Here is a 169,659-nt window from a genome sequence, read left to right as displayed (position 1 = left end):
GATCATATGGATTGGTATTTATATAAAATCAGACACTTAGTTGAGAATGCATTTTGTAGGTTAAAGCAGTTCAGAGGAATAGCAACACGATATGATAAGCTAAAGTGTAGCTATGAGGGGGCAGTTGCATTAGCTTGTATATTTATTTGGCTACCTTTATCGGGTAAATTCTATACTTGAAATGTCAACAGACCCTAATGATTCTAAAATAAAACTGATGGATTTTTTAGAGTTGAGCACCTACTTATAAAAACTCGCGCCTTTGATCACATACAGTCCGATCACTCATAAGATCAAATCAGACCGATCCAGTAAAATAGTGGCTCAAAATAAGCCTTAGTTCAATGAAGATTCACACTAGAGCCAGTACACATTAAAGCTATAATAAAACTCCAGCACTTCAAAACGTACGTTATAGCCCAGTTCAGTCAACTCGGCTGATAAAGCCCGAATATCTTCCAAAGGTAAATGTTTGGGAAATACAGTAATGACTGCGGTATTGCCCTGTTTTGCATTTTCTTCAATTAACTTGGCTAGACGCGGCTTATAGACCTCAATATTTAAATTGGCCACATCTGATAAAACCTTGGCCTGATCCGCCGTCATAAAAGTCATTTTTTATTTTCTCTTTTGATGTAATTTCATCAAGTTAAATGATTTAAACCAAAAGCCGTATTTCATTTTTGTATCAGGTAACTAAAAAATAACAAGCAAAAAAAATCCCTCTGCAGAGGGATTTTTTAAATAGAAACTTACTGACCGGGCAGTGGAATATATTGGGAAGAACTGTTTTGTGCTTTACGCTCAGTCACTACTACATCCAGCATCATGGTTTTTCCAGCACGCTCTACTTCAATCTGAATGGTACTATTCGGCTTTTGCAGGGCAACAAAATTAATCAAATGCGAAGCCGAACTAATCTCTTCCTCATTCACTTTCATAATTTTGTCGCCACGCTGGATGCCCGCTTTCGCTGCCGGTCCATCTGCCAGCACTTCTGCGACAGTCACCCCTTTCTCTTTAGGTTGCAGTACATCATCACGTTCTGTCGGTAATAAACTGATTCCTAACCAGCCACGAACGACACGGCCATCTTTCAGAATAGCATTCATCACCTGCTGGCAGATTTTGGCTGGAATGGCGAAACCAATCCCCAGTGAACCACCAGTTTGCGAGAAAATTGCCGTATTCACCCCAATCAGGTTACCTGCGACATCGATCAAGGCTCCGCCTGAATTTCCCGGGTTAATTGCAGCGTCGGTTTGTACAAAGTCTTCATAGGTATTAATGCCCAGATCTGAACGCCCTGTTGCTGAAATAATCCCTTGCGTTACGGTTTGACCCACACCAAATGGGTTGCCAATGGCCAAAACGACGTCACCGACTTCATTGCCACTCAATTTAAAAGGCAACACGGGTAATTGATCCAGTTCAATTTTAATCACTGCCAGATCGGTATCTGGATCCATTCCCACAACTTTTGCTTCAGCACGTCGTCCATCCTGCAATGCCACCACAATCTGGTCTGCCTGTGCAATCACATGATTATTGGTCAGGATATAACCATCAGGACGTACAATCACCCCGGAACCTAAACTGTTCTCATTCGGACTTTGTCCATACTGGTCAGGCAACTGATCGCCAAAAAACTCACGAAAGACCGGATCGGTCAGCAAAGGATGAGCCTGCTGTTTGACTTTTTGAGTGGTAAAGATATTGACTACAGCCGGCGCTGCTACTCTCACCGCAGCACTATAGGAGACCACGCCTCCTGAGCGCGACGTATCAATCAACGGCTCTACTTTTTCAGCAGGCATCTTGACACCATCTGGTGCAACCGGTGCTTTTGGTTTTTGTAGTTGTTGCCACCCCAAAAAACCGATAATGACCAAAATCAGTAACACCCAGGGTAACCATGTAAAGGTGCGGCGCACGTTGTTATCCTCTAAAATATTTTAATTCGTTGATGACTAAGTAATTTGTGTTCTATTGTAATGCGAAATACATAACTAAACACAAAAAATTCCACAGAGTTTTGTGCAGCTTTAGTTACAATTAAATATAAAGATAAATATTGGCAAGTTTTTAAACGAACAGGAATTTTATGGCGAATTTAAACGATATTATTCAGTGGTGTGAACAGACTTTGGCAGCACGTGAATTTAAGGACTATGCACCGAATGGCTTGCAGATTGAAGGTAAATCCGAGATCAATAAAATCCTGTGTGCCGTGAGTGCTTCGCAAAGTGCGATCGAAGCGGCAATTGAGCAAGGCGCAGATTTACTGCTGGTTCATCATGGCTATTTCTGGAAAGGTGAAGCCTACCCGATCACTGGTATGCGCGGTAAACGAATTAAAGCCTTAATTCAAAATGATATCTCTCTGGTTGGCTATCATCTGCCTTTAGACAGTCATCCAACTTTAGGCAATAATGCGGCGATTGCAGATTTATTAGAACTGGAAAATATCGAACAGTTGGATCCGAGTGAACGCCATCCGATTGGCAATATTGGCTATTTAAAACAACCGATGAGCCCTGAATATTTTAAAAACCATGTTTCAGAAAAACTTGGCTTTGATGCAATTCATCTTCCTGCGGACAAAACTCAAATCCATAAAGTCGGTTTCTGTACCGGTGGTGCGCAGGATTATATTCATAAAGCAGCGCTACAAGAGTGTGATGCTTACATTTCTGGTGAAGTGAGCGAACGCACCTTCTATGAAGCTCAGGAACTGAATGTACATTATTATGCCTGTGGCCATCATGCCACTGAAAAATATGGTGTACAGCGCCTGGCCAAAGCGATTTCAGAACAGTTTAATATTGAATATGCTTATTACGAATTAGACAATCCGATTTAATTCTCGCTGACAGCATTTTCCACGAGCTTTATTTATATATTTTCAGGATTTATTGTGTATTGTTATTTATACGCAATGCCCATTTTGTCCGATTATCTATTACAATAAAGCCACTTATTGTTAAAACCCAGCTAAATGCAAGGAATTGAGAACATGACAACCATTACTTTACCAGCATTACCTTATGGCTACGAAGATCTTGCTCCACACATCAGCAAAGAAACTTTAGAATACCATCACGACAAACACCACAATACTTATGTGGTTAACCTGAACAACCTGATCGCTGGTACTGAGCTTGAAGGCAAAACTCTAGAAGAAATCATTACAGCAACTGCTGGTGATGCGTCTAAAGCAGGTGTTTTCAATAACGCTGCCCAAGTTTGGAACCACACGTTCTACTGGAACTGTATGGCTAAAAACGGTGGCGGTAAAGCAACGGGCACTTTGGCTGCAAAAATTGATGAAGCTTTCGGTTCTTACGAAAAATTTGCTGAAGAATTTGCTGCTGCTGCAACCACTCAGTTCGGTTCAGGTTGGGCTTGGTTAGTGGCTGACCAAGTAAACGGTCAACTGTCAATCATGAAAACTTCAAATGCTGATACGCCAATGGCACATGGCAAAATTGCAGTATTGACGATTGACGTTTGGGAACATGCTTATTACATCGATTTCCGTAATGCACGTCCTAAATACATCTCTACTTTCCTGGAAAGCCTAGTAAACTGGGATTATGCAAATGCGAAATATGCAGGTCAGCCTGCAGGTGTTGAGAAATAATTCTTTATTTCTTTGCTAAAAAATCACCCATTTCGGGTGATTTTTTTATTTTTAAGCCCCAAATGAATATTTATAAAGCAAACAATTCATTTCTTTACATTAATTGATTGACGACCTTGGGTTTCCTGCCTAAAATGCCGATCAGATTCTCCAATAGCTCAGTCGGTAGAGCGACGGACTGTTAATCCGCAGGTCCCTGGTTCGAGCCCAGGTTGGAGAGCCATCTATTCTTCCATAGCTCAGTCGGTAGAGCGACGGACTGTTAATCCGCAGGTCCCTGGTTCGAACCCAGGTGGAAGAGCCAAAATTCTAAAAAACCCACTCATTGCGAAGTGGGTTTTTTTATATCTGCTTTTTTAAATTGAGATCGGTAGTGATATCTGTATATACAATTAGCTACCTTATATTCTCTGAGCCAGATCACTTATAAAAATTAAGGCTGATAACAATCTGACTGCTCCGACTGTTTACATAAACATAACAGTTTGAACTCCAAGCCTTTTCGACTATTTTTAAAACACTTGATTCAATTTCTTCGGCTTTTTTCTAAAAGTGCCTTGACCCCTTTTTAAATCTCTCTATAATCGCTGTCAGATTCTCCAATAGCTCAGTCGGTAGAGCGACGGACTGTTAATCCGCAGGTCCCTGGTTCGAGCCCAGGTTGGAGAGCCAATCCATTCTCCCATAGCTCAGTCGGTAGAGCGACGGACTGTTAATCCGCAGGTCCCTGGTTCGAGCCCAGGTGGGAGAGCCAAGATTCTGAAAAAACCCACTCATTGCGAAGTGGGTTTTTTTATTCGTCCCTATTTGTGATCTGTGTTTAATTTGAGTCAGTTTATATTTTTTGTGATTGGCTGCCTGGCAACTTTTGCGTTAGTTTGCCTGCTCTTCCCGCATCTGTTCACCCGTCAAAAAAAATTCTATCCGAAGCGTGTGATTACTGCTTTTGAAAGCAGGATGTTTATACGCCTAAAAGAAGCCTTTCCTCATCATCATATTCTGGCTCAGGTTGCCTTTAGCGCCTTGATTACGCATGACCAGATGAACATGCGTAATCAGTTCAATCGTAAAGTTACAGATTTTGTGGTGCTTGATCGTGACTATAATGTACTGACCATTATTGAACTGGATGATCCCAGCCACATTGGCAAAGAGCAGGAAGATGCTGAACGGGATGCCATGCTGATTGCAGCAGGCTATACCGTGATTCGATACACTCAGATTCCAAGCATCAGACAACTGCAAAGAGATTTGAGATAGTTTAAGGTAAGGTTACTGCGCTTTCGGATGCAGCTTGGGTTGAATTTGCATCTTGCTCTGCTTTGAGCTTTTCCGCAGCTTCTCGCGCTTCGATGCGCGCAATCATTTCTGCCTGCTGCTGTTTATATTTTTCCTGATTTTTAGCATCACTATTTACCGCAAGAAAAGCCATACTCACCAAAAATATCGGTATACATAATACCAGCGCACCTAAAATTACCAGCTTTTTAACACTGCGGGGCTGCGGCTGCTCAGACATAACAAACCTACTTTAATTTCGTCATTTAATTGCACTGCTCAATATAACAAAATAAAGTCATAGCTCAAGGCCGAAAAACATTTAAATCCACGCCGACCTCAAGCCAACATGGATTTATTATTCTTGTTTTAATTAAGACACTGGGGTATTCATGACCGCTTCTACCGTATTGAGTAATGCTGGAATATTTTCAGTGACCACTGTGGCATGCGTTGCATTCAGTATTGGAATTAACTCTACATCAGTTCCATCTGCCAGCATATCTTTATATAATATCTCGGTAATAGTATAAGGTACGGTGGTATCTGCTGTGCCTTGAAAAATATAAACTGGGCGATCAAGTCTAGTTTGTGCAGGCTGATTATCGATCAGATAATCCATAATATCAGGATCACTCAGAAAGTTTCTCTGCAACGCTTGGTATTGCGAGAAATTCACACCACTTTGTAATGTCGTTTGAATATCTGCACCAAAACGTTGTGCAAGCTCAGGGGAACATAAACTTTCAGCCTGCCTGGCCAGATCAACCTTGGCATTGACAAAGGCCTGATTGTAATTAAAGCTGGTTTTTTCTGCCTTAATTCCTGAACTGACGATGGCTGCATACGTATACAAAGTCGCAGCAATTGGAACTGCTTGTGCCACATTCCCTGACTCAGCCAGATCTTGAGCAAATAAAAGCCCCTCTTCTAAGGTATCGTTAAGATAGGAAGCCGGGGCAATCGCCACTGCTCCACGATAGGTATTATTTGGTAAAGCCTTATAAAACTCTGCAGCAGCCAAGGCAGCATGACCACCCTGAGACCAACCAATCACTCCCCAATCTTTAGCCAGCAGTCCACCATACTGTTTTTGGGCTTCACTAATCGCTGACAATATTGACTTGGCAGCACTCTCCAGATGTAAATATGGATGAGGCACATTGTCATTACCCAAACCCTCATAATCCGGTGCAATCACGGCATAACCACGTTCTACTAATCCCATAACCAAGGCCTTTTCAGGCCCATCCAGAGCAAGGCGTGAAGGAGCACATTTATCTGCTGCACCTGTAGTACCATGCGCCCAGACGACGATCGGCCAACCACCTACAGGTGGAGTACCTTTCGGGGTAAATACCAATGTGGTCGCACGAATTTCTCGACCTTGTACACCTTCCATTCTATAAGTAAAAATATCATGACGTTCGACCACTGTTTTTACTTGCTCATCGACTGCATAAGTTCGAACCGGATTAAACCCTATAAAATTGTCGTCATCATCATCGTTACACGCAGATAAAAATAGTACCGAGGAACACAGCACACCTAACATCAATTTCTTATAACTGTTCTGCATATTTCTATCCTTTTATTGTTATTCCCTATCTCTTAATCGAGATCACTCAAAATTAATCATAAAAAAAGCATACTTTATAGGATGCTTTTGTTGTTATCCGACATACGGTAATTATCTTAGAGCAAACAATATTCCCACAAAAATAATGAGGCCAATCCAACGGTTATGACGGAATGCCCAAAAACATAGCTGTGGATTTTTATCGCGAGTTTTAAACCATTGGTAAATAAAATCAGCAGCAACCAGCAAAAGTGCTAACAAGCCAAATGGAATCAATAAATTTTCCAGCCAAAATGCAGCACCTATCAATAAAATACTGCTCGCCTGCAAGGTGCTAATGATTGGAATATCATAGCGACCAAACAGAATTGCGGTTGATTTCACCCCTATCTTTAAATCATATTCACGGTCTGCAATCGCATATTGAGTATCGTAGGCCACAGTCCAGGCCAGATTACCAAAATACAATAACCAGCAGGTCAGATCAGGTGTTTGCCCAACAGCGGTATAGGCCATGGGTATCGCCCAAGAAAATGCTGCACCCAAAAATACCTGAGGCAAATGGGTATAACGTTTCATAAAAGGATAAATAAACGCTAACAGCAAAGCCCCAAATGACCAGTAAAAAGTTTCGATCGGCAAGAAAAATAGCAGACAGGCGCTGGCAGCCACCAAAACCAGAAATACCATCACCGCTTCTTTGGCGCTGATGACTCCGGTCGCTAGTGGTCGGTTTTTAGTACGCTCCACATACGCATCGACTTTACGGTCAGCAAAATCATTGATGGCACAACCCGCCGCCCGCATAAAAATCACACCCAAAATCATGGGAATTAAAATTTCAATGCGTGGCATCCCCTGAGCAGCAATCCATAACGCCCACAAGGTTGGCCAAAAGACCAGTTCAGTACCAATCGGTTTATCAAAACGACAAAGATAATAATAGGCGCCAAGACGCTCACGCCAGGTTATTGCTTGTGCAGTTGCCATATAAAGTCAAGCCCTTGAATTTTGTATAAAGTGTTCAAATGCCGGTAAAAATGTTTCTTGTACGATAAATTTACAGCCGTGCCAAGTATAGCAGCTCTGACGCGTCCAACCCTCTTCTAAAAGAATGACCCGACGCTGGCAAAGTGGATTCGTCCGTTGAAACAGGAACCAGCCAATTGGCTTAGTCCCAATATGCTGAAAGATTCGGGCTTTTTTTTGCAGGCTTAAAATTGGAAAAATACTCTTTGCTTTCACCCAGGGCGACTGTTCTGAACCATAGAGATAGCTTTCCCGCACCCAGGAAGTATGCTGATGTGACATCTGCATCCATTTGGCATTGGCGAAGCTTAAACGCTGAAAATGCTCTTGAATAGGCTCAACATGAAATTGTCCCTGCGCCAAGCCGGTCAATTGCTGTGTCAGAGAACCTGATGCATACAGCCATGGTTTTAGCTCAGCAGACATAGTGGGCATCAAGGCATGCTGATTTTTAGAAAAATACGTCATGTTTAACAGTTATCTGCTTTAGCAATCACTTCAAATTTGCCTTGGGGTGTTTTAATTAAAATTAAGCCTTCAGCGCTTAAATAAAACTCTTTTGGATAGTCAAATGTAAGTGCCAGTTCAGGATTTTTCAGTTCAACAAACTGTGCTTGTTTATAACCTTCAATGGTATGCCCTACTTCCAAATATGTAACTTCAGAAAAATTTAACTTAAAACCTTGTGCATGGTCTTTAGGATCATTCCAAGGAAAAAATCCGGTATGTTTTTTACGTGGTTTAGCCATAACAATCTAATTCAACATTCTTTGCTTTATATTAACCCAGTATAGAAAAAACCCGCGACATGCGCGGGTTTTTTACAGGGAAATTCTTGAAAGAATTACAGGCTGTAGTACATCTCGAATTCAACTGGGTGAGTGGTCGTGTTTAAACGACGCACTTCTTCAGTTTTAAGTTCGATATAGGCATCAAGCATGTCTTTCGTGAACACGCCACCTTTCAGCAGGTAATCATGATCTGCTTCAAGTGCTTCAAGCGCCATATCCAGGCTATGCGCCACTGTCGGGATTTTCGCTTCTTCTTCAGGAGGAAGATCGTACAGGTTTTTGTCAGCCGCTTCACCTGGGTGAATCTTGTTTTGAATACCGTCGATACCCGCCATCAACAATGCCGCGAAACCGAGGTACGGGTTCATCATCGGATCTGGGAAGCGAGCTTCAATACGCTTGCCTTTCGGGCTTGACACGTAAGGAATACGGATAGATGCAGAACGGTTACGCGCTGAGTAAGCCAGCATAATCGGTGCTTCAAAATGCGGAACCAGACGCTTGTACGAGTTTGTAGAAGGGTTGGTTAATGCATTCAATGAACGCGCATGTTTGATAATACCGCCAATGAAGTACAATGCCATTTCTGAAAGGCCTGCATATTCATCACCAGCAAACAGGTTCTTGCCATCTTTAGAGATCGACATGTGAACGTGCATACCAGAACCGTTATCACCAACCATTGGTTTAGGCATAAAGGTTGCTGTTTTCGCATATTGATGCGCAACGTTCCAAACCGCATATTTAAACTGTTGAACTTCGTCCGCTTTACGAACCATGGTGTTGAAGCTTACACCAATTTCTAACTGGCAAGATGCAACTTCATGATGATGTACTTCTACACGACCTGGGCCCATGATGTCTTCAATTTTGGCACACATATCTGCACGCATATCATGTGAAGAATCAACTGGAGGAACCGGGAAGTAACCGCCTTTTACGCGTGGACGGTGACCAGAGTTACCACCTTCGTAGTCATTGTTGGTTGACCAGGCAGCTTCTTCAGCGATCAATGTATGGCGCGCGCCAGACATATCGATTTCCCATTTTACTTCGTCAAATACGAAGAATTCTGGTTCTGGGCCAAAGAATGCTGTATCACCAATACCTGTTGATTTTAGGTATTCTTCAGCACGGCGAGCAATCGAACGTGGGTCACGGTCATAACCCTGACCTGTAGAAGGCTCAATCACATCACAAGTCACAACAACTGTAGGCTCGGCAAAGAACGGGTCGATGAAACCGGTTTCTGCATCTGGGCGTAAAATCATGTCAGATGCTTCGATGCCCTTCCAACCAGCAATTGAAGAACCGTCGAACATTTTACCGTCTTCAAAAGTATCTTCGTCGATTGTATCTGCTGGGTAAGTCACATGTTGCTCTTTACCTTTAGTATCCGTAAAACGGAAATCGACCCATTTCGCGCCACTTTCTTGGATGAGTTGAAGGACTTTGTTCGCCATGCTCATTTTGCTCCGATGAATTTTTGTTGCACTCGTTACGTGCGTGTTAGTAGTTGGTAGTCATTAAGCAATTACCGTACCAACTATTCAAAGTATAGATAAAATCTTGAAATCTATATAAGAAATCATGAAGTGACAAAAATACTTTGCGACTATTATACTAGTTGAGAAACTAAATGCACTATATTCAGGCATTCTTCATTTATTTTATTTCTGCTTTATTTTTTAGCGCACCTAAATAGTGCAATCACCTATAGAAGTGTATTAAAAACATAGTTTTTTATATAAAATTTGCTACTTTTTCGTGTATTTGTTTAAAAAACACCCATATGTTGCTAAAAAATTGACTGTTTTCTTATGGTCTGAGACAAACAGAGATCTGCAACATGCAGTTGCTCAGTGAATATTTTGAGGCATTTTCTTTAAATATACTTTCTACACCATAGTCTATATAAATTTCTATTATTCAAGTGATGCTTTTTTCAACAAACTTTAGATCAATATTGCTGATTATTTTTAACTTATCAATTTTTCCCTAAAAAATACACAGCCTAAAGTTTCTTTAAGTAAGTCTATTACTTTAAATCATGATTAAAATTTTATTTCAGTTGATACAGATGCTTTTAAAGCAAATAAATTGAGCAAAATTGTTGCGCCGAATACGGCTATTTTTTGCTATGATGAATAGTGCTTTATTTTCACACAATGAAATCAATGATTTAGTCGTGTCACACCCGTGCTTGCAATAAGCGCAAATAAAGTACGATCTGGACAACTTTAGCACAGTTAAGTGCATTAATTTCAATAGGTTAAGCTCATGCTTTTAATGGTCGACAACTATGACTCCTTTACTTACAACATCGTTCAATATTTTGGCGAATTGAATCAAGAAGTAAAAGTAGTCCGTAATGATACCGTGACATTGGAAGATATAGAGCGATGGCAACCCAAGTATTTAGTGATTGGCCCCGGCCCATGCTCGCCGAGTGAAGCAGGCATTTCGATTCCTGCGATTCAGCATTTTGCTGGAAAAATTCCGTTATTGGGCGTTTGTCTCGGCCATCAGAGTATTGGTCAGGCATTTGGCGGTGACATCATACGTGCCAAACGTGTCATGCACGGCCGTCTGTCGGATATGTACCACAGCGATACCGGGATTTTCAGCAATCTTCCGTCGCCATTTCCTGCAACGCGCTATCATTCCCTGGTGATTGATCAAGCCACCTTGCCTGAATGTCTGGAAGTGACCTGCTGGACCAATGAAGCCGATGGCTCTATGGAAGAAATTATGGGGGTAAAACATAAGACATTGCCGGTCGAAGGCGTGCAGTTCCATCCTGAATCGATCCTGAGCCAGCATGGCCATCAAATCTTTAAAAACTTTCTCGAAATTTATGCCTAAGAACATCTTATGAATATTCAACAAGCTTTAAACAATATTACCAAAAACATTCACCTGACTCAGGATCAAATGCAAGACGTGATGCGTGCCATCATGTCAGGTGAAACCACTGATGCCCAGATTGGTGCCCTGCTGATGGGTTTACGCCTTAAAGGTGAAAGCATTGATGAAATTACCGCAGCCGCACGGGTCATGCGTGAACTGGCTACCAAAATTGATGTCAGCGATATTCCCTATTTAGTCGATATTGTCGGTACAGGCGGTGATGGTCAAAACCTGTTTAACGTCTCTACCGCGTCTGCATTTGTGATTGCAGCAGCAGGCGCAACCATTGCTAAACATGGCAACCGTGGCGTTTCAACCAAATCAGGCTCGTCAGATTTACTGGAACAGGCTGGGATTAATCTTGATCTGAATATGCAGCAAACCGAGCGTTGTATCCGTGATGTGGGGGTCGGGTTTCTGTTCGCACCGAATCATCATACAGCCATGAAATATGCAATCGGCCCGCGTAAAGAATTGGGTATTCGCAGCATTTTCAATTTACTTGGCCCGCTGACCAATCCGGCCGGCGTCAATCGCTTAGTCATTGGCGTGTTTTCCAATGAACTGTGCCGTCCAATTGCAGAAGTAATGAAACAGCTCGGTGCTGAACATGTGATGGTGGTGCATTCTCGCGACGGGCTGGATGAGATCAGTCTTGCCTCTGCAACGTATGTGGCAGAGCTAAAAAATGGCGAAGTGACTGAATGGGAAATTACCCCTGAATTGGTTAATATCGAATCTCAAACCTTGACTGGTTTAATTGTAGAAGATTCTGCACAGAGTCTGGCATTAATCAAGGATGCATTGGGCAAGAAAAAATCAGAGATCGGTGATAAAGCGGCCAATATGATTGCCCTGAATGCGGGCGCAGGTATTTATGTCTCCGGTTTGACCAGCAGCTATAAACATGGTGTTGCATTGGCACATGACATTATTTATGGCGGCCAGGCTCTGGAGAAAATGAGTGTGCTGTCTGAATTTACCAAAACCATTAAACAATACGAAGCTTAATTCGGTCAGGAATTTTGATCATGGTGGATATCGCAAATACAATTTTAGGCAAGATTGTTGACCGTAAAACGGAAGAATTTGCTCTACGTTTAAAGCAGAAAAGTTATAAAGATCTGGAAGAGCTCGCTCAAGGTGCATCAGCTGTGCGTGGTTTTGCCCAGTCTTTAATGTCAAAACGTCCGGGTGTAATTGCTGAAATCAAGAAAGCCTCGCCATCTAAGGGGATTATTCGTGAGAATTTTAATCCTGCGGAAATTGCAGCACAGTATCAAGATGCTGGTGCCGCATGTTTATCTGTCCTGACCGATGTGGACTTTTTTCAGGGTGCAGATGAAAATATTCAGATTGCCCGTTCGCATTGTGACCTGCCGGCGCTGCGCAAAGATTTCCTGATCGATCCTTATGGAGTCATTGAAGCACGTGCCTTAGATGCAGATTGTATTTTACTGATTGTGGCATGTCTGTCAGATCAGCAACTGGAAGAAATGTCGAAGACTGCTTTTGAGCATAATTTAGATGTTTTAGTTGAAGTACATGATGAAGCTGAACTGGAACGTGCGCTGAAACTTTCAGATCGCTGCTTGCTGGGTGTGAATAACCGTAATTTAAAAACCTTCGATGTCGATTTAGATATCTCGATTCGTTTAAAGAACTTACTCGATCCCTCTCGCCTGTTAGTCACTGAAAGTGGTATTGCTACTCCTGCCGATGTGGCGATGATGCAACAGCATGATATTCATGCCTTTCTGGTCGGTGAAAGTTTTATGAAACAGCCTCGACCTGATCATGCATTCCGTAACCTGTTTGGTGAGCCTGAATCGGTTTAACTATTGACTAGTTTAATACTTAGACCAAGCCCAATCTCAGGATTGGGCTTTTTTATTTTCAGGATTGATAAGAAAAGAAATAGCATCATGTGAATTCACAAATACCGAGACATGCCATGCAAGCAATTCATTTCTCCTTTATCTATTTTCAGACTATAATTCTGTTAAATTCCGCATCTCCCTTGTTTTTACATTATGAGTAAACACGATTCTTCATTATCTAAAGATCAGTACAACCTGCTGAAATCTTTTAAGAAGCAAATTACACAGCCACATACCCCTGCGGTTGTTGCTGCACCCGTTGAAAAGACTGTCGAGCAAGAAGCTTTAGAAGAACTGGAATTATTCCGCAAGCAAATGCAGGGCGTGCAAAAAATTGAATCGGGAAATACCGTTCAATTGGACAAACCACGCAAGAAAAAACCGGATGCACAAGTTCTGGCAAAGCGTGCAGCGGCGACTGGCCCGATGGAAACAGATGCCATGGCATTATCGGACACGCAGGCCATGCTCAATCCTGTCGGGAGTCAGGCCAACTTGAGCTATCGCATTGCCACCTTGCAGCATAAAGTGTTTGAAGACTTAAAAGCCGGCAATTTACGCTGGTTTGAAGCTGTGGATCTGCATGGCTGTACCGTGGAAGAAGCGCGTCAGGCGGTGCTACAAATTATCCAGATCGCCAAAGATGAAAACCAGAACGTGATTAAGATCGTACACGGTAAAGGCCCGGAAGCGATTTTAAAAACCTATGTGAATGGTTGGCTGCGTCAGCATCGCGATGTTTTGGCTTTTGTCAGTGCGCCTGAAAAACAAGGCGGTACTGGTGCAGTTCTGGTTCTGCTAAAACGTGCAGAAAAGAATCCAAAGTTTAAACAGTAACCGGTTTTCGCCTCAAAACAAGGCATTGTAAAAGTTTTCTGCTACAATGCCGTCCTTGTTCATTCTCAGTTTAAGTGAATACGTCATATGACTATGCAGCAATCCTACGCAAACATTCTTACTGCCGTTGGCGAAGATCTCAATCGCCCTGGTCTCAAAGATACGCCTGTGCGTGCTGCCAAAGCATTTTCATATTTAACCTCGGGTTATAGTCAGACACTTGAAGAAGTCACCAACAAAGCGGTCTTTCCTTCCGACAACCGTGAAATGGTGCTGGTCAAAAACATCGAATTCTATTCCTTATGTGAACATCATTTATTACCATTTTATGGCCGTGTCCATATCGCCTATTTACCAGAAGGTCATGTCTTGGGCCTGTCCAAATTTGCCCGTATTACTGAAATGTTTGCGCGTCGTTTGCAAATCCAGGAAAACTTGACCCAGCAAATTGCAGAAGCAGTGGCGGAAATCACCAAAGCACGTGGTGTCGCCGTGATGATTGATTCTGCACATATGTGCATGATGATGCGTGGTGTGGGCAAACAGGAATCGACCACACGTACAGTCTCTTTTATTGGTGATTTTAAAACTGATAAAGAAACCCGCCGTGAGTTTTTAAGTGCAGTGCCAGAAAGCTACTAAGCCTTAAAAGCCAATTATTTAAAGCCTCGATCATTCGGGGTTCTTTTAATTTCTTATAAACTGCTCTGGTCAGAGAATATCGATATCACAGCTGCTGTTGACCAAATTTGCATTCGTTATACTTGCAGCTAAACAATTGCTGCTTATCTTTGCAACAAGCCTACATTTAGATACATGATAAAGTTTTAATCCAGTTAGTCCTCGCTTAAAGTAAATTGACGTTGATATACAGCAAACAGCTTTATATCTTTCTGCTTGATTTTTAATGACAAGGAAAATGACCATGGCGAATAGCAAAAACAATCAGGACAAAGACAGCAAGAAATCTGCAAAAACTGCTAAAAAGACGCAAGATGAAAAACTGAAGAAGTCGAACAAAAGCAGTGACAAGGACAGCGATCGCAAAGTCAGCAAAAAAGCTGAAAGTGCTAAATCTAAAGCAGCATCTTCTAAAAAAGAGAATGCCAGTAAAGATGAAAAAGTAAAGGCGAAGAAAAGTGCGAGTTCTAAAGGCAGCGATAAAGCCAAAGACCTGAAAACATCTTCAGCGAAAAAACCGGCTAAAGCGAAAAGCAGCAATAAGAGCAAAGATGAAGACAGCAAGACGAAAAAATCTTCTTCAAAAAAATCAGCACCGGCCAAAAAGCAGTCAAGCACTTCGTCCAAGAGCAAGTCTGATAAAGCCAAAACCTCGAGGACCAGTTCGAAAAAGTCAAAGTAAAATCCAAGCCCCATGACTGGGGCTTTTCTTGATCCTGATCTCGGGTGAGTAGATCAGTAGAATTATTTTATATTTTTTAGTGTGTTCTTTATTGAGTGATACCGACCCTTCTAAATATAAGGCAAAGATATGAGTCCAGCAGCCAAAAATCCGCCGCCAAAACGTCAGTCACGGGTGGTGTCGAATAGTTTTGATTATTCTCTGGACTTCGAAAAGATTAATTTTCGCAAACGGCCCGAGTTGTACCGAATTGGCCGAGGAGAACAAGGCGTATTATTGGTGGAGCCTTATAAATCTGAAATTCTGCCGCACTGGCGCTTTGCGGATGAAGAAAAAGCCCAAGCCAGCAGTGACAAAATTTATCAGCTATTCCTAGCTTATTTAAAACAAGATGATTTTATCGGTGCGGACATGGCACGCAAGTTTTTACAGATGGGTTATACCCGTGCCCGCCGTTACGCCAACCATAAAGGTGGTAAAAAATATGATGGGCCGGTTCCGGAAGATAAGAAAGGCTTAAGCGGCGCACATGGCCGTTCAGAATTGCCACGCAGCCACGAAGATCCGGTCAAAGCAGCGGCCGCCAACATTTTTAAACAAAAATGGAATGATGCGAAAAACCATCCAGACTATATTCAGCAAAAGCAAAAATTTCAGGAATTTATCCAGCAACATACGGCAGAGGAATAGAACTTTTAAGCTAGCTGGATCATTGCTGCCCTACCGGATTTGAGGGCGACTGTGCCATATAGACCCGGTTACGACCGGTATTTTTCGCCATATACAGTGCGGCATCCGCAGCATCTAAAAATCGCTGATAATCCGGATGCGCGTCATAGAGCGTACATCCAATACTGATCGTGATTTTAAACTGTTGTCCTTGCGCGGTTTTAATCATGCCATTTTCAACATATTTACGAATACTTTCGGCAATACTTAAGGCACGTTGTTTATCTGTATCGACCAGCAACAATAAGAATTCTTCCCCACCGACCCGGAAGGCATAATCACTGCCCTGACTGTATTTTTGCAGCGCTTCGGCAATAAATTTAAGTGCCAGATCACCTGCGGCATGTCCAAATTTATCATTGATACTTTTAAAGAAATCGGCATCCATCGCAAGTAAAGACAAAGGCGTATGATTTTTACGGGAAAAGGTGATTTCACGGGAAATCACCGTATTTAAATAACGGCGATTTAACAACTGGGTCAATGAATCATTGCCTGATTCAATATATTCTGCAACCTGAAATAACTGATCGACCAGCAGTTGAATTTCACGGTTTAAGTCACGGATTTGTTGAATCAGCCCCAAGACATTATTTTTATCCGTACAATCCATAATGGTCTGATTAATTGCATCAATCTGATAAATCCGCTCAATGATTAAATCGACCTGGTCCGAACCGGTAAAAGCATAAGAGGCTTTATGGATAAACCATAAACCGAACTCGGATTTGGACAACATCGGATGCTTTAAATTGTCAGGGCTCGAAAAGACCTTAAACATCAGTTCATTTTCCCAGTCCAGCAATGAGCTGCGCTGTTTGTCTTTTTGTACCGCTACATCCTGCATGGCTGAAAAAACACGGTAACTGTGTTTGATTTCCTGATTCATGGCTGTTTTGGCTTCATAAGAACGGCACATGATTTCTGTGGCAAAGCCCATGATTTGCACAATATAACTGCAGGCGGTCAACATGCTGTTTTGAGAAGATGCTTGCAACAGTTCAAAAACCTTGCGTTCAATTTCGCGAACACCACGCATGATTAACCAAGAAGGTATACCGACCCGGGCATGTACATGTCCAACCATCGCCTGCTTTTGTACGGCTTGCACATAACTCTTGTTGATCGGTACGCTAAAACTTTCTGACAGCCATTGAATCAGGGTATTACGCAAACGCTGCTGAACCATCTGGTCGGTCAGGAACTGGGCCGATTCTTTTTCTAAGAGCATATTCTTATAGAATTCTTCGACCAGAATAACCGAATGTTCCTGAACAAAATGAAATGCATGCAATAGATCATCTGCTGAATAATTCTGACAGATCTGCTTCCATTGTTCGGCCAGCATTGCCATGCATTCATTATTCATACGACCCATTCCCCAAAACACTGCAATTTGTACTAACATTATGTGACAAATATAACAAAATTCGGGTACATTAACTAAAATATCGACAAGATTATTCCAATTATACTGATCGATGATTCACAGGAAAAGTTTCGTAAACTAGCCCTTAAAATATGTAAGCCGTTTAAAAATAACGGATCAGGCCCAAACTCCATTGATCCCAGTCTTTCGCCTGTTGTTGCTGATATTCCCAAGACAATCGAACTGCATTCTGTGCAGTAAAGGCATATTGCAATTGGGTATTTAGCTTCAGATGCCAGTGATGCGAATCTTCCCAATAAGGCAGTTCCACTTGCACCAGACTGTTGATCTGATCAGTCCAGATATTTTGACAGCCCAAAGTTGGCCCTGCTCCTACGCGCCAGCCCTGATCGAGTGCCTTTCCCGCCTGAAGGTGAGTTTGCATTTGTGCATAGCACAAATGTTCGCGGCTCGCATTTGCCCAACTATAGCCCGCTTGGGTCTTAAAACCGGCGATGCCATGCTGTTGCTCTTCGCTAAACTGGCCATGACGGTCTAAGGCTTCCTGTGTCCAGCCCAGATTAAAACCCCAAGATAAGGGCGTATTAAATGGATTAATCGGGTTATAGGAATTGACGGCCAGTAAATCCAGATGTTCCAGTTTGAGTTCACTATTACGATATTGTAATGCCCCATCCAGAAACAGCAGTTGTGTGCCGGTACGCAAACCACCCTGTGGATCGATTAAATCATGATAGGCCTGACGATGCCCAAGCTGAACAAAGGATTCGCCCTGAACCTGTCCGGCCTCAAAACTGATATTTCGTGCATGATGACTTTGTACTGGATCTGTTTTCGGACGCTCAGGTGCTTGACGCTGTTTCTCGATAGCCAGCTGACTTCTTAAGCCCAATAGCTTGCGAAAACGTGGCTGGGCAAAGGACTCATCTACTTTCTGTCTGAGAAAATCCAGATATAGATGATCATAGGCCATTTCCAGCACTTTGGCCTGATTCTCTGCCGGATAAGTTTGCAACATTGAAGGCATGGTATCTGTTTCTGCATAAGCCAGCTGATGAGCCTTTTTTGCCAAAGCTTTGCCATGCTGTCTGGATTGAGCCAGCAACTGTGTTTCCAGGGCAGGACGATAAACTTTCTGTTTGATCAAGCCCTGCTGTTCTACCACTTTCAAGGTTTCGATCGGAATGGCAGTCGAATTAAACTGTTTTTGTAAATTTAACTCAGGACGCACCAGATCAAATAGCCCCAGCAGGCGATAAGCACAATTATCATTGATAAAATAATAAGGGAAACTCACCTTTTGCATTTCCCAAAGATGCTGCACCAGAAACCGGGTCTCTTGCGGCGTTAAATTTAATTCATATTCCCATAAATCCCGGCTTTCAAAGTCGCCATATTCTTTGACCTTGCGATAATATGGCATCAGGGAATATTCACCCGGATATTGTCCGGTCAGCCCTTTCCAGGCAAATGACCAATTGTCATTGCTATCGACGGTTGCGGCATAGTTGACGGCATAGGAAATCAGGTTGAGCTGCTGTTGATCTTTGGGATCTAGACGCAACAAGGTATGCCCGAACATCGAACTGGGATTACCCATAAAATCTGTGGCATAAATCAGCGTGGCCTGATAGGGCTTGACCTCAGCAATCCATTGATCAAAATCCGGACAACTCACTTCAGGCAATTGCTGTTCGGAAATATCCAGCTGCTGCATTAACCAGCTGCTTCGGGCCGGAAACTTACAACGGATGGACTGATTCGGTTCTGCACTGCCAAATAAGGCCTGAATATTATGCTGTATTTCTTTTTTGAGATCAGTCTTTCCCTGCTCTACCAGAAAATAGCCTGAATAATCGACCTCGCTGTGGCCTTTAGAATTGGCATACATCAGACGCTGCCAGGTGGTGCTCTGATCCAGACGTTTGCTTTTGGCCTGATCGAGATAATGCTGGATATCTGGATTAATTTCGTTTGAAAAACTTAAGGGACTGAAGGCCAGACCCAACATGAAGAACGCATATTTCATTCAGTTAACTTATTCTCGTCAATTTCTTTGAGTCATAAGAAAAACCCTGCCAGAGCAGCAGGGTTTTCAAAGTGCGGATCAGATATAAGATTTCAATACTTCATCTTTGGCCATCACTGTTTGTAATGAACTCAGAACTTGAAGGGTATTCTGGTTTTGTTCGGAATAGATTTCAGAAAAATTCTGCTTGGAAATGTTAAAAAAATGGCCTTTGTCTTCAGATTTGATATTCAGAAGTTCAGCCAGAACATTCAGGCTTTCACCTTCACCCACTGCCATATCACGCGCCAGTGCTTCAGCATTTTCATTGGTAAAAGTCACCACTTGAGCGGTGACTGTTCCACCCTGGCTACAACCCAAAGTACCAAACGTGATCCCGAGCCATTGATTCGTGAAAAGAACGTTGGTGGTACCTGCTAAAAGTTTAGGAATAATACCAGTCTGACCGGCCCACACCTGACTTCCGATACCACAGCCGACATCTCGGTCAGCCATTGCCATACTTGAACCAGTCGCTAATACTGCCGCCAGCATAATTTTTTTCAACATACTTATTCTCCAGTTATTCTCATGCAATCTTTGTTATTACTCTCATTATGTAATTTGACTTACACACTCAGCAGAGTAGCGATAAGTCAGGTTTGGTGCAATCGAAAAAATGCATGCTTTACATAAACATAACCTGAATAATTCCATTACTCTTTCAGCGTCCAGTCGCCCTGTAAATTGCGCTGCCCTAAAATCTTCAGTACCAAGACCAGACTCAGCAATAACAACAAATACCAGGACCCGAGTTTGCCCCAGCCCACCATATGCCATTGTTCAATCTGACTTGGATAGAGCCAGATCTGATAAAAGGTACTAATGTTCTCGGCAATCCAGATGATAAAGGCCAGCAGCAGCAAGATCGGTAACATTGGCAACTGAAAAGCGTGCTGATTCAACTGAAAACGAATTTTAGTTTTCCAGAACATCAGCACGCTCCAGACAAATAAAAGCATGCGATAGTCAGGAATAAAAAACTTGCTCATAAAGTTGATATAAGACAACACCGCCAGCAGTAACATATGGCGAAAGCCTGGCAACTTTTCAAATGAGACCTGATATAAACGCAAGGAACGCGCAAAAAAACTGCCGACCGCAGAATACATAAAACCGGCAAATAAAGGCACGGTCATAATTTTAAAGATTGCCGGTTGTGGATAATACCAGGAGGCAATCGCAGGATGGGTCAGAAAGATTTCCATCACCATGGCCATGAGATGAAATAGCGCAATCACTTTGGCTTCGGCCCAGGATTCCAGCTTGGTATAAAGCAGCAACACCTGAATGAGCAGGGCAAAAAATAACAGATAGTCATAACGGTAAAAACCGTAAAACAGATCACTGCCCATGGCAGCAGTGAGTGCAAACGCCAGCAGGAGCAGAATCCCGAATAAGGCAGCCGAAGCTGCCTTATAGGTAAATTCAAACCCTGATTTGAATAGATCGATCAAGGTTTAAATCCTAAAGATATTTAGCACTATACTCATGTACGGTATCAATAAAGGCTTTTGGATTGGCTGGATCGACCCACTGGGTAATGCCGTGGCCGAGGTTTGCTACATAACCGGTTTTTTCACCATTGGCATAAGCATCATCCAGCATGGCTTTGGTCGCCTTAATAATAGTTTCCGATGAACCATATAAAGTCGCAGGATCCAGGTTACCCTGAAGCGCAGCACGACCCGCAACGGTTTGACGTGCTACATCCAGTGGTGTGGTCCAGTCCAGACCAAAGGCATCTGCGCCTGTAGCGATCATCGGTTCTAACCACTGACCGCCACCTTTGGTAAACAGAATTACTGGAATCTTGCGGCCATCTTTTTCACGGTGCAAGCCAGCAACAATCTTCTTCATATAGTTGAGCGAAAATTCGATATATTCACGATGCGCCAGTGCGCCGCCCCAACTATCAAAAATCTGTACCGCTTGTGCACCTGCATCAATCTGCGCATTCAGATAATCAATCACGGCATCGGCTAGACGTTCCAGCAAAGCATGCAGCACTTCAGGCTGTGCATACATCATATTTTTGGTGAAACGGAAATCCTTGCTTGAACCACCTTCCACCATATAAGTCGCCAAGGTCCACGGACTGCCAGAGAAACCGATCAGAGGAACCTGGCCACCCAAGGCCGAACGAATGGTCGACACTGCATTCATCACATAATCCAGATCCGATTTTGCATTAAAGGCCGGCAGATTTGCGACATCCTGCTCGGTACGGACAGTTTTATGAAATTTAGGCCCTTCACCCACTTCAAAATACAATCCTAAACCTAAAGCATCAGGCACTGTCAAAATGTCAGAGAACAAAATCGCGGCGTCCAGATCATAACGGCGTAAAGGCTGTAAGGTCACTTCACAGGCCAGTTCAGTATTTTTGCAAAGAGAAAGGAAATCTCCTGCCTGAGCACGCGTTGCGCGATATTCTGGTAAATAACGGCCCGCCTGACGCATCATCCATACCGGAGTGGCATCTACAGGTTCACGCAACAAGGCGCGCAGAAAACGATCATTTTTTAAGGTCGTCATTTACTTTCCTATCTATCTTTGATATTCGCCATATCATAACAAAAAGGTTGTATTTTTAATAACTTCTGCTGACTTTAAAAACCGATCAGCTTAAGCGACCAAATGTGATGTTTTACACAAAACAACTACTGCATCTCCACATTTTTTCTGTAATACTTATAGTGTTTTTTCACATTTTTAAAGAAATAATTTTAAGGTTGATTTACATGTTCGTTCGCACAATGCTCACTGTGAGTTTAGGTTGCATTTTCGCAGGTACTGTTTTTGCTGCGTCTACTGCTGAACAACCATTGAACCCGCAAGTTGTTACCGATGTTTCAGTCCAGGATCCAATTGATCCACTCGCGACTGAAGCTTCAGCCGCCCAAGCACCGGCTGAAGCCAAAATTACGGCACAAGAACAACAAGACTTAAATCAGGCCTCTGAAGCACTGAATGAGCTACAAGATACCGAAGACCAATCTGCTGATATTGGTGCAACGCCAAATACCAAGGCCCCGACGAACTCTGCTGCGACCAAAGCTTCGTGGACTTTAGACGGCTTAAACAATGCCCAGTGGTATGAAAACATTGGTGCAGGTCAATTTCCGGTCTACGCACGTGCACATGTCATGCTCAACAATGCCCACGCTTCACCGGGTGCGATTGATGGTACCAGCGGCAAGAACACACTGAAAGCAATTGCCTCTTTCCAGCAAATGAATGGCATCAAGCCAAATGGCGTACTGACGCAGGAAACCTGGGACAAACTGGTGGCACGTCAGGGTTCCAAGCCGACCTTTGTAGAGTACACCATTACTGAAAAAGATCTGGCAGGACCATTTGCCAAATCGATTCCTTCAGATTATGCGCTACAGGCGAAAATGAAAGGTTTGTACTACACCAGCGCATCTGAAATGCTCAGTGAAAAGTTCCATATGGATGAAAACTTCCTGAAGAAGTTGAATCCAGGTGCTAATTTTAACAAAGTCGGCCAAAAGATTCTGGTGACCAATGTTCGTAATGAGCTACCAGAAGGTATTCACTTGATTGTTGCACATAAAGGTGCCAAACAACTGTACTTATTTAACAGTAAAAATCAAATGATCGGCTCATTCCCTGCCAGTATCGGCAATACTAGTACGCCTTCACCAACGGGTACTTATAAAATCACCGGCGTTGCACCAAATCCTTGGTATAGCTACTCGCCAAGTAACTTTGTTCAAGGTAAAAACACCAAACCACTGTCTCTACCACCAGGTCCAAACGGCCCGGTCGGTAATGTCTGGATTGGTCTCAACAAAAAATCATTTGGTATTCACGGCACACCGAATCCGTCCATGATTTCTAAATCCTATTCACACGGTTGTATCCGTCTGACCAACTGGGATGCCAATGATCTTGGCCGTAAAGTCAAATCTGGCGTAACTGTTCGTTTCCTGGAATAATGATCCGTAAAATGCTTTGAATAAAATGGCCCGCTTTTCAGTGGGCTTTTTTATGACTTGATTTTAAGCTGATATATCGTTGCAAAAATGCAATGATATGTCGCCTATTTGAGATTTTTTTGAGCTTAAAACAACAGTATGATGATCTCAAGTTGAAAATAAGATCGAGATGAAATCATGAAGGCTTTTCTACATCCTAGCGAAAATCGTGGTCATGTAAAAATGGGCTGGCTGGAGTCTAAGCACAGCTTCTCATTTGGTAACTGGTATGATCCCAAGTATATGGGGATCAGTGCCTTACGTGTTATTAATGACGATTTAATCGCTGGGCATCAGGGTTTTGGAACCCATCCCCATGACAATATGGAAATCCTGACCTGCGTACTGAAAGGCACCATTACTCATCAGGACAGCATGGGCAATCATGGCGGCATTGCTGCCGGTGAATGGCAGCTCATGAGTGCCGGAACAGGTATTCGTCATAGTGAAATGAATCAGGGCAATGAGCGGGTACATTTACTGCAAATCTGGATTATTCCCAATGAACAGGATGCCAAACCGAATTATCAGCAAATTCGTCTGGATCCGCATGAGCAGCCTAACCATTGGCATTTAATTTGTGGACCGAATGACAATGCGCCGATGCATATTCGTCAGAATGCTGAAGTCAAAACTGCGGTAATTCAGCAAGGTCAAAGTTTGCAAGTGCAGGCCACCCAGCAGATCAATTATATTCATGTAGTTTCTGGCACTGTGCAGATTGCAGAACATAGAGTTGAGGCGGGTGGTGCAATTGCTTTTCTGGATGACTCAGCGATTCAAGCCATCGATGATGCGCAAGTGATCTGGTTTGATTTACCAGAAGTGCCTCACTAAGTTTTAAGGCTCTCACCCATCATGGCTATTAATCACTTTGATGAATAGCCATTTTTTATGAATCGAGAATAAAAGCAGACAGAAGCTTTATCAGAAGATAATTTTTTAAAAACAGCTATAAAAATCACACCAATTCACATCAGTTTTTTACTTAAAATTCTGGCATTTCAGGCGAAGATGAAGCTGATTCATTTCTATTGAATGAACGCATCGCGAATGGCTGATCTGGTCATGGTCTTATATGGGATTCAACGTCTATCCAGCTTTGTATTGATTTTAAATAAACCAAAGAGCAACGCTTATGAACCAGATTTTAGAAATTCAGAATCACCAGCAACATGCTCTGCATTTTTTACTAGCGTTTTTAAAACAACAAAACTATCAGTTCACAGCCATTACCCCGTTGTCGCATCAACGGATTTTAGATCGTAAAAGAAACGAGAAAAATCAGGAAATAACCCTGCAGGATATATTTGGCTGGAATCTGGAATTTAGCAAAACCGATCTTGATCCGGTTCTTTTTTCCTTGCTGGCAAAACAGCAACTTCTACAGGTTCAGGATGAGCAATACACCAGTCTGGTCAGAGTCGCTTCACTGGAAGGTGAACTCTTTATTCACTCTTCCTTTCCGACCACACAACAGGATGCTGTTTTTTTTGGTCCCGATACTTATCGCTTTGTCTATCATCTCAAGCAATATCTAGCCACCGAACCTCGCCCTTTCAAACGGGCTGCTGAAATATGCTGTGGCACCTCTGCTGCTGCCATCAGTATCGCCAAATACTTTCCGGATCATGAGGAAATCTTTGTAGCAGATCTAAACCCCAAAGCCTTGCTCTATAGTCAGCTCAACATTGATTTTTCGGGTTTTGCTTCAATCTCTCCTGTACAGAGCAATTTATTTTCCAATCTTGAAGGTCAGTTTGACCTGATTTTTGCCAATCCACCTTATTTAATTGATCCTGAGCAACGGCAATATCGACACGGAGGTAATGAGCTCGATGGCAATGAATTATCTTTTAAAATTATAAAACAAGGCCTGCAAAGGCTAAATTCAGGCGGCCGTTTATTTTTATATACCGGCGCTACCATCACACGAAATGGCAATCGATTTTTACAGTATCTGCAAGACCTGATGCAGCAGCATCAAAATATTCACTGGTCTTATGAGGAAATTGATCCGGATATTTTTGGTGAAGAATTAGAGCAACCTGCTTATCAGCATGTGGAAAGAATTGCTCTGGCTCTGATTAAGATTGAAGTATGCGATTGAAGAATATCTGTTTATAAATTATCGACTTTTTAAATATCGAACCTCTTTAAGATCCGTTTATTTTAAATCATTCTGTAAAATTCATCAGCAATAAAAAAACCCCAATCTTTCGATTGGGGTTTTTAAAATTTGGCGGAAGCGGTGAGATTCGAACTCACGGAGGACTCACACCCTCGTCGGTTTTCAAGACCGGTGCATTAAACCGCTCTGCCACGCTTCCATGGGCGCAATAATACGGCGCTTTTATGTAACTGACAAGTGAAAGTTACAGTGAATCTGATTAACTGCATATAGTTTCATCAAATCCCTACAATTTGGCGGCCAATTCGGCTCCTTCACGAATGGCACGCTTGGCATCCAGCTCGGCAGCCAGTTTAGCCCCACCAATAATATGATATTGTGCCAAGGTATTTTCCCCGGCAAGTGGCATCAAATCTTTTACCGACTCCTGTCCTGCACACACCACAATACTATCCACACGCAATAATTGAGCGTGGCCATCCACCTCAATCCATAAGCCTTCATCGGTAACAGATTTATATTGCACACCGCGCAACATGCGCACCGCGTGTTTTTTTAATTGGGCACGATGTACCCAGCCTGAAGTCTTGCCTAGGCCTGCGCCAAGCAGTGTCTTTTTACGTTGTAATAAATAAATTTCACGAATAGGTGCTTCAATTTCTGCACCTTGCATGCCGCCTTCACTGACATAATTTGGATTCGGGTCTACACCCCATTCACGTTTCCATTCATTCACAGGTTGCGGCTGTACCTGATGCGGCGGCTTTAACAAAAACTCGGACACATCAAAACCAATACCGCCTGCACCAATGACTGCAACACGATCTCCGACTGGCGCACCGCGTAGTACTTCTGCATAAGACAAGACTTGCGGTGCCTGACTGCCTTCGATCTTAAGCGCTCGCGGCACGACACCAGTCGCGACAATGACTTCATCAAAACCTTCACGTTCCAGCTGTTCACGGTTCACTTGGGTATTTAATCGCACATCAACGCCGGTTTTTTCCAATTGGACTTTAAAATAACGAATCGTTTCGTGAAACTCTTCTTTCCCCGGAATGACTTTAGCCAGATTAAACTGTCCACCCACTTCATGACTGGCCTCAAACAGCGTCACATCATGCCCGCGACTGGCTGCGACTGTGGCCGCAGACAGCCCTGCAACACCACCACCGACCACTGCAATACTTTTGGCTTTTTTGGTTTTGACATAGACCAGTTCGGTTTCATAGCCGGCACGTGGATTGACCAGACAGGTTGCGCGCTGGTTTTTAAAGGTATGATCCAGACAGGCCTGATTACAGGCAATACAGGTATTGATTTCATCAACACGATTGGTCGCGGTTTTATTGACCCAGAAGGCATCTGCCAAGAATGGACGTGCCATCTGCACCATGTCTGCCTGGCCGGAAGCCAGAATTTCTTCAGCAGTATCTGGCATATTGATCCGGTTCGATGCAATGACCGGCACCGCCACGTGCTTTTTCACTTCAGCGGTATAATCGACAAAAGCTGCACGCGGTACAGAAGTCACAATGGTGGGAATACGTGCTTCATGCCAGCCAATACCGGTATTGAGTAAAGTAATCCCCGCCTTTTCCAAAGCTTTAGCCACGGTAATCACATCTTGCATGGTATTGCCATCATGTACCAGATCCAGAAGCGACAAACGGAAACAGATAATAAATTTTTCGCCAATTTCCTCACGAATCGCTTTGACAATTTCTACGGCAAAACGCATCCGGTTTTCGATCGGGCCACCCCAACGGTCAGCACGCTGATTGACATGCCGGCTTAAAAACTGATTCAGCAAATAGCCTTCAGAACCCATGATTTCTACGCCATCATAGCCGGCTTTTTTGGCAATACTGGCCGTTCTGACATAATCCTGAATGGTATTCAGAATCTGTTTATCTGACATTTCACGTGGTTTAAAGGGAGAAATCGGCGACTTGATCGGGCTGGCCGAGACCACAAAAGGCTGATAGCCATAACGTCCGGCATGCAGAATCTGCAACAGAATTTTGGCACCATGCTTATGCACTGCATGCGTCACCAAACGATGCGGCGCAATGTCCCCCAAAGTATTCATGGTACCGCCCGCCGGTAACAACCAGCCTTGACGGTTGGGCGATATTCCACCCGTAATCAGCAGACCTGCGCCACCCTTTGCACGCTCACCAAAATACGCAGCCAGTTTGGGATAATTATAAAAACGATCTTCTAGGCCAGTATGCATCGACCCCATCACCACCCGGTTCTTAATGGTGGTAAAACCCAAATGCAGTGGCTTTAAAATGTTGGCATAGCGCGTCGTAGTCATAACAAATCTCTGATTATATTTGGCTGAGCAAGTCATTCCCTTACTTTAACTGATTTTCAGTGGCTTTTTATGACCCGGAGTTCAGCATTTTCAGGCACAAATATCAATCTTTAGAAGAGGATCACTTTCTATTTGGCGGATTAATCCTGCCATTGTCGCGCGCTAGATTTCCATAATGCAATCACGCCCAATACTGTACCAATCGGAAAACTCAGGAGCATCAGGATGGCCATAATTCTGGATAAAGTCCGTCCTGAACCATTGCCCTGTTTGACTTTGATGCTGGCCTGTATATTAAAAAATACCAGGCCGCCTAAAAGCAGCAGCACCATACCTAAACTCAGCGTAGAAATACTGGCTTGCTGATATTCCAGATATAAAAATACCAGTATACTAAAACCAATCAGACCGGCATAAATCCCATGCAACAGTGCCAGCGTTTCATTCTTGGTTTTAGGATTTAAATTAGGTAAGGGTGGGATATGAGTCGCCATGCATTTATTCCTGTTTTATCTGAGTTTTTAACTTTATTCGGCTGAATATAGCGAATTTTTACTTTTTTAGCAGGATTCTGCTCAAAATCGTGCGATTTATGATTATTTAAGCCTATTGAATATAGATTTTAAAACGAGTTTTTCTTTTCTAAAGCAAACCTAAATAAATTAATGATACAATTGAGAGAATATGTATTTTTTCAGGCCACCAATTCTGGCGTGCCTATTTCATATCATTAGGATGAACAATGTCTGATAATGCAACTATCTTGCAGAATGTCCCAGTAGGTAAAAAAGTTGGTATTGCCTTCTCTGGTGGTCTAGATACTTCTGCTGCTCTTTTGTGGATGAAACAAAAAGGCGCTGAACCTTATGCTTACACAGCGAACTTGGGTCAGCCAGACGAAGACGATTACGATGCGATTCCAAAAAAAGCTGAAGCTTATGGCGCAGTAAAAGCACGCTTAATCGACTGCCGTTTACAGCTTGCATTAGAAGGTATTGCTGCAATTCAATGTGGCGCGTTCCACATTTCAACTGGCGGTGTTCCTTACTTTAATACGACTCCTCTTGGTCGTGCTGTTACAGGTACCATGCTTGTCACTGCCATGAAAGAAGATGACGTCAATATTTGGGGTGACGGTTCTACTTACAAAGGTAACGACATTGAACGTTTTTACCGTTATGGTTTGTTGACCAACCCTGCGCTTAAAATTTACAAGCCTTGGCTAGACCAAACCTTTATCGATGAGCTTGGCGGCCGTGCAGAAATGTCGCAGTTCCTGATCGACAACGGTTTTGACTATAAAATGTCAAAAGAAAAAGCCTACTCAACAGATTCAAACATGTTGGGTGCGACCCATGAAGCCAAAGATCTTGAATACCTGAATGCGGGCATCAAAATCGTGGATCCAATCATGGGCGTTGCCTTCTGGAAAGATGACGTAGAAGTTAAAGCTGAAGAAGTATCGATTACTTTTGAAGAAGGTTTCCCTGTTGCGATCAACGGTCAACGTATCGAAGATCCAGTTGAATTCATTCTTGAAGCAAACCGTATCGGTGGCCGTCATGGTCTAGGTATGTCGGATCAAATCGAAAACCGTATTATCGAAGCAAAATCTCGCGGTATTTATGAAGCTCCGGGTATGGCGCTGCTTCATATTGCTTACGAGCGTCTTGTGACCGGTATTCATAACGAAGATACCATCGAACAATACCGCATCAACGGTTTACGTTTAGGCCGTTTGTTGTACCAAGGCCGTTGGTTCGATTCTCAAGCGCTGATGTTGCGTGAAACTTCACAGCGTTGGGTGGCTAAAGCCGTGACCGGTACTGTGACTTTAGAACTGCGTCGTGGTAATGATTACACCATCATGAACACTGAGTCGCCTAACCTGACCTATGAAGCTGAGCGCTTGACCATGGAGAAAGGTGATTCTATGTTCTCTCCAATGGATCGTATTGGTCAGTTGACCATGCGTAATCTGGACATTACCGATACCCGCGCAAAACTTGGCATCTATACAGAAACTGGTTTGCTTGCAGTGGGTACAGCATCTGCAGTGCCACAACTGAAAGACAAAAACTAAGTTTTGTTTTTGTTAAAAAACCGCTCTTGATGAGCGGTTTTTTTATGGATAGTTGTTCTTGATGTTTAAAGCATCGAGCCATTGGCGGTATCTGAGTTGACGGAACGAAGTGATTGATAATAAATCTGATTGCGCCCAAGCTGCTTGGCACGATACAACGCCTGATCTGCAATTCCCAATAATATATCTTTATCAGTATATGTTTCACCACGATAGACGGTAATGCCTAAACTGATGGTAATATGTTTCGCAACCAAAGATTTTTCATGGGGAATTTCCAGACGGTCAATCGCCTTGAAAATATTTGAAGCTACGGCATAAGCACCATGTGCATCTGTTTCTGGCAATAACACAACAAACTCTTCCCCGCCATAACGCGCCACAAAGTCCATATGACGGATCGCATTCTTGATGGTTCTGGCAATGGTTGAAATAACATCATCGCCTTTCTGATGCCCATAAAAATCATTATAGTTTTTAAAAAAGTCCACATCGATAAACAGAATCGCCAAGGCAGTGTCTTCACGACGGGCCCGTTCAAAATACACTTCAAGCGTTTCATCGAAGGTTCTCCGATTGGAAATCTTGGTCAGTTCATCATACTGGCTTAAATGTAATAATTCAGTGGTATGAATACGCTGGATCTGCTCACTGATTCTGGCCCGGATACTATATAAAAAAATCACACGCTCACGCGCGAAAATCATATGACTAATTACATAACCCAGTAAGCAACTCCCAATCAGAATTCGCCCAAAAACCAGCGGATTAAAGTCTATGGCCATGATTGATAATACAATAATGGTCGTTGCTGCAGCGACCAGTCCGGTGACCAGCATCTGTACAGGCTTAATACCGGTCAGGATATAACCCAGAATATAAATAATGGTGACGATTGCCATCGACTGGTGTTGTAACGCTGGGGTTTTAACCAACATCGTGATACAGGAAATCGACACCAGCATCCAGAATACCAGCAGCATTGAAGCTTGCGGAAAAAAGCGCTTGATCTTGGGTAAACAGGAAAACATATAAAAGAGAATTAATGACATACCGCCATTCAGTAGCCCGAACATAGACAGCACAAAATCATGCACGAAATATTCTTTACTGATAATCCAGTAATCTGTGGGGATCATCATCACCAGAAAAATAAAATAAGCCAATACCCCACCCCAAACATATTTTTCGACATGTTTGCGGGCACGTTCCAGATTTTTTGTCCAGAATTCCTGTTCCAGATGTTGAGGGAAGACCGGGCCTACACGCTGACTTTGGCGTGTAATTAATTCTTCTATGTTTTCCTTGTCATCTTGTAATTTCGCTAAACTGTACTTGTATTCCATTGCAAGTATTTATGTAATTTTTTTAGTAATTTTAAAATAACATACTTTTTCAAATTAATTTATAGATATCCCTTATTTTGTAGCCCTTTCTCATTACCATTTTTGCTATAGATGGATTATCATTTGTTTTATTTGTTCGACTGAATTTGCCTTGAATACGATTACGATTCTCCAGCCAGATGATTGGCACGTTCACCTGCGTGATGGTTTAGCACTTCAACGTACTGTTCCCGATTTAGCCAGACAGTTTTCTCGCGCAATCTGTATGCCGAATCTGGTACCACCCGTTAAAACCGTTGAAGAGGCCAATGCCTATCGTGAACGCATCATGGCGCACGTACCTGAAGGGATAAATTTCGACCCGCGTATGGTGCTGTATTTCACAGACAACACCCCGGCAAGTGAAGTTAAAAAGATCAAAGAATCTGCGCATGTCAATGCCATCAAGCTCTATCCTGCGGGTGCAACCACCAATTCTGATAGTGGTGTCAGCGACATGAGTAAAGTGTATGGCGTAATTGAGCAGCTTGAAGAACATCAGGTGCCTTTATTGCTGCACGGTGAAGTGACGCATAACCATATCGATATTTTTGACCGTGAAAAGCGCTTTCTGGATGAAGTCCTCGCACCCTTGCTCAGACAGTTCCCTAAGCTGAAACTGGTGTTAGAGCACATTACTACCAGCGAAGCAGCAAACTTTGTGCTTGAGCAAGACCGTAATGTCGCTGCAACCATTACGCCGCAACATTTATTGTTCAACCGTAATGACATGCTGGTGGGTGGCATCAAGCCGCATTTCTACTGCTTGCCAATTTTAAAACGTCAAACCCATCAGCAAACCTTGCTGGAAGTAGCGACTAGTGGCAATCCTAAATTTTTCCTAGGCACAGACAGCGCACCACATTCAAAAAATGCAAAAGAAAATGCGTGTGGCTGTGCAGGATGTTATAGTGCGCCGACTGCCATTGAGCTGTATGCTCAGGCATTTGATCAAGTGGGTAAAATTGAACGTCTGGAAGGTTTTGCCAGCCACTTTGGTGCAGACTTCTATGGCCTGCCACGTAATACCAGTACCATTACACTGGTTAAAGAAGATCAAGTAATCCCTGAAAGTTTAGACTATTTGGATGGTGAACAGATTATTCCGCTCTATGCGGGTAAAACCATTCAATGGAGAAAAGTGTGACAAATGAAACCCTCCCAATCATTGGTCAACGTTTTCGTGGATTCTTACCTGTAGTTGTCGATGTCGAGACGGCAGGTTTTAATGCACAGACTGATGCATTGCTGGAAATTGCGGCCATTCCGATTGTTTATAATGAGGATGGCCAATTTGTGCCGGGCCAAGCTTACCATGCACATATCAATCCTTTTGAAGGGGCCAACCTCGATCGCAGGTCACTGGAATTCATCGGCATTGATCCGTCAAATCCGATGCGGATTGCCATGGCTGAAGATGAAAAAACCGCATTAAAGCGTATTTTCAAATCGGTCAATGACGTGCGCCGTCAGCAAAACTGTACCCATGCGGTTTTGGTGGGTCACAATGCACATTTCGATTTAGGTTTTGTTCAGGCAGCAATTGCCCGTACCGGCACCAAAAACCAGAACCCGTTCCATAGTTTTTCTGTGTTTGACACGGTGACCTTGAGTGCGGTGATGTTTGGTCAAACCGTACTGGCGAAATCCTGTATTCAGGCCGGGATCGATTTTGATGGCAAAGAAGCTCACTCTGCGTTATATGACACACAGAAGACGGCTGAACTGTTTTGCTATATTTTAAACAAACTCGCGCCTCACCTGCTTGACACTCTGGTGGCGGATCAATAAGATACCGCCATCTTCTAAACGTCCCTATCGTCTAGAGGCCTAGGACATCGCCCTTTCACGGCGGTAACCGGGGTTCGAATCCCCGTAGGGACGCCATATATTTTCCTCCCTTTTCATATTTTTATTTTTCAGCGACTTAAGCTGCTTAAATCTTACACATTTAAAGCCCAATTAATGCAAATAATTCTCATTACTATTGATTATAGCAATCAAGTTAATGATAATCGCTTTCATTATCTTTCAAAGATTTAACCTTCTCATGCGTTTTGCCTACTCTTCACTTTCACTTGCTATATTGGCAGCTTTATCAACCTCTAGTTTCGCAGAAGAATCCAGTTATCAAGAATCTGTCCCCAATGAGGCAACACTTAAGTTCAACACGATTATTGTCGAAGCTCAGCAAGGAAATGAAGTTGGGAAAACGGTTTATAGCAAAGAAGATTTAGCAAAAACGCCGAATAGCTCAAAGAATATAACTGATTTTTTAAAGGTGAATCCGAATGTGCAGTTTAGCCAATCACAGTTAGCAGCAGGCTCACAAGGTGAACTTAAACCCTCTGAAATTTCTATCAATGGTGCTCAAACCTTCCAAAATAATTTTATTGTGAATGGCGTATCCAATAACCTATTAATTAACCCTGCTGATGGTCCAAGTAACTACAATACATTTAGCACTGGCTCTCAAGCGATGGCTGTCAATACAGACTTACTGTGTGATTTGGAAGTACTCGACAGCAATGTTTCTGCTGAATATGGTCAGTTTACCGGTGGCGTGGTCAATGCAAAGACCTGTGCACCACAAACTGAAATTAGAAAAATTCATGGTACTGTCACATATGATTACACAGAAAGTGACTGGGCTCGCTTTAATGCTGTTAGCCCATTAGAAGAAGAGCTCTTTGAAGAGCCGACTGAAGCCTATCAAAAGGAATATACCAAACAAGGTTTAAGTGCCAATATTTATGGCAAGCTTTCAGAGCAATGGGGGTTTAATAGTTATGCATCAAAACGTAAATCTATTATTCCTGTAATGAGTGGTTTTGATGACCCGAAAAAAATTGATCAAGAACGCAGTAATACCAACATTGGTTCAACCTTCTTCTATAACCCAAGCGAGACAGTGAAAGCTAAATTTGGATTTGATTATGCTTTACTTGACAGCTTGAATTATGCTGAAAGCCGTCGCAACTCAGCCAGTACGCTTGACACAGAAACGACAACAATGTTTTCAGAGTTAGAACACCACATAGGATCTGTAACATTAACGCATAAACTCAACTTCCAAAGTGCTGATAATGTCCGAAACTCAGAAAACAACTATGGTTTTATTTGGCATTATGCTGAAGGCAGTAAAGATTGGACCGACTCAAAAACCGTATCTGAAGGTACGCTTTTTGGTCAGCTAGAACAAAATCAAACTGCGCTCAACTACGACTTAAAAGCAGCCTTTGATCCATTCAAAATTGGTACGACTCAGCATAAGATTACAGCGGGTACAGGATACACTTATGCAGAAGTGGATTGGAAACGTGCCTCTGATGTATATATGTCAAATGTTTCAGCTGTCAATATGAAAAATTTAGCTAACAATACCTGTTTAGCTGATGATGCTTTATGCGATGCGACACCCACGATTCAAGGTTGGACAGGACAATATGTCGCTGCAGGTTCATTGTATAAAGCTGGACAATTCTCTGCTCAACAAGACCGCTTCAATGCTTTCCTTGAAGACAACATTCAATGGAACGATCAATTATCGACCCGAGTAGGTGTCCGTGCCGACTACGACTCTTTAAGCGGTAATTTCAATATTTCTCCACGTAGTTCCGTGTCTTATAAGCCCTTTGCGAATGACAAACTGCAATTTTTAGCAGGCTGGAATCGTTACTATGGTCAGCAAACATTAGGCACCGAACTCAACGATGGTATTGGTGAGTTGATGTATAAATTCTCACGTGAGAATCCGCAGGCGGACTGGGTCACATCTGCAACGAACTCAGCAAATGCCACACGTCGCTCTGACCTAGACACACCATTTAGTGATGAAACTGTTTTGGGTATCAACACCCAATTACATTCTTGGGATTTAGGTCTTAAGTGGGTGAATCGCAAATACCAAGATGAAATTTCACGTACCCACACCGATATCCCAAAAGATGGTTTCAACTTCTCTTATGAATATAGCAATGATGGTCATGGTGAAGCCGACATCTACACACTCACATTAAAAAATCGTGAAGCTTTGAAATTCGCTAGTACACAGCATTTCATTGCTTTTGGTTTTGACTATAGCGATGTATTCCGCAGTTATACCGATTATACCGACAAATTCATAACCGCAGATCAAGATGAACTCGTGTCCTATAACGGTAAAATTATGCATTGGTCAGAGCGTCCTGCACAAAACTTCAACCAACCATGGACTGCCCGTGTAAATTGGGATATTGCTTTCGATCACGCACCAGTAAAACTTTCAAACTTCTTTAGCTATAAAGACAGTTACGACGATATGATCACAGTGACCAGTAAAGATGACAAAGTAGAATATGAAGGTAATCTTCTTGATACTTATATTGCTTCTGAAATTAAACCTAAATTTATCTGGGATATGCGTACAACTTATGATTGGAAACTTTCAAAAGATTTACATGCAATCTTTGGTTTAACTATTAACAATGTAACTAACCGCACCAACACGTATACCACCAAATCAACAATCGCAAGCAAACCAAGAGTTATGACTGAAATCGGCCGCCAGTTTATCGCCGATGTCACTTTCAAATTCTAAGTTTTATAGAGAGCACTCCGGTGCTCTTTTTAATTTGCTTAGGCTATAATTAATGCAATTTCGTACTTTGTCTATGTGCCATGTTAAAAAAGATCTTACTGGTTTTACTGATTTTAGCTCCTTCACTGCTTTATCTTTATATCGTGAACCGTGAAGAGAAAGTAGAAACACCTGTCGAGCAGACTGCTCCTGCGCATAACTCGACAGAATACCAAACACCCGATCATTAAAATCTGGCTGTTTTAAACTCCTGCCAGCCGCGGGAGTTTCATTTTCCGCCTAAATGACGAGCAAATAAGCCCAATCATTCGACTTATTTAAGCCCTCAATAAAATTAATGCATTACTCCTGTTTAATGTTTGAACTTTTAGCGCTTTTTTATATAAAAGCCTTTTGACAAAAACCAATTGAGTCCTTAATATACGCATCACCTCGCAACGTCCCTATCGTCTAGAGGCCTAGGACATCGCCCTTTCACGGCGGTAACCGGGGTTCGAATCCCCGTAGGGACGCCATCTATTGATCGCATACGATCAAGCCTTATTCAAAATTATTATTAATACATTGCAGATTTGTAGTTTTTCACTACAATAACTCGCTTCATTCTTCTGATTTTTTTCAACTCCTATGCACTCATCTCCGAATGATGCTACGCATCAGGGCAATTCTGCGCCTTTAAAACGCGCTATGAGTACTCGACATCTGGTCATGATTTCGCTTGGTGGCGCAATCGGAACAGGCCTATTTTTAGGGTCGGGTGAAGTCATTGCACAAACGGGGCCTGTAGGTGCCATTATTGCTTATCTCCTGGGCGGCATTATCGCTTACATGGTTATGCTCTGTCTGGGCGAACTTGCTGTTCATATGCCAGAATCTGGTTCATTTGGTGCTTATGCCAAACGTTATATTGGACCGGGTACAGGCTATACCATCACTTGGTTATACTGGCTGACCTGGTCTGTCACTCTGGGAACCGAATTTACTGCAGCCGCCTTGCTGATGCAGGAATGGTTCCCGGATATTTCCATGTGGTTATGGACCATTATTTTTGGTGTCTTTGTATTTAGCTTAAATATGATTTCGACCAAATGGTTTGCCGAATCCGAATTCTGGTTGGCACTGGTGAAAGTAGTCACTGTTGTTGCCTTTATTGTTTTGGGCTTACTGGCCATCTTTGGTGTTTTGGGCTATCAGGGCTACGAAGCTGCGCCTCTATTTACCAACCTGACGGCCCAGGGCTGGTTCCCTGAAGGTCTATTCCCGATTTTTGCGACCATGCTGATCGTGAACTTTGCCTTTTCGGGTACAGAGCTGATTGGTGTTGCGGCGGGTGAAACTGAAGATCCTGCGAAAAATGTCCCTAAAGCCATTAATACTGCAATTTTCCGCTTATTAATTTTCTTTGTGGGGACGATTATCGTGGTGACGGCCTTACTCCCGCATCAGGAAGCTGGCTTGGCAGCTGAAGGTGTCAGTAGCAGTCCATTCGTAACAGTATTCCAGCACATCGGTATTCCTTATGCTGAAGACATCATCCGCTTTGTGATTATCACTGCGTTACTTTCTGCTGCCAACTCGGGCTTATTTGCCGCTTCTCGTATGATGTGGTCATTGTCCTACAGCAAACAGTTACCTGCCGTATTCTCAAGACTCAATGCTCGCGGTGTACCGTATATTGCAGTCATGGTGACCATGCTCGGTGCATTGCCAGGCCTGCTGTCTGAACAGTTTGCGCCAGAAACCATCTTTACCAACCTACTGGGCATTGCGGCGTTTACCATGGTGGTGGTCTGGATGAGTATTTGTTTAAGTCAGTTCAACTTCCGCCGGCAGTGGTATAAACAGGGTCGCACGGTCAAAGAACTGGGCTTTGCAGCACCATTGTTTCCGATTGTGCCGATTTTAGGCTTCGTGTTCTGTTTTATTACCTGTGTCAGTATGGTCTTTGATCCATCAATGCGCATCAGCTTCTTTGGCTGTCTGCTGTTTATTGCAGCCTGCTATGCCAGTTATTATACGTTCTACCATAACAAGTCTTAAGCATCAGCTTTAAAAGAGCGACTTCGGTCGCTCTTTTTTGTCTATACTGATTGTATATTGAGCAGCTTCAATGGTGCGTCGATGAAAATTGTATTTATTCACGGCATGAACAAGCAACAGTATACGGCGCCTTCATTACGCCAACATTGGCTGCATCTTCTCAAAAGAGGCCTCAGAAATAACCCGCAACAGCAAGCCCGTTTTAGCTATTTAAAACGGCATATCCGTATCCCTTTTTATGGTGATTTACTCTCTCGACATCATTTGCATAATCTACTCAATGCCAGCACCTTAATGCCGCAGCAATGGCCGCATTTCCCTTTTCTACATCCGGCACAGCGGCAAGCCGTACCACCAACCAATCAGTGCAAATATCAAGTTTGTGATGTGCCCCAGTTAAATCCAGATAAGACATTCAACTTTGATCAAAAGCTGAATTTTATTACAGCATTAAGCAAAGATATTGCCTTGCGGGATTTTGCGGTACTCATTAATTATTTCCCCAGTTTACACGCCAGTTTTTTGCATAAGTTCCTGCTGGAAACCTATCTTTATTTGGCCAATCCGACTTTTATGCAGGAAGTTCATCGGCGCATTCATCATCAACTGCATAGCAGCAAACCACAGATTCTGGTGGCACATTCGCTGGGCAGCGTGATCGCCTATAATTATTTGCTTCAACATCCAGAACTGAATATCCAGCGTTTTATTACCCTCGGATCACCACTGGCATTTCGTGTCATTCAGGCGCATCTTCCGCAACCAATGATAAGACCTGCTGCAATTTCAGGCGATTGGATAAATTTCTATTCACATGATGATTTTCTCACAGCATTCCCCCTCTCAGAAAGCCCTTTTAATTTTCAGCCAGCCATTATCAATCAGGAAATTCGCACGTTTGTGCAACGCCCACACGATATTGCGGGTTATTTACAGCACCCACAGGTATTAACCGCGATGCTGGAAGTGCTCAAAAATCCGGCTTAATTCAGGTAATTTTCCAGTATACCCATCAGATTGTTTTAAAATTACGCACTCAATCCAGAAAATCAATTTTTTTATAGAAATGCGTTTGACACCCCCCTGTTTTCACCCTATTATACGCCCACCTCTGAAACGTCCCTATCGTCTAGAGGCCTAGGACATCGCCCTTTCACGGCGGTAACCGGGGTTCGAATCCCCGTAGGGACGCCAATTTTCAGAAGTACATTTTATTAAGTCCCTATCGTCTAGAGGCCTAGGACATCGCCCTTTCACGGCGGTAACCGGGGTTCGAATCCCCGTAGGGACGCCATTACTTCAAGCTAAAAGTAAGGGTTTTAAAATTGATCTTCTGTACTGTCCCTATCGTCTAGAGGCCTAGGACATCGCCCTTTCACGGCGGTAACCGGGGTTCGAATCCCCGTAGGGACGCCATATTCGAGATGGCAACATCTCAACAAAAAAGCCCGGGCATTGCGACTTGGGCTTTTTTGCATTCTGAATATTTAAATATAATTTTTTACCACTCATTAAAATATGCTCTTCGTTACATAGGCTGCCATGTAATTCATATTTTACAATTTGCATTCTTTTAACATTTCTATTCATATAAATATCCGTTCATTTTCATTTAAAGCAATACACCAATAAATTAGAACAAAAATTCAACATCTAGACGTCAAGTCGCACGTTAAGGTAACTGAAGAGATATCTGCAAGGATCAGATTATGTTCGTCAGCACAGAGTTAAGTTTGCCTTTATCGCCAAATAATAATCATAATTATCAATTTAAAAGCTTTAAGGATTGGGTCGACTTTTTTCAAGATACTGAAATCTCGACGAATACCAAAACCGAACAAGCTGAATCTTATTTGAGTGATCTGATTAAAAAACTGAATATAGAAACACTTGAATGGCTGGATCAACCGGCACAAGTTGAACAGCATCTTTTAGAACAACATCATCAAATTTGTGCCAAGTTTCAGGCTTATCTGGGACGGCGTAAACAGCATCAGGCCCGGGAGTATTTCCCAACGGTTTCACATGCTTTCGAATTTCTATCCAAGGTTGCACCGGTTAAACTGGTCGATGGTTCCTGGTTATATTCCACCGTACATAACTGCAATCAACCCAAGCTGAAAGATTTGATCTATATCTATCTGGAAGAACTGGGTCTGGGACATCCACGTGCCAATCATGTCACCATGTATCAGCACCTGTTAAGTCACTATGAGCTGAACAGTTATGCCGAACAACTGGATGCCAGTTATTATGAGCAGGCCGCGGTACAGTTAGCACTGGCTTATGCGCCGGCCAAATACTTGCCTCTGGTGATTGGTTTTAATCTCGGCTATGAACAGTTGCCGCTGCATCTACTCATTACCAATTACGAATTGGCTGAACTCGGGATTGATCCCCATTATTTCAATGTGCATATTACGATTGATAATGCCCACAATGGCCATGCACAAAAATCCCTGCAAGCCTTTATCCAGCATTATGAGAATGCGGAAGATCCGGAGACTTATCTTGATTTGATCAAGCAAGGCTATCTGCTCAATGACATCGGTAAAAGTTCTTCCCAGATTGTGAAAGAGCTGGATATTGAGCGCATGGCCTTAAAAGTATTCCAGAACAAGGCACTGATTGGCCAATATATTCATAACCAGAAATGTCAGTTTAGTGGCAAAACCATCAATGACTGGTTATCAGATCCGGCGCAAATTTTCAAGTTCCTGAACGTGCTGATTGAGAAAGGCTGGATTATTAAAGATGCTCCTGTTGAACAGAGCCGTTTCTGGAAAATGATTGATCATCCTGAAGGTAAAATGTTTGGTGTGTTTAATGCGACTGAAAAACAGATCATTAAAGACTGGATTCAGGGGGCAACTTTAGCAACTCGGCTGTCTTCACGTAGCGCAGCGCCGTCTCAGGCGAAAGTTGAACCTGCTTTAAGCCGTATGGATCAACAACGTTTAAATCAGTTAAAAAATCGCTTTATGCGCTGTGAAGGTGCGGAACAGAAAATTGACTTGCTGATTCCCTATACTTCACCGCATATGCATCATACTGAAGTGGGTTTATGGGCCACTCGTCAACTGGGACAGTTATTATTTCCTTTCCAGACCCAGGCGATGCATTATTCTTAACTATGTGATGAATAAAAAACCGGGCATTCTAATTGCCCGGTTTTTTATGCTTAGATGATAAATTTAAGCCGATTTACGCGAATTCAACTGCCCTTTAATTACGGCTTTAACATTGCCTTTGAGGTAGTTCAAAAAGACTTTTAACGGTGACAGTTTTGGATTCGGCTGTTTGCCTTTGGCAATTTCCTTAAACTGCGCGGCATACCAGATAATTTCCATAATCGCCATTTTGTCAACCAGCGGAATACCGGTTTTAATTTTCTCAACCGCATAACGTACATCTTGCCCTGCAATCAAACGATCACCCAGATCCGGCTCTACCGCAAAAGGTCGGGCGATGCCAACAAAATCACACGCACCACTGTCGAGTGCAGCATTCATGCCGTCGACGGTTCTAAAGCCACCGGTCACCATGATATTGCAATTGACTTCCTGACGGATCTTTTCGGCAAAATCGAGGAAATAGGCTTCACGGGCAATGGTTGAAGCTTTGCGTTTGTCTTCTTTTACACCAGCCATGGCAGGCGCTTCATAACTACCGCCGGATACTTCAATGATATCAATCCCGGCTGCATCCATCGCCTTAAAGACATAGATCACATCTTCTTCACTCATACCACCGCGCTGAAAGTCAGCGGAATTCAGTTTGACTGAAATAATGAAATTTTCTGAGCTTGCAGCACGGACAGCCTGATAGGTTTCCAGCAGAAAACGGGTACGGTTTTCAATACTGCCACCCCATTGATCCTGACGCTTATTGGTCAGCGGTGACAGAAACTGGCTAATCAGATAACCATGTGCCCCATGCAACTGGACGCCTTCAAAACCGGCCTTTTCACAAATTTGCGCTGAAGTGGCAAAGCGCTGGATAATCTCCAGAATTTCAGTTTCAGTCAGCGCACGCGGTGTGCCGAAGCTGACGGCCAATGCCGGACTAAAAGGCACGGCCGACGGCGCAACTGTTTCTTTATTTAAGCCTTTGGGACACTGACGACCCGGATGTGATAACTGCACCAACTGTACCATACCCTGCTGCTTGCCCACTTCCGCCCAGACTTTAAGCTGCTCCAGATCACGCTCGGTTTCTACCACCACCACGCCCGGCTCATTCTTGGCACGAAAGTCCACCATGACATTGCCGGTAATGGCACAGCCCAGTCCACCTTTGGCCCAGGCTTCATACAACTTGAAATGTGCCTGATTGGGCTGGCCGGCATCATTGGCCAGCGCCTCACTCATAGCGCCTTTAATAATACGGTTTTTGAAATTGGTATGACGAATTTGAATGGAATCGGCCAATTGGGTCATGATCTGTCCTGATATTACTTTTATTTTGTACTCGTTTATAACGCAAGTCAGGATAATTGACAATTCAACTTGTCAAATTTACACAATTTTCATCTGCTTATTTTTACGATGATTAAAAAGTTTCGTAATTTATTGTCTTGGATCAAAAGCATCACGCACTGCTTCGCCAATATACATCAGTAAACTCAGCACAATGGCCAGACTAAAGAAAGCTGATAAAGCCAGCCACGGCGCATTTAAATTATTTTTGGCTTGCAGCAACAGCTCGCCCAAGGAAGCTGTTTCCGGTGGTAGCCCATAGCCTAAAAAATCCAGAGCCGTCAGTGCGGTAATATTGGCAGTCAGCATAAAGGGAAGTTGTGACAGACTTGAACCGATGACATTCGGCAATATATGCCTGAACATGATTCGCCCATCTCCTGCACCCATACTTCGTGCCGCCCAGACGTATTCCAGATTGCGTGCACGCAAAAACTCAGCCCGTACCATGCCCACCAGAGTGGTCCAGCCAAACAACAGCATGATCAGAAATAGCCAGTAAATATTGGGACTAAACAGACTGACCAGCACCATGACCATAAATAGCATCGGCAAACTGCTCCAGACTTCGAGCAGTCGTTGCCCGATCAGGTCGATCCAGCCGCCATAATAGCCCTGTACAGCCCCCAGCAAAACTCCAATCGCCGCCGACAATAAAGTCAGTGCAAAACCAAATAAGAGTGAAACCCTCAAGCCATACAGAATCCGCGCCAGCACATCACGACCCTGATCATCTGTTCCGAGCCAGTTTTGTGTACTTGGTGGCGAAGGCACCGGAACAGCCAGTTCCAGATTCGGGCTTTGATATGAAAATGGAATGATTGGCCAGATCGCCCAGCCTTTTTCTGCAATTAACTGTTGAACGGCAGGATCTTTATACTCGGCTTCGGTTTCAAATACACCGCCAAACGCCGTTTCCGGATAAGATTTTAAGATAGGCAAATACACTGCATGATCATATTTCACCAGCAAGGGCTTATCATTGGCAATCAGTTCTGCGCCCAAGGACATGATAAAAATAAGGCCAAACATAATAAAACAGCCAAATCCCAGCTTGTGCTGCTTAAAGCGTTGCCAGCCTAATTGCATCAAGGACGACATTAGGAGGATCCCCGACGTGAACTGAAATGAATCCGTGGGTCGATCAGTTGATACAGCAAATCGCTTAATAATCGCAATATCAGACCAAGCAAAGTAAAGATAAACAGAGTACCGAAAATCACCGGATAGTCGCGCTGGATGATCGCCTCAAAACCCAAAACACCTAAACCATCGAGATTAAATATAATCTCAATAAACAGGTTGCCGACGAAAAACACCCCAATTAATACTTCTGGCAAACCTGCGATCAACACTAACATCGCATTTCGGAACACATGCCGATACAGCACTGCGTTTTCATTTAAACCTTTGGCCCGCGCAGCCAGAACATATTGCTTACTCAACTCTTCCACAAAAGAAAATTTCACCAGATAGGTCAAACTAGCAAATCCGCCAAGCACCATGGCCAACAGCGGCAAGGCCATATGCCAGAAATAATCCTGAATTTTCGCAAAGAATGAGAGTTCAGCAAAATTTTCAGAGCGAATGCCCTGCAAGGGAAACCAGTGCAGATAAGATCCGCCAGCAAAAAATACGATGAGTAAAATGGCAAAAATAAAGGCTGGAATGGCATAGCCCACGGCCAACACTAGAGAGGTGGTCTGATCAAACAGACTGCCATGTTTTCTGGCTTTGCCGATGCCTAAAGGGATAGACACCAGATAGATGATTAAGGTACTCCACAGACCTAAAGACAGCGATACTGGCAATTTTTCCCAGATGAGTTCAGTCACAGGCTTGTCTTTGAAAAAACTCTGTCCCAGATCAAACTGCGCATAACGCGTTACCATTTCCCAAAAGCGGATATGCAGCGGCTGGTCAAAGCCGTACTGGGTATTGATCTGCTCAAGCATCTCCGGTGTGAGGCCTTGCTTTCCCTGATACTGTAATCCGGTATGTGTCAAGCCATTGACCTGTTGTGCCTGATAAATCGCTTGTTCCACCGGCCCACCCGGTGCCAGCTGGATCACCATAAAGTTAATCAGCAAAATGATCAGCAAGGTTGGAATCATCAGCAACAGACGTTTGAGAATATAAGTGCTCATGGCACTCCCTGATAGGCTTGGAGCTTAATGCTGTTTGAAATAATCAGCCACATGTCTGGCCTTTGCCGCATCGACCCACCAGTAATCAATCCCGGCGGAGAGTTTAGGTTTTCGTTGCGGCTGCTGATACATGTTCCAGTAAGCATACCAGTATTCACCCGTACCATAAGTCGGAATATGATAATAACCTGCCCGCAGCAAACGGTCTAAAGCTCGGGTACTGTCAATCACCTGCTCCCGGTTCTGCGCCTGAATTACTTGCTTAATCACCGCATCAATAGCAGGATTCTGAATACCGGCATAATTATAGTTACCGACCTGCTTGGCAGCCTGACTGCTCCAGAACTGTTTTTGTTCCTGCCCCGGTGTCAGGGACTGTGGCATGCTGTCGACAATCATATCAAACTGGTAATTTCGTAGCCGTTCATAATACTGCGCGGTTTCGACCATACGAATATTCGCCTGAATCCCCAAACGTTTTAAATGACGTAAATAAGGCATCAGATGACGCTGCTGTTCCACCTGATGCAGCAAAAATTCAATCTTGACCGCTTGACCGGAAGCATTGACCAACTGCCCCTGTTGATAACGATAACCGGCTTTTAACAGCAATTGACGGGCTTTTAATAAATTCTGCCGGTTAAACCCTGAGGCATCGGATTGAGGATATTGCCAGTCCTGAAGTACAGCCTGACGCTGAACCGGATGAAGCTTCTGCAAATGAGGCTTTAAAATTTGCAGCTCTTGGGCACTCGGCCGTCCACGAGAAGCCAGCTCGCTATTGGAAAAAAAGCTGTTCAGACGTTGATATTCACCATAGAACATGGCTTTATTCAGCCATTCAAAATCGTAAGCGAAACTTAAGGCCTGACGGAAGCGAATATCGGCAAAGGGCTGACGCCGGGTATTAAAGACCAGACTCTGGGTCGGGACCGGATTTTGATGCCGAAAACGATAACGTTTGACTTGTCCTTGCCGAACCGCAGGAAATTGATAATCCCTGATCCAGCGATTGACCTGTTTTTCCTCATGCAAAGTAAATTGGCCCGATTTAAAGGCTTCGAACTTGATTTCCGGACTACGATAATAACGATACTGGATCCGGTCAAAATTATAACGACCGCGATTCACCAATAGATCTTTGCCCCAATATTGAGGATTGCGCTGATACGAAATACTGCGGCCGGGATCTATGCGTTCAATCACATAGGGCCCTGAACCCAGAATCGGTTTCAGCGTCAGGTCTTTAAAATCACGCCCTTGCCATTGCCGTTTAGAATAAATGGGCATCTGCGCGACAATCATGGCCATTTCCGGATTATGCCCGGATTTAAAATGCATTTTGATTTTTAAAGGTGACAGCACTTCCAGCTTATTTAAATCTGCCAGATACATTTGCAAGCCAAAATTGGACTGGGTCTGATAAAGCTCAAAGCTATATTTGACATCTTCCGCAGTTAAGGGCTGACCATTGCTAAAGCGCGCTTTCGGATTTAAATGGAAAATGATAAAGGCGGTTTTCTTGGGGTCAAAACTGACTTTTTCCGCCAGCAAGGGATAATACACCCCGGGCTCATCCAGTGATTTCGACAGCAAACTGTCAAAAATATAGTTGATCCCTTCAGTGACATTGCCTTTGCCATTCATGCTATTTAAATTATCAAAGCTGCCATCGGCCGCCAGAATCAGTGCACCACCTTTGGGGGCTTGCGGATTGGCATAAGGTAAGGATTGCAGATGGCTATATTTCGGTGGGCTATGTAGCGCAATATAAGGCGTGGTGATCAGGGCTGCCCAACTGGTATTCATTACCAGCGGGACAACCATGCTTAAAACAAATAAACTAAAAAATCTCACGATGAATGAATTAGTTTGGCACTTTAATCACATCACCAATACGTAGTTGTGTATTCGGTTTGAGATCATTCATTTCCGCCAGTTGATTGCTATTCATGCCGTAACGTGAGGCCAGACCGATCAAGGTATCGCCGCGTTTGACTTTATAATCAGTCACCAGTTTTGGAATCTGGATGGTTTGACTGACACGCAATCCGGCACGTGGACTGAGATTATTTAACTCGGCCAGTTCAGTGACCGTAATTCCTAAACGGCTGGCAATCGCATTCAGGGATTCGCCTGACTTGACGGTATAAGATTCAGTTGCTCTAGAAGACACAGGCTTAGCTGCCACTTTCACGTCTTCTGCTTTTTTATCCGTCGGAACATCACCCACAATTTTTAAACGCTGACCAATACGGACGTTGCCATTGGCATTCAGGCCATTTAAATCGGCCAGATACTTGACCTGAAGATGATACTGACGCGCAATAGAGCTTAAGGTTTCACCCGATTTCACCACATGCGAATCAGATTTCACATGTTTCGACACCGTTTCAGCCACAGACTCACGCACGGGTTCAGCTGCCTCACCCGTCAGCTTTAAACGCTGACCGACGCGCAGGCCGGCATGACGAGAAATACCATTCAGACTCGCCACCTGATCCATCGACAGATTGTATTTTGCGGCAATGCCGGTCAAGGTATCACCCGATTGAACTGTATAAGTTTCAGGCACCTGACTGCCGGCTGGAATCTTGATGGTCTGGCCTATACGTAAACCGCTATTGGCAGCAAAACCATTTAAAGCTGCCAGCTCAGACACACTGAGCTTGCTTTGACTGGCAATGCTATACAGGGTTTCACCGCGTTTGACCTGATAATTTTCAGTGGCTGTCTGATCGACTTTAACATTTTCAAATGTCTGTTCAGTCTTTTGGGTCGATGCGGTCAGTGCTTCAACTTCCTGAAGTGGCACATTGATTTTCTGTCCCACCATCAAACTGCTACCCGCAGTTAAACCTGAGGTGAATGACGCCAGTTCAGCATTTGACAGTCCATAACGATCGGCAATCAGTTTCAGATATTCACCGCGTTTGACTGTATAGGATTTGGTTTGAACTTTGGCAGCTTCAGCTTTTTTAGCATCTTCTACTTTGGCTTTAGATGCAGCCGTTTCTTTCAGCGACAGCTTCTGACCGACAAATAAACCACTGTTGGTACTTAAACCATTAAAATCAGCCAGCTGTTTGAGACTTAAACCAAACTGGCTTGCCACACTGGTTAGAGAATCATTGGCCTGAACCACATAAGATTCCGGCTTTTCTTTGGCTTTGGTTTGTTCCTGCACCGGCTTGGCATCATACAAATAAATCGTGGTGCCTACATATAGCGTAGAGTTTGGATCGATCTGGTTCCATTTCGCTACATCACGCCAGTTCACCCCATTTTTTGCTGCAATCAGTGCCAGATTATCCCCCGGTAAAACCTTATAGGTACTACGCTTGCCCTTTGGTGCAACCACCACCACTTCAGAATCAGTCTTGACGTAATTTTTACCCTGGTTCAACTGGGCTTCAACCGAAGTCGCTGTGGTATTGTCAGCAACTTCTTTCGGATAAGAGAAGCCTTTGGTAAGTTCCTTGCCTTGCTGCTCAGCCACAGACAGGCTGGTTTGAATAGCCGTCAGCTTGATTTTACCATCATAAGGATCGACAATTTCTGTGCCTGCCGGCGCCAATGCTTTCAGCTCTTCAACTACCTGAGCCTGTTCTGCCGGTGTTGCAACAGGCTGCAGAACTTCATCCACAGTTTTGTTACTTTCCTGCGCGGTGACGACCTGCTGAACTTGCTGACGCTCGGCTGCAGAAATCGGTGGTTCGACCTGAATCTGTTTCGCTGGCGCTGCCGGTGTCACTGCGACCGGAATACGTGGCGCACTTGGAATCGGCAAATCACTTTGGGCAGCAAAACTGGCCAAGGCAGATGAGCCTCTAGGCGTTGAAATCTTTTTCGTGGTCTGTACCACTGTATTTGCCGTTGTCACCACAGGTGCAGTCGTTGCAGGTCGAGTACTGGCAAGAACGGGTGGAGTCTGTTTTGCCGGCGTAGTCGCTTTCGCATTTAATACGGGAGGCGCAGCTTTGGTCGGCACCATTGTGGTGGTGCTTTTCGGCAGATTGCTGGTACTACTCGCAGATAATCCGCCGGAACCAGATAGTTTTTTCAGCTTTTCATCAACTGAAGGACTGAGGTCAGCAGGAATCAAAATACGACGCGGACTGGTAGGGTCAATATGATCACCACGATGCCCCGGGTTCAATTGATACAGCTCCGCACGGCTCAAACCGGTGATGGCTGCAATTTCATTTAAATTGGCCACGCCTACAGGCACTTCACGGAAATGCGGACGGTTGGCAATTGGTGGCAGGCTCACCCCATACTGACCTGGAGTTTTAATAATTTGTGCAACTGCCAGGAAACGTGGCACATAGCTCATGGTTTCTTGTGGCAGTTTGAGTGACCAGTAGTCGGTCGGCAGACCTGCTGCCTTATTGCGGTTAATCGCCTGCTGAATACGTCCCGGGCCGGCATTATAAGACGCCAGCGCCAGCTCCCAAGAACCAAACTGGTTATATAAACTGCCTAAAAACTCATAGGCTGCACGAGTCGATTCCACCACATCACGACGACCGTCGTATAAAGGGGTCTGTTTTAAACCATAAATACGGCCTGTGCTTGGAATAAACTGCCATAAACCTGCCGCTGCTGCACTACTGGTCGCTGCCGGGTCATAGGAACTTTCAATAATCGGTAATAGCGCCAGCTCGGTCGGCATACCACGGCGTTCTGCTTCTTTTACCGTGTAATATAAATAACGTGAGGCACGCGCACTTAAACGGTCCAGATAAGGCTGACGTGAAATAAACCAGCCGCGCTGCGCATCAATCCGCGGATTCCAGACACTTAAATCCATCTTGAAACCCACAGTCATGCGTTTCCAGACATCACCATGTTTCAGAACCAGTAAACGGTCGCCTTCAACTGCACGCATATCGGTTGCAGAAAGCAGATCTTCCAGTCCATCCAGACCGCTTGCATCCAGATATTGTGATCCAACTTGCTTGCTTGCTGCTGTTTGGGATGTACTTTGCGTAGATGAACAGCCCGTCAATCCCAGAGAAGCAAGTGCAGTTCCCAGTACAGAAAATTTTAAAAATGTTGGTAATGTCGGCTGCCACAAGATTGCGGTTGGTTTATACATAAAGAAATCCAAACAACTCGTATATAAATTTATTTTTTAGATCTGCCATTGTAGTGAAGCATGTTGCAGACACAAGGCAATAATTTACCGTGATTTCACGTTAAATGTTACAAGAAATTAAAAAATCCGGGACATAGAGATTGATCGACTGCATTTGCGCTATACAATAAGCCTTCCAGCGTGTTCTCTTTTGATCGGATTTTAATTTATGTCACACACTATCACACTTTATGTTGATGGCGCTTGTCGCGGCAACCCGGGTTTAGGCGGTTGGGGTGCGTACATTATTAACGGCCAGCAAGAACACAAAATCTGTGGCGGTGAAGACCATACCACCAATAACCGCATGGAACTGACGGCTGCCATCGAAGGCATTCTGTTCTGTGACAAACAGGATAAGCTGGTGATCTATACCGATTCCAATTATGTCAAACAAGGCATTACCGAATGGATTCACGGCTGGAAAAAGAAAAACTGGAAAGACGTCAAAAACCCTGACCTGTGGCAAAAACTAGATGCAGTCTGTCAGGGACGAGAGATTGAGTGGCACTGGATCAAGGGTCACGCCGGGCATGCCGGCAATGAAATGGCCGATCAGCTGGCCAATCAGGGCGCCGATGAAACCCTGAAAAAATCCAAGCAAAGCCCTTCAATATCTGAAGATAAAAAAAAATCTGAACCCGACTGGCTGCTAGATGATCCTTTTGGTCTGGATCTGGCCGAGAGCGAAGAAGAGCTGGACGATATGCAGGAAGAAGAAATCATTGAATTGAATGAAGTTGCCGACACCGAGCAAAGTGATCCAGCGCTTCAAGAGGTGGATGCAACCGTTGCCAATAGTTCGCAACTACATCCCCAGATTGTGATTACCCCCGCAACCTTACAATTGCATGGCCCGCGACAATTGATTCTGGATACCGAAACCACCGGTTTTTATTATCAGGATGGTGACCGGATTATTGAAGTTGGCGCGCTGGAAATGATCAACCGCAAACTGACCGGCAGCTCGATTCATATCTATATCAATCCGAAAACACCGGTCGGCGACTCGGTCAATGTCCACGGCATTACCGATGAGTTCCTGCAAGACAAACCGTTATTTGAGGAAATCTCTCAAGTATTGTTTGACTATTTGCACGGTGCCGAAATTATCGCGCATAACGCCAGCTTTGATATGAACTTCCTGGATATGGAATTCAAACGGGCAGGTTTTAAAGCCCTGTCCGAAGTTTGTGAAGTAACCGATACCCTGGCAATGGCCAAGTCCAAGCATCCGGGGCAGAAAAACTCGCTGGATGCCTTAGTGCGCCGCTACGAGATTCCAAAGCGTGACCGTACGTTCCACGGTGCCTTGCTCGATGCGGAAATCCTGTCTGATGTTTATCTGGCGATGACCGGTGGACAGGTATCTTTTGATATCGATGCTTTGTCTCATTCTGACGATCAGAACAACCGTTCAGGCATGGCCAGAGTTGAAATTGAACTGCCGGTGATTCTTCCCTCAGAACAAGAATTGCAGGAACATGAGAAATGGATCAAACAATTCGAAGAAAAACATGGAACTGCTTGCCTTTTCTCGAAATAAAATCTACATTTCCGAGCATGCTTTAGGTTAAAAACTACAGTTCTTCAGTTATAGTAAATACAAAGAGGTTCCGCAGCTTTAAGCGGGGCTCATATATAGATAATACTTCAGGAAAGGTGCAGATCCATGTCTTACCAAACCTCTATACATTTTGATCCAACAGCCTTACTGATAATAAAAAATGAGGTTGATAACTCGATCAAGTTAGTCGAATCAGCAGTAAGCACCTTGGTAGAAGATCAGACTTTACCTTTTGGCATTGATGATGCATTAAATCAGTTCGAACAATGTGCCCAGGTTCTGGCACTCATCGACATGTCCAGCCTGGCAAAAGTCGCTCATTATTCAGCAGAACTGATGCGCAAGATTATGGGCAACCCGGCACAGGTCAATACGCAGGACGTCATTGCCCTGAGTGAAGGCACCACCATGCTGAAACGCTATATCGAATTTATCTGCCTGCGTGAAGTAAAAATTCCACAGTTCCTGCTCGACACCCTGAACCGTCTGGAAATTGCGCTGGGTAAACCGCTCACCAGTGAAGGTCAGCATATTGAATCCCTGCTCGATCTGATCACGCCTGACTTTCAGTTACCACAAGCACCCGGTCTGGAAAAATCCAAATATGTTCAGCGCCTGTACAAGCTGTCCCTGAACAAGCTGCTCAAGCAGGAAGAAAGTGAACTGGATCTGCAGGCGATTAAACTGGTGGGGGCTTATCTGGCTGGGCTCGCTCAATCGCACACCAGCAAACAGTACTGGAATCTGGTTTTCGTTGCATTCAGCAATATTGATCACTTGCTGATTAATGAGCCACGTCTGCGCACTCTGGTGAGTATCGAGCGCAACATGGCACAATATTTTGGCTCGCCGGACAGCTTCAAGGCTTCACTTGCAGACCTGGCCAATGTCCTGAGTCTGTGTATTAGCCAGGAAGATGATACTGCACAACATATCCGCAGTCAGCTCAATATTGGTGAAGACCTGCTGACCGATATGCAGTTACAGGTCTTTAGTCGCCACCTGTATGGTCCAGACTTTGAAACCATGCATACCATTAGCGAACTGGTGACCACAGAAATGGCGCAGATTCGTAATGACATCGAGTTTAACTATCAGAACATGAGTCCTGAAAAAACTCAGGAATTGCAGGCACAGCTCAATAATCTGGCCAACATCTTCAAGGTATTGAACCTGAATGAAGCCTATCATGACCTGAACCGTCAAGCTACTTCACTGAGCCAGACTGAAATCCTGAAAGATCCGGGTTTTGCCCAGCAGTTGATGAATGTGATTCTGTCTGCCATGAACTCGATTGGGGTACTGGAACGTCATCACACCTCGAGCCGTTTGCAGCTGCGTGTCAACAACATGAATATTTCTCTGGACCGCCTGGATGAAGCACATGCTGCTTTACTCACTGAAACCAAGGCCCTGATCGAGCTTTCCAGCCAGATTCTGAGCAACTATCTGCAAGATCAGGACTTGGCTGCACTCGAACCTGTGCCAGTACAATTCTGTGAAATTGGCGGGGCGATGCTGTTCCTGAATGCAGAACATGTTCGTACTGCATTCACCACCACTGCAGCATTCATCAAGAACCGTATTGATCTATCAATGGCATTAACGCCGGAAGAGATTCATCGTGCTCTGGATACGCTGGCGAGTGCTGACATGATGATTGATAACTTAAAGAACAAACAGCCTGTTTTACAGGCTATGTTTAAGGTAGCATTGGACAGTAGTGAAAAACTCAAAATAGTTGCCTAATGTCCAAATTATCACTTGCTTATATTTTTCAGCAGCAGCAACTGCTGGTCGATCAACATTTTCAGCTTCCACAGGTTGAAGCCCTCGCAAGTGATTTGTTACTCCACACGGGTGATCAAGTGATTGCCCGTGACCTGCTTCCCGATGAGCCGATTCCTGCAGGCTTGCAACTGGTACCCATCCGCCAGTTATTACAGTTCTGGAATACCCAGCAATTCGAACAGGCCAGCCGTGCGGTACAGCTTTTAGAATGGCGCCGGAATCACAAATTTTGTAGTCATTGCGGTACGGCCACCGAAGCACATCCGCTTGAACATGCGATGCTCTGTCCATCCTGCAATTATCGTCAGTATCCACGGGTTCAGCCTTGTGTCATTACTGTCATTACCCGGGGTGAAGACGAAATTTTGCTGGCCAAAAACGCGCGTAATACCAAAAGCCAGATGTATGGCCTGATTGCCGGTTTTGTTGAAGTTGGCGAAACGCTGGAAGAGGCAGTACGTCGTGAAACGCTGGAAGAAGTCGGTTTAGAGCTCAAGAATATTCAGTATCTGGCTAGCCAGCCCTGGCCGTTTCCAAGCAATCTGATGATTGCCTTCAAGGCTGAATATGCCGCGGGTGAAATCGAATTACAGCAAGAAGAAATTAGCGATGCGCGATTCTTTAAATTCGATCAGCTGCCTGAAATTCCGTTCAAGGGCAGTATTGCCCATGCCATGATTATGCATGTGACTCAAGGTACGGCTGTCGCAGACGATACCAAGACCTGGCTCTAGCTCTTATTGAGCTCAAGTTTGGCTGAACCAATAAAAAAAGAATCCAAGGGAGATAATCTCCTGGATTCTTTTTTATGCCTTACTACTGGGTTAAATCCCGCTATCAGTCTCGAGATCTAAATGCATCCTCGAGTGCCCAAAGCACCTGCGCTTTGGTCTGGAAATAGCGACTGAACAAACTAGATAATGAACCTACGATTGTAATATGGCCAAGTTTCGGAATATGAATCAAATGGCTATGATTGCCCTTTTCTCGCAATACCCGATCTAGATCCTGACTATTAAAATGGCCAACGATGTTGTCCTTTTCGGCAATAAACAGATAATGTCGGGTTGGGCTATTTTTAACAAAATAATAAGGCATGACCTGCTGATATGGCACCGTCTGATCAAAAGCATCAGCACAAATCGGATCATTTTTATAATCAAAATGATAAGGCCCCGCCAGACCAATAATCGCACGGATTAGACTGTGGTCAATGCTGGCAGATTGCGGATGATACAGTGCAGACATGACATTGAATGCCCCAGCCGAATGTCCCATCAAAACCAGGTTTTCAGCACAGATATCTAACCGGCCGGCAGACTGCTGCAAGTGGTTCAATAATAAATGCAGATCATGAATATAGGCTGGGAAAATATGTTGTGGTGCCAGATGATAATTCATCACCACCACATCATAGCCTTCTTTGGCAAAGGCCTCACCAATGAACTGATAATCCTTTTTATCCCCATGCAACCACGCGCCGCCATGTACAAAAACAATCAGGGGGCGATGGGGCAAAGGCTGCTGGCTACGGAACAGATCAAAGCGTTGCCGTGATTTTAGACCATAAGCCAGCTGAGTTTCGATCGTGTAACCCTGTTTAGGCGTTAAACGATTCAACGCATAACTGCCAAAATCATAGAGTCTAAATGCTTTATAGCGTTGCTGGACTTCCAGAATCTGATTCGACAATTGGTTTTTAAAATGACCGACCTTATGGAGCATCGGTTGGTTCAACCGTATCAGGATCTATCGCAACCGGCGTCTGTTCGATACCGGGCTGTGCATAAGCAGGTGCTGCAAAGTTCTGACTGCTCAGATTTGAAGACTGTTCAACATTATCAATCAGGGTCACAATTTTGGTGACATTGCCCACTTGCTGCAATACCTGATTCAGGTCAGCAATTTCTGCGCTGTTCAAACGTCCCATCACATACAGCACGCCATCTTCAGTATGCACATGTACTTTACTGTCCGCAACCACAGTGGCTTTCATGATCAGGCCACGGGTATTAGCTGTGACCGCAGTATCCTGCATGATGGTGCTATAGCTGATCTGGTTGCCTACAGTAATAAAATTATGTACCGCTTTGACATCGCTCATGGATTTGACATTGTCTTCTGCCAGCTGCTTGAGATGTGCATCGGGCACCTGACCGGTCAGCAAGACATTGCCATGAAAACTTTCAATATTGACCCGGGCCTGTTTGAAGCGCGAATCTAGTTTATAAAGATTAATTTTTGCAGTACGGACAATCGAGGAATCAATAAACACCTGCCCCAAGGTACGCGCCCCACTCTCAGTTCCTACAGGAGCCGTACCTGTGCCGCTAGAAATAAAACTGGCACAACCTGATAAACTTGCGACACACAGCATTGTTATTGCAATACGCTTAACCACTCAGCAAGACTCCTTCATTTTATTACGTCTTTTTCAATCTAATAATCTGTCTTTAAGCTCAGATCATGGCAACTCTGCTTGAACTTTACAATGATCTTGAGGCAAATATAAGCATCTTTAGACCTTATTTTATTCACAGATTAATAAACTCTTGATCAAAAGTAAAAGCATTTTCAATCCATTCCAGATCATAAGGGTATTGCGAAAAGTCATGCTGTAGGGTTTTTGCAAATTGCTGTTTAAAATCAAAACAAATCACGTCAAAACGATAGTAATAGTGTGCAAATTGTGGATTTTTCTGAATAAAGCACATTGCCGTCTTAAGCATCTTGCCCTGTTTTGCTTTCGACACCGACTCGATCGCTTGCGCATATCCGGTGTGTGCACGAGCTTTGACTTCAACAAAGATCAGCTCCTGTTCACGTACCAGAATCAGATCCAGTTCACCATAACGGCTGTGATAATTGGCTGTAAGCAACTGAAATCCCTGCTGCTGCATCAGTTGGGCGGCTTGCTGTTCTGCCCATGTACCTAATTGCTGTCGCATTATTCTCTTTCCCTGTTAGAGCAGCTTTACACCTGTGCCACTGTACTGAAAACATTGCGGAGTACGCTGGACACCGTGTTCAGTGATCTGAATCCGGCCGGTTCTGCCCTGAAATTCAATCGTTTGCAGCCGCGGCTGAGATAAATACTGCTGGGTGATGTGCCAGGCATCGCCGCCAAAAGCAATCAGGCGCTGATAAGACAGATTAACCGGTTCCTTGGCATAAGCTTGCAGCACATCCGGCCAATCCGCTAAGTAAAGCACTGGAACATCACAAAACTTGATCCCTTGTGGCAGCTTGTGCTGTTCGCTCATGGCATTGGCTACGGTATACATCCGTGAACGATTTAATTCAGGCATGACAGCCATCCATTCTGCATTGCCCAGAAACAATAATCCCTGCTTGGGCATTAAAAATCGTGGTGGTTTATCTACGATTTTAAATTTCAGATCACTCTGGCTCAGCAAGGACATCAACAACAGTTCATGCTCCGCTTCACTGCCCGGCTGGCGTAAAATCAGCAGTTGCCGAATCCCGTCTTTGAATAAAAGTGCTTTTAAGGCAGCGGCATCATCTTTCTTGGATAGACTGAACTGCCAGACATTGGGAGAGACATCAGCCACTTCATTCAGGCTGAGGGTACGTACTTTGGGTTTGCTGTTCAGCAGTTGTTCCACGTCGCTACGTGCTAACGGCCCCACCACCATTCTGGTCTTTTTATTGACATGCTGTTTGAGTAACTGGGAGATGTTTTTCTGATTGGCATTGACCCATTTCAGCGGAATCTTGTGTCCTGAAGCGGTATAGGCACTGAGAAAACCCTGTTTGATACTCGATGCAGCTCGCGCCAAAGGCCCGGATTCGGGTAGAATGATCAACACTTCTGCTTGAACGCTGCTGATGCAGCTGACTAAACACAAGCCTAATATTTTATTGTTAATCTTCCATTTTTTATTATTCAATTTATTCCACATGGAGAAACCTATGAGTGCTCAGTTATTTGTTGTTGCGACTCCAATCGGGCACTTAGATGATATTAGTTATCGTGCAATTCAGGTGTTGAAGTCGGTGAGTCTGATTGCTGCTGAGGATACACGAACTTCGGCACAGTTGCTTAAACACTTTAATATTCAAACACCTTTGACTGCATGTCATGAACATAATGAAAGCAACAAAATTGAGCAGCTGATCCAGCGTCTACTGAACGGCGAAGATATGGCCCTGATCAGTGATGCTGGCACGCCCCTGATTAGCGATCCTGGTTTTAAATTTGTTCGGGCTGCTCAAGCGCATAATATCCGTGTTATTCCTGTGCCCGGTGCTTGTGCTGCGATTGCGGCCTTAAGTGCGGTCGGCTTGCCAAGTGACCGTTTCAGTTTTGAAGGCTTTCTGCCATCCAGACAAAGTCAGCGCCTGCTGAATCTGGAAAAACTCAAAGATGAAACCCAGACCCTGATTTTCTATGAAGCACCGCACCGGATTCTGGAATGCGTTAAAGATATGGCGAGCATATTTGGAGCAGACCGTCCTGTTGGCTTCGCGCGTGAAATTACCAAGACTTTTGAAACCATCAAGAAAATGACTTTAGGTGAACTGGTCGAATTCATTGCTAATGATCATAATCAGCAAAAAGGTGAAATTGTTCTGGTGATTGGCGGAGCAACCGAAGAAAAAGATCTGGATCAGGAAAAGCTGGATAAATTATTGAATCGCTTATTACAGGATCTGTCAGTCAAAGCAGCTTCACAACTGGCAGCAGATTTAAGCGGTATCAAAAAGAAAGTGGCTTATCAACGTGCTTTAGAACTGACATCAGCCAACGATTAATATTCTAGCTATCTATCACTTTTATTTTTGCAAAAAAAACACCACAACTGATGTGGTGTTTTTTTATAAAGCCAAGTCAAGGAATGACTTATTCTTTAGCTGCTGACTCATCTGCCGGTACTTCAACGATACGGCCGCCACTTGCGAGAAAAGCCGCAATTTCGTCTTCAAGTGCCTGACGCTTCTTTAACTTTGCAGTCACGGTCAAAGTTTCAGCTTCTGCAAGATCGGTATCATTGACGACCTCTGTACTCTCTGTTGCGCCTTTTTCAGCTGCTTTTGCTTCATCATCGTCAACGATTGAATCTTCAACGTCGTCATCATAATCATTCATGTCTGTCATTTGCATCTCCCCCAAAATGAGCGCTCGCTTTGTATTTAAAGCCAGGTGTCGAATTAAGTGAAATTTAGCAATCTATGTGGCATTCGCCTAGTACCAAATATTAAAAAATCGTATTTTTTTTAAACAAAATCGTTACTCTTTATGGATGTTTGTTTAAAAAATTTACATTTCAACGTTAAGCTGCATAGCGTGTGTCTTTAAGTAAACTCAGACCATTGGCCTGTGCCATAAATACATCTTTTAACATTGGCTGATTTTCTACCTGTTTCAGACCGAAATTACGTACCCAAACCATCGGGAAAAATGAAGTCGTTTCCATCCAGCCAATCGCAGACATGCTGTGCATCATGGCATCGTTTTGTCCTTTACGGCGGTGCTCATAACGCTTCAGGCTTTGCTCATGTGCCCAAACACCACGTGACTGATCATGCAGCAATACATCACAGAGCACGGCAGCATCCAGACAGCCAATATTCACCCCTTGACCTGCCAGCGGATGAATCACATGGGCAGCATCACCAATCAAAGCCAGACCATCTTGAACATAGTGTTGGGCGGCACGTGCTTTTAATGGAAAAGTCGCACGTGGTGTCGCTTGTACGACCTCACCGAGCATATGATGACTTTCACGGGTCAATAGCTGTGTAAAGTCAGCATCTGACAACCCTGCATATTCTTCAGCATAATCATCCGGCAAAGTCCAGACGATGGATTGCCAATGTCCCTGCTCTTCTTTTTTTAAGCTGGCCATCGGTAAAAAAGCCAGAGGGCCAGTTTCCAGAAAAATCTGGCGCGCCATATGCTGATGGGGCTGTACAGTTTGAATCGCACAGCTGATCCCGGCCTGTTTATAGTCCAGTACATCAATATCGATGAAAGCTTGCTCACGGACAAAGGAGTTGGCACCATCTGCACCAATCACCAGCTTGGTTTTAAGCTGTGTGCCATCGGCCAGATGAATGATCCAGACACCGACTCCACGTTCTACCCGGCTGACTTTAACTTCGGTACGGTAATCCTGTACAGCGTCAAGCATCTTTTGCTGAATAGCCAGATTCAGGATACTCGGTTCCACCATCGAACCTAAGGCTTGTTCTACTGAGGGTGTTTTTTCTGAAGGCTGGCCGAAATTAATGTCACCATAGCCATTTTTATTCCAGACCTGCATACCGGTATAAGGCTGCTGACGTGCCAGTTTTTCCCATACACCGACTATTTTTAATAGGTGAATGGTTGCCTGACTCAGCGCCAAAACACGTGGATTCGCCACACCTAATGCCTTATCTGCATCTAAAATTGGGGCAGCGTCTAAAACTGTAGGCTGCACACCACCTTGCGCCAGCAGAAGTGCAGTCAGTCCACCGACCAGTCCACCGCCAATAATGACCACATCCAAGATTTCGTTATTTTGATTTAAGCTCATGCTTTTAATCCCATGGCATAATTTGCAACCAAAGGTTTAATGCCTGGAATATTTTCAAAGCAGATTAAGCCTGTGTTACGCATCAGTTTGAGGAATGGATTCTGGTTACTAAAACCGCGTACCACTGAATCACAGAATTTAATGACCCGCTGCTGATCTTTCAGGCGTGATTTTTCGTAGTCCTGTAGCATGGCTGCATTGCCTAAATCAGCACCCTGCTCAAGCTGCTCTGCCAAATAGCGATTAAGCACATAAGCATCGCGCATACACAGGTTAAAGCCCTGTCCGGCGACAGGATGGATGGTATGGGCAGCATTGCCCATCAATACCACACGGCCAACGGCCTGTTTTTCTGCCAGGACTTGAGAGAGTGGGAAGCTAAAACGGCGACCGGTTTTCTGGAATTTTCCGGCACGATCACCATAAGTGTCCTGCAAGGCATCAAGAAAATGCTGATCATTTTCATCGCCCAACCATTCACCTTCTGTGCCTTTTTTTACCGGCCAGACAACGGAACGGCGATATTCACCCGGCAATGGCAATAACGCCAAAGGGCCTAAATGACTGAAACGCTCAAAACCGACATGACCATGGGGCTTCGAGGTTTGTACTGTGGTCACAATCGCGACCTGATTATAATCGTGTTCTGAAGTACCAATGCCCAATGCTTTACGGCAGAAAGAATCACGACCGTCTGCGGCAATGACCAGTTTAGATTGTAAAGTCAGCTCAGATTCACCACGCTGCGCCTGAATATAAGCACAATCGGCATCTTGGGTCAGCGATGTGACTTGTACACCATCAATCAGTTCAATCAGCGGCTGTTGTTTCACTTGGGTCAGCAGCACACGGCCGAGCCAGGCATTTTCAATCACCTGACCGAAACTTTCGACTTTTTCCTGTTCTGCTTTTAGGCATGCCTTACCAAAGCTGCCTTGTTCGGTAATATTGACTTCCAGAATTGGTGTGGCATGTTGCTGTAGTGCATCCCAAAGGCCGAGTTCCTGATAGATCTGTACACTACGGCGCGACAAGGCACTGTTACGCGCATCAAAACTGGAATGATACGGGGCAAGATGTTCATCATCATAATCTGGATATTTGATGGCTTCCAAAAGTTTGACTGCAATATTGGTTTTCGCCAACATCAGTGCGAGGCTTAAGCCCACCATACCACCACCGACAATGATGACTTCTTGTTGCATGCTGTAATCCTTTCAATGTCGTATCTAAGTCAATAGATACTTATAATCATGATGGATTTTATATTAGCTCAAAAAAATTCTTTTTTATAATGAAATAGCGTGTCTCGCCTCTGATGTTTATTGTTTCCGGGTGGCCAACCAGCACAGAATTGCTCCAGCCGTAACCATTGCCACACCCTGCCAAAAACCAAAAGACAAAGACGTACTCAGCAATAATGCTGCAAATAAAGCAGATAACACCGGAGTAAAATAGGAAGCACCCGCCATTAATGTCATGTTTCCAGAAATAATTCCAATATTCCAGGCACCATATCCCAAACCTAAAGCTCCGGCTGCCATAATCAAAGTGACGGTATTATCATAAGTAAAATTAAGCGCTGCTCCATTCATCAGGAAATATTTGATCCAGAGCACAACCGCAGCAAGGGCAAAGAATATCGTGACCAAGTTTTTACCTTGAGAAGTTTTTACGGTCACGGAACAATATGCAGCCCACAAAACCGCTGCAGCAAAAGCTAAACCATAACTAAGAGGATTAGCTTTCAAATTGCTCCATATTTGTAAGAGATCAAAGCCGGTATCTCCGCCTAAAACCCAACAAATTCCAACCAAGGCCAATAGGCAACCAGGAAGAATTAAGAGATTGGCTTTAACGTTGTTAAAAATGATTGCAAATAATAAGGTAAAAGTCGGCCATAGATAATTAATCATCCCTACTTCAATGGCTTGCCGACTATTTTGAGCATAACCAATAGAAAGGGCAAAACATAATTCATAAGCAACAAATAAAAGACTTCCCCACCATAAATAAGGCTTTGGAATAGTAGAAAGCTTGGGTAGACCGATGGTAAAAAATAAAATAATGGATGCCACACTGTAAATCAGGGCAGCACCTGCGACCGCTCCAAAACTCTCACTGACACTACGAATTAAGCCAACATTCGTACTCCAGAAGATGACCGCAGAAAGACCAATTAAAGTCGCGACATTTCGATTAAATACCGGTAGAGCGTTTAAGAGCATGGGCTATTTACTCAGAATCAAAGATATTCAGATATATGCTTTTGTAGTTTTAAAGATTAATTTTTCGACTCATTCAGATCATGCAATGAATCAGAATGATAGTAAATAATGCAGACTTAAATTTTAGATAAGAACTGTAACTTTCAGCTAAATTTATAGTTTTGTATGACTAAAATTGGCACAACATTTATTTTTTTAAATCGTCGCTTAGCTTTTAAGGAGAACTAAGATCTACAGCTTGGAGGTAAAAAAATCATTTGTTTATGGACGTTTTTTCCTCATAACTCCGCTATTTTATGGCTATCCAAACACCCAAAATGCCGTCTCTGTCAGCCAGTCATCTAGCTCAAATCACCATAATAAAAACGGAGCCTCAGCTCCGTTTTATTGATAACTATTCCATCCACTCAAGCCGAATTTTAATTATTTAAAATCAACCTTGTAGGGATGTAAGTCATATAGATTAATCGTTGGCGTATTAACGCACCACTCGGCTATGCGGCTCAGTGTGATGCACTGTTTTTCCTAATTTCGTACCGGTATAGATCAGGTACAATGCCGACAAACCAACCAGTACATAAACAATTCGAGAAAGCGCAGTCATATCACCAAAGATTGCAGCAACCAAATTAAAGTCGAATGCACCAATTAAACCCCAATTGATGCCACCAATAATTGTTAAAGCGTAAGCAATCCAGTCAATCGTATTTAGTCTAATAAGTCTTCTCCTGCTGTTCTTTAAGTTTATTTAAGGATCAGAGAAAGTATGAGAAGCAAAGCGCATTTAATATGTAGCTTTGATGCTAAAAACCGATTTTCTGTGTTGAATTCCTGTCAATTTTTAAGCTGCAAATTTTAACTGGGTGAGTTTTATTTGACTTGTTCGTGATAAATGTAATTGAAATCTTTTTTACTATCGTTGCGCAATCTCTCAAAAGATCTGGCTTCAAATCTATTAGAGCAGTCATAAAAAAAGCCGATCTAAGGATCGGCTTTTCATGTCTCTAAAATTAAGCAGCCTGTGCTTTCGCCATTAATGCTTCAATGTCTTCTACCGTTTTCACGACTTTCGCGGTTAACACCAACGGGCCATTTGCAGTGGCCACGACATCATCTTCAATCCGGATGCCAATGCCACGCCATTTTGCATCCACAGTTTCATCATCAGGTGCAATATATACACCCGGCTCAACGGTGACCACCATGCCTTCTTCATACGGACGCCATTCACCATCGACCTTATACGCGCCAACATCATGCACATCCATACCAAGCCAGTGACCCGTGCCATGCATGTAGAACTGGCGGAAAGCTTCTTTTTCTATAATGTCGTCGATATCACCTTGCATCAAGCCAAGATCAAGCAGACCTTGCACCAGGATGCGCACAGCAACATTGTGCGGTTCTTTATAGGAGTTGCCAATTTGCACGGCATTGATCGCAGCGATTTGGGCATCCAGTACCACGTTATACAAGGCTTTCTGTTCCGGACTGAATTTACCATTCACTGGAAAGGTACGGGTAATATCTGAAGCATAAAGCTGATATTCAGCCGCGGCATCAATCAACACCAAATCACCATCTTTCAGCGCTTTATCATTTTCTACGTAGTGCAGGATGCAGGCATTTTCACCGCCACCGACAATACTGTTATAGGCCGGAACACCGCCATTCTTGCCGAAAATATAATTCAGCTCGGCTTCGAGTGCATATTCCATCATGCCCGGACGTACTGCTCGCATCGCTTGAGTATGTGCATCTGCCGAAATATCTGAAGCAATTTGCATCAGTTCAATTTCATTGTCATCTTTATGCAGACGCATTTCGTCAATAATACGATCCAGTTGAATCACTTGAGCAGGTGCAGACGTACCACGCCGGCTTTCACCACTTGCAGTCGCAATCCATTTCGCTACACGTGCATCAAAATCCGCGTTGTGGCCAATGCGATAAAATAACTGGTCTTTATTTTGTAATTTTTCCAGAATTCCTTCATCTAGCAGATCAATCGGATAGGCTTCATCTGCATCATAATCCTGCATCGCCCCATCAATCCCTGCACGATAGCCATTCCAGATTTCCATTTCCCGGTTACGTTCCCGGCAGAATAAACTATAGCTATAGCCTTCTTCTTCAGTGTCAAAGGTTTCAATCACAGCCACAGCTTCAGGTTCTGAAAATCCAGTTAAATAGAAGAAACTACTGTCTGCACGGTATTTATAATCTGCATCACGGTTACGCATCGCCACCGGACTGGTCGCGATAATCGCAATACTGCGTAAACCAATTTCCCCTGCGAGAATACTGCGACGTTCCTGAAAATCAGCTTGTGTTAATTTCTTCATTACACCTTACTTCTTGTCAATTCATGCTTTTATTGAAATATTCTCTTGAAAACAGAACATATATTCTAATGAAACAGCAAAATATATGCCTGATTTCAAGCAGTGTGATGACATAGCTAACTATTTAGTTAGCTTGGACGTTTAGGCGAGAAAATTTCGACCACGCTTTGCGCCTCTGTAGCAGAAACCTGAGGCTGCACTTTTTGTGTCAATTGCTGCAAGAGTGGCGTTTCCTCAACCTCTACTTTTTTACGTCCCAAAGACAGGCTCACTGGAATCAGGCGCACAAATTCATACAATTCCTGATAGCTTTCTTCACCTTCGGCATCATCGTCTGAGTCTTCAAATTCAACCGCTGCAACATCTTGTAAATGTTCAATCAGTTCTACTTCGTCCTGACGAATATGACCAGAAGCCAGACCAAAACCTAACACCACGCCTGCGCACCAGTCCGCCAATGCCTGCACACGTTCTGAGAGCACATGCTCATCATCTGGAAGCAAAGGTAAATAATCCAGTTCATCTTCAGACAATGCATGGAAAACATCTTCAGCTTCGCCAGTCAACAGTTCTAATGCTTCGGCATCCAGTTCAGGCACATCCAGTGTTTCTAAAATCTGTAACCATTCTTCACTGCTCGGTGCCTGGGTGACACAAACAATCCCGGTCAGCAAACCATGCAGTTCACTCGGGCTAGAAATTTCCTCAATTGAAGAAAAATTGCGGTGCCATTCGGTCCAACCTGAAATATCGTCTTGCATTCGTTTATCCAATCTCTATACTGCTTATATATTACCTCTGTTTGCAACACTGTGCGACCTCGATATGTTAGAAGAATTACAGCGTCTACAAGTGCAGATTGGCGTGTTAAAAACGCGACTCGCACGGCTTGAAAGTGAGAATTCCAGTTTGCGCGAAGAGCAAGACTCTTCCATGGTGCAACATCAACAGCAAATTGAACAAAAGAACAGCGTGATTGCGCAAAAACAACAAGAAAATGAACACCTGACCGAACAGCTGACAGATTCTCGTGCCCAGTTTCAACTGCTCAATAATGATGCAACTGCACTGGCAGACCGTTATGGCCGTCTGGAAAAAAGCTGTACCGATCTGAAAAACCGTTTTCAGGAAATTCTGGCTGAACGAAATGAACTGCGGGTTTTGAAGGAAAAGATGCTAATCGAACAGCGTCAAGCCCAACAGGAAATTCAGCGCCTCAATCAGGAATCTGAGCGTTTAACCCAGAAAAATGAAAATGCCAAAGCCAAAGTTGAGGCGATTATTCAACGTCTGGCAATTCTCGGCACTGCGCAGGATCATCATGCACAAGAAATCCAACAACTGGCCCATCCGACTGAAGTAACTGAGGAAGCCTCATCATGAGTGAACAAATTGCAATTGATCTCAGAGTATTGGGGCATAGTTTCCGTTTGGCCTCTACTCCTGACAAGCAGGAAGAATTAGAGCGCGCGGCACAGTTATTGAATGATAAATACGATGAATTTCGTCGTAAAGCACCACGCATGGAACCCAGCAAGCTGATTATCATGGTGGCACTTGAGCTGATGCAGGAAGTCTTGAACATGAACAGATCACTTCAACAATATGCGCATTGCGAGCGTTTGTTACAAACCATTTTAGAAGAAGTTGAGGAACTAACAGAATAATCTCATATTCTGTTTAAACTTCAGCCATTTGGCTGAACTGTTTACAGTTCATGAACAGCATAGAGTTGCCACACCGACATTATCGTTTATAATTAACTTATCTCTGAGGTGTTCGCCAGCGGGTCTATATCCCTGCCGATACTTATATCTCCGGATGCGTTCTGCATATTTAGAGTGTATGCCTGCCTTCGTGCAGGAAACCCAGCAAGTATGCGTCGCGTCCACCTTGAACTCATCGGGTTCAGGGTAACGACATGCAGCGGCATCTTCGGAGTACTTTAGTTTTTTGCTTAAAATATACTTATAATTCTCTTAAAATCCTTTCTAAATTTTCTCTCAGCTCTATATTTCAGTATTTATCTCGGTCATTTTTCAAAGTTCATTTTATTCATGCCATTATCTGGTAGGCCTATAAAATGCTTAACAAGAAAATCGCTTTAACTTTCTTTTTAAATACACATTGAATTTTCAAGTTATTTGATCTCGATCTAAAATAAACATGGCCCAGATTGCGGCAGGAATCCAGCCTAAAATTGAAATCTGCAGCATGAGACATATTGTTGCTTCAACCGGTTTGTGAATGGTCATAAATAAGGACCAGGGGAAAATAAAGGCAATCATCAACTTCATTTTAAATACCCTCTTGTGTTCGTGTTTGCAATTTTAATATCCAGTTTTTACTGGACTCTGTGTTCGCTCTTTTTAGTGTTATCAAAAAAAATATGCATGCTGTATCATTCTAAAAAACATCTCAAAAGCCTAATTCAGTTAGCTTAAATGCAGCTTAAAAATTATTTTAAATCAGCTTGGCGAACTTATATTTTCAGTTATCGTCTTGACGTTTTTATGAAAAAGACCTTGCTTTCACTCGCGCTGCCCAGCAGCTTTCACTCGACTGAAACCCCTCATCTTTGGGCTGTTTAGGTGAAAACTGATTGCTACTTGGCAGCCGTATTCAAGGGTGATACCCGCCAAATCACGTCACCGACATCATCAGCCACTAAAATAGCGCCTGCAGAATCTACGGTTACACCAACAGGGCGCCCAAATGCTTTGCCCTGCTCGCTTAAAAATCCGGTTAAGACATCTTGAGGCTGACCGAAAGGCTGGCCATTTTGAAAGGGAACAAAAATCACTTTATAGCCACTATGCGGTTTGCGGTTCCATGAGCCATGCTGGCCAATTAGTGCACCATTTCGATAATGAGGCATTAGATCTGCTGTATAAAAACTTAAGCCCAATGATGCTGTATGATTACCCAAAGCATAGTCTGGTGGAATTGCCCGTGCCACCCGTGCAGGGTTTTGCGGCTTGACCCGTGTATCTACATGTTGGCCATAATAACTATAGGGCCAGCCATAAAAAGCACCGTCTTTAACCGAGGTGAGATAATCTGGAACCAGATCATTGCCGAGCTCATCACGCTCATTGACTACCGTCCAGAGTTTGCCACTCTGTGGTTGCCAGTCCATACCATTCGGATTACGAAGTCCGGTCGCAAAAGGTCGTGCTTGAGCATTAGCCAGGTCAAATTCCATGATCAGTGCCCGGCCTTCTTCTTGATCCAAGCCATTTTCAGCTACGTTACTGTTGGAACCTACCGTAATATAGAGTTTGCTGCCCGTAGGATCGGCAATGACATTTTTGGTCCAGTGATGGTTTAAACGACCCGCCGGTAAATCCAGTACTTTGGTGCCGGTTGCAGTAATTTGAGTAGCACCTGCTTGATAAGGAAAGCGCATCAGGGCATCAGTATTGGCCACATACAACATATTGCCGACCAGTACCATGCCAAATGGAGAGTTGAGATTCTGTAAAAATACAGTTTTTTGTTCAGCGACTCCATCACCATTATTGTCACGAAGCAGACTAATGCGGTTAGCACTCGGATGCGATGAGCCGGCTCGCTGCATTACCCATTTCATGATTTTGCCTTTAATTCCTTTGCTATCATCAGGCTTAGGTGGTGCATCGGTTTCGGCCACCAGCACATCACCATTTGGCAATACATAGATCCAGCGCGGATGCTGCAACCCTTTGGCAAATGCCTGAACTTTTAAACCTGTAGCGGGAGTGGGCATTTTACCCTCAGGCCAACCTTTGGCAGGTGCAATATTGACTGTAGGCAGCAAGCTGGATTTTGGTTTGGGTAACTGTGGCTGGGAACCATAACTGTCAGCAATTGGCGACTTGGATGGCATAGTACAAGCCGTCATCGCCAGCAGAAGTGCCAAGCCTGCACCAGGCAAAAAAAAGTGAACCGGCTGAATAGGCATTTTTATCTCTTGTTATTTTTTATCGTCATCGACTTACTTTAAAAAACAATTGGAGATGCTACTAGCGGCTTGATGTTTTTTCTGGTTATGAATTGGTTATCAATTTTGAAGTAGATTTGTTTTTTTGTCGTAGCAGCATGATGCACAAGAGCTAAAAGAATTCTGATCAGCCATTCGATTCAGGGATTGTTGTAGTTCATCCAAGCAAAGCTCTGTTTTAAGGTTTCAGATACTGTTCAAAAGAAAAGCCCATCTTTTGATGAGCTTCTACGTGCAAATCAGACCTGAATGATCCTAAACCTAGAGAATCTATGAATAAGAGAGTCGGATATTCGTCTGAAATACTTCAAAAAACAATTAAGGGAAGTCCTCCAAACAGCTGGGTAAGATTGTGCTACACAGCCAGATCCACTGGAATGAAAGATAAGATCCGTGGCTCTCAACCACGAAATGCCGCTTCAATCGCGGAGATGTCAATTTTCTTCATGGTCATCATTGCATCAAAGGCGCGTTTGGCGGCGGCACGGTCAGAACTGGTCACTGCCTGAATAAGCACAATTGGCGTAATCTGCCAGGAAATGCCCCACTTGTCTTTACACCAGCCACACTCGCTTTCCTGACCGCCATTGCCAACAATTGCATTCCAGTATCGGTCGGTTTCTTCCTGATCTTCAGTTGCCACCTGAAATGAGAATGCTTCGTTATGCTGGAATGCCGGGCCACCATTTAGTCCAATGCAGCTAATACCCAGCACCCTAAAATTAACGGTGATGACATCGCCTTCTTTTTCCAGAAGGATAGTCTCCGGGTGCAAGGTTGATCGCGCCAATTGAGGAGTCAGGAAATGTCTCGGCATAAAATCGTGCAGCAGCTTCAGCGTCATTATCATACCAGAGGCAGATGGTGTTCTTCGCAATATTCATCATGTTCAATCTCCATTGATTTAGGTCTTACGCGCTCTGCCTAGGCACAATGTGTTAGATCTATTGGGTTAATCAGAGATCTGATCCCTTATCTATAATTCACTCAAAAACACAAAAAATCGATTTTAGATTTGTACCTTTATTAATCAAAATCTGTTTCATGATCATCAAAATGATGACTTAAAAACGCATGCTTCACAGAAAATAAAAAAATTATGACATTTTAAGCAGCCAATAATTCAATGCCTTTAATTGACCAATTTTAATCAAGTTTTTAGAGATGAGATTCATTATGAAATTTGCTGAACTTAACCAAGTTGCTACCTCGTCATATGAGAATCAAGATCACAATTATTTTTTACTTTTCCCGAATTCCCACTTAGACTAGAGCACACTTTTGTCAGATCTGCTTTTGCCCTATGACCATTCAAGAATTAAGAAGATACCTGCGTAAAACACGTCGTCATCTTTCTAAATTTGAGCAAAGGCAAGCTTCACAAAAAGTTTTAAATCGCCTTATACGTAGCCCGCAATTTATTCATGCCAAGCACATCGGCATTTATCTGCATGCTTTTGGTGAGATTCATACCCACACCATTATTGAACGCTGCTTTAAACTGGGCAAACAGGTCTATCTGCCTGCGATTTGCGACATGAATCAACAGCTGGTCTGGATCCGAATCAGCCAGCATCAATATCGCAACAAGCGCTTTGCCTATCATCGGCTGGGAATGCGGGAGCCCATGACGACACGTGGTACTCATGTTTCTAAGCTGGATTTATTGATCATGCCGCTGCTGGCCTGTGATCATTCAGGGACACGAATCGGGATGGGTGGCGGTTTTTATGATCGAACTCTAGCTTCAGCCCCTAGGCATCCATTCCGTCTGGGACTGGCGCATGACTTTCAATTGCTTAGCCAGCCCTTAAAACGGGAAAAATGGGATCAACCCTTGGATGCTCTTATTACCCCGACAGTTTTTTTAGCTTTCAAACGCTAATTTTTCAATTTCCCTGTTGTGAACTACTTTAAAATCACATAATTAGTCATTTTTCATACAATTTAATCTTAACGCCCCTTGTATTTTTTAAATTACCCATCACTATTAAAACATGGCAACACCGTTGTCACTCATTAGGAGTGCTCATGTCTGAAATTATTATGAATCAAGAAACCTTAGAGCCTCAGGTTCCAAGTGTACTACCCCTTTTGGCGCTGCGTGATGTGGTGGTTTATCCGCATATGCAAATTGCGCTGTTTGTCGGTCGTGAAAAATCGATCAATGCAGTTGATGTGGCTCGTAACAGTGACAATCTAGTATTTGTAGTTGCGCAAAAAGATTCGCTTACAGAAGAAATTGATCACGACAATTTATATCAATACGGTACTGTCGCGAAGATTGTGCAAGTTGTGAATCACGAAAATGATGAAAACTGTATCAAAGTCCTGATTGAAGGACTGCACCGTGCCAAACTGAAAACCATCATTGACGAAAATGAGTATCTGACAGCAGAACATGAACTCAGCCCAATGACCGTTACGGTGGATGAAGACACTCAAGCCGTGCGCTTGCAAGAATTACGTGCGCTTTTTGCTCAATATGCAGAAGCGAAACTTCGTAATGCGCGTGAACTGATTACCGCAGCCAACAAAATTGAAGACCTGTTACAGTTATTATTCTTCGTGGCGACCCGTGTTCCATTGAATATTGATGTCAAACAAAAATTCCTGGAACATGATGAATTCGAAGCGCATTTAACTGAGCTGATGACTTATCTATTGCAACAATCTGAAGAACAGCAGATTGAGCAAACCCTGCATGACTCTGTTAAACGTCAGATGGAAAAGAACCAGCGCGAATACTTCCTGAATGAAAAAATGAAAGTCATTCAGCGCGAGCTTTCCGACATGAACGGCGGCGCGGAAGATGATGTCGCTGAAATTGAAAAACGTCTTGCTGAAGCAGATCTGCCTGAGCATGTACGCAAGAAAGCTGAAAACGAATTCCGTAAACTCAAAGCGATGCAGCCTGCCTCAAGTGAAGCAGCAGTTGTTCGCAACTATCTGGAAGTGATTCTGGATACACCGTGGAATAAAGCCAGCAAAGTCAGCATTAACCTGAACAAAGCACAGGAAATTCTGGATGCAGACCACTATGGTCTGGACGATGTCAAAGATCGTATTGTGGAATATCTTGCGGTTCAGTCGCGTGTGAAAAAATTGCGTGGCCCAATTCTATGTTTAGTCGGTCCTCCGGGTGTTGGTAAAACCTCACTGGGTGAGTCGATTGCTAAAGCAACTGGTCGTGAATTTGTGCGTATGGCCCTTGGTGGTGTACGTGACGAAGCCGAGATTCGTGGTCATCGTCGTACCTATATTGGTGCGATGCCAGGTAAAATCGTGCAGTCATTGACTAAAGTTGGCGTGAAAAACCCGTTGTTCCTGCTCGATGAAATCGACAAGATGGCGCAAGATTACCGTGGTGATCCGGCGTCTGCGATGCTCGAAGTCCTCGATCCATCACAGAACAACAAGTTCAGTGATCACTACCTGGATCTAGATCTGGATCTGTCTGAAGTAATGTTTATCTGTACCGCAAACAGCATGAACATTCCTGAAGCCTTGCTGGATCGTATGGAAGTGATTCGTCTTCCGGGTTATACCGAAGAAGAAAAAGTCAATATTGCAGATCGTTATCTGGTACCAAAAGCTATCAAGAACAATGGTCTACGTGCCAAAGAATTGACCGTGCATGAAGAAGCGATTCGTGACATCGTGCGCCGTTATACGCGTGAAGCCGGTGTTCGTAACCTTGAACGTGAAGTATCCAAAATTGCACGTAAAGTGGTGAAAGAAGCGGTTAGCAAGAAAGCCAAAAATCTTCAGGTTGAAGTGACAGCAGGAAATCTTCCAGATTACTTGGGCGCACATAAATTTGACTATGGTATGGCGGAAGAAGAAGCACAAATCGGCCGTGTCAATGGTCTGGCCTGGACTTCGGTGGGTGGCGAATTGCTGACCATTGAGGTTGCAGCCGTTCCAGGTAAAGGCAAGTTCATTACCACCGGTTCTCTTGGCGATGTCATGAAAGAATCAATTACCGCTGCCATGACTGTGGTGCGTACCCGTGCAGATGAGCTTGGCATCGAAGCGTCCCGCTTTGAAGAAACCGATGTGCACGTGCATTTACCGGAAGGTGCGACACCGAAAGATGGTCCATCCGCAGGTTTGGCATTGACCACTGCATTGGTATCTGCATTTACCGGGATTCCGATTCGTCCGGATATCGCGATGACAGGTGAAACCAGTCTGGGTGGTCGTGCATTACGTATTGGCGGTTTGAAAGAGAAACTTCTTGCAGCCCATCGTGGTGGCATCAAGCTGGTCTTCATTCCACAGGAAAACGTACGTGATTTGGCGGAAATTCCTGAAAATGTAAAAGATGGTTTAGAGATTAAAGCCGTGAAATCGATTGATGAGATTTTACCGCTGGCCCTCATCTCTTTGCCAAAAGCCTTGGTGAAAGCACCGATTGTAAAAACCAAAGAAGAAGCGAAAGCAGCCCGTCATTAAGATAAGCTGATTTGCCAAAACCCTGCTCCGGCAGGGTTTTTTATTGTGTAAAGAAATTGATTAAGGTTGCAAGGCCATCTCTACCAGCCCATCAATCACATAGGTCATCTTTTTCAGATCCAGTTTATCCAAGGTGTCCAGCTCAGTATTATAATAAGGGTTACGATAATGCGCCGTATCGGTAATTAACATGGTCGAATAATTGAATTTGGCATAATTCAGATAACCAGAAAAATTCATATCCTGAGCAAAAGTTGGACTAATAAAACGTTGACATTCCAGACGGTTAAGACTTTGCATGGCAGTACAATAATCTCCGGTCATTCCGGTCGAGGCCAAATGACCAATCGCGGCAATAAAGTTCCCATGATCTGGATAAATCCATTTCAACCCCACCGGATAAGTCTGCACCAGATTTTCATCAAAATAGCCAATTGAATCCAGAATCACCACACCTTTCAGCTTCTGCTTTTTTTTCTTGAGCGACTTGGCATGAATATAGCTGCCCATATGTTCTGTCTTGAAAAAAGGCGGCTCTTCCAAGGTATAAAAAGCAAATTCGATCTCATGTTTGAGCTTGGATTTTTGCAAGGCCAATAATCTTGCGGTTTCCAGTAAACCTGCCACTCCCGAGGCATTATTGTCAGCACCATATCGATCACTAAAGACATCATAATGCGTGCCCATGACCATTTTGGTTTTGGCCTGAGCATTTAAATGGCAAATGACATTTCGATAGCTTAGGCTATTAACTACATAGACCTGAAACTGACAGGGAATGCCAAAACGCTGCATCTGTCCTTTAATCCATGCAGACACTCGATTCAGTTCTTTAACATTCTTGTAATTTCGAAATTCATCGACACTCATGATCTGGCTGAAAAACAATTCCAGATGAGAAATTTGAGCGCGTGTGTTGGTATTGGCAGCACTGAAACTTGAGCCGATTAGACCGGTGACCAACAGCAGCAAAGTACAACATCCTTTTATGATGACCTTAGTCCGCATTTATTATTATCCATTCCTTTATCAAGCGGAGACTTGAACTCAGGACATTAAAGCAGCACTAAATCCTTCATTTCAATTTCAATTTGTTTCCTGACTCAACTTCGTGTTGTTTGATCGTTATAATGAAGTATCCAATTATTGATCTGTCTGTATGAAAATCCGTATCCTGACCATTGGTCAAAAAATGCCAGCATGGGTGCTGACTGGTTTTGAAGATTATTTCAAACGTATTCAGCCCTTTGTACAGACCCAGATTATTGAACTGCCCATGGCCAAGCGCGGCAAAAATGATTCTGAAGCGGATATCCTGAAATATCGAAATATTGAGGGTGACAGCATTTTAAATGCACTCAAGCAGAACGAAATCCTGATTGCGCTAGAAGTGGGTGGACGTGAGTTCAGTACCGAAAAACTGGCTGAAACCATGAAAGGCTGGATGCTGGAAGGCAATGATGTGGTACTGGCGATTGGCGGGCCAGATGGTCATTCGGAAGCAGTACGTAAAGCTGCTGCATGGCATTGGTCCCTGTCTAAGCTCACACTCCCCCATCCCATGGTTCGGGTGATGCTGATTGAACAACTGTACCGTGCAATGACCATTAACCATAACCATCCCTACCATCGTGCAGGTTAATGATTTTGCTGAAGCGTTCTGTTTATGCAACGTTTTGTTGAATAATTCCTCCTGCTTTTTTCGCTATTTTTAATGCATTATTGAGACATCTTCTAGATGTGGTTTGACTTATGAACTTACAAACGTTGCCCGGCTTATTTATTTCTCATGGCTCTCCTATGCTGGCGCTGAATCCTGAGCAAGTGGGTCCTGCCTTGCATCGTTTAAGCGAAAACCTGCCACGCCCGGAAGCGATTATTATCATGTCAGCGCACTGGGAAAGTGAGGCACTGGAAGTCAGTAGCGGTATTCGACCAGAGACCTGGCATGATTTCCGTGGTTTTCCGCCAGAGCTGTATCAATTACGCTATCCTGCACCAGGAAATCCTGAACTGGCCGAGCAGATCTTGGGTTTGCTGGCCAATGCCGGTTTTGCTGCACATGCCAATAGTACTCGTCCACGTGATCATGGCGTATGGATGCCGCTGCTGCATATGTATCCGGATGCGGATATTCCAGTGGTTGAAATTTCCTTGCCCATGTCGATGAGTGCCGATGAAATCTATAAAATTGGTCAAAGTCTGGCACCGCTACGTGAGCAGCAAATCCTGCTGATTGGTTCAGGCAGTATCACGCATAACCTACGTGAACTGTCTTGGGATGGAACGGCGGCTGATGTACCGGTATGGGCATCAGATTTCCGCAATTTTGTCGTCCATAAACTGGCCCATAGCGATTATGATGCGATACTGGACTGGTCCAATATTCCACACATGGCGCGTAATCATCCAACACTGGAGCATTTTGCCCCGATCTTCTTTGCGATGGGGACCGGAAGCCGCTTTAGTCTGGTGCATAGCAGTTTTAGCATGGGTTCTCTGGGCATGGATGTCTACCGCTTCGATTAATCTTGATTGAAAACTCAAAATTTTAACTTTTAAATTTGGATACATTTTGCAACCAAAATCTGCGATATGTATCCATATCTTTTAGAAATGCATCCGTTATCATTTCAATTCTTTGTTCTTTATTATAAATCCATGAAATTAAAATTTATTGTACTGGCATTATTACCTTTAACTTTTGCAGCCTGTCAGTCGGGTGATATCCAGCAGGCTGGAGATCGTACAGTGGCTACCCTACAACAAAAAAGTGAAAATCAGCTTCTTTCTGCCTACCACTGGCAACTAGATCGCGGGCTGGAACGGCCAATCGTGCTCAGTTTCGATGCTCAAGGCCGCCTGAGTGCCGTGACGGGCTGTAATGGACTCAGTACAAACTGGTCAGTGAAAGATAATATTATCAGCACCAGCGAAGTCATAGGAACCGAAATGGCCTGCGATACCGCACTGATGCAACAGGAACGCTTTGTCAGCCAGCTTTTACAAAAACGTGCAATTCCTTTTGCGCTCAATACCACGAACCTTGACCAGCCGACCCTAACGCTTTCCGCTGCCGATGGTCAAAAATATGAATTTACCGGGAAAATGACTCCGGAAACCAGATATCAGGGGCAAGCTGAAACAATTTTTCTGGAAATTTCCCCAGATACAAAATCATGTACCGGTGTGGCTCAGCAAAGCTGCTTGCAAGTTAAACAGGTTAAATATGATCAAAACGGTCTGAAGACCCAGGTCGATAAGGACTGGACATTATTCTATGACCAGATTGAAGGTTTTCAGCATTCACCGAATGAACGCCAGATTATTCGGCTAAAACGTTTTGAAATTAAGAACCCTGCGGCAGATCAATCTAAATATGCTTATATTTATGACATGGCAGTCGAGCGCGAAGCCGTGAAAGGTTCATTATAAAATATCTATCCATAAAAAAACCGAGGCTATGGCCTCGGTTTTTTTAAAGCGACACTCAATCAGACTTAGAATACGCCTTGAGCAAGCATTGCATCAGCCACTTTTACGAAGCCTGCAATGTTGGCACCGTCTACATAGTTCACAGTACCGTCTTCTTTGGTACCGAATTTTACGCAGTTACGGTGAATTTCTTTCATGATCGCATGTAAACGCTCATCAACTTCCTCAAAGGTCCAGCCTAAACGCAATGCATTTTGCGACATTTCCAGACCAGAAGTGGCAACACCACCTGCATTTGATGCTTTACCTGGCGCATAAAGCGTTTTCGCTTCAATGAATTTCTCTACAGCAGCCAAGGTTGAAGGCATGTTTGCACCTTCAGCGACACAGATCACGCCATTTGCGAGAAGCTTTTCAGCATCCTCCGCATCCAGTTCGTTTTGAGTCGCGCATGGCAGTGCGATATCACATGGAATACCCCAAGGACGTTGTCCTTCCAGATATTCAAAACCATGTTTAGAGGCAAATTCTGAAATACGACCCCGTTTTACGTTTTTAAGTTCCATCACTTCAGCAAGCAATGCTTCAGTGAAACCGTCTTTGACGTGAACCGTACCCGCAGAGTCAGAAAGTGAAACCACTTTCGCGCCCAGATACAACGCTTTGTCAGCAGCATATTGCGCAACGTTACCAGAACCTGAAATTGCGACAACTTTGTCTTTGAAGCTTTCGCCACGAGACTTGAGCATTTCCTCAGCGAAATACACAGTACCGTAACCCGTTGCTTCCGGACGCGCCAATGAACCACCGAAGGTTAAACCTTTACCGGTGAATACACATGCAGTGTCGTTACTTAATTTTTTCATCATGCCGGCCATATAGCCCACTTCACGACCGCCCACACCAATATCACCTGCAGGGATATCTGTGTTCGCACCCAGGTGACGATATAGCTCGATCATTAAAGCTTGGCAGAAACGCATGATTTCGCCTTCTGATTTGCCTTTAGGGTCAAAATCAGAACCGCCTTTACCACCACCCATAGGAAGTGTGGTTAAAGCATTTTTAAATGTTTGCTCAAAGCCTAAGAATTTTAGGATTGAAAGATTCACTGAAGGGTGGAAACGCATACCACCTTTAAATGGACCGATCGCTGAGTTGTATTGTACGCGGAACGCACGGTTTACCTGAGTTTGACCTTGGTCATCTACCCAAGAAACTCGGAACTGGATCGCACGTTCTGGCTCAACTAGACGTTCTAGCAAACCATGTGCTGCGTATTGTGGATTCTTTTGAATGAATGGCCACAAACTGGTCATCACTTCTTCGACAGCTTGAAGAAATTCTGGTTGGTGTGCATCACGTGATTTTACGTAATCTAGGAACTCATTAAGTGTGTTGTATTTCAACGCTTAATCCTCAGCAGAAAATGGATCAAAATTGGTCAAATTTACAATCAATGTTAAATTTTGGCGCAAAATATTAAATATCTTTTGTAACTAATCTACAATACTTTTTTTGAAAATACTTTAAAATTAATTTGATAACAAATATTTATATTGATTATGAATATTTTTTCTATGTCAGGAAATGCCAATTGAATCAAGGCTTAGATTCAGATTTATGCTTAATAATAAAGCATAACTTGACCTTTAATTGCGCACGACTTAGGAGTTTAAAAATATGTTAAAATGCATAACTCGACATATTTTGTTTCACTTACTGCAAAGCTCAGCATGAGCAGCTCTGGTTATTCATGAATTCGCCAACTTCTCTGGTCCAATCGATTGATGCTTTACTCCCTCAAACCCAATGTGGACTCTGTGGTCATCGTGACGGATGTTTACCTTATGCCCAGTCGATTGCTGAGGGTGAAAATGCCAATAAATGTGTACCAGGCGGACAGCCTGTTGCCGATGCTTTGGCTGCATTATTAAATCGTCCTGAACTTGTGGCAGAAGAAAGTGTCTGGCCCATTCAAGCCGACGGTCGCCCGCAGCGCATCAAAGCCGTAATTCGTGAAGATGAATGTATTGGCTGTACCAAATGTATTAGCGCCTGCCCGGTCGATGCGATTATTGGCGCCGGCAAACTGATGCATACCATTCTGACCGATTTGTGTACTGGTTGCGAACTGTGCATTCCACCGTGTCCGGTTGACTGTATCGATCTGGTCGAAGACCCACAGCCTTTGCCGACTGAAGCACAGCGTATTGCTGAACAGGACGATTTACGTCAGCGCTATTATGCGCATATCCAGCGTGAAGAAAAACGCCGTACTGACCGTAAGGGCCCAGTCGTCCGTGCAGAAATCAATACTGCCCTGTTTGCCCAGTTCTCTGCTTTAAATGAGCAGCTTCCTGTGATTGGAGTCGTGAATAAGCCGGCGAATACTCCAATTACGCTAGATTCTAAAACCACGATTGAACTGGCAAAACTACGCACCCAAATTAAAAAGCTGGAAAAACAGCTTTCGGTTCGTGAAGATGCCAGCAAACGCCTGCAACTGACAGAATTAGCTGAAAAATTACAGACCTTACAGGGATAAGTACATGACCACTGCGAGCACAAAACCTGTAAAAAACATGACCAAAAAACAGATTCAGACCTTTTTTGAACGCCTGCGTGAACAGCGCCCCAATCCGAAAACCGAACTGAATTATGCCAATCCCTTTGAATTACTGGTGGCAGTAACGCTCTCTGCCCAAGCCACCGATGTCAGCGTGAATAAGGCCACGGACAAACTGTTTCCAGTCGCCAATACACCGGAAGCGATTTATGCGCTCGGTGTGGATGGTTTAAAGGAATATATCAAGACCATTGGTTTATATAACTCAAAAGCAGTCAACGTAATTAAAGCCTGTGAGATGCTGATTCAGAAGCACAACAGCGTGGTACCGGATAATCGTGCAGATCTGGAAGCCTTGCCGGGTGTGGGACGGAAAACGGCCAATGTGGTGCTGAATACTGCCTTTGGTCAACCGACCATGGCGGTGGATACACATATTTTCCGGGTTGGTAACCGTACCGGATTGGCTACAGGTAAAAATGTGCTTGAAGTTGAGTATCGCCTGGTCAAAGTGATTCCGAAAGAATTTATCATTGATTCTCATCACTGGCTGATTTTACATGGCCGTTACTGCTGTATTGCCCGTAAACCGAAATGTCATGAATGTGTGGTCGCCGATGTGTGTAACTGGCCCGATCGTTTTGAATTTGGTGCAGCGCGCGCAATTGCAGTGAAGAATATCGCTATTTCTGAATAGAATTGCAGAACAAAACTAAGACCGAAAAAAAGGTGATCAATACCTCACCTTTTCTACAATTTTCAGCATACCGCTTTTATTTAAAACTGGACTCAGCTTCCACTGAAGCATGCCGAATTATTTATTCTGATCGTGTTCAGCCTGTTCCTGTTCTTTTTTGCGCTGTTCAAGCTCCGCCTGCAATTTCGGGTGCAACTGGCGTTGTGGATGCTTGGCTGCATTTTCTGCACGTTCTTCCTGACGTACTTTATTCAGTATTTTAAAACTCATATAGAACAGACCCATCAACACTGCCAGAAATATAACCATTAATACCAACACGCCAAATTTCATAGCCATAGCACCTGTTCAAATACGCAATAAAAAAGAGCCCTAATATGACTTAGGGCTCTTCGATTGTCAAAATCATCGTTAGCCGATTATTTTGCTTGATCCAGAATCGCGAAAAGCTCAGTCTGAACCTGATCGATTGGACGCAGACCGTTTAACTTGTTGTAAGTCGGTGCATTTTCACCTGATGCTGCACGGCCCTGATAGAAGCCCACCAGTTGCTCAGTTTCAGTATGGTAAGAACCTAAACGCTTACGAATTGTCGCTTCCAGATCATCTGGACGCTGAACCAGATCTTCACCCGTTTCGTCATCTTTACCTTCCACTTTTGGCGGGTTATAAACGATGTGATACACACGGCCAGATGCCGGGTGCTGACGACGGCCAGAAAGACGTTGTACGATCTCTTCATCTGGAACATCGATTTCAATCACGTGATCGATGTTGATACCTTCGTTTTCTAAAGCTTCTGCTTGAGGAATGGTACGCGGGAAACCATCAAAAATACAGCCATTTACACAATCAGGTTGCGCAATACGCTCTTTGACCAGACCAATGATCAACTCATCAGAAACCAAACCGCCATTGTCCATGACACTTTTAGCTTGTAGACCTAATTCAGTTCCTTCACGAATTGCAGCACGGAGCATATCACCGGTTGAAATTTGTGGGATATTGTAGCGCTTACAGATCAACTGAGCTTGTGTACCTTTACCTGCTCCAGGTGGTCCGAGTAAGATAATGCGCATATATAAACATCCTCATTTAAACAATATGTATGACGCCACGACCACAATCGCCCGATTGTGTCCCCCGGCATCTCATTATAAGAAAGCCACAAACAAATGGATTAAACCCGCGACAAAACCGGTTACCCCACCCAATAAAATCAGAATCCATTCATCTTCCTGAAATGCAGGACGTAAAAGATTCTGAAACTCCTTCGGAGTCAACTCGCGTATGCGGTCTCTAAACATTTGATAGATTTTCTGTGCACGGCTCGCATTAAATGCTGGGTCGCATACAGGCACCATCGTAATTTCAATCGAGCGATCGATCAAGTCCGTCTTGAGTTTTGCATACTCTTTTGGCCCTAAAGACAGCTGTAAAGAGGTTCGAACCAGGGGTGTTTCCATAATTTCATTAATATGACGTTTGACAATGCGGCGGGTTTTGTCTTTTTTCCCACCATACATCATCTCGGTCATGATCGATTTTAACGTAATCAGATCTTCTGTGACTACACTTGCGAAAACATCAGAGACTTCATCCTGACGTTTCATAAATGCGCCTTGTATGTTATAGGTGCCAATACGCGGAATGACAGGTTTAATCCATGGAAACTTGCGACTTGTGGTACGGCTAAAGAATTGCGGGTACTTTACCGGGTGCGGATAGAGCGGGTTGAATACCATCCAGATTGCAATCCAGTTGGTCAAAAAGCCCCAGATGGCAGCCCAGAACGGAACAGTCCAGTGCCAAGGCACCACGAACCAGACAATCATCTGGAAAATACCAAAGAACATGCCGATGAGTGCACTGATATGCCAAATAAAATTGATTTCTTTTTGGCCCACTTTCAGAAACATGCGCACCATTAACCGACGGTCACCTTCCATCTGGCTGACCACCATTTCACGCATATCGACAAGTGACTCGACGTTCATGGTCAGCTCGGTCACCAATTCACGCAAAATTGCCGGCATTTGTTTTTGTGCCTGTGCATAAATTCTGCGTTTGATGGCAAAAGGCAGGTTTTCCCAAAGGACTGCATTACGATCCATCATCACTTCATCAATCAGATGTTCCAGTTCGAAACCGACCTGTTCACCAATGATCCGTGCCATATCATCTGGATCCATGGCCTCTAAAAATTCGCGGATGGAACCTAGTTTAGACAAAGTGTTATCGGTAATAATGCCTGAAATACGGCCAGCTTTGCGTGGCACGATCCCCTGCCAGCCGACAGGTACAGGACCGAGATGGACACCCCAAAAATTGATCGGATAAAACACCATTTTCAGTGCCATCCAGACGTGAGCCCACGTTACAAATGCGGTCACCGGAATAATGCTGAGCACGGCCCAAAAATCCGGGCGATTCACAAAGGTTTGCCACAATTCGTTGACGTACTCAAGCATGCATAAGTTCCATATTTAATTTTTTGTTCACAGAATACACATATTTATAAGGTCAAATATTTTGTCTATAAACCGATACTTAAAGTATAGGAAAATTGTAGTCGCGGTTCAGTTTCGGCCACCACACGACCATTTCGATCTTCAAATTTCTCTCCGGCACCAATGCCGACACTAAAACTGCTGATTCGCTCTGAACTCAACAAAACATAGGCCAAATCAATTCCAGCACCTAAGCGGGCCTTGTATTCATTGTCGACGCGTTTGCTTTCAATATGACCCGCATAGCCTCCGACATAATACCCATTTTTATCCTTGCCGGTCAGATGTGCAGGATAACGAAAGCCTACTTGTCCCCCTATCGTTCGATCATCATCCAGAAAAACCCCACCTTTCACATAAGCAATCCCATAAGGATTAACCCATTCAGTATTTAAATGTACCAGCTTCCGGGTAAAACCAGCCCCAACATTAAAGGCTTTTGCCTGAGTAGCTTCTACTTTATCTGCAGTATTATTGATTTGATCATGTGCATAGGCCCCGTTCGCCCACAATGCAAACGCCAACAAAGGGTAAACCTTGTTCATTCCTTCACCATCTTCCTTAATTATAGTTTTTGGTATAGTCCTATTTTTATTCGATTTTACTGTATCAGAATTATCACAACTCTTATATACAGCACTTTACAATTTTCATGTCTGCAAAGTCAAAGCTTAAAGGAACTGATCGTAATGGCAGTTTTTCATTATCAAATCAAGTCCAGTTGCGTTAGAATATTCCACTTTGATTCTTTCCTCCTTTCCTCAGGTCTCAAGTCGATCGCGTATGAAGCAGCACTTTCCTTTAAAAAATGCACAACAAGAAAAGCGCATCTATCGTAGTCGAGTATGGATTTCTGTTGGAATCGTCATCTTTTTTATGCTGCTGCTGGTCAGCCGCTATGCTTATTTACAACTCTTTAATTTCGAGACCTTCAGTACCGCTTCTGACCAAAACCGGATTCGTCTGCAACCTCTGCCTCCAGCGCGCGGTTATATTTATGACCGTAACGGCGTATTGCTGGCCGATAACTACCCGGTTTTTACCGCAACTTTAAGCCGCGCCGATGTGCAGGATATTGACCAGACTTTGGAACGTCTGAAGCCTATTCTGGAGCTGACCGAAGAAGATATTGAACGCTTCCAAAGCCGGATCAAAACAGCACGTAGAACCGAACGGGTTTCGATCAAGCTCAACCTGAATGAAAATGATATTGCCCGTTTTAGCGAGGTCAAATATCAGTTTCCGGGCGTGAATATTGAAACCCAGATGACCCGCTATTATCCGCATGGCGACCTGTTTGCCCATGTGATTGGTTATGTGGGCCGGATTAATGACAAAGAACTCAAAGCCATTGACAAGGATCTGTATGCCGGGACCAACCTGATCGGGAAAATTGGGGTAGAAAAATCCTATGAAGAACTTCTGCATGGGGTGCCAGGAAATGAATCGGTAGAAGCGGATGCTTTTGGTAATGTGCTACGGCATTTGGGCCGTAAGGATCCGGTGCGCGGTAATGATCTGTTCTTGTCACTGGATTATGGTTTGCAGGTGGTGGCTTCAGAGCAACTGGCTGGACGCCGTGGTGCGATTGTGGCGATGAATCCGAAAACTGGGGAAATTCTGGCACTGGTTTCCAGTCCAAGTTTCAATCCAAATCTGTTTGTAACCGGTATCAGTCATAAAGATTATAGTGATCTGCGTGATAATCTGGATCAACCTTTATACAACCGCGCCGTGCAAGGGGTTTATCCTCCTGGTTCAACCATTAAACCGATGTTTGCATTGGGCGGCCTGCATTATGGTCTGGTGGACTGGGATACCACTATTTCTGATCCGGGCTATTTCAGTCTGCCGGGCGATAGTCACCGCTTCCGTGACCATAAAAAATCCGGGCATGGCGCAGTCAACATGCACAAAGCTCAGGTCGTTTCTTGTGATACTTATTTCTATGTCATGTCCTACCGCATGGGCATTGAGAAAATGAACACCTGGATGCGTCAGTTTGGTTTTGGTGAAAAAACCGGCGTGGATTTACCAAGTGAAAGCTCAGGACTGTACCCGAACCCGGAATGGAAGATGCGTACCCGTAACGCCAAATGGTTACGAGGTGAAACTATTTCGGTGAGTATCGGTCAGGGGGCTTTCACTTCAACGCCGTTACAACTGGCCATGGCAACGGCCATTACCGCCAACCATGGCAATAAAGTCATTCCGCATGTGTTACGTGAAAGTCGCGGTGCCAAAGCGTTCAAGGTACATAATGGTACCCACGGCAAGATCGATTTTAATGGTCAGGAAGAAGACTGGATCAAGATGCGTGATGCCATGGTCGACGTGATTCAATCTGGTACAGGCCGAGGCATCAAAAGTGGCTTACAATATTCCATTGCAGGTAAAACCGGTACAGCTCAGGTGAAGAGCATTGCTCAAGGCAAGCGTTATAATGAATCCTTATTGACCGACCGTCAGCTGGATCATGGCCTGTTTGTCGGTTTTGCACCTGCTGAAAATCCTGAAATTGCGATTGCGGTCATTCTGGAAAATGGTCGTGGCGGTAGTGCAGCCACTGTGCTGGCTCGTCCGATTTTTGATTATTGGTTGCTGCATAAAGATAAGAAGCCGGTACGCCCGCAAGGTCATCAGCTCAGTGGTGGTCTGATGACAGCCGGAATCAAGCCTGCTGAATTGCCAAGTGGTGCAGGCATGTTGAGTCAAGATGCAGCCACTGTAGCTCCAGCCAATATTCAGCCACCAGATCCTGCCACCAATCCATCTGCAAATGCAGCTGCTCCAGCTGTAGCACCTCCTGCTCCCACACCGGTAGAACGAGACTAAAATGAAAAACCAACTTCGAATTATTGGGGGTGACTGGAAACGTCGTCAACTACCTTTTGCCAGTATTGAGGGTTTACGCCCGACGCCTGATCGAGTACGCGAAACCCTGTTTAACTGGCTTATGTGGGACGTACAAAATGCACAGGTTTTGGACATTTGTGCAGGATCTGGTGCCTTGGCTTTTGAAGCCTTATCGCGTGGTGCGGCCTCAGTCGTCATGATTGAACCAGATCGTACTCAGGCACAATTCCTGACCCAGAATCTTGAACTATTACAAGTCACCAAAGCACGCGCCCAATTGAAAATAGCAACGGCGCAGCAAGCGTTAACCAGCCTGCAAACACAATTTGATCTGGTTTTTCTCGATCCACCGTATAGCCTGAACTTATGGGAAGAGCTGGCATTACAGGCGGATCATCTGGTGAAAAATAATGCTTATATTTATGTGGAAGCAGACCGTGATCTACAGTTGCTTAAATTACCAGCGTCATGGCGACTCATTAAAAATACCAAAGCCGGCACAGTGCGTGCAGGGCTTTATCAAAAAAGTGTTTCTTAAATAAAGTTACAATTAAGACCCATTAAAAAAGGATTCCGCGGTGGAATCCTTTTTTGTCAATAATAGTCAAACTGAAAGACGCGAGAAGTATTTTAGTCACGATCACGGCGCCAATCACGGTTGTCACCTCTGTCACGCTTCCAATCCCGATGATCTCTATGCTCCCGATTTTTCCAGTCACGATCCTTGTGGTCTCGATCATAATGTCCGTTGCGATCCCGGTGATCACGAGAACCTTCATCCCATGGATCAACCACACAACCTGTTAATGACACTGCCAATACAGAAAGTAAAATCGCTTTTTTAATCATGTCCCTAATCTCTTTACTGCACCCTATCAGTATCAGGCGAGTTCATGGAGACTAAACGAACTCATTGTTGCTCTGTTGTAGTGATTTATGCATTTTTATGCAGGAATAAAAAACTCATTCCTTATTTTCGTTTTAATATTTTACGCACATTTGAACTTTAATTTGCATAAATACAGCTAACTAAAAGCTTGGCTTTTGCCCTGATCTTTAGAATACTGCTGCCTTTCCTTCTGACCTGACCTTTATGACCTGGCTGTTATTTATTCTTGGTGCAATGGTCGCTGGTTTCGTACAGGGGCTGACCGGTTTTGCCTTTGCCCTGATTGCCATGTCATTCTGGGTCTGGGTATTGGCTCCGCAACTGGCAGCGCCCTTGCTGGTATTTGCTTCTATCTGGAGTCATTTAATTTCACTGACGCAGGAACAGAAGCCACCCATATTATCTAAACAGTGGCTACTGCCTTATTTAGTAGCGGGTCTGATTGGCGTACCGCTCGGCACTTACCTGCTGCACATCATCCAAGCTGATACATTTAAACTGGTTTTGGGCATTTTTCTGGTGCTCTGGTCTCCGCTAATGCTGCTCAATCCACAAATCAAAACCATTCAGCGCTCGGGAAAGATAGCCGACAGTAGTATCGGATTGATGGGTGGAATATTAGGCGGACTCGGTGGTTTCTGCGGAGCTGTCCCTTCAGCATGGGTGATGTTGAAACAACTCCCGAAAGCCCAGCAACGCTATATCTTGAGGCATTTTAATTTTGCAGTTCAGGTCTTCGCACTCGGTACCTATCTATGGCAAGGTATGATCGATCAAAGTCATTTACCCTATATGGCAGTGTTAATAGTTTTTGTCAGTATTCCGGCCATTTTAGGGGCAAAACTCTTCTATAAAATTTCTGAACTGCTGTTTAAACGCATTATCCTGAGTTTGCTGTTCAGTGCCGGCTGTTTTCTTCTAGCGTCCCAATTCATTTAAGCCCAATCTCATGCAGAATCCGTTTACTTTGCCTCAGGCTTGAATCCGCTGACATAACTGCTATGTTAGGGCCAATATTTCGTAATATAGATCATCATTATGCAGATTCGTGATCAGATTGTTCTCGTTACCGGCGGAGCACGTGGCTTGGGCTTGGCGATTACTCAAGCCCTATTGGCAGAAGGTGCTCGCGTCGTCGTCAATTATCATAGCAGTCAGCAAACCGCCGAACAGCTTGTGCAGCAGTATCCCGAGCAGGTCTTTATTTATCAGGCCGATGTCACTCAGGCTGATCAGGTACGGACTTTATTTGCTGCGGCAAAAAACCATTTCGGGGAAGCGATTCATGCGGTCGTCAATAATGCGCTGATTCAGTTTGAATTTAATGGGGATGATCGTCCTAAGGTTGAAGATTTAACTTGGGAGACCATGTCACGTCAATTCAGTGGTGCAGTACAGGCCGCCCTCAATACCACGCAAGCCGCACTGGACGATATGAAGCACACGGGTTTTGGCAGGATCATCAATATCGGCACAAACTTAGTGCAAAATCCGGTGGTTCCTTATCATGACTATACCGCAGCAAAAGCGGCTTTATTGGCCTTTACTCGCACTACGGCGCAGGATTTGGGACAATATGGTATTAATGTCAATATGCTCTCTGGCGGCCTGTTACAAACCACAGATGCCAGTAAAGCCACACCAGACTTTGTTTTTGATCTAATTGCTCAATCAACTCCTTTACGCCGCGTGATTACACCAGAAGAGTTTGCTGCTGCAATCCTGATGTTTTTATCGCCTTATTCACGTGCCGTGACCGGACAAAACCTGATTGTGGATGGCGGCTTGGTTAAAGGTTAACTGACCAGAGAATAGACCGGGATTTTTAGATTCTATTGTTCTATTTTTTGACCATCTGGTAGATTAAAAAGGTTTTGTGACCGGATTTTACTTCTACAATACGGTGTTCCCATAAAACCTTTTGTCTATTTTCTATGAAATTTATCACGACATTGCTCAGTACCTTATTGCTGGCAGGTTGTATGTCTAGCGATCTGAAAAAATCGGAACAGCTGCTGCAAAATTTCCAGTGCTCCCAGATCGAGATGTCACAGATGTCGCATACCAGTATGACCGATTATTATCAGCATTCGCTCTATAGCACAAAATCCAAGGCCGAAGCGTATATCGAGCATTATCACCAAGGTGAAAAGTTATTTGATATTCCCTTATCGGAAGTTGTGCAACAGCAATATGAGCTGTATAAAAGTGCCTGTCAAAGCCTCGGTGGAATTTTACCCGCTTCTGAAAACTAAGTAGTATTTGTCTGATATTCTTAATTCTTAGGCAATAAAAAAGCAGGGAAAATACCCTGCTTTTTTTACAATGCAATTTTAATTCTGATAATAACGCTGATCGACACTGAAACATTTAGGGAATTTTGGCTGAATATCTGCATAAAATGCCATGATTTCCGCCATATCTTTTTCATAATCCCCTGTCGGATAAACAATTTTACCTACACCAGTTTTTTTCTTAGCATAGTCCATATAAGCCAAAGCAATCGGTACACCCGCATTGATCGCAACATGATAAAAACCGGTTTTCCACTGTTCCTGTTTGGCACGCGTTGCTTCTGGTGTGACCAGCATGACCAGTTTGGGATGGGTCTTAAATAAATCCGTCATCACCTGTACCATGCTCGGACGCGGTTCACCCGGCTGCTTAGGTCGACGGTCAATCCCGATTCCGCCCATCGCCCGTACAAAAGGCCCCAATGGAAATTTCATATAACTGTCTTTAATGGTTAAGCGAACATTCACACCTAACGCTTTCAAAGCCAGACGCGCATAGAGTGCATCCCAGTTACTGGTATGAGGAGCAGCAATCATGACACATTGCTCTAAATCTAGTGGCCAGTGATTATCAATTTCCCAACCCATCATGTTCAGACTTTGTTCTGCTAACTTCTCAAACACCTTATGCACCAGTTCTATTCAAATCTGCGCAGATTCTAGCAATCTAAGCAAATATAGATAGTGCAAATTGCACAACAAATAACCAATTAATCTATATTTGTATAATTAGATTTTTCAAATAAAAAATGAATTAAACACTTATACATTTCAACTTAATTTACCCATCAAGCAGCACTCAGGTTTGACTACCTCGCTCCATCAACGATGATTGTGAAATAAATTCAAGAGCTTATTCACTAAAATGCTCCTAACCTCCTCATTTTGGGATATGGCAAAACATCACGTCTTTTTATACTTCCCTGACATTATAATTTCAGCAAGATTCTAATGAAAAAGACTTTAATTTGTCTTGCTTTAACGGGGTTAATCACGGCATGTGGCGGTTCGGACAATGATTAAGCCATATGAAAATATTCTTCGACAGCACTCAATTAAAAATTTCGGAAGCCCAAAATCCAGATGAAAGTGCAATTTTTACGAAAATTACCCTTCATAATTCGGGAATTATAGGTGCCTGGAGCTCAGGTTCGGGTAAACAATTATTCGTTTTCAAGGCAAATCATACATATACGCTAGTTGATGCTATCGGGCATGATCAAGTCGAAGCTGGAGACACATCTTGTAGTGGAGCGGGAATCGAATATGGTAACTACCAGATCCGAGATAGTAAATTATTTGTAGATTGTTCAGATCATTGATACCAACGGTTGTACAGGTCTTTCCGAGACTCATGCACATTTAGGTTTGTTAGGTACAATTGATGCTATTATCCTCACATTGACGGGAAGTAGCGAAGGTGGTTTTACACTCTCTCGACTCAACTAAAATAAAATCAACTCAGATAATCCCATCAGAAGATGGCGTTATCTTAATCAATATGTTCAAACTGAATCGTACATCCCATTAATAAGTGCATCAGCTCAATTTGTGAGGTGCAGTTGGTCTTTTCATAAATATTTTTAAAATAGGTGCGAACTGAACTTAGGGTAATACCACATTGCTCTGCAATATCTTCCAGCTTATAGCCATTAATTAACAATTCACATAAATCAAATTCTCGCTTTGACAGATGGTAGCACTGCTGTAGATAAGCTCTAGACAGTGAGTAATGCTCGTTCTTGTCGGTCATAAATAATGCAATCTGGTGCTGATCTGCTTGTAAAGGTTGAATATTTCTTAATTTTTTAAACGGCACGATTGTGAGCATTAATTGAGACCCTGTACTATCACTCAGTGCCAAGATTCCACCGACCTCAGCCTGAACCGTTGTAGCATCCAGTAAAGCACTTTCTAACAACTGATCAAGACGTGCCTGCTGAGAAGGATGGGTTTTTAGATGATTATGTCTATCCAGATCCAGACATGAACTTTGATGAATCATCTGCTGTGCAACAGGATTGGAATAGCTTAAACACAAGTTTTGATCAAGCAGCATAATCCCTGTTTTTAAACCCTCCAATAGCGTATACAAGTTTAAATTATCTTGTTGAATCAAGCTGATTTGCCGGTGAATTTGTAAAGCCCGGCGTAAATGAATACTGATTCGTCGGAGAAAATCCAGCTCTGCCTGTTCAAAAGGCTGCACCTCAGGCGCACGATGGATACCGAGTACGGCCCAGCGATAATGACCTCGATCGAGCAACACGCCTGCCAGATAGCAGACACCTGTTGGCTTTAAACATTTTTCATAAAATACATAATGATCCGTACCGGGCCGCTCTGCATAATGCTGACAATTCTGATTTAGCGCATCCCCCATCTCAATATCATTCCATAAGGGCATATGAAGTTTCATATCAATCACTCTGATACGTTCATCCTGATAGGCAGCCAAACTTTCATTCGGGATATTATACGTGTGAACAAAATCATAGCCTGGATTAAGCTGATCCAGACCGGTAAAAATTGCACTCTTACTTTTAGTGTAGCTCACGATATCTTCGATCACCTCCAGCCACAAAGCTGGCAATAATGCAGCATCATAAATTTTTGCAATAAGATTATTTTCTTGTTCTAATTTCATTGCTGCCTCATTTTTTATAGTTCTTTCTTAATCATAGCGCCAAGCAGCCCTTGGTGAAACGACATAAAATGCCTTTAATATTTTATGAAAATCCCTGAAGTCTATTGATTGATGAATAACTTTGATCTGATTCACCTAATGAATCAAACTTTAACAAGATTGCTCTATTTATCTATATAGACTGCTTTTAATGTAATTAGCTAACAAATAAATCCATAGGATCAAAACAATGAAGAAATTTATATTCACCGCTGCGATGGCAGTCGCTATTTCATCAACGTTGACAGCATGTTCAAAACAGAATGACAATGAGCCAATGAATCATAATGCACCATCCAGCCCAACCATGATGGAGCAAAATAACGCGAATACCAGTGTGAACCGTACTGATAGCGCAGAGACCTCATTAGATTGGGCAGGTGAATATGAAGGTGTATTTCCTTGTGCCGACTGTGAAGGCATTAAAGTCGAGTTACAGCTTAATTCAGATAAGACTTATGAACTGAGTGAAGAATATTTAGGGAAAGCTAATAATAATGAATTTGAACTCAAAGGCAGTTTTAGTTTTGATCCTCAGGATCCGTCACTCATCACATTAGATAACAAAGCTGAAAACCGTAAATTCTTTGTTGGCGAAAATTTTATCGAAGCACGTGATGTTGAATCAGGTAAAAAAATTGAGAGTAATTTAAATTATAAATTAGTTAAAAAGTCTTCATCATAATTTTGTAAAGAATAAAAAAATCCCCGCTATTGCGGGGATTTTTTATACCTCAGTATAAGGAGTAATTACTTACCGCCAAATACGTATGATACACCTACACGGCCACCAACTTCGTTACCGCCAGCGAAACCAAGTGCTGCACTTACAGAAGTGCGACCATCGGCAAACACGCTTGCAACACCTAGGGCACCAGCAGATTCGCCTTCATAGTGACCTACGCCGCCAAATACAGCGAATTGACCAGCACCGATGTTAGGAATTTGTTGTTGCGCAGCTAATGCGATTGCAACACCACGGTAAGCAGTTTTTTCTACGTCATCAATACGAGAGTTCAACTGATTAACACGGCTATTTAATTGACCAGCTGTTGTATTGAATTGAGTTAAACGTTGATCCACTTCAACAATTTTAGCATCGATTTGAGCAGTTGCTCCACCTACAGCGTCGTCTACAGTAGTTTGGATATTATCAACAATACTTACACCATTGATACGGAAGTCACCAGAATCTACATAGTCAGCAGTGATTGTAGTTTTAGCAGATGTAGTACCATTTACATCAGTTGTAGATTTTTTAACTTCTAAACCGTAAATATTACCGCCTTCTGAATCAGTAGCAATAATACCAGTTTCTACACTTTGAGACTTAGTTGTAGTTGGACCATTTGTACCAACTTGGAAATCTGTACCTGCTGGAATTACACCTGCAGATGCATTGGTATCACTACCACCCACTAAAATTTGACCAGCATTGTCAAAAGATTGTACCGATTCACCATATACAGTTTTAGTAGCACCTACAAATGCTGTTGAATTAATTTGGTTTGTAACACCGCCAAACAGACCAGAAGCTGCACCAGCACCTACCAATGTAAGGTTTTCGATTGAGTCGACAGTTGTTTCTGTAAGAGTTTTATCAGCAGCAACCGTGTAATATTTGCCATTGAATTCAATAACTTGTGCATCTCGAACACCAGTTTCACTAATTGTACCGTAAGCTTTTAGTGGTGTAGTAGCTACAGCTGTGCCACCAGTAATTTGCTGTGATGTTAAAGTACCTGTCTCATAGTTAATAGAAACATTACCATTTAAATTTTCTGGGTTAACTTTAATTAAGGTTAAACCATGTGCATTAAGGGCAGTTTCAGCAACTGTAGTTGTTCCATTTGGCGCAACAATGATCTCTGTTGACATTACGCCAAGGTTGTTACCATTAGAACCTTCAAAAGCACCTACTGAAAGATTTTGGAATTTACCATTGCCAACAATCGTAGTATCTGCTTCTTCCAACACACCATCAATCGCTTGCTCATCATCTTCAATTTCACTAGTTACGTTACCAGAAAATTGAACTTCATCACCTATAACAGTTGTATTAGAAGATAATGAATATTCCCAAGTATGTGCTGTGTCTGCAGGTACTTCTACAGGTTCAGATTCTTCAGGACCACCAACGACAGTCTCAGTACCAACTAAACCACCACGAACAAACGTATAGCCATCCGCTTTAATAGTTGCAACTGTCTCATTTTCTAATTCATTAAATTTATAATTAGTAGTAGAACCTTCGATTAGATCACGTGTATAAACTTTGTTACCAATTGCATATACATAAGTAGGCTCTGTCGTACCTTCTGCAGTGAATGCATACTGATCGACAACTTGCTCACCTTTTTTTGGCTCAGCCGCATTCGCCATTGTGAATGAAGCTAAAGTTAAAGCAGCTGCTAAAAGAGTCTTTTGAAATTTCATGTAAATTTCCTTCAATTTTTATAAAAAGACTGGTCTACCCTAGGATTGATGTAAACCAGCAAAACTGAGTTGAATGTCTGGTTGTTCTGGAGACTGCCATCCACTACCTGCCGCTGCTAGAGCGGACCTGAGGCAATAATATACAAAACGAAACAAAGATATCAATCAATATTTGATTTATTTTTAAATTTAAAATTGATTTTGAGGGTGAAAATAATATGAAATTAACTTAAGATTTTGTTTTAAATAGCAATTTAAGAAATAAAAAATGATAAAGTAACCTTGATTAATTCACAGATTGATTGACTAATATTTTTATTTAGTTGAATTCAATCTAAAGTGTAGAAATAAATAAAAATTACAAATAATTACAACAAGATAGGCTGAAGAACTTTGTTACAATTGAAATATGAATAGAGTTTTCTTAAAATTGGGCTCTGAAAAATATTGTGGCATTCAAAATACATTTTTAAGATAGAATTTAAAAATGTATGATGGTTTAGAAAGAGAGAGAATGGAATTTATGAGCAATCAAGAAGAAAAAAAATTATTTGCTGAACGCTTAAAACAAGCTTTAATGGATAACGGACACCCTATTAGTCCGACTTATTTATCTAAAGAATTTAATAACCGTTACGATGGCACCTCTATTTCGGTGCAATCTGCAAATAACTGGTTATTAGGTAAGGCCATCCCTAGCCAAGATAAACTCTCTATTTTAGCGATTTGGTTAAATGTATCTAATCAATGGCTAAGATTTGGAGACCAAGATATTAATCCTAGTGCCCAGATTTCAGAACACGATGCTGGAGATCTAGACTATTATCTGAAGTTTCGCGCTTTAAAAAATCATCATAAAGATATCATTAAAAAGTTGATTGATGAGTTAAATCAATTGTAATTTTTATGCGTGAAATAAGCTAAAATTTTTTTATGCTCATGCTCATACCTCCGTAAACGATCTTCATATTCCTTTAATTTTCGGTATAAAGACTTTAATTCACATTTACTAATCAATACCAATTCAGAATGATCCTCTGAACTTTTCCCCTCATTATTTATAACTGTACTGTTCATATAGCCGCACATCAATTATATTTTGATTAAATCATAAACCAAAAATTTATATATTCCAAGATCAAATGTTACAAAAATAAACATTAATCAATTTTTTAATAAAAAATGATACCCTGTTTGCATTTTTTAATCTAGATCAAACTTATGTCTCAAATTTTACTCTATTTTTTATTGAAATCGTACTTTTTTATCAAGAAATAAAAAAAATCCCTACCTGAGGTAGGGATTTTTTTAAGATCGGATGATCAACATGAATTACATCATGCCGCCCATACCACCCATGCCGCCCATATCAGGCATTGCAGGCTTGTCTTCTGGAATATCCGTGATCATACATTCAGTTGTCAACATTAATGCAGCAACAGAAGCAGCATGCTCAAGTGCTGAACGCGTTACTTTTGCTGGGTCAAGAATACCCATTTCGAGCATATCGCCATAAACACCTGTTGCCGCGTTATAACCGAAGTTGCCTTCGCCATTTTTCACAGCATTGATCACCACTGAAGGCTCATCACCCGCATTCGATACGATTTGACGAAGCGGCGCTTCAATCGCACGACGTAGAATGTTGATACCTACGTTTTGGTCATCATTCGCGCCAGTTACGTTATCCAATACTTTCGCTGCACGTACCAGTGCAACACCACCACCTGCAACCACACCTTCTTCAACCGCAGCACGCGTTGCATGAAGGGCATCGTCTACACGGTCTTTCTTCTCTTTCATTTCAACTTCAGTCGCAGCACCGATTTTGATCACTGCAACACCGCCTGCCAATTTAGCAACACGTTCTTGAAGTTTTTCTTTGTCATATTCAGACGTAGATTCTTCAATTTGCGCACGGATTTGCTGAACACGTTCAGAAATTTGACCTGCATTACCCGCACCATCCACAATCACTGTGTTTTCTTTAGATACAGTCACTTTATGTGCAGTACCTAAATGTTCAAGTGCAGTTTGATCTAGCTGCATGCCAATTTCTTCAGAAATCACCGTACCGCCAGTCAAGATCGCGATGTCTTGCAGCATCGCTTTACGACGATCACCAAAACCAGGCGCTTTTACTGCACATACTTTGATGATGCCGCGCATGTTGTTGACAACCAAAGTTGCCAACGCTTCGCCTTCAACATCTTCAGCGATGATCAAAAGCGGTTTACCTGTTTTCGCAACTGCTTCAAGCACTGTGATCAACTCACGAATGTTGCTGATTTTTTTGTCAACCAGAAGAATGAACGGATTTTCAAGCTCCGCAGTTAGCGTGTCTTGCTTGTTTGCGAAGTATGGCGAGATGTAACCGCGGTCAAACTGCATACCCTCTACCACATCTAGAGAATCTTCAAAGCCTGAACCTTCTTCTACAGTGATGACGCCTTCTTTGCCCACTTTTTCCATTGCTTGCGCAATCAGTTTACCTACAGTGGTGTCAGAGTTTGCAGAGATCGAACCGACTTGTTCAATCGCTTTAGAATCAGACGCAGGTTGAGCAGTTGCTTTAATTTCAGCAACCAAAGATTTAACCGCAATATCAATACCGCGTTTCAGGTCCATTGGGTTCATACCCGCTGTAACGGACTTGATGCCTTCGTTCAAAATTGCTTGAGCCAATACAGTTGCAGTGGTTGTACCGTCACCTGCGATGTCATTGGTTTTTGAAGACACTTCACGAACCAGCTGAGCACCCATATTTTCGAATTTATCTTTTAGGGTGATTTCTTTGGCAACCGTTACACCATCTTTGGTGATGTGTGGCGCACCGAAAGAACGGTCGATCACAACGTTACGGCCTTTAGGACCTAGTGTTACTTTCACTGCATCTGCAAGGATATTCACACCAGCAATCATTTTGCTGCGCGCTGAATCACCAAATTTTACGTCTTTAGCTGACATTTTTGACTCCAAATACTTTTAATATCTTTTAAATTCTGATGAACATAAGACGACTTTAAACGGAAATTAAGCAAATACCGCTAAAATGTCAGATTCTTTCATAATAAGAAGTTCTTCGCCGTCAACTTTCACAGTTGTACCCGCATACGTACCGAACAATACTTTATCGCCAACTTTTACATCTAGCGCACGTACACCATTGTCAGTGATTTGACCATTACCTACAGCAATGATTTCACCTTGAGCTGGTTTTTCTGCAGCAGAACCAGGAAGTAAAATACCGCCAGCTGTTTTAGTTTCTTCTTCAACACGACGAATAACAACGCGGTCATGTAATGGACGAATGTTGCTCATATTTAACTCCATCAGACTAAGTCTTTTTTAGGTCACTGATGACGACTTAATTATTCCATGGGTCATCATCAAAAATTTTTGATGTCACTTTTATGGAGATGGAATAAAACGCTTCAAGGGCAAAAATGAAAAAAAATTGCTTTTTTTTAACGAATACTGATTTTTCGTCTATTTATTCAACATATCAGGCTTTAACAGAAAGGACTGGGTCACATCATCGAATAAATACTGGGAAATTTTTCCTGATGCATCAATCAGATTAAAACTATTTGGCTCTTTTTTATGTAGCCGATGCGAGGCTGAAGTACCTGCATGTACATCATAAACAGGATGATCTGCCCCCAACTCAAAGATCAGGTTCAAATCATAAACCGCAGGTTGATGCAGATGTCCATGCAAGACTGCAAACAGGCCATGTGCTGCCCAAGCCTCTAAAGCAATTTTGGCCATCAATGGACTATCCTTAAAACCGCGCTTATTTTGAAAAGGCACATAGAACGGTTGATGGCTGACAATAATTTTTAATTTGGAAGAAGGCGCTTGGCCTAATTTCCGATCAATACGCTGAATCTGCTCAAGCGATAAATGCCCTTTGGTGTGATAGCGGCGCCGGATTGAGTTCACCCCCACCAGATAAAAGTTGTCTGTTTCAAGTGTGGGTTCAAGTTCACCAAAAAAAAGCTGATAACGGGTAAATGGATTGAACAGCCGATTCCACAAATGATAGAGCGGAATATCATGATTACCCGGAATTACCAGATAAGGTGTCTCAAGCTGATCTAAAAACCGCTTACAGGCCAAAAACTGACTTAAACGTGCGCGTTGGGTCAGATCACCACTGACGACGACCGCTTCCAGAGGATGAGTCTGACAGAACTGTCGAATTGCCTCTAAACACTCGGGTTTTTCTGTCCCAAAATGCAGATCAGACAGATGCAGGATCATGCGGCACCCTTACACTCAGGCTGTTTTTTAAAACAGAAATATTGAGGGGCGGCGCCATTTCTACGATTTCGCCATCAATCGCCACCATCAATTTCTTGGATCTAGATTCGATACGGACTTGATCGGCAGCAAAACTGTAAACATCCGAAGCCTGATCAATCTTGCCACGAACCAACTGATACACAAGCTTAAATAAAGTTAGCTTATCACTTTTAGAAACCACTACTCCTGCGACTTTACCCTGCTCTGCTGCTTTGGCAATCTGCATTTTCATATCTGCCAGTTGCAAGGGATTGTTGCCAAAAAAGATCAGGGGTGTTTTTACCGGATATTTCTTGTGATCTACCCAGATTTCCAGTTTCAGTTCCTTACGGTCGCGAATCAGCACATCCAGTGCGGAAGTATAGGCATGTAACGGCAATCGACCAAACCGCCGGTTATAATCTTCACGTTTTTTGATAAATAAGGGATACAGGCCCAAACTGGCATTATTCAGATAAATATCCTGATTAATTTGGGCTACATTGATACGTTTAGATTGTCCCGTGGCAATCACTTTAGCGGCTTCAATTAAATCCAAGGGAATATCTAATAATCTGGCTACATAATTAAAAGTACCCAAGGGTAAAATTCCAACAGAAATTTGCGTATTCAATAAATGTTTGGCGACTGTATTTAAAGTACCATCCCCACCTGCTGCCACCACGATACCTGCTTCATCCGACGCTAAATGTCGTGTCAACACCTCCACCATAACGTGATCAAATTGCTGTGAATCATTGATTTCATAAGCTTTAGTCTGATAACCTTGCGCTGAAAATATTTCAGTCAGTTGTTCATAGCTCCCTTCTGGCCCTTGTATGCGAAAACCAGCATTATGATTATAAATAAGCGATAAGGGTTTAGATTGATTAGACATTTTTCGCACAACTTTATGAAGCCTATTGGCATTTTGTCCAATTCATAGACAATTAACAGTAGCTTTATGTAAAATTCAAATGGCAACCATTTATTTAATCAATAACGAATATGAGACGTGCTATAAAATTAATAAATTGATTTTATTAATAATTTTTAAAATAAATATCACCCATAATTAAAATAAATAACCAAGGTAATTCAAATATTTAGTTTTATCTTATTGTTTTCATTATATTTACAAATAAAATAGCATTATATGCCAAAAGAAATCTAGTGCTTCTTTGGTCTTATTTTTTTTATCATTTTATGCTTTAATACAGCCACTTTTTTTCATATATCATCCGGGCAACATTTTTATTGCTCGGATTGTACTTTGTACATCCTTTTTGTACACATTTGAGATAGGCCTCACCATGACCCAAGTGAACGCACCAGAATTCGTTCGTCACCCTAAGCTTATTGCTTGGGTGGAAGAGATTGCTAAATTAACAAAACCAGCAAAAATTGAATGGTGTGACGGTAGCGCAGAAGAATATCAACGTTATATCGACTTGATGATCGCTAACGGCACAATGCAAGCACTGAATCAAGAAACTCATCCTGGTTCTTATCTTGCGAATTCTGATCCTTCTGACGTTGCTCGTGTTGAAGGTCGTACTTACATTTGCTCTGAAAACAAAGAAGACGCTGGCGCAACCAACAACTGGGAAGCGCCTGCTGAAATGCGTGCTCGCCTCAACGGTTTGTTTGACGGTTCTATGAAAGGTCGTACTTTGTACGTTGTGCCTTTCTCTATGGGTCCTTTAGGTTCTCATATTGCACACATCGGTATCGAATTAACAGATTCTCCTTACGTTGCTGTAAGCATGTCTAAAATGGCTCGCATGGGTAAAGCTGTTTATGACGTTCTAGGTACTGATGGCGAATACGTTCCATGTGTACATACTGTGGGCGCTCCGCTAGAACAAGGCGAAAAAGACGTTGCATGGCCTTGCAACCCTGAAAAATACATCGTGCATTATCCAGAAACTCGTGAGATCTGGTCTTACGGTTCTGGTTACGGCGGTAACGCATTGCTTGGTAAAAAATGCCTGGCTTTACGTATTGCATCATTTATGGGTCGTCAACAAGGCTGGTTAGCTGAACACATGCTGATCCTTGGCGTGACCAATCCACAAGGCGAAAAACACTATATCGCAGCGGCATTCCCATCTGCATGTGGTAAAACCAACTTCGCGATGTTGATTCCACCAGCGGGCTACGAAGGCTGGAAAATTGAAACTGTAGGTGACGATATTGCTTGGATCAAACCAGGTGAAGACGGTCGTCTATATGCAATCAACCCTGAAGCTGGTTTCTTCGGTGTAGCACCGGGTACAAATACCAAGACCAACCCGAACTGTATGGCAACATTAACTAAAGATGTGATCTATACCAACGTTGCTGTAACTGACAACGGTGAAGTTTGGTGGGAAGGTCTTTCTAAAGAAGTACCTGCTAACCTGACCAACTGGAAAGGTCAACCTCACACTGGCAAAGAAAAAGCTGCGCATCCAAATGCTCGCTTCACTGTTGCTGCTGGTCAATGCCCTTCGATTGACGCTGACTGGGAAAATCCAGCAGGTGTTCCAATTTCTGCGTTCATCTTCGGTGGTCGCCGCGCGGACACAGTGCCTCTAATTTCAGAAGCATTTGACTGGGTTGATGGTGTTTACAAAGCTGCAACTATGGGCTCCGAAACCACTGCTGCTGCTGTTGGTCAACAAGGTATTGTTCGTCGTGACCCGTTCGCGATGCTTCCTTTCGCTGGCTACAACATGGCGGATTACTTCACGCACTGGTTAGAAATGGGCGAGCAAGTTGCTGAGAAAGCTGAAGCTGCTGGCAACAAACTTCCTGGCATCTATAACGTGAACTGGTTCCGTCGTGACGCTGAAGGCAACTTCGTATGGCCTGGTTTCGGTCAAAATATGCGTGTTCTTGAGTGGATCATTGACCGCTGTGAAGGTCGTGCAACTGCTGTTGACACACCAATTGGCCGCGTTCCAACTTATGAACAATTGAACTGGACTGGTTCTGACTTTACTAAAGAACAATTTGACCTTGTGACTGCTCAAGATAAAGATCAATGGATCAAAGAACTTGAAAGCCACACTGAATTGTTCGACAAACTTGGTGGTCGTTTACCAGAGGCGTTAAAACAACGTCAAGCAGAATTAATTGCTGCGGTTAAATCTGCTTAATTGCTGATTGATCTAAAAGTTTGATTAAAAAAGGTCGCGTAAGCGGCCTTTTTTATTAAATGGATAAACAATTGATCACAATTGACCAGAGCAGCAGTTGAAGCAAACTATGGCATAATTAGCGCAAGACTTTAGGAAATATAAATATGAAAAGAACAACAGTCATTTTAGCTCTGGCTGCAAGCAGCTTCATGTTGAGTGCGTGTCAGACGGCACCACATCAGTTCAACGGAAAAAGTGGCTATGAAATTCTGGAACGTTCAGGCAATACAGCAACCTTGAGCTATACGCTCTCAGGACGGCCCAATCAGGATGAAAGAAAATTGCAGGCAGCCTGTCAACAGACTTTGGGCGGTTCAAAAACCTATAATATCCAGATTTTAAGCACCAATGAAATTTCTAATCCACTTGCGGAGCAGGAACAATATGGCCGCCAATTAGGTAATAGCCGCACGCAAATCAGCTTAAGCAACACCCCAGATCTATACAATAGCGAGAATCTCGGTGCACGCGAAGCCTTAGACGCCCGCCCGACCACGATGCGTGTCATTCGTTATACTTGTTCTTAATATCCGATATATTCAAAGCAACACAATAAAAAGGGCTTATTGCCCTTTTTATTTTTCAAATTCAAAGTGTTTTATAAAAATTGACATTACGAAATTCTGGTGATTCATCCAGGTCTGGCCAGGTCGTCGCGCTACGTTCATCCAGCTTTATATACTTTGGATGACTAAAATTTTTGACTCGACTGTCTGCCACCCATACTTCAGGTGCGAATTTTAAAAATTCATCCAGGAAGAAACGGTTGCATTGATCATAGAGCACATCTGCGGCTAACAGAATATCTAGCTGCTCTGCCTTATACAGATCATCCAAATATTCAAGCTCGACACTATTCAGCTCTGCATTGGCACGACAGGCATCCAAACTGACTTGATCGATGTCACAGCAGATGACGCGTTTTGCGCCTGCCATTTTCGCTGCAATGGCAACTACGCCCGATCCAGTCCCAAAATCCAAAACTACTTTGTCTTTGACATGATGCGGCTCTGCCAATAGCCACTGCGCCATCGCCAAACCTGATGCCCAACAAAAGATCCAGTATGGTGTATCATTCCAGATGCGACGAATCACTTCATCATCCAGTTTATCTGTTGGAAATACGGGTGGAATTAGCCAAAGTGAAATCGGTGTTTCTGGCAGTTGCTGTGCCATTAATTCACAATTCGGAATGACTTGGTGCAAGGCTTGGAGTAAATGCTCAGGGGCTTTAGGAAATTGGAAAGTACAGCTCATTGGATTTTTATTCGTTATATGTGTCAGAAGAACTCTTATATTTTAGATATTACCCTCATCCCAGCCTTCTCCCATAGGGAGAAGGAGCATCCATTATTTTCACAATGAACTTCCCCCTCTCCTTTCAGGAGAGGGTCAGGGAGAGGTCTGTTTATTAACCTAGCGCTTTCTCAGCAGCTTCTACCGTTTGACGAATCAAAGTGGTGATGGTCATCGGGCCCACACCACCCGGAACCGGGGTATAAGCAGACGCAATTTCTTCAATGCCTTGCAACTGGATATCACCTACCCCACCGCCATCCCGTGGATGGAAACCTGCATCAACTACCACTGCACCTGGTTTGATCCAGTCTTTTTGAATCAATTCCGCTTTACCGACCGCACCAACAATAATATCGGCTTGTTTTACAAATTCAGGTAGGTTTTGAGTGCGTGAATGGCAAATGGTCACAGTTGCGTTGGCTTCAAGCAGCATTGCCGCCATTGGTTTGCCCAAAATTGCAGAACGACCGACAACCACCGCATGTTTACCCGCGATTTCAATGTTGTTTTCTTTCAGAATCGTCATGATCCCGGCAGGCGTCGCTGAACCATAGGCAGCTTCGCCCATCGCCATACGCCCGTAACCCAGGCAAGTGACGCCATCGACATCTTTTTCAAGCGAGATCGCATCGAAACATGCACGCTCATCAATTTGCGCAGGAACCGGATGCTGAAGCAGAATACCGTGTACATCTGGATTGGCATTTAACTTTTCAATTTCTGCAAGAAGTTGTTTAGTTGTGGTTTCGGTTGGAAGCTCAACTTTCAATGAATCCATACCAACACGGCGACAAGCATTGCCTTTCATACGCACATAAGTTGCAGATGCACCATCGTCACCTACCAAAATCGTCGCAAGAATTGGAGTACGACCTGATTTTGCTTTCAGCGCTTCTACGCGAGTAAACAAGTCAGCTTCAATTTGCTTCGCCAATGCACGACCGTCTAGAACTAATGCCACGGCATTTCTCCCAAGTGTTGATATGAATCAATTTTGCACATTCTACATGAATAATTTAAATATTTTCCGCCAGATGCTGTTTTTATGCGCATACAAATGAATATGCTATTGTTTTTTTTTCAGGGCTTGATAATATACGCATCAACAAGACGTGGCGGGGTGGCAGAGTGGTCATGCAGCGGACTGCAACTCCGTGGACGCCGGTTCGATTCCGACCTCCGCCTCCATCTTGTTAAAGCCCGAGTGGTGAAATCGGTAGACACAGGGGATTTAAAATCCCCCGCCCACAAAGCGTGCCAGTTCGAGTCTGGCCTCGGGCACCATTTTAATCCTTGTTAAAATGGTGCAATAAAATCTCCAGCATTAAGCTGGTTTTTTTATGTCTGAAATTTAGAAAATAAGTCAAACTATCAATCAAGCCATCTTATACAGACGTGCGATTTTATCCCGCAGAACGTAAATAACGTTCTAAATCTTGCTCCAGTTTCTGCTGAAAATGTACAGGCTCAGTAATCTTGATGTGGGGCATCCAGTAACGCACTAAAGGTAAAAGCTGCATTTCATGGCGAATCTGACAACTGATTAACAACTCTCCCGATGCTGACTCTTGCTCAATCTGTTGTTCCGGAAATAAACGACGCTCTTTAAAAAACATGGCGACTTCTGGCTGAATTTTTACCCAGACTTGTTGTTTCTGCTGCCCAAACCAGATCCCTTCTTCATCCTCCAGAATTTTTAATATTTCAGCCTCATGTTCAAAGGGCTTCAGATCAAGCAACAATTCAACTTGCTGAATCTGACTGAGACGGTAGGTGCCTAGTTTTCCCTGATCTATACCCGCCAGATACCAAATGCCATGATGATGGATTAAACGATAAGGCTGGATATTTCTGGATTCTTCACGATAACGTAAATGAATATAATAACGCTTATGAATAGCAGCGGCTAAAGTTTTAAAATGCTCAGCAAACTGTTTGGTGTCTTCAAAATGATAGCCTTTTGCAGAAAACACCAGATTGGCACGATCATCTAACAATTCACGTAAAAACGACATATCCAACGCCGGATAAAGCTCACTGATCCCGGAAAGTTGAGCAAAGTTTTGAATATCTTGTAGCTTAAACCGTCCCAAATAAGAGGTATCCAGATAATATCTTTTTTGTTCATCCTGAAGTAAAGGCAAGTAAGAGCTTAGCCGATCGAAATCACGCTCTATGGTGCGGGTGCTGACCTGGAATTCTGCAGCCAATTCGGTAGCCCGAAGTTGATATCCGACATTTAATTTGGTCAAAATTCTGGCTAAACGCTCTGCAAGACGTTCATGTGTTGAAGCTTGACGCTTCATAAATCCCCACTTAATACACTGTTATGTACTTACTTATAGCTAAATATTTGATTAATTATACTCAATCTCAATAAGTGAGTAATATTAAGACAAAGTCTAAGGCATTTATCTATATAAAGTCCTCGTTATCTATTGACTATAAAAATATCACTGCTTATTTAGATTTTCTGGATCGTTTTTGACCTGAATGACTATTCTGGGTGGTTAATCTTTCCACATAGCGCTCCAGATGCAACATCGCACCATATAATTCATGTAGTTTTGCCCAAGTGATTGTCCCGCGTATAATCATTTTATGAATACGTCGTAATGCTCTTAAACTATGTTTTGAACTATATGCTGTTGAAATAATTTTCATCTTATTTTCCCTCTCACATTCATGTGAATGTTTAACCATTTGGTCGGAATTATCTATACATGCAATTTACGTGTCATAATTGACAGGTTGTGTCGAACGGTTAACATTTTTTAATTTTTATTCAAGATTTTATATATTTATTTGTAATAATATTTTACTTAAAATTAAAAAAAGCCAGTAAAATTACTGGCTTTTTTAAATCACTTATCTCGTATTAAATAATTTCAACTACAACTTTACCCACATGCTCTCCAGTATCCATTGTGGCATGGGCATCCTGAATCTGATCGAACTTAAACGTTTTATAGATCATCGGGAGACATTCGCCTTTTGCCCACAATGGTGCAATCTGCTCTTTCAGGCCTTGTGCAATTTCCGCTTTTTCAGCCGTGCTGCGTGCACGCATGGTCGAACCGGTAATGGTCAGACGTTTCATCATGATTTGACCCAGTTTGACTTCTTTGGCCTTGGCACCACCCAAGAAAGCGATATAGACCAGACGTCCATCACGGCGCAACAAATTCAAATTACGCTCTAAATATGGTGCACCGACCATATCTAAAATGACATCGACACCACCATTGTCAGTGGCTTCATTAATAACTTGCTCAAAGTCCTGAGTTTTATAATTAATAGCCGTGGTTAAATCAGAAATAGCCGCAACTTTTTCATCTGAACCGACAGTTGCAAAAGTTTTGATTCCGAGTGATTTACACAACATTAAAGCAGTCGTACCAATCCCGCTCGTTCCACCATGTACCAGTACAGTTTCCCCTGCTTTGGCCTTACCCATCTGGAACACGTTCGCCCATACAGTAAAGAAAGTTTCAGGAATGGCCGCTGCCTGTACAAAACTTACGCCTTCAGGAATATTCAAGGTCTGGCTTTCTGGCACTACGCAATATTCAGCATACCCGCCCCCATTGGTCAGGCCACAAACCTTGTCACCGACTTTAAACTGGCTCACATCGCTACCAATCACAACCACTTCCCCTGCTACTTCCAGACCAGGAACCGGCGTTACCCCTTTCGGCATCGGATATAAGCCTTGACGCTGCAGGATATCTGGACGGTTAATACCAAAGGCATGGACTTTCACCAGAACTTCATCTGCTTTAGGTTCAGGTACAGTCACCGTTTCATAAGCGAGTTTATCGACACCACCCGGTTCTGTAATAATGACTTGCTGCATGGTTTGTTGCGACATGATTTCTTTCCCTAATCTATACATTTCATATATCTTGGACTTATTTGAACATAGTTAGCATGAGGAATGAAGCTACATCGGACTTATGTATAATCGGGTAACTATTCAGAAAATTGATAATAGGCCGACCATGACCCAAGTGATCGAATATAACGAAAACAATTACAGTGATTTTGAGTGGTTTGAAGGTTTTGCCGTGGTTCGCTTTTATGCAGACTGGTGCAAGCCTTGTGTTCAGAATTTTCCGGTCTTTGCCGAACTGGCGACATACTATGCTGAGGTAAATCCTGAGATTAAATTTGGCAAGATCAATGTAGATCAGTCTCCGATTTTAACCTTGCGCTATAATGCCTATGGTTTGCCTTCTACGCTTATTTTTAGAAATGGAGAAATCATTAAAAGGATTGCAGGCGTGAAAAGCTTAATCGAAATGAAAGCAATTCTGGCCTTAGTCCTCAATGATTCTTATGGATAATTATCCATCTAAAACTAAATCTAACAAAAATATTTCTTTTAGCTCGCTATCTAAAATACGGAGCCTTTAATTAACTACGCCCTTTATATTCCTTTACCATTCGATCACTCACATCTTCCGGATAACACAGCGGCGCATATCCGCCTGCACGATTATAAGCACTACGCTTACCACAACGACTACCATTACTTGCAGTATTGTAAGGACACGGACAATTTCCCGGATAATTCTCAATCGACTGCTGGATTATTTTTTGCTTGATTGCTTCAACGCTTTGGCTGCTCTGTTTGGCTTCAGCTCCAAAAGCCACACACAAGCCAGCCAGCAATATTAATTTTTTCATATATTCCCCAAATCTAGGGAGTATTGTATTAATTGACTAGTAAATTGAAAGATCACATTTTGACTAATCGAATGATTTTCATGCAATCAAAATTTAGGCAATAAAAAACCCGCTTTTCAGCGGGTTTCTTCAAATCAGTCCAGTCTTAAAGACGAACCAATTCCACAATCTTCTCAGCAAGTTCTTCAACTGTATCTACGGTTAAAGTCGTGTCTGTACCTTCAGCAGCATCGGTAATCACAACCACACCAGTTTCACGAACCAGTGCAACCTGCTCCGCATTCAAACCTGCTTTAGCAATAGCAACGATCCCTTGCTGAATCAGCAAGCTTTCTAGCGCCTGAGCATTTTCCAAAGCTTTACCAGATACAGTCACCGCAGCAGGTTTTTGACCCAAACGTGCCGCACGTGCTTCTGCAGTGACAGGCTCATCATGTGCAGACCATTCAACTGATTCTTCCACCATACCTGCACCAATCGTCACGTTATTTAAACGATCAATGAAGATAAATGAACCGGTATAACGGCTGTCTTGATAACGGTCAAAGACCACGGGCGCATCAAATTCAACAGTCACATTGGCAATCGCATTCAGCTCAAGATTTTCGACCTGCACTTTCTCCAGTGTGTTGACGTTGGTACGGTAATGAATCGCTGTCACTTTTGCAGGAACAGTCTGTGTACCAATCTTAATGTTGTACAGCTTGCCAATCACCAGCGCTTGATCCGCCATCCACACCACAGTCGCTTGAACTGAACGAGAAATATTTGGAACCGCTTGATCGGCACGAATTAACACGTTACCACGTGAAATATCAATTTCATCGTTGAGCGTTAAAGTCACAGCTTGACCTGCAACAGCACGTTCAAGGTTGCCATCAAAAGTAACGATTTCTTTTACTGTTGATGATTTACCTGATGGTAAAGCCGTTACGGTATCGCCAACGTTGATATCACCAAGTGCGATCGTGCCGCAGAAACCACGGAAATCGAGGTTTGGACGGTTGACATATTGCACAGGAAAACGAAAATCTGCTTTTGCCGAAGTACGGTTAATTTCTACCGACTCAAGCGTACCCATCAACGTTTCACCGGTGTACCACGGTGTATTGGCGGACTTGTTCACCACGTTATCGCCATTCAATGCAGAAATTGGCGTAAAGATGATGTTCGATGGTTTACGATCGCCCAACTGCGCAACGAATGCTGCATATTCTGCCCGAATTTCATTGAAGCGGGCTTCAGAGAAGTCCACCAGGTCCATCTTGTTGATCGCAACAACAATATTTTTAATACCAAGTAAGCTTGCAATAAAGGTATGACGACGGGTTTGAGTTTGCACACCATAACGCGCATCAATCAAGATAATCGCAAGGTCGCAGGTCGATGCACCTGTTGCCATGTTACGGGTGTACTGCTCATGTCCCGGAGTATCGGCAATGATGAACTTACGCTTTTCAGTCGAGAAATAACGATAGGCGACATCAATGGTAATGCCCTGCTCACGTTCTGCCTGCAGACCATCTACCAGAAGTGCCAAGTCAGGTGCATCGCCTGTGGTACCGACTTTTTTCGAGTCACGGGTGACGGCTTGCAATTGATCTTCATAAATCAATTTTGAATCGTAAAGCAGTCGACCAATTAGAGTCGATTTACCATCATCTACGTTACCGCAAGTCAGGAAACGCAACAGGTCTTTATTTTCATGTTGTTTCAAATAGCCCAAAATATCTTGGCTAATCAGTTCTGATTGATGAGACATTGCCCAAAGCTCCACATATTCTTTAGAAATCGGTTTTTAATCCCTCTAAATCTCCCTGTATAAAAGGGAGACTTCCTCCACTTTTAAGCCCCTCTTTCTCAAAGAGGGGTTTGGGGAGATTTTTAGGGGGAGATTAAATTAGAAGTAGCCTTCCTGCTTCTTCTTCTCCATCGAGCCTGCTTCATCATGGTCAATCATACGACCCTGACGCTCAGAGCTGGTTGCCAAGAGCATTTCTTGGATAATTTCCGGCAAGGTATCTGCAGTTGATTCAACCGCACCTGTTAATGGATAACAACCTAAAGTACGGAAACGTACCGATTTCATTTGTGGAACTTCACCTTCTTTTAAAGGCATACGTTCGTCATCCACCATAATAAGTGTACCGCTACGCTCAACCACAGGACGTTCTGCAGCCAGGTAAAGTGGCACAAGTGGAATGCTTTCCAAATAGATGTATTGCCAGATATCCAACTCGGTCCAGTTTGATAACGGGAATACACGAATACTTTCACCTTGATTTACTTTACCGTTGTAAAGGTTCCAAAGTTCAGGGCGTTGGTTTTTGGGATCCCAACGATGCTTATCATCACGGAATGAATAGACACGTTCTTTGGCACGAGATTTTTCTTCATCACGGCGCGCACCACCAAAAGCAGCATCAAACTTGTATTTATTTAAGGCTTGTTTTAAACCTTGGGTCTTCATGATGTCAGTATATTTTGAACTACCATGATCGAAAGGATTGATGCCTGCCTCGACTCCTTCTTTGTTTTGATGCACGATCAAATCAAAACCATGTTTTTTTGCCATGTTGTCACGGAAAGCAATCATGTCTTTAAATTTCCAACCCGTGTCTACATGCAGTAGCGGGAATGGAAGTTTGGCTGGATAAAATGCTTTCAGTGCAAGATGCAGCATGACTGCTGAATCTTTACCAATGGAATAAAGCATGACTGGATTTTCAAATTCAGCTGCTACTTCACGGATAATATGAATACTCTCAGCTTCAAGCTGTTTGAGATGAGTAAGTCTTTCCTCATTTAACGACATGGACAACACCAGCTTAGAAAAACGTGTACTTATGACACTTTTGAAAATTTATATTCATTATAGTGATTTACTTATCTTAGCCATTGCTTGTTTTATGATATTGATATATCAAAAGCTCATATAAAAATTCACTAATAACAAATATCAGTTTTTATGAATCAATAATGAACGTCACCACATCTGACTATTTTTGCTGTACTAATTTTTAAATTCATCCATAAAAGCATAGATAAATAATCTAAAGTAGTGGTTTCCAAGATGCTGAAAAATTAATAGAGTAGGCTAAATTCTCCCTTTGATATATTTTGCTTATGGCTTATAGCGCTTTTGATCTCTCCACTCTAAAAACTCGCCTGGAACAAGCAGAGCTTGCAGGTTACATTTATCAGCATCAGCAACACATTTTAGTCTTACAAGAACCTTTCAGTGAAGATGGCAAGCCTTTAAATATCTATTTGCAACATGAACTGACTGCCGACCAGATCGGATTACAGTTTGGTCTGCGTTTGAAAGAAGGTCATTGGGAATTCTTATTGGGTGTGACGTATAGCAACCAAAATGCAGCTTATGAAATCGGTGCGGGTAATCTTAAAGGTGATCAAAAAGCCTTTAACTTACTCTATGCATTTTACAATTACCCTAAAGCATTCTATCTGGTGGCATTGCCTTTAACCAGCAATAGCCAGATGCTGGAGCAGACTTTGGAACAGCAACTTTTCAGTCAGCCGGATCTGCATTTTCTGGATACTGCGATCAAGGTGAACCCGATGGGTGAACAGATCACATGGATAAAAAACTATATTCTGCAACAGACTCTGGATATGAAAGTTCGGATTCAGACTGCCTTACTCTAAGTCTTTAAGAGAGAAATATAGAGATACTAAGACATAGTATCTCTATATTTCTCAGAAAAACCAATCCACATAACCTTAAAATTCATGTAAAACATTGAAGATAATTAATTTTTTAGCAAATTCTAAATGAACTTATAGTTTACTATTAACTTTAATAGTTCAACAATTATTAAATACATAATATATTCAATCCTTGTTTATAAGGTTTTTTGTTATTTTTTTGCATACAAAATTAACAATTACTGCTATCGTTATAGCATCAGAGGCTTCCTTACACTTTTCCTAAAACATAATTATAGAGATAAAAAATGTGGGAACTGTTTACTCATCCGTCAAATATCGTATTTAGTATCAGCCTGAGTCTGATGCTGATGTTTGCTGCACTGGAATGCATATTACTGCTGCTCGGTGGCGGCTCGCAGAATATGTTAGAACAGTTTTTGCCTGAAGACCCCCTGCAACCAGAAATTAATCCAGATCAACATCCCGGCTTTTTCACCAAAGTATTTGACTGGTTATATCTGGGACGTCTGCCTTTATTTATCTGGCTCATCATTTTTCTGACCAGTTATGGCCTGAGTGGCTTATTGATTCAGGGAATATTTGAACGCCTGACCAGCCAGCTCTTCAATGTATGGCTAATTTCCCCAGCCTGTCTGTTTCTGTGTATGCCGATAGTGCGCTGGCTTGCCATGGCTGCCAGCAAGCTTATGCCTCAAGATGAAACTTCTGCCATTTATAGTGACGAGCTTATTGGGCGTACCGCAATCATTATTCTGGGTGATGCCAAAGTCAACTCTCCTGCACAAGCCAAAGTCCGGGATCAGCATGGCCAGACCCATTATGTTTTAGTCGAACCAGAAACCAATCAAATTTTAAATCAAGGTCAGAATGTCGTACTGACCCATAAAACCAAAAATGGCTTTCAAGCCACTGCACTCTAATTTTATTCAGCCAGAACCAAACTGAGACTTTATAACAATGTTAACTTTTGATTTATATAATATTTTAATTATTTCTGGAATTATTTTTGCAGCACTGGTGACCTTCGGTCTCATCATTGCGCGTCTATACCGCCGGTCCAGTAAAGAAATCTCCTTTGTGCGTACCGGTTGGGGTGGTGAAAAAGTGATTTTGGGTGGAGGAGCAATCGTGCTCCCAGTCTTGCATGAAATCATTCAAGTCAATATGAACACCCTGCGTCTTGAAGTGCGCCGTGCAGATGATCAGGCACTGATTACCCGTGACCGTATGCGCGTGGATGTCATGGCCGAATTCTATGTGCGGGTCAAACCTACTGCTGATTCAATTGCAACAGCTGCACAAACGCTCGGGCAAAAGACCATGTCACCGAATGAATTAAAAAATCTGGTCGAAGGCAAATTTGTCGATTCACTACGCGCAGTAGCAGCAGAAATGGCCATGGAAGAACTGCATGAAAAACGGGTCGACTTTGTACAAAAAGTACAGCAAGTGGTTTCAGAAGATTTGCATAAAAATGGTCTGGAATTGGAAACCGTTTCCCTGACTGGCCTGGATCAAACTGGATTTAAATATTTCAATCCACAAAATGCCTTTGATGCTGAAGGCCTGACCAAGCTCACTGAAACCATTGAAGATCGTCGTCGCAAGCGAAATCATATCGAGCAGGATACCGACCTGGCGATCAAAACTAAAAATCTGGAAGCAGAACAGGCGCGCCTGCAAATCATTCGTGAAGAAGAATATGCCAAGCTGCAACAGGAACGCGAAATTGCCATTCGCCGTGCCGAGCAACTGGCTGAAATTTCTGCTCAGGAAGCCGGTAAAAAACGTGAAGCAGAAGAAGCACAAATTGCTGCTGAACGAGAAGTCGACCTCAAGCGTATTTTAGCGGCCCGTGATGTAGAAAATGAGAATATCCAAAAAGCGCAGCTGATTCAAAAAGCCCAAGTCGAACAAAAGAAAACTATTGAGCTGGCCGAACAGGATCGTGCCATTGCCATTGCAGAAAAATCTCGCGCCGAATCTGAAGCCAAAGCGCAAGCCGATCAGGCACGTGCTCAAGCGGTAAAAGCGGAAGAAGAAGTCATCACTGTACGCCAAATCCAGCAGGCAGAGCGTCAAAAAGCGGTTGAGCTGGTCGCAGCCAAAGAACACGCAGAAAAAGATGCAATTGCGATTACGGTTGCCGCTGAAGCCGGAAAACAAGCCGCAGCAGATGATGCCGAAGCAGTACGTATTGCTGCTGAAGCTGAAGCCGAAAAGGTTCGTCTTAAGGCCAAAGGTGAAGCGGACGCAAAAATTCTACTGGCTCAGGCGATGGAAAAACAGTATCAGGTCGATGCAGAAGGTACCCGTGCAGTCAACGAAGCCAATAATGTGCTGTCACCTGAACAGGTCGAAATGCAGATTCGCCTAGCCATGTTGAAATACTTGCCTGAAATTATCCGGGAAAGTGTTAAACCGATGGAAAATATTGATGACATCAAGATTCTTCAGGTCAATGGCCTGCATGGCAGTCATGCCGGTTCCTGTCAGACAGATGCACATCATGAAAATGGCAATGTTGCCCTGTCAGATCAGGTGGTAAATAGCGCCCTGCGTTATCGCAGCCAAGCACCCTTAATTGACAGCCTAATGAATGAACTTGGTATTCAGGGTGGTGATATTAATGGCATGACCCAGAGTCTGAAAGCTAAAACTTAAAAATAGAATGAGATATAAAAAAGCTCCCAACTGGGAGCTTTTTAGTGCATGTTTAATCTATAAATCAAACCAAACCTTTATCTTTCAATACTTGCAACATGGTTGAACCAAGTTCCGCAGGACTGCGGGTATATGCCATACCCGCACGCTCAAAGGCAGCAAATTTTTCTTCAGCAGTTCCTTTACCACCTGAAATAATTGCACCCGCATGCCCCATACGCTTGCCTTTAGGTGCGGTAACACCTGCAATATAACCGACCACAGGCTTGGTGACATGAGCCTGAATATATTCCGCTGCCTCTTCTTCTGCGGTACCACCAATTTCACCAATCATAATAATGGCTTCAGTCTGAGGATCGTCCTGGAACAGTTTCAAGCAGTCAATCTGGTTCATGCCCGGAATCGGATCTCCCCCGATCCCGATACAAGTCGACTGACCCAGTCCAAGCTTGGTGGTCTGCGCTACGGCTTCATAGGTCAAAGTCCCTGAGCGCGAGATAATTCCAATTTTACCCGGCTGATGAATATGACCCGGCATGATCCCGATCTTACATTCACCCGGCGTAATAATGCCCGGACAGTTTGGCCCGATTAAACGCGTGCCATTACCATTGGTTTCCAGATAACGCTTGGCTTTAAGCATGTCGATGGTCGGTACACCTTCAGTGATCACCACAATTAACTCAATGCCCGAATCAACCGCTTCAACAATAGAATCCAGCACAAATGGTGCAGGAACATAAATCACCGAAGCATCTGCGCCAGTTTCTTTCACCGCTTCGCGCATGGTATTGAATACTGGTAATTCCAGATGGGTTTGACCACCCTTACCCGGTGTTACACCACCGACAACTTTGGTGCCGTAAGCCAAAGCCTGCTCAGAATGAAATGTACCGTTTTTTCCTGTAAAGCCCTGTACCAATACTTTGGTGTCTTTATTCACTAATACGCTCATGATTGATACTCCTTAAGCTTTTACAGCAGCAACGATTTTTTCTGCAGCGTCAGCAAGACCATTTGCAGAAATCAATTTCAAACCTGATTCATCCAGTAATTTTGCACCCAGTTCCGCATTGTTGCCTTCGAGGCGAACAACCACAGGAACGGTCACATTTACTTCCTGAACCGCCGCAATAATTGCTTCTGCAATCATGTCACAACGTACAATTCCACCAAAAATATTAATCAACACACCCTGCACAGAGTGATCTGCCAGAATAATTTTAAAAGCTTCAATCACGCGCTCTTTGGTCGCACCACCACCGACATCGAGGAAGTTGGCAGGTTGACCACCATAAAGCTTGATAATATCCATGGTTGCCATCGCAAGACCGGCACCATTCACCATACAGCCAATGTTCCCTTCCAATGCCACATAGTTCAGATCGAATTCAGATGCTTTGAGTTCACGTTCATTTTCCTGAGACTTATCACGTAGCGCAGCCACTTCAGGCAAACGGTACAGTGCATTCGAATCAATCCCGATTTTGGCATCCACACACAGAATATCGCCATTTTCACGCACAGACAGCGGATTGATTTCAAAAAGTGCAAAATCATTGTCTACAAATGCCTGATAAGCAGCAGTCATGACTTTAACAAATTGATTAATTTGGCCATCTTTGAGTTTTAGGGCAAAAGCCACTTCGCGAGCCTGAAATGGCATGAGCCCCACTAAAGGATCAACTTCAACTTTAATAATTTTTTCAGGGGTTTCTTCAGCCACTTTCTCAATTTCAACACCGCCTTCAGTCGATGCCATAAAAGTAATGCGGCGGGTTGAACGATCGACCACCGCACCCAAATAAAGTTCGCGCTCAACAGGATAAACATCCTCAGATACTAAAATGCTATTTACCGGCTGACCATTGGCATCGGTCTGATAAGTTACCAGGTTTGAACCGATGATCTGGTTGGCATATTCAGCAGCCTCGGTAGCCGATTTAACGACTTTTACACCACCGGCCTTCCCACGACCACCTGCATGCACCTGAGCTTTCAGTACTGCGAACTTTCCACCTAACTGCTCAAAAGCATGTACCGTTTCATCGGCATTGGTGGCAAGTATCCCTTCCTGTACCGGCATACCATATTTTTTTAATAGCGCTTTTGCTTGATACTCATGTAAATTCATTCAATAACCTTTTATTACTTCTTTGCCTTGTTATAAACCCACCAGTACCCAGACGTCCGTCAAAGCAGTACCAGCATTTCTTAAAATCGTTATCTTTATTTTTAGATGATTGTTCCCATAAAAACAACCATGAAATGTAAAAAGAGCGACCTAAGCCGCTCTTTTTTTAATTTTATTTACGTTTGCGTTGAATCGCATGAATGGCACGACCATCGACCGCAAGTGCAGCTTCGTGTACCACTTCAGAGAAAGTTGGATGACCAAAAGTCATCAACTGTAGATCTTCAACTGAAGATACAAACTCAAGTGCAATCATACCTTGATGTACGATGTCAGACGCAGCAGGTCCAATCACGTGCATACCCAATAGACGATCTGTTTTCGCATCAGCAACAAACTTCACAAAACCAGCATTTTCGCCAGCAGCCATCGCACGGCCGTTTGCAGCAAAACCGAATTGACCGGTTTTCACTTCGTGACCTTTGTCTTTGGCTTGCTGTTCTGTTAAACCAACCCACGCCGCTTCCGGATGGGTATAGATGACAGAAATAATGGTGTCGTAGTTGACTTGAGCGGCATGACCGTGAATACGTTCAACGGCCATTACGCCTTCTTCCATGGCTTTATGCGCAAGCATAGGACCACGAACCAAGTCACCAATTGCGTATACGCCGTCCACAGACGTTGCACACCAATCGTTCACTTCAACCAGACCACGCTCAGTCAGTTTAATGCCGCAATCATCCGCCAATAAACCTTCAGCATAAGCACGACGGCCTACACATACGATTAACTTGTCGAAAGTTTGAGTCTTGTCTTCACCGCCCTGAGTGTACTTCACAGTCACTTCAGAACCGTTCACTTCAGTACCAGAAACTTTCGCACCAACGCGAATATCAAGACCTTGCTTAGTCAACAGTTTTTGGTAGTCTTTTGCCAAGGCTTTATCAGCCATTGGTAAGAATGCATCCATTGCTTCAAATACAACAACTTCAGCACCCAGACGACGCCAAACTGAACCAAGCTCAAGACCAATGACGCCTGCACCAATTACGCCTAATCGTTTCGGTACTTCTTGGAATTCAAGTGCGCCAGTTGAGTCAACAATAATGTTTTGATCAACAGGTGCAGATGGGATATTGATTGGCACAGAACCAGTCGCAAGAATCACGTATTTCGGTTCTAAAATTTGAGTTTCGCCTTCATGAGAAACGAACTCAACTTTTTTACCGGCAAGTAATTTACCTGTACCTTTTAACCATTCAATGCCATTGCCTTTCAGCAAGCCATCAATACCCATGGTCAATTGGTCAACGATTTTGTCTTTACGCGCTAAAAGTTTAGCAAGATCAAATTTCACTTCACCCGTGGTAATACCGTGATCATCTAGATGCTGCACTGTATCTTCGTAACGGTGAGAAGAATCAAGCAAAGCTTTAGACGGGATACAACCCACGTTTAAGCAGGTGCCACCTAAAGATGGCTTGCCTTTATGAATACGTTTTTCGATACACGCAACTTTGAAACCAAGTTGAGCTGCACGAATTGCTGCTTCGTAGCCGCCCGGGCCACCACCAATTACGACTAAATCGAATTGAGACATGTTTATCTCCAAATAATCCCCTTTAATCTCCCTTCAAAAGGGAGACCTAAGCCCTCTTTTTAAAAAGGGATTAGGGAAGATTCTTAATAAATAAATTACAGATCAAGGATAAGACGCGCTGGCTCTTCTAACAATTCTTTAATTGTTACAAGGAAACCGACTGCTTCTTTACCATCGATTAGACGGTGGTCATAAGACAATGCAAGGTACATCATAGGCAAGATTTCTACTTGACCATTCACTGCCATCGGACGTTCCTGGATTTTATGCATACCCAGAATCGCAGTTTGTGGCGTGTTCAAGATCGGAGTAGATAACAATGAACCGAAAGTACCACCATTGGTAATCGTGAATGTACCGCCAGTCATGTCTTCGATGCCTAATTTGCCATCACGCGCTTTCGCAGCGTATGCACGAATACCGTTTTCAACTTCGGCATAGTTCATGCGGTCTGTATCACGAAGTACAGGAACCACAAGACCACGCTCAGATGAAACTGCAACACCAATGTCATAGTAACCGTGATAAACAATGTCATCACCATCGATTGATGCGTTCACTGCCGGATAGCGTTTTAGCGCTTCAGTTGCTGCTTTAACAAAGAATGACATGAAGCCAAGACGTGCACCATGACGTTTTTCAAACGCATCTTTGTATTGAGCACGCATTTCCATGATTGGTTTCATGTTCACTTCGTTGAACGTGGTCAACATTGCAGTTTCTTGAGTCGCTGCAAGTAAACGTTCAGCAACACGCTTACGAAGACGTGTCATTGGAACACGTTTTTCGATACGTTCGCCCACAGCAACGCTTAATGGCGCAGCAGCAGGAGCAGCTGGTTTCGCTTGGTGGTTTGCCACATCTTCTTTGGTGATGCGACCGCCACGACCTGTACCCGCAACATCAGCTGCTGCAACACCAGATTCAGTCAATGCTTTACGCACTGCTGGCGCTTGGTCTTGTACTTGCTGACGTTCAACGATTGGTGAATTACCTGCTTCAGTATTCGCCGCAGCTTGTTCAACTTTCTCTTCAGACTGAACTGCTTGAGTTTGAGCAGCGCCAGAAACAGCACCTTCTTCAAACTGTGCAATGACTTCAGCTGAAAGTACAGTGTCGCCTTCATTTTTAATGATAGAGGCAATTGTACCGTCTGCAGGAGCAACAACTTCTAAAACAACTTTATCAGTCTCAATATCACAGATCACTTCATCACGTGATACTGCTTCACCTGGTTGTTTGTGCCAAGTTGCGATCGTACCGTCCGCAACTGACTCTGGGAATACCGGTGCTTTAATTTCGGTTGCCATTACTTAGAATCTCCTGGATTATTCAGCGTCGATCGCAAGCGCGTCGTTGATGAGCTGAGCTTGTTGTTTTGCATGCAAATATGGTGAACCACAAGCCGGTGCAGCAGATGCTTCACGGCCAGCGTAGCTAATACGGACTTGTTTACCCGCTTTCATCACATCGTCATATAGACGCGGAGCGATGAACAACCAAGCACCTTGGTTTTTAGGCTCTTCTTGTGCCCAAACCAGTTCTTTCACATTTGGATATTGTGCAAGGACTTCTGTCAGGCGTTTTTCTGGGTATGGATATAATTGTTCAATACGCACAATCGCAGTATTGTTCAATTCTTTTTCACGACGTTTTTCAATCAGGTCGTAATACACCTTACCACCACACAGAACCAGACGGGTTACATCTGACTTGTTGATGTTGTCCACTTCATCAATCACGGTCTGGAAGCTACCGTTTGCAAGTTCTTCTAGCGTAGACGTTGCAAGTTTGTGACGAAGAAGAGACTTCGGTGAAGTCACGATCAATGGCTTACGGATTGGACGAATCGCTTGACGACGTAAAGCATGATAAATCTGTGCAGGTGTGGTCGGTGTGATCACTTGCATGTTGTCTTCAGCACATAGCTGTAAGAAACGCTCTAAACGTGCAGATGAATGTTCCGGACCCTGACCTTCAAAACCGTGTGGAAGAAGCATGGTCAAACCACAGACACGTTCCCATTTGGTTTCACCAGACGAGATGAACTGGTCAATCACAACCTGTGCACAGTTCGCGAAGTCACCGAATTGCGCTTCCCAAATGATCAAGCTCTTAGGAAGAGTCGTCGCATAACCATATTCAAATGCCAATACCGCCATTTCTGACAACAATGAGTCATAGATTGCAGTACGCGGCTGGTTTTTTTTCAGGTTACACAGCGGAAGATAAGTTGAACCATCGACCTGGTTATGCAGTTTTGCATGACGGTGCGAGAAGGTACCACGACCTACGTCTTCACCGGTTAAACGAAGCAAGTAACCATCATCTAGTACAGTTGCATACGCCAGAGTTTCAGCAGCACCCCAGTTCAGTGGCATTTCACCCGTTTGCATTTTCAGACGGTCATCGATCACTTTCGCAACCTGACGCTGCATCACGAAGCCTTCAGGAAGTTCGCGCATTTTCGCGCCAAGTTCTTTTAGACGCTCGATCGGGAAAGTCGTATCCCATTCGTCTGTGTAGTCATGACCCAAGTAAGGCGTCCAGTCCACAAACATTTTCTTGTTCGGTTCAAGTACCAGCGCATTGGCAACGTGATTACCCGCTTCCAGATCTGCACGGTAATTTTCAACCATTTGATCTGCATTTGCACGATCAAGAACACCCTGTTGTACCAGTTGATCCGCATAAAGCGTACGCGTGGTCGCTTTCTTGCTAATCACTTGATACATCATTGGTTGAGTTGCAGCCGGCTCATCCGCTTCGTTATGACCACGACGACGGTAGCAGAACATGTCAATCACAACGTCTTTACGGAAAGTATGACGGAAGTCATGAGCCAATTGTGAAATGAATACCACAGCCTCAGGATCATCACCATTGACATGGAAGATCGGTGCCTGGATCATTTTCGCGATATCAGTACAGTATTCTGTAGAACGCGCATCACGTGGATCAGAAGTGGTGAAACCCACCTGGTTATTAATCACAATGTGCACTGTACCACCCACGGTATAACCGCGAGTTTGTGACATCTGGAAAGTTTCCTGGTTGACGCCCTGACCTGCAAATGCAGCATCACCATGTACGATTAATGGCAATACGTCATCGCCGCCAATGTCTTTACGACGTACTTGACGTGCACGTACCGAACCTTCAACTACAGGGCCAACGATTTCCAAATGTGACGGGTTAAACGCCAATGCCAAGTGAACTTCACCACCTTGGGTCATCACGTTTGAAGAGAAGCCTTGATGGTACTTAACGTCACCAGAACCTTTCTTGTGAATCGATTTACCTTCAAACTCACCAAACAGGTCAGCCGGGTTTTTACCCATGATGTTAACCAGAAGGTTTAAACGGCCACGGTGAGGCATACCGATTACAACTTCTTTACAGCCAACAGAACCTGCACGCTGAATAATTTCGTTAACCATCGGGATGAATGATTCACCCCCTTCAACGCCAAAACGTTTTGCACCAACAAACTTATTACCTAGATATTTTTCCAGGCCTTCAGCTGCGGTTAAACGTTCAAGGACATGTTTCTTTTGTTCAGCATTAAAACCATATTGACCGCGTGCACTTTCCAGACGTTGTTGAATCCAACGTTTCTCTTTGGTGTCCACGATGTGCATGTATTCAGCACCGATTGAACCACAGTAAGTGGCTTCCATTGCCTGAACCATCTCAGCCAAAGTCGCTTCTTCTTTACCGATCGCCAGGTTGCCAGTATTGAATACCGTATCTAGGTCCGACTGAGTTAAACCATGCGCAGCAAGATCTAGATCAGGCACAACTTCACGTTTCGCCAAACCTAATGGATCCAGTTTTGCTTTCTGGTGACCACGATTACGGTATGCAGCAATCAGCTGTAACACGCCAATTTGGCGACGTTCATGCTCTGAGCTGACAGTTGATTGAACAACAGGCTGAATACGGCTTGAATTACGACCTAAAAGTAGGAATTGCTCACGTACATTACTGTGTGGTTGATCACCTTTTGGGAATTTACCGAAGTATTCTTGCCAGTCAGCACCTACTGAATCCGGAGCCGTCAAATACTGCTCATAAAGTTCTTCAATATACGCTGCACTATCAGCGCTAAGTTCAGTGTCAAGACGCAGAGCGTCAGCAACTTCTTGCATTTGTGGACCCATTTCCTATTGCAAAAACATTTTCAGGATGCTTTTTAAGCAAAACCCAGGATTATTAGCGTCAGATTGGTAATATGACACTAGTCCCCCATAAGGCATAAGCCATGAGGCGTTATCACCACACCAAGAAAATCTTGATATGTTTAATGAACAATAACACCCCTCAGCGGTATCATTACTCATTGAATACCCGATCGAAACCGGGCAATTTTTTGCAAATCGACTTAGAAAAAAACAAGTAGGAACAAAGATTTTTTCTAAAGCGACTCAAGCCTACCTTTATATACCAGTCCCTGGTTATGCAATGTTTAAAAAATGTACCTGAAATGGCATTTTCTAAAGATAGTCATAGGCTAAATGCTAACATGTTCTCAAGTTTTCAATTGATTTTTTTGACACATACCTTTCATAAATTGGCTAAATACAGTTCAGATATTTTACTCTAACCTATGGTGCTTTATCTCAAAAATAGATTCAATGTAGACTTAAGTCCTAAGCATTTCCGATAAATAAAAAGAGAGCAAACCTTTCAATCCACTCCCTCCTTAAATTTCCGTTATATAATAACATCGTTCTTGTTATTTTTCAGGTCAGTTTTACAGCTAAAAATCATAAATACCCCAAATAATTACATGTTCTTCTTCTATGGCACTTAACATCACCCGTCATTTCCTGACTACCTGACTCAACTTTATACATTTTAAGTATAGTATCTTTATTTTTATCTGATGATTTTTTATTTTGCTTCAATGGTTTGCACAAAAAAAAGCACACCTTGTGGTGTGCTTTTTTCCAAACTGCTATCAGCAGCCTATTAACCTGCCATATCTAAAAGCATATTACGGATGTGACCGATTGCTTTAGTTGGGTTCAAACCTTTAGGACACACAGATACACAGTTCATGATGCCTTTACAACGGAACAATGAGAATGGATCGTCAAGACGAGCCAAACGCTCTTGTGTTCCAGTATCACGCGAGTCAATGATGAAGCGGTAAGCGTTCAACAATGCTGAAGGACCCAGGAACTTGTCCGGATTCCACCAGAATGACGGGCATGAGGTTGAACAACATGCACATAGAATACATTCATACAGACCATCAAGATGCTCACGCTCTTCAGGAGACTGTAAACGTTCCTTTGGAGGCGCAGGCTGGTTGTTGATCAAGAATGGATGGATCTTGTTGTACTGATCGTAGAACTGGTTCATGTCAACCACCAGATCTTTCACTACAGGAAGACCAGGCAATGGACGAACAGTAATTTCATTTGGTAAATCGTTCAGGTTCCAAAGACACGCCAAACCATTTTTACCATTGATGTTTACACCATCAGAACCACAAATACCTTCACGACATGAACGACGGAACGTTAAAGATTCGTCTTGTACTTTTAATGCTAGAAGTGCATCAAGCAACATACGGTGCTTGTCAGTCAATTCCAGTTTAAAAGTCTGCATGTACGGTGCTTTATCCTTGTCAGGATCATAGCGGTAGATATGAAATGTACGAGTACCTCTACTCATCTGAATTCTCCTGATTAGAATGTACGTGGTTTAGGTGGAATCGCGTCAACCGACAATGGACGGTAACGAACTGGCTTGTACTCAAGACGGTTGTCCACAGAGAACCATAATGTGTGCTTCATCCACTCATCATCACGACGACCATATGGATAATCCGCATGATCCGGTGACAATTCGAAATCTACCACAGTATGCGCACCACGACATTCTTTACGCGCAGCAGCTGAAATTAAGGTCGCTTTTGCAACTTCATACAAGTTTTCAACTTCTAATGCTTCAACACGTGCAGTGTTAAATACTTTAGATTTGTCTTTCAAATGAATATTACGAACACGTGGCTCAATTGCAAGAATCTGCTTTACACCTTCCTCAAGTAGTGCCGATGTACGGAATACACCTGCATGATCTTGAACGATGTCACGAATCGCATCTGCAACTTCCTGAGCATTCTCACCTGTTGTGGATTCGTCAAGTTTACGAATACGCGCAACCGTTTGCTCAAGTACAGTTGTTGGTAGTGGCTCGTACTCATCACCGTGATGTTTAGTCACATAATCGATGATGTGTTTACCCGCAGCCTTACCAAATACTACCAAATCAAGCAGTGAGTTGGTACCTAAACGGTTTGCACCATGTACAGATACACATGAACATTCACCAATTGCATAGAAACCTTTCACTGGCTTAGTGAAATCACGTTCGGCTGCATTGGTCGAATAAACATCGGTATCCTTGTTGTAATGTGCCGCCAGCGCTTCAGTTTCGCGTGACTCAGGCACAACAACCTGACCATGAATATTGGTTGGAATACCACCCATTTGGTAATGGATTGTTGGTACTACTGGAATTGGTTCTTTGGTGATATCCACGTTCGCGAATTTCTTGCCAATTTCGAATACCGATGGCAGACGCTTCATGATCGTATCCGCACCTAAATGCGTCATATCAAGCAGGATATAGTCACCTTTAGGACCACAACCACGACCTTCTTTGATTTCTTGGTCCATAGAACGTGATACGAAGTCACGTGGCGCCAAGTCTTTCAAAGTTGGAGCATAACGCTCCATGAACGGTTCGCCATCTTTGTTACGAAGGATTGCACCTTCACCACGACAGCCTTCAGTCAACAATACACCTGCACCCGCAACACCCGTAGGGTGGAACTGCCAGAATTCCATATCTTGCAATGGAATACCTGCACGCGCCGCCATGCCAAGACCGTCACCAGTATTGATATAGGCATTGGTAGATGCACGGTAAACACGACCCGCACCACCGGTAGCAAACAATGTGGCTTTACCTTGGAATACCGCAATTTTACCAGTTTCCTGATCAATTGCTGTAACACCTAAAACGTCGCCTTTTTCGTTACGGATCAGGTCAAGCGCAATCCATTCAACGAAGAACTGAGTGCCCATTTTCACGTTGCTTTGATAAAGCGTGTGAAGAAGTGCGTGACCAGTACGGTCGGCAGCAGCACACGCACGAGGAACCGCTTTTTCACCGTAGTTTGCTGAGTGACCACCGAATGGACGTTGGTAAATTGTACCGTCAGCATTACGGTCAAATGGCATACCCAAGTGTTCAAGTTCATAAACCACTTGAGGCGCTTCACGAGTCATGAACTCGATTGCGTCTTGGTCACCTAACCAGTCCGAACCTTTAACTGTGTCGTAGAAGTGGTAGTGCCAGTTATCTTCTTGCATGTTACCAAGAGATGCACCAATACCACCCTGCGCTGCAACAGTGTGCGAACGAGTTGGGAATACTTTAGTCAGAACCGCAACTTTCAAACCAGCTTGAGCAAGTTGGTAAGACGCACGCATACCTGAACCACCACCACCAACGATGACAGCATCGAAAGTTTCGTGCGGAATATTTGTGTAATCTTCTTTAGGGTTTATAGCGCCCATGATTGTTTCCTATCAATTCGCCCAAAAAATCTGGATCGCCCAGATTGCATATGCAAGTACAGCAATGATTACTGCTGAAGTCAGTACAAGGCGTAAACCTGAAGCTGAAGGACCCATTTGACGAGTAGTCACATAATCCGTGAATACCTGCCACATGCCGATCCATGCGTGTGCAACAAGAGATAAGACCGCCAACAAAGACATGATCTTCATTGGAACTGTCATCATAAAGCCGTACCACTGTTCAAAGTTGAAACCACCATTCAGTAGAATCCAACCCAGTACAACAACGGTATAAACAGCTAGAACTACAGCACTGACACGTTGGAGAAACCAATCGCGAGAACCTGAACCTGTTAAACCAGTAGCGCTTTTCATTAGAGTACGATCCATACAAATGCTGCAACAATACCGATTGCAGACAAGATTAATGCGATAGTAGATGCAACACGGCCACTTTCTAGTTCTTCAGCAACGCCAATGTCAGCAAGTAAATGCTTAACACCCGCAATAAAGTGAAAAATCATGCCGGCGACAAATACCCATACAATAAAGCGAACAATGAAACCGTTAAAGATTTCTTGAACTTGCGCAAAACCTTCAGGCGAAGACAATGACTTGTCTAAAATCCATAGAAGGACCGGTACGAGTAAGAATACGATAACACCTGAAAGACGGTGTAGAATTGATGCAATAGCCACGGGTGATTTTAAGTTTACTTCTAAAACTTGACCCATGGACAAATTGACAGGTCTGTTGCTTTTCACAGCGGGCATCCTGTAAGTAAAAACTCCATCCGGAGTTTGTTGGAATTAATTCGAAGGAAAGCTGGCATTCTCAGGCAAATACATGCCTAAAATCAAAACGACACTGAATTATAAAACGTGAACTATTAAAATACAAACGGCTGAATTTGGCTTTTTGGATAAAAAACCATTAAATAAGAATCATTAACAACAATAAGTCAGACTTTATATATTATTCCACCCTTTCAATTCCTATCTATATGATTGTTTTTAAATAATTAAGATGATTAATTTACTCGGTTTTCAGCCTACAAGATCATGTTTGAGTTTTAGACTAAAGATGCACAGTTCCATCACAAATATTATTTAAATCTCTTTTTAATTCAGATTTAAATCAAGTGTCTAGATTTAACAGACCAATTGCCCCAATTCATCAGCAGCGCAGTGATTCAGATAACCTGATGTTAAATAGTGACTTAATTCATCAGACGATGGGTTTTTCAATCGATTTGAAGCATTTAGATTCAAAAAATCATTCATTTATTTTTATACTGACTAGCTTTGCTGCAAAGTTGGCCATTTATTAAGCTATTTTTTAATCAATTAAACCGGATTCAAAATTCAATTAATTGCTTTTATTTATAATTCCACCTGTGAAATTAAGCTTGGTAAAAACAATGTAAGTTATGAGATTTATATAGTTTTAAGCATGTTCACCTTAATCTCTCACCATTTTATCCCGCACTTCTTGCTAGGAAAAAACGCTTACAAATGCCCCAGGCAGTCTATTTTTTTCTGCACCTCTGTATCAATTTGACTTATTATAGAGGTTTGATGCTGTGATTTTACTGAACTTTTTATACTGAGCGAATATGACTAAACCGCTGTGCGGCTGCCATTTTTTCATCCATAAGTATAATTGACAAAATTTCAGTACTCACTAATCTTATAGCAAATTTTTGATCCGTCCGTTTTGTGCATTAAAAGATTGATAGACAAAGCGGATATACATTCACCAGGACAGGAGATCTATTGAATGTCTGAAGCAACTGGCAAGAAAGCCGTTTTACAGCTTGATGGCAAAGAAATTGAACTACCAATTTACAGCGGCACATTGGGCCCAGATGTAATCGACGTTAAAGATGTGTTGGCTGCAGGTCACTTTACTTTTGATCCTGGTTTTATGGCGACAGCTGCGTGCGAGTCTAAAATCACGTTCATCGATGGTAACAAAGGTGTACTTTTACACCGTGGCTACCCAATCGATCAATTGGCGACTAAAGCTGATTACTTGGAAACTTGCTATTTATTGTTAAATGGCGAACTTCCAAATGCTGAGCAAAAAGAAGAATTTGACGCTAAAGTACGTAACCATACAATGGTTCACGATCAAGTTAGCCGTTTCTACAATGGTTTCCGTCGTGATGCGCATCCTATGGCGATCATGGTAGGTGTGGTTGGTGCGTTATCTGCGTTCTACCACAACAATCTGGACATCGAAAATGTTGATCACCGTGAAATCACAGCGATCCGTTTAATTGCGAAGATCCCTACTTTAGCGGCTTGGAGCTACAAGTACACAATCGGTCAACCGTTTGTTTACCCACGTAACGACTTGAACTACGCTGAAAACTTCCTTCACATGATGTTCGCGACTCCTGCTGATCGTGATTATAAAGTTGATCCGATTCTTGCAAAAGCAATGGATCGTATCTTCACGCTTCATGCTGACCATGAACAAAATGCCTCTACGTCTACAGTACGTTTAGCTGGTTCTACTGGTGCTAACCCGTATGCATGTATTGCTGCTGGTATCTCGGCACTTTGGGGCCCTGCTCATGGCGGCGCGAACGAAGCTGTTCTTAAGATGCTTGATGAAATCGGCTCTGTAGAAAACGTTGCTGGCTTCATGGAAAAAGTGAAGACTAAAGAAGTTAAACTGATGGGCTTCGGTCACCGAGTTTACAAAAACTTCGATCCACGCGCGAAAGTCATGAAAGAAACTTGTGACGAAGTTCTTGGTGCGCTTGGCATCAACGATCCACAACTTGCTTTGGCTATGGAACTTGAACGTATTGCGCTTTCTGACGAATACTTCATCAAACGTAACCTATACCCGAACGTAGACTTCTACTCAGGTATCATCCTTAAAGCGATTGGTATCCCGACAGAAATGTTTACTGTGATCTTCGCGCTTGCACGTACTGTTGGCTGGATCAGCCACTGGTTAGAAATGCACAGCGGTCCTTACAAGATCGGTCGTCCTCGTCAGCTTTATACTGGTGAAGTTCAACGCGATATCGCTCGTTAATTCGAACGGCGTTGCAAGACAGAAAAACCACCCTTTGGGGTGGTTTTTTTAGTGCTGACAAAATCCTACATATAGCCTCTTTAATCCATTTTAAAATGCATGAACCTCGACCATATTCATAGATTGAAAACTTGAACAGGATCTGTGCTTGATGTTGTTGTATGCCCTACCGTTTATTTTAAGATTCATCCGTTTTGAACAGTTTAAGTGCCGTAACTTAACGGCCGGTGAAATCAGAATCTGTCAGCAGGTATTTGGCAATCTGATTGACTATTCGGCAGTCAGAATCATGAATCACCCTTATTTACCCTGGCAATCCAGCCATGTGATTATGGCGCCCAGTGGTTATATCCATGCACGAAATTTAAATTATCGGGAAGACTATTCATGTGAAAGCTTGGCCTATCAAGCACTGTTTATTCATGAGATGACCCATATTTATCAATACCAACAGCAGATTAATGTGGTTTTAAAAGGCGCATTTCTACAAAGTGCTTATTTTTTAAGCTTAGGGAAATATAATCCTTACAAATATCAATTTAATCCCAACAAATCATTTTCACAGTATAATATTGAACAACAAGGTGATATTGCCCGAGATATTTTTCTTAAAAAAATACCCAATATTATTTTAGATAGCCAAACAATTGTTTGATATATAATCATTTTTATTCAAAATATCATCTTGATTTGGCATTTTTAAAATTAAGGCCATGAATAAATGATTTAAATCCTGAGATTTATTCATGTGCAGAAAACCTACATATTCTTTATTTTTGGATAATAACTTTTCATTTCAACATTCATTCTCGCAAAACAGCTCTAGCTTCTGGATTAAATTTCGATAAAATAACCCAAGTATGATATTTTAGCTCGCAGATCAAGATTTAACGATCATGTGATAAAGACGTTTTTTCTTTTGCCATTTGGCATTTTTTTAAGTATCAAAATGCACTCAGCTGGATAATTAGAATTATAAAAATCAGTGATTTAGTGTATTAACCTATAGGAATAGGATTTAATTGGAATGAAAAGTTTTAAAATTGCGATTGCTCAGCTCTCTCCACATGTGGGCAATTTGGATGCAAATACTCAAAAAATGATTGATCAGGCCAATCAGGCTAAAAAAGATAAGGCTGATCTGATTATCTTCCCTGAGCTTGCAATCTTGGGCTACCCTGCAGAAGATCTATTAATTCGTCCAAGTCTGGCCAAACGCACCAAAGCTGCTTTTGAAAAACTGACTGAAGTCAAAGATATTGTGATGGTCTTCGGTTTTGTAAATCAAACTGAAGATGGCCAGCGTTATAACTCAGCAGCCGTCATGAAAGATGGTGAGGTGCTGGGTATTTATAACAAACAGGTGTTGCCAAACTATGGCGTATTTGATGAAAAGCGTTATTTCGGTGAAGGTCATCAACATCTGGTATTTGAATATCTCGGACACAAATTTGGTGTGCTGATTTGTGAAGACGCATGGTCTTTAGCTACTGTACAGCAGCTGGCAAAACTCAATATCGAAACTGCTCTGGTACTGAATGCCTCTCCATATGAAGTGGGTAAACCACAACACCGTATTGAGACCATGGCAGCTCTGGTAAAACAATTGAATATCAATCTGGTCTATTGTAACCAGGTCGGTGGTCAGGATGATCTGATCTTTGACGGTACCAGCTTTGTGTTAAATAAATCTGGCGAAGTCGCGCTACAGGCCCCAAGTTTCCAGGAAAGCCTTTCTATCGCAGAATATGATGCTGAACAGCTTCAATTTAGCAAAGGTACAATTACACCTGCGCTGGACACCATGGCTGAGATCTATCAGAGCCTGGTGATGGCAACCCGTGATTATGTACAGCGTTCTGGCTTCCCCGGCGTGATTCTGGGCCTATCGGGTGGGATCGATTCTGCCCTGACCCTTGCGATTGCTGCAGATGCCATTGGTGCAGACAAAGTTCAGGCGGTCATGATGCCTTATACCTATACCGCGCAAATCAGCGTAGAAGATGCGGCTGAACAAGCAAAAAATATGGGGGTAACCTTTGGTATTGCCGAAATCAATCCGATAGTAAACGGCTTTATGCAGGTACTCTTCCCGTTCTTTGGAAGCGCCCCGGCAGATGCGACTGAGGAAAACCTGCAAGCACGTTCGCGTGGCACTTTATTAATGGCGCTTTCCAACAAGTTCGGCAATCTGGTGCTTGCGACCGGAAATAAATCTGAACTGGCTGTGGGTTATTGCACACTGTATGGTGACATGGTCGGTGGCTATGCCGTCTTGAAAGATGTGTACAAAACCATTGTGTTTGAACTGGCGAAATATCGTAACAGTATTTCAGAAACACCCGTGATTCCAGAACGTGTCATTACTCGTCCACCATCAGCAGAATTGCGTCCAGATCAGGTCGATCAAGACTCTTTACCTTCGTATGACATTCTGGATGCCATCCTGTATTCATACATCGAAGAAGACATGAGTCAAGACGATATTATTGAGAAAGGTTTTGATGCTGAGGTGGTGAAAAAAGTCATCCGTCTGGTCGACATGAATGAATACAAGCGCCGCCAAGGTGCAATTGGACCACGAATCAGTTCACGTTCTTATGGCCGCGAACGTCGTTATCCAATCGTCAATGGCTGGAAAGCAGGTAACTAAGCCCTTTTCTTAGTTATTTAAATCGAATCGCCTGAGTGAATACTGGGGCGATTTTTTTATATCGACGCTAAAAGTAGAAAATTAATCAACAATCACAGAAAAATAATTTTGGAAATATCTGAAAATTTACTGGATGCTTCAAATAATTTTTATCATGCGCCATACTTTTTAAAAGACAAAAAAAGAGACCAAGCTGAGAGCTTGGTCTTTTAAAATGGTGGCTATGACGAGACTTGAACTTGTGACCCCCGCATTATGAGTGCGGTGCTCTAACCAACTGAGCTACATAGCCGTAAACTGTGTGCGCATTATCGTAATTTCAGGTGCTATCGTCAAGCATTTTAAAACACAAATGTTCAGTCTTTATGCAAATGAAGAATAAACTCTTAAACTTTAAACAATATTAGATTTTTTATTTGGTATTTCACATATTCTTATGAAGAACTTTAATGCTTGGAGCTTTCACCGATGTACAAAATTAACATACTGATTCTTTTGCTCAGCACTTTAGCAATCACCGCCTGCCAAGTGATTTCTCCTATTTTTGTCAACTACAATGGAGTACGTCGCGATGTGGCACAGTGGATTAATCATCAACAATTCATGAGCATGCAACAGAAACGCACCTTGGCGCAATTAAGTCGGGCTCAACAGCAAATCAAGCGTTATCCAGAATATGATCAGACTCAACGACTGGCCATTGCCAAAGAAAATCAGATTGCATTCTATTGTGCACGTTTGCATGTGAACGAACATAAAATCCAGCAACTGCAACAACAAATTTTCGCACCTGAGACGCAGGCGATTTTAAATCAATATGAACAACTGGCACCACAAATCAAATTGGACCCGGCATCCATTCAATGTGATTGACAATCAGCTTGAATATTTCTATAAATCCATATAATTCAATTATTTAAAATCAATAAACCATGAAACTTAAAACTCAGAAACCTGCGTTTAACTGTTTAATCTATTAGACATTATACCTATGTATTTACTTGGTTTTATTTTTATACAATACAGGCTATGATCAAAGTATAAACAACTATTCGTACTCGGTTTAACGCGTCATCATTTTTATAACACTTAATTCCCAACAGGAGAATTCTAATGCCTTTTGAACATATTTTAGTTCCTATTGATGGTTCGGAAACATCTTATGCTGCCGTTGATAAAGCAGTCGAAGTTGCCAAAGCATTTAACAGTAAAGTGACAGTGGTACAGGTACTGACACTCGACCCTTATATTGCTGCGGAATATATCTCTGCAGCGCAAACCAACGACCTGATTGAACGTGCCCGCACCTCGATCTTAAAAACTCTGGATGAAGCTAAAGCAAAATTCTCTGGTGCAGGTGTTGAAGTAGATACCCAGCTACTTGAAGGCCAGGTGATTTATAGCGAGATTGTCAAAGCAGCGAAAGATTTAAATTCTGACCTGATCATAATTGGTTCACATGGCCGTACTGGCTTCAAGAAACTGTTCCTGGGCAGCGTAGCTCAAAGCATTCTAGGTCAGGCCGATATTCCAGTGATGGTTATTCGCAAGTAATCCGTGCATCAAACTTAAAATCCCCACTTTCTAAAAGCGGGGATTTTTTATATCTAGACCCAACCATCCCACTGATAGCGTTTTAAATCCACACGATCACCGTCAAGTACAATCCCTTCCTGTATCAGCTTTTGTTGCTGAATATTCTGGCCAGATGAATCAAGCTTGTTCAGACTGATTTTAGCTTGTGCATTGATCACCCGATACCAGGGAATGTCGGTATTTTCTTCCAGATGACTTAAAACCCGACCCACTAAACGTGCATGTTGAGGTAAACCGGCCAGTCTGGCAATCTGCCCATAGGTTGCAACTTTTGCATAAGGGATCTGACTGACCACAGTCAAAATCATCTCTGCCATTTCCTGACTGGCTGAACTTGTCTTGCTGCATTTCATCTGTTCAATAGTACCTTTAAATAAAAGATCACGCCCTGATCCCCCTATTAACAGCTATAGGAAAATAATCACGCCTGATTAAATGCTGAGTCAAGCGATCTCATTTCACTATTAAACATAATCCAGTAGCGCTTTATCTTCTGGATTTTATCTTTAGAAATTATCTGGATTTTCCAGCCGTTTTACCTCTTGAACTTTGTCTGGATGATGTACAGTAGCAACACCATCGATATCTTTCTGATCAATCAGAATCTCTGGCTGAAAAATAGTGATGGTTTCATTTCCTTTGACATCTTCTCCAACAATATATTGAAAACCCTTACGGTTCAGCTTGTGGCACATACGCTGGTACCAGCCTTTAAAGCCCTGTGTGTCTTCCTCGGGATTATAGTAAAAAGCATTCATCACCGCAGGTAAGCCCAGACCACACACCAGACCCGACAAGAGCACCACAATAAAGGTATAGCCCACCAAAATACTGCTATAAGCCTCTAGCTGAGGAATATTGGCCACCGCCAGAATAAGCGCCAGGGAAATCCCGCCACGCACACCGCCCCAGGACAAAATCGTTAAACTGCCGTTATAGCTTTTTCGGCGTATTTTGGGGAACATGGCAAATGCCAAGTGATTGGCAGCAAAGCGCGCTAGATGTAAAATAATAAATGCCACAATCCCGCCCAAGACCAGACTGGTACTCAGGTCAAGAATAAACAACTCCAAGCCAATCAGAGTAAACAGGAAGGAGTTAATAATCCCTTCAACCGTATGCCAGAAATGGTTCACGTCACCAATATCGGCATCGGCCAGAATTTCTTTCCATTTATTACCGACGATTAAGCCACCAATGACACAGGCAATCGGTGCTGAAGCATGGGCCAATAAAGCAATAAGATAAGAGCCACATGCCAATAAAGCAGTGGTCAGAATCAGTGACTCCATTTCATGCTTGCCACGCAAGATTCTTAATATTGCAAAGCCAAATCCCAGACCAATCAGTACGGCCACCACAATCTCATACAATAAAGTTTGCATGACAGCCAGCACCGTAAAGTTTTCGCCTTGCAGAACATTGAGCAGGGTCATAAATAAGGCGATACACATGGCATCATTAAATAACGATTCGCCTTCCAGCTTGACAATCAGATGATGCGGTGCGCGAACTGAACTCAATACGCCTTTAATGCCGATCGGATCAGTCGCCCCCAAAGCCGCACCAAGTAATAACAACACCAGTAAATCCACATGATTACCAATCAGGAACTGATAGCCATATAAAACTGCACCAAAGAACACCGCACAAAAGACCAGCGCTAAACTTGCCAAAATACCAATCGGTCGCCAATGATTACGTAAATCTGAAACCTTAAACTTCAGTGCAGATGAGGTCAGAATAAAGCAGATCACCCCATTGATCAGAAAATCATAAAAATCGATGTTACGAACAGCCTGCTCGATATTGTCAATATTAATACTAAAGAATGGATTACCTTGTAATAAACTGGCGCCCCATTGCAAAATAAAAACAAAGATGGCCGAAACAATCGGAACACCGATCGCTTGCGGAAAACCTAAAACACGCTTATTAAACATAGTGGTGGCAATGGAAAGTGCAAAGACCACCGTGAGTAGCTGAAGAAAAAAGAAATTTCCCATTCGGTTTCCTAAAGTCGGGCGAGATGGAGCAATATGCGCCGAGCGGCATGGTCAAAATAGAGATTTGAATAGCAGAGCATTAGTAAAAAGGCATTCTAGCAAAACAAGTTTAATCCTCTTTTTATCGAATTGAGTTAAGTTTCTTTTCAGTATTTCCGAATGATGATTTAACATACAGATCAGCACTCGGCTTTTGCTTTCCCATCTTTCTATTTTGAATTTTTCTCCCATGCACCAAACTGTCAAAACCATTTTTCGTCTTTGTTTTGCGAGCGTGATTTTTCTGATCACCTTATCCTTATGTTTTACCTGCTTCGCTAAAATTCAGGAGATTCTGCAGGCAGAACAGCATTATCAGCAGGCAACCCGTATTCCCTTGAAAAGTACAACTGGCGAACAGTATGTTTTGGTATCTAATAACCAGCGACCGGACAATGCCATTTTTATTCTGATTGCAGGAAATGGTTATGTGGCCAAAATCAATTGTGAGCATTACAGTGCTTTATGTAGTGATGAGGACAATCAATCACATACCCGTCAAATCCAGAGCGTCCACCTAATTAAAGCGGGAAATCTGTTTTATATTGAAAAAATTCAATTTAGAGATAGCCGGACTGGCAAAGTCACGGCTCTCGAATATACCAACCATGATATGCAGCAGTTCTATCAAAATGACATCAACAATCTCAAATATACGGTCTTTGCCATTGCCTTGTTTGCTTTGGCCGCCTTATTTGTCAGTATCAAGATATTAAGAAATTTCCGGCGTTTTCTGCATAAATAAAAAAGGATTGCCTGCTCCACAGCTGCCCCACAATTGAATTAAGTAGATTTTGGAGATGCGAGTGTGACAAGGAGGTCACACCTTAGCCATCACGACAAGCATGTTGTGTATGGCGAACAAAAGACTTTTGCCTGCTTTTGACCTGTCAAAAGCAGGATTTCATGACGTCATAGATTCAAACTATAACCAAAGTTAAAATGATGAGAAGCAGTGGCACCTGCTCCTTTTTTATCTGGAAACAAGCTAAATATTTTGGTTAAAGGTATCGCAATTCGAAACCTGACCCGATTTCAAGCCGGTATTAAACCACTGTACGCGCTGCGCACTGCTGCCATGGGTAAAGCTGTCCGGTACCACCTGCCCGCGAGCACGTTTCTGTAAATAGTCATCACCAATTTTATGTGCGGCATCCATAGCTTCCTGCACATCTCCCTGTTCCAGAAACTGGGTGCGCTGATGATTATGGTAGGCCCAGACTCCAGCCAGACAGTCTGCCTGCAATTCTTGGCGCACTGAAAGCTGGTTACTCTGTACCTCGCTTGCCTGCTGACGTGCCTGCTGTACTTGAGAGGAAATCCCCAAAATCGTCTGGATATGATGACCTACTTCATGGGCCACCACATAAGCCTGCGCAAAATCTCCGGCCTGATCATTACGGGAGAGTTCGGTGGCATTCTGTTCTCCACCAATCCCCATCTGAGTACGCATATCTTTAAAGAATGCGGTATCGATATAAACTTTCTGGTCTGCCGGACAGTAGAAAGGCCCCATCGCCGCCTGAGCCGTACCACAACCCGAATTCACAATGCCATTGAACAAAACCAGTTTTGGGGGAACATACTGCTGATTTAACTGCTGCTGAAACACCTGAGTCCAGGTATCTTCAGTATCTGCTAGTACGGTGCCGACAAAATCAATCGACTCCTGCTGTTCCGGCGTAGGATTTTCCAGACCCCGTGTTTCCGCCGCACCCGATACGCCTTGGGTGACCTGTTTGGTGGTTTGATAAGCTTGCTGTGGATCGACGCCGAAGAATTTCCAGGCCACAAAAGCCACAATCAACCCGACAATACTGATACCACCAGCTTTGGCACCACCACCGCGACGGTCTTCTACATTACTACTGACACGACGACCTTTCCAACGCATAGTTTTTTTCCTTTTCTTCATCTGCTCAATTTGCAGATATTTTTGCATCTTAAGCTTTTGATGATTTGGGCCAGATTTTTTTAATCAGGCTGATGACCAGCATCACCAGCAGACCCGCTAAAATTCCCACGGCGAAATTAATCAAGGTCGGTGTTACAGCACCTACAATATTTCCGATACTGGGAATATCCTGTACATAGCTAACACTATCTTCAGTAAAGTGGTGAATAACAGGAATAGCATGATTAATAATTCCCCCACCGACCAGGAACATCGCTGCAGTTCCAACAACTGATAAAATTTTCATCAGAATCGGGGCAAATGCCAACAAGCCGCGTCCTATTTGTTGCTTAAAATCGGACTGCTGCTCGGTCAGATGCAGACCGATATCATCCAGTTTGACAATCAGGGCAACAAAACCATAGACCCCGATGGTCATCACGATCGCGATCAGGCTTAAAACGGTAACTTTGGTCAGCATAGAGGCTGCTGCTACCGTCCCCAAGGTAATCACGATAATTTCAGCCGAAAGGATAAAGTCGGTGCGAATCGCGCCTTTGACTTTTTCATTTTCAAACTGGTGCAAATCTGTTTCAGTCTGGATCAGTTGCTCACGGGCCTGTTCAGCATCCTTGGCCTTCGGTGTATGCAAGGTGTGTACGATTTTTTCCACGCCTTCATAACACAGAAACAAACCACCCAGCACCAATAAGGGGTTAATCAGCCAGCCGGCAATAAAGCTGATTAACAAGGCCAGCGGCACTAAAATCAGCTTATTGACAAAAGAACCTTTGGCCACTTTCCAGACTACCGGTAATTCACGATCTGCCCGTACGCCTGACACTTGCTGTGCATTTAAAGCCAGATCATCACCGAGGACGCCTGCTGTTTTTTTGGCTGCCATTTTACTCATCACAGCCACATCATCCAAGACCGTCGCAATATCATCTAATAATAATAATAAACTGCTCGCCATACTTATTATCCTTATCATATTTCAGTTTATTTTAATCAAAATTCTTAAAAATATTGTATTCACTTGTTTAATTAATAAGATTTTTTTAATACAGCTTTTTTTCTGGCTGACAATCAAAAACAGAATACCGTACAATGTTGCCATTCGTTAAAATACAGCTGTAGTACTGACTACCCTTTGGAATAAATAATGAGTAATCAAGATAATCGTCCAGTGATCTTGACGGGCGACCGTCCTACCGGACAACTTCACCTCGGCCACTTTGTCGGTTCATTACGCTCTCGTGTAGGCCTGCAAGATTCTCACCATCAACACTTGTTACTTGCTGATGCTCAAGCACTCACCGATAATGCCGATAATTTTGAAAAAGTACGTCGTAACATTATTGAAGTGGCAACGGATTATCTGGCTGTCGGTATTGATCCAACTAAAACTACAATTTGTGTTCAGTCATGTTTACCTGCCTTAAACGAACTGACGATGCTTTACCTCAATTTCGTGACTGTTTCACGTCTTGAGCGTAACCCGACCATTAAATCTGAAATCCAGATGCGTGGTTTTGAGCGCGATATTCCAGCGGGTTTCTTATGCTACCCGGTAGCTCAGGCTGCCGACATTACGGCATTCAAGGCCACTGTTGTGCCTGTGGGTGAAGATCAGATTCCAATGATCGAACAGACCAATGAAATCGTGCGTCGTCTGAACCGTCAAATCGGTCATGACCTGTTACCAGAATGTAAAGCGCTACTGTCTAATGTCGGCCGCCTCCCTGGTTTTGATGGCAAAGCGAAAATGTCAAAATCTTTGGGCAATACCATTGTGCTGGATGCGACAGATAAAGATATTAAAAAAGCCGTCAATGCCATGTATACCGATCCGAATCATCTTCGTGTGGAAGACCCAGGTCAGGTTGAAGGCAATGTAGTATTCACTTATCTGGACGCCTTTGATCCAAACAAAGAAGAACTGGAAGAGCTTAAGGCATACTACCGTCGTGGTGGTTTAGGCGATGGTACAGTGAAAAAACGTCTGGAAGGCATTCTCAAAGAATTGATTGGTCCAATCCGTGAGCGCCGTATGGAGCTTGCTAAAGACCCTGACTATATTATGGATATTTTAAAGACCGGAACAGATAAATGTCGTGATATTACCCAGGCGACTTTAGATGAAGTGAAAACCGGTTTAGGTGTATTCCGTTTCTAAACATAAAATGACCACCTAAAGCTCTTCATATGAAGGGCTTTTTTATTGTGAGGTGTTTATGCACGATAAAGCAGCAAACTCGCCCATAGAATCTCCATAGTTTTAACCTTAATTAACATCTATTAACATGAATACTGCTGAGTCAAGCCTTACCGGGTCGTATTATAGCTACATACAGTAAGGAATCAAATTTAACTCTCTCCACAGTTAAGCTTGATGTAGTTTGAAAAAACATTCCTTTTTCTACGCAATGATCACCCCAATCATTGCGTTTTTTTTGTCTTTAATTTTTTAGTATAGCGATTTAAAGCATAAAAAAACCCGCCTAAGCGGGTTTTCTAAAATTCAGCACTTATGCATTTTTATGACGCATATGCGGGAACAAGATCACATCACGGATACTTGCTGCATTAGCAAAGATCATCACTAGACGGTCAATACCAATACCTTCACCGGCTGTTGGCGGTAGGCCATATTCCAGTGCTTCTACAAAGTCTGCATCATAATGCATCGCTTCATCATCACCCGCATCTTTTTCCGCAACCTGTGCCTGGAAACGTTCCGCCTGGTCGATTGGATCATTTAATTCCGAGAAGCCATTTGCCAGTTCACGACCACCAATAAAGAATTCAAAACGGTCAGTGATGTGCGGATTGTCATCATTACGACGTGCCAATGGAGAAGTTTCCGCTGGATATTCCGTAATGAATGTTGGTTGACGCAGTTTGGTTTCAACTGTTTCTTCAAACACAATCGTTTGCAGCTTACCCAGACCAAAACCTGGCTTCACTTGCTCTTTCAATTCTTCCTGAAGGAATTTTGCCAGGAACTCACGGTCATTGACATTTTCCGGAGTAAATTGCGGGTTATTTTCCAGAATTGCATCAAACATTGAAATTTTCTTGAATGGCCCTTTGAAGCTATACACTTCATCACCATAAGGCACATCGGTCGAACCCAAGATATCCAGCGCCAGTTTTTCCAGCATCTGCTCGGTCAATTCCATCAGATCCTTATAATCTGCATAGGCTTGATAGAATTCAATCATGGTGAATTCTGGGTTATGACGCGTAGATACCCCTTCGTTACGGAAGTTACGGTTAATTTCGAACACACGTTCAAAACCACCCACCACCAAACGTTTTAAATAAAGCTCTGGCGCAATACGCAAGAACAATGGCATGTCTAGTGCATTATGATGCGTTTCAAACGGACGCGCAGAAGCACCGCCTGGGATCACATGCATCATTGGCGTTTCAACTTCCATATAGCGTTTTTCAGTCAGGAAGGCACGAATACCTGCAACCACTTTGGCACGAATTTCAAACGTTTTACGGGTTTCTTCGTTCACGATCAGATCAAGATAACGTTTACGATACTTTACTTCAGTATCATTCAGACCGTGGAACTTGTCTGGCAGCGGACGCAATGATTTGGTTAATAATTCAAAATGTTCGATGTGTACATACAGATCGCCTTTGCCTGAACGACCGATATAACCTTCGATTGCAATAATGTCGCCAAGGTCTAAACCTTTGATGGTCGCAAGTACATCTGCAGCGAGTTCTTTACGGGCGACATAAAGCTGGATACGACCTGTCATGTCCTGGATCACAATAAATGAACCACGGTTTAACATCACACGACCGGCAACTTTGACGTAGACCTTTTCGCCTGCTTCAATTTCTTCTTTAGATTTATCAGCGAACTGGTCTTGTAAATCTTGGGCATAATGCTCACGCTTAAAGGTATTTGGCCATGGGCTTTTACCAGTTTCTTGTGCCTGAGCTTCGATTTGCTTTAACTTGGCATGACGCTGTGCAATTAAATCGTTTTCGGAAATGATTTGTTCAGAAGTCGATTGAGCGTTAGTTTGCGTCATCTCTGCCTCGAATAAGATTAGTTAAAAAATAGAAGTTGCATAGAATAGCAGAAATCCTACCCAAATCGTAGCTTAAACACTCTCAGGAAGCGGCTTTTCTTTGGAAAAATCCACTATCTTGGCATTTTCCCAACCTTATCCCGTCAATCTAATCCACTCTACCAATACAATTCAGCTCGATTTGGGACAGATTATGCGATTACTTAGATGAAAGTCCTAGTGTGTGACGAGGTAGAGCAAATCACTGCGCAGAAAAATGCTGGCTTAGACCAATAGCTAACTGCCTTGAATGTCCACACGTTCTACAATGATGCTCAGATTGAAGATGATGTGCCAATCAATAAATACCAATATGGCATGCCCCATAAAAATGAGTAAGATTATGTCTAAGATTTTGTTTTTACATGGCTTAGATTCCTCCAGAGAATCCACCAAGTTTCATGCAATTAATGTCGTGCATAAATATTGTATTGATGTCGATTATCGTAATCTGAGCTATAATTCGGTCGCCAATTTTTATCATGAGATGATTGAAACCATCAAACCAGATATTCTGGTGGGCCATAATCTTGGCGGCTATTGGGCATTGAAAATGTCGCAGGCTTATCACCTTCCCTGTGTGGTGGCGAATCCCATTTTGCAACCCAATTTCAGAGATGATTATCCGGAAATTTGTCATGGCGATTTACAGCATGACATTCCGCAGTTTGCCTATCTCGAACTGGGCGATGAAATTCTGGATATGCATGCAGTTCAGGCACAGCTTGAAGACTATATGCAAATTCAGGCAGTTGATGGCGGCCATCATCGACTAGAACATCCTGAACAGATTAATACGCTGATTCAGGAAATTGAACATCATTTTATCAGACAATAAAAAGCCCCGATATTGAGGTAATGCTGATCAGTTAAGGAGTTTAGAAATAGACTCTTTAACTTTTTAGTCATTCACGGCGGAGTCTTAACTTTATAAATCAAATACTTGAAAATAATTTGTTACTTTGGTTTCGCCCAAATGAGAAGCGAAGCTTCGCAAGGAAGGCATCTTGCGGAGCAACACTCCTCACCGCAAAACTCGTCAGCCACCATCGACTAGTAAATTTGTCGCAGAAACAATCATTTTTAAATCTAGTCCTGCCTCAAACAGTTGCGGATGACTTTTCTACTTGTCAAATATGATCATGAATTTAAAAAAGAAAATGCCAGTCAATTTCTTAACTGACCGGCATTACCGATATTGAGGAGCTTTTTTTTAAATCTACAATTTAGGCAACCGCAGCTTCAGGCTGAGATTTATCATCCAGTACTGACCAGATATCCAGACCTAATTCAGCATGCAAATCAGGAAGATCAAGAAAGATACTTGCACCTAGTACTTCATGCTGACATTTGAGTGCCAATTCATTTACCGCTTTTAAAGTTCCGCCTGTTGCCAGAACATCATCAACAATGATGACTTTCTGAGACTGAACTTCCGCAGACATTTCTAAACGATCCAGACCATATTCCAGGCTATAACCGACACCCACGACTGGAGGCGGCAATTTTCCTGCTTTACGCACCAATAACAAGCCTTTGCCGGTACGTTGTGCCAACAGGCTTGCCAACACAAAACCACGTGCTTCCACTGCGATAAAGCTTTCTACTTCTGCCAGTTTGTCAGCAGGAATGCTGGCAATCAGGGCATCAGTCAATGGACCAATATTGCTCATGAAAAGTGGGGTCAAATCATAAAAGCAAATTCCTGGTTTTGGAAAATCTTGGACCGTACGAATGTGAGACCACAAAGAAGTAGACAAATTGCTCATGGGAGATCTTAAAAAAAGAAAAGGAATATGCGAATTTTAAACCTATTTCCAGCCAATGAACAAGCCGAGCTGTATAATAAAAACCCAATATTTAAGCACAAGTTATTGATTTTATTATATTCATTTATTATAAAAATATTTAATCCAGACTTTACTGATTCTAAATTATATAAAAACCTCAGTTTTTACTGCACGACTTTGGTCTATAACGCCTCATTTAAGCTAAATTTTGCCACAGCAGCCGCTTCATCACTCCACAGCATTTGCCAGCAAAGCCGATTTGACTCATTTTCAGAGAAATACTGAATCCCAAAGTCATTCTGCTGCTAATTTCGCTGATTAAGCTTTTATTCACTTTACTTTCTGAATAGAACTGCGTAAAAATTTAGCCAAATATGTTCACTGTTAAAAAGTCATATTCTTTTAGAGTCTTGCCATTTTATGGATTTTAAGCTGACGGTTACACTTGCTCAGTTTTGGAGAGTTACATGAAAAAGTATCAATGCATCGTTTGTGGATGGATTTATGACGAGGCGGAAGGTTGGCCTCAAGACGGCATCGTGGCGGGAACCAAATGGGAAGATATCCCGGATGACTGGACCTGTCCAGATTGTGGCGTGTCTAAAGTCGATTTCGAAATGATCGAAGTCTGAGCACGCCCAGTTAAAGACCATGTCAATATGGTCTTTTTTTATGTCCTTTTTATCCTCATATAAAACAGCATGGAGCCCTACAGCATGGAAACGACTATGCATCCTATCGTTATTATTGGTTCAGGTATGGCAGGTTATGCTGTAGCACGTGAATTTCGCAAACTTAATCCAGAGCATGAACTGCGGATGATTTGCGCGGATGATGCGATAAATTATGCCAAACCTACCCTTTCCAATGCTTTGGTTGGTAAGAAAGCGCCTGAACAGATTGCATTGGGCGATGCTGCAAAAATGTCGGCACAACTGAATATGCGGATTGAACAGCAGACTTGGGTCAAAGCCATTCATCCGGAAGATCATCAGCTGGTACTTGAGAAAGATGGTCAGGAAAGCACACAGAATTATTCCAAACTGGTCTTGGCGGTCGGTGCCAACCCGGTACGTTTAGCCATTTCCGGTGATGCCAGTGATGACATTCATGTGGTGAATAATTTAAGTGACTATAAGACGTTCCGCAGCAATCTGGCGGCACGTGAAGATAAACGCGTGGTGATTTTAGGCGCAGGCCTGATTGGTTGCGAATTTGCCAATGACCTGCAAAATACCGAGCATCAGGTCACAGTGATCGATCTGGCACCTCAACCGCTGGGCCGTTTATTACCTGAACATGTTGCAACGGCCTTCCAGAAAAACCTTGAAGAAACCGGCATTCATTTCGTCTTGGGCACCACGGTCGAGAAGGTCTCTCGTGCTGAAAATGGTGACTATTTGGTCATACTGGCCAATGGTCAGTCTCTCGTTGCTGATGTGGTTTTGTCTGCGGTAGGTCTACAGCCGAATATTTCTTTGGCCAAACAGGCAGATGTTCATACCAGTCGTGGAATTTTAACCACGGCGCAACTGGAAACCAATCATGCCGATATTTATGCCGTAGGTGACTGTGCTGAAGTGAATGGTACCTTATTGCCTTATGTCATGCCCATCATGCAACAGGCGCGCGCGCTGGCAAAAACCCTGAATGGCGAACATACGGCTGTACATTATCCGGCTATGCCAGTGGCAGTGAAAACGCCTGCTGCACCTTTAACTGTCCTGCCTGCACCAGTCGATGTTGAGGTCACCTGGGAAACTGAAGAGCTGGAAGATGGCATGCTGGCCAAAGCCATCGACGGTAGCGGCACTTTACGTGGCTTTGTACTCTTGGGTGCAACTGCGGGCAAACAACGTCTGTCTTTGACCAAGCAGGTTCCTGACTTGATTCCTGCTGTGGTTTAGAGGTTTAATACTCAGGATATTTTTTAAACAAAATATCCTTTAATTAGGACAGCAATTATGCACAGCGCATTACAGTTTAATCTTTCTCCATATAGTTCTTTCATGCGTGAAACCAGAGTTGATCTGGGTAATGGTGTGGAATTACATGTCGAGGTAGGCGGAAATCCGGAAAATCCTACGCTGCTCTTGATTATGGGACTGGGTGCGCAGGTGCTGTACTGGCCTGACTTTTTTTGCAAATCATTGATTGATCAAGGTTTCCATCTGGTACGTTTTGATAATCGCGATATTGGCCTGTCTTCAAAAATCCATAACAAGGGTCCACGCCTGAACACCCTGAAAATGATGAGCCGTTTTGTGCTCGGTCTGGGCAATCAGGGTGCACCTTATGACCTGTATGATATGGCTGAAGATGTCAGTCTGCTGATTGAAAAAATGGGGCTGGATCAGGTTGATGTATTGGGTGCATCCATGGGTGGCATGATTGCCCAGATTCTGGCGGCACGCTATCCGGACAAAGTCAAAAAACTGGGTTTACTGTTTACCAGCAACAATCAGCCGCTGTTGCCACCGCCCTTTCCCAAGCAACTCTTTAGTTTGATTGACAAACCGGCTTCAACAGATGAAGATGGTATTGTAGATCATAGTCTAAAACTGTTTAACATCATCGGTTCGCCAGGTTATGTCAATCATCTGGAAGCGGTGCAGACCGCACGTAAATTATATAAACGAAGTTACTATCCTGCCGGTGTACTTCAACAGTTTTTAGCAATATTATGTACAGGTTCATTGCTGCAACTGAACAAGCAAATCAAGCAAGAGACCCTGGTGGTTCATGGTGCTCGTGATCGATTGCTGCCTCCCAGTCATGGCAAGGCCGTTGCAAAAGCGATTCCAGGGGCTAAATTTGAATTAATTGATGGAATGGGGCATGATATCCCACCGCATTTTATTCCATATCTTAGCGAATTATTTGCTGATCATTTTAAATCATAAACATTAGGACACTATGGCTGCACTACCCTCCTTAAGACAGCTGTCATACCTCGTAACACTGTCAGAGACGCTACATTTTACAGAAGCTGCTCGCCGCTCATTTGTCACCCAGTCAACTTTGTCTGGCGGCATTATGGAGCTGGAGCGTTTACTCGGTGGCGTACTTGTTGAACGCGATCGCCAGAATGTTCGTTTAACGCCTCTTGGTGAACAAGTGGTTGCACGCGCACGTGTTCTACTGGCTGATGCTCAGGACTTGATGCGTTTAAGTCGTGAGATGAGTGAACCCTTAACCGGTGATTTACATCTTGGCGTGATTCCTACGATTGCTCCCTTCCTGCTGTCACAGCTGCTAGAAGAAGTGCATAAACAATTACCAAAAATCCAGTTGCATCTGCATGAAGCACAAAGCGAAAAAATTGTAGAAAAACTGGAACATGGCAACCTGGATATGGTGGCCTTGGCGCTGCCTTTCGATACACGTGGCCTGAAAGTGGCCGAGATTGCCAAAGAGAATCTGTATCTGGTTTATCAAAAATCAGATCAACACGCTGCACAAGCGAATTCTCTGGAAGATCTGGATCTATCTCGCCTGATGTTACTTGAGGAAGGTCATTGCTTACGTGATCATGCCCTGAGTGCCTGCCCGATTGGTGAGCGTAAAAATGATCATCGTTTAAAAGCCAGCTCTTTGCCGACTTTAATCGAAATGGTCTCTGCAAATCTTGGTTTTACTTTATTGCCAGAAATTGCGATTTATACCAATATGATCAAAGCCAACCCTGAGATTCTGGTCAAGCCAATCAACTCTGCGCCAAGTCGCACCCTGGCATTGGTGACGCGTAAAAGTACACCGCTACAAAGCGAATTTGATGTGTTATTACAGATTTTCCAAAAAATCACTCAGCACAATGCTGCTTGAGCTAAAATTTTAGATGATTAAAAGGAGCACACCCGTTGCTCCTTTTTTTATATCTCAAAGTGGATATAGCCAACCATCATAGACCTGCTAAAGTCTCAAACTGACTGTTGCTGTCATCGGTTTTAATCTGCAATAAATGCTATTTAAGACGAAGATGAGGTAATTATCGTTAAATCCCTATTTTTTGGGATATTCATTTTATTTTGCTTCATTCACAGTATAGCCTTCTCTCAGAATCAACAGGATTGAGCTTATTGGCTGCCCTCTTGCCTGCACCGGTTTTAGTCATCACTTCATTTACTGACCTGAACCTGTCCAAAACTCAGACTGTGCTGCAACAACTGGGCTATCAACCAGATATGCTGCTATATGCAGACAATCTCCAATCTGCACAAGAGATGATTGCCGAACATCTGCCTAACTTGATTCTTTATCACCTGACAGAAGCCTTACAGATTCATTTCATCGGTCAGATGAAACAGCATAACCCAAGTACACCTGTAGTTGCCGTACTCAAGAGTGAATCCACAGCACTCATTTATTCAGCAATCTTATCTGGTGCAAATAGCTATATCCAACCTCAGGCTTCATTCATCCAGTTTGCTGAAAGCCTGAAAATTGTCTTGCGCGGCGGTGCCTATATCCATGCTGAACTGGCAGAACATATCCTGTACCAGCTCACTGACAAAACCTGTCTCAAGGTAACCGAATTGCAGCTCTTACGCTTACTCAGCCAGCAAAAAAACCCAGTAGACATACAGCACCAGCTCCAGCTGACTGACTATCAGATGTATGCCCAGGTCAAACAGATCTATCGCAAACTGCTGATATCCTCTGCTTAAAACCCTTGAATGCTATTTTCTGGATAAAAAAGAGGCTGAATTTTCAGCCTCTTGAGATCGTTTATTTAAACAAGTCCAATAAAATGCGTTGAGCATTATGTGGCTTTTCACCTTCTTGCAGCTGCGCCCGCAGCCAGGTTCCATCCCCTTGTAATAACCAGGATTGCTGATTATCTTTCAGATAGTTAAGTAGCCCCTGTTGATAGATGCGTTTTTTCAACGCTTCATCTTCTACCGGGAAGCAGGCTTCGACCCGGTTAAACAGGTTGCGATCCATCCAGTCTGCACTTGAACAGTAAACCCGTGCATTACCGTTATTGCTGAAATAATACACGCGGGTATGTTCCAGGAAACGCCCGACAATCGAACGTACCCGAATATTTTCAGACAAACCTGGCAATCCCGGACGCAAACTACAAATCGAGCGGATAATCAGGTCAATCTGTACCCCGGCCTGAGAAGCTTCATAGAGTTTATTGATCAACTGCATCTCGGTCAGCGCATTAACTTTGACAATAATCTGCGCCGGCTTGCCTGCTTTGGCATTCACGATTTCATTATCAATATAATTAATGAGTTGGGCATGTAAGGTAAATGGCGCATGTAACAGCTTTTTCAGCTTGGCCATTTTCCCCATACCGGTCAGCTCCTGAAAGATACGGTGCACATCTTCACACAGGTCTTTATCCGTGGTGAGCAAACCATAATCAGTATAGATCCGCGCATTGCCGGCATGATAGTTGCCGGTTCCCAGATGTACATAGCGCACCAGTTTATTATTTTCCCGGCGTACCACCAGAATCATTTTGGCATGGGTTTTATAGCCAACGATGCCATAGACCACCACCGCACCGGCTTCTTGCAGGACATTGGCCACTTCGATATTGGATTCTTCATCGAAACGTGCACGCAATTCAATCACGGCCGTGACTTCCTTGCCATTGCGGGCAGCTTCCGCCAGCACCTGCACGATTTCAGAATCCGGGCCACTGCGGTACAGGGTCTGTTTGATCGCCAGCACTTGTGGATCACGTGCAGCTTCACGCAACAATGAAATGACCGGTGCAAAAGACTCAAACGGATGATGCAGCAAGATGTCCTGTTTTTGCATGGCACTAAAAATATTTTCAGATTTTTTCAGTACTTTGGGAATGATCGGGGTATGTGAATCATAGCGTAAATGCGGGCGCTTGAAATTAGACAGTAAGCGCGCCAGATTGACTGGGCCTGCGACTTTATAAAGCTGCTCTTCTTCCAGATCAAATTCATTCAGCAGATATTCATAAATATGCTGCGGACAGTTTTCTGTCACTTCCAGACGTACAGCACGGCCAAAACGGCGTGAACTGAGTTCGCCTTTAAGCGCCTTAGCCAAATCTTCAACATCTTCATTCAGGGCCAGATCGGCATTCCGCGTGACACGGAACTGATAGCAACCGGTCGCTGTCATGCCTGGGAACAGATCCGAAACATGTTCATGAATAATCGCGGACAGCATCACATGATGCTCTTTGCCATCGGTTAATTCATCTGGCAGACGTACCACGCGTGGTAACGAACGCGGCGCTGGCACCACAGCCAGATCAATCTGACGGCCAAAGGCATCTTTACCTTCGAGAGTCACAATAAAGTTCAGTGATTTATTCACCAGACGTGGAAACGGATGTGCAGGGTCTAGGCTAATTGGCGTCAGGACGGGCGCAACCTGTTCCTGAAAATATTTTTTCACCCAGGCCGATTGTGCCGGAGTCAGTTCACCACGGCGCAAGAAACAGATATCTTCCTCACGCAGTTTTGGCAAAATTTCTTCATTTAAAATACGGTACTGGCGTTCAATCGCAGCATGTGCAGTTTTGGAAATCTGTTCCAGCACCTGCTTTGGGGTCAGGCCATCCGGACTGCGACTTTCATTGTCCAAATCTAACTGTTCCATCATTCCTGCGACCCGAATCTCAAAAAATTCGTCCAGATTACGCGAGAAAATTAACAGGAAATTCATGCGTTCAAGCAAGGGATGTAAAGGATCGACAGCCTGTTCCAGGACGCGTAAATGGAAGTCTAAAATAGACAGTTCACGATTTATATAACGATCATTATATGTATATTCGGGCTGTGCTGAAGTAGTGCTGGCTGCCGTATTCATATCAAACCTATGCGGATTTAAAATTGTGCTTATCAGTTCAAGTATGCTTCAAATTGATGACAATTTCATAAAAAAAAGCCCAAAAACTGGGCTTTTTCTTTAAATAATTATTTAAGGCAATTCTGCATAACGCATATAACGCTGAATCATGCGCTTGCGTGCATTTAAGGCAGAGGAGTTGCGATGATCCTGAAAATATTTTGGATTGGTCAGAATGGCCGCCAGAAAGATCGCTTGATCCTGAGTCAGGCTTTGCGCAGTTTTGCCAAAATAATGTTTGGCTGCGGCTTCTACGCCATAGATATTGTCACCAAATTCAATCGAGTTTAAATAGACTTCCAGAATCCGTTCTTTCAACCACATGCGTTCCATCATCCAGGTCGCGACCGCCTCCTGACCTTTACGCACAAATGAACGCTTGTTGACGAGGAACAGGTTTTTCGCCAATTGCTGGGAGATTGTCGAACCACCGGCCACTACACGGCCCTGATTTCTGTTTTTATTCAGCGCAGTTTGAATCCCGTCCCAGTCAAAACCATGGTGATGAATAAATTTTCCATCTTCTGCAGTGACGATGGCACGTTTCAGATTCAGACTGATTTCGTCATAGGGACGCCACTGATGCTGAATCGCTTTGGAAGGTTCTGTCCAGTAATCAATCCGCATCATCATGGTGGTATTCACCGGATTGGTTCGCCACCAGGCCAGACTGGCAAAGATCCACAATTGAACCAGTAGAATCACACTGACGATGACGAGCATCGTGCGGATCAGAAAGGCTTTCATGTCAGTGCGTTACTCCTGAAAATTTAATTTTTCGTGTTAAGCTTATTCGAAATATACAATCACAGCAAAAAAATAGCATGTCTGAATACTCTCCCCCTGTCGAACATCGCAAACTTGAAATGCATCTCTGGTGGATCACCGCCATTTTAATCGGGATCAATGTTGGATTATTTGGCTGGCAAGCCATTAATGGCATGGATGTTAGCCAGCCGAGTACCCGAGACGCTATTCTCTGGGGTGCAGATTATGCACCTTTAACCTATTTAGCGGAACCCATGCGCTTGTTTAGCAGCATGTTTTTTCATTTTGGCCTGATTCACCTGATGTTGAATATGTGGGCCTTGTATATTTTTGGTAGTGTTGCCGAACAACTGTTTGGCCGGATGTATTTTATTGGCTTATACCTGTGTGCCGGCTTAATGGGCAGTTTGCTCAGTGGCTATATGAACATTCAGGACAGTTATGATCTGATTGCAGGGGGTGTGGCCAACCCAAGTTTATTGCCGGCGGTCAGTGCAGGTGCATCTGGTGCCGTGATGGGACTCGGCGCTTCACTGACGGTATTGGCCCTGTTGCCGATGCTGCCCCAGCAACGTTTTATTCTGGATAAAAAGACCTTGGTGATGGTGATGGGTCTGAACCTGGCCATGGGCTTTATGATCAGCGGAATCAACAATGCAGCACATATTGGCGGCATGTTGATGGGCGCTTTTTTAACCTTGCTGTGGTACGCCGGACAAAAAATGCAGCATAGCCGCATGATCAATCTGATCGCTTTAGTGATCGGTTTCGGCCTCTGTGTGCTGCTTTATCAACATAACTTGGCCTTGATCGAAGCAATTCGCCCACTGTGGCAAGATATTCTCGACCTGATGCGACAACAATTGCAGCTTTAAATCATTGCCACTTTAAATACCAGCGAATTTAAAAAGCCATGGAGATGAATCTTACTGATTCATCTCGCGCAAGCTTTGTAAGGGCGGAATGTCCGACAGATAGCTCAGACGATAACGGCCAATCAGCGCACATAACACAGTCATGAAAATCGGCAGGATAATCCAGATTTCCCAGTGTGGCTGAATCATTAAATCCATACGATAACTGGCGATTGCGCTAATCACTTCGGCAAACAGACAGGAAACCACTCCGGCAAACAGTCCGATAAAACCAATTTCCAGACTCATCATGGTTTTCAGTTTTTGTTTGGAGCTGCCAAATGACCGTAGCAAGGCCACTTCACGTTTGCGTTCATCCATGAGCAGGTTCAGACAAGCCATCAGTACCAGAAAACCGGAGATACTAACCAGCACGGCCAGAATCGTCACGATCTGCACCAGTACATTCACAATACGCTTGATCTCTTCCAGAATCAGGCTGACATCAATAAATACCGTATTGGAAAATTGCTGGATCACAGACACCAGTTTGTCCTTATCTTGTTCCGGCACATAGAAACTGCCCAGATAACTTCCGGCATTGGCATCCATGCTATTCGGGGCAAAAATAAAGAAGAAATTCGGACTAAAACTTTCCCACTCGACCGTTCTTAAATTGATGACCTTCGCTTCCAGCATACCTTCGGGCAGACTGAAACTGAGCTTGTCGCCAATCTTGATACCTAATTCTTCAGCAGTATTGGCTTCGACCGATACCGTGCCGACCTGTTGCAAAGCTGCGTCACCACGAATAATCACATTATCCTGTGGATAGCTGTCGGACTGGGTCAGGTTCAGCTCACGTTTTAAAGTATTATTGCTTTTGACTAATTCTGGAGCAAAAGGCTGATCATTTTTGGCCACCAGACGCCCACGAACGTTCGGATAAAGCGGTGTACTTTTCCAGCCATTCTGCTCAATTTGAGCTTTTAGGTCTGGCATGTCAAACGGCGGCAAACCATACACAAACTGATTTGGTGTACCTTGCGGCAACTGTTGCTGCCAACGCTCTAATAGATCTGTGCGCAATACGGCTAATACTGTAATCAGACTGAGACCCAAGGCCAAAGCGGTAATCTGTAAGGCTGTTTGAGATGGTGTTCGTACATAGGCTGACAGATTCAATTTCTGATTGCGCAGCAGTTTTAAGATCAACCATACCGTCAGATACAACACTGCACATAACACAATAATCGCGCCAATCACCCAGGCAGTCAGGAGCAGATTTTCGGTTAAAATCACGCTAAAAATAATCAGGCTCAGCGTTCCGGTCAGCAGCATCCACAGCATGGATTGCACTGATTTTTCCTGCTGGCGGATTACTCGAATTGGTGGCGTGTTCAACAGTTGCAATAGGCTCGGCATGACAAAGCCCAACAGCACCACTGCACTGGTCAGCATCGCGACTGGTAATGGCCCGAGCAGCATCGCCATAGCAGAGAATTCAATTTCTAAGTTGGGAATCAGTTGCAGCATTAACTGTAATAACCCATAACCCAGACCAATGCCGATCACTGTACCAATCGACATGGCAATTAACAGCACCATCCCGAGTAAAGCCAGATAAGCCGACAGAATCTGCTGCTTGGTGGCACCGATACAACGCATCAAGGCAATATGATCTTGATTCTGCTGCACATAACGCTGTGCAGTTAAGGCAATGGCAATCCCACATAATAGAATGGTCAGAATATTGGCCAGTTGCAGGAAAGTGTCCAGATTGGCAATTGGCTTCATCAAGCGGGTATTGCCTTCACTGGCATTGCGTAACCTGAGACTGCTTTGCTCCTCAAACTCCTGCCCCTGCACTTCTGCTGGCGTTTCAGCCGAGCCGTTTGCTGACTTGACCTGCTGCTTAAATAAAGCTTCATATTCTTGCGTATTGTCTGGAGAACCCGCCATGAGTAAGCGATATTCAATCCGGCTCCCTACCTGAATGGCATTAGTTCGTGCCACATCCGCCTGAGAAATAATCACCGTTGGTGAAAATCCGGAAAATCCAAGCTCCTGATTGGAGTCCTGTTCAATCTTGGCGGTAACTTTAAACGCCGCATCGGCAATATTCAGCTGATCGCCCAGTTTGACTTTGAGCAGGTCCATAGCCCGTGGACTGAGCCAGATTTCACCCGATTGAATCTTCGTTTTTGCAGGTTGCACCTGCAGCTCGCCACGCAAGGGAAAAGCCTGATCAATGGCTTTGACATTGACCATGACAAACTGTTCATCGGTATAGGCCATGGTGCTAAAGAAAGTGACTTCTGACTGCTGTAAATCCAGCTGTTTGGCCTGATCACGCCATTCTTTTGGTAGAGGCTCATTGTCCGAAAGTACCAGATCACCGGCCAGCATTTCTGCGGCCTGCAAGGCCACTGCATTCTGAATCTGTTCATTGCTAAACTTGAGCGCTGTTGTTGCACTAATCGCCAAAGTTAAGGCAATAATTAACAGATAAATTCCGGTACTTTTAAAACTTTGTGTGAGTAGAGGACGAAATAAAGGGGTCATCTCATCCTCCACTCGGATGTTCAATCAGCTGGCCATTCAGCAGTTCAAAATGTCGCTGGCATTGCTGTGCCAGTTTGCGGTCATGCGTCACCAGCACCAAGGTCGTACCCAGTTCCCGATTCAACTGAAACAAAAGCTGTTCAATTTCCTTGGCAGTTTCACCGTCGAGATTGCCTGTGGGTTCATCGGCAAAAATAATTTTCGGTTCACTGACCAGTGCCCGGGCAATCGCGACACGCTGCTGCTCCCCGCCAGACAGGACTTTCGGGGTTTGTTGTGCCTGTCGATCCAGACCAACTTTATGCAGTAGCGCCAAGGCTTTTTGTTCAGCTTCTGCATATTTGAAACTGGGCTGTAAACGCAGTGGCAACATGACATTTTCAAGGGCAGTCAGATGTGGCAAGAGCTGAAAAGACTGAAACACAAACCCGATATTTTTCAGGCGCACCAACGCACGTTGTTCTTCATTCAAGGTAGAAACCGACTCGCCACTGACGATGAGCTGGCCTGAACTGGCCTGATCCAGCGTTGCCAGAATGCCTAGCAATGTGGATTTCCCCGAGCCGGAACGACCGGTAATTGCCACCTGCTCGCCTGCCATAATCTCCAGATCAAGATCCTCAAAAATAGTCAGCTGTTTTTGTGAAAGTTGTATCTTTTGTGTCAATTTCTGGGCAGAAATAATCGCCTGTGGCATGATGTTCGAATCGTTGCTACTTTGAATCATACGTGTCCTATATGAAAGATCTTAATCAGAAAACTCGGGTATTGTCTTACTTGTTTTTGCTCAGTCTGTGCCTGTTACCGCTCGGGGTATCAGCAAAGACGATTATGATTTTAGGTGATAGTTTAAGTGCTGGTTACGGTATTCAGCCACAACAAGGCTGGGTACATTTATTACAAAAACGTTTAGAGCAACAGTATCCGAAACAGCATAAAGTGGTCAATGCAAGTGTCAGTGGAGAAACCACCAGCGGAGCGCTGGCCAGACTGCCGAAACTGTTGCAGACGCATCGTCCAGACCTTGTGGTGATTGAGTTGGGGGGTAATGACGGCTTACGTGGACAGCCGCCGCAAATGATTCAAAAAAATTTAGCCAGCCTGATTCAGCAAAGCCAGAAAGCCAAGGCCAAAGTCGTGGTATTTGGTATGAAGATGCCGCCTAATTATGGACAGGCCTATAGCAAGGCCTTTGAAAATAATTATAAGGTAGTGAGCCAGCAATATAAGGTGAAATTGTTACCGTTCTTTATGCAGGGTGTGGCCGGCAATAAAACCCTGATGCAAAAGGATCTGATTCATCCAAATGCCAAGGCACAAACCATCCTGCTAAATAATGCCTATCCATACATTAAAGGCGCTTTATAAAGCGCCTTTAAGTTATTTTAGACTGTATTTAAATAAATTTTGCCTAAAAATCAAAGAACAATACTTCACCTGTTTCCAGTGAATATTCAGCACCGACCACTTTGAGTTGTCCTTGCCCAATCAGATTTTCTAATACTGCTGAACCATGACGTAGTTGGTTAACCGATGCAAATACGTTAGAACGCACAGCATGCTTGGACAATTTTGCCAAGTCATTTTTCAGTTCAGTTTGCATTAAGGTTTCAACTGAAGGACGTACTCGATTTACAATCGACATCAGGTTTGCCGACGGCGGGCAATCTGGGCACATTAAGGTATCAATGGTGGCCTGGATCGCGCCACAATGACTATGACCTAAGACTACAACAATAGCACAGTCATAGCGTTCCGCCGCAAATTCAACACTCCCGACCTGTGATGGTGCGACAATATTGCCTGCAACACGAATCACAAAAAGATCACCGAGACCCTGATCAAAAACCATTTCAGCTGGGACACGCGAATCTGAACAGCCCAGTACAATTGCAAATGGGTTCTGATCCTCTGCCATTTCTGCGCGCTGTTGGTGGCTCAGTTGTTTTGGATGCGAGGTATCACCGCTGACAAAACGTTGGTTCCCTTGTTTAAGACGTTCTAAAGCTTCTTGAGCTGTGAGCATTCTTTTCTATCACCGATGTTTTAGTTGCAATATTTTACTGCCAGTTTTTTTGAATGTCACTTGCAAAAAATCTTAGCTGCTTAAATTTTTAACATTTATCTAATTTCATTTCAGCAGGGATTTTGTGTGCAGCACATCACATTTCTAGATCATTCAATGCTGTTCAGCAAAAAACTAATGGGTGACAAGCGCCAGGATTGATTTAAAATAGAATGAAGAATAATGTTTTTATTTGACTGAAATAGCAAATTTACAACATGGAAGTATTTGAGCAATTTGCTCGCTGTATATTTTTTGGGGAATGTGCCAATGAAGAAAATAATAAAGTTGCGCTCGAAAATAATCTGCTCGACCTTAGTCGCGTTTACGATGGCATTGCCGAGCTTTGCACATAGTCAATATATGTTTAGCCAGCCGAATGAAAAGCCTGCCAAAATATTACAACAACATCTGCTGCAGGAACGAACACAGGCTGGACTTCAATCCAAGACACTTAAAATCGGTGATGTGACCTGGAGCTACAGTGAAGGTGGTGCAAAGAACAAGCCTTCAATTCTGCTGATTCATGGTCTGGCAGGAACGCGAGATAACTGGAATCGGGTCGCACAGTTTCTGACTCCACATTATCATGTGATTATTCCTGACTTGCCGAGCAACGGCGATACCAAGGTTCCGGAGAATTTCGATGTTTCTGTGCCCAATGTGACTTTTCAGATGCGTTTATTCATTGAAACCTTAAATGTAGACGAGAATTTACATATTGCCGGACATTCCCTGGGGGGATCGATTGCCACGGTCTATGCCTCACAATATCCCTTCGATACGCAAAGCCTGTTTTTAATCAATAGTGCCGGCCTGTATAAAATGGGCAATACGCCCTATACCAAAGACCCGCAAGCCCTAAAAGACCTAATCGTCAGCAAGCCCGGTGATCTGCAAGATGTCTCCAGACAGCTGATGCAGAACCCGCCGGTGATTCCTTATCAGCTCCAGTATGCACAGGAAAAACTGCTGATTTCACGTTCTGAGCAGACCAGTAAATCGATTGATCAGGTCGTGATGCTGAACCGGATTTACACACCGGAAACCTTTGCCCGCCTGACCCGCACAGTTGAAGCACCGACCTTAATTTTATGGGGCAGACAGGACCGGATCATCAATGTCGAAGTGGTTAAAGAACTGCATGCCCTGTTGAAACGTGCCGAAACGCCAGTGATTCTGAACAATGTCGGGCATATACCGATTCTGGAAGCAGAAAAACAGGTGGCACAACATTATTTGCCTTTTCTGGCCAAGACCCAGACCCTAAAAAACCCGCTTGCTGATAAACTCATTCCTTTAAATTAAGTTTCAGAGCCGTTATGCAGAAACACCCGATGATTGAGCAGTTGATCGATGCTCAACTTGATTTTCTCGATCAGGCATTTTCTCAATCTGAAACGATTCAAACTGAGTTTCATGCGTTTTATCTGTGGTTACGTAAACAGAACCTGAAAGATCTATGGAGCTGTGATCTGATTCATCAGCTTTTGCAAAAACAGATTCTGGATACTGCTGCCAGCAGCTTTCTGATTGAGCAGATTGCTGAGCATATCCGTTTTGCACTGGTACATCCGGCCAACGATACGACCAAAATTGCCGATGTGATTCCAGTCCTGACCGTGGATAAAATCGCACAATATGTTGCCAGTAAAAGTGGCCATCGTCAGCGTCTGATTAAGACCGTCGTGAATAATCCGGCATTTTCGGCCATGATCACGCAACTGATCCAGCATTCCATTCAGGATTATCTGGATAATTCTGTCATCGCTAAAAGCGTGCCCGGGGTTTCCCGTTTTATGAAAATGGGCAAGTCGGTACTGGAAAATGTCACCGATACGGATCTGGACAGTACTATTGCGCGTTATCTGCAAAAGAATATTTTAAAACTGAGCCAGATGAGTGAACATGTGCTGAACCAGCACTTTGATGATGAAAAACTTTATCATTTTCAGGCCAATCTCTGGCATAAAATTAAAGATATGCCGGTATCGGTATTGAAAAATTATATTGAGCTTCAGGATTTAAATCAGACAGTCGGTTTAGGACATGAGATCTGGGATCATTTGCGTCAGACGGATTATCTAAAACAGCAAGTTCATGATGGAGTTCATACCTGGTATGTACGCAATCAGGAACATACTTTTGACAGCTTACTGCGTGATCTGAATATTGATGAAGCCTTAATCCAGCATGAGTTACAGCAATTGTTGAGCCCGATCATTCAACAGATGGTTTCACAAGGTCATTTACGTGAACGTACACGCAGATATCTGGAACAGTTTTATTATTCAGAAGATACTTTGAAGATTCTTAAAGTATAAAGTTTAAAAGCCGCTCGAGAGCGGCTTTTAAATTGTTTAGAAATTATAAGTCAGTCCGACAAAGACTTCCTGACGATCCAGATAATAATCATTTGAAGCATTTACTAATTTTTTATCAAATAAATTATTGAGACCACCTCGAACAGTCACTTGATCGTTCACTTCATAATTCGCAGATAAGTTAAATACCGTATGTGGTTTTTGCATCACTACCGTATCTTCAATACTTGCCGTATATTGTTCACCGGTATATTGCGCTGCAAGTTCCAATGAAAGTGGATCAGTGGGAGTCCAGTTGAGTGCACTATAAACGGATAACTCGGGAATCGTTGAAAGATTTCTGCCAGTCACTAAGTTTTTTGATTCAAAATAATAGGTTGCATTGGTCTTCCAGCTTAAATTCTCTAAGAGTGGTAATGCCACACTTGCTTCCAAGCCCCGTACACGCGCTTTTTCAGCATTTTGATATTGTGTCCACCACACCCCATTAATTTCTCCTAAAGCACGATATTCAATTTTATTTTTAAAATCTGTGTGGAAATAAGTTAAACCGAGATCAAAATCATTTTGAGCAAAATTAAATCCAAGTTCATAGTTGGTACTTTCTTCAGGCTGCAGGTCTGCATTACCCGCCATATAACATCCGCCCGATACATAGCCTAAAGGTTTCAAGGATGTACATCCATTCCCCCCTGAACGCGTCGCTGCACCTGCAGTATTCTCTTTGAGTGAAGGAGCTCTAAAGCCCTGAGCAACACCACCTTTAATGGTCAATGCATCATTTGGTTGCACCACCAAATAAGCACGTGGACTATTATGTGTGCCAAATTTATCGTGATGATCAAAACGATTACCAAGGGTCAAATTGACTTGATCATTAAAAACAATTTTATCTTCAACGAACAATGCCCAAGTATCTCCTTCTAGCTCTGAACCATATTCTTTGCCGTCATAACTTGGAATAGCCAGCCCAATATTACGGGTATTAACCAGTTCTTCTGATTTCCATTGACCTCCCACTGTCGCAACATGCTCCACACCTAATTTAAACGGAATATTGAGATTAGCTTCTACAATGCTTTCCTTGGATTTTTGTGTGGTCGGCCCAGTCTCTGTCACCTGACTTTGATCATAATCATTGTAGTAAGCCGTAATTTTTGAATCACCGAAACCCCATTGAGCATCATGTGATAGAGACACTGAACGATGTTCTAACTCAGATGGACCCCATGCTAATAAAGCCTGTTCTTTACCATCCACCACCTGAGGCGTGGTCGAGGCATTATTCTCTTGCAAGCTATAACCCAGCTCTAAAGATAAGCTATGAATATCGTTCGGCGTATAATCAAACTTTAAGTTCGCATTCTGATCACGACTACCCGATTGTCCGGTTGCTTTACTTCCTGCCATTCCGGGAAGATTACGGTCAGAGGTTTGATAGCCTTGATCCGCTTCCTGTTCAGTGATCCCGACTGTGGCACGCATACCTAGTGTATCGGTTAAAGGGCCATATCCCACGAGTCCTGATTGAATGGTTCGCCCTAAATCCGAAGATGTCGTTGGCATGGTATGGTTTAAGGTCAATGAGCCACCCCATTCTGAAGGGATTTTTTTGGTAATGATGTTGATCACTCCACCCATCGCATCAGAGCCATATAAAGAAGACATGGGTCCACGTACAACCTCAATACGTTCAATCATTTCTGGTCTCACCCAGTTTAGATCTTGATGTCCTAGGTTTGCACGATAATTGGTATCTCGAGAAGAGCCCACACGTTTACCATCAATTAAGATCAGCGTGTAATTGTCAGGCATCCCGCGTAATTGTATTTTTGAACCTGCCCCATTTGAACTTAGGCCCCCTGTTACGCCGGGCACGCGTTTCAAGATATCGGCCAGACTTGAAACAGGCTGTTTCTGTATGTCTTCTGCCGTAATGACACTAATTGAAGCTGGCGCAGATTTAACATCAACTGCCTGTCCACTCGCAGTCACCACAATCGTTTGTAATTTGGTCGCATCAGCCTGTACGATTCCCTCTTTTTCTTCAGTAACTTGGTCTTGCGCTTGGACTGAAACAGCCATTGCTGAAACTACAGCAAATGCCAAAGTTGTTTTTAAGAATGGCTTATTCATACCTTGCGCGCCCTAATATTTATGAAGAGATCATGTTTATTCGGTTGCAAAGTGTAACAGCTTTTCTATTGAATGCAATTACTATTGATAATTATTATCATTAACATTCACTAAATTTTAAGCCGGATATAAAAAAACCTCGAAAGTTCGAGGTTTTTTAAAATGCGCTAAATAAACTGTTATAGGACAGCTTATTTCATGTACGCACCTTCAGATTGGCTATGATCCGTTTCATCAACGACATGCATCAATTCAGGAATATGCTGCTTTAGCGTGGTTTCTACCCCTTGTTTCAAGGTGATATCAATCGCTGAACAACCCTGGCAACCACCGCCAAATTTAAGCACCGCTGTTAAGCCATGCTCTGGGTCTTCTTTGACTTCAACCAGTGCACAGTTACCGCCATGCCCTGCCAGACCCGGGTTAATTTCAGACTGCAATACATAGGTAATACGCTCTTCTACCGATGCATCTGGACCCACACGTGGCACTTTAGAGTTCGGTGCACGGAAGGTCAGCTGACCACCAAAACGGTCTTTGTTGTAGTCAATCACGGCATCAAGTAAATACGGAATAGATGGCGAGTCGATAAAAGCAGGGAACTCAGGATATTCCTGCTTATAATCTGTCGGCACAACTTCATCAGGTGCACTATAGGCCATGCAACATTCAGCGCGAGGAGTACCCGGATGTTCTACAAAAACACGCACACCAATACCCGGGGTGTTCTGTTTATCCAGTAAATCCTTTAAATACTCTTGTGCTGTTGGTGTAATCAATAAGTTGGGAATTTCACCAACAACTGGAGTGCTGCTGTTCTCAGTCGACATAACAATAATTTCCTCAAGCTCAGACGGCTATTTTAACTGAAGATCGGGGGGAATTTTTAAAAATCAACTAAAATTGTCGGATTTATTATAAAAGTACAACTTTAGTGCAATTTTAATGGCATGATAATTGGCAAATAGGCACCCTTAGAATCATTTATATGCTTGATTTACCTTTTAATCATACCGTGACCATTATTCTGATCACCTGTATTGTGTCATTTATTGCTTTCTCCAAAGAGACGGTGATGAATCGCCTGATTTTCTGGCCACCGGCACTGCAACGTGGACAATATGACCGCTTTATTAGCCATGGTTTTATTCACGCCGATGGAACTCACCTGCTATTCAATATGATTACCCTGTTCTTTTTTGGCAGTGTGATCGAGAGCTTTTATCGTCAGTATTTATATGATCTGGGTTTTATTCTGTTCTATCTGGGCGGTCTGATTGCAGCTATTATTCCAAGTTATCTGACCCATAAAAATAATCCGCGTTGGGCCAGCCTTGGTGCATCAGGTGCAGTCTCTGCGGTGCTGTTTGCCTATATTCTGTTTGAACCGTGGAAGCTGATTTTTGTGTTCTTTATACCAGTTCCTGCGATTATTTTTGCCGTGCTCTATGTGGCTTATAGCATCTGGTCAGGCAAAAAAGGCAATAGCAACATTAATCATAGCGCGCATTTGTGGGGAGCAGCCTACGGCGTGATCATGACCATTATTCTGGAGCCACGCCTGATTCCGCATTTCCTGAACAAACTGATGCAGGTTCCGTTTTAATCAGGGCTATTGAAGGCTAGAGAAATAAGGCTACATATAAGATAAGTCTGATATTTCCGCTAAAAACAAATAAGAGAGCCATGGCTCTCTTATTTATTTGAAACATCTCGTAATATATTAAAAAGTCATGATGTCACTTATTGCCAATCTTGGAGTGAATTTTGCAGCGATAATGTATACATCTGTATATTAATTACTGTCATTTACGAGATATTTTGCATGTCCACTACACCAGACGGTCTTCAATTTCCGCTTCAGTCCAATCAACAAAAACCAAGTAGCTCAAAAACAGGACGCGCGATCATCGCAGCAGCTTTGGCCAATGTGAATCAGCACAGTGCTGCACAGGCACAATCAGAAAAAAACTGGCGCAAACAATATACCGTGCATTTTAAGCAACTGGTCGAGCAAGGGCTAAGCTCGCCTGAAGCCAGCCTGAAAATTGCTGAAGATGGTCTGGCACAGGCGCATCAGACCTTTGAATTTTACCGTGATGGCCAGAAGCATTTACTGAAAGATGCCCTTACCTTGCCCGCCGATCAACTACATAGCTTTAAATTGACGGGAAGCAGTCAGGCTGCACCAGAATGGTATGTGCCCTACCACGGCCAGAAGCTGCAAGGCTATGCCTTATTGGAGCAGATTGAACGTTGGGAAAACCAAGGTATTATGGAAAGCAGCCATGCCAATGCCCTGCGTGAATGTGTGGCGCGCCCAGAATGGTTTGATTTGTCAGATCGAACCATGGTGCTGTTTGGTGCTGCATCTGAAGCTGGCCCTTTGACCTGGCTGGCAAAATGGAAAGCCAATATTGTGGCGATTGACCTGCCCAGTACTCGGGTCTGGGGCAAGATTGTCGATACCATCAGCCAAGGCAATGCCACGCTGTATGCACCCTGTACTGAAGCACTTGCAGAAGATACGCCTGACGATGTTCTAAAAGAAAAACTCGGTGCCAATCTTTTGACTCAGATTCCCGAGATTGCTAAATGGCTATTACAGTTTGAGCCGGATCTGGATCTGGCCGCAATTGCCTATCTGGATGGCGAGAAGCATGTCCGTGTTTCGATGGCGATGGATGCCATCATGAAATATGTCAGCGAACAAAAAGCCAATACCAGCCTGATGTATATGTGCACCCCGACCGATGTCTATGCCGTTCCAAGTAAAGTGGTTGAAGCATCAAAAGTGAAATATGCGGAGCGCTCCAAAGCACAGACACTCTTTTCCAAAGGTGTATCGACTGTAAGCCGCAAACACTTTTTTCAGAAAAATGCGCATGAGCTGATTCAATCTGGTGACCAGTCTTATGGGATTTGTGACTGTCTGGTGGTAGAACAAGGTCCAAACTATGCACTGGCCAAACGCATTCAACAATGGCGTGCTACTTTAGCTCGCGCTCAGGGTCAACGTGTCAGCATCAATATCGCTCCATCTACAACCACGTATTCAGTCACCAAGAATCCGCTATTAAAAGCCGCGTTCAACGGTGCCAGTCTGTTTGATGTCGAAGCTTTTGCACCTGAAACCACAAATGCACTGATGGCAGCCCTGTGGATTCATGATCTGCGTAATGCTACCTCTGTGGCCAATCCTGAAGTGAAGCTGAATCATCCACTGGAATTGATGATGCAGGGTGCGAATCATGGTGGTTTGTGGCGAGTGGCTTATCTGGCGCGAACTGCATTACCTTTTGCTGCCCTGTATGGTTTTGCGACAGAGAAGTTACCCAAGGGATTATTGAGTAAGCTTAAGAAGTAATTGATTTCCTTGACTCTACCCTTCTCCTAGAGTCAATATTATTTTTATTCAAAATTCTCCCCCTCTCCCCAACCCTCTCCAACCCTCTCCAAGGGAGAGGATTTTAAAAAACTTCATAAAAAAACGCTGCCGAAGCAGCGTTTTTTACTTATCTAATAATATTAGAAAACTTTAAGTAACAACCAGTACAAAGTACCTGATAAACAAATTGTGGCGGGTAAAGTGAAAACCCAGGCAGACAGAATGGTTTTCACCATCTGGAAGTTCAGACCTGACTTATTCGCCACCATGGTACCTGCAACCGCAGAGTTCAATACATGAGTGGTCGATACCGGCATCCCGAAACCATCCGCAGCCGCAATGGTCGACATCGCCACCAGTTCAGCAGACATACCCTGACCATAGGTCATATGCTGCTTACCAATACGCTCACCGACTGTCACCACAATACGCTTCCAGCCAACCATAGTACCCAGACCCAGCGCCAGAGCAACGGCCACTTTCACCCAGGTCGGGATGTATTGCAAGAATGAATCCAGACTGTCACGGTATTGATCTACCGTTTTGTCCTGTTCAGCCGTCATTGCAGGTAAAGCTTCTGCTTTGTCCAAACGCTTGAAAGCTGTGGTACTTAAGTACATGTCATTCCGGAATTCTGAAACCTGTGCTTCAGGCACTTCCCTAATGCTGCTATAGCTACCGACTTTTTCACCTAAATGATCTGTGAGGCTCGCCAATGCAGGCACCACTTCAGGGGTGATTTCTTTGGTTTGGATATAAGTCGTGATGATCTGACGCGCTTTTTCATCTTCAATATCCGCATGGTCTGGATAAATCGCATTGGCCGTTTGCGCAGACAATTGCCCAAAAGTCTGGATATGCTGTTGATCTAGGTTTTTGTTGAGTGAGTACGCCATTGGTACACAGCCAATCAAAATCAACATGATCAGCCCCATGCCTTTTTGACCATCATTTGAACCGTGCGCAAAGCTGACACCGGTACAGGTAAAGATCAAAATGGCACGAATTAAAGGGGGTGGCGGTTTATTACCTTCAGGTGGCTGGAACAGCTCCACCTGTTTCTTGAAGATTTTTTTCACCAGCAAGAACAGCACAGCGGCAAATGCAAAACCGATTAAAGGCGAAAATAACAGCGCCTTACCGACTTTCATCACCTGCTCCATGTCTATACCCGATGCACCGCTACTCGCGTGCAGAATGTAGTTCATGATACCCACACCCAGAATCGAACCGATCAGGGTATGTGAGCTGGATGCAGGAATACCAAGAAACCATGTTCCCAGGTTCCAGACAATCGCAGCGATCAGCATGGCAAACACCATGGCAAAACCTGCTCCGGAGCCGACATTCATGATCAGCTCAACAGGTAACAGTGCAATAATACCGTAAGCCACCGCACCACTGGCCACCATAACCCCAAGGAAGTTACAGAAACCGGCCCACATTACAGCGACAGGCGCAGAAAGTGCATTGGTATAAATGACCGTGGCAACCGCATTGGCAGTATCGTGGAAGCCATTGACGAATTCAAAGCCCAGCGCAATAAACAATGCCGTCGCCAGGAGAATAATTGAATACAAACCCAGTGCAGGAACATGCGCTAAATCGGCAGACAATTGAAAACCGATATAAATAAGAGTAGAGATAATGACAGTTAGAAAAACTGGCATAAAGAATTTTGGTGTCGGCACGTGAACATTGGTCGACTTGTGCGAAGCCGACTCGTGTGCTGAATCTATGGGAGTTTGATTAGGATTCATGCAAGCAGGAATAGAGGATTCAAGAATTCCCCTATTGTTCAGTTAAATTGTGACAATTATATGACAAACTGCTGTCATATGAAGCAATAATTTAGATTTTCTTACTGCTGTTCGTCCTGTTTAATCCCGAGTAAAACACTGCTGTTTGATTCAATAAATCATCAACTTAAGATAAAATTCCAGCTTTTCAGAACTCAGAAACGTGTCCTGTTTTTGCGCTTAAAGCTTTGAAACTCCCTCTACGCTTAAGATGACCATAATTTCTATGTACAGAGCATAGTCAATAAATATGACAATTTCATGAATAAAAGCATCAGCTTAATTTTTCAAATATATTTTTGCCAGTTTTAGCCAGATCCCATTTTAAAGCTGAATACTGCATAGACCGGATAACAAAAACCTGTCTTGTTCTAACTGACTTATCAAATTTTCATATCATGCATATCCATCATTCTGAGAAAGGAGGCGCAGAATTCAAGCATTAATTCTGCTAATATGGACGATGTTTTTTGATTTCTACTGAGAAAGTTTGAATGTCGACACTTGCCACCTTAAAAGAACTTCTTGCCAAGAAAATTTTAATTATCGATGGTGCGATGGGTACCATGATCCAGCGCCATAAACTGGAAGAAGCCGATTACCGTGGCGAGCGTTTTGCTGATTGGGCTTATGATCTGAAAGGCAATAACGACCTGCTCGTTTTGACACAACCACAAATCATTCAAGGTATTCATGAAGCTTACTTGGAAGCTGGCGCCGACATTATTGAAACCAATACCTTTAACGGTACGCGGGTTTCGATGTCTGACTATCATATGCAAGATCTGGTTCCCGAGATTAACCGTGAAGCCGCGCGTCTGGCCAAAGAAGCCTGTGCCAAATATTCAACCCCAGAAAAACCACGTTTTGTGGCAGGTGTGATTGGTCCGACATCACGTACCACGTCTATTTCTCCAAACGTCAACGATCCAGCCTTCCGCAACATCACTTTTGATGCCTTAAAAGTGGATTATATTGAATCAACCAAAGCGCTGATTGAAGGTGGTGTCGACATCATCCTGATTGAAACCGTATTCGATACTTTAAATGCCAAAGCTGCGATCTTTGCGGTGAAAGAAGTCTTTAAAGAACTGGGCTATGAACTGCCAATCATGATTTCAGGCACCATTACCGATGCATCTGGCCGTACCTTAACCGGTCAAACCGCAGAAGCGTTCTGGAACTCGATGCGTCATGCAGAACCGATCTCGATTGGTTTTAACTGTGCGCTTGGTGCAGATGCGATGCGTCCACACGTCAAAACCGTGTCGGATGTAGCGGATACTTTTGTTTCAGCACATCCTAACGCTGGCTTGCCAAATGCCTTCGGTGGATATGATGAAACACCGGAAGAAACTGCAGCTTTCATTAAAGAATTTGCGGAAAGCGGTCTGATCAATATTACCGGTGGTTGCTGTGGTACCACACCGGATCACATCCGCGCAATTGCACAAGCAGTGGAAGGCATTAGCCCGCGTCAAATTCCTGAGATTGCGCCAGCTTGTCGTTTAAGCGGTTTAGAACCATTTAACATCACCCCAGATTCACTGTTCGTGAACGTCGGCGAGCGTACCAACGTCACCGGTTCGAAAAAATTCCTGCGTCTGATTCGTGAAGAAAACTTCGCCGAAGCACTCGATGTTGCCCGTCAGCAGGTTGAAGCCGGTGCGCAAATTATCGATATCAACATGGATGAAGGCATGCTGGATTCACAAGGCGCCATGGTGCACTTCCTGAATCTGATTGCGTCTGAGCCGGATATTTCACGTGTGCCGATCATGCTCGATTCTTCTAAATGGGAGATTATCGAAGCAGGTTTGAAATGCGTGCAAGGTAAAGCCGTGGTGAACTCGATTTCCTTAAAAGAAGGTTATGACGAGTTTGTCGAACGTGCCCGCCTGTGCCGTCAGTACGGTGCCGCAGTGATTGTGATGGCATTTGATGAAGATGGTCAGGCCGATACAGCCGCTCGCAAAAAAGAGATCTGTAAGCGCTCTTATGATGTGCTGGTCAATGAAGTGGGCTTCCCTGCTGAAGATATTATCTTTGACCCGAACGTATTTGCGATTGCGACAGGGATTGTAGAACATAATAACTATGCGGTTGATTTCATTGAAGCGACTGGCTGGATTAAAGAAAATCTACCCCATGCCATGATTTCAGGTGGTGTCTCTAACGTCTCGTTCTCATTCCGTGGTAATGAGCCAGTACGTGAAGCGATTCACTCAGTGTTCTTGTACCATGCCATTCAAAAAGGCATGACCATGGGGATTGTGAATGCCGGTCAAATGGCGATTTATGATGACATTGATAAAGAATTAAAAGCTGCCGTTGAAGATGTGGTTCAAAACCAGAATCAAGGCGAAAGTGGTCAGGATGCAACAGAACGGCTGCTGGCTGTCGCTGAAAAATATCGTGGTCAAAGTGGTACGCAAAAAGCCGAAGAAAACCTGGAATGGCGTAATGAATCTGTTGAAAAACGTCTTGAATATGCACTGGTCAAAGGCATCACGACGTATATTGACCAAGACACTGAAGAAGCCCGTTTAAAATCAACCCGTCCACTGGATGTGATTGAAGGCCCATTGATGGCAGGTATGAACGTGGTTGGCGACCTGTTTGGTGCCGGTAAAATGTTCTTGCCGCAGGTGGTAAAATCTGCGCGTGTGATGAAGCAGGCAGTGGCTTGGCTGAATCCGTTTATTGAAGCTGAGAAAACCCAAGCTGAAGCCAAAGGTAAAATCCTGCTCGCGACGGTAAAAGGTGACGTACACGACATCGGTAAGAACATTGTCGGCGTGGTGTTGGGCTGTAACGGTTATGACATCGTGGATCTGGGCGTGATGGTGCCGTGCGAGAAAATCCTGCAAACCGCAATTGATGAAAAAGTCGATATTATCGGTTTGTCTGGTTTGATTACACCGTCTCTGGACGAAATGGTCTTTGTTGCCAAAGAAATGCAGCGTAAAGGCTTTAATATTCCATTGATGATTGGTGGTGCAACCACCTCTAAAGCCCACACCGCTGTAAAGATTTCACCGCAATATCAAAATGATGGTGTGTACTACACAGCTGATGCTTCACGTGCCGTGGGTGTGGCAACACAATTGCTTTCTGCCGAGATGAAACCAAAACTGGCAACGGACTATGCGGCGGATTATGAAAAAATCCGTACACGTTTAGCCAATAAACAGCCGAAAGCCGCCAAATTGTCTTATGCAAAATCAATTGAAAATGGCTTTAAAATTGATTTTGGTGCACACACTCCAGTAAAACCAAACTTCATTGGTTCGGAAACTTTCACCAATTATCCACTTGAAACCTTGGTGGAATATTTTGACTGGACACCGTTCTTTATTTCTTGGAGTCTGGCGGGTAAATTCCCGAAAATCCTGGAAGATGACGTAGTGGGCGAAGCAGCACGTGACTTGTTTGAACAAGCACAAATTATGCTGAAAGATATCATCGAGAATAAACGTTTCGATGCGCGTGCCACCTTCAGCATTTATCCTGCCAACCGTGTGGCAAGCGACACTGTTGCTGTGGCAGATGAAAATGGCAATGTGACCCATACTTTTGAACATCTACGTCAGCAGTCGGATAAAGTGACAGGCAAAGCCAACTATTCTTTGGCGGACTTTATTGCACAGAAAGATGTGGCTCAGGATTATTTGGGTGGTTTTACAGTTTCAATCTTTGGTGCGGAAGAGCTGTCGCAAGAATACAAAGCCAAAGGCGATGATTATTCTGCAATTATGGCGCAGGCTTTAGGTGACCGTTTTGCGGAAGCATTTGCTGAACATTTGCACCAGCGTATCCGTAAAGAATTCTGGGGCTACCAAGCAGATGAACAATTGTCGAATGAAGATTTGATTAAAGAGAAGTATGTCGGTATTCGTCCTGCACCGGGCTACCCTGCGTGTCCTGAACATTCTGAAAAAGCGCCACTCTTTGACTGGTTAGGTACAACTGACAAGATTGGAACTTACTTAACCTCTAGTTTTGCAATGTGGCCACCTTCATCAGTCAGCGGTTTCTATTATGCAAATCCTGAAACTGAATACTTTAACGTGGGTAAAATCTCTGGCGACCAGTTGGAAGATTATGCGAAGCGTAAAGGTTGGACGCTGGATGAAGCGAAACGTTGGTTAGCGCCGAATTTGGATGATTCAGTGGTTTAATCCCCCTCGATCCCCCTTTGATAAAGGGGGAAGATTCCATTCGTATCGAATATAAAAAACCCCTCAAGTGAGGGGATTTTTTTGTTATTAATCTCCCTAAATCCCTCTTTAAAAAAGAGGGACTTTCACGTATCAAATTCATTACGTGACAGCTCCTCCCATTTTTAAAGGGATGTTGGGAGGGATTAAAAAATCACGTAAATTAAACTATACTAAACCATTAAAACTAAAACAATTTTCTAAATCATGGATCAATTTAGTACCAGAGAATTAGCCTCAATTACATGGGGAACCATACTTATAATGGCTTTAATATTCTACTCTGTAAAAAATGTTCAGCTCAGATATTCTCTTATCACTGTTATCAAAGCATTTTTTCAAATTAAAATTATTACTGCTATTTTATTAATTACTACCTATGTCTTGCTAAGTGTATTTATCTTATACCAAATACAAATCTGGGATATTAGTCAACTTAAAAATACATTTTTTTGGTATATAATATTTGCAATAGGCACTATGTTTAGTTTAAATACTATCAAAGAAAATTCACATAACTTCTTTATTCAAACTATACGATCCTCAATAAATTTAAGCATCCTCCTTCAATTTATCATTAACTTCCATACATTTAATTTCTTCTTAGAATTAATATTGATTATTCCATTTGTCACTCTTGTAACTATTTTGAGTGCTGTTGCTAATGAAAGTATAGAACAGCAGAAAGTTAAAAAACTTTGTGAGTTCTTACTAGCTTTGATATTTCTTAGGACTTACGCATTGACGGATTCAAAAAAGTATTAAAATACTTTATAAAGTATCTGTGATCAGACGAATTAAACATGCTTCTACAGCAACTTGTACATTACCCATTTATATGGGCTTTCTCATGACAGAACCGAACTCTATTAGCTGCACACAACTTGCCGAGACTTATAATATCTCGCATGATAGTGTAAATCGCTTTCTAGAGCGTGAAGACTACACACCTCACGACCTATATCAAGAATCAATTCAACATATTGATAATAATAGACTTATAGTCAGTATTGATGATACTGTTTTAGATAAACCATATAGTCAACATATGGACTTGGTTAGCTATTTTTGGTCAGGCAAACACCACCGATCCGTCAAGGGTATTAATCTCATTACCTTGTATGCGACAGATCAAAATGGTCAAAATATTCCAATTAATTTCCGAATTTATGACAAATCTGAAAGTAAAACCAAGAATGATTACTTTATGGATATGTTAAGTGAAGTACTCAGTTGGGGTGCAAAGATTCAATTTATTACAGGTGATAGTTGGTATTCATCGACTGGAAATCTAAAAACCATAAGAAAATAT

148 protein-coding genes, 13 tRNA genes, 1 other RNA gene and 2 pseudogenes are annotated in these 169,659 nt (G+C 43.3%); 82 read left to right on the top strand and 82 right to left on the bottom strand.

Annotated elements, in window-relative coordinates; genetic code table 11:
- Nucleotides 1-180: pseudogene (locus FTU90_RS06180) on the top strand (IS5/IS1182 family transposase); the annotation flags it as partial.
- Nucleotides 181-357: 177 nt separating this feature from the next.
- Here FTU90_RS06180 and FTU90_RS06175 read toward each other — a convergent pair.
- Nucleotides 358-615: a hypothetical protein gene (locus FTU90_RS06175; RefSeq protein ID WP_005096427.1), complete on the bottom strand. Its 258-nt coding sequence runs from the start codon at nt 613-615 to the stop codon at nt 358-360.
- A gap of 137 nt (nt 616-752) precedes the next feature.
- Entirely contained in the window at nt 753-1,934 is a 1,182-nt protein-coding gene (locus FTU90_RS06170; RefSeq protein ID WP_005096426.1) for a trypsin-like peptidase domain-containing protein, read from the bottom strand.
- A 170-nt stretch (nt 1,935-2,104) separates the two neighbouring features.
- Here FTU90_RS06170 and FTU90_RS06165 point away from each other — a divergent pair, with 170 nt between their 5' ends.
- The 7 genes from FTU90_RS06165 to FTU90_RS06135 all read left to right on the top strand — a co-directional run bounded on the left by FTU90_RS06165 (nt 2,105) and on the right by FTU90_RS06135 (nt 4,903).
- Nucleotides 2,105-2,863, top strand: a complete 759-nt coding sequence (locus tag FTU90_RS06165) for a Nif3-like dinuclear metal center hexameric protein (protein ID WP_180072056.1) — start codon at nt 2,105-2,107, stop codon at nt 2,861-2,863.
- A 153-nt stretch (nt 2,864-3,016) separates the two neighbouring features.
- Entirely contained in the window at nt 3,017-3,643 is a 627-nt protein-coding gene (locus tag FTU90_RS06160) for a superoxide dismutase (RefSeq protein WP_180072055.1), read from the top strand.
- A 147-nt stretch (nt 3,644-3,790) separates the two neighbouring features.
- Nucleotides 3,791-3,866: transfer RNA gene (locus tag FTU90_RS06155), tRNA-Asn, on the top strand.
- A 5-nt stretch (nt 3,867-3,871) separates the two neighbouring features.
- Nucleotides 3,872-3,947, top strand: a tRNA-Asn gene (locus FTU90_RS06150).
- 292 nt (nt 3,948-4,239) lie between these two features.
- Nucleotides 4,240-4,315, top strand: a tRNA-Asn gene (locus FTU90_RS06145).
- 6 nt (nt 4,316-4,321) lie between these two features.
- A tRNA-Asn gene (locus FTU90_RS06140) sits at nt 4,322-4,397 on the top strand.
- 62 nt (nt 4,398-4,459) lie between these two features.
- The gene (locus FTU90_RS06135; RefSeq protein ID WP_034608591.1) at nt 4,460-4,903 is read left to right on the top strand and encodes a DUF2726 domain-containing protein; all 444 of its coding nucleotides are present in this window, start codon (nt 4,460-4,462) and stop codon (nt 4,901-4,903) included.
- A 1-nt stretch (nt 4,904) separates the two neighbouring features.
- Here the strand turns inward: FTU90_RS06135 and FTU90_RS06130 are convergent, their stop codons facing one another.
- The 6 genes from FTU90_RS06130 to glnA all read right to left on the bottom strand — a co-directional run bounded on the left by FTU90_RS06130 (nt 4,905) and on the right by glnA (nt 9,789).
- Nucleotides 4,905-5,162 (bottom strand): hypothetical protein, encoded by a 258-nt coding sequence (locus tag FTU90_RS06130; protein WP_005171794.1) that lies wholly within the window; start codon nt 5,160-5,162, stop codon nt 4,905-4,907.
- A 132-nt stretch (nt 5,163-5,294) separates the two neighbouring features.
- A complete protein-coding gene (locus tag FTU90_RS06125; RefSeq protein ID WP_005171797.1) occupies nt 5,295-6,500 on the bottom strand; it encodes a S9 family peptidase in 1,206 nt (401 codons plus the stop codon).
- A 111-nt stretch (nt 6,501-6,611) separates the two neighbouring features.
- Nucleotides 6,612-7,490 (bottom strand): 4-hydroxybenzoate octaprenyltransferase, encoded by an 879-nt coding sequence (gene ubiA / locus FTU90_RS06120; protein ID WP_159138017.1) that lies wholly within the window; start codon nt 7,488-7,490, stop codon nt 6,612-6,614.
- Nucleotides 7,491-7,496: 6 nt separating this feature from the next.
- Complete coding sequence (locus tag FTU90_RS06115; protein ID WP_034609065.1) at nt 7,497-7,964, bottom strand: chorismate lyase; 468 nt, start codon at nt 7,962-7,964, stop codon at nt 7,497-7,499.
- A 35-nt stretch (nt 7,965-7,999) separates the two neighbouring features.
- The gene (locus tag FTU90_RS06110) at nt 8,000-8,278 is read right to left on the bottom strand and encodes a hypothetical protein (RefSeq protein WP_005096415.1); all 279 of its coding nucleotides are present in this window, start codon (nt 8,276-8,278) and stop codon (nt 8,000-8,002) included.
- Nucleotides 8,279-8,373: 95 nt separating this feature from the next.
- Complete coding sequence (gene glnA, locus FTU90_RS06105; protein WP_171063330.1) at nt 8,374-9,789, bottom strand: type I glutamate--ammonia ligase; 1,416 nt, start codon at nt 9,787-9,789, stop codon at nt 8,374-8,376.
- An 811-nt stretch (nt 9,790-10,600) separates the two neighbouring features.
- Between glnA and FTU90_RS06100 the strand changes: the two genes are divergently transcribed.
- The 7 genes from FTU90_RS06100 (at nt 10,601) to FTU90_RS06070 (ending at nt 16,000) form a co-directional block, all read left to right on the top strand.
- Nucleotides 10,601-11,185, top strand: coding sequence for an aminodeoxychorismate/anthranilate synthase component II (locus tag FTU90_RS06100; protein ID WP_218945068.1), 585 nt, complete (start codon nt 10,601-10,603; stop codon nt 11,183-11,185).
- Between the two features lie 9 nt (nt 11,186-11,194).
- Nucleotides 11,195-12,241 (top strand): anthranilate phosphoribosyltransferase, encoded by a 1,047-nt coding sequence (gene trpD / locus FTU90_RS06095; RefSeq protein ID WP_005096410.1) that lies wholly within the window; start codon nt 11,195-11,197, stop codon nt 12,239-12,241.
- A 20-nt stretch (nt 12,242-12,261) separates the two neighbouring features.
- Nucleotides 12,262-13,068 (top strand): indole-3-glycerol phosphate synthase TrpC, encoded by an 807-nt coding sequence (gene trpC / locus FTU90_RS06090; protein WP_180072054.1) that lies wholly within the window; start codon nt 12,262-12,264, stop codon nt 13,066-13,068.
- Nucleotides 13,069-13,263: 195 nt separating this feature from the next.
- Nucleotides 13,264-13,947 carry a Smr/MutS family protein gene (locus tag FTU90_RS06085; protein ID WP_074383030.1) on the top strand — a complete coding sequence of 228 codons (684 nt, stop codon included), beginning with the start codon at nt 13,264-13,266 and terminating at the stop codon, nt 13,945-13,947.
- Nucleotides 13,948-14,040: 93 nt separating this feature from the next.
- Entirely contained in the window at nt 14,041-14,589 is a 549-nt protein-coding gene (gene folE / locus FTU90_RS06080; RefSeq protein WP_005096407.1) for a GTP cyclohydrolase I FolE, read from the top strand.
- A 283-nt stretch (nt 14,590-14,872) separates the two neighbouring features.
- The gene (locus tag FTU90_RS06075) at nt 14,873-15,310 is read left to right on the top strand and encodes a hypothetical protein (protein ID WP_180072053.1); all 438 of its coding nucleotides are present in this window, start codon (nt 14,873-14,875) and stop codon (nt 15,308-15,310) included.
- 129 nt (nt 15,311-15,439) lie between these two features.
- Nucleotides 15,440-16,000 carry a DUF4385 domain-containing protein gene (locus tag FTU90_RS06070; RefSeq protein ID WP_180072052.1) on the top strand — a complete coding sequence of 187 codons (561 nt, stop codon included), beginning with the start codon at nt 15,440-15,442 and terminating at the stop codon, nt 15,998-16,000.
- 19 nt (nt 16,001-16,019) lie between these two features.
- Here FTU90_RS06070 and FTU90_RS06065 read toward each other — a convergent pair whose 3' ends face one another.
- From FTU90_RS06065 to hemE, 5 genes are all read right to left on the bottom strand, one after another.
- Entirely contained in the window at nt 16,020-17,408 is a 1,389-nt protein-coding gene (locus FTU90_RS06065; RefSeq protein ID WP_180072051.1) for a diguanylate cyclase, read from the bottom strand.
- 163 nt (nt 17,409-17,571) lie between these two features.
- On the bottom strand, nt 17,572-19,458 hold the full coding sequence (locus FTU90_RS06060) for a DUF4105 domain-containing protein (protein ID WP_180072050.1): 1,887 nt from the start codon (nt 19,456-19,458) through the stop codon (nt 17,572-17,574).
- A gap of 78 nt (nt 19,459-19,536) precedes the next feature.
- On the bottom strand, nt 19,537-20,007 hold the full coding sequence (locus FTU90_RS06055) for a DUF3015 family protein (protein ID WP_005096400.1): 471 nt from the start codon (nt 20,005-20,007) through the stop codon (nt 19,537-19,539).
- Nucleotides 20,008-20,153: 146 nt separating this feature from the next.
- Nucleotides 20,154-20,954, bottom strand: a complete 801-nt coding sequence (locus tag FTU90_RS06050) for a DUF817 family protein (RefSeq protein ID WP_005171816.1) — start codon at nt 20,952-20,954, stop codon at nt 20,154-20,156.
- Between the two features lie 10 nt (nt 20,955-20,964).
- Nucleotides 20,965-22,035, bottom strand: coding sequence for a uroporphyrinogen decarboxylase (gene hemE, locus FTU90_RS06045; protein WP_074383035.1), 1,071 nt, complete (start codon nt 22,033-22,035; stop codon nt 20,965-20,967).
- A 206-nt stretch (nt 22,036-22,241) separates the two neighbouring features.
- Between hemE and FTU90_RS06040 the strand changes: the two genes are divergently transcribed.
- From FTU90_RS06040 to FTU90_RS06030, 3 genes are all read left to right on the top strand, one after another.
- On the top strand, nt 22,242-23,462 hold the full coding sequence (locus tag FTU90_RS06040) for a L,D-transpeptidase family protein (RefSeq protein WP_180072049.1): 1,221 nt from the start codon (nt 22,242-22,244) through the stop codon (nt 23,460-23,462).
- Between the two features lie 177 nt (nt 23,463-23,639).
- On the top strand, nt 23,640-24,338 hold the full coding sequence (locus FTU90_RS06035) for a pirin-like bicupin family protein (RefSeq protein WP_180072048.1): 699 nt from the start codon (nt 23,640-23,642) through the stop codon (nt 24,336-24,338).
- A 301-nt stretch (nt 24,339-24,639) separates the two neighbouring features.
- Nucleotides 24,640-25,611, top strand: coding sequence for a class I SAM-dependent methyltransferase (locus FTU90_RS06030; protein ID WP_005096395.1), 972 nt, complete (start codon nt 24,640-24,642; stop codon nt 25,609-25,611).
- 130 nt (nt 25,612-25,741) lie between these two features.
- Here the strand turns inward: FTU90_RS06030 and FTU90_RS06025 are convergent.
- The 3 genes from FTU90_RS06025 to FTU90_RS06015 form a co-directional block, all read right to left on the bottom strand.
- Nucleotides 25,742-25,831 (bottom strand) — tRNA-Ser (locus FTU90_RS06025).
- Between the two features lie 87 nt (nt 25,832-25,918).
- A complete protein-coding gene (locus tag FTU90_RS06020; RefSeq protein WP_180072047.1) occupies nt 25,919-27,955 on the bottom strand; it encodes an NADPH-dependent 2,4-dienoyl-CoA reductase in 2,037 nt (678 codons plus the stop codon).
- 140 nt (nt 27,956-28,095) lie between these two features.
- A complete protein-coding gene (locus FTU90_RS06015; protein ID WP_100328770.1) occupies nt 28,096-28,449 on the bottom strand; it encodes a hypothetical protein in 354 nt (117 codons plus the stop codon).
- Nucleotides 28,450-28,697: 248 nt separating this feature from the next.
- Here FTU90_RS06015 and argG point away from each other — a divergent pair, with 248 nt between their 5' ends.
- Nucleotides 28,698-30,038: an argininosuccinate synthase gene (gene argG, locus FTU90_RS06010; protein ID WP_100328771.1), complete on the top strand. Its 1,341-nt coding sequence runs from the start codon at nt 28,698-28,700 to the stop codon at nt 30,036-30,038.
- Between the two features lie 65 nt (nt 30,039-30,103).
- Here argG and FTU90_RS06005 read toward each other — a convergent pair whose 3' ends face one another.
- Entirely contained in the window at nt 30,104-31,384 is a 1,281-nt protein-coding gene (locus FTU90_RS06005) for a diguanylate cyclase (RefSeq protein ID WP_180072046.1), read from the bottom strand.
- A gap of 151 nt (nt 31,385-31,535) precedes the next feature.
- On the opposite strand from FTU90_RS06005, the gene pyrC reads away from it, so the two are divergent.
- The 12 genes from pyrC (at nt 31,536) to FTU90_RS05945 (ending at nt 41,173) form a co-directional block, all read left to right on the top strand.
- Nucleotides 31,536-32,570 (top strand): dihydroorotase, encoded by a 1,035-nt coding sequence (pyrC, locus tag FTU90_RS06000; RefSeq protein WP_100534379.1) that lies wholly within the window; start codon nt 31,536-31,538, stop codon nt 32,568-32,570.
- Nucleotides 32,555-33,214 carry a ribonuclease T gene (gene rnt, locus FTU90_RS05995; protein ID WP_034608604.1) on the top strand — a complete coding sequence of 220 codons (660 nt, stop codon included), beginning with the start codon at nt 32,555-32,557 and terminating at the stop codon, nt 33,212-33,214. The genes pyrC and rnt overlap by 16 nt, the downstream gene beginning before the upstream one ends.
- Before the next feature lie 20 nt (nt 33,215-33,234).
- Nucleotides 33,235-33,310 (top strand) — tRNA-Glu (locus tag FTU90_RS05990).
- 163 nt (nt 33,311-33,473) lie between these two features.
- Entirely contained in the window at nt 33,474-36,002 is a 2,529-nt protein-coding gene (locus FTU90_RS05985; protein WP_180072045.1) for a TonB-dependent siderophore receptor, read from the top strand.
- An 80-nt stretch (nt 36,003-36,082) separates the two neighbouring features.
- Complete coding sequence (locus tag FTU90_RS05980; protein ID WP_167381251.1) at nt 36,083-36,232, top strand: hypothetical protein; 150 nt, start codon at nt 36,083-36,085, stop codon at nt 36,230-36,232.
- A gap of 209 nt (nt 36,233-36,441) precedes the next feature.
- A tRNA-Glu gene (locus FTU90_RS05975) sits at nt 36,442-36,517 on the top strand.
- Between the two features lie 112 nt (nt 36,518-36,629).
- Nucleotides 36,630-38,042, top strand: a complete 1,413-nt coding sequence (locus FTU90_RS05970; protein WP_005096383.1) for an amino acid permease — start codon at nt 36,630-36,632, stop codon at nt 38,040-38,042.
- Between the two features lie 81 nt (nt 38,043-38,123).
- Nucleotides 38,124-39,029, top strand: a complete 906-nt coding sequence (locus tag FTU90_RS05965; protein ID WP_180072044.1) for an alpha/beta hydrolase — start codon at nt 38,124-38,126, stop codon at nt 39,027-39,029.
- Nucleotides 39,030-39,160: 131 nt separating this feature from the next.
- A tRNA-Glu gene (locus FTU90_RS05960) sits at nt 39,161-39,236 on the top strand.
- 24 nt (nt 39,237-39,260) lie between these two features.
- A tRNA-Glu gene (locus tag FTU90_RS05955) sits at nt 39,261-39,336 on the top strand.
- 46 nt (nt 39,337-39,382) lie between these two features.
- Nucleotides 39,383-39,458: transfer RNA gene (locus FTU90_RS05950), tRNA-Glu, on the top strand.
- A 293-nt stretch (nt 39,459-39,751) separates the two neighbouring features.
- The gene (locus FTU90_RS05945; RefSeq protein ID WP_179999424.1) at nt 39,752-41,173 is read left to right on the top strand and encodes an iron-containing redox enzyme family protein; all 1,422 of its coding nucleotides are present in this window, start codon (nt 39,752-39,754) and stop codon (nt 41,171-41,173) included.
- A 63-nt stretch (nt 41,174-41,236) separates the two neighbouring features.
- On the opposite strand, the gene FTU90_RS05940 is transcribed toward FTU90_RS05945, so the two are convergent.
- The 5 genes from FTU90_RS05940 to FTU90_RS05920 all read right to left on the bottom strand — a co-directional run bounded on the left by FTU90_RS05940 (nt 41,237) and on the right by FTU90_RS05920 (nt 49,768).
- The gene (locus tag FTU90_RS05940) at nt 41,237-42,481 is read right to left on the bottom strand and encodes an NADH:flavin oxidoreductase/NADH oxidase family protein (RefSeq protein ID WP_100328777.1); all 1,245 of its coding nucleotides are present in this window, start codon (nt 42,479-42,481) and stop codon (nt 41,237-41,239) included.
- 129 nt (nt 42,482-42,610) lie between these two features.
- On the bottom strand, nt 42,611-43,621 hold the full coding sequence (locus FTU90_RS05935) for an ABC transporter permease (RefSeq protein ID WP_100355249.1): 1,011 nt from the start codon (nt 43,619-43,621) through the stop codon (nt 42,611-42,613).
- Nucleotides 43,621-44,667 (bottom strand): ABC transporter permease subunit, encoded by a 1,047-nt coding sequence (locus FTU90_RS05930; protein WP_180072043.1) that lies wholly within the window; start codon nt 44,665-44,667, stop codon nt 43,621-43,623. Before FTU90_RS05930 ends, FTU90_RS05935 begins: the two co-directional genes overlap by 1 nt.
- 24 nt (nt 44,668-44,691) lie before the next feature.
- Nucleotides 44,692-46,494 (bottom strand): extracellular solute-binding protein, encoded by a 1,803-nt coding sequence (locus FTU90_RS05925; protein WP_180072042.1) that lies wholly within the window; start codon nt 46,492-46,494, stop codon nt 44,692-44,694.
- 40 nt (nt 46,495-46,534) lie between these two features.
- Entirely contained in the window at nt 46,535-49,768 is a 3,234-nt protein-coding gene (locus FTU90_RS05920) for a LysM peptidoglycan-binding domain-containing protein (protein WP_180072041.1), read from the bottom strand.
- Between the two features lie 208 nt (nt 49,769-49,976).
- Here FTU90_RS05920 and dnaQ point away from each other — a divergent pair, with 208 nt between their 5' ends.
- The 3 genes from dnaQ (at nt 49,977) to nudC (ending at nt 53,899) form a co-directional block, all read left to right on the top strand.
- Nucleotides 49,977-51,353 carry a DNA polymerase III subunit epsilon gene (gene dnaQ, locus FTU90_RS05915; RefSeq protein WP_100328781.1) on the top strand — a complete coding sequence of 459 codons (1,377 nt, stop codon included), beginning with the start codon at nt 49,977-49,979 and terminating at the stop codon, nt 51,351-51,353.
- Nucleotides 51,354-51,479: 126 nt separating this feature from the next.
- Complete coding sequence (locus FTU90_RS05910) at nt 51,480-53,123, top strand: hypothetical protein (protein ID WP_005096371.1); 1,644 nt, start codon at nt 51,480-51,482, stop codon at nt 53,121-53,123.
- Entirely contained in the window at nt 53,123-53,899 is a 777-nt protein-coding gene (nudC, locus tag FTU90_RS05905) for an NAD(+) diphosphatase (RefSeq protein WP_005096369.1), read from the top strand. The genes FTU90_RS05910 and nudC overlap by 1 nt, the downstream gene beginning before the upstream one ends.
- 103 nt (nt 53,900-54,002) lie before the next feature.
- On the opposite strand, the gene FTU90_RS05900 is transcribed toward nudC, so the two are convergent.
- From FTU90_RS05900 to FTU90_RS05885, 4 genes are all read right to left on the bottom strand, one after another.
- Nucleotides 54,003-54,890, bottom strand: a complete 888-nt coding sequence (locus tag FTU90_RS05900) for an alpha/beta hydrolase (protein WP_100328783.1) — start codon at nt 54,888-54,890, stop codon at nt 54,003-54,005.
- The gene (locus FTU90_RS05895; RefSeq protein ID WP_005096366.1) at nt 54,880-55,566 is read right to left on the bottom strand and encodes a BON domain-containing protein; all 687 of its coding nucleotides are present in this window, start codon (nt 55,564-55,566) and stop codon (nt 54,880-54,882) included. Before FTU90_RS05895 ends, FTU90_RS05900 begins: the two co-directional genes overlap by 11 nt.
- A 133-nt stretch (nt 55,567-55,699) precedes the next feature.
- A complete protein-coding gene (locus FTU90_RS05890; RefSeq protein ID WP_005096365.1) occupies nt 55,700-56,113 on the bottom strand; it encodes a YraN family protein in 414 nt (137 codons plus the stop codon).
- Between the two features lie 15 nt (nt 56,114-56,128).
- Nucleotides 56,129-57,088 carry a penicillin-binding protein activator gene (locus FTU90_RS05885; protein ID WP_180072040.1) on the bottom strand — a complete coding sequence of 320 codons (960 nt, stop codon included), beginning with the start codon at nt 57,086-57,088 and terminating at the stop codon, nt 56,129-56,131.
- A gap of 10 nt (nt 57,089-57,098) precedes the next feature.
- Between FTU90_RS05885 and rsmI the strand changes: the two genes are divergently transcribed.
- Nucleotides 57,099-57,941, top strand: a complete 843-nt coding sequence (gene rsmI / locus FTU90_RS05880; protein WP_100355256.1) for a 16S rRNA (cytidine(1402)-2'-O)-methyltransferase — start codon at nt 57,099-57,101, stop codon at nt 57,939-57,941.
- Between the two features lie 88 nt (nt 57,942-58,029).
- Here rsmI and FTU90_RS05875 read toward each other — a convergent pair whose 3' ends face one another.
- From FTU90_RS05875 to FTU90_RS05845, 7 genes are all read right to left on the bottom strand, one after another.
- Nucleotides 58,030-58,284 (bottom strand): hypothetical protein, encoded by a 255-nt coding sequence (locus FTU90_RS05875; protein WP_180072039.1) that lies wholly within the window; start codon nt 58,282-58,284, stop codon nt 58,030-58,032.
- 175 nt (nt 58,285-58,459) lie between these two features.
- Nucleotides 58,460-59,707, bottom strand: coding sequence for an FAD-dependent monooxygenase (locus tag FTU90_RS05870; RefSeq protein WP_180072038.1), 1,248 nt, complete (start codon nt 59,705-59,707; stop codon nt 58,460-58,462).
- A complete protein-coding gene (gene ubiH, locus FTU90_RS05865) occupies nt 59,704-60,912 on the bottom strand; it encodes a 2-octaprenyl-6-methoxyphenyl hydroxylase (RefSeq protein ID WP_005096358.1) in 1,209 nt (402 codons plus the stop codon). The genes FTU90_RS05870 and ubiH overlap by 4 nt, the downstream gene beginning before the upstream one ends.
- Before the next feature lie 117 nt (nt 60,913-61,029).
- Nucleotides 61,030-61,935: an aromatic amino acid DMT transporter YddG gene (gene yddG / locus FTU90_RS05860; RefSeq protein ID WP_074383056.1), complete on the bottom strand. Its 906-nt coding sequence runs from the start codon at nt 61,933-61,935 to the stop codon at nt 61,030-61,032.
- A 478-nt stretch (nt 61,936-62,413) separates the two neighbouring features.
- Complete coding sequence (locus FTU90_RS05855; RefSeq protein WP_005096354.1) at nt 62,414-62,653, bottom strand: DUF378 domain-containing protein; 240 nt, start codon at nt 62,651-62,653, stop codon at nt 62,414-62,416.
- A gap of 292 nt (nt 62,654-62,945) precedes the next feature.
- Nucleotides 62,946-64,280, bottom strand: a complete 1,335-nt coding sequence (gene pepP, locus FTU90_RS05850; RefSeq protein ID WP_005096353.1) for a Xaa-Pro aminopeptidase — start codon at nt 64,278-64,280, stop codon at nt 62,946-62,948.
- A gap of 128 nt (nt 64,281-64,408) precedes the next feature.
- Nucleotides 64,409-65,041: a UPF0149 family protein gene (locus tag FTU90_RS05845; RefSeq protein WP_005096352.1), complete on the bottom strand. Its 633-nt coding sequence runs from the start codon at nt 65,039-65,041 to the stop codon at nt 64,409-64,411.
- 64 nt (nt 65,042-65,105) lie between these two features.
- Here FTU90_RS05845 and FTU90_RS05840 point away from each other — a divergent pair, with 64 nt between their 5' ends.
- The 3 genes from FTU90_RS05840 (at nt 65,106) to ssrS (ending at nt 66,225) form a co-directional block, all read left to right on the top strand.
- A complete protein-coding gene (locus FTU90_RS05840; RefSeq protein ID WP_005096351.1) occupies nt 65,106-65,663 on the top strand; it encodes a hypothetical protein in 558 nt (185 codons plus the stop codon).
- A complete protein-coding gene (locus FTU90_RS05835; RefSeq protein WP_004279505.1) occupies nt 65,660-65,947 on the top strand; it encodes a cell division protein ZapA in 288 nt (95 codons plus the stop codon). Before FTU90_RS05840 ends, FTU90_RS05835 begins: the two co-directional genes overlap by 4 nt.
- A 97-nt stretch (nt 65,948-66,044) precedes the next feature.
- Nucleotides 66,045-66,225: non-coding RNA, 6S RNA (ssrS, locus tag FTU90_RS05830), on the top strand.
- A gap of 190 nt (nt 66,226-66,415) precedes the next feature.
- Here ssrS and FTU90_RS05825 read toward each other — a convergent pair.
- From FTU90_RS05825 to FTU90_RS05815, 3 genes and pseudogenes are all read right to left on the bottom strand, one after another.
- Nucleotides 66,416-66,577 carry a YqaE/Pmp3 family membrane protein gene (locus tag FTU90_RS05825; RefSeq protein WP_005096350.1) on the bottom strand — a complete coding sequence of 54 codons (162 nt, stop codon included), beginning with the start codon at nt 66,575-66,577 and terminating at the stop codon, nt 66,416-66,418.
- A 308-nt stretch (nt 66,578-66,885) separates the two neighbouring features.
- On the bottom strand, nt 66,886-68,163 hold the full coding sequence (locus tag FTU90_RS05820) for a sorbosone dehydrogenase family protein (RefSeq protein WP_257222387.1): 1,278 nt from the start codon (nt 68,161-68,163) through the stop codon (nt 66,886-66,888).
- Between the two features lie 499 nt (nt 68,164-68,662).
- Nucleotides 68,663-69,149: pseudogene (locus FTU90_RS05815) on the bottom strand (VOC family protein).
- A 416-nt stretch (nt 69,150-69,565) separates the two neighbouring features.
- Here FTU90_RS05815 and FTU90_RS05810 point away from each other — a divergent pair.
- Nucleotides 69,566-70,147 carry a 5-formyltetrahydrofolate cyclo-ligase gene (locus FTU90_RS05810; protein WP_180072036.1) on the top strand — a complete coding sequence of 194 codons (582 nt, stop codon included), beginning with the start codon at nt 69,566-69,568 and terminating at the stop codon, nt 70,145-70,147.
- A 146-nt stretch (nt 70,148-70,293) separates the two neighbouring features.
- On the top strand, nt 70,294-72,720 hold the full coding sequence (lon, locus tag FTU90_RS05805; protein WP_100355264.1) for an endopeptidase La: 2,427 nt from the start codon (nt 70,294-70,296) through the stop codon (nt 72,718-72,720).
- A 60-nt stretch (nt 72,721-72,780) separates the two neighbouring features.
- On the opposite strand, the gene FTU90_RS05800 is transcribed toward lon, so the two are convergent.
- Entirely contained in the window at nt 72,781-73,728 is a 948-nt protein-coding gene (locus FTU90_RS05800; RefSeq protein WP_180072035.1) for a M28 family peptidase, read from the bottom strand.
- 151 nt (nt 73,729-73,879) lie between these two features.
- Between FTU90_RS05800 and rlmH the strand changes: the two genes are divergently transcribed.
- The 3 genes from rlmH (at nt 73,880) to FTU90_RS05785 (ending at nt 76,155) form a co-directional block, all read left to right on the top strand.
- Nucleotides 73,880-74,362 (top strand): 23S rRNA (pseudouridine(1915)-N(3))-methyltransferase RlmH, encoded by a 483-nt coding sequence (rlmH, locus tag FTU90_RS05795; protein ID WP_005096341.1) that lies wholly within the window; start codon nt 73,880-73,882, stop codon nt 74,360-74,362.
- A gap of 110 nt (nt 74,363-74,472) precedes the next feature.
- Nucleotides 74,473-75,249 (top strand): class III extradiol ring-cleavage dioxygenase, encoded by a 777-nt coding sequence (locus tag FTU90_RS05790; RefSeq protein WP_005096339.1) that lies wholly within the window; start codon nt 74,473-74,475, stop codon nt 75,247-75,249.
- A 132-nt stretch (nt 75,250-75,381) separates the two neighbouring features.
- A complete protein-coding gene (locus FTU90_RS05785) occupies nt 75,382-76,155 on the top strand; it encodes an META and DUF4377 domain-containing protein (RefSeq protein ID WP_218945067.1) in 774 nt (257 codons plus the stop codon).
- Nucleotides 76,156-76,220: 65 nt separating this feature from the next.
- Here the strand turns inward: FTU90_RS05785 and gdhA are convergent, their stop codons facing one another.
- Nucleotides 76,221-77,564: an NADP-specific glutamate dehydrogenase gene (gene gdhA / locus FTU90_RS05780; protein WP_074383062.1), complete on the bottom strand. Its 1,344-nt coding sequence runs from the start codon at nt 77,562-77,564 to the stop codon at nt 76,221-76,223.
- 347 nt (nt 77,565-77,911) lie between these two features.
- Between gdhA and FTU90_RS05775 the strand changes: the two genes are divergently transcribed.
- Nucleotides 77,912-78,703, top strand: a complete 792-nt coding sequence (locus FTU90_RS05775; protein WP_005096333.1) for an RnfABCDGE type electron transport complex subunit B — start codon at nt 77,912-77,914, stop codon at nt 78,701-78,703.
- 4 nt (nt 78,704-78,707) lie between these two features.
- Nucleotides 78,708-79,421 carry an endonuclease III gene (gene nth / locus FTU90_RS05770; protein ID WP_180072033.1) on the top strand — a complete coding sequence of 238 codons (714 nt, stop codon included), beginning with the start codon at nt 78,708-78,710 and terminating at the stop codon, nt 79,419-79,421.
- Nucleotides 79,422-79,538: 117 nt separating this feature from the next.
- Here the strand turns inward: nth and FTU90_RS05765 are convergent, their stop codons facing one another.
- The 4 genes from FTU90_RS05765 to FTU90_RS05750 form a co-directional block, all read right to left on the bottom strand.
- Nucleotides 79,539-79,754: a DUF3149 domain-containing protein gene (locus FTU90_RS05765; RefSeq protein ID WP_005096331.1), complete on the bottom strand. Its 216-nt coding sequence runs from the start codon at nt 79,752-79,754 to the stop codon at nt 79,539-79,541.
- 86 nt (nt 79,755-79,840) lie between these two features.
- Complete coding sequence (adk, locus tag FTU90_RS05760) at nt 79,841-80,500, bottom strand: adenylate kinase (protein WP_005096329.1); 660 nt, start codon at nt 80,498-80,500, stop codon at nt 79,841-79,843.
- Between the two features lie 75 nt (nt 80,501-80,575).
- Complete coding sequence (locus FTU90_RS05755; RefSeq protein ID WP_005096327.1) at nt 80,576-81,892, bottom strand: hypothetical protein; 1,317 nt, start codon at nt 81,890-81,892, stop codon at nt 80,576-80,578.
- Nucleotides 81,893-81,957: 65 nt separating this feature from the next.
- Entirely contained in the window at nt 81,958-82,476 is a 519-nt protein-coding gene (locus FTU90_RS05750) for a hypothetical protein (RefSeq protein ID WP_005096326.1), read from the bottom strand.
- Between the two features lie 238 nt (nt 82,477-82,714).
- On the opposite strand from FTU90_RS05750, the gene mrdA reads away from it, so the two are divergent.
- Both mrdA and rsmD read left to right on the top strand, forming a co-directional pair.
- A complete protein-coding gene (mrdA, locus tag FTU90_RS05745; RefSeq protein WP_074383064.1) occupies nt 82,715-84,766 on the top strand; it encodes a penicillin-binding protein 2 in 2,052 nt (683 codons plus the stop codon).
- 1 nt (nt 84,767) lies between these two features.
- Nucleotides 84,768-85,325 (top strand): 16S rRNA (guanine(966)-N(2))-methyltransferase RsmD, encoded by a 558-nt coding sequence (gene rsmD / locus FTU90_RS05740; protein WP_005096323.1) that lies wholly within the window; start codon nt 84,768-84,770, stop codon nt 85,323-85,325.
- A 92-nt stretch (nt 85,326-85,417) separates the two neighbouring features.
- Here rsmD and FTU90_RS05735 read toward each other — a convergent pair whose 3' ends face one another.
- A complete protein-coding gene (locus FTU90_RS05735; protein WP_180072032.1) occupies nt 85,418-85,636 on the bottom strand; it encodes a hypothetical protein in 219 nt (72 codons plus the stop codon).
- Nucleotides 85,637-85,880: 244 nt separating this feature from the next.
- Here FTU90_RS05735 and FTU90_RS05730 point away from each other — a divergent pair, with 244 nt between their 5' ends.
- From FTU90_RS05730 to FTU90_RS05720, 3 genes are all read left to right on the top strand, one after another.
- A complete protein-coding gene (locus FTU90_RS05730) occupies nt 85,881-86,615 on the top strand; it encodes a sulfite exporter TauE/SafE family protein (RefSeq protein WP_074383066.1) in 735 nt (244 codons plus the stop codon).
- Between the two features lie 99 nt (nt 86,616-86,714).
- Complete coding sequence (locus FTU90_RS05725) at nt 86,715-87,476, top strand: 3-oxoacyl-ACP reductase (protein WP_180050718.1); 762 nt, start codon at nt 86,715-86,717, stop codon at nt 87,474-87,476.
- Nucleotides 87,477-87,610: 134 nt separating this feature from the next.
- Nucleotides 87,611-87,931: a hypothetical protein gene (locus tag FTU90_RS05720; protein WP_005096317.1), complete on the top strand. Its 321-nt coding sequence runs from the start codon at nt 87,611-87,613 to the stop codon at nt 87,929-87,931.
- A 78-nt stretch (nt 87,932-88,009) separates the two neighbouring features.
- On the opposite strand, the gene FTU90_RS05715 is transcribed toward FTU90_RS05720, so the two are convergent.
- Nucleotides 88,010-88,558 carry a 1-acyl-sn-glycerol-3-phosphate acyltransferase gene (locus FTU90_RS05715; protein ID WP_171063359.1) on the bottom strand — a complete coding sequence of 183 codons (549 nt, stop codon included), beginning with the start codon at nt 88,556-88,558 and terminating at the stop codon, nt 88,010-88,012.
- A 440-nt stretch (nt 88,559-88,998) separates the two neighbouring features.
- On the opposite strand from FTU90_RS05715, the gene FTU90_RS05710 reads away from it, so the two are divergent.
- Nucleotides 88,999-89,292 (top strand): hypothetical protein, encoded by a 294-nt coding sequence (locus FTU90_RS05710; RefSeq protein ID WP_159516440.1) that lies wholly within the window; start codon nt 88,999-89,001, stop codon nt 89,290-89,292.
- 170 nt (nt 89,293-89,462) lie between these two features.
- On the opposite strand, the gene FTU90_RS05705 is transcribed toward FTU90_RS05710, so the two are convergent.
- Nucleotides 89,463-90,617 (bottom strand): LuxR C-terminal-related transcriptional regulator, encoded by a 1,155-nt coding sequence (locus FTU90_RS05705; RefSeq protein WP_180072031.1) that lies wholly within the window; start codon nt 90,615-90,617, stop codon nt 89,463-89,465.
- 229 nt (nt 90,618-90,846) lie between these two features.
- Here FTU90_RS05705 and FTU90_RS05700 point away from each other — a divergent pair, with 229 nt between their 5' ends.
- Complete coding sequence (locus FTU90_RS05700) at nt 90,847-91,341, top strand: copper resistance protein NlpE (protein ID WP_180072030.1); 495 nt, start codon at nt 90,847-90,849, stop codon at nt 91,339-91,341.
- Between the two features lie 65 nt (nt 91,342-91,406).
- Here the strand turns inward: FTU90_RS05700 and FTU90_RS05695 are convergent, their stop codons facing one another.
- Nucleotides 91,407-93,092 (bottom strand): YadA C-terminal domain-containing protein, encoded by a 1,686-nt coding sequence (locus tag FTU90_RS05695; protein WP_180072029.1) that lies wholly within the window; start codon nt 93,090-93,092, stop codon nt 91,407-91,409.
- A gap of 487 nt (nt 93,093-93,579) precedes the next feature.
- Here FTU90_RS05695 and FTU90_RS05690 point away from each other — a divergent pair, with 487 nt between their 5' ends.
- Nucleotides 93,580-93,993, top strand: a complete 414-nt coding sequence (locus FTU90_RS05690; RefSeq protein WP_180072028.1) for a hypothetical protein — start codon at nt 93,580-93,582, stop codon at nt 93,991-93,993.
- A 431-nt stretch (nt 93,994-94,424) separates the two neighbouring features.
- On the opposite strand, the gene groL is transcribed toward FTU90_RS05690, so the two are convergent.
- From groL to FTU90_RS05670, 4 genes are all read right to left on the bottom strand, one after another.
- Nucleotides 94,425-96,059, bottom strand: coding sequence for a chaperonin GroEL (groL, locus tag FTU90_RS05685; protein ID WP_005096312.1), 1,635 nt, complete (start codon nt 96,057-96,059; stop codon nt 94,425-94,427).
- A gap of 66 nt (nt 96,060-96,125) precedes the next feature.
- A complete protein-coding gene (gene groES / locus FTU90_RS05680; protein WP_005096311.1) occupies nt 96,126-96,413 on the bottom strand; it encodes a co-chaperone GroES in 288 nt (95 codons plus the stop codon).
- A gap of 168 nt (nt 96,414-96,581) precedes the next feature.
- Complete coding sequence (locus tag FTU90_RS05675; protein ID WP_005096310.1) at nt 96,582-97,358, bottom strand: metallophosphoesterase; 777 nt, start codon at nt 97,356-97,358, stop codon at nt 96,582-96,584.
- Nucleotides 97,339-98,277 carry a diacylglycerol kinase family protein gene (locus tag FTU90_RS05670; RefSeq protein WP_180072027.1) on the bottom strand — a complete coding sequence of 313 codons (939 nt, stop codon included), beginning with the start codon at nt 98,275-98,277 and terminating at the stop codon, nt 97,339-97,341. Before FTU90_RS05670 ends, FTU90_RS05675 begins: the two co-directional genes overlap by 20 nt.
- Before the next feature lie 415 nt (nt 98,278-98,692).
- On the opposite strand from FTU90_RS05670, the gene FTU90_RS05665 reads away from it, so the two are divergent.
- Both FTU90_RS05665 and FTU90_RS05660 read left to right on the top strand, forming a co-directional pair.
- Nucleotides 98,693-100,522, top strand: a complete 1,830-nt coding sequence (locus tag FTU90_RS05665; RefSeq protein WP_180072026.1) for a phosphoenolpyruvate carboxykinase (GTP) — start codon at nt 98,693-98,695, stop codon at nt 100,520-100,522.
- 146 nt (nt 100,523-100,668) lie between these two features.
- Complete coding sequence (locus FTU90_RS05660; RefSeq protein WP_159138049.1) at nt 100,669-101,091, top strand: hypothetical protein; 423 nt, start codon at nt 100,669-100,671, stop codon at nt 101,089-101,091.
- A 61-nt stretch (nt 101,092-101,152) separates the two neighbouring features.
- On the opposite strand, the gene FTU90_RS05655 is transcribed toward FTU90_RS05660, so the two are convergent.
- Nucleotides 101,153-101,821, bottom strand: a complete 669-nt coding sequence (locus FTU90_RS05655; protein WP_180072025.1) for a methyltransferase — start codon at nt 101,819-101,821, stop codon at nt 101,153-101,155.
- A gap of 154 nt (nt 101,822-101,975) precedes the next feature.
- Nucleotides 101,976-102,824, bottom strand: a complete 849-nt coding sequence (gene folD / locus FTU90_RS05650) for a bifunctional methylenetetrahydrofolate dehydrogenase/methenyltetrahydrofolate cyclohydrolase FolD (protein WP_100328806.1) — start codon at nt 102,822-102,824, stop codon at nt 101,976-101,978.
- Between the two features lie 153 nt (nt 102,825-102,977).
- Between folD and FTU90_RS05645 the strand changes: the two genes are divergently transcribed.
- Together FTU90_RS05645 and FTU90_RS05640 are read left to right on the top strand one after the other, a co-directional pair.
- A tRNA-Cys gene (locus FTU90_RS05645) sits at nt 102,978-103,051 on the top strand.
- Between the two features lie 10 nt (nt 103,052-103,061).
- Nucleotides 103,062-103,147 (top strand) — tRNA-Leu (locus FTU90_RS05640).
- A 119-nt stretch (nt 103,148-103,266) separates the two neighbouring features.
- Here FTU90_RS05640 and FTU90_RS05635 read toward each other — a convergent pair.
- From FTU90_RS05635 to FTU90_RS05625, 3 genes are all read right to left on the bottom strand, one after another.
- Complete coding sequence (locus tag FTU90_RS05635) at nt 103,267-104,169, bottom strand: YafY family protein (protein ID WP_005096301.1); 903 nt, start codon at nt 104,167-104,169, stop codon at nt 103,267-103,269.
- 154 nt (nt 104,170-104,323) lie between these two features.
- On the bottom strand, nt 104,324-104,527 hold the full coding sequence (locus FTU90_RS05630) for a hypothetical protein (protein ID WP_180072024.1): 204 nt from the start codon (nt 104,525-104,527) through the stop codon (nt 104,324-104,326).
- A gap of 214 nt (nt 104,528-104,741) precedes the next feature.
- Nucleotides 104,742-105,734, bottom strand: coding sequence for an NAD(P)H-quinone oxidoreductase (locus FTU90_RS05625; protein ID WP_180072023.1), 993 nt, complete (start codon nt 105,732-105,734; stop codon nt 104,742-104,744).
- Nucleotides 105,735-105,864: 130 nt separating this feature from the next.
- Here FTU90_RS05625 and FTU90_RS05620 point away from each other — a divergent pair, with 130 nt between their 5' ends.
- Nucleotides 105,865-106,209 (top strand): co-chaperone YbbN, encoded by a 345-nt coding sequence (locus FTU90_RS05620; protein ID WP_180072022.1) that lies wholly within the window; start codon nt 105,865-105,867, stop codon nt 106,207-106,209.
- 70 nt (nt 106,210-106,279) lie between these two features.
- On the opposite strand, the gene FTU90_RS05615 is transcribed toward FTU90_RS05620, so the two are convergent.
- From FTU90_RS05615 to cysD, 3 genes are all read right to left on the bottom strand, one after another.
- On the bottom strand, nt 106,280-106,552 hold the full coding sequence (locus tag FTU90_RS05615) for a hypothetical protein (protein WP_004279462.1): 273 nt from the start codon (nt 106,550-106,552) through the stop codon (nt 106,280-106,282).
- Between the two features lie 145 nt (nt 106,553-106,697).
- On the bottom strand, nt 106,698-108,314 hold the full coding sequence (cysN, locus tag FTU90_RS05610) for a sulfate adenylyltransferase subunit CysN (RefSeq protein ID WP_180072021.1): 1,617 nt from the start codon (nt 108,312-108,314) through the stop codon (nt 106,698-106,700).
- Nucleotides 108,315-108,452: 138 nt separating this feature from the next.
- A complete protein-coding gene (gene cysD, locus FTU90_RS05605) occupies nt 108,453-109,367 on the bottom strand; it encodes a sulfate adenylyltransferase subunit CysD (protein ID WP_005096294.1) in 915 nt (304 codons plus the stop codon).
- A 311-nt stretch (nt 109,368-109,678) separates the two neighbouring features.
- On the opposite strand from cysD, the gene FTU90_RS05600 reads away from it, so the two are divergent.
- From FTU90_RS05600 to FTU90_RS05590, 3 genes are all read left to right on the top strand, one after another.
- On the top strand, nt 109,679-110,221 hold the full coding sequence (locus FTU90_RS05600) for a hypothetical protein (protein WP_100328811.1): 543 nt from the start codon (nt 109,679-109,681) through the stop codon (nt 110,219-110,221).
- A 308-nt stretch (nt 110,222-110,529) separates the two neighbouring features.
- Nucleotides 110,530-111,165, top strand: coding sequence for a YqiJ family protein (locus FTU90_RS05595; RefSeq protein WP_005096292.1), 636 nt, complete (start codon nt 110,530-110,532; stop codon nt 111,163-111,165).
- 37 nt (nt 111,166-111,202) lie between these two features.
- Nucleotides 111,203-112,909 (top strand): flotillin family protein, encoded by a 1,707-nt coding sequence (locus tag FTU90_RS05590; protein WP_005096291.1) that lies wholly within the window; start codon nt 111,203-111,205, stop codon nt 112,907-112,909.
- A gap of 64 nt (nt 112,910-112,973) precedes the next feature.
- Here FTU90_RS05590 and sucD read toward each other — a convergent pair whose 3' ends face one another.
- The 9 genes from sucD to sdhC all read right to left on the bottom strand — a co-directional run bounded on the left by sucD (nt 112,974) and on the right by sdhC (nt 125,020).
- Entirely contained in the window at nt 112,974-113,864 is an 891-nt protein-coding gene (sucD, locus tag FTU90_RS05585; protein ID WP_005096290.1) for a succinate--CoA ligase subunit alpha, read from the bottom strand.
- 12 nt (nt 113,865-113,876) lie between these two features.
- Entirely contained in the window at nt 113,877-115,043 is a 1,167-nt protein-coding gene (sucC, locus tag FTU90_RS05580; protein ID WP_005096289.1) for an ADP-forming succinate--CoA ligase subunit beta, read from the bottom strand.
- 172 nt (nt 115,044-115,215) lie between these two features.
- The gene (lpdA, locus tag FTU90_RS05575; protein WP_005096288.1) at nt 115,216-116,646 is read right to left on the bottom strand and encodes a dihydrolipoyl dehydrogenase; all 1,431 of its coding nucleotides are present in this window, start codon (nt 116,644-116,646) and stop codon (nt 115,216-115,218) included.
- 95 nt (nt 116,647-116,741) lie between these two features.
- Nucleotides 116,742-117,956, bottom strand: coding sequence for a 2-oxoglutarate dehydrogenase complex dihydrolipoyllysine-residue succinyltransferase (odhB, locus tag FTU90_RS05570; protein ID WP_005171964.1), 1,215 nt, complete (start codon nt 117,954-117,956; stop codon nt 116,742-116,744).
- Nucleotides 117,957-117,974: 18 nt separating this feature from the next.
- Nucleotides 117,975-120,797, bottom strand: coding sequence for a 2-oxoglutarate dehydrogenase E1 component (locus FTU90_RS05565; RefSeq protein WP_180072020.1), 2,823 nt, complete (start codon nt 120,795-120,797; stop codon nt 117,975-117,977).
- 823 nt (nt 120,798-121,620) lie between these two features.
- Nucleotides 121,621-122,331, bottom strand: a complete 711-nt coding sequence (locus FTU90_RS05560; protein ID WP_005171970.1) for a succinate dehydrogenase iron-sulfur subunit — start codon at nt 122,329-122,331, stop codon at nt 121,621-121,623.
- Between the two features lie 14 nt (nt 122,332-122,345).
- Complete coding sequence (gene sdhA / locus FTU90_RS05555) at nt 122,346-124,244, bottom strand: succinate dehydrogenase flavoprotein subunit (protein ID WP_180072019.1); 1,899 nt, start codon at nt 124,242-124,244, stop codon at nt 122,346-122,348.
- 12 nt (nt 124,245-124,256) lie between these two features.
- A complete protein-coding gene (gene sdhD, locus FTU90_RS05550; RefSeq protein ID WP_004279431.1) occupies nt 124,257-124,622 on the bottom strand; it encodes a succinate dehydrogenase, hydrophobic membrane anchor protein in 366 nt (121 codons plus the stop codon).
- Nucleotides 124,622-125,020 carry a succinate dehydrogenase, cytochrome b556 subunit gene (sdhC, locus tag FTU90_RS05545; protein WP_004279430.1) on the bottom strand — a complete coding sequence of 133 codons (399 nt, stop codon included), beginning with the start codon at nt 125,018-125,020 and terminating at the stop codon, nt 124,622-124,624. Before sdhC ends, sdhD begins: the two co-directional genes overlap by 1 nt.
- A 1,006-nt stretch (nt 125,021-126,026) precedes the next feature.
- Between sdhC and gltA the strand changes: the two genes are divergently transcribed.
- The 3 genes from gltA (at nt 126,027) to FTU90_RS05530 (ending at nt 129,954) form a co-directional block, all read left to right on the top strand.
- The gene (gene gltA, locus FTU90_RS05540; RefSeq protein WP_180072018.1) at nt 126,027-127,301 is read left to right on the top strand and encodes a citrate synthase; all 1,275 of its coding nucleotides are present in this window, start codon (nt 126,027-126,029) and stop codon (nt 127,299-127,301) included.
- A 151-nt stretch (nt 127,302-127,452) separates the two neighbouring features.
- A complete protein-coding gene (locus FTU90_RS05535; RefSeq protein WP_074383086.1) occupies nt 127,453-127,956 on the top strand; it encodes a hypothetical protein in 504 nt (167 codons plus the stop codon).
- 372 nt (nt 127,957-128,328) lie between these two features.
- Complete coding sequence (locus tag FTU90_RS05530) at nt 128,329-129,954, top strand: NAD+ synthase (protein WP_180072017.1); 1,626 nt, start codon at nt 128,329-128,331, stop codon at nt 129,952-129,954.
- A 215-nt stretch (nt 129,955-130,169) separates the two neighbouring features.
- Here the strand turns inward: FTU90_RS05530 and FTU90_RS05525 are convergent.
- Nucleotides 130,170-130,246: transfer RNA gene (locus FTU90_RS05525), tRNA-Met, on the bottom strand.
- Between the two features lie 176 nt (nt 130,247-130,422).
- Here FTU90_RS05525 and FTU90_RS05520 point away from each other — a divergent pair.
- Complete coding sequence (locus tag FTU90_RS05520) at nt 130,423-130,827, top strand: hypothetical protein (RefSeq protein WP_005171986.1); 405 nt, start codon at nt 130,423-130,425, stop codon at nt 130,825-130,827.
- Between the two features lie 240 nt (nt 130,828-131,067).
- The gene (locus tag FTU90_RS05515) at nt 131,068-131,508 is read left to right on the top strand and encodes a universal stress protein (protein WP_005096273.1); all 441 of its coding nucleotides are present in this window, start codon (nt 131,068-131,070) and stop codon (nt 131,506-131,508) included.
- Nucleotides 131,509-131,561: 53 nt separating this feature from the next.
- Here the strand turns inward: FTU90_RS05515 and FTU90_RS05510 are convergent, their stop codons facing one another.
- The gene (locus FTU90_RS05510) at nt 131,562-131,858 is read right to left on the bottom strand and encodes an MGMT family protein (RefSeq protein WP_005096272.1); all 297 of its coding nucleotides are present in this window, start codon (nt 131,856-131,858) and stop codon (nt 131,562-131,564) included.
- Between the two features lie 198 nt (nt 131,859-132,056).
- Entirely contained in the window at nt 132,057-133,556 is a 1,500-nt protein-coding gene (locus FTU90_RS05505; protein WP_005171990.1) for a sodium:proton antiporter, read from the bottom strand.
- 229 nt (nt 133,557-133,785) lie between these two features.
- Here FTU90_RS05505 and FTU90_RS05500 point away from each other — a divergent pair, with 229 nt between their 5' ends.
- A complete protein-coding gene (locus FTU90_RS05500) occupies nt 133,786-134,340 on the top strand; it encodes a hypothetical protein (protein ID WP_005171992.1) in 555 nt (184 codons plus the stop codon).
- A gap of 243 nt (nt 134,341-134,583) precedes the next feature.
- On the opposite strand, the gene FTU90_RS05495 is transcribed toward FTU90_RS05500, so the two are convergent.
- Nucleotides 134,584-135,489 (bottom strand): neutral zinc metallopeptidase, encoded by a 906-nt coding sequence (locus FTU90_RS05495; protein ID WP_100328816.1) that lies wholly within the window; start codon nt 135,487-135,489, stop codon nt 134,584-134,586.
- 49 nt (nt 135,490-135,538) lie between these two features.
- The gene (locus FTU90_RS05490; RefSeq protein ID WP_074383090.1) at nt 135,539-136,465 is read right to left on the bottom strand and encodes a DUF808 domain-containing protein; all 927 of its coding nucleotides are present in this window, start codon (nt 136,463-136,465) and stop codon (nt 135,539-135,541) included.
- Nucleotides 136,466-136,654: 189 nt separating this feature from the next.
- On the opposite strand from FTU90_RS05490, the gene trpS reads away from it, so the two are divergent.
- Nucleotides 136,655-137,668, top strand: a complete 1,014-nt coding sequence (gene trpS / locus FTU90_RS05485) for a tryptophan--tRNA ligase (protein ID WP_005172000.1) — start codon at nt 136,655-136,657, stop codon at nt 137,666-137,668.
- Nucleotides 137,669-138,020: 352 nt separating this feature from the next.
- Here trpS and lysS read toward each other — a convergent pair whose 3' ends face one another.
- On the bottom strand, nt 138,021-139,550 hold the full coding sequence (gene lysS / locus FTU90_RS05480; protein WP_005172002.1) for a lysine--tRNA ligase: 1,530 nt from the start codon (nt 139,548-139,550) through the stop codon (nt 138,021-138,023).
- A gap of 382 nt (nt 139,551-139,932) precedes the next feature.
- Between lysS and FTU90_RS05475 the strand changes: the two genes are divergently transcribed.
- Complete coding sequence (locus tag FTU90_RS05475) at nt 139,933-140,427, top strand: YqiA/YcfP family alpha/beta fold hydrolase (protein WP_180072016.1); 495 nt, start codon at nt 139,933-139,935, stop codon at nt 140,425-140,427.
- A gap of 388 nt (nt 140,428-140,815) precedes the next feature.
- Here the strand turns inward: FTU90_RS05475 and FTU90_RS05470 are convergent, their stop codons facing one another.
- Complete coding sequence (locus tag FTU90_RS05470; protein WP_005096259.1) at nt 140,816-141,358, bottom strand: adenine phosphoribosyltransferase; 543 nt, start codon at nt 141,356-141,358, stop codon at nt 140,816-140,818.
- 488 nt (nt 141,359-141,846) lie between these two features.
- Here FTU90_RS05470 and rubA point away from each other — a divergent pair, with 488 nt between their 5' ends.
- The 5 genes from rubA to FTU90_RS05445 all read left to right on the top strand — a co-directional run bounded on the left by rubA (nt 141,847) and on the right by FTU90_RS05445 (nt 146,046).
- Complete coding sequence (gene rubA / locus FTU90_RS05465) at nt 141,847-142,011, top strand: rubredoxin RubA (protein ID WP_005096258.1); 165 nt, start codon at nt 141,847-141,849, stop codon at nt 142,009-142,011.
- Between the two features lie 96 nt (nt 142,012-142,107).
- The gene (gene rubB / locus FTU90_RS05460; RefSeq protein ID WP_180072015.1) at nt 142,108-143,286 is read left to right on the top strand and encodes a rubredoxin reductase RubB; all 1,179 of its coding nucleotides are present in this window, start codon (nt 142,108-142,110) and stop codon (nt 143,284-143,286) included.
- Nucleotides 143,287-143,343: 57 nt separating this feature from the next.
- Nucleotides 143,344-144,282 (top strand): esterase EstB, encoded by a 939-nt coding sequence (gene estB / locus FTU90_RS05455; protein WP_005172008.1) that lies wholly within the window; start codon nt 143,344-143,346, stop codon nt 144,280-144,282.
- A gap of 13 nt (nt 144,283-144,295) precedes the next feature.
- Complete coding sequence (oxyR, locus tag FTU90_RS05450; RefSeq protein WP_005172010.1) at nt 144,296-145,204, top strand: LysR family transcriptional regulator OxyR; 909 nt, start codon at nt 144,296-144,298, stop codon at nt 145,202-145,204.
- Nucleotides 145,205-145,458: 254 nt separating this feature from the next.
- Nucleotides 145,459-146,046 (top strand): response regulator transcription factor, encoded by a 588-nt coding sequence (locus FTU90_RS05445; protein ID WP_100328822.1) that lies wholly within the window; start codon nt 145,459-145,461, stop codon nt 146,044-146,046.
- A 61-nt stretch (nt 146,047-146,107) separates the two neighbouring features.
- Here FTU90_RS05445 and ppk1 read toward each other — a convergent pair whose 3' ends face one another.
- Together ppk1 and mtgA are read right to left on the bottom strand one after the other, a co-directional pair.
- Nucleotides 146,108-148,189, bottom strand: a complete 2,082-nt coding sequence (gene ppk1, locus FTU90_RS05440; RefSeq protein WP_180072014.1) for a polyphosphate kinase 1 — start codon at nt 148,187-148,189, stop codon at nt 146,108-146,110.
- 111 nt (nt 148,190-148,300) lie between these two features.
- Nucleotides 148,301-148,975, bottom strand: coding sequence for a monofunctional biosynthetic peptidoglycan transglycosylase (mtgA, locus tag FTU90_RS05435; RefSeq protein WP_180072013.1), 675 nt, complete (start codon nt 148,973-148,975; stop codon nt 148,301-148,303).
- A gap of 77 nt (nt 148,976-149,052) precedes the next feature.
- On the opposite strand from mtgA, the gene FTU90_RS05430 reads away from it, so the two are divergent.
- Complete coding sequence (locus FTU90_RS05430; protein WP_180072012.1) at nt 149,053-149,871, top strand: rhomboid family intramembrane serine protease; 819 nt, start codon at nt 149,053-149,055, stop codon at nt 149,869-149,871.
- Between the two features lie 51 nt (nt 149,872-149,922).
- On the opposite strand, the gene FTU90_RS05425 is transcribed toward FTU90_RS05430, so the two are convergent.
- Together FTU90_RS05425 and FTU90_RS05420 are read right to left on the bottom strand one after the other, a co-directional pair.
- Complete coding sequence (locus FTU90_RS05425; RefSeq protein WP_180072011.1) at nt 149,923-152,415, bottom strand: ABC transporter permease; 2,493 nt, start codon at nt 152,413-152,415, stop codon at nt 149,923-149,925.
- Between the two features lies 1 nt (nt 152,416).
- On the bottom strand, nt 152,417-153,142 hold the full coding sequence (locus FTU90_RS05420; RefSeq protein WP_005096248.1) for an ABC transporter ATP-binding protein: 726 nt from the start codon (nt 153,140-153,142) through the stop codon (nt 152,417-152,419).
- 11 nt (nt 153,143-153,153) lie between these two features.
- Between FTU90_RS05420 and FTU90_RS05415 the strand changes: the two genes are divergently transcribed.
- Nucleotides 153,154-153,783 (top strand): arylesterase, encoded by a 630-nt coding sequence (locus FTU90_RS05415; RefSeq protein ID WP_005096245.1) that lies wholly within the window; start codon nt 153,154-153,156, stop codon nt 153,781-153,783.
- 43 nt (nt 153,784-153,826) lie between these two features.
- On the opposite strand, the gene FTU90_RS05410 is transcribed toward FTU90_RS05415, so the two are convergent.
- Nucleotides 153,827-154,441, bottom strand: coding sequence for a carbonic anhydrase (locus tag FTU90_RS05410; protein ID WP_005096244.1), 615 nt, complete (start codon nt 154,439-154,441; stop codon nt 153,827-153,829).
- A 309-nt stretch (nt 154,442-154,750) separates the two neighbouring features.
- Between FTU90_RS05410 and FTU90_RS05405 the strand changes: the two genes are divergently transcribed.
- Together FTU90_RS05405 and FTU90_RS05400 are read left to right on the top strand one after the other, a co-directional pair.
- Nucleotides 154,751-155,788, top strand: coding sequence for an alpha/beta fold hydrolase (locus FTU90_RS05405; RefSeq protein WP_180072010.1), 1,038 nt, complete (start codon nt 154,751-154,753; stop codon nt 155,786-155,788).
- 14 nt (nt 155,789-155,802) lie between these two features.
- On the top strand, nt 155,803-156,804 hold the full coding sequence (locus tag FTU90_RS05400; RefSeq protein WP_005096242.1) for a hypothetical protein: 1,002 nt from the start codon (nt 155,803-155,805) through the stop codon (nt 156,802-156,804).
- A gap of 36 nt (nt 156,805-156,840) precedes the next feature.
- On the opposite strand, the gene FTU90_RS05395 is transcribed toward FTU90_RS05400, so the two are convergent.
- Nucleotides 156,841-158,940 (bottom strand): TonB-dependent receptor domain-containing protein, encoded by a 2,100-nt coding sequence (locus tag FTU90_RS05395; protein WP_180072009.1) that lies wholly within the window; start codon nt 158,938-158,940, stop codon nt 156,841-156,843.
- Between the two features lie 191 nt (nt 158,941-159,131).
- Entirely contained in the window at nt 159,132-159,770 is a 639-nt protein-coding gene (gene nfuA / locus FTU90_RS05390) for a Fe-S biogenesis protein NfuA (protein ID WP_005096238.1), read from the bottom strand.
- Between the two features lie 158 nt (nt 159,771-159,928).
- On the opposite strand from nfuA, the gene FTU90_RS05385 reads away from it, so the two are divergent.
- Both FTU90_RS05385 and FTU90_RS05380 read left to right on the top strand, forming a co-directional pair.
- Complete coding sequence (locus FTU90_RS05385) at nt 159,929-160,546, top strand: rhomboid family intramembrane serine protease (RefSeq protein WP_005096237.1); 618 nt, start codon at nt 159,929-159,931, stop codon at nt 160,544-160,546.
- 219 nt (nt 160,547-160,765) lie between these two features.
- Nucleotides 160,766-162,307, top strand: a complete 1,542-nt coding sequence (locus tag FTU90_RS05380; protein WP_180072008.1) for a hypothetical protein — start codon at nt 160,766-160,768, stop codon at nt 162,305-162,307.
- Nucleotides 162,308-162,468: 161 nt separating this feature from the next.
- On the opposite strand, the gene FTU90_RS05375 is transcribed toward FTU90_RS05380, so the two are convergent.
- Nucleotides 162,469-164,088 (bottom strand): inorganic phosphate transporter, encoded by a 1,620-nt coding sequence (locus FTU90_RS05375; RefSeq protein WP_005096235.1) that lies wholly within the window; start codon nt 164,086-164,088, stop codon nt 162,469-162,471.
- 533 nt (nt 164,089-164,621) lie between these two features.
- Here FTU90_RS05375 and metH point away from each other — a divergent pair.
- Both metH and FTU90_RS05365 read left to right on the top strand, forming a co-directional pair.
- The gene (metH, locus tag FTU90_RS05370; protein ID WP_180072007.1) at nt 164,622-168,308 is read left to right on the top strand and encodes a methionine synthase; all 3,687 of its coding nucleotides are present in this window, start codon (nt 164,622-164,624) and stop codon (nt 168,306-168,308) included.
- Nucleotides 168,309-169,131: 823 nt separating this feature from the next.
- The coding region (locus FTU90_RS05365) for a transposase (RefSeq protein ID WP_180072006.1) at nt 169,132-169,659 on the top strand (528 nt) is incomplete at its 3' end.

Origin of the sequence: Acinetobacter sp. YH12200, assembly GCF_013418175.1 — a bacterium.
GTDB classification, from domain to species: domain Bacteria; phylum Pseudomonadota; class Gammaproteobacteria; order Pseudomonadales; family Moraxellaceae; genus Acinetobacter; species Acinetobacter pseudolwoffii.
The sequence above is the reverse complement of the archived record's forward strand: the minus strand, read 5'-3'. Positions and strand labels throughout refer to the sequence as shown.

What these genes read in the sequence shown, in the direction of transcription:
- FTU90_RS06175 (WP_005096427.1), bottom strand. Translation starts at nt 615, where the DNA reads ATGACTTTTATGACGGCGGATCAGGCCAAGGTTTTATCAGATGTGGCC.
- FTU90_RS06165 (WP_180072056.1), top strand. Translation starts at nt 2,105, where the DNA reads ATGGCGAATTTAAACGATATTATTCAGTGGTGTGAACAGACTTTGGCA.
- FTU90_RS06160 (WP_180072055.1), top strand. Translation starts at nt 3,017, where the DNA reads ATGACAACCATTACTTTACCAGCATTACCTTATGGCTACGAAGATCTT.
- FTU90_RS06130 (WP_005171794.1), bottom strand. Translation starts at nt 5,162, where the DNA reads ATGTCTGAGCAGCCGCAGCCCCGCAGTGTTAAAAAGCTGGTAATTTTA.
- FTU90_RS06125 (WP_005171797.1), bottom strand. Translation starts at nt 6,500, where the DNA reads ATGCAGAACAGTTATAAGAAATTGATGTTAGGTGTGCTGTGTTCCTCG.
- ubiA (WP_159138017.1), bottom strand. Translation starts at nt 7,490, where the DNA reads ATGGCAACTGCACAAGCAATAACCTGGCGTGAGCGTCTTGGCGCCTAT.
- FTU90_RS06115 (WP_034609065.1), bottom strand. Translation starts at nt 7,964, where the DNA reads ATGCCCACTATGTCTGCTGAGCTAAAACCATGGCTGTATGCATCAGGT.
- FTU90_RS06110 (WP_005096415.1), bottom strand. Translation starts at nt 8,278, where the DNA reads ATGGCTAAACCACGTAAAAAACATACCGGATTTTTTCCTTGGAATGAT.
- glnA (WP_171063330.1), bottom strand. Translation starts at nt 9,789, where the DNA reads ATGAGCATGGCGAACAAAGTCCTTCAACTCATCCAAGAAAGTGGCGCG.
- FTU90_RS06100 (WP_218945068.1), top strand. Translation starts at nt 10,601, where the DNA reads ATGCTTTTAATGGTCGACAACTATGACTCCTTTACTTACAACATCGTT.
- trpD (WP_005096410.1), top strand. Translation starts at nt 11,195, where the DNA reads ATGAATATTCAACAAGCTTTAAACAATATTACCAAAAACATTCACCTG.
- trpC (WP_180072054.1), top strand. Translation starts at nt 12,262, where the DNA reads ATGGTGGATATCGCAAATACAATTTTAGGCAAGATTGTTGACCGTAAA.
- FTU90_RS06085 (WP_074383030.1), top strand. Translation starts at nt 13,264, where the DNA reads ATGAGTAAACACGATTCTTCATTATCTAAAGATCAGTACAACCTGCTG.
- folE (WP_005096407.1), top strand. Translation starts at nt 14,041, where the DNA reads ATGCAGCAATCCTACGCAAACATTCTTACTGCCGTTGGCGAAGATCTC.
- FTU90_RS06075 (WP_180072053.1), top strand. Translation starts at nt 14,873, where the DNA reads ATGGCGAATAGCAAAAACAATCAGGACAAAGACAGCAAGAAATCTGCA.
- FTU90_RS06070 (WP_180072052.1), top strand. Translation starts at nt 15,440, where the DNA reads ATGAGTCCAGCAGCCAAAAATCCGCCGCCAAAACGTCAGTCACGGGTG.
- FTU90_RS06065 (WP_180072051.1), bottom strand. Translation starts at nt 17,408, where the DNA reads ATGAATAATGAATGCATGGCAATGCTGGCCGAACAATGGAAGCAGATC.
- FTU90_RS06060 (WP_180072050.1), bottom strand. Translation starts at nt 19,458, where the DNA reads ATGAAATATGCGTTCTTCATGTTGGGTCTGGCCTTCAGTCCCTTAAGT.
- FTU90_RS06055 (WP_005096400.1), bottom strand. Translation starts at nt 20,007, where the DNA reads ATGTTGAAAAAAATTATGCTGGCGGCAGTATTAGCGACTGGTTCAAGT.
- hemE (WP_074383035.1), bottom strand. Translation starts at nt 22,035, where the DNA reads ATGACGACCTTAAAAAATGATCGTTTTCTGCGCGCCTTGTTGCGTGAA.
- FTU90_RS06040 (WP_180072049.1), top strand. Translation starts at nt 22,242, where the DNA reads ATGTTCGTTCGCACAATGCTCACTGTGAGTTTAGGTTGCATTTTCGCA.
- FTU90_RS06035 (WP_180072048.1), top strand. Translation starts at nt 23,640, where the DNA reads ATGAAGGCTTTTCTACATCCTAGCGAAAATCGTGGTCATGTAAAAATG.
- FTU90_RS06030 (WP_005096395.1), top strand. Translation starts at nt 24,640, where the DNA reads ATGAACCAGATTTTAGAAATTCAGAATCACCAGCAACATGCTCTGCAT.
- FTU90_RS06020 (WP_180072047.1), bottom strand. Translation starts at nt 27,955, where the DNA reads ATGACTACGACGCGCTATGCCAACATTTTAAAGCCACTGCATTTGGGT.
- FTU90_RS06015 (WP_100328770.1), bottom strand. Translation starts at nt 28,449, where the DNA reads ATGGCGACTCATATCCCACCCTTACCTAATTTAAATCCTAAAACCAAG.
- argG (WP_100328771.1), top strand. Translation starts at nt 28,698, where the DNA reads ATGTCTGATAATGCAACTATCTTGCAGAATGTCCCAGTAGGTAAAAAA.
- FTU90_RS06005 (WP_180072046.1), bottom strand. Translation starts at nt 31,384, where the DNA reads ATGGAATACAAGTACAGTTTAGCGAAATTACAAGATGACAAGGAAAAC.
- rnt (WP_034608604.1), top strand. Translation starts at nt 32,555, where the DNA reads ATGGAGAAAAGTGTGACAAATGAAACCCTCCCAATCATTGGTCAACGT.
- FTU90_RS05985 (WP_180072045.1), top strand. Translation starts at nt 33,474, where the DNA reads ATGCGTTTTGCCTACTCTTCACTTTCACTTGCTATATTGGCAGCTTTA.
- FTU90_RS05980 (WP_167381251.1), top strand. Translation starts at nt 36,083, where the DNA reads ATGTTAAAAAAGATCTTACTGGTTTTACTGATTTTAGCTCCTTCACTG.
- FTU90_RS05970 (WP_005096383.1), top strand. Translation starts at nt 36,630, where the DNA reads ATGCACTCATCTCCGAATGATGCTACGCATCAGGGCAATTCTGCGCCT.
- FTU90_RS05965 (WP_180072044.1), top strand. Translation starts at nt 38,124, where the DNA reads ATGAAAATTGTATTTATTCACGGCATGAACAAGCAACAGTATACGGCG.
- FTU90_RS05945 (WP_179999424.1), top strand. Translation starts at nt 39,752, where the DNA reads ATGTTCGTCAGCACAGAGTTAAGTTTGCCTTTATCGCCAAATAATAAT.
- FTU90_RS05940 (WP_100328777.1), bottom strand. Translation starts at nt 42,481, where the DNA reads ATGACCCAATTGGCCGATTCCATTCAAATTCGTCATACCAATTTCAAA.
- FTU90_RS05935 (WP_100355249.1), bottom strand. Translation starts at nt 43,621, where the DNA reads ATGTCGTCCTTGATGCAATTAGGCTGGCAACGCTTTAAGCAGCACAAG.
- FTU90_RS05930 (WP_180072043.1), bottom strand. Translation starts at nt 44,667, where the DNA reads ATGAGCACTTATATTCTCAAACGTCTGTTGCTGATGATTCCAACCTTG.
- FTU90_RS05925 (WP_180072042.1), bottom strand. Translation starts at nt 46,494, where the DNA reads ATGGTTGTCCCGCTGGTAATGAATACCAGTTGGGCAGCCCTGATCACC.
- FTU90_RS05920 (WP_180072041.1), bottom strand. Translation starts at nt 49,768, where the DNA reads ATGTATAAACCAACCGCAATCTTGTGGCAGCCGACATTACCAACATTT.
- dnaQ (WP_100328781.1), top strand. Translation starts at nt 49,977, where the DNA reads ATGTCACACACTATCACACTTTATGTTGATGGCGCTTGTCGCGGCAAC.
- FTU90_RS05910 (WP_005096371.1), top strand. Translation starts at nt 51,480, where the DNA reads ATGTCTTACCAAACCTCTATACATTTTGATCCAACAGCCTTACTGATA.
- nudC (WP_005096369.1), top strand. Translation starts at nt 53,123, where the DNA reads ATGTCCAAATTATCACTTGCTTATATTTTTCAGCAGCAGCAACTGCTG.
- FTU90_RS05900 (WP_100328783.1), bottom strand. Translation starts at nt 54,890, where the DNA reads ATGCTCCATAAGGTCGGTCATTTTAAAAACCAATTGTCGAATCAGATT.
- FTU90_RS05890 (WP_005096365.1), bottom strand. Translation starts at nt 56,113, where the DNA reads ATGCGACAGCAATTAGGTACATGGGCAGAACAGCAAGCCGCCCAACTG.
- FTU90_RS05885 (WP_180072040.1), bottom strand. Translation starts at nt 57,088, where the DNA reads ATGTGGAATAAATTGAATAATAAAAAATGGAAGATTAACAATAAAATA.
- rsmI (WP_100355256.1), top strand. Translation starts at nt 57,099, where the DNA reads ATGAGTGCTCAGTTATTTGTTGTTGCGACTCCAATCGGGCACTTAGAT.
- FTU90_RS05875 (WP_180072039.1), bottom strand. Translation starts at nt 58,284, where the DNA reads ATGACAGACATGAATGATTATGATGACGACGTTGAAGATTCAATCGTT.
- FTU90_RS05870 (WP_180072038.1), bottom strand. Translation starts at nt 59,707, where the DNA reads ATGAGCTTAAATCAAAATAACGAAATCTTGGATGTGGTCATTATTGGC.
- ubiH (WP_005096358.1), bottom strand. Translation starts at nt 60,912, where the DNA reads ATGCAACAAGAAGTCATCATTGTCGGTGGTGGTATGGTGGGCTTAAGC.
- yddG (WP_074383056.1), bottom strand. Translation starts at nt 61,935, where the DNA reads ATGCTCTTAAACGCTCTACCGGTATTTAATCGAAATGTCGCGACTTTA.
- pepP (WP_005096353.1), bottom strand. Translation starts at nt 64,280, where the DNA reads ATGAAGAAATTAACACAAGCTGATTTTCAGGAACGTCGCAGTATTCTC.
- FTU90_RS05845 (WP_005096352.1), bottom strand. Translation starts at nt 65,041, where the DNA reads ATGCAAGACGATATTTCAGGTTGGACCGAATGGCACCGCAATTTTTCT.
- FTU90_RS05840 (WP_005096351.1), top strand. Translation starts at nt 65,106, where the DNA reads ATGTTAGAAGAATTACAGCGTCTACAAGTGCAGATTGGCGTGTTAAAA.
- FTU90_RS05835 (WP_004279505.1), top strand. Translation starts at nt 65,660, where the DNA reads ATGAGTGAACAAATTGCAATTGATCTCAGAGTATTGGGGCATAGTTTC.
- FTU90_RS05825 (WP_005096350.1), bottom strand. Translation starts at nt 66,577, where the DNA reads ATGAAGTTGATGATTGCCTTTATTTTCCCCTGGTCCTTATTTATGACC.
- FTU90_RS05820 (WP_257222387.1), bottom strand. Translation starts at nt 68,163, where the DNA reads ATGACGGCTTGTACTATGCCATCCAAGTCGCCAATTGCTGACAGTTAT.
- FTU90_RS05810 (WP_180072036.1), top strand. Translation starts at nt 69,566, where the DNA reads ATGACCATTCAAGAATTAAGAAGATACCTGCGTAAAACACGTCGTCAT.
- lon (WP_100355264.1), top strand. Translation starts at nt 70,294, where the DNA reads ATGTCTGAAATTATTATGAATCAAGAAACCTTAGAGCCTCAGGTTCCA.
- FTU90_RS05800 (WP_180072035.1), bottom strand. Translation starts at nt 73,728, where the DNA reads ATGCGGACTAAGGTCATCATAAAAGGATGTTGTACTTTGCTGCTGTTG.
- rlmH (WP_005096341.1), top strand. Translation starts at nt 73,880, where the DNA reads ATGAAAATCCGTATCCTGACCATTGGTCAAAAAATGCCAGCATGGGTG.
- FTU90_RS05790 (WP_005096339.1), top strand. Translation starts at nt 74,473, where the DNA reads ATGAACTTACAAACGTTGCCCGGCTTATTTATTTCTCATGGCTCTCCT.
- FTU90_RS05785 (WP_218945067.1), top strand. Translation starts at nt 75,382, where the DNA reads ATGAAATTAAAATTTATTGTACTGGCATTATTACCTTTAACTTTTGCA.
- FTU90_RS05775 (WP_005096333.1), top strand. Translation starts at nt 77,912, where the DNA reads ATGAATTCGCCAACTTCTCTGGTCCAATCGATTGATGCTTTACTCCCT.
- nth (WP_180072033.1), top strand. Translation starts at nt 78,708, where the DNA reads ATGACCACTGCGAGCACAAAACCTGTAAAAAACATGACCAAAAAACAG.
- FTU90_RS05765 (WP_005096331.1), bottom strand. Translation starts at nt 79,754, where the DNA reads ATGAAATTTGGCGTGTTGGTATTAATGGTTATATTTCTGGCAGTGTTG.
- adk (WP_005096329.1), bottom strand. Translation starts at nt 80,500, where the DNA reads ATGCGCATTATCTTACTCGGACCACCTGGAGCAGGTAAAGGTACACAA.
- FTU90_RS05755 (WP_005096327.1), bottom strand. Translation starts at nt 81,892, where the DNA reads ATGCTTGAGTACGTCAACGAATTGTGGCAAACCTTTGTGAATCGCCCG.
- FTU90_RS05750 (WP_005096326.1), bottom strand. Translation starts at nt 82,476, where the DNA reads ATGAACAAGGTTTACCCTTTGTTGGCGTTTGCATTGTGGGCGAACGGG.
- mrdA (WP_074383064.1), top strand. Translation starts at nt 82,715, where the DNA reads ATGAAGCAGCACTTTCCTTTAAAAAATGCACAACAAGAAAAGCGCATC.
- rsmD (WP_005096323.1), top strand. Translation starts at nt 84,768, where the DNA reads ATGAAAAACCAACTTCGAATTATTGGGGGTGACTGGAAACGTCGTCAA.
- FTU90_RS05735 (WP_180072032.1), bottom strand. Translation starts at nt 85,636, where the DNA reads ATGATTAAAAAAGCGATTTTACTTTCTGTATTGGCAGTGTCATTAACA.
- FTU90_RS05730 (WP_074383066.1), top strand. Translation starts at nt 85,881, where the DNA reads ATGACCTGGCTGTTATTTATTCTTGGTGCAATGGTCGCTGGTTTCGTA.
- FTU90_RS05725 (WP_180050718.1), top strand. Translation starts at nt 86,715, where the DNA reads ATGCAGATTCGTGATCAGATTGTTCTCGTTACCGGCGGAGCACGTGGC.
- FTU90_RS05720 (WP_005096317.1), top strand. Translation starts at nt 87,611, where the DNA reads ATGAAATTTATCACGACATTGCTCAGTACCTTATTGCTGGCAGGTTGT.
- FTU90_RS05715 (WP_171063359.1), bottom strand. Translation starts at nt 88,558, where the DNA reads ATGGGTTGGGAAATTGATAATCACTGGCCACTAGATTTAGAGCAATGT.
- FTU90_RS05710 (WP_159516440.1), top strand. Translation starts at nt 88,999, where the DNA reads ATGAAAATATTCTTCGACAGCACTCAATTAAAAATTTCGGAAGCCCAA.
- FTU90_RS05705 (WP_180072031.1), bottom strand. Translation starts at nt 90,617, where the DNA reads ATGAAATTAGAACAAGAAAATAATCTTATTGCAAAAATTTATGATGCT.
- FTU90_RS05700 (WP_180072030.1), top strand. Translation starts at nt 90,847, where the DNA reads ATGAAGAAATTTATATTCACCGCTGCGATGGCAGTCGCTATTTCATCA.
- FTU90_RS05695 (WP_180072029.1), bottom strand. Translation starts at nt 93,092, where the DNA reads ATGAAATTTCAAAAGACTCTTTTAGCAGCTGCTTTAACTTTAGCTTCA.
- FTU90_RS05690 (WP_180072028.1), top strand. Translation starts at nt 93,580, where the DNA reads ATGTATGATGGTTTAGAAAGAGAGAGAATGGAATTTATGAGCAATCAA.
- groL (WP_005096312.1), bottom strand. Translation starts at nt 96,059, where the DNA reads ATGTCAGCTAAAGACGTAAAATTTGGTGATTCAGCGCGCAGCAAAATG.
- groES (WP_005096311.1), bottom strand. Translation starts at nt 96,413, where the DNA reads ATGAGCAACATTCGTCCATTACATGACCGCGTTGTTATTCGTCGTGTT.
- FTU90_RS05675 (WP_005096310.1), bottom strand. Translation starts at nt 97,358, where the DNA reads ATGATCCTGCATCTGTCTGATCTGCATTTTGGGACAGAAAAACCCGAG.
- FTU90_RS05670 (WP_180072027.1), bottom strand. Translation starts at nt 98,277, where the DNA reads ATGTCTAATCAATCTAAACCCTTATCGCTTATTTATAATCATAATGCT.
- FTU90_RS05665 (WP_180072026.1), top strand. Translation starts at nt 98,693, where the DNA reads ATGACCCAAGTGAACGCACCAGAATTCGTTCGTCACCCTAAGCTTATT.
- FTU90_RS05660 (WP_159138049.1), top strand. Translation starts at nt 100,669, where the DNA reads ATGAAAAGAACAACAGTCATTTTAGCTCTGGCTGCAAGCAGCTTCATG.
- FTU90_RS05655 (WP_180072025.1), bottom strand. Translation starts at nt 101,821, where the DNA reads ATGAGCTGTACTTTCCAATTTCCTAAAGCCCCTGAGCATTTACTCCAA.
- FTU90_RS05635 (WP_005096301.1), bottom strand. Translation starts at nt 104,169, where the DNA reads ATGAAGCGTCAAGCTTCAACACATGAACGTCTTGCAGAGCGTTTAGCC.
- FTU90_RS05630 (WP_180072024.1), bottom strand. Translation starts at nt 104,527, where the DNA reads ATGAAAATTATTTCAACAGCATATAGTTCAAAACATAGTTTAAGAGCA.
- FTU90_RS05625 (WP_180072023.1), bottom strand. Translation starts at nt 105,734, where the DNA reads ATGTCGCAACAAACCATGCAGCAAGTCATTATTACAGAACCGGGTGGT.
- FTU90_RS05620 (WP_180072022.1), top strand. Translation starts at nt 105,865, where the DNA reads ATGACCCAAGTGATCGAATATAACGAAAACAATTACAGTGATTTTGAG.
- FTU90_RS05615 (WP_004279462.1), bottom strand. Translation starts at nt 106,552, where the DNA reads ATGAAAAAATTAATATTGCTGGCTGGCTTGTGTGTGGCTTTTGGAGCT.
- cysN (WP_180072021.1), bottom strand. Translation starts at nt 108,314, where the DNA reads ATGTCTCATCAATCAGAACTGATTAGCCAAGATATTTTGGGCTATTTG.
- cysD (WP_005096294.1), bottom strand. Translation starts at nt 109,367, where the DNA reads ATGTCGTTAAATGAGGAAAGACTTACTCATCTCAAACAGCTTGAAGCT.
- FTU90_RS05600 (WP_100328811.1), top strand. Translation starts at nt 109,679, where the DNA reads ATGGCTTATAGCGCTTTTGATCTCTCCACTCTAAAAACTCGCCTGGAA.
- FTU90_RS05595 (WP_005096292.1), top strand. Translation starts at nt 110,530, where the DNA reads ATGTGGGAACTGTTTACTCATCCGTCAAATATCGTATTTAGTATCAGC.
- FTU90_RS05590 (WP_005096291.1), top strand. Translation starts at nt 111,203, where the DNA reads ATGTTAACTTTTGATTTATATAATATTTTAATTATTTCTGGAATTATT.
- sucD (WP_005096290.1), bottom strand. Translation starts at nt 113,864, where the DNA reads ATGAGCGTATTAGTGAATAAAGACACCAAAGTATTGGTACAGGGCTTT.
- sucC (WP_005096289.1), bottom strand. Translation starts at nt 115,043, where the DNA reads ATGAATTTACATGAGTATCAAGCAAAAGCGCTATTAAAAAAATATGGT.
- lpdA (WP_005096288.1), bottom strand. Translation starts at nt 116,646, where the DNA reads ATGTCTCAATTCGATTTAGTCGTAATTGGTGGTGGCCCGGGCGGCTAC.
- odhB (WP_005171964.1), bottom strand. Translation starts at nt 117,956, where the DNA reads ATGGCAACCGAAATTAAAGCACCGGTATTCCCAGAGTCAGTTGCGGAC.
- FTU90_RS05565 (WP_180072020.1), bottom strand. Translation starts at nt 120,797, where the DNA reads ATGCAAGAAGTTGCTGACGCTCTGCGTCTTGACACTGAACTTAGCGCT.
- FTU90_RS05560 (WP_005171970.1), bottom strand. Translation starts at nt 122,331, where the DNA reads ATGAGTAGAGGTACTCGTACATTTCATATCTACCGCTATGATCCTGAC.
- sdhA (WP_180072019.1), bottom strand. Translation starts at nt 124,244, where the DNA reads ATGGGCGCTATAAACCCTAAAGAAGATTACACAAATATTCCGCACGAA.
- sdhD (WP_004279431.1), bottom strand. Translation starts at nt 124,622, where the DNA reads ATGAAAAGCGCTACTGGTTTAACAGGTTCAGGTTCTCGCGATTGGTTT.
- sdhC (WP_004279430.1), bottom strand. Translation starts at nt 125,020, where the DNA reads ATGCCCGCTGTGAAAAGCAACAGACCTGTCAATTTGTCCATGGGTCAA.
- gltA (WP_180072018.1), top strand. Translation starts at nt 126,027, where the DNA reads ATGTCTGAAGCAACTGGCAAGAAAGCCGTTTTACAGCTTGATGGCAAA.
- FTU90_RS05535 (WP_074383086.1), top strand. Translation starts at nt 127,453, where the DNA reads ATGTTGTTGTATGCCCTACCGTTTATTTTAAGATTCATCCGTTTTGAA.
- FTU90_RS05530 (WP_180072017.1), top strand. Translation starts at nt 128,329, where the DNA reads ATGAAAAGTTTTAAAATTGCGATTGCTCAGCTCTCTCCACATGTGGGC.
- FTU90_RS05520 (WP_005171986.1), top strand. Translation starts at nt 130,423, where the DNA reads ATGTACAAAATTAACATACTGATTCTTTTGCTCAGCACTTTAGCAATC.
- FTU90_RS05515 (WP_005096273.1), top strand. Translation starts at nt 131,068, where the DNA reads ATGCCTTTTGAACATATTTTAGTTCCTATTGATGGTTCGGAAACATCT.
- FTU90_RS05510 (WP_005096272.1), bottom strand. Translation starts at nt 131,858, where the DNA reads ATGATTTTGACTGTGGTCAGTCAGATCCCTTATGCAAAAGTTGCAACC.
- FTU90_RS05505 (WP_005171990.1), bottom strand. Translation starts at nt 133,556, where the DNA reads ATGGGAAATTTCTTTTTTCTTCAGCTACTCACGGTGGTCTTTGCACTT.
- FTU90_RS05500 (WP_005171992.1), top strand. Translation starts at nt 133,786, where the DNA reads ATGCACCAAACTGTCAAAACCATTTTTCGTCTTTGTTTTGCGAGCGTG.
- FTU90_RS05495 (WP_100328816.1), bottom strand. Translation starts at nt 135,489, where the DNA reads ATGCGTTGGAAAGGTCGTCGTGTCAGTAGTAATGTAGAAGACCGTCGC.
- FTU90_RS05490 (WP_074383090.1), bottom strand. Translation starts at nt 136,465, where the DNA reads ATGGCGAGCAGTTTATTATTATTATTAGATGATATTGCGACGGTCTTG.
- trpS (WP_005172000.1), top strand. Translation starts at nt 136,655, where the DNA reads ATGAGTAATCAAGATAATCGTCCAGTGATCTTGACGGGCGACCGTCCT.
- lysS (WP_005172002.1), bottom strand. Translation starts at nt 139,550, where the DNA reads ATGACGCAAACTAACGCTCAATCGACTTCTGAACAAATCATTTCCGAA.
- FTU90_RS05475 (WP_180072016.1), top strand. Translation starts at nt 139,933, where the DNA reads ATGTCTAAGATTTTGTTTTTACATGGCTTAGATTCCTCCAGAGAATCC.
- FTU90_RS05470 (WP_005096259.1), bottom strand. Translation starts at nt 141,358, where the DNA reads ATGAGCAATTTGTCTACTTCTTTGTGGTCTCACATTCGTACGGTCCAA.
- rubA (WP_005096258.1), top strand. Translation starts at nt 141,847, where the DNA reads ATGAAAAAGTATCAATGCATCGTTTGTGGATGGATTTATGACGAGGCG.
- rubB (WP_180072015.1), top strand. Translation starts at nt 142,108, where the DNA reads ATGCATCCTATCGTTATTATTGGTTCAGGTATGGCAGGTTATGCTGTA.
- estB (WP_005172008.1), top strand. Translation starts at nt 143,344, where the DNA reads ATGCACAGCGCATTACAGTTTAATCTTTCTCCATATAGTTCTTTCATG.
- oxyR (WP_005172010.1), top strand. Translation starts at nt 144,296, where the DNA reads ATGGCTGCACTACCCTCCTTAAGACAGCTGTCATACCTCGTAACACTG.
- ppk1 (WP_180072014.1), bottom strand. Translation starts at nt 148,189, where the DNA reads ATGAATACGGCAGCCAGCACTACTTCAGCACAGCCCGAATATACATAT.
- mtgA (WP_180072013.1), bottom strand. Translation starts at nt 148,975, where the DNA reads ATGAAAGCCTTTCTGATCCGCACGATGCTCGTCATCGTCAGTGTGATT.
- FTU90_RS05430 (WP_180072012.1), top strand. Translation starts at nt 149,053, where the DNA reads ATGTCTGAATACTCTCCCCCTGTCGAACATCGCAAACTTGAAATGCAT.
- FTU90_RS05425 (WP_180072011.1), bottom strand. Translation starts at nt 152,415, where the DNA reads ATGACCCCTTTATTTCGTCCTCTACTCACACAAAGTTTTAAAAGTACC.
- FTU90_RS05420 (WP_005096248.1), bottom strand. Translation starts at nt 153,142, where the DNA reads ATGATTCAAAGTAGCAACGATTCGAACATCATGCCACAGGCGATTATT.
- FTU90_RS05415 (WP_005096245.1), top strand. Translation starts at nt 153,154, where the DNA reads ATGAAAGATCTTAATCAGAAAACTCGGGTATTGTCTTACTTGTTTTTG.
- FTU90_RS05410 (WP_005096244.1), bottom strand. Translation starts at nt 154,441, where the DNA reads ATGCTCACAGCTCAAGAAGCTTTAGAACGTCTTAAACAAGGGAACCAA.
- FTU90_RS05405 (WP_180072010.1), top strand. Translation starts at nt 154,751, where the DNA reads ATGAAGAAAATAATAAAGTTGCGCTCGAAAATAATCTGCTCGACCTTA.
- FTU90_RS05400 (WP_005096242.1), top strand. Translation starts at nt 155,803, where the DNA reads ATGCAGAAACACCCGATGATTGAGCAGTTGATCGATGCTCAACTTGAT.
- FTU90_RS05395 (WP_180072009.1), bottom strand. Translation starts at nt 158,940, where the DNA reads ATGAATAAGCCATTCTTAAAAACAACTTTGGCATTTGCTGTAGTTTCA.
- nfuA (WP_005096238.1), bottom strand. Translation starts at nt 159,770, where the DNA reads ATGTCGACTGAGAACAGCAGCACTCCAGTTGTTGGTGAAATTCCCAAC.
- FTU90_RS05385 (WP_005096237.1), top strand. Translation starts at nt 159,929, where the DNA reads ATGCTTGATTTACCTTTTAATCATACCGTGACCATTATTCTGATCACC.
- FTU90_RS05380 (WP_180072008.1), top strand. Translation starts at nt 160,766, where the DNA reads ATGTCCACTACACCAGACGGTCTTCAATTTCCGCTTCAGTCCAATCAA.
- FTU90_RS05375 (WP_005096235.1), bottom strand. Translation starts at nt 164,088, where the DNA reads ATGAATCCTAATCAAACTCCCATAGATTCAGCACACGAGTCGGCTTCG.
- metH (WP_180072007.1), top strand. Translation starts at nt 164,622, where the DNA reads ATGTCGACACTTGCCACCTTAAAAGAACTTCTTGCCAAGAAAATTTTA.